The sequence below is a fragment of the Chelatococcus sp. KU-N122 genome, assembly GCF_055391085.1.
In genome coordinates this window covers 2,127,000-2,353,487 of sequence record NZ_AP043981.1, presented here as the reverse complement: position 1 = coordinate 2,353,487, position 226,488 = coordinate 2,127,000, and the positions used below count along the sequence as shown (strand labels likewise).

202 protein-coding genes, 2 tRNA genes and 11 pseudogenes (2 of these 215 running past the window's edge) are annotated in these 226,488 nt (G+C 66.1%); 123 read left to right on the top strand and 92 right to left on the bottom strand.

Annotated elements, in window-relative coordinates; translation table 11 throughout:
- Nucleotides 1-309 carry the beginning of a LuxR C-terminal-related transcriptional regulator gene (locus ACZ5PO_RS10545; protein ID WP_464193050.1) on the bottom strand. 321 nt of this gene lie to the left of the window's left edge, so the window shows 309 of its 630 coding nt (coding positions 1-309); the start codon lies at nt 307-309; the stop codon falls past the left edge of the window.
- A 244-nt stretch (nt 310-553) separates the two neighbouring features.
- Here ACZ5PO_RS10545 and ACZ5PO_RS10540 point away from each other — a divergent pair, with 244 nt between their 5' ends.
- From ACZ5PO_RS10540 to ACZ5PO_RS10530, 3 genes are read left to right on the top strand one after another with little or no spacing between them, the layout of a single operon-like run.
- Nucleotides 554-1,279 carry a hypothetical protein gene (locus tag ACZ5PO_RS10540; RefSeq protein ID WP_464193047.1) on the top strand — a complete coding sequence of 242 codons (726 nt, stop codon included), beginning with the start codon at nt 554-556 and terminating at the stop codon, nt 1,277-1,279.
- On the top strand, nt 1,276-1,935 hold the full coding sequence (locus ACZ5PO_RS10535) for a hypothetical protein (protein ID WP_464193045.1): 660 nt from the start codon (nt 1,276-1,278) through the stop codon (nt 1,933-1,935). Before ACZ5PO_RS10540 ends, ACZ5PO_RS10535 begins: the two co-directional genes overlap by 4 nt.
- 22 nt (nt 1,936-1,957) lie before the next feature.
- Entirely contained in the window at nt 1,958-2,236 is a 279-nt protein-coding gene (locus tag ACZ5PO_RS10530; RefSeq protein ID WP_464193043.1) for a hypothetical protein, read from the top strand.
- 34 nt (nt 2,237-2,270) lie between these two features.
- Here ACZ5PO_RS10530 and ACZ5PO_RS10525 read toward each other — a convergent pair whose 3' ends face one another.
- Nucleotides 2,271-2,723 carry a hypothetical protein gene (locus ACZ5PO_RS10525; RefSeq protein WP_464193041.1) on the bottom strand — a complete coding sequence of 151 codons (453 nt, stop codon included), beginning with the start codon at nt 2,721-2,723 and terminating at the stop codon, nt 2,271-2,273.
- 15 nt (nt 2,724-2,738) lie between these two features.
- A complete protein-coding gene (locus ACZ5PO_RS10520; RefSeq protein ID WP_464193038.1) occupies nt 2,739-3,833 on the bottom strand; it encodes an outer membrane protein assembly factor BamB family protein in 1,095 nt (364 codons plus the stop codon).
- 257 nt (nt 3,834-4,090) lie between these two features.
- Here ACZ5PO_RS10520 and ACZ5PO_RS10515 point away from each other — a divergent pair, with 257 nt between their 5' ends.
- The 4 genes from ACZ5PO_RS10515 to ACZ5PO_RS10500 all read left to right on the top strand — a co-directional run bounded on the left by ACZ5PO_RS10515 (nt 4,091) and on the right by ACZ5PO_RS10500 (nt 6,858).
- Complete coding sequence (locus ACZ5PO_RS10515) at nt 4,091-4,888, top strand: ankyrin repeat domain-containing protein (RefSeq protein ID WP_464193035.1); 798 nt, start codon at nt 4,091-4,093, stop codon at nt 4,886-4,888.
- Complete coding sequence (locus ACZ5PO_RS10510) at nt 4,885-5,163, top strand: hypothetical protein (RefSeq protein ID WP_464193033.1); 279 nt, start codon at nt 4,885-4,887, stop codon at nt 5,161-5,163. The genes ACZ5PO_RS10515 and ACZ5PO_RS10510 overlap by 4 nt, the downstream gene beginning before the upstream one ends.
- A gap of 422 nt (nt 5,164-5,585) precedes the next feature.
- On the top strand, nt 5,586-6,428 hold the full coding sequence (locus ACZ5PO_RS10505) for a tetratricopeptide repeat protein (RefSeq protein ID WP_464193030.1): 843 nt from the start codon (nt 5,586-5,588) through the stop codon (nt 6,426-6,428).
- 166 nt (nt 6,429-6,594) lie between these two features.
- The gene (locus ACZ5PO_RS10500) at nt 6,595-6,858 is read left to right on the top strand and encodes a hypothetical protein (RefSeq protein WP_464193028.1); all 264 of its coding nucleotides are present in this window, start codon (nt 6,595-6,597) and stop codon (nt 6,856-6,858) included.
- A 147-nt stretch (nt 6,859-7,005) separates the two neighbouring features.
- Here ACZ5PO_RS10500 and ACZ5PO_RS10495 read toward each other — a convergent pair whose 3' ends face one another.
- Together ACZ5PO_RS10495 and ACZ5PO_RS10490 are read right to left on the bottom strand one after the other, a co-directional pair.
- Nucleotides 7,006-7,191, bottom strand: a complete 186-nt coding sequence (locus tag ACZ5PO_RS10495) for a barstar family protein (protein ID WP_464196794.1) — start codon at nt 7,189-7,191, stop codon at nt 7,006-7,008.
- A 2-nt stretch (nt 7,192-7,193) separates the two neighbouring features.
- The gene (locus tag ACZ5PO_RS10490) at nt 7,194-7,667 is read right to left on the bottom strand and encodes a hypothetical protein (protein ID WP_464193026.1); all 474 of its coding nucleotides are present in this window, start codon (nt 7,665-7,667) and stop codon (nt 7,194-7,196) included.
- A gap of 470 nt (nt 7,668-8,137) precedes the next feature.
- Here ACZ5PO_RS10490 and ACZ5PO_RS10485 point away from each other — a divergent pair, with 470 nt between their 5' ends.
- Together ACZ5PO_RS10485 and ACZ5PO_RS10480 are read left to right on the top strand one after the other, a co-directional pair.
- Nucleotides 8,138-9,724 carry an ATP-binding response regulator gene (locus ACZ5PO_RS10485; RefSeq protein ID WP_464193024.1) on the top strand — a complete coding sequence of 529 codons (1,587 nt, stop codon included), beginning with the start codon at nt 8,138-8,140 and terminating at the stop codon, nt 9,722-9,724.
- A gap of 352 nt (nt 9,725-10,076) precedes the next feature.
- Nucleotides 10,077-11,834, top strand: a complete 1,758-nt coding sequence (locus ACZ5PO_RS10480; protein ID WP_464193022.1) for a Hint domain-containing protein — start codon at nt 10,077-10,079, stop codon at nt 11,832-11,834.
- A gap of 1 nt (nt 11,835) precedes the next feature.
- Here the strand turns inward: ACZ5PO_RS10480 and ACZ5PO_RS10475 are convergent, their stop codons facing one another.
- From ACZ5PO_RS10475 to ACZ5PO_RS10460, 4 genes and pseudogenes are all read right to left on the bottom strand, one after another.
- Entirely contained in the window at nt 11,836-12,888 is a 1,053-nt protein-coding gene (locus ACZ5PO_RS10475) for a DUF7146 domain-containing protein (RefSeq protein ID WP_464193019.1), read from the bottom strand.
- Between the two features lie 70 nt (nt 12,889-12,958).
- Complete coding sequence (locus ACZ5PO_RS10470) at nt 12,959-15,070, bottom strand: ParB/RepB/Spo0J family partition protein (protein WP_464193017.1); 2,112 nt, start codon at nt 15,068-15,070, stop codon at nt 12,959-12,961.
- Between the two features lie 172 nt (nt 15,071-15,242).
- Entirely contained in the window at nt 15,243-16,439 is a 1,197-nt protein-coding gene (locus ACZ5PO_RS10465) for a DUF932 domain-containing protein (protein WP_464193014.1), read from the bottom strand.
- Between the two features lie 178 nt (nt 16,440-16,617).
- Nucleotides 16,618-17,094, bottom strand: a pseudogene (locus ACZ5PO_RS10460) (SOS response-associated peptidase family protein).
- 125 nt (nt 17,095-17,219) lie between these two features.
- On the opposite strand from ACZ5PO_RS10460, the gene ACZ5PO_RS10455 reads away from it, so the two are divergent.
- From ACZ5PO_RS10455 to ACZ5PO_RS10440, 4 genes and pseudogenes are all read left to right on the top strand, one after another.
- The gene (locus ACZ5PO_RS10455) at nt 17,220-17,591 is read left to right on the top strand and encodes a hypothetical protein (protein ID WP_464193012.1); all 372 of its coding nucleotides are present in this window, start codon (nt 17,220-17,222) and stop codon (nt 17,589-17,591) included.
- Between the two features lie 64 nt (nt 17,592-17,655).
- A pseudogene (locus ACZ5PO_RS10450) lies at nt 17,656-18,245 on the top strand (SOS response-associated peptidase).
- 422 nt (nt 18,246-18,667) lie between these two features.
- Nucleotides 18,668-19,555 carry a hypothetical protein gene (locus tag ACZ5PO_RS10445; RefSeq protein WP_464193009.1) on the top strand — a complete coding sequence of 296 codons (888 nt, stop codon included), beginning with the start codon at nt 18,668-18,670 and terminating at the stop codon, nt 19,553-19,555.
- A 5-nt stretch (nt 19,556-19,560) separates the two neighbouring features.
- Complete coding sequence (locus ACZ5PO_RS10440) at nt 19,561-20,100, top strand: restriction endonuclease (protein WP_464193007.1); 540 nt, start codon at nt 19,561-19,563, stop codon at nt 20,098-20,100.
- A gap of 921 nt (nt 20,101-21,021) precedes the next feature.
- Here ACZ5PO_RS10440 and ACZ5PO_RS10435 read toward each other — a convergent pair.
- From ACZ5PO_RS10435 to ACZ5PO_RS10425, 3 genes are all read right to left on the bottom strand, one after another.
- Nucleotides 21,022-21,846: an IS5 family transposase gene (locus tag ACZ5PO_RS10435; RefSeq protein ID WP_464193004.1), complete on the bottom strand. Its 825-nt coding sequence runs from the start codon at nt 21,844-21,846 to the stop codon at nt 21,022-21,024.
- 65 nt (nt 21,847-21,911) lie between these two features.
- A complete protein-coding gene (locus ACZ5PO_RS10430) occupies nt 21,912-23,045 on the bottom strand; it encodes a hypothetical protein (protein ID WP_464193002.1) in 1,134 nt (377 codons plus the stop codon).
- Between the two features lie 429 nt (nt 23,046-23,474).
- Entirely contained in the window at nt 23,475-24,485 is a 1,011-nt protein-coding gene (locus ACZ5PO_RS10425) for a phospholipase C/P1 nuclease family protein (RefSeq protein WP_464193000.1), read from the bottom strand.
- Nucleotides 24,486-26,065: 1,580 nt separating this feature from the next.
- On the opposite strand from ACZ5PO_RS10425, the gene ACZ5PO_RS10420 reads away from it, so the two are divergent.
- Nucleotides 26,066-26,338: a hypothetical protein gene (locus ACZ5PO_RS10420; protein ID WP_464192997.1), complete on the top strand. Its 273-nt coding sequence runs from the start codon at nt 26,066-26,068 to the stop codon at nt 26,336-26,338.
- Nucleotides 26,339-26,382: 44 nt separating this feature from the next.
- Here the strand turns inward: ACZ5PO_RS10420 and ACZ5PO_RS10415 are convergent, their stop codons facing one another.
- Nucleotides 26,383-27,294, bottom strand: a complete 912-nt coding sequence (locus tag ACZ5PO_RS10415) for a Hint domain-containing protein (protein WP_464192995.1) — start codon at nt 27,292-27,294, stop codon at nt 26,383-26,385.
- A gap of 144 nt (nt 27,295-27,438) precedes the next feature.
- Nucleotides 27,439-29,418, bottom strand: coding sequence for an alkyl/aryl-sulfatase (locus tag ACZ5PO_RS10410; protein WP_464192993.1), 1,980 nt, complete (start codon nt 29,416-29,418; stop codon nt 27,439-27,441).
- Nucleotides 29,419-29,602: 184 nt separating this feature from the next.
- Here ACZ5PO_RS10410 and ACZ5PO_RS10405 point away from each other — a divergent pair, with 184 nt between their 5' ends.
- The gene (locus ACZ5PO_RS10405; RefSeq protein WP_464192990.1) at nt 29,603-30,295 is read left to right on the top strand and encodes a Crp/Fnr family transcriptional regulator; all 693 of its coding nucleotides are present in this window, start codon (nt 29,603-29,605) and stop codon (nt 30,293-30,295) included.
- 7 nt (nt 30,296-30,302) lie between these two features.
- Here ACZ5PO_RS10405 and ACZ5PO_RS10400 read toward each other — a convergent pair whose 3' ends face one another.
- The 6 genes and pseudogenes from ACZ5PO_RS10400 to ACZ5PO_RS10375 all read right to left on the bottom strand — a co-directional run bounded on the left by ACZ5PO_RS10400 (nt 30,303) and on the right by ACZ5PO_RS10375 (nt 32,925).
- The gene (locus tag ACZ5PO_RS10400; protein ID WP_464197264.1) at nt 30,303-30,527 is read right to left on the bottom strand and encodes a hypothetical protein; all 225 of its coding nucleotides are present in this window, start codon (nt 30,525-30,527) and stop codon (nt 30,303-30,305) included.
- Nucleotides 30,452-30,877, bottom strand: coding sequence for a helix-turn-helix domain-containing protein (locus ACZ5PO_RS10395; protein ID WP_464196792.1), 426 nt, complete (start codon nt 30,875-30,877; stop codon nt 30,452-30,454). The genes ACZ5PO_RS10400 and ACZ5PO_RS10395 overlap by 76 nt, the downstream gene beginning before the upstream one ends.
- Before the next feature lie 268 nt (nt 30,878-31,145).
- A complete protein-coding gene (locus tag ACZ5PO_RS10390; RefSeq protein WP_464197262.1) occupies nt 31,146-31,661 on the bottom strand; it encodes a hypothetical protein in 516 nt (171 codons plus the stop codon).
- A 14-nt stretch (nt 31,662-31,675) separates the two neighbouring features.
- Nucleotides 31,676-31,972: a hypothetical protein gene (locus ACZ5PO_RS10385; RefSeq protein ID WP_464197260.1), complete on the bottom strand. Its 297-nt coding sequence runs from the start codon at nt 31,970-31,972 to the stop codon at nt 31,676-31,678.
- A 118-nt stretch (nt 31,973-32,090) separates the two neighbouring features.
- Nucleotides 32,091-32,669, bottom strand: a pseudogene (locus ACZ5PO_RS10380) (DUF927 domain-containing protein); the annotation flags it as partial.
- Entirely contained in the window at nt 32,569-32,925 is a 357-nt protein-coding gene (locus ACZ5PO_RS10375) for a DUF927 domain-containing protein (protein ID WP_464192987.1), read from the bottom strand. The pseudogene ACZ5PO_RS10380 and the gene ACZ5PO_RS10375, both read right to left, overlap by 101 nt.
- Before the next feature lie 129 nt (nt 32,926-33,054).
- Here ACZ5PO_RS10375 and ACZ5PO_RS10370 point away from each other — a divergent pair, with 129 nt between their 5' ends.
- From ACZ5PO_RS10370 to ACZ5PO_RS10340, 7 genes are all read left to right on the top strand, one after another.
- Nucleotides 33,055-33,273 (top strand): hypothetical protein, encoded by a 219-nt coding sequence (locus tag ACZ5PO_RS10370; protein ID WP_464192985.1) that lies wholly within the window; start codon nt 33,055-33,057, stop codon nt 33,271-33,273.
- A gap of 60 nt (nt 33,274-33,333) precedes the next feature.
- Entirely contained in the window at nt 33,334-33,612 is a 279-nt protein-coding gene (locus ACZ5PO_RS10365; RefSeq protein ID WP_464192983.1) for a hypothetical protein, read from the top strand.
- Between the two features lie 683 nt (nt 33,613-34,295).
- Complete coding sequence (locus tag ACZ5PO_RS10360) at nt 34,296-34,544, top strand: hypothetical protein (RefSeq protein WP_464192981.1); 249 nt, start codon at nt 34,296-34,298, stop codon at nt 34,542-34,544.
- A 167-nt stretch (nt 34,545-34,711) separates the two neighbouring features.
- Nucleotides 34,712-34,936, top strand: a complete 225-nt coding sequence (locus tag ACZ5PO_RS10355) for a hypothetical protein (protein ID WP_464192979.1) — start codon at nt 34,712-34,714, stop codon at nt 34,934-34,936.
- A gap of 126 nt (nt 34,937-35,062) precedes the next feature.
- Nucleotides 35,063-35,317 carry a PepSY domain-containing protein gene (locus ACZ5PO_RS10350; RefSeq protein ID WP_464192977.1) on the top strand — a complete coding sequence of 85 codons (255 nt, stop codon included), beginning with the start codon at nt 35,063-35,065 and terminating at the stop codon, nt 35,315-35,317.
- 311 nt (nt 35,318-35,628) lie between these two features.
- Nucleotides 35,629-37,116 carry an FAD-dependent monooxygenase gene (locus tag ACZ5PO_RS10345; RefSeq protein WP_464192975.1) on the top strand — a complete coding sequence of 496 codons (1,488 nt, stop codon included), beginning with the start codon at nt 35,629-35,631 and terminating at the stop codon, nt 37,114-37,116.
- A gap of 175 nt (nt 37,117-37,291) precedes the next feature.
- On the top strand, nt 37,292-37,492 hold the full coding sequence (locus tag ACZ5PO_RS10340; protein WP_464192973.1) for a DUF3606 domain-containing protein: 201 nt from the start codon (nt 37,292-37,294) through the stop codon (nt 37,490-37,492).
- 21 nt (nt 37,493-37,513) lie between these two features.
- Here the strand turns inward: ACZ5PO_RS10340 and ACZ5PO_RS10335 are convergent, their stop codons facing one another.
- The 3 genes from ACZ5PO_RS10335 to ACZ5PO_RS10325 form a co-directional block, all read right to left on the bottom strand.
- A complete protein-coding gene (locus ACZ5PO_RS10335) occupies nt 37,514-37,789 on the bottom strand; it encodes an ATP dependent DNA ligase (RefSeq protein ID WP_464196790.1) in 276 nt (91 codons plus the stop codon).
- Between the two features lie 269 nt (nt 37,790-38,058).
- Nucleotides 38,059-38,376: an ATP-dependent DNA ligase gene (locus tag ACZ5PO_RS10330; RefSeq protein ID WP_464192971.1), complete on the bottom strand. Its 318-nt coding sequence runs from the start codon at nt 38,374-38,376 to the stop codon at nt 38,059-38,061.
- A gap of 677 nt (nt 38,377-39,053) precedes the next feature.
- Nucleotides 39,054-39,206 (bottom strand): hypothetical protein, encoded by a 153-nt coding sequence (locus tag ACZ5PO_RS10325; protein ID WP_464192969.1) that lies wholly within the window; start codon nt 39,204-39,206, stop codon nt 39,054-39,056.
- A gap of 975 nt (nt 39,207-40,181) precedes the next feature.
- On the opposite strand from ACZ5PO_RS10325, the gene ACZ5PO_RS10320 reads away from it, so the two are divergent.
- Entirely contained in the window at nt 40,182-40,433 is a 252-nt protein-coding gene (locus ACZ5PO_RS10320) for a hypothetical protein (RefSeq protein ID WP_464192967.1), read from the top strand.
- 1,691 nt (nt 40,434-42,124) lie between these two features.
- On the opposite strand, the pseudogene ACZ5PO_RS10315 reads toward ACZ5PO_RS10320, so the two are convergent.
- Nucleotides 42,125-42,505: pseudogene (locus ACZ5PO_RS10315) on the bottom strand (transposase); the annotation flags it as partial.
- Nucleotides 42,506-42,631: 126 nt separating this feature from the next.
- Complete coding sequence (locus tag ACZ5PO_RS10310) at nt 42,632-43,072, bottom strand: winged helix-turn-helix transcriptional regulator (protein ID WP_464196788.1); 441 nt, start codon at nt 43,070-43,072, stop codon at nt 42,632-42,634.
- 120 nt (nt 43,073-43,192) lie between these two features.
- Here ACZ5PO_RS10310 and ACZ5PO_RS10305 point away from each other — a divergent pair, with 120 nt between their 5' ends.
- The 5 genes from ACZ5PO_RS10305 (at nt 43,193) to ACZ5PO_RS10285 (ending at nt 47,756) form a co-directional block, all read left to right on the top strand.
- Complete coding sequence (locus tag ACZ5PO_RS10305; protein WP_464192965.1) at nt 43,193-43,558, top strand: hypothetical protein; 366 nt, start codon at nt 43,193-43,195, stop codon at nt 43,556-43,558.
- 11 nt (nt 43,559-43,569) lie between these two features.
- The gene (locus ACZ5PO_RS10300; RefSeq protein WP_464192963.1) at nt 43,570-44,349 is read left to right on the top strand and encodes an SDR family oxidoreductase; all 780 of its coding nucleotides are present in this window, start codon (nt 43,570-43,572) and stop codon (nt 44,347-44,349) included.
- 46 nt (nt 44,350-44,395) lie between these two features.
- The gene (locus ACZ5PO_RS10295) at nt 44,396-45,160 is read left to right on the top strand and encodes an SDR family NAD(P)-dependent oxidoreductase (protein WP_464192961.1); all 765 of its coding nucleotides are present in this window, start codon (nt 44,396-44,398) and stop codon (nt 45,158-45,160) included.
- Between the two features lie 1,008 nt (nt 45,161-46,168).
- Nucleotides 46,169-46,468 (top strand): hypothetical protein, encoded by a 300-nt coding sequence (locus ACZ5PO_RS10290; protein WP_464192959.1) that lies wholly within the window; start codon nt 46,169-46,171, stop codon nt 46,466-46,468.
- A 184-nt stretch (nt 46,469-46,652) separates the two neighbouring features.
- Nucleotides 46,653-47,756, top strand: coding sequence for an AI-2E family transporter (locus ACZ5PO_RS10285; RefSeq protein WP_464192957.1), 1,104 nt, complete (start codon nt 46,653-46,655; stop codon nt 47,754-47,756).
- Between the two features lie 602 nt (nt 47,757-48,358).
- Here the strand turns inward: ACZ5PO_RS10285 and ACZ5PO_RS10280 are convergent.
- Entirely contained in the window at nt 48,359-48,946 is a 588-nt protein-coding gene (locus ACZ5PO_RS10280) for a hypothetical protein (RefSeq protein WP_464192955.1), read from the bottom strand.
- A 118-nt stretch (nt 48,947-49,064) separates the two neighbouring features.
- Entirely contained in the window at nt 49,065-49,370 is a 306-nt protein-coding gene (locus tag ACZ5PO_RS10275) for a hypothetical protein (protein ID WP_464192953.1), read from the bottom strand.
- 702 nt (nt 49,371-50,072) lie between these two features.
- Here ACZ5PO_RS10275 and ACZ5PO_RS10270 point away from each other — a divergent pair.
- Nucleotides 50,073-50,486, top strand: a complete 414-nt coding sequence (locus tag ACZ5PO_RS10270; protein ID WP_464192951.1) for a helix-turn-helix domain-containing protein — start codon at nt 50,073-50,075, stop codon at nt 50,484-50,486.
- A 489-nt stretch (nt 50,487-50,975) separates the two neighbouring features.
- Here ACZ5PO_RS10270 and ACZ5PO_RS10265 read toward each other — a convergent pair whose 3' ends face one another.
- From ACZ5PO_RS10265 to ACZ5PO_RS10255, 3 genes are read right to left on the bottom strand one after another with little or no spacing between them, the layout of a single operon-like run.
- Entirely contained in the window at nt 50,976-52,493 is a 1,518-nt protein-coding gene (locus tag ACZ5PO_RS10265) for a class I adenylate-forming enzyme family protein (RefSeq protein WP_464192949.1), read from the bottom strand.
- Nucleotides 52,494-52,545: 52 nt separating this feature from the next.
- Nucleotides 52,546-53,766 carry an ABC transporter substrate-binding protein gene (locus ACZ5PO_RS10260; RefSeq protein ID WP_464192947.1) on the bottom strand — a complete coding sequence of 407 codons (1,221 nt, stop codon included), beginning with the start codon at nt 53,764-53,766 and terminating at the stop codon, nt 52,546-52,548.
- 57 nt (nt 53,767-53,823) lie between these two features.
- Nucleotides 53,824-55,050 (bottom strand): CaiB/BaiF CoA transferase family protein, encoded by a 1,227-nt coding sequence (locus ACZ5PO_RS10255; protein ID WP_464192945.1) that lies wholly within the window; start codon nt 55,048-55,050, stop codon nt 53,824-53,826.
- A 232-nt stretch (nt 55,051-55,282) separates the two neighbouring features.
- On the opposite strand from ACZ5PO_RS10255, the gene ACZ5PO_RS10250 reads away from it, so the two are divergent.
- From ACZ5PO_RS10250 to ACZ5PO_RS10205, 10 genes are all read left to right on the top strand, one after another.
- Nucleotides 55,283-55,933: a GntR family transcriptional regulator gene (locus ACZ5PO_RS10250; RefSeq protein ID WP_464192943.1), complete on the top strand. Its 651-nt coding sequence runs from the start codon at nt 55,283-55,285 to the stop codon at nt 55,931-55,933.
- 295 nt (nt 55,934-56,228) lie between these two features.
- A complete protein-coding gene (locus ACZ5PO_RS10245; protein WP_464192941.1) occupies nt 56,229-57,449 on the top strand; it encodes an ABC transporter substrate-binding protein in 1,221 nt (406 codons plus the stop codon).
- 33 nt (nt 57,450-57,482) lie between these two features.
- On the top strand, nt 57,483-59,039 hold the full coding sequence (locus tag ACZ5PO_RS10240; RefSeq protein WP_464192939.1) for an AMP-binding protein: 1,557 nt from the start codon (nt 57,483-57,485) through the stop codon (nt 59,037-59,039).
- Nucleotides 59,040-59,046: 7 nt separating this feature from the next.
- A complete protein-coding gene (locus tag ACZ5PO_RS10235; RefSeq protein WP_464192937.1) occupies nt 59,047-59,841 on the top strand; it encodes an enoyl-CoA hydratase/isomerase family protein in 795 nt (264 codons plus the stop codon).
- A gap of 55 nt (nt 59,842-59,896) precedes the next feature.
- On the top strand, nt 59,897-60,805 hold the full coding sequence (locus tag ACZ5PO_RS10230) for a branched-chain amino acid ABC transporter permease (RefSeq protein WP_464192935.1): 909 nt from the start codon (nt 59,897-59,899) through the stop codon (nt 60,803-60,805).
- A 1-nt stretch (nt 60,806) separates the two neighbouring features.
- Nucleotides 60,807-62,735: a branched-chain amino acid ABC transporter ATP-binding protein/permease gene (locus ACZ5PO_RS10225; RefSeq protein WP_464192932.1), complete on the top strand. Its 1,929-nt coding sequence runs from the start codon at nt 60,807-60,809 to the stop codon at nt 62,733-62,735.
- 10 nt (nt 62,736-62,745) lie between these two features.
- Nucleotides 62,746-63,444, top strand: a complete 699-nt coding sequence (locus tag ACZ5PO_RS10220; protein WP_464192930.1) for an ABC transporter ATP-binding protein — start codon at nt 62,746-62,748, stop codon at nt 63,442-63,444.
- Between the two features lie 62 nt (nt 63,445-63,506).
- The gene (locus ACZ5PO_RS10215; RefSeq protein WP_464192928.1) at nt 63,507-64,394 is read left to right on the top strand and encodes an SMP-30/gluconolactonase/LRE family protein; all 888 of its coding nucleotides are present in this window, start codon (nt 63,507-63,509) and stop codon (nt 64,392-64,394) included.
- Between the two features lie 47 nt (nt 64,395-64,441).
- Nucleotides 64,442-65,998, top strand: coding sequence for a carboxylesterase/lipase family protein (locus tag ACZ5PO_RS10210; RefSeq protein WP_464192926.1), 1,557 nt, complete (start codon nt 64,442-64,444; stop codon nt 65,996-65,998).
- Between the two features lie 674 nt (nt 65,999-66,672).
- On the top strand, nt 66,673-66,825 hold the full coding sequence (locus ACZ5PO_RS10205) for a hypothetical protein (RefSeq protein ID WP_464197258.1): 153 nt from the start codon (nt 66,673-66,675) through the stop codon (nt 66,823-66,825).
- On the opposite strand, the gene ACZ5PO_RS10200 is transcribed toward ACZ5PO_RS10205, so the two are convergent.
- On the bottom strand, nt 66,771-67,049 hold the full coding sequence (locus tag ACZ5PO_RS10200; RefSeq protein ID WP_464192924.1) for a ribbon-helix-helix domain-containing protein: 279 nt from the start codon (nt 67,047-67,049) through the stop codon (nt 66,771-66,773). The two genes, ACZ5PO_RS10205 and ACZ5PO_RS10200, sit on opposite strands and share 55 nt — an antisense overlap.
- A gap of 900 nt (nt 67,050-67,949) precedes the next feature.
- On the bottom strand, nt 67,950-68,966 hold the full coding sequence (locus tag ACZ5PO_RS10195; protein WP_464192922.1) for an AraC family transcriptional regulator: 1,017 nt from the start codon (nt 68,964-68,966) through the stop codon (nt 67,950-67,952).
- 148 nt (nt 68,967-69,114) lie between these two features.
- On the opposite strand from ACZ5PO_RS10195, the gene ACZ5PO_RS10190 reads away from it, so the two are divergent.
- From ACZ5PO_RS10190 to ACZ5PO_RS10170, 5 genes are all read left to right on the top strand, one after another.
- A complete protein-coding gene (locus tag ACZ5PO_RS10190; protein WP_464192920.1) occupies nt 69,115-69,558 on the top strand; it encodes a YidH family protein in 444 nt (147 codons plus the stop codon).
- Nucleotides 69,559-69,699: 141 nt separating this feature from the next.
- Nucleotides 69,700-72,027, top strand: a complete 2,328-nt coding sequence (locus ACZ5PO_RS10185) for an arylsulfatase (protein WP_464192918.1) — start codon at nt 69,700-69,702, stop codon at nt 72,025-72,027.
- A gap of 111 nt (nt 72,028-72,138) precedes the next feature.
- Nucleotides 72,139-73,002: a Na+-dependent transporter gene (locus ACZ5PO_RS10180; protein WP_464192916.1), complete on the top strand. Its 864-nt coding sequence runs from the start codon at nt 72,139-72,141 to the stop codon at nt 73,000-73,002.
- Nucleotides 72,999-73,955, top strand: coding sequence for a formylglycine-generating enzyme family protein (locus tag ACZ5PO_RS10175; RefSeq protein ID WP_464192914.1), 957 nt, complete (start codon nt 72,999-73,001; stop codon nt 73,953-73,955). Before ACZ5PO_RS10180 ends, ACZ5PO_RS10175 begins: the two co-directional genes overlap by 4 nt.
- 9 nt (nt 73,956-73,964) lie before the next feature.
- Nucleotides 73,965-74,321: a DUF1622 domain-containing protein gene (locus ACZ5PO_RS10170; protein ID WP_464192912.1), complete on the top strand. Its 357-nt coding sequence runs from the start codon at nt 73,965-73,967 to the stop codon at nt 74,319-74,321.
- Nucleotides 74,322-74,937: 616 nt separating this feature from the next.
- Here the strand turns inward: ACZ5PO_RS10170 and ACZ5PO_RS10165 are convergent.
- From ACZ5PO_RS10165 to ACZ5PO_RS10155, 3 genes are all read right to left on the bottom strand, one after another.
- A complete protein-coding gene (locus ACZ5PO_RS10165) occupies nt 74,938-75,495 on the bottom strand; it encodes a GNAT family N-acetyltransferase (RefSeq protein ID WP_464192909.1) in 558 nt (185 codons plus the stop codon).
- A gap of 228 nt (nt 75,496-75,723) precedes the next feature.
- Nucleotides 75,724-76,167 carry a hypothetical protein gene (locus ACZ5PO_RS10160; protein WP_464192862.1) on the bottom strand — a complete coding sequence of 148 codons (444 nt, stop codon included), beginning with the start codon at nt 76,165-76,167 and terminating at the stop codon, nt 75,724-75,726.
- Between the two features lie 76 nt (nt 76,168-76,243).
- Nucleotides 76,244-76,726: an Hsp20 family protein gene (locus ACZ5PO_RS10155; RefSeq protein WP_464192860.1), complete on the bottom strand. Its 483-nt coding sequence runs from the start codon at nt 76,724-76,726 to the stop codon at nt 76,244-76,246.
- 1,018 nt (nt 76,727-77,744) lie between these two features.
- Here ACZ5PO_RS10155 and ACZ5PO_RS10150 point away from each other — a divergent pair.
- Nucleotides 77,745-78,827, top strand: a complete 1,083-nt coding sequence (locus ACZ5PO_RS10150; RefSeq protein ID WP_464192906.1) for an Acg family FMN-binding oxidoreductase — start codon at nt 77,745-77,747, stop codon at nt 78,825-78,827.
- Between the two features lie 773 nt (nt 78,828-79,600).
- On the opposite strand, the gene ACZ5PO_RS10145 is transcribed toward ACZ5PO_RS10150, so the two are convergent.
- From ACZ5PO_RS10145 to ACZ5PO_RS10135, 3 genes are all read right to left on the bottom strand, one after another.
- Entirely contained in the window at nt 79,601-80,539 is a 939-nt protein-coding gene (locus ACZ5PO_RS10145; RefSeq protein ID WP_464192904.1) for a polysaccharide deacetylase family protein, read from the bottom strand.
- A gap of 188 nt (nt 80,540-80,727) precedes the next feature.
- Nucleotides 80,728-81,057, bottom strand: a complete 330-nt coding sequence (locus ACZ5PO_RS10140) for a hypothetical protein (protein ID WP_464192901.1) — start codon at nt 81,055-81,057, stop codon at nt 80,728-80,730.
- A 53-nt stretch (nt 81,058-81,110) separates the two neighbouring features.
- Entirely contained in the window at nt 81,111-81,680 is a 570-nt protein-coding gene (locus ACZ5PO_RS10135; RefSeq protein ID WP_464192899.1) for an ATP-dependent Clp protease proteolytic subunit, read from the bottom strand.
- A 428-nt stretch (nt 81,681-82,108) separates the two neighbouring features.
- Between ACZ5PO_RS10135 and ACZ5PO_RS10130 the strand changes: the two genes are divergently transcribed.
- Complete coding sequence (locus ACZ5PO_RS10130; protein WP_464192896.1) at nt 82,109-82,771, top strand: LuxR C-terminal-related transcriptional regulator; 663 nt, start codon at nt 82,109-82,111, stop codon at nt 82,769-82,771.
- Nucleotides 82,768-84,144: a sensor histidine kinase gene (locus ACZ5PO_RS10125; protein WP_464192894.1), complete on the top strand. Its 1,377-nt coding sequence runs from the start codon at nt 82,768-82,770 to the stop codon at nt 84,142-84,144. Before ACZ5PO_RS10130 ends, ACZ5PO_RS10125 begins: the two co-directional genes overlap by 4 nt.
- Nucleotides 84,145-84,349: 205 nt before the next feature.
- On the opposite strand, the gene ACZ5PO_RS10120 is transcribed toward ACZ5PO_RS10125, so the two are convergent.
- From ACZ5PO_RS10120 to ACZ5PO_RS10105, 4 genes are all read right to left on the bottom strand, one after another.
- Nucleotides 84,350-84,883: a cytochrome b gene (locus ACZ5PO_RS10120; protein ID WP_464192892.1), complete on the bottom strand. Its 534-nt coding sequence runs from the start codon at nt 84,881-84,883 to the stop codon at nt 84,350-84,352.
- A gap of 418 nt (nt 84,884-85,301) precedes the next feature.
- Nucleotides 85,302-91,118 carry a hypothetical protein gene (locus tag ACZ5PO_RS10115; protein ID WP_464192890.1) on the bottom strand — a complete coding sequence of 1,939 codons (5,817 nt, stop codon included), beginning with the start codon at nt 91,116-91,118 and terminating at the stop codon, nt 85,302-85,304.
- Nucleotides 91,119-91,873: 755 nt separating this feature from the next.
- Nucleotides 91,874-92,311 (bottom strand): hypothetical protein, encoded by a 438-nt coding sequence (locus tag ACZ5PO_RS10110; RefSeq protein WP_464192888.1) that lies wholly within the window; start codon nt 92,309-92,311, stop codon nt 91,874-91,876.
- A 107-nt stretch (nt 92,312-92,418) separates the two neighbouring features.
- A complete protein-coding gene (locus tag ACZ5PO_RS10105) occupies nt 92,419-92,934 on the bottom strand; it encodes a hypothetical protein (protein WP_464192886.1) in 516 nt (171 codons plus the stop codon).
- Nucleotides 92,935-93,667: 733 nt separating this feature from the next.
- Here ACZ5PO_RS10105 and ACZ5PO_RS10100 point away from each other — a divergent pair.
- The 3 genes from ACZ5PO_RS10100 (at nt 93,668) to ACZ5PO_RS10090 (ending at nt 95,880) form a co-directional block, all read left to right on the top strand.
- Nucleotides 93,668-94,003 (top strand): helix-turn-helix transcriptional regulator, encoded by a 336-nt coding sequence (locus ACZ5PO_RS10100; RefSeq protein ID WP_464192884.1) that lies wholly within the window; start codon nt 93,668-93,670, stop codon nt 94,001-94,003.
- A 124-nt stretch (nt 94,004-94,127) separates the two neighbouring features.
- The gene (locus ACZ5PO_RS10095) at nt 94,128-94,349 is read left to right on the top strand and encodes a hypothetical protein (RefSeq protein ID WP_464192882.1); all 222 of its coding nucleotides are present in this window, start codon (nt 94,128-94,130) and stop codon (nt 94,347-94,349) included.
- A 517-nt stretch (nt 94,350-94,866) separates the two neighbouring features.
- The gene (locus ACZ5PO_RS10090) at nt 94,867-95,880 is read left to right on the top strand and encodes a pyridoxamine 5'-phosphate oxidase family protein (RefSeq protein ID WP_464192879.1); all 1,014 of its coding nucleotides are present in this window, start codon (nt 94,867-94,869) and stop codon (nt 95,878-95,880) included.
- A 589-nt stretch (nt 95,881-96,469) separates the two neighbouring features.
- Here the strand turns inward: ACZ5PO_RS10090 and ACZ5PO_RS10085 are convergent.
- From ACZ5PO_RS10085 to ACZ5PO_RS10075, 3 genes and pseudogenes are all read right to left on the bottom strand, one after another.
- Nucleotides 96,470-97,618 carry a GGDEF domain-containing protein gene (locus tag ACZ5PO_RS10085; protein ID WP_464192877.1) on the bottom strand — a complete coding sequence of 383 codons (1,149 nt, stop codon included), beginning with the start codon at nt 97,616-97,618 and terminating at the stop codon, nt 96,470-96,472.
- Between the two features lie 35 nt (nt 97,619-97,653).
- A complete protein-coding gene (locus ACZ5PO_RS10080; protein WP_464192875.1) occupies nt 97,654-98,355 on the bottom strand; it encodes a tyrosine-type recombinase/integrase in 702 nt (233 codons plus the stop codon).
- A gap of 260 nt (nt 98,356-98,615) precedes the next feature.
- Nucleotides 98,616-98,822: pseudogene (locus ACZ5PO_RS10075) on the bottom strand (Arm DNA-binding domain-containing protein); the annotation flags it as partial.
- Between the two features lie 124 nt (nt 98,823-98,946).
- Between ACZ5PO_RS10075 and ACZ5PO_RS10070 the strand changes: the two are divergent.
- The 4 genes from ACZ5PO_RS10070 (at nt 98,947) to ACZ5PO_RS10055 (ending at nt 101,747) form a co-directional block, all read left to right on the top strand.
- Nucleotides 98,947-99,255: an autotransporter domain-containing protein gene (locus ACZ5PO_RS10070; protein ID WP_464192873.1), complete on the top strand. Its 309-nt coding sequence runs from the start codon at nt 98,947-98,949 to the stop codon at nt 99,253-99,255.
- 461 nt (nt 99,256-99,716) lie between these two features.
- Nucleotides 99,717-100,199, top strand: coding sequence for a cupin domain-containing protein (locus ACZ5PO_RS10065; RefSeq protein ID WP_464192871.1), 483 nt, complete (start codon nt 99,717-99,719; stop codon nt 100,197-100,199).
- 755 nt (nt 100,200-100,954) lie between these two features.
- Nucleotides 100,955-101,266 (top strand): hypothetical protein, encoded by a 312-nt coding sequence (locus ACZ5PO_RS10060; RefSeq protein WP_464192869.1) that lies wholly within the window; start codon nt 100,955-100,957, stop codon nt 101,264-101,266.
- A gap of 265 nt (nt 101,267-101,531) precedes the next feature.
- Nucleotides 101,532-101,747, top strand: coding sequence for an IS66 family transposase (locus ACZ5PO_RS10055; protein WP_464192866.1), 216 nt, complete (start codon nt 101,532-101,534; stop codon nt 101,745-101,747).
- Between the two features lie 13 nt (nt 101,748-101,760).
- Here the strand turns inward: ACZ5PO_RS10055 and ACZ5PO_RS10050 are convergent, their stop codons facing one another.
- From ACZ5PO_RS10050 to ACZ5PO_RS10040, 3 genes are all read right to left on the bottom strand, one after another.
- Nucleotides 101,761-103,620, bottom strand: a complete 1,860-nt coding sequence (locus ACZ5PO_RS10050) for a CHASE3 domain-containing protein (protein ID WP_464192864.1) — start codon at nt 103,618-103,620, stop codon at nt 101,761-101,763.
- A 940-nt stretch (nt 103,621-104,560) separates the two neighbouring features.
- Entirely contained in the window at nt 104,561-105,004 is a 444-nt protein-coding gene (locus tag ACZ5PO_RS10045; RefSeq protein ID WP_464192862.1) for a hypothetical protein, read from the bottom strand.
- A 76-nt stretch (nt 105,005-105,080) separates the two neighbouring features.
- Nucleotides 105,081-105,563, bottom strand: coding sequence for an Hsp20 family protein (locus ACZ5PO_RS10040; protein WP_464192860.1), 483 nt, complete (start codon nt 105,561-105,563; stop codon nt 105,081-105,083).
- A 929-nt stretch (nt 105,564-106,492) separates the two neighbouring features.
- Between ACZ5PO_RS10040 and ACZ5PO_RS10035 the strand changes: the two genes are divergently transcribed.
- From ACZ5PO_RS10035 to ACZ5PO_RS10025, 3 genes and pseudogenes are all read left to right on the top strand, one after another.
- Nucleotides 106,493-106,702, top strand: a complete 210-nt coding sequence (locus tag ACZ5PO_RS10035; RefSeq protein WP_464192858.1) for a Hint domain-containing protein — start codon at nt 106,493-106,495, stop codon at nt 106,700-106,702.
- A 144-nt stretch (nt 106,703-106,846) separates the two neighbouring features.
- Nucleotides 106,847-107,032 (top strand): annotated as a pseudogene (locus tag ACZ5PO_RS10030) (DNA-processing protein DprA); the annotation flags it as partial.
- Nucleotides 107,022-107,358 (top strand): annotated as a pseudogene (locus ACZ5PO_RS10025) (DNA-processing protein DprA). The pseudogenes ACZ5PO_RS10030 and ACZ5PO_RS10025, both read left to right, overlap by 11 nt.
- Nucleotides 107,359-107,626: 268 nt before the next feature.
- Here ACZ5PO_RS10025 and ACZ5PO_RS10020 read toward each other — a convergent pair.
- Nucleotides 107,627-107,836: a hypothetical protein gene (locus tag ACZ5PO_RS10020; RefSeq protein ID WP_464192856.1), complete on the bottom strand. Its 210-nt coding sequence runs from the start codon at nt 107,834-107,836 to the stop codon at nt 107,627-107,629.
- Between the two features lie 802 nt (nt 107,837-108,638).
- Complete coding sequence (locus ACZ5PO_RS10015) at nt 108,639-108,890, bottom strand: hypothetical protein (RefSeq protein WP_464192854.1); 252 nt, start codon at nt 108,888-108,890, stop codon at nt 108,639-108,641.
- A gap of 1,032 nt (nt 108,891-109,922) precedes the next feature.
- On the opposite strand from ACZ5PO_RS10015, the gene ACZ5PO_RS10010 reads away from it, so the two are divergent.
- A complete protein-coding gene (locus ACZ5PO_RS10010; RefSeq protein WP_464192852.1) occupies nt 109,923-110,228 on the top strand; it encodes a hypothetical protein in 306 nt (101 codons plus the stop codon).
- A gap of 668 nt (nt 110,229-110,896) precedes the next feature.
- The gene (locus ACZ5PO_RS10005) at nt 110,897-111,232 is read left to right on the top strand and encodes a hypothetical protein (protein ID WP_464192850.1); all 336 of its coding nucleotides are present in this window, start codon (nt 110,897-110,899) and stop codon (nt 111,230-111,232) included.
- 1,124 nt (nt 111,233-112,356) lie between these two features.
- Here the strand turns inward: ACZ5PO_RS10005 and ACZ5PO_RS10000 are convergent.
- Together ACZ5PO_RS10000 and ACZ5PO_RS09995 are read right to left on the bottom strand one after the other, a co-directional pair.
- Nucleotides 112,357-112,893, bottom strand: a complete 537-nt coding sequence (locus ACZ5PO_RS10000) for an alpha/beta hydrolase family protein (protein WP_464192848.1) — start codon at nt 112,891-112,893, stop codon at nt 112,357-112,359.
- Between the two features lie 1,492 nt (nt 112,894-114,385).
- A complete protein-coding gene (locus tag ACZ5PO_RS09995; protein ID WP_464192845.1) occupies nt 114,386-114,604 on the bottom strand; it encodes a hypothetical protein in 219 nt (72 codons plus the stop codon).
- A gap of 225 nt (nt 114,605-114,829) precedes the next feature.
- Here ACZ5PO_RS09995 and ACZ5PO_RS09990 point away from each other — a divergent pair, with 225 nt between their 5' ends.
- From ACZ5PO_RS09990 to ACZ5PO_RS09980, 3 genes and pseudogenes are all read left to right on the top strand, one after another.
- Nucleotides 114,830-115,876, top strand: a complete 1,047-nt coding sequence (locus ACZ5PO_RS09990; protein WP_464192843.1) for an Acg family FMN-binding oxidoreductase — start codon at nt 114,830-114,832, stop codon at nt 115,874-115,876.
- A gap of 498 nt (nt 115,877-116,374) precedes the next feature.
- Nucleotides 116,375-117,058 (top strand): response regulator transcription factor, encoded by a 684-nt coding sequence (locus ACZ5PO_RS09985; protein ID WP_464192841.1) that lies wholly within the window; start codon nt 116,375-116,377, stop codon nt 117,056-117,058.
- A gap of 491 nt (nt 117,059-117,549) precedes the next feature.
- Nucleotides 117,550-118,519 (top strand): annotated as a pseudogene (locus ACZ5PO_RS09980) (IS481 family transposase).
- A 12-nt stretch (nt 118,520-118,531) separates the two neighbouring features.
- Here ACZ5PO_RS09980 and ACZ5PO_RS09975 read toward each other — a convergent pair.
- Nucleotides 118,532-118,693: pseudogene (locus ACZ5PO_RS09975) on the bottom strand (IS630 family transposase); the annotation flags it as partial.
- A 74-nt stretch (nt 118,694-118,767) separates the two neighbouring features.
- Here ACZ5PO_RS09975 and ACZ5PO_RS09970 point away from each other — a divergent pair.
- Entirely contained in the window at nt 118,768-119,781 is a 1,014-nt protein-coding gene (locus tag ACZ5PO_RS09970; protein WP_464192838.1) for an IS110 family RNA-guided transposase, read from the top strand.
- Between the two features lie 722 nt (nt 119,782-120,503).
- A complete protein-coding gene (locus tag ACZ5PO_RS09965; protein WP_464192836.1) occupies nt 120,504-120,935 on the top strand; it encodes a helix-turn-helix transcriptional regulator in 432 nt (143 codons plus the stop codon).
- Between the two features lie 748 nt (nt 120,936-121,683).
- Here ACZ5PO_RS09965 and ACZ5PO_RS09960 read toward each other — a convergent pair.
- Nucleotides 121,684-121,932: a TetR-like C-terminal domain-containing protein gene (locus ACZ5PO_RS09960; protein WP_464192834.1), complete on the bottom strand. Its 249-nt coding sequence runs from the start codon at nt 121,930-121,932 to the stop codon at nt 121,684-121,686.
- Nucleotides 121,933-121,963: 31 nt separating this feature from the next.
- Between ACZ5PO_RS09960 and ACZ5PO_RS09955 the strand changes: the two genes are divergently transcribed.
- From ACZ5PO_RS09955 to ACZ5PO_RS09945, 3 genes are all read left to right on the top strand, one after another.
- Complete coding sequence (locus ACZ5PO_RS09955; protein ID WP_464192833.1) at nt 121,964-122,686, top strand: hypothetical protein; 723 nt, start codon at nt 121,964-121,966, stop codon at nt 122,684-122,686.
- A 410-nt stretch (nt 122,687-123,096) separates the two neighbouring features.
- On the top strand, nt 123,097-123,276 hold the full coding sequence (locus tag ACZ5PO_RS09950; RefSeq protein ID WP_464192831.1) for a hypothetical protein: 180 nt from the start codon (nt 123,097-123,099) through the stop codon (nt 123,274-123,276).
- A gap of 1,157 nt (nt 123,277-124,433) precedes the next feature.
- Nucleotides 124,434-124,706 (top strand): hypothetical protein, encoded by a 273-nt coding sequence (locus ACZ5PO_RS09945; protein WP_464192829.1) that lies wholly within the window; start codon nt 124,434-124,436, stop codon nt 124,704-124,706.
- 36 nt (nt 124,707-124,742) lie between these two features.
- On the opposite strand, the gene ACZ5PO_RS09940 is transcribed toward ACZ5PO_RS09945, so the two are convergent.
- From ACZ5PO_RS09940 to ACZ5PO_RS09930, 3 genes are all read right to left on the bottom strand, one after another.
- Nucleotides 124,743-125,201 (bottom strand): hypothetical protein, encoded by a 459-nt coding sequence (locus ACZ5PO_RS09940; protein ID WP_464192827.1) that lies wholly within the window; start codon nt 125,199-125,201, stop codon nt 124,743-124,745.
- 1,063 nt (nt 125,202-126,264) lie between these two features.
- Entirely contained in the window at nt 126,265-126,582 is a 318-nt protein-coding gene (locus tag ACZ5PO_RS09935) for a hypothetical protein (RefSeq protein ID WP_464192825.1), read from the bottom strand.
- Nucleotides 126,583-126,668: 86 nt separating this feature from the next.
- On the bottom strand, nt 126,669-126,863 hold the full coding sequence (locus tag ACZ5PO_RS09930) for a hypothetical protein (RefSeq protein WP_464192823.1): 195 nt from the start codon (nt 126,861-126,863) through the stop codon (nt 126,669-126,671).
- A gap of 600 nt (nt 126,864-127,463) precedes the next feature.
- On the opposite strand from ACZ5PO_RS09930, the gene ACZ5PO_RS09925 reads away from it, so the two are divergent.
- Both ACZ5PO_RS09925 and ACZ5PO_RS09920 read left to right on the top strand, forming a co-directional pair.
- Nucleotides 127,464-127,853 (top strand): PRC-barrel domain-containing protein, encoded by a 390-nt coding sequence (locus tag ACZ5PO_RS09925; RefSeq protein WP_464192821.1) that lies wholly within the window; start codon nt 127,464-127,466, stop codon nt 127,851-127,853.
- Between the two features lie 524 nt (nt 127,854-128,377).
- Nucleotides 128,378-128,878: a hypothetical protein gene (locus ACZ5PO_RS09920; protein WP_464192819.1), complete on the top strand. Its 501-nt coding sequence runs from the start codon at nt 128,378-128,380 to the stop codon at nt 128,876-128,878.
- 702 nt (nt 128,879-129,580) lie between these two features.
- Here the strand turns inward: ACZ5PO_RS09920 and ACZ5PO_RS09915 are convergent.
- A complete protein-coding gene (locus ACZ5PO_RS09915; RefSeq protein WP_464192817.1) occupies nt 129,581-129,844 on the bottom strand; it encodes a hypothetical protein in 264 nt (87 codons plus the stop codon).
- A gap of 1,423 nt (nt 129,845-131,267) precedes the next feature.
- Here ACZ5PO_RS09915 and ACZ5PO_RS09910 point away from each other — a divergent pair.
- Entirely contained in the window at nt 131,268-131,822 is a 555-nt protein-coding gene (locus ACZ5PO_RS09910; protein WP_464192815.1) for an ABC transporter substrate-binding protein, read from the top strand.
- Between the two features lie 701 nt (nt 131,823-132,523).
- A pseudogene (locus tag ACZ5PO_RS09905) lies at nt 132,524-132,895 on the top strand (recombinase family protein); the annotation flags it as partial.
- Nucleotides 132,896-132,931: 36 nt separating this feature from the next.
- Here the strand turns inward: ACZ5PO_RS09905 and ACZ5PO_RS09900 are convergent.
- Nucleotides 132,932-133,096 carry a hypothetical protein gene (locus ACZ5PO_RS09900; protein WP_464192813.1) on the bottom strand — a complete coding sequence of 55 codons (165 nt, stop codon included), beginning with the start codon at nt 133,094-133,096 and terminating at the stop codon, nt 132,932-132,934.
- On the opposite strand from ACZ5PO_RS09900, the gene ACZ5PO_RS09895 reads away from it, so the two are divergent.
- The gene (locus ACZ5PO_RS09895; protein ID WP_464196786.1) at nt 133,040-134,158 is read left to right on the top strand and encodes a recombinase family protein; all 1,119 of its coding nucleotides are present in this window, start codon (nt 133,040-133,042) and stop codon (nt 134,156-134,158) included. The genes ACZ5PO_RS09900 and ACZ5PO_RS09895 overlap by 57 nt on opposite strands.
- Here the strand turns inward: ACZ5PO_RS09895 and ACZ5PO_RS09890 are convergent.
- The 3 genes from ACZ5PO_RS09890 to mnmA all read right to left on the bottom strand — a co-directional run bounded on the left by ACZ5PO_RS09890 (nt 134,115) and on the right by mnmA (nt 136,384).
- A tRNA-Met gene (locus ACZ5PO_RS09890) sits at nt 134,115-134,191 on the bottom strand. The two genes, ACZ5PO_RS09895 and ACZ5PO_RS09890, sit on opposite strands and share 44 nt — an antisense overlap.
- 223 nt (nt 134,192-134,414) lie before the next feature.
- Entirely contained in the window at nt 134,415-135,089 is a 675-nt protein-coding gene (locus ACZ5PO_RS09885; RefSeq protein ID WP_464192811.1) for a class I SAM-dependent methyltransferase, read from the bottom strand.
- A gap of 131 nt (nt 135,090-135,220) precedes the next feature.
- The gene (gene mnmA, locus ACZ5PO_RS09880; protein WP_464196784.1) at nt 135,221-136,384 is read right to left on the bottom strand and encodes a tRNA 2-thiouridine(34) synthase MnmA; all 1,164 of its coding nucleotides are present in this window, start codon (nt 136,382-136,384) and stop codon (nt 135,221-135,223) included.
- A 398-nt stretch (nt 136,385-136,782) separates the two neighbouring features.
- Here mnmA and sciP point away from each other — a divergent pair, with 398 nt between their 5' ends.
- Entirely contained in the window at nt 136,783-137,058 is a 276-nt protein-coding gene (gene sciP / locus ACZ5PO_RS09875) for a CtrA inhibitor SciP (protein WP_188612529.1), read from the top strand.
- A gap of 165 nt (nt 137,059-137,223) precedes the next feature.
- Here the strand turns inward: sciP and ACZ5PO_RS09870 are convergent, their stop codons facing one another.
- From ACZ5PO_RS09870 to ACZ5PO_RS09860, 3 genes are all read right to left on the bottom strand, one after another.
- On the bottom strand, nt 137,224-138,147 hold the full coding sequence (locus ACZ5PO_RS09870; RefSeq protein WP_464192808.1) for a class I SAM-dependent methyltransferase: 924 nt from the start codon (nt 138,145-138,147) through the stop codon (nt 137,224-137,226).
- The gene (locus ACZ5PO_RS09865) at nt 138,144-139,175 is read right to left on the bottom strand and encodes a lysylphosphatidylglycerol synthase transmembrane domain-containing protein (protein ID WP_464192806.1); all 1,032 of its coding nucleotides are present in this window, start codon (nt 139,173-139,175) and stop codon (nt 138,144-138,146) included. Before ACZ5PO_RS09865 ends, ACZ5PO_RS09870 begins: the two co-directional genes overlap by 4 nt.
- A 496-nt stretch (nt 139,176-139,671) precedes the next feature.
- The gene (locus ACZ5PO_RS09860; RefSeq protein ID WP_464192804.1) at nt 139,672-140,070 is read right to left on the bottom strand and encodes a flagellar export protein FliJ; all 399 of its coding nucleotides are present in this window, start codon (nt 140,068-140,070) and stop codon (nt 139,672-139,674) included.
- 581 nt (nt 140,071-140,651) lie between these two features.
- Between ACZ5PO_RS09860 and ctrA the strand changes: the two genes are divergently transcribed.
- Nucleotides 140,652-141,353: a response regulator transcription factor CtrA gene (ctrA, locus tag ACZ5PO_RS09855; RefSeq protein ID WP_464192802.1), complete on the top strand. Its 702-nt coding sequence runs from the start codon at nt 140,652-140,654 to the stop codon at nt 141,351-141,353.
- A gap of 209 nt (nt 141,354-141,562) precedes the next feature.
- On the opposite strand, the gene chpT is transcribed toward ctrA, so the two are convergent.
- A complete protein-coding gene (gene chpT, locus ACZ5PO_RS09850; protein ID WP_464192799.1) occupies nt 141,563-142,201 on the bottom strand; it encodes a histidine phosphotransferase ChpT in 639 nt (212 codons plus the stop codon).
- Between the two features lie 149 nt (nt 142,202-142,350).
- Between chpT and ACZ5PO_RS09845 the strand changes: the two genes are divergently transcribed.
- From ACZ5PO_RS09845 to ACZ5PO_RS09835, 3 genes are all read left to right on the top strand, one after another.
- Nucleotides 142,351-143,238, top strand: coding sequence for a 3'(2'),5'-bisphosphate nucleotidase CysQ family protein (locus tag ACZ5PO_RS09845; RefSeq protein ID WP_464192798.1), 888 nt, complete (start codon nt 142,351-142,353; stop codon nt 143,236-143,238).
- Between the two features lie 210 nt (nt 143,239-143,448).
- On the top strand, nt 143,449-144,021 hold the full coding sequence (locus ACZ5PO_RS09840) for a DUF1134 domain-containing protein (RefSeq protein WP_464192796.1): 573 nt from the start codon (nt 143,449-143,451) through the stop codon (nt 144,019-144,021).
- A 143-nt stretch (nt 144,022-144,164) separates the two neighbouring features.
- Nucleotides 144,165-145,520: a coiled-coil domain-containing protein gene (locus ACZ5PO_RS09835; protein WP_464192794.1), complete on the top strand. Its 1,356-nt coding sequence runs from the start codon at nt 144,165-144,167 to the stop codon at nt 145,518-145,520.
- 33 nt (nt 145,521-145,553) lie between these two features.
- Here the strand turns inward: ACZ5PO_RS09835 and ACZ5PO_RS09830 are convergent, their stop codons facing one another.
- Together ACZ5PO_RS09830 and ACZ5PO_RS09825 are read right to left on the bottom strand one after the other, a co-directional pair.
- Entirely contained in the window at nt 145,554-145,835 is a 282-nt protein-coding gene (locus tag ACZ5PO_RS09830) for a hypothetical protein (RefSeq protein WP_464192792.1), read from the bottom strand.
- Nucleotides 145,811-147,448, bottom strand: coding sequence for an AMP-binding protein (locus tag ACZ5PO_RS09825; protein WP_464192790.1), 1,638 nt, complete (start codon nt 147,446-147,448; stop codon nt 145,811-145,813). The genes ACZ5PO_RS09830 and ACZ5PO_RS09825 overlap by 25 nt, the downstream gene beginning before the upstream one ends.
- Nucleotides 147,449-147,833: 385 nt before the next feature.
- Between ACZ5PO_RS09825 and urtA the strand changes: the two genes are divergently transcribed.
- From urtA to ACZ5PO_RS09790, 7 genes are all read left to right on the top strand, one after another.
- Nucleotides 147,834-149,120 carry an urea ABC transporter substrate-binding protein gene (gene urtA / locus ACZ5PO_RS09820; protein WP_464192788.1) on the top strand — a complete coding sequence of 429 codons (1,287 nt, stop codon included), beginning with the start codon at nt 147,834-147,836 and terminating at the stop codon, nt 149,118-149,120.
- 243 nt (nt 149,121-149,363) lie between these two features.
- The gene (gene urtB / locus ACZ5PO_RS09815; protein WP_464192786.1) at nt 149,364-150,962 is read left to right on the top strand and encodes an urea ABC transporter permease subunit UrtB; all 1,599 of its coding nucleotides are present in this window, start codon (nt 149,364-149,366) and stop codon (nt 150,960-150,962) included.
- Nucleotides 150,963-150,982: 20 nt separating this feature from the next.
- On the top strand, nt 150,983-152,158 hold the full coding sequence (urtC, locus tag ACZ5PO_RS09810; protein WP_464196782.1) for an urea ABC transporter permease subunit UrtC: 1,176 nt from the start codon (nt 150,983-150,985) through the stop codon (nt 152,156-152,158).
- Nucleotides 152,155-152,913: an urea ABC transporter ATP-binding protein UrtD gene (urtD, locus tag ACZ5PO_RS09805; RefSeq protein ID WP_464192784.1), complete on the top strand. Its 759-nt coding sequence runs from the start codon at nt 152,155-152,157 to the stop codon at nt 152,911-152,913. Before urtC ends, urtD begins: the two co-directional genes overlap by 4 nt.
- A gap of 9 nt (nt 152,914-152,922) precedes the next feature.
- Complete coding sequence (gene urtE, locus ACZ5PO_RS09800; protein ID WP_464192782.1) at nt 152,923-153,618, top strand: urea ABC transporter ATP-binding subunit UrtE; 696 nt, start codon at nt 152,923-152,925, stop codon at nt 153,616-153,618.
- Entirely contained in the window at nt 153,593-154,465 is an 873-nt protein-coding gene (locus ACZ5PO_RS09795; protein WP_464192780.1) for an urease accessory protein UreD, read from the top strand. The genes urtE and ACZ5PO_RS09795 overlap by 26 nt, the downstream gene beginning before the upstream one ends.
- 123 nt (nt 154,466-154,588) lie before the next feature.
- The gene (locus tag ACZ5PO_RS09790) at nt 154,589-155,209 is read left to right on the top strand and encodes an urease subunit gamma (RefSeq protein WP_464192778.1); all 621 of its coding nucleotides are present in this window, start codon (nt 154,589-154,591) and stop codon (nt 155,207-155,209) included.
- Between the two features lie 344 nt (nt 155,210-155,553).
- Here ACZ5PO_RS09790 and ACZ5PO_RS09785 read toward each other — a convergent pair whose 3' ends face one another.
- Nucleotides 155,554-156,687, bottom strand: a complete 1,134-nt coding sequence (locus ACZ5PO_RS09785) for an RNA ligase (protein WP_464192776.1) — start codon at nt 156,685-156,687, stop codon at nt 155,554-155,556.
- 141 nt (nt 156,688-156,828) lie between these two features.
- On the opposite strand from ACZ5PO_RS09785, the gene ureC reads away from it, so the two are divergent.
- From ureC to ACZ5PO_RS09745, 8 genes are all read left to right on the top strand, one after another.
- Entirely contained in the window at nt 156,829-158,538 is a 1,710-nt protein-coding gene (ureC, locus tag ACZ5PO_RS09780) for an urease subunit alpha (protein WP_464192774.1), read from the top strand.
- 142 nt (nt 158,539-158,680) lie between these two features.
- Nucleotides 158,681-159,358 carry an urease accessory protein UreE gene (locus ACZ5PO_RS09775; protein ID WP_464192772.1) on the top strand — a complete coding sequence of 226 codons (678 nt, stop codon included), beginning with the start codon at nt 158,681-158,683 and terminating at the stop codon, nt 159,356-159,358.
- Nucleotides 159,358-160,035, top strand: a complete 678-nt coding sequence (locus tag ACZ5PO_RS09770) for an urease accessory protein UreF (protein WP_464192770.1) — start codon at nt 159,358-159,360, stop codon at nt 160,033-160,035. Before ACZ5PO_RS09775 ends, ACZ5PO_RS09770 begins: the two co-directional genes overlap by 1 nt.
- Nucleotides 160,032-160,736, top strand: a complete 705-nt coding sequence (ureG, locus tag ACZ5PO_RS09765; protein WP_464192768.1) for an urease accessory protein UreG — start codon at nt 160,032-160,034, stop codon at nt 160,734-160,736. Before ACZ5PO_RS09770 ends, ureG begins: the two co-directional genes overlap by 4 nt.
- 109 nt (nt 160,737-160,845) lie before the next feature.
- On the top strand, nt 160,846-161,442 hold the full coding sequence (locus tag ACZ5PO_RS09760) for a HupE/UreJ family protein (RefSeq protein ID WP_464192766.1): 597 nt from the start codon (nt 160,846-160,848) through the stop codon (nt 161,440-161,442).
- A gap of 289 nt (nt 161,443-161,731) precedes the next feature.
- On the top strand, nt 161,732-165,085 hold the full coding sequence (locus ACZ5PO_RS09755; protein ID WP_464192764.1) for a carboxyl transferase domain-containing protein: 3,354 nt from the start codon (nt 161,732-161,734) through the stop codon (nt 165,083-165,085).
- A 265-nt stretch (nt 165,086-165,350) separates the two neighbouring features.
- The gene (locus ACZ5PO_RS09750; protein WP_464192762.1) at nt 165,351-165,617 is read left to right on the top strand and encodes a CopG family ribbon-helix-helix protein; all 267 of its coding nucleotides are present in this window, start codon (nt 165,351-165,353) and stop codon (nt 165,615-165,617) included.
- Nucleotides 165,614-165,907, top strand: coding sequence for a type II toxin-antitoxin system RelE/ParE family toxin (locus tag ACZ5PO_RS09745; protein ID WP_464192760.1), 294 nt, complete (start codon nt 165,614-165,616; stop codon nt 165,905-165,907). The genes ACZ5PO_RS09750 and ACZ5PO_RS09745 overlap by 4 nt, the downstream gene beginning before the upstream one ends.
- 96 nt (nt 165,908-166,003) lie before the next feature.
- Here ACZ5PO_RS09745 and ACZ5PO_RS09740 read toward each other — a convergent pair whose 3' ends face one another.
- Both ACZ5PO_RS09740 and ACZ5PO_RS09735 read right to left on the bottom strand, forming a co-directional pair.
- Nucleotides 166,004-166,801 carry an enoyl-CoA hydratase/isomerase family protein gene (locus ACZ5PO_RS09740; RefSeq protein ID WP_464192758.1) on the bottom strand — a complete coding sequence of 266 codons (798 nt, stop codon included), beginning with the start codon at nt 166,799-166,801 and terminating at the stop codon, nt 166,004-166,006.
- Nucleotides 166,802-166,950: 149 nt separating this feature from the next.
- On the bottom strand, nt 166,951-167,763 hold the full coding sequence (locus ACZ5PO_RS09735; RefSeq protein ID WP_464192756.1) for an ABC transporter substrate-binding protein: 813 nt from the start codon (nt 167,761-167,763) through the stop codon (nt 166,951-166,953).
- Nucleotides 167,764-167,912: 149 nt separating this feature from the next.
- On the opposite strand from ACZ5PO_RS09735, the gene ACZ5PO_RS09730 reads away from it, so the two are divergent.
- The 7 genes from ACZ5PO_RS09730 (at nt 167,913) to ACZ5PO_RS09700 (ending at nt 177,458) form a co-directional block, all read left to right on the top strand.
- Nucleotides 167,913-170,825 (top strand): ATP-binding protein, encoded by a 2,913-nt coding sequence (locus ACZ5PO_RS09730; RefSeq protein ID WP_464192754.1) that lies wholly within the window; start codon nt 167,913-167,915, stop codon nt 170,823-170,825.
- Nucleotides 170,826-171,068: 243 nt separating this feature from the next.
- Nucleotides 171,069-172,547, top strand: a complete 1,479-nt coding sequence (locus ACZ5PO_RS09725; RefSeq protein WP_464192752.1) for a sigma-54-dependent transcriptional regulator — start codon at nt 171,069-171,071, stop codon at nt 172,545-172,547.
- 12 nt (nt 172,548-172,559) lie between these two features.
- Nucleotides 172,560-173,219: a GntR family transcriptional regulator gene (locus ACZ5PO_RS09720; protein WP_464192750.1), complete on the top strand. Its 660-nt coding sequence runs from the start codon at nt 172,560-172,562 to the stop codon at nt 173,217-173,219.
- Between the two features lie 201 nt (nt 173,220-173,420).
- Nucleotides 173,421-174,455, top strand: a complete 1,035-nt coding sequence (gene bioB, locus ACZ5PO_RS09715) for a biotin synthase BioB (RefSeq protein WP_464196780.1) — start codon at nt 173,421-173,423, stop codon at nt 174,453-174,455.
- Nucleotides 174,456-174,490: 35 nt separating this feature from the next.
- Nucleotides 174,491-174,958 (top strand): hypothetical protein, encoded by a 468-nt coding sequence (locus ACZ5PO_RS09710; RefSeq protein WP_464192748.1) that lies wholly within the window; start codon nt 174,491-174,493, stop codon nt 174,956-174,958.
- Nucleotides 174,959-175,377: 419 nt separating this feature from the next.
- Nucleotides 175,378-176,043 carry an AAA family ATPase gene (locus ACZ5PO_RS09705; protein ID WP_464192746.1) on the top strand — a complete coding sequence of 222 codons (666 nt, stop codon included), beginning with the start codon at nt 175,378-175,380 and terminating at the stop codon, nt 176,041-176,043.
- Complete coding sequence (locus ACZ5PO_RS09700) at nt 176,040-177,458, top strand: glycosyltransferase family 4 protein (RefSeq protein ID WP_464192744.1); 1,419 nt, start codon at nt 176,040-176,042, stop codon at nt 177,456-177,458. Before ACZ5PO_RS09705 ends, ACZ5PO_RS09700 begins: the two co-directional genes overlap by 4 nt.
- 28 nt (nt 177,459-177,486) lie before the next feature.
- On the opposite strand, the gene ACZ5PO_RS09695 is transcribed toward ACZ5PO_RS09700, so the two are convergent.
- Nucleotides 177,487-178,458: a glycosyltransferase family 2 protein gene (locus tag ACZ5PO_RS09695; RefSeq protein ID WP_464192742.1), complete on the bottom strand. Its 972-nt coding sequence runs from the start codon at nt 178,456-178,458 to the stop codon at nt 177,487-177,489.
- A 223-nt stretch (nt 178,459-178,681) separates the two neighbouring features.
- Between ACZ5PO_RS09695 and ACZ5PO_RS09690 the strand changes: the two genes are divergently transcribed.
- The 5 genes from ACZ5PO_RS09690 to ACZ5PO_RS09670 all read left to right on the top strand — a co-directional run bounded on the left by ACZ5PO_RS09690 (nt 178,682) and on the right by ACZ5PO_RS09670 (nt 182,333).
- On the top strand, nt 178,682-179,527 hold the full coding sequence (locus ACZ5PO_RS09690) for an aldo/keto reductase (RefSeq protein WP_464192740.1): 846 nt from the start codon (nt 178,682-178,684) through the stop codon (nt 179,525-179,527).
- A complete protein-coding gene (locus ACZ5PO_RS09685; RefSeq protein ID WP_464192737.1) occupies nt 179,524-180,651 on the top strand; it encodes a glycosyltransferase family 4 protein in 1,128 nt (375 codons plus the stop codon). The genes ACZ5PO_RS09690 and ACZ5PO_RS09685 overlap by 4 nt, the downstream gene beginning before the upstream one ends.
- Before the next feature lie 63 nt (nt 180,652-180,714).
- Nucleotides 180,715-181,299, top strand: a complete 585-nt coding sequence (locus tag ACZ5PO_RS09680; protein WP_464192735.1) for a nucleotidyltransferase family protein — start codon at nt 180,715-180,717, stop codon at nt 181,297-181,299.
- A 230-nt stretch (nt 181,300-181,529) separates the two neighbouring features.
- The gene (locus ACZ5PO_RS09675; RefSeq protein WP_464192733.1) at nt 181,530-181,781 is read left to right on the top strand and encodes a hypothetical protein; all 252 of its coding nucleotides are present in this window, start codon (nt 181,530-181,532) and stop codon (nt 181,779-181,781) included.
- Between the two features lie 174 nt (nt 181,782-181,955).
- Nucleotides 181,956-182,333 carry a hypothetical protein gene (locus ACZ5PO_RS09670; RefSeq protein WP_464192730.1) on the top strand — a complete coding sequence of 126 codons (378 nt, stop codon included), beginning with the start codon at nt 181,956-181,958 and terminating at the stop codon, nt 182,331-182,333.
- A gap of 174 nt (nt 182,334-182,507) precedes the next feature.
- On the opposite strand, the gene ACZ5PO_RS09665 is transcribed toward ACZ5PO_RS09670, so the two are convergent.
- The 3 genes and pseudogenes from ACZ5PO_RS09665 to ACZ5PO_RS09655 all read right to left on the bottom strand — a co-directional run.
- The gene (locus ACZ5PO_RS09665) at nt 182,508-184,622 is read right to left on the bottom strand and encodes a TonB-dependent receptor (RefSeq protein ID WP_464192728.1); all 2,115 of its coding nucleotides are present in this window, start codon (nt 184,620-184,622) and stop codon (nt 182,508-182,510) included.
- A gap of 311 nt (nt 184,623-184,933) precedes the next feature.
- Complete coding sequence (locus tag ACZ5PO_RS09660; protein ID WP_464192726.1) at nt 184,934-185,371, bottom strand: lysozyme; 438 nt, start codon at nt 185,369-185,371, stop codon at nt 184,934-184,936.
- A 43-nt stretch (nt 185,372-185,414) separates the two neighbouring features.
- Nucleotides 185,415-185,507 (bottom strand): annotated as a pseudogene (locus ACZ5PO_RS09655) (hypothetical protein); the annotation flags it as partial.
- 69 nt (nt 185,508-185,576) lie between these two features.
- Here ACZ5PO_RS09655 and ACZ5PO_RS09650 point away from each other — a divergent pair.
- Nucleotides 185,577-185,972 carry a hypothetical protein gene (locus tag ACZ5PO_RS09650; RefSeq protein WP_464192723.1) on the top strand — a complete coding sequence of 132 codons (396 nt, stop codon included), beginning with the start codon at nt 185,577-185,579 and terminating at the stop codon, nt 185,970-185,972.
- Between the two features lie 138 nt (nt 185,973-186,110).
- Here the strand turns inward: ACZ5PO_RS09650 and ACZ5PO_RS09645 are convergent, their stop codons facing one another.
- On the bottom strand, nt 186,111-186,725 hold the full coding sequence (locus tag ACZ5PO_RS09645; protein ID WP_464192721.1) for a response regulator transcription factor: 615 nt from the start codon (nt 186,723-186,725) through the stop codon (nt 186,111-186,113).
- A gap of 625 nt (nt 186,726-187,350) precedes the next feature.
- Nucleotides 187,351-187,426 (bottom strand) — tRNA-Glu (locus ACZ5PO_RS09640).
- A gap of 230 nt (nt 187,427-187,656) precedes the next feature.
- Between ACZ5PO_RS09640 and ACZ5PO_RS09635 the strand changes: the two genes are divergently transcribed.
- Together ACZ5PO_RS09635 and rpoH are read left to right on the top strand one after the other, a co-directional pair.
- Nucleotides 187,657-188,727 carry an RluA family pseudouridine synthase gene (locus ACZ5PO_RS09635; protein WP_464192719.1) on the top strand — a complete coding sequence of 357 codons (1,071 nt, stop codon included), beginning with the start codon at nt 187,657-187,659 and terminating at the stop codon, nt 188,725-188,727.
- A gap of 256 nt (nt 188,728-188,983) precedes the next feature.
- Complete coding sequence (gene rpoH / locus ACZ5PO_RS09630; RefSeq protein ID WP_464192717.1) at nt 188,984-189,901, top strand: RNA polymerase sigma factor RpoH; 918 nt, start codon at nt 188,984-188,986, stop codon at nt 189,899-189,901.
- Between the two features lie 193 nt (nt 189,902-190,094).
- Here rpoH and ACZ5PO_RS09625 read toward each other — a convergent pair whose 3' ends face one another.
- Entirely contained in the window at nt 190,095-191,426 is a 1,332-nt protein-coding gene (locus ACZ5PO_RS09625) for a histidine kinase (RefSeq protein WP_464192714.1), read from the bottom strand.
- Between the two features lie 32 nt (nt 191,427-191,458).
- Complete coding sequence (locus ACZ5PO_RS09620) at nt 191,459-192,751, bottom strand: adenylosuccinate synthase (RefSeq protein WP_464192713.1); 1,293 nt, start codon at nt 192,749-192,751, stop codon at nt 191,459-191,461.
- Nucleotides 192,752-193,145: 394 nt separating this feature from the next.
- Between ACZ5PO_RS09620 and ACZ5PO_RS09615 the strand changes: the two genes are divergently transcribed.
- Nucleotides 193,146-194,093: a DMT family transporter gene (locus ACZ5PO_RS09615; protein ID WP_464196778.1), complete on the top strand. Its 948-nt coding sequence runs from the start codon at nt 193,146-193,148 to the stop codon at nt 194,091-194,093.
- Nucleotides 194,094-194,106: 13 nt separating this feature from the next.
- On the opposite strand, the gene ACZ5PO_RS09610 is transcribed toward ACZ5PO_RS09615, so the two are convergent.
- The 6 genes from ACZ5PO_RS09610 to ACZ5PO_RS09585 all read right to left on the bottom strand — a co-directional run bounded on the left by ACZ5PO_RS09610 (nt 194,107) and on the right by ACZ5PO_RS09585 (nt 200,156).
- The gene (locus ACZ5PO_RS09610; protein WP_464192711.1) at nt 194,107-194,592 is read right to left on the bottom strand and encodes a PaaI family thioesterase; all 486 of its coding nucleotides are present in this window, start codon (nt 194,590-194,592) and stop codon (nt 194,107-194,109) included.
- A gap of 32 nt (nt 194,593-194,624) precedes the next feature.
- Complete coding sequence (locus tag ACZ5PO_RS09605; protein WP_464192709.1) at nt 194,625-195,551, bottom strand: glutathione S-transferase family protein; 927 nt, start codon at nt 195,549-195,551, stop codon at nt 194,625-194,627.
- 130 nt (nt 195,552-195,681) lie between these two features.
- Nucleotides 195,682-196,347 (bottom strand): L,D-transpeptidase, encoded by a 666-nt coding sequence (locus tag ACZ5PO_RS09600; RefSeq protein WP_464192706.1) that lies wholly within the window; start codon nt 196,345-196,347, stop codon nt 195,682-195,684.
- 342 nt (nt 196,348-196,689) lie between these two features.
- Nucleotides 196,690-197,775 carry a bifunctional DNA-binding transcriptional regulator/O6-methylguanine-DNA methyltransferase Ada gene (ada, locus tag ACZ5PO_RS09595; protein ID WP_464192704.1) on the bottom strand — a complete coding sequence of 362 codons (1,086 nt, stop codon included), beginning with the start codon at nt 197,773-197,775 and terminating at the stop codon, nt 196,690-196,692.
- Between the two features lie 132 nt (nt 197,776-197,907).
- Nucleotides 197,908-199,056, bottom strand: coding sequence for an acyl-CoA dehydrogenase family protein (locus ACZ5PO_RS09590; RefSeq protein ID WP_464192702.1), 1,149 nt, complete (start codon nt 199,054-199,056; stop codon nt 197,908-197,910).
- A 38-nt stretch (nt 199,057-199,094) separates the two neighbouring features.
- A complete protein-coding gene (locus tag ACZ5PO_RS09585; protein ID WP_464192699.1) occupies nt 199,095-200,156 on the bottom strand; it encodes an acyl-CoA dehydrogenase family protein in 1,062 nt (353 codons plus the stop codon).
- A 400-nt stretch (nt 200,157-200,556) separates the two neighbouring features.
- Between ACZ5PO_RS09585 and ACZ5PO_RS09580 the strand changes: the two genes are divergently transcribed.
- Nucleotides 200,557-202,143 (top strand): flavin-containing monooxygenase, encoded by a 1,587-nt coding sequence (locus tag ACZ5PO_RS09580; protein WP_464192697.1) that lies wholly within the window; start codon nt 200,557-200,559, stop codon nt 202,141-202,143.
- Here ACZ5PO_RS09580 and ACZ5PO_RS09575 read toward each other — a convergent pair.
- On the bottom strand, nt 202,097-202,750 hold the full coding sequence (locus ACZ5PO_RS09575) for a TetR/AcrR family transcriptional regulator (protein WP_464192694.1): 654 nt from the start codon (nt 202,748-202,750) through the stop codon (nt 202,097-202,099). The genes ACZ5PO_RS09580 and ACZ5PO_RS09575 overlap by 47 nt on opposite strands.
- Before the next feature lie 224 nt (nt 202,751-202,974).
- Here ACZ5PO_RS09575 and ACZ5PO_RS09570 point away from each other — a divergent pair, with 224 nt between their 5' ends.
- The 9 genes from ACZ5PO_RS09570 (at nt 202,975) to ACZ5PO_RS09530 (ending at nt 214,343) form a co-directional block, all read left to right on the top strand.
- Complete coding sequence (locus tag ACZ5PO_RS09570) at nt 202,975-204,177, top strand: ABC transporter substrate-binding protein (protein ID WP_464192692.1); 1,203 nt, start codon at nt 202,975-202,977, stop codon at nt 204,175-204,177.
- Nucleotides 204,178-204,234: 57 nt separating this feature from the next.
- Nucleotides 204,235-204,537, top strand: a complete 303-nt coding sequence (locus ACZ5PO_RS09565; protein WP_464192689.1) for an SDR family oxidoreductase — start codon at nt 204,235-204,237, stop codon at nt 204,535-204,537.
- Nucleotides 204,538-204,547: 10 nt separating this feature from the next.
- Nucleotides 204,548-206,164, top strand: a complete 1,617-nt coding sequence (locus ACZ5PO_RS09560) for an AMP-binding protein (protein WP_464192687.1) — start codon at nt 204,548-204,550, stop codon at nt 206,162-206,164.
- A gap of 117 nt (nt 206,165-206,281) precedes the next feature.
- Nucleotides 206,282-207,931, top strand: a complete 1,650-nt coding sequence (locus ACZ5PO_RS09555; protein ID WP_464192685.1) for a class I adenylate-forming enzyme family protein — start codon at nt 206,282-206,284, stop codon at nt 207,929-207,931.
- A gap of 148 nt (nt 207,932-208,079) precedes the next feature.
- Nucleotides 208,080-209,300, top strand: a complete 1,221-nt coding sequence (locus tag ACZ5PO_RS09550) for an ABC transporter substrate-binding protein (protein WP_464192682.1) — start codon at nt 208,080-208,082, stop codon at nt 209,298-209,300.
- Nucleotides 209,301-209,517: 217 nt separating this feature from the next.
- Nucleotides 209,518-211,098, top strand: coding sequence for a fatty acid--CoA ligase (locus ACZ5PO_RS09545; protein WP_464192680.1), 1,581 nt, complete (start codon nt 209,518-209,520; stop codon nt 211,096-211,098).
- Nucleotides 211,099-211,186: 88 nt separating this feature from the next.
- The gene (locus ACZ5PO_RS09540; RefSeq protein WP_464192677.1) at nt 211,187-212,392 is read left to right on the top strand and encodes an ABC transporter substrate-binding protein; all 1,206 of its coding nucleotides are present in this window, start codon (nt 211,187-211,189) and stop codon (nt 212,390-212,392) included.
- A 34-nt stretch (nt 212,393-212,426) separates the two neighbouring features.
- The gene (locus tag ACZ5PO_RS09535; protein WP_464192675.1) at nt 212,427-213,296 is read left to right on the top strand and encodes an alpha/beta hydrolase; all 870 of its coding nucleotides are present in this window, start codon (nt 212,427-212,429) and stop codon (nt 213,294-213,296) included.
- A 477-nt stretch (nt 213,297-213,773) separates the two neighbouring features.
- A complete protein-coding gene (locus tag ACZ5PO_RS09530; protein WP_464192673.1) occupies nt 213,774-214,343 on the top strand; it encodes a PaaI family thioesterase in 570 nt (189 codons plus the stop codon).
- A gap of 67 nt (nt 214,344-214,410) precedes the next feature.
- Here ACZ5PO_RS09530 and zwf read toward each other — a convergent pair whose 3' ends face one another.
- Nucleotides 214,411-215,874: a glucose-6-phosphate dehydrogenase gene (zwf, locus tag ACZ5PO_RS09525; RefSeq protein WP_464192671.1), complete on the bottom strand. Its 1,464-nt coding sequence runs from the start codon at nt 215,872-215,874 to the stop codon at nt 214,411-214,413.
- 355 nt (nt 215,875-216,229) lie between these two features.
- Here zwf and ACZ5PO_RS09520 point away from each other — a divergent pair, with 355 nt between their 5' ends.
- Entirely contained in the window at nt 216,230-216,568 is a 339-nt protein-coding gene (locus ACZ5PO_RS09520) for a YciI family protein (protein ID WP_464192669.1), read from the top strand.
- Nucleotides 216,569-216,611: 43 nt separating this feature from the next.
- The gene (locus ACZ5PO_RS09515; protein WP_464192667.1) at nt 216,612-217,850 is read left to right on the top strand and encodes an RNA polymerase sigma factor; all 1,239 of its coding nucleotides are present in this window, start codon (nt 216,612-216,614) and stop codon (nt 217,848-217,850) included.
- A 29-nt stretch (nt 217,851-217,879) separates the two neighbouring features.
- Here ACZ5PO_RS09515 and ACZ5PO_RS09510 read toward each other — a convergent pair whose 3' ends face one another.
- The 3 genes from ACZ5PO_RS09510 to ACZ5PO_RS09500 all read right to left on the bottom strand — a co-directional run bounded on the left by ACZ5PO_RS09510 (nt 217,880) and on the right by ACZ5PO_RS09500 (nt 219,608).
- A complete protein-coding gene (locus ACZ5PO_RS09510) occupies nt 217,880-218,587 on the bottom strand; it encodes an anti-sigma factor (RefSeq protein ID WP_464192664.1) in 708 nt (235 codons plus the stop codon).
- Entirely contained in the window at nt 218,584-219,144 is a 561-nt protein-coding gene (locus tag ACZ5PO_RS09505) for a sigma-70 family RNA polymerase sigma factor (protein ID WP_464192662.1), read from the bottom strand. Before ACZ5PO_RS09505 ends, ACZ5PO_RS09510 begins: the two co-directional genes overlap by 4 nt.
- A 125-nt stretch (nt 219,145-219,269) precedes the next feature.
- Nucleotides 219,270-219,608 carry a hypothetical protein gene (locus ACZ5PO_RS09500; RefSeq protein WP_464192660.1) on the bottom strand — a complete coding sequence of 113 codons (339 nt, stop codon included), beginning with the start codon at nt 219,606-219,608 and terminating at the stop codon, nt 219,270-219,272.
- 267 nt (nt 219,609-219,875) lie between these two features.
- Between ACZ5PO_RS09500 and ACZ5PO_RS09495 the strand changes: the two genes are divergently transcribed.
- The gene (locus ACZ5PO_RS09495) at nt 219,876-222,077 is read left to right on the top strand and encodes a S8 family serine peptidase (RefSeq protein WP_464192657.1); all 2,202 of its coding nucleotides are present in this window, start codon (nt 219,876-219,878) and stop codon (nt 222,075-222,077) included.
- 223 nt (nt 222,078-222,300) lie between these two features.
- Nucleotides 222,301-223,053 (top strand): hypothetical protein, encoded by a 753-nt coding sequence (locus tag ACZ5PO_RS09490; RefSeq protein ID WP_464192655.1) that lies wholly within the window; start codon nt 222,301-222,303, stop codon nt 223,051-223,053.
- Nucleotides 223,054-223,148: 95 nt separating this feature from the next.
- Here the strand turns inward: ACZ5PO_RS09490 and ACZ5PO_RS09485 are convergent, their stop codons facing one another.
- Both ACZ5PO_RS09485 and ACZ5PO_RS09480 read right to left on the bottom strand, forming a co-directional pair.
- A complete protein-coding gene (locus ACZ5PO_RS09485; protein WP_464192653.1) occupies nt 223,149-224,705 on the bottom strand; it encodes an acyl-CoA carboxylase subunit beta in 1,557 nt (518 codons plus the stop codon).
- Between the two features lie 36 nt (nt 224,706-224,741).
- The gene (locus tag ACZ5PO_RS09480) at nt 224,742-225,485 is read right to left on the bottom strand and encodes an IclR family transcriptional regulator (protein WP_464192651.1); all 744 of its coding nucleotides are present in this window, start codon (nt 225,483-225,485) and stop codon (nt 224,742-224,744) included.
- A 339-nt stretch (nt 225,486-225,824) separates the two neighbouring features.
- Here ACZ5PO_RS09480 and ACZ5PO_RS09475 point away from each other — a divergent pair, with 339 nt between their 5' ends.
- On the top strand, nt 225,825-226,488 hold the 5' portion of the coding sequence (locus ACZ5PO_RS09475) for an NADP-dependent oxidoreductase (RefSeq protein ID WP_464192649.1). 353 nt of this gene lie beyond the right edge of the window; the window shows 664 of its 1,017 coding nt (coding positions 1-664); it begins with the start codon at nt 225,825-225,827; the stop codon falls past the right edge of the window.

The following is a 226,488-nucleotide window of genomic DNA, read 5'->3' as shown; positions in this document are numbered from 1 at the left end:
GCCCTCGAGCATCACCCGATCGATGATGTCCTGGTCGTCGACCATCGACACGACGACGATCGACGCGCTCTCGAACTCCTCGCGCAGCGCCCGTATCGATTGTTCGACATCCATGCCGGGGAACAGCAGATCCAGCACGAACAGCACGGGTGGCGTGCCGACCCTGGACAGGGCCAGGAGCTCGTCCAACGAGCCCGCCTCGAGGATCTCGGCAGTCGGCGCCATGCGTTGCACGATCCGGCACATGCCGTCGCGAAAGACGGGGTGGTCGTCGGCAACGACGATGCGTTGTTCGGTTTTCCGCTGCACTGAAAATCGCCTCATCCCGAGGTGTTGATCGCGCAAGATCCAATGCTGAGCCGATCAAGTCAAATAGCAGCATCACGTACATCCGTCCATCTCGACAGCAAGGAGAGCACGCGTATCATCCCAGCTTGCGGTCAGCACCTCGAGGCCGGTCGGTCATAGGCCGCCGTGAAATGCTAAACCGACTCTTGGTCGTTGTTCCGTCGGTTCCGATCCGCATTCGAGCTGTAGGATTTGAGCTGAGACGATGTCGGCGCCAATACGCAACTCACTGATCGCAATTAGCTTGGGGCTGCTGCCCTTTGCCGTGTTTATCGGATCATCGAGTGCCACACGCCTAAACGGCCGGGTGGTTCAGGAGGCGCACTTCAACCTGCTTGGCCTGGTGCTCGCCACGGCCGGCCTTCTGATCATTGGTCACACCCTGCTCAGCTCATCGCGAAGGTCGGCGCCAGGCTTGAGCCTTGCAGTACTCGCAGCGGTGGTTTGCGTCGGTCAGATCGGGGCGTCTGCTGGTCTGTATTCACCGCACAAGCTGATGGACTTCCCACCAGCCGATGCCGACCTGCCGCAGCTCGCGTACAAGGGGCTCGATGCGGGTAACCGCCGAATCCCGGAGGGGATTCTCGCGAAAAATGACCCGGCCGAGACCCGGCGCCACATCATCGGGTACAAGGCCAGCGCCTTGTCGGCGGCATATACGCATTTGACCTACGCGGACCGATGCCACGATGGCCGCCGGCGTCTCGATCCGCGGAGCCTCGATGCCTTGCCGGATTTCGTGACAGACGCGGAACGCTCCACGGTCGCCGCTGAGGAGGCAACCGGCAGAAAACGCGGCACAGCCCTCTCCTGCAACGAGGCCAACACCAGTTTCGCCATGGGCAAGATGGTCGATGACGCCAACCGCTTGCAGGATTTCGTTTCGATTCTGCTGGCCGGCTATCGGGCTCCGGCCAAGACCGCGCGATGAACGTCATCGGACGCGTATGCACTGCCGCAGCGATCGCGCTGACGATGCACGCGGATGCGCTGGCGGAGGGCGGGACGATCGTTCCGGCTGCGCCGAAAGACGCCCGCCCCTGTTCGATTGAAGCCTGGACCAATAACGCAGGCGGCGAAGACATAGAGGTACGCGAGGCCCCGCGCGCGGAGGCGCAGGTCGTCGGCCGGCTTCCTCTCGCAGGCTCGGGCGCGGATGCTGCCTACAGCGTTCGGTTCGCCGTCACGGCTTTTGAGGCCGGATGGATGAGGGTCGACGGCGCGTCGGATCGATACAATGACGCAGGCGCGCGGCCTGTCTTTGCGAAGCAAGGCTGGATCGTGGCCGATGCGGTGCGCTTCCAGATCCAGTCCGCGCGAGGGTTTGCCGAGCCCGATGCGGGCAAGGCACGCATCGTCGACCTCGGCGATGATTGGGCCACGGATCTCGGTCGTATCCATCGAGTGCTGGCGTGCGACGGCCAATGGGCGCTGGTGGACCTCGTGCTCGAGCGCCGCCGCGACGGCCGTGGCCGTCTCCTCGAACTCGCCGAACAGGATCGGGCCCGCCTCCGTGCCTGGTTCAGAGGCTTATGCGGGATGGAAGAAACCACATGCGATATGAAGTCGGTCGACCAGAATCCGTAGCTGGCGCTCCCGGATGGCTGTGATGTCGCAGGACGCCCGCGCCCGTTTGATCGACCATCTCAGTGGCGTCGCCAGCTATAACGACAAGGGCCACGAGTGGCTGCATCATACGCCCGAGGAGGTTCGCGCGAACCAGGATGAAGCGCAGGTCCTCATTATGCGGCTCGTGGCCGAGATCGGCGAAGACGCGTTCAGCGCGGACCTGTTGCACGTGCTCAAATCGGGCGCGGCGGCGAAGGATTTCAGCGGCGACATTCATGTCCAGGCAAAAGCTGAACTCCTTGGGCCGCCCCGATCGTGATCCGTCCCGTCACAAGCCCCGTGAATGTAGCGCCTCATTGCAGGGCAACGAGTCTCCGGCCGATGCTGCGTGCCTGCGCGACATACCAGTCGTCGGCACGCGGCCGACCGTGCGACCTCACGCGATCAAGGTATTCCGGCCTGAGCGAACCGACTTGCCGACCGACGACGCGCGAGATGTTCACCAGCCACGCGTCAGCGGGGGCTTTCCCGAACGAGGCGAGCCGTCGTTGATACTCAGGCTGAAGGACGCTCATGACTGCGTTTTGGGTCAGCGTAGCGGAATTGTCGACGCTGCTCGATCCGTCCGGCCTTTGGGCACGCAGATAGACGTCTCTATCATGCCGTCTCGTGTCGTCGATCATCCGCTGGTTCGTGGTGTAATCGATATTGCTCTGGATCGTGGCCGACAGCATGTCCTGAGCCTTGGCGCCCGGAGCGAGCGCCAGCGATGCAAGAGCAAGCGTCGAAAAAAATAGAGCTCGCATGATTGTCCTCCGTTGCTACGGCCCAGGCCTCTGATTGTCGGAATTTGGCGCCACCCACCGGAGGAGGCGCAGTTCGCGCCCCGCCGCGGCGGCGAGGCCGTCGCCGCACCGTGCAAGGCCGCCAGCGCCGCCGGTTGCGCCACCCCTGTTCTCGATTGAGAGGACATGGGCTCCGTCGTTGCTGCTCGTGAACAGGTGAAGGGCGCCGCCCTCCGACATCACCGCGACATGGCTGTGCAGCTCGACCGGGCGGCCGACCGCCTTTGCAGGCAGCGCGTTCGTCCAGACCTGGTTGAACTCCAGAGAAGAGCGGAAGAGGGAGCGGCTTCGCTTGAGGGCGCACAACCGCAGCACATTCTGGTCGTCGAGGATCATCAATCCGGCATCGCCGGCGATGACGATATTGGCAGCCACCTCCGCGTCCAGGGGCAGGCTTGCGGCGGGACGCCCGTCAGTCAATCGGTACGCGATGACGGCACCGCGCGCGCCGACCACAACGTGGTCGCCAACGAGCACCGGCATGAAGAGGTATTGGTCGTGGGCGTTCGTCCAGATCGGGCGGCCGGTGTCGACAGCAAGGGCAAACAGCTGAATTGTCGTTTCACCAAAACTGGAGCCGCTCACCGCCGTTGCATGAACGGCGAGCGTTGGCGTCGCGGCGATCACGTAGCTGTGGCCGCCATTTTCGAACGACCAGAGCACGTCCCCGTTTGCGGCTGACAGGCACCAGGTTCGCGAACCGCGCCCGCCGGTTTCTGCGACGAGAATTCGCCGTGGGCCCGCGAAGGCCGGCATGCCCAGATTATGCTTGCCGAGCTCCGATCGCCAGCGCGGCCGCCCATCCACATCAAACGCATAGAGCGCTCCCTCGAAGCTGCTGACATAGGCGCTGCCATCCGGTCCGACGATCGGCTCATTGGCAACATGGGGAATAGCCGCCCGCCACCGTTCGCCGCCTGTCTCGCCGTCGAAGGCAACCAACGTGCTCTCGTAGAAGCTGCCCTTCTCGTAGTGGAAAACCTGCAGGACGGAACGGCCAGCAAAGACGGGAGGCCGGGCGCGGACTTTGCGCTCCCTCTCCAGCTTCACTTTCCACGCGATCTCAAGCATGCAGCGACGGAGCGAGTGGCGCCAATGTTATCACTTCGGCCTCCTGGCCGATCTGCGGTCGCTGCGATGCGGCTACGTCATTCACGTCGCAAGCTTCGACCAAAGCATCACGCAATTCCTCCTATGCACAAGGATAGCGACGGTCCTGTCACACGGCATGACGGACACGTGTACAGGTAGGCGGAAAGGCGTGTGCGCGCGTAGATGGAACCGCGCAGCCTATACGGGCGACGTGGTGTGACGATTGGGTTACGGTCTTGCCCGGCTATCTGCCGGCGATACGCCAGACGACGAGGTTCGAGGCGGTGCTAAGCAGGAGACGTCTCGGCTTCGCGGCTGCTATCTTGCTGTTTCTACTGGCCGTGGCCCGGCTTCATCCTGGCGACGCGCAGGCCTCGTCGAAGGCGGCAGCGACCTTTCCGAAGCCGTCGACGGCCGCGCTCGCTCACGCAATCGCCTCCGCAAACACGGAACAAATCCGTGCACTGGTGCGAGAGGGGGCCAACCTTGCGGACAAGGGCAGGAACGATATCACCCTGCTGCAATGGGCCATGTTGCAGGATCGACCTCGTGAGCTGAGATTGCTGCTCGAGCTCGGTGCCGATCCCGCACAGCCTGGCTATCGCGGCATGACCGCCGTCCACACTGCGGCCGCAGCCGTGCGAAGGCCCTTTCTTCAGATCCTCCTGGACGCAGGCGCGAATCCGAACGTCCGGGACGGGCGCACACAGGCTCCGGCTCTCACCGAGGCGCTCATGACCGGCAACCGCGATAGCGTTGCTCTGCTGCTGAGCCATCACGCTGATCCGAACCTCGCCGATCGGCAGGGCGACACGCCGCTTCACGTCGCCGCGCAGATCAATGACTACGAAGGCCTGCTCACGCTGCTGAAGGCCGGCGCGGATCCCTCGCAGCGCAATCGATCCGGGAAAACCTTCGCTGCGTATTTCGCGATCGGACCCAAGGAAAGCGTGATGAACCCGGATGCCCGAGCCGCGCGGAATGCGGTCCGCGCGTGGCTCGTCACCCACGGCTACGCGGAGGTCATCCGTTGAAGGTCTCACCCGTCCTCCTGATCCTCGCCAGCACCATGGCCGCCAGCGGTCAGGAGCGGGCTGATGCGCAGAAGCTGATCAGCGAATGGAAGGCCAAAAACACGATCTGTCGCGGAAACTCGGGAGATCGGCCCGAGACGCAGAAGGCCTGCGACGCGCGCCAGAGGCTCGGCCGCGCCCTCGATGCGATCGGCTGGTGCTACGGAACAAAAGACCAGCTGGCTTATCAGATGCAGTGGCACCGATGTCGCTCCGACTCAAATCGCTACGAATAGCCGCAACGCTTGCCTGTGTGGCGGGTGGCCTCGCGTCCCCGGCGGCCACAGCCCAGAGTGCGTCAGGGCAGGTGCAACGGCTCAATGTTGGGCGCACCGGCATCCAATGCGTGCGGTTGCCGTGCCCGCACCGGGGCATCTTCCTACCCAGCGCGGCCAACGTGCAAGGGCTTCGGCGCTCGCTGCTGTTCGCCGATCTCGACAGCAAGACGTCGTTGCCAACGATGAAAGGAAGCTCACAAGACCGCGCGCGCCTGCAGGTGGCCTGGGACAGACGTCAATGCCTCGAAATCCTTGGCAGCCTGGAGGGGAGCGGCGGCCCAGAGATCGTGCTCTCTATCGTCAGGGTCGTTGGTCCGTGCCGCTAACCGCGCCGCCGCAAATCCTCACTGGAGGACCCGAAACGTGCGGGGCATCCTGAAATGGCCAATCTCCTCGCGCTCGTTCTGCTGATCGCGGTCATGCTCCTGGCGAACGGCGCGCGTTGGCAAACGCGGCTGGCCCTGGGCGATTGGGGTTCGGTCCTGTCCGAGATTGCAATCGTCATCATCGTCTACATGGTGGTCGCCGGTCTCGTTTCAGCTGGTCGCCGGGTCCTTCCCCTTGCCACTCGGTTTCGCCCGGATTGGACGCTCCTGCCGGCCCTGCTGGTTGGGGCATCGGTGACACTCTATCAAGCGTCCACCGCCGCAAGCATCAGGGAATCCGCATTTCAGCGCTGTCTCACCAGCGCCGGCGCCGAGGCTATTCTTGCCTGCACGCACGCGCTGCTGCTCGGGCCGCGCGACAGGCGCGACGAAGCGGTCATCCTGAACAACCGTGGGCTCGTGCTGCAGAAGGCTGGCGAGGCTGCGCGAGCCATCGCCGATCTCGACAAGGCGCTCGCCACCGATCCCAGTCTCGCCAGTGCCTGGTTCAACCGCGGACTCGCCAGAGCGCAGCTGTCACAGTGGACCGCGGCCATAACGGATTTCAGCGAGGCCGGACGATTGCGTCCCGATCTGCCGGCCGTCTGGGCGAGCAGGGGATCAGCCCTGCTCGTCCAGAGCGACCTCGATGCAGCCGTCGCCGACTTCGATCACGCGATCCGGTTGAACGACAAAGAGGTCAGCGCCTGGAGTGGGCGCCGGATGGCATACTACCTGAAGGGCGACATCGAACGTGCCAAGACTGATCTCAGACGCACCACGGCGCTGGACGGCACAGCCACGACGGCCGCCGACACGCTGCGCGAAATCGAGGCGCGCGAAGCGGGCAACCGTTAAGGCATCGCGGTGTCGGACGTACACCAATCGACCCCACCGGGGAGCTTGTCCTCTGCGCTCGCTTTTCCTGACGGCGCTCATTGCCTTCTTGCCTGGCTGCACCAGCCTCTGCAGCAACACGGGTCTGGTTCGAGCCGATGCGCCGGCGGGAGACTTGTCCGCTGTCATGTTCCGGCGCGATTGCGGGGCAACGACCGGCTTCTCCACACAAATCTCCATCCTCAATAGGAGCGAGCGTCCCGATGGGGAGGGAAATGTATTCCGTGCCGACGATGGTCATGGAACGGCTGCCGCGGGCGACTGGGCCGAGATGAAATGGGTCGCGTCTGATCACCTCCTCGTCCGTTATGCCGAGAACGCTCGTGTTTTCGAGCAAAAGCATGAGTTCGCTGGCGTTCGGATTACCTATGAACAGGTCAGCCGCCGATAGGTGTGACAGCACATGGCCACCACCACATCCCGACGGCGCTTGCCTAATCGTTCCTAACGGAGCTCCAGGACAAATCGCTCTGGCAGGTCAAATCGTTGGTCCTGTTCCTCAACCCTCCGAAGCACCTTCACGACGCGATCAAAGCCGTCACCCATGGCCGACGCCGACCAATCCGCATGAAGGCATACGGCTCATCACGTCCCAAAGCGCATCCAGGTTCCTGCCATAATATGAGGGGAAGCCGACAAGGTGCGCGAGCGTCTTGTGGAAGTCGGCCCCCGATGCAACGCCCCTTCCGTCAATGACGACCGTCCTCCCGGGCCCGCTCGGCATAATCACTCAACGTCGTCCAGCTTGAAGATGGCAACAGGCGCGCCATAACGCCGATCCCAGCTGGTCCATGCAACATCGGTGACGCCGAGGCAGGTCGCGACAATGGTCCATCGGCCGGCCTCTCGTCGGAGCAACGCGCAAAATGTATGCGAGGCCATGCCGGCCCGGAAAGTCTCCTCTAGCACGGTACCGGTGAAATCGATTGGCTCCCCGGTCTGATCGAGCATGCGAGAAACGAGGAAGGCCCAGGGACCCTCGCGTTTGAGGCTCGTCAGCTTCAAAACGACCTCTCGGCCCAGGCGCCGCCGGGCTTCGTCGCGGGCCGGCTCCACGATCGCCTTTTCGTCGGCATTGGCTATCGTGGAATTCGCAAACGCCTTTCCGATCGGCGGCGTTTCAATCGAAGCCGTCGCGCAAACGGTGGTCACGACGGCAGCCGCGATCGCGCGCTTCTGGATCGAAAGCCGGTGCATCATCGCAAATGCTCCGCCGTCTTCAGCAGCTCTGACGAGACATGGGATGGTGACCGCCGCCTAACAGCATACCGTTGTCGAGGATGATTCTACGTCCAGCGTGTTCTTGTGGCTTCTAGAGTCCCCGATCACGCGATCAATCCATGGCCAGAGCAAGATAGTATACCCGTACAGATGTACGTAAGTACCGACGCGAGCGCTGCCGGTGAAAGACGAAGAAGCAAGCGGAGTGACATTCGCGGACGTCCGCGGAGAACATAATTTGCTGCCTTGATGGGGCGAATTGGCATTTTTCGATTGATAGCGCATCTTGTTGCCAGCGACGCACTTGTGTCGGTAATTCACCAGCGTGGGCGGGGATGTTCGTGGGCGATAGCACGCGTAGCGGGACGCAGACCTATCGGGATTCCGATGATACGGAACGGTCGCAGGCAGTCGTCCGGGTAGCGCTGGTTACCCTCGGCGCCGCATACATGGTGTACAGCGTCGCCACTGGGAGGATCGCCGAACAGGAACGTTGGATCATCCTGGGGTTGGTGTCGGGCATCCTGATCGCATCGTTGGCTATCCTCGCGGCCATCCTTCGCTGGCCGGGCGTCAACCACCCGCGCCGCATCATCGGTATGACGCACGACTACTCGGCGCTCGCCATCTCGATGACCTTCGGCGGGGCTGCGCTGATGCCGCTCTATTCATTGCTGTTATGGGTCACCATCGGCAACGGATTCCGTTACGGCCCGCGGTACCACCTGGCGGCTACCGTCGCGGCGCTGATGGTCTTGTCCGTCGTCATCTGGGGGAACCCATACTGGCACGGCCAGCCGTTCGTGGCCGTGACGTTGCTCATGACGACGGTCCTCGTCCCTGCCTATGCCCACCGCCTGCTGACGCGTCTCCATCGCGCACGAGATGAGGCGCTCGACGCGAGCCTCGCCAAATCGCGGTTTCTGGCGCAGGCGAGCCATGATCTGCGCCAGCCCATTCATGCCATCAGCCTCTTCACGGCCTGCCTGCGCGATACAGGGCTGGACAGCGAGCAACGGCAGATGGTCAGCAATATCGACAAATCGCTCAACAGCGTCGCGGGCTTGTTTCGCTCTCTTCTCGACGTGTCCACATTGGACAGCGGCCGCGTGACGGTGAAGCCCGACGTAGTCGCGCTCGGCGATCTCCTGGCGGAAGTCGGTCGGCTGAATTCCGAAGGCGCCCAGTGGGCCAAAACTACGTTGAAGATCATTCCGACGGCGATCTTCGTGCGAGCGGATCGGGATCTCCTCGCGACGGTTCTTCAGAATATCGTCTCGAACGCTCTCAAATATGCTCCGGGCCAACCGGTTCTCATTGGCTGCCGGCGTAGGCATGGGCGCATCTGCATCGAGGTGTACGATCGTGGTCCCGGCATCGAGGCTCACCACATCCCCCATCTCTTCGATGAGTTTTATCAGGTTCGCGCACAGGGAGATCGCGACGTCGAAGGCGTCGGGCTGGGTTTATCAATTGTCCAGCGGCTCGCGCGGCTGATGGATTTGACAGTTTCGATTCAATCTCGGGTTGGACGTGGGACGCGGGCGACGATCAGCGGCTTGCAACCTGCGCCGCGACCAGATCCCGCCATTGAGCGCCGCCGGGCGTCGACGCCAAATGCGCTTTCAGGCCTCAAGGTCCTGCTGGTCGAGGATGATCGGGTCGTTTTGGATGCAACCGCTCTGATACTGGAGAAGTGGGGCTGCTTGGTGCGCCGCGAGGTCGGAATTCCCGAGAATGACGGCAGCTACGTCGATCTGATCATTACTGATTTCGATCTTGGCGACAGGACCACCGGGCTCGCTTGCATCGTGGAAATGCGACGCAGGCTGGGGCGTCCAGTGCCGGCAATCATCATGACCGGTCACGATCCAGAGCGGGTACGTCAGATCATTGGTGAAACGCCTGCCTCCGTTCTCTCGAAGCCGGTCCACCCCGCCGAGCTGCGCTCGGTTATGGTAGCGCAGCGGTTCAAAGCCATGAGAGCGGCTGACATCGCACCATTAGACCATGTGACCAAGCCCGTTGTTGCCTGAGGAGACCGGTGTGTCCGCAGTCGACCCGGACGTGCTGCCCATCCGAGCTTCTTCATGCAAAAAATTGCAACCAATAGCTCATCCCCCCGGTAGACTGTGAGAAATCCGGGCTAGAACGGCGTCGTCACCACCAAGTCCGAAGCCGGTTGGATCGAGGCAGGACGCCATGTGTGGCGCCCCGGGATGGGCGTCCTCCACCGATTGGTGGAGGACGCCGTGCGGCGCATCTCATACTCTCGCACCAGCGAGGATCGGCGTCGGCCCGCTGCATCACTTGGATGCCTGCATGGCCCGGGACTCCCAGGAGCGGAGTTCTCAGGGCCGGGACTTGGCGGTGGGCTGGAGGTAAACTGTGACCGACTATGTGGAAGGCACCGAGTTCCGAGTCAACACGACCACGACGGGCCATCAGATCGAGACCTCCGTCGCCTCGCTCGCCGACGGCGGCTATGTGGCCACATGGGTCTCTTACGAAGGCACCTATGGAGAGCGTACCGTCTATGTCCAGCGCTACACCTCCGACGGCACGCCGGCGGGCGACGAGGTAGTCGTCGACGTCGGTGACGAGCGTACCGTGCCTCAAGTCGCCGGTCTGGCCGATGGCGGCTATGTGGTCGTCTGGCAGGGTGCCGACGGAGGCCTTGCAGACGACATCTGGATCCGGCGCTACGAGGGCGACGGCACGCCCATGGGCGAAAAGGCTTTGGTCAACAGCTCCGTGAACGGCTTTCAGCAGGACCCGGCGATCGCGGCACTGGCCGATGGCGGCTATGTGGTCACCTGGATGTCCAACGACTCGGACGCTGAGGGGAGTGTTTTTGGCGAGGCCGTCTGGTCCCAGCGCTACGCGGCCGACGGCACGCCAGTCGGCGGTGAGACGCTGGTGAATTCCACCACGACCGGCTCGCAGCAGTACGCCTCCGTCACTGGGCTCGCCGACGGCGGTTATGTGGTGGTCTGGGAAAGCGACGCCACTGACAATGCGCGGGATATCTACGCCCAGCGCTACGCCGCCGATGGCAGCCCTGTCGGCGGCGAGACGCTGGTCAACTCTCTCACAACGGGCTTTCAGTTTGCGCCTTCGGTCGCGGGGCTTGCCGACGGTGGCTATGTCGTCACCTGGACGAGCGGCAACTACGAACGCGACCCCTACCTTGACGTCTATGTGCAACGCTATGGCGCCGACGGCGCTCCGGTCGGCGATGCGAGCCTGGTGAACACCACGTGGTCTGGCTTTCAGGGCGCCTCGCAGGTGACCGCCCTCACTGATGGCGGCTATGTGGTGACCTGGACTGACGACAGCTCTACCGACGGCAATGGTTCCGGTATCTTCGCCCAGCGCTACCATGCCGACGGGACGCCCGACGGCGGCGAGACTCTCGTCAATTCCACGACCGACGGCTCTCAGACCACGCAGGCGGCGGCGGCGTTCGGTGGCGGCTACGTGGTGGTGTGGCAGTCCGGGACCTTCCAGACCAGCGATGCGGACGTCTATGCCAAGGCCTGGAGCGCGGACGCCCCGTGCTTCTGCGCCGGCACGGCGATCCGCACCGACACCGGCGAGGTGCCGGTCGAGGCGCTCGCCATCGGCGACCCGGTGCTGACCGTGGACGGCGAGGCCCGCTCCATCCTGTGGATCGGCCGGCGCACCATCGCCGCCCTATTCGCCGATCCCCTCTCCTGCTACCCCATTCGCATCGCCGCCGGCGCCCTGGACGTCAACGTGCCGGCCCGCGACCTCTTCGTCTCGCCCGACCACGCCATGCTGGTCGACGGCGTGCTGGTGCAGGCCGGTGCGCTCGTCGACGGCGCCAGCATCACCCGCGTCATGCAGCCCGAGCGGGTGTTCGTCTACTACCACATTGAGCTTGCGGACCACGCGCTCATCCTGGCCGAGGGCGCGCCGGCCGAGACCTTCGTCGACAACGTCACCCGCAGCCGCTTCGACAACTACGCCGAATACCTGGACCTGTTCGGCACGCGTCGCGCCCATATCGCCGAGATTCCCCTGCCGAGGGTCAAGTCCGCCCGGCAGCTGCCGCGTGCAATCCGCACCCGCTTGGCGGCCCGGGCCGCAGCGTTGGGCTCCGCCGCAGAAGAGGCCGCCTAGGCTAGGCCGCCAGAGCCAGGAACCGGGCAACGTCTTGCGGAGCGAGTTGGCTCCTCGCGCCGACTCGAAGGGCGTCCATGCCGAGGATGCGTAGATCTTCATTGAAGTCCCCGCGCGCCGGCGACAGCACGATCGCCTCGATTCCGGCCGCATTCGCCCGGTCGATCAAATTGTCGCTCGCGCCGTCGCCGGCCGGATCGGCGTCACGAGCGATGTAGAGGCGCCGCAAGGTCTCCGGGAACACGATAGCCGCGAGATGCGCTGCCGAGAGTGCGGCCGCCATCGCCATACCGGGCAAGACGCAGCGGAGCGAGAGGATCGTCTCGATGCCCTCGCCGGCCGCCAGCACGTCGCCGGGAACATCGAAGCGAACGGCGTTGCCGAGCAGATCGCCTATGGCGCGCCGCGGCGTGCCGATTGGCGCCTTGCCGAGCCGGACGGGATGAAAGCCATCGGGATCGAGCCAGGTGCGATGAGCGCCGGTGAGCCTGCCGGCGAGATCGGTGACGGTGGCGATCATGGCCGGCCAGACCTCGGTCGGCGCGTGCATGTCGGGCCGATAGTAGCAGCGCGGGTGAAAGCGCAGGCAACCGGTTCCGCGCAAATCCGCAATGCCGCGGTTGCGCAGATACGTCTCTGCGAGAGTGCCCGAAATCGGCTCGGTCATGGCGACGAGCCGGCGTGCGGCTTCGGCTGATCCCGACGGCACTGCGACGGCGTGGCGCCTGTGGAAGATCGACTCCAGATCGGGGTGCGGCAGACGGAGGAAGCTGCGAGCCTCTTCGACGATATCGGGGAAGTCGACCAGGCCGCAGCTCTCGCGGATCACATCGAGCAGATCACCATGCTCGCCGGAGGCGGCATCCGTCCACTTACCAGCCGGCCCCTTCGGCGAGCTCATGAGCCTGACGAACATCGAGCGGCCGGGCGTGTTCCTGACATCGCCCACCACCCAGTACCGGCCCGAGCGATGACCGGCTGGAAGATAATGGCGACATACCGCCTCGGCCCGATCGCCGAGACGGCGCGCCAGCTCGGCAGCGTCCTCTCTCATCGCGTGCTCCGAGACAAAAAAGGCCCGCCGTCGCTGGCGGGCCGAGTGGGTTGATGTGCTGCTTCAGGGCTTACTCTGCCGCGACGGTGTGCGGTTCGTCCGCGGCCACCTCATCCTCATCCATGGGTTCGGTTCCGCCCATAGCCGTTTCGCAGCCGTCGGCCACCATTTCTGCGCCGGTTGCTTCGTCAGCAACGGTTGCCTGCTGTTCAGTAGCCGCGGGCGAAGGCACAAGTGCCCGCCCCGGCGTGCGCAGTGGTTCCGGCAACCAGCCGGAGCCGGCCAGCAGCACCTCGGCCTTCTCGGCCATGTCGATCTTCTTCAGGTGCTCGATCGACTGCGCTGCCCGCTCACCCTTCGCCTCCCGCACGGCACCGAGAATGCGGGCCTTGGTAGCCCGGGCGAAATAGGTCTGAGCCGTTGGCTCCCAGCCGGACGCCACCATGTCGAGATCGAGCGCCTCGGCCAGGCGATCCGCATGAGCGATCGCCTGTGGCCGGCGGCTGTAGGATTCGACCATCGCATTGACCGAGAGCGAGACACAATGGGCAAACAGCGCCTGACGGCTGTCGACATCGAATGCCGTCAACGCGTCCCAAAGCGCCGTGGGCTCCTTGGGCAGCGCGGCAATCCAAGCCTGGTGGCGATGATGGCAGCTGGCCGCGAGCTTTGTGTCGTTCAGCCCCGGCGCCTGCACACCGAGGCCTGCACTCTTCAGCTCGAGCTCCAGGCAAGAGCCGACCGAATAGGGATAGAAGGCCTTGAGGCAGAGCGCGTGCAGCGCTGCCAGCAAGGCCACGTCCGGCTCCTCGCCGAGGGCGTGACGCAGCGCCAGTGTCCGATGCGCCGTGAGCTCGGTCATCAGCCGGTCAGGGATAGGCTTCAGACCGTCATCCTCGTCCGGTTCTGGCGCGCTGGCAGGCTCCGCCTGCACCACATCTGCGGCCGGCTCCGCCCGAGCGGCGACGGCCTGCTGGCCGTCGTGCTCCGCTTCTGGCTTCACCTGTACCTCGTCCTCGGGACGAACGTAGCCGCGCTCGACGCGAAGCACGCCCGCGCTGTCGATACTGACGAAGGCACCGGCGCGCGCGATCTCACGTGGATCGAAGCGGACGGCCCGATCCTCAAAGACGGCAAGAGCCGTCTCGATCTCGGCTAGGCGCTGATCGACCTCTTCGGCCAGTTCGTCCGCGCCGGCGTTGGCCTTTTCGAGCTGATCGTATTCGGTCTGGAGCGAAAGGCGCGTGGCGAGTTCGCCGACCGACAGCGGCTGCGTCTCACCGCGGAGCTGCCTCAAGCCATAGGTGTGCCCATAGGGAAAGTCGGGCGCGACCTCGACCCACTTCCAACCTTCGGCGCGGATCGCGTCTGCCTCGGATGAGAGCTTGTCGGCGACCAGCCGATCGACCAAGGCGACATCCTCCAGCCAGCCGCCATCGTCGCCCTGGAACAAGTCGTGGAGAACGGTGCCGCCGGCTGCTTCGTAAGCCTCCAGGCCAACGAACTGGGCCCGCTTGTCAGCCATTCTGACCGCGCCCTCGGTCAGCATGCGGCGGATGACATAAGGCTCCTTGGTGTAGGACGTCGACAGACGATCGAAGACCTGCTCCTGGCGCGCGTGGTCGCCGTTGATGGTGAAGGCCATCAGCTGGTCGAGCGTGAGATGGTCGTCCGCATAGGCCTCCAACAGCCGCGGCGACACCGACGCGAGCCGCAGGCGCTGGTGCACGACCGCGACCGAGACGAAGAAGGAGGCTGCGATCTCCTCCTCGGACTGCCCCTTCTCGCGCAGCGCCAGGAAGGCGCGGAATTGATCCAGCGGGTGCAGCGGCGCGCGCTGAACGTTCTCGGCGAGGGAGTCCTCCTCTGCGAGGCCGGTCTCATGCACCACGCAAGGGATCGGCGCGGTCTTGGTGAGGCGCTTCTGTTTCACCAGGAGTTCGAGCGCCCGGTAGCGCCGCCCACCGGCCGGAACCTCATACATGCCCGTCTCCTGGCCGTCGGCGTTGCGCACCGGCCGGACGGTCAGGCTCTGCAGCAGGGTGCGCCGAGCGATGTCCTCGGCCAGCTCCTCGATCGAAACGCCGGCCTTGATGCGCCGGACATTGGACTGGGACAGAACGAGCTTGTTGAAGGGGATGTCGCGCGACGCGCTCAGGGTGATCTTGGCAACCGCAGCCATCTCGGGTTCTCCACGACGGGCACCGAGAGCGTCTCTCTCAGCAGGAACCCGTCATGAAGGCCGGCGCAGCCCTCTTCCTCTCTGTGGGCAGCGCCTCAAAACCGGCGATCCGGAAAAGCGGGGAAGCGCCGAGCCGGAGACGCGGGTTTCCGCGTCTCCGGCGGTCCGGAAATCAGGATGCCCGGTCGAGCAGCTTCTTCGCCCTCCCCTCCATATCGAGGCGGGCATCCTGGTGGGTCTTGTCGCGCGCCACAGCCGTGATGCCCTGTACGAAATCGAACACGCTCTCGGGCTTGCGATTCTCCTCGGCCAGCACCGTCTCGATGATCTTCGCCGTCTCGGCCTTCGAGAAGCCGCGCCGGCGCAGGAAGTCCATGCGATCCTCATCGGCGCGGGCGACGATCTTCTCCCGTGCTGCCCTAATCCCGTTGACGAATGGCATGGGGGAGGAATTGGCGAAGCGGGTAAGCGCGGGCGCCGCCTCGTGCGCAAATCGCGAAGCAGCGTACTTGGAGTGGCGAATGGTGATCTCCTCAAAATCCTCGACGCCCCAGAGATTGCGGTTCTGGCAGACGGCGCGGAGATAGAAGCTGGCGATGCCGAGCGTCTTGGCGCCCACCTCCGAATTCCAGCAGTAGAAGCCCCGGAAATAGAGATCGGGCGAGCCATCCGGCAGCCGGCCGGCTTCTATGGGATTGAGATCGTCCACGAGGAAGATGAAGACGTCGCGGTCCGATGCGTAGAGCGTCGTCGTATCCTTCGTGATGTCGATGCGCGGATTGTAGATGCTTGTGGACCAGTCGAGCACGCCCGGCACCTTCCAGCGCGTGTCGCCCGTTCCGTTGCCGGCAATACGTTGCACGGCGCCGACGAGCTCGTGATCGAAGATCCGGCCATACTCGGGACCGGTGACGGCGCGCAACTCGACACGGCCGTCCTCGACCTCGAGCGTCTTCACTTGCTCGGCCCGGTGTGAGGTCAGGCCATATTGCAGGTTGATGCCGGCGAGCGCCGCCGGGAGCTGGCGCAGATAGGCGGCCGGCGCCCCGACGAGGCTCGCCAACCGGCCGAAGCTCCAGTGGGTCGGCGCGATTGGGGCTTCTGAGCCGGGCAGCATAAGCGCCAGGCGCTCGGCATCATCCCGGCTCGCTTCGACGCGGATCGCCGCACTCTCCACCGTTCGCGTCCGGCTGCGCTCAGCCCGCCCTCGCACCGCCGCAAACAGGTCCGACAGGGACAGGTAGCGCTCGTCGTCCGGCCGGGAGAACCATTCCGAGGACACGCGGCCGACCCGCTCGCCACGGCCTGCATCCACCTTGTAGCCGCCAGCACCGCCACGCGTGGCGCCCCGAATCTCCACCTGGGTCATGGGTCGTCTCCATGACGGGCGCCGGAAGCCTCTCTCCCAGCCCGAACCCGTCGTGGACGTCCGGTCCCCTCTCTCACTCTTGAAACGCTGCGCTGGACGAGCTCGGCCGCCGGAAGCCCCCATCCCCGTCAGGGCCGCAAATCCGCGGAAACGGCTTTCCGGTTTTCAGCCTTTGCGGTCAGGCCGCTGCACGCAGTTCGCGCACGGTGAAGCTGCCCAACGGAAGCGGTCGAAGCAACTCCGCTTCCGGGATGGTCAGATCGAGCCAGGCCATCCGCTGCCCCCGCGGCAGCACCGCCATCTGGCGATCATGGTATGGCGCGATATCATCGTTCGCCGGGATCGTCAGGATGGCGTAGGCCTCCGGCCAGTGACGGGACCCGGGTTGCCAGATGCCTGCGAAGTAGAACCAGTCGCCGTCGGCGAGCCCAAACCGGTAGCGCTTGTCCTCACGCTGATGGCGAAACTCGGAGGCAAGCACCAGACAGCGATGGCCGGGGATTGGCGGCCCTCGGCCCGGAAGACGGTCACCGGCCGCCCGCCAGCCTCCCGAGGCCCAGGGCAATTCCAGGATCTCAATACCGTCGCCGTCGCGCCGTATGATCACACGGCGTTTGCTGAGCGGTGCGTCGGAATCGAAAGCGGTAGGACGCATGAGGATGCGAACGTATCCGGAACACCCGGTCGGGGCAATGCGTTCGAAATGGAACTCGTGTCTCGCTCGTGTGGGCTCGGCGGGCGAACCGTTGCCCGCCTGACATGCGATGGAGAGGAGCGCAAATGGGGTGGTTCACCAGAGACAAGCGGAGAGCCGGGCCAGACTATTCTGGGGTTTGCTCGCGCGAAGAAGCCGCGCGTCTGGCCGACAAGAACGAGTTGGCCCTCATGCTCCTGGTGCCGGAGATATTCGGCGGAGACGCCGCCAATCCCGCCAATGTGGTGTTCGTCCCTCCCTTTGCTGCCGAGCTGAAGCGGCGAACCGACGAGAATGTCATTCGCCCCCTGGCAATGGACGGGAAGGTGACTCGCTACGATGCCAGGCCGAGCTATGCGGGGAAGAGCTTCGTGCCGGTCGCCGTGACGGTGCGCGCTTACTCCCCCGGCGACTTCACCGAGACGATTCGGATCTGGGAAGAAGGCCTACCGAAGTAGGCGCCACCTCAAGCGTCCGTCGACTCGCGCGCCAAAACTGAGGCAACGCCGAGAGGGAGGACGAATGTGCAATGACTATCAGCTGCTGGTGGACCTCGCCTCCATTGTGGAGGATTTCGCCGACCTGAAGATCAAGATCCGCTTCGGCGAGGGAATGCCCAACATTGCGCCGCGAGAGGACATCAAGATCACCGACGTCGCCCCGATCATCCGAGCGATCGACGGGAGCCGCGGGGAAGGCGACATGGTGCAGCGACGCTGGAGCTGGCCGAGCCCGAACAGGCGGCCGGTCTACAACTTCCGTTCCGAGGGCCGTGAATTCACGTCCAACCGGTGCCTGATCGTCGCGGACGGTTTTTACGAGTTCACCGATCCGGCTGACCCGACGAAGAAGCGCAAGGACAAATGGCTGTTCACGAAAAAGACGAGCCGATCTTTTGCATCGCGGGAATCTGGCGTGACACGAAGGACGTCGGCGAGGCCTTCACCATGCTGACGATCGAGCCTGGCCCCGACATCGAGCCTTATCATGATCGACAGATCGCCGTCCTTCAGCGCAGCGCCTGGGCCGACTGGCTCGATCCAACCATTTCCACCAAAGCGTTGATCCAGCCGCTTCCCGCCAACACCCTGGCCATGCAACTGGTCGGATGACGGTGACACGTCGTCTCGCCACGTCCCAAACTCCCGCAGCGAGGCCGCCTGAGCGCGTGGCAGGCAGTCGCAGGAGCATGAGCATAGCGACGCCGTCGGCGGCACGCGGGACCGACTGGCTGCCTGAGACCGGTTAAACAGGGCAGCCGCAGGAGCGGCAGCATCGCGACGGCGCCCTGACGCCGGGACCCGGGGACCGACTGCCCCGGCGAAGGCGGCCGGATGATTGCGAGAAGATCGTGACCTGCGGCGCGGTGAACGTTGCCGACGATGGGTCCGACGCGACAAGTCCCTGGTCTCCTACATTGCCAAGGTCCGAATTGCGCCAGAAGCCGGCATTGGCTTTCGAACGGAAAGCGGACGCTCAGTCGGACGCTTTCGTCGATCGCGACAACCTTCACTCTTCGAAGTAGAACAAGCGCATGATAGAGAGGGCCTGTTTCATCATCGCGCCGATCGGCGCCAAGCTCAGCGCCCTGGCCGACGTGATCGTCCGGAGCGGTTGGCGCGTTCTTAACTCAGAAGAGGACGCGGTCGCCAGTTCACGCCGGGGAGCGCCCGATCTGATCGCGCGCGCCGACGCGGTGATCGTTGTCGATCCTGAGGGGTCGCCGAACCTTTTGGTCGAGACCGGCTTTGCGCTGGGTCGAGGGCTTCCGGTGCTACTGGTGGCTGTCGACGGCGCGTCCTTCCCCGCGTTCGAGAACGAGCCTGCTCTGGCAATGTTGCCGCGAGTGCGCGCCAAGATCACCGATGCGGCCGCCCTGCGCTTCCACATTCCGGCCTTTCTGGATGGAGTGGAGAGGGCGCCTCGCGCGCAGGTCCCGGCGCCGCAGACTACGGCGCTTGGCCCGAAGTCGACCTCTCGGAAATCGCGCCCGATCTATCCGCAATCGGCGTTGGAACAACGCCTGCTCGACCTTTTCGACCGCTCGCCCGAGATCGCCGGCGTAGCGCAGGACCCTTATCGGCCCACACCCGGAACCACGAGCTACAGACCCGACTTCGCCATTTGGCTTGCCGATTCCGTCTCGACCACGATCAACCCGGTGTTGGTCGAAGTCACCCGGAGACTGGAGCCGAACGAGTTCGCCCGAAAGCTAAACGGCCTCCGCGACTACGCGCGCGAGGCCAGCGCTGGCTTGGCGCTGCTGATCGAAGATAGCAGTGCCCTGCCGTTGACGCTTGTCGAGCTCAACCCGGTCATAGTGCGGGTCGGCCTCCTGTCGTTCGAGCGCCTCGTCCTTGATGGTCAGCTCATCCGGACCATCACCCAGGCGCGCAATCGCGCGGTACACGGACTCGAGTAGCCGGGATGGATCCGGATCCCGACTACATCGCCACGATCGCCGACGCCTGGACGCGCAGCGACGGCGCCGACAGCAGCTATGAGCGTGGCCAGATTCTGGAGGAATTGGTCCGATTCGTGTTCGGTGGCCTCCCCGGGTTCTCGCACTGGAAGAGTCGGCATGTCACGAACCTTGGCGACGCCGAGTTCGACGTCTGCTTCCACAATGACATCCGTCTGAGCCCCTTCCCCTTCGCCGAACCGGCGATGGTAATCGAGTGTAAGAACACCGGCGATCCTATCGGCAGTGCCGAGGTCCGCAATTTCGTCGCCAAGATGGAGGACGTTCAGCTGAGCTGGGCCGTGCTTGTCACCGCCAATGGCATTACGGGCAGCGGCGAGCGGGATAGCCACGCCCACGCCGTCATCCAGGCGGCGCGGGCCCGCAAGGTCAATGTGCTGGTCCTGACTCGCGCCGAGTTGGCGGCCCTGCAGAGCAACGAAGGATTTGCCGATCTCATCCGGGAGAAGATCATGCGCCACTCCCTGAACGCCCCCTTCTTCTGAAGGGGCCGTGGTAGTCGATGTTCCAGAAAAGCCGTGCGTTCCAACCCACGCAACCACCCTGGCCTCGCGCGCGCCAGGAGCGGTCCTCGCCTCGATACCGCCGAATCGACGTTGCTTACACCGTGCTTGTTTGGCTCACGGCCGCTCTGATACCTTGCCCCAACTGACTTGATCGAGTTTATCCCGCAGCGCCCGGCTATAGCGGCAGGGCGCTGCATTTAGCCGCCCCTGACCGAGCACAACAGCTGCGCAATTCTTGCGTGCAGTTATATTATACAGCAACCTATGAAAGCACCCCTGGCTGCCGGTCGCCGTATGCGGCCAAAGCACAATGACATTAAGCATCTATCTACTAGTCGCTAGATTGATGTACAATTCTAATTATTCCGACTTAATACCACAGAGAGGATCGGTCCGCTCGTTGTATGTCGGTCCCCACTGTAGCTTTATAGCGCAGCGATAGTTGTATTGCCTATTTCTAATTCCCGCCCAGCGGGCTTCTTCCGATCTTGATAATACCTCTAACTTATAGGCCGTCCCAGCGAGATTGCAGGCCCTAATTTGTACCGAAGCATAATCTGTGCAGAACGCGTCTTGGTTATACCCGCCGCCGCGCCATCCGCTGGTTCCGTTTAAGACTTCCTCACGATTCCACCCCCGCAACCCGAACTCTGGACGTTCACAGGTCTGAATAGAGGCCATCTTCTTGCAAATCTGTTGAATAGCAATAACCGCTAACTCTTTGTTGCACTGTTGGGTGTAGAATCTATCTTCTTTTAATGCCTCGCGCGCTACATTTTCATACTCCTCAGATTTATAAATTATATCTCCTCCAAGGCCTATCGCGCCAAGTAGCTTTCCAATTATTCCTTTGGTTTCCGCTGTTAACTCGCCCGAGGTGGTTGGAGTCCGTTTTGAAATTCAGGGATGGGCGTTGCGCCTGATGAGGTTTCCGCCCATGGCGACGAGGATCATGGCGTGAGAAACGTCGATGCGCTTCTCATAGTCGCGGACCAGTCGCCTCCAGCGGGTCATCCAGCCAAACGTTCGCTCGACCACCCAACGGCGGGGCAAGATGGGGAAGCCCTTCTGATCGTCGGAGCGGCGGATGATCTCGACGATGAAGTCGAGATAAGTCGCTTTGTCCATGAGCTGGAGCCGATCATAGGCGCCGTCGGCGAACAGATGCCTTACCCAGGGCCAGCGTTTGCGGATTCCATCCAGAATCATCTGGCCGCCGGCACTATCGGAGACATCGGCCGGCGTCAGGTTGACCATGAGAAGCCGCCCATCCGTGTCGACGGCGATATGACGCTTGCGGCCGACGATCTTCTTGCCGGCATCGTAGCCTCTCGTCTCGGCATGCGGTGCCTTGACCAACTGGCTGTCGATCACCGCCGCAGAAGGCGTCGCCTCACGCCCCGCTCGTGACCGGTCCAGCATCACAGACACGTCGTGAATCGTCTGGAACAGAAACCGACGGGCCAACTCGCGGAACCAGCCATAAACCGTTTGCCATGGGCCAAAATGGATCGGCAGCATGCGCCAGCCGCATCCGGACCGCACCAGGTAGCGCACTGCATTGATCACCTCGCGAAATTCGACCTCCCGCGGACGTCCCCGCCGCCCAGGCGCCGGCATCAGCGGCGCAATCTGCTGCCACTCCTCATCTGTCAGATCAGAGGGATAGCGCTTGGTCTTCTTCGCGATCTCGGCCATCCGGCCCCGGCTTTGCTGCGTCCACATCCGCAGCTTGAATCACAACGCCCTCCGCCCGCAAAGCCCTCCTGCTCGAATTTCAAAACAGCCTCTTAGCGCGTTCGATTTACCTTTTGAGGCAACCTCGCCGCACAATCTGAGCGTACCGCGGCGTCAGCAACGCCCTGCGCCAGCGCCGAGATGCGGGGGAGGAGGACCTCCTCAGCGGCGGCGCCGCTCGAGCGCCCGGAGCGCGTCGCGACGACGGCGGTGCGCCATTGCGCCGCCGTGAACAGCCCGGCCGAACGCCGAAGGCCCTGCGCCCAGTCGTCCGGCAGCCCGTCGCGGGCGCGTACCGAGCGCCGCAGCAGCCGGCGGACGCGCGCCTGGGAGAGGCCGCGCAGAAGGACGTCCGCCAGCGCCGCGCAGGCCTGGAAGGCCGGTTCCTCGAGCGCGGCGACACCATGGGTGAAATGGACCGGCAGCGCCGCGTCACGCACCAGCACGAGCATGGCCTCGTCCCACGGCTCGCAAGACGCTGCGGCGATGGCGATGTCTGCGGCCGCGACGCCCGACGCCATCAGACCGCGCGCCCAGCGCAACGCCTCGACCACCTCGACGCGCGGGTCGGCACAGACCACGGCAGCCACCCGAGTTGCAGGCGGCTCGGGCGGGCCGGTCACCGAGCCGGTGAACCAAGCCCGGTCGCCGTCGCAAAGCGCAGCCCAGGAGACAGATCCTTGCGCGGCGAGCGCGGAGATGAGCGGCCGCCACACCGGGTCGACGTCCACCAGCCCGACCAGCTCGACCGCCCCGAGCAGCCGTGGCGCGTGAAAGGCCCGCGCGAGAGCGGCGTCGCGCAGGTCTGGCGCGACGAGCACCCCAACGGGCAAGGCCACGCGAACGCGGCGGTCGAGCTCAGCGAGGTCCGCCAACCGCGGGCTGCCGGCGGCGTCGAGCGCGATGTCGCCGCGCCAGGCGGCCGACAACGTACGCTGCAACGCTCGCACCATCCCGGGAAGGTCGCGGATGCGGTCCAGGTCCGCCAGGCGGCCCTGCTCCAGCGCGACGCGAATCGCGGGCTGCAGGTCCTCCGGTGCCGCCGGGCGCCGGAAGCCGCCCGCCAAGCGGGCGGCCAGCAGTGGCAAGGTCGTGATCTCACGGCCCACCGCGTTGTCGCGCGCTGCTCGCAAGCGCTGCATCTTCAGCGCTAAGGGACCGTAGACGACTCGAGTCACGCGCTCCATGCCGCCTCCGGACCTCTGCTCACGCGGTAGCTTAAGCCTTCGACTGTTTGACTTGCGACGAGCAGGGTCAAGGTGTCGCGTCTAATCCCGTGCCCGGCGCCCCCAAGTCGCTCAGGGCATGGGCTGGACGACGGCCCATCTCCATCGCAGGAAGCTGCGCGAGTTGAAAAATCGAGGGCACAGTCCCGCAGCCGGATCGTCAACGGTGGCCAGCATCACGGCCAATGGAGCCAAGAGCCCGGACATGGTCCGACGCGCGGTCGTCAACGGAACACGCACCACCGCCGGCGACGAGTCGCACGAGACCGTCTCGTGCGCCGCGATGGGCTGCTGCACGTTTCCCCCCCTGCGCAAGCACTACGGACCAGGTCGGCGGGCGAGGGATACGTTCAAGAACTCGGCGTCGAGGCCTCTGTAAACCCGTTGCGGTCAATCTGCCCCGAACAGCTGCTCCTGCGAGATCCGGCCTTCGGTCTCGATCACCTTGAAGGTCTTCGGCGGATATCCGACGGTCGCGTCCGGGCTGGCCCGCCAAGCCATCACGACCAGGTCGCGGAGCTCCGCCGATCCGGCGGCGAGGCGCTCGGCGATGAATGCGGTCGCAGCTGGCGCGGCATTGCGGAAGCCCCCGGTCTTCTCGAGCTCGTACAGCGGCGCGACCTCGCTCTGCGTCCGCGTGAGGTAGGCCGACACGCGTTGCTCGATTGGGCATTGGCAGTCCGTAAACGCCGGCAGCTCGCGTGCGACATCGGCGACCGTGACATGCTCGCGCACGAATTCGCCTTCGATCGGCCCATGAATGCGGGCGGTCGTGAAGCCCTGCGGGTTCGGGTGGTTGCCCCATCCATTGTAGTGGACGGTGACGTGCAACGGCTGGCTGGCGTCACCCACGTAGTGCGACCATACGCCAATGTCCCGCACGATCATGCGCTCGCGCAATGCCCGATCCATCGCAAAGCGCGCCCGGGCCGCGGCGTCGGAAGCGGTGCGCTCGCCCAGCTCGGCGGCACGCCAGAGCGCGAAGTCCTTTCGGACCTGCTGCCATCCTTCGATGATGGAGTAGGGCAGATAGCCGGCTTTGTACTGTGTCGCGTTCACCGCGCGCAGGGCGCTGTCGTAGGCCTCCCGCGTTGCCGGCAGCGCGTCGAGGCGGGGGCCGCCGAGCACGGCACCGCTATCATCCGGGTTCACGTAGTGGCCTGGGTTGCCGTCGGCGTCACGGGTCACGCCGGCATCTTTGGACCGGTCGGGCTCGACGCTGAGCGCCATGATTTCGGCTACGGCGTCGCCCGTCCGCAGGAATGCGGGGAGCTCGTCCGGAAAGGCCCGAGCGCCCACCTGGCTCAACATGCGGTGACCAGAGGCGCCCCAGGCGAGGGCGGCGTTCGGTGCTGCTGCACAGAAAGCCGCGACGAAAGCGACGGCGCACGCCCTCTTCATCCGCACACCCCCATGGATCCTGTGCGCTAGGTAGTCGAAGCGAGGGTGACGCTCAAGCTCCGACCCGACGCTTGGCCGCGGGCTCGTGCCAACGGCACTTTCCGCGTGTCACGGTCCGCCTCTATGCGCTCGGTCCAACGAGGCTCGGGACGTTGTGCTTCACTCGCAACTCGTCGAACTCGGCTTCATGGCGTTCGTGCAGAGCAGCGCCGAGGAACACTTGTTCGTCACCCCCCGCCGAGGACGGTGATGTCCTGGGCCCCCAGGGAGTCAAGAACCGGCTTGCCGAGTTCAGCCGCGCGATCGCGCCCGACCCCAGCGTCAAGCCGAACCATCGGCGGGCCACCGTTTCAAAACGATCGGCCATGAGTCGGCCATGAGCATGGGATCGATGGCCGCCCCGTTTATTCCTCCAGATCGGCTTTGAAGCCTTGCTGCAGCTGTCAAGGCGGGAGGGCACCCGGCCGCTGTTGCGCATCCGCGCCGGCCCGGACTTCACGTCGGTCAGTTCCATCACCGACGGGGAGCAATTGCCGCTCTCAGCAGACGCCGTGCCAGCCGGCGAGAATGGCCGGGCAAACGCCCGAAACGCAAAAGCCCCGCCGGCGTAAGCCGACGGGGCGAAGGCTTGATAACGGGGCCTGAGCGGCCGACCAGTTAGTTCCCAAAAGCGAAAGGCCGGTGCCTTCCCTGCGCCGGCCTCTCTACCCACTCGTCGGATGGAACTGCGGGCCTCGACGGACCAGCCGGCGGTCTTTGGGAGGTCTCGCCCGATGAGGGCTGCCCTCTCGAGGCTTCGGACGCGCCGGGGCGCGAGGCAAATGGCCCCGCTCGCGTCATCCGCGGGCGGGGCCTAAGTTGTGGTGCTCTATCGTGCCAACTCAACGCGTGCTACGCGCGCCGGTTCCGACTCGACAACGGCGCCAGCCGCCCTAAATCATCATTATCGTCGGCAGGAGCTACTGGGCGTCGGCGGCTAAGAGACAAGCTGTGCCCCCCTTCTCGTGGCGGGAAGCACGTAGAGAATCTCCTTAGGAACACTGCGCTTATCGTCGAGGACGAGCCTCTGATCCGCGCCGTCGTCGTTGGCATCGTGGAAGAGTTGGGCCTTGACGCGATCGAGTTCAGCAATGCTGAGATTGCGTTGGCCCACATGGTGCCGTGGGGAATGCAGAGAAGATCTGCCTCCTCCTCACCGACGTCCATATGCCAGGAGGCGCATTCTCGGGTCTCGCTCTGGCGCAGGTCGTAGCAAAGCGATGGCCCTGGATCTACGTCGCCGCCGCCTCGGGTTGGCTTGAAGCCGGAGAGACCCTGCCGGAACGCGTTCGCTTTTTCCCCAAACCGTGGCATCCCTTCGAGATTAAGCGCTTGGTTCAATGCGCGCTGACCCGTCGCTGAGCTTTATCGCGTGTCCCACGCGGCGGCGGCCGCTGCGGGCCGACACTTTACGGTATGGTGAACGCCCCCTGCATAGCGCCGACCACGAGCGCCGTGCTGTTTGCGATCAGCCCATCTTTTCAGCACCAATGCGCGGCATTGTAGGCTCCTGGGCGTCGACGACAAGGGGGACGCTTCCTATGCCGAGCGTCCAGCGGATGCTGGAGGAACTCGAGGCGGATATCACCGCCGGAGACGCCCAAATCGCGCGGCAGCGCGAGCTTATAGCCGAGCTCGACGTCCGCGGTCAGGGCTCCGCCTTTGCGGTCGAGATCCTGAAGGAGCTCGAGGCGATCCAGGCCAAGCAGATCGCGCTGCGCGATAAGCTCAGGCAGGAGGTGGCCAGCCGGGATCCGGCGCGCCCTCAACCCTTCCGCGCTGCCGAGAGCAGCCCCTCGAGCGAGCGGATGTAGCGCCGCCAAACGAGGCCGAATGAGTTCGGCGAGGCGATGGACTGTTAGGCTGCCGCGACATCCACGAAGCCCAACGCCTCCGCCCGGGCCGCCAGAAGCTGGCGCACCGCCTGTGGCAGCTGGCGCGCCGACTTGATGCGCGGCAGCTCGAACTCCACGATGTTGGCGGCCTCATCACCGAATAGCGCCTCGTATTCCGCGTAGTTGTCGAAGCGGCGGCGGGTGACGTTGTCGACGAAAGTTTCCGCCGGCGCGCCCTCCGCCAGCACCAGGGCATGGTCCTCGAGCTCGATGTGGTAGTAGGTGAATCGCGGCTCCGGTTGCTCGACGCGGGTGATCGTCGCGCCATTGACTAGGGCGCCAGCCTGCACCAGTACGCCCTCGACCAGCAAGGCATGGTCTGGCGAGACGTAAAGATCGCGGGCAGGAATGCCTTCGGCCAACGCGCCGGCGGCCACGCGGATGGGGTAGCTGCGCAACGGCTCGGCAAACAGCGACGCGACGGTCTGCCGGCCGATCCAGAGCACCAACCGGGCTTGCCCGTCGGCAGTCAGCACGGGGTCGCCGGCGGTGAGGTCTTCAACCCGACGCTCGCCCCCGGGAGTCCCGATCATCGTTCCCGCGCAGAAGCAGATCGGAACCGGGTCGGTCTGAACATTGAAGTTTTGATTGAGTGGAACCTCTTCGTTCGAGAAGAGGTAAAAGAGCCCGTCGGGTCCCTGGGCGACGTAACCGGGGATGCCGGGCTCATGGCCAACATAAGTATACTCGCCGTCGAGGCTCGGCTGCGACGTGAACGTCACAGAAACCGTCTCACCAGCTTGGAACTGGCCGTCGTCTGAACCCGGCTCCTCGGAGCCGCCGGCCTGACCGTTCGCGACCTGACCGTTTACGGTGTACTGGTTCGTCCCACCGGGAGTGAGAGTGTAGAGGTACGTACTGCTGAATGTAGCCATAACTGCCTCTCGTCATTTATCGATGAAGTGGATGAGACCCATTCGTTGAAAGCGAGTCCCGACGAGCAAATGACTTATACCTAACGATGTCGAGCCGGACGAATGACCGCTCGAACGCTGTATCGCCGTGAAGTCCTCTGACGTTCACGGCGTCACGATGTTGAACCAGAACTCGAAAGTGTCTAGGTTGGATACCACGTCCTGAAGCTTTGTCTGATTGCCTGACACTTTCACATCGCCAGAGGAAAGGGCATCCTGAAGCTTGACCTGCTGAAGGATGATGCTGTTCAGCGTATCGCGGGAGAGCACCACCGTCGCATCGGCGTTATCTGCTTTGCCCTTCGTGTGGTTCAGCACGCCATTCTCAAGCTCAAGGACGTAGGCCCCGTCCTTCCCAAGGTCGAAGTTGAGCCTTGCCTTTGCGTTGCGAGCCTTCTCCGCATTGAGACGGACGCCGAGATAGTCAAGGAACATTTCGACAGACATCGCCCGAACTGTGTCAGGGCTGGCGGTGTTCGGGGTGGGTAGCTTCGCGACGCCCTTCCGCAGTTCCTGAGCGCCGGTCAGGTAGAAGTTGCGCCACGGCCCGGATTCGGACTGATAACCAAGCTGCTCAAGCGCGTCCGCTTCCAGATCTTTGGCGGCCTGATTGCTCGGATCTGCGAACACGACATGGTGGACGACTTGCGCCACCCAGCGGTAGTCGCCCTTATCGTAGGAGGCTTTGGCTTTCTTGAGGACTTCCTCAGCGCCGCCCATAAACGCGACGTACTGCTTGCTCGCTTCAACCGGCGGCAGCTCGTGAAGGGTCGCTGGATTGCCATCGAACCAGCCAAGATAGAGGACGTAGGTGGCAGCGACGTCATGGTACACGGAACCGTAGTAGCCCCGGTTTGCCCACACATTGCCAAGGCTAGCAGGCAGCTTGAATGCCTCGGCAATCTCACGCATCGTCATGCCCTCGTTGAGCATCCTCAGCGTCTCGTCGTTGATATATCGGTAGAGGTCGCGCTGGCTCCTCATCAGGGCTACGACCTTGTCGTTGCCCCACGTCGGCCAATGGTGCTGCGCGAAGATGACCTCGACCTTGTCACCCCACATATCCAGGGCCTGATTGATGTACTTCGACCAAGGCAGCGGCTCGCGGATTTTCGCGCCGCGCAGCGAGTAGGTGTTGTGCAGTGTATGGGTTACGTCTTCAGCGGACTCCATCGCCTTCTTTTCCTCGATGAACCACATCATCTCGGAAGGCGCCTCTGAGCCGGGGGCCATCAGAAACTCGTAAGTCAGGCCGTCGATGACCTTCTTCTCACCGGTCTTCGTTATGATGTCGGTGGGCGCGATCAGCGTTACCGTACCGGCGGACGTCGTCGTGCCGAGGCCTGCACCCACCTGCCCCTTGGCGTCGGGCGGCAGAAGGTTGCCATACATGTAGCTTGCGCGGCGACTCATCGCGTTGCCGGCCATGACGTTCTCGGCCACAGCGGCCTCCAGAAAGCCGTCCGGCGCATAGATCTTGGTCTTGCCGGCGGCCACATCGGCCTCGCTGACGACCCCCTTCACGCCGCCATAGTGGTCGACATGGCTATGCGTATAGATCACCGCCTTTACCGGCTTCTGACCACGGTTCTTATAGTAGAGGTCCATGCCCACCTTGGCCGTCTCGGCGGACACGAGCGGGTCGACAACCGTCACCCCCTCCGCGCCTTCGATGATGGTCATGTTCGACAGGTCGGCATTGCGGATTTGGTAAATGCCGGGAACGACCTCAAACAGGCCGCTCATAGTGATCAATTGGGCCTGCCGCCAAAGGCTGGGGTTGACCGTGTCGGGTGCCGCAGCGTCTGGCTTGATGAACCCGTATTGGTCCGGGTTCCAGACCATGTTACCCGCAGCGCCCTTGATGGCGTCCGCGGGTAGGGGGGCGATCAGGCCACGCTTCGCGTTGTCGAAGTCGGATTTGTCCGAGAAGGGTAGTGTGTTGAGCAGCCTTTGGTTGGCCGCTCTCGTAACTGCAGTTGCGTCCTTTCGGACGTCCTGACCCTGCGCGCAGACCGGTTGGTGGCTGCCGTCAACCACGAGCGCAAGAAGGGAAAGACCAGCAAGGAGGTGCTGTCGGCGCATGGATGTCCCCTTAAGACGTCTTCCTCAATAGGTCTGTTATTGCCCCCCTACTCGTCACCGTGACGGTCGAGCGGCACGCGATATGACTCCGCGCAATCCCACAACGCAGGTAGGCGTTTTTGAGTTGCATCCGTCACTGTGTCGCGCGATGCGTATCGCGTCTGGCGAAGAGACTTTGCTGCAAATGGACCAATCCAGGGAGAAAGCCGCAATCAGCCTTGACCCACTGGATCGGGTTGGTTGGCTGGCCGAGCAACCACCCGATTTTCGGAAATGGGTTGCTGAGAATGGCCGCTGGCGGCAGGTCGCAGCCGGCGAGGTCATCTATCTTGCGGGCGACGAACCCAACGGCATCTTTGGTCTCGCCTCAGGCGCGTTTGAAATCACCTTTCCATTGATCGGCGGTGAGGTTGTCACGGTACACCGCGCCGAACCGGGGTTTTGGATCGGCGAGGCCGCGCTGATGGCCGGGGCGACACGGCTCGTCAGCCTCTCCGGAGCACTTGAGAGCCGCGTCCTCCACATCCCGATAGGACCGTTGAAGAGGCTTCTCCAGCATGATCCTGCCAACTGGCGCATCCTGTACGAACAAAGCTTTGCGAATCTCGCTGTTGCTCTCACTCTGCTGGCAGAGGCGCTTTCTCTGAGCCCGCGTGCCCGTCTCGCGAAGCTGCTTCTGCGCCTAGCCGATGCCGACGGCCGTGTGCTGGCCAGCCAGGATGATTTCGGGCGGCTGATCGGAATGACACGATCGAGTGTTCGTCGCGCTCTCGCAAGCCTTATCGAAGCCGACATTATTCGAACGGGCTACCGCACCCTAGAGATTGTCGATGCCGAGAGACTTACGGCTCTGACCCGAGAGGATGAAAGTGGCTAGGCAAGTTCTAAGCTCTCTTTGCATCTGGGGTTTCACCACCGCCGCCCGCGGCATGTGTCAACATCCACTCCTCTTCCGACATCGGCTCGCAGGCGCTATGGGCGTGGGCAAGCAGCTCCTCTTCCGTCTCGCCCTCGCGGGGCGGCCGGTCGAGCATCAAATAGCGCGCGGCGCGTTCCGTCTGCCGGCTCTGCTCGATCCGCCGAAGCCGGCGCTCAATCCCGCTATGCATCGCCCTGTCCTATGGAGGCTCGTAGCGCACAATCGGCGCCGGCGCTCCAGATTCCTGATCCGGCTCGACCTGGCATGCCGCAGGATGCGGCTGACCGTGGCGGGCGAGACCCTGGTCTGCTTGGCGATCTGCTGGCCCGTCCAGCGCTGACGACGCAGGGCGACAATCCAGTCAGCGATCTCAACGGGTGTTGGCTGACGCACCGCCTTGGGCCTCAAGGAGCGATCGACCAAGCCCGCCGCCCCTTGGGATCGAAACCGCTCGACCCACTTCCTGACCGTCTTGGCGTCGATGCCGAAGGCCGTAGCGCGTTCCGTTAGACGGCGGGCCAGTCGTTGAAGCCGGGGCACGGCGCCTGGGTCAGGCAACAACCTGGCCAGACCGGTGCGCCACTCATTGGCTCCTCCGAACAAGCCTCCTCCCTTTCTCTCTGCAAAAGCCGGGTGTGACAGGTGTTGCAGGTGTGACACATTGCAATTATTAGTCTTTTTGCCTCGTTCCGCCCGAAGCAGCCGACGGCCTACGGCGGCCCGATGGCGTCACACCCGTCACACGTACCTGTTACACCCCAGACAGCGTCGAGCACGAGTTCGCGCAGGTCGTAGGCCACAGCGTCGGTCATTCGTCGCCCCCTTCCAGCACGCTCGCCTTGATCACGTACACCCGCCGCGTGCCCAGCGGGGTCCGTTCTGAGCGCGAGAACTTGCCGGCCTTGTCCGGCACAAGGTGCCCAAGCTCGGCAAGGATGCTGGCGATCATCACGGGATCGATGCCGCTGCTCACCTTCGCCTTCCACGCCTCCGGCAGGATCCACCATTCGAGCGTGGCGCCAGAGTTCTTGCGAAAGCCGACGCGGTTGATCACCGGCCGGTCGCTCGAGCTGTCCCGTGGGTATCCACGGTCGGTCACATCGATGCCGGCGTTCAGATCGGCGAACCGCGCATCACCGTGGGCTTCGATGAACCGTCGGACTTTGCGCACCGCCTCCATGCGTTCGGCCCCCTCCAAGCCGCCGCGGCTCTCAATCCAGCTTTCGAACAGCTCGGTCGCCGCGCCAAGGGCAGCGCCACGTTGCCAAGGGACGATATTCCACGACCGCGCCAGCTCGCCGGCTACGCCGACCAGGGCAAACATCTGCGCCGCCCGCTTCACCTGGCCGTCGCCCCGGCCGTCGAGCGCATTCCTGACGAAGACGTCGACCAGGCCCGCCCCGCCGCCTGCTGCCAGCCCTCGGCGAGGATGCTGCGCACGAACTCCGGCCCGCCGGCGCAGTAGGTGGAGATGGCCACCCGCTTGAGGGGGTTGGCCAGATCCTTCGCGTCCCCGGTGTCGCCAGCATGGTCGAAGACGCCGAAGCCCTGGCCGGCGTCCTGCGCCACGTCGACCACCCGCACCGCCTGGCCGGCCATCGCCCGCCGGCCGCCCTCGGTAATCTTCGTCGCCATGGTCATCTCGCCGGTGTAGAGGACCGGGCAGCGCCACGTTGCCGACTCTCGCGCCGAACCGTAGCGCGCCGAGCGGCTCTTCCCGCGACCGTTGGCCAGCATGTAAGGCGACCTGTTCCGCGATTCGGGTGTCCAGCTGGCCGATTTCGTCGATGACCAAGAGCGTGTGCCTGTGGGCGGCGGCTACGCCTTCAAGGCCGTTGTCGGTGGCTCGGGCCGTCTGCACGAACCCGCCAATGGCGGAGCCCTTGCCCCACACGCTCGCCGCTGCCTCCGCACATGTGCTTTTGCACTTGCTGACCTCGCCGTAGAGGTTGAAGCCGCAGCCCTCCAGGCCAGCGATACTGAGCAGGGGGCCGACGAAGGCGAGCGACACGGCGAAGGTGGGCCAGATGTGCCCGTCGACCAGCGCCCCGACGCTGCTGCTCCAATCCTCCAGCTTGCCGGCGCTTGCGTAGTCGGACGCGGTCTGGCTTTTGCTCGCAAGTCGGACCTCCTCATTGCCGGCGGTGCCGATGGTCTGATCCGGCAACACGAACAACTGAGCGTCGCCCACTGCGTGCCAGCCGGTGTGTGGCACCAGGCGCACCCGATGGTCACTCCGCGGCCGGTTCAGGTACTCGGTTCCTGCGAGCACTGGCCGCCGTCGAGATGGCCAAGCCGTTGGAGGCCATGTCGGCCGCCAGAGCACCGACATCACCTTGCAGGACCTCATCCGTCACGACGTAGGAGTGCGGGAGGCCGTCGTCGTCGCTCCACTCCAGCAGGCGCCCCCAGCCCGTGCCGTCTGCCCCGCGCGCCCGCCGGATGAAGTCGAAGGGGCCACAGATCCACTCGGCTTCTGGTCCTCCCCCCTCTGGCGCCGGAGGCCACGGTGGTCCATCCCGAAGCGGCCGAACGAGAGCCCGTCGAGATTCACAAGTACGTGCTGCCGCTTTTGTCGAGTCATGCACTACGGACGACGCGCTTCAATCCTCCGCCGAATCGTTCTGCCGCGGCCAGCCGTGTCGCAGCGCCGCCCTTGTGCTCAGCTGAAATAAGAACATTATAAGAACGAGGATTGACCTGGGAGCCGCTGCCCTATGAGCCCCGATGCTCCGAGTTGGCCGCTGCACATCGTCGAGTACCCTGAGAGCTTCAAGGTGCAGGACAGCGCCGGGTTCACGGTCGCCTACTTCCATTTCGAGCCAGCGCCTCAGCGTGGCCACAGCACGTTGCAGCGCTTCAGCAAGGACGTCGCCCGGCGCTTCGCACAGCTGCTTGTAGACGCCTGCGAGCGCGCACCGGCAAACGCCACATGAGCAGAGTCAACCACGCCCGCTTCTGGCCCGACGAGGAAGTTTCTGGCACTCGCCGAGCAGATGGCTCGGGCGACAGTAGATGATGGCGTCGTTAAGCTCAGCCCTAAGACGGCGTGGCTAGTCGCGCAGGCTCTACGCGAGAAAACCACCCGCATCACCCGGGACGACATCGCCGACATCCTGTCCATTAGGCATGGTCTGTACAATGATGCCGCCCTCGGCACCGCGAACCTGATTCATGTCCTCATGACCGAGGCACAAACGCTGCGCGACCATTCGCCGACCCTCGCTGAATGGCTGGAGCGGTTTCGGGCCGAACGGAGGGCCACAAAGCGATGACCCGACGGATCGCCTCCGCCAGGGCCCTTGCGCGTCGAAGATGAGATCCTTGCGCCGCGTGTATGGGTTTTGTCGAGCAACCCCACGTGGTGGCGACGACCCGAAGACGCAAAAGGCTGGCGGGCCCTGGCGGAGGCATCGCCGACTTCAGAGGTTCGTCCGGATGGAAGAGGGGGACCGCCGAACCCGGAGACAAATGCGTCAACCGCGAAAGGGTTCCCAGACAGCAGAAGGCCGGCGCCGTCCGAAGACAGCGCCGGCCGGCTCGGCGCCACCGGCACCCCTGCGCGCCGATCGCGCCTGCCAGATCGGAAATGTCGCGTCGTGCAAACAGTTCCAGGGCGTTAAGTCGACGAACTCGCAACTCCGCAGTAGTGGCGAAAGGCCGGCGCCTTCCCCTGCGCCGGCCTCTCGGGCTCACACGCGCAGGCGTCGAGCTTCGGGCGACACCCCGGCAGGAGCGCCAAGGACTAAAGCGCGATACGATTGATCGGTGCAACCTGAAGGACGAGAACTCCGATCACGAAAATGCGAAAGGCCGACGCAGGAGGCTGCGCCGGCCTTTCTTGCCCGCCCCGCCGGATGGAACAGGGGGCGAGCCACGCGGCAGTGAAGCTCAGCGCAGCCCCGCAGGCAAGCGGCATCCAAGGAGCGACCGCTCCCTGGCAACCACGGAGCTGTTGATGCGATTGAATCTGGAGCTGCCCGCGGATCTGGCCACGGCACTGGAGCGGCTCAGGCTGTTGGAGGCGCCGCCGATGGAGGCGGAAGAGATCCGCGACCTCAGAGAGGTCAGCCGAACCGAGCTCCACGACTTCAGGATTAGGCGAACGAGGCTGAAGCGTGAACTGCGCGTACATCCGCTCGCTCGAGGGTCAACCGCTGGCGGCGAGGAGATCCCGAACCTGCGCTACTCGACGCATTTCGGTTGAGCCGCCAGCCTATCCCGGAGCCCCATAAGCCTCGCACGGATGGCCTCATACTCCTGTAGGATTTCAGAAGCAAAGGCAGGACTCTCATCGCGCAGGAAAATAGAGTGTGACGGATCGGCTCGCCTCGGTCGCTAGCGGCGAGCGCCGAATGCTCTATATTCGTTCTCATGAAGAAGCCACGCGGCGCCCTGCCGACCCTGGACACCACGTTGTCGGACCACCGCTTCAACAATTACGCGGAATACGAGGCGGCGTTCGGGAGGCGCCCGGCGCATATCCCCGAATTCGCCCTGCCTCGGGTGAAGTCGGCACGCCAGTTGCCGGGGGCGGTGCGCGAGCGGCTGGCGGCGCGGGCCGAGGCTCTGGACTTCGGGAGCTCCGCGGCGGCCTAGCAGCAACGCTTCTGCCGGCGGAGCTGGGGCCCTGCTCCGCCGCGCGCTGGGCCTCTTCATTTCTGGCGTCCACGGAACCGACCGCAGCGCGCGGCGGGTCCGATCGGTCAAGTCGGGAGGGTCCTCATGAGACTCCTGTGCGCAGCATTCATCCTAGCCGCGCTGGGCGGCTCGGCCAGGGCCGACATCCCTGGCGCAGATTGGATGTCATTTGAACAGCTGAGGCAGAAGCTCGCTGCCTCGGGCTATACCGAGATCTATGAACTGGAGGCAGACGATGGCCATTGGGAGGGCGAAGGCCTGAAGGGAAGTCAACGCCTTGAGTTTCATGCCGATGCGCGGACCGGCGCGATTCTCTCGGAGAAGCCGGACCGCGATTAGGCCGCCGCCAGCCCCACGCTTGCCAACCCGGACCCGCCGGGTTTCAATAACTCGGCTCGCGCAGCCCCCACGCTCTGCGCTCGAGCCGCAAGGGCCGGTGCGGGAGCGCCGGCCTTTCGATTCTCAGAACAGCGCGGCCGGCTACACGTTGCCGCCTTGCCCCGGGCTCACGCCGGCGGGGCTGACGACGAAGAAACTCAGGTGGTTGGCCATGCTCTCCCCCGAGCACCGTCGCGCCCGTGCAGACCTGTTGCCATTGACGATATCCTCCCCGCCCTGATTGGATGGGCGCGGTCAAAGGAGCAAACGCAATGCCCAATGATGCCCGGGTCTTGATAGCGGGGGCTGGACCTGTCGGCCTCACGATGGCCATCGAGCTCACGCGGTACGGCGTGCCGACGCGAATCATCGACAAGGCGGACTCTCGCACGGACAAATCGAAGGCTCTCGTCATCTGGAGCCGAAGTCTCGAGCTGCTCGCCGGCGCCGGTCTCGTCGAGCGATTTCTGAGTGTCGGCGCGAAGTGCCACGGCGCCTATTTCTCGACTGGTGCCGAGACCATCGCCCGTGTCAGTCTGAACAGCATTCAGAGCCCTTATCCCTTCGCATTGATGATCCCCCAGAGCGAAACCGAGCGCATCCTGGAAGCCCACCTGCGTGAGCTCGGCGTCGAGGTCGACCGGCAAGTGGAGTTGTCGGACTTCCAGGAACATGGCGGCTGTGTATTCGGCACACTCCAGGACGCTGCCGGAGCCACGACGACCATGGATATAGAATGGCTGATCGGCTGCGATGGAGCCCACTCCACCGTCCGACACGGCCTGGGAATGAGCTTCGAAGGATCGACCCAGCCGAGCGATTGGGCCTTGGCAGATGTCAATCTCACAGGTCTGAAGGACCCAGACGAGATCGGCATCTTCTGGCACGCCGACGGCATCCTCGTCTTCTTCCCGATTGCCGAGGGCCGCTATCGCGTCATCTCCGACCTTGGCGCGGCCGCGACAGCTGATGGGCACCGGCCCGATCCGACGCTCGACGATGTTCAGGCGCTGGTAGATCGAAGGGGGCCGGGTGGCATCAGGCTCAGCAATCCCATCTGGCTGACGGCGTTCCGCATCAACGAACGCAAGGTTCGTGACTATAGCCGGGGTCGCATCTTCCTGGCCGGCGATGCCGCGCATATCCACAGCCCTGCCGGCGGGCAGGGCATGAATACCGGCATGCAGGATGCCTTCAACTTGTCTTGGAAGCTGGCGATGGTGGCGCGAGCCGACTGCCGCCTTTCGCTCCTCGATAGCTATTCGCAGGAGCGGAGCGCGGTCGGCGACATCGTCCTCCGCAACGCCTCGCTAATGACGGATGCGGCTGTCGTTCATAATCCGCTCGCTCAAGCCGTCCGCAACAAGATTGCGCACGTCGCCCTGAACTTTCCGCGGGTTCAGCATCGCGTCGCTCAGACCCTGGCAGAGATTGAGCTGGCTTATTCCAAGAGCCCCCTCACTGTGGCGGCCCGCGGGACGGCGAGCCTCCGCGGTGCCCCGTTGGCCGGCGAGCGCTGGCCGCTTCCCAAACCCGAACCGGGTCCTGATGCCGACGGGCAGGCGGGCTTTACGCTCCTTGGCGATCCGGCATCGACAGCGCCATTGGCCGAACAGTTTCCCAAGTTGATCGTCGGCACTGGGATAGGGCCGCTCGATGATGTGCTCTGGCTCGTGCGTCCCGATGGATATGTCGGGCTCACGGCTCGCGCTGATGATCAGGGCGCCGTTTGGGCCTACCTTTCAAATCTTGCGCCGTGACTTGGCTCTCCGCGCCCTGGGAAGAGGCAAGCCAGCTACAGCGTTCGCTGCCGGACGGGTCATCTCAGATCGTGGCGGACGACCGGCCGCCCGGTCCCCAGCTGCGTGAGGGACAGGGACCTCCGATGGCCTTCGGCCGTTGTGGTAGCAGCAACTGCCAATGGAGGGCCAGCAGATGACTGACGACAAGACCAAAGTGGGAGCAGCCGACCGCCAGCAGGTTTCAGCTGACGAGGTCGATGAGTTCGCTCGAAAGTTCGGCCTTACGCGGGAACTGGTGCTTGAACTGATCGACAAATATGGCAACGACCGGGATAAGCTTCAGGCAGCCGCTCGCGAGTTCAAGCGCAACACGTCGGGTGACGTCGCGCCGTAACCCTTGGGGGCGCTGCGCAGATCACATGTCGGTGGGCTCACGTAGCCCCTTGAAACTGGCGTGCCTCAGCTCGCCGTCGCGCGTTCTGCTGCGGTATTCCACCTCGGCGCACAGCTCCGGCCGCACCCACACGACCGTCTTGGAGCGCAGCGCGGGGACGGGTGGCTTGGGCGTGCGGATCGCGTCGAGCTTCTGCGCCAGGGCCATGGCTACCTCGCGCGTGAGGCCGGCTCCTACGCCGCCCACGGACACGAGCTTGCCGTCATCGCCCACTTCGGCGACGCGCAACCCCCCGATGCCGTGTCCAGAGGACGCCGGCTCGTAGCCGATAATGACGAAGGTGTCGGACGAGACTCACTTCGTCTTGACCCAATCGCTGGTCCTGCCCGACCTGTAGGCGCGGCACAGCGCCTGCTGACGATGCCTTCCAGCTGGTGCTCGCACGCGGCCTCGAGGATGCGCTTGGCGTCGCCCTCGATATTCTCGCTGATGTGTACATGGCGCAGCGTCGCCGGAACGACGTTGAACAGAGCATCGCGCGGTCGGCCCGTTTCCAGCCCCGCAGATCAAGCCCGTCGAGGTGCAGCAGGTCGAAGGCCATGAAGATGGCGTCGGCCGCGGCCGAAGGCCGATTGTAGTGCCCCGAAGCTGGGAATTCTGCGCTCGTCCAGCACCACGGCCTCGCCGTCAATCACAGCGTCGTGGACCGGCAGCCGCACCCGCTCGACAGCGATCGAAGGAAAGCGGGCCGTCCAGTCGTGACCGTTGCGCGTCCAGATCGTCACCGCGCCGTCGGCCACCTGGCAGCACAGCCGGTAGCCGTCGAGCTTCATCTCGTGCGACCATCCCGGGCCGGTCGAGATCTTGACGGCCAGCTTGGCCAATGCGGGCTCTATCCAGCCTGGAGGCGGCTGCTCGATCGGCTCGGGCTGGTCAGTCCTGCGGAGCCGCGGTGCAACCGCTCGGCTCCTGGCGGTGGCGGCGGGCGTGCTCTGCTGCTGCGGTCGTCGACGTTGTGGTGGGCGGCCCATGTCAAATCATAGGCACAACAGGCTAAGCAATAATACTTGCTGGCGGGTTTTCTATTCCTGAGCACCCCGGTGACCTGTCCTGGGCGCGCGCTCTTTGTCCGCGCCGGCTTCAGCAGCTTGAATGACAAGTTCCTGCTTAGGTGTATTTGCTTCTGGCGGAAGACGGCCTGTCTCCGCCAGCTTCTCTCGGAAGATGCTATGCTCTTTGCGGGTCCATCGTGGCGGCCAGAGTCAAGATGATCAGCAGTGCAGGATGCCTCTCGATCTCATCCGTGTGGGTGGGAACGCGGCCGGTGGGCTTAGGTCGGCAAGCCTCGATTTCCTGCGGTCTGTGAGATGTTCTGCCAGCTCTATCGCGGTGCTTACGGCCCCGAGGCAGATTTCTATTACCGGATTGTGAACTTCTTCTGTAGTATTAACCTTTGGATAGTCCGGGAAATATGCGTAAAGTTAGTGCTCGATTGCTGCGCGCATGGCTAGCTGCGATTCGAGCGACCCTTCTCTGCAATGCCCAGTCGATGGAGCAGCAGCTAGATGGGCGAGAGCACCTGCGCCATCTCGGTGAACATCTGCGGAACGTACCGTCCGAGCGTAGCCTCGGCCTTGTCGCGCTCCAACGGCGCTTCTACGCGGCGTTCCACCTCTTCGCCCAGAAAACGGCCGCGGACCTCTGCTGCCGCCATGAGCTGTGCCTTGATTGGCGATTATAGAGGCGACGCTGGCCCTTGCAGCCCGCCCGCCGGATGGAATGCGACAGGCGAGCCCGGGGCATTGGAGCGCCGCGAGGCCTTGGTTGGCAAGAGGGCATCCGACCGCCAAATGCGCCCGTCTACACCGGCGGCAGGCAAGCCGCCCCGCTTATCCATCCATATCAGTGTGAAGCATCGCTGCTGCTGACGAGGCGGCAGTGCCCTCTGCGGCTGGTGCGTGTCCGCGTCGGCCCGGACTTCACATCGGTCATTTCCATCACGGCACATGGAGACAGTGGTGCCATCGGCAACGATCCCCCTCGCGTCGTCGATGAACGGACCGCGCAGCGCAGGCGCCGCATCGGAGCGGCGAATTGGATGGAGAGCGTTGAAATCACGCTATCGACGTCGATGGTCGGGGCGTTGGAACAGGGAGGGCCCTAGATGTGCTCCTGAATCATGGCCGAACGAGAAACGCGCTTTGCGGCTGATGGGGCTCGGCAGGGCCGACGGAACAGGGGGTAAGAGAGAGCGGCGACAGCCAAGACGAAAGGCCGCCCCCTCTACTCCGGCCTTTCGGGCGCATTCGCACGCATCGAGCTTCGAGCGACGCCAGCGGTGGAAGCGCCGAACCCTAAGACTCGATCCGAACGATCTGCGCAACCCGAGGACAGGAACGCCAATCACAAAAATCAGAAAACCCGGCGGAGAAGCGATCGCTCGCCGTTCGGGCGCTCCCGCCGAACTTAGGTCGCGCAAAGAACCGCGCCCGCAAGTGCGACGGGGCAAGTTAAGTGATATAAGACGCGCGGAAGGGCCGACGCTGTAAAGTGCCCTCGCGTGAGCATGCCTAGACGACGAACATCAACGTTCGATGAATGGAGCGCCCAGACGAGAGGCCGCGACCCAAGGACCGCCGATCTTCGGATTGATAAGGCGCTGGCGGGCGGCATGCGTTAGGTTGGGGAAATGAGCCGTGCCGTCATCCTTTATCAGTTCGTCGGACCCCGCCAGATTATCGCGGTGACGCGCGATGCCGCCGGTCGCAATCTACCGGCAGAACACGGCCCTTGGAATTTCATGACGAAACTCGTCGCCGACCGAGATCCTTCGCGGTTGGCAGGCAAGAACGCGCTGTTGGCCGCAGTCGATCTGCGCGGCTATTTTCTCTGGCCTGATCCGCCCCAAGAGGCCCGGCCGAATGGGCATCAGCTCCGATGAGGACCGCTAGAGAGACACTCTAAGATCCCCCAAGGCTGCGAGCGGGGCTCGGCTGGCTACAACGGAAGCTCGCGGTCCTTGGGAGAAGCCCCGCTGTTCGGGCGCCACGTTCTTCCGGCCCTTGCTGCCGGCTGAAGCGGCGAGTTCCTTGGTCCGAGAGAGTGTTCTGGCGTCGTCCGGAACGGCTTTGCCTCGCTTCTCCGCAATCTCCCGACGTCGCTCAGGCAACTGGGCCGCGGAACCGCGGGGCCTCTTTGGCGTGACGCTGCTGCCTGCACTCGCCTTGACCGGGGAGCGAGAGCGCGTGGCGTGGCTGCCCAGGCTTGATGCACAGATTACACACAGTGGTGGTAGCGCTAGGCGGTTAGCCGTTGAAAGGCGGCCCGCGCTCGGTCGCCAACTTGCATGAGGGAGCACCAATGCGAGCCCTGTTGATTGCCGGCGTAGTCGCTTTCGGAACGTGCATTCTAGCGCCAACCGCGAGCTCCGCACTACCTGCCCATCCAAATGCGATAGCCACCGCGGCCGACGATCTTTCGCACGTCGGGCCTGCGCGGGTGTTCTGCTACAACCGCTACACAGGGCGTTTTATTAAGTGGGGCAGTTGCCGTCCGAGGCGGGTCTACTATCGGTCAGTGCCCCGGGTGTATTGCTATAGCCGCTACACGGGACGTTTTCTCCACTGGGGCAGCTGCCGACGCTGACCCCTTCGACCGTGACGGGGCCGGGTACGGTCGACCTTATCCAAGACGCAAAAAAGTCGGGTTGTTGGGGCTCCGACAGCCCGCTGTTCCGGGGGGCAAGGTGATAGTCGGAGCCGTGACCCGGCTTCAGTTCGAGCGACGTATCCTCGAACTGCTCGAACAATCCCAGCATCTTAGCCTGATCATTGGAGCCGCTCCCAGAGGTGCGACTCGTGCCACGCGAGCAATTGCAGCATCTGCACAAGGCGATGAGGCGCGTGGCCGAGAGCGACGAGATCTGCACGCTGCTGACAATGGCGCCGGGTGTCGGACCGATGGTTGCCTGAGCTTTCGGGCCGCCGTCGACGAACCGGCGCGCTTCGGCCGTTCGCTTCCGTCTCGGCCCACCTCGGGCTGACGCCCTCGCACTGTCAATCCGGCGAGATCGACCGGGATCGAGCCATTTCGAAGTCGGCAATGTCGGGATCCGTTCGAACCTGGTCGGGTCCGGATCGTGCTGCGGATATCGAAGCGGAGCCCACCGTTGAAGGCATGGGAGCTTCTCGTCGCCCGCCAGCACGGCATGGCAAAAGCGATCGAGGCGGTAGCGCGTGGCCTAGCGATCATCCTGAATCGGATCTGAATCGACAGACGCTACCGCTGCTGGGAGGCGAAGACCACCCGAACCACGAGGATTTCCGCGTCGCGGCGCGGATAGAGATCCCGTCCAGTGACGAGCGGGCAGGCGGAGCTGAACGTCGGTTCAGGCTAACAATTCGACAACAGGATTGAGACGCCTATCGATCCGACCCGATCATGAAGCGGTCATCGTGCCGGCTTCGCAGAGAAGCCAGGCTCCTGGCGAGGTCTCCTCACGGCGCATCGTGGCGCACAGGCTTGTCCAACGGTCGGCAACGGGCTCTACAACTCCGCGATGGGAGCCGTTGCTTGACTTCTAACCGCCCGAAAAGCCCCCCGCCAGCTGGGCCAGTCTAGAGCATGCTTCATTTAGATGGAAGCGTATCCAGCATTTTTGAGATAGTTGGCGCATTCGTCTGGTGAGAGAAGGTTGAGCAGGTCGCCGAGCTTGCGTCATGTGGCCTCGACTGTTCTGGGCTGAGCCTGCCGCATGAGATGTTTGAGCTTGGCGAAGAGCTGCTCGATGGGATTGAGATCGGGGCTGTAGGGCGGCAGGAAGAGCATGTGAGCACCGGTCCGGCGGATGGCGCGACGGGCCGCCTGGCTCTTGTGGCTGCTGAGATTGTCGAGGATGACGACGTCGCCCTTGGCCAGTGTCGGCGCCAGGATCTTCTCGGCATAGAGCGCAAAGAGTGCGCCGTTGATCGGGCCGTCGATGACGAGCGGCGCATCGACGCGATCGCACCTGATCCTTTCGCTGGCGGCGCTCGTGCTGGCGTTTGCGGCCGGGATCGCCAGCAGGGCGCGGGTCCCGCGGCCGCTCTCTTGTCCGATGCACGATTCGTGCCCCTCGACCTGACACGCGGCGTGTAGGCACTATACGAACGCCGATTCGATATCCCCGGGGCCAAGCTCGCGACCGTCACTCGCCAGAACACGCATCCGGTCGAGCGGCTGTCCATTCCTGGCGTCGACGGGACGCGAACAAAGCTCGGAGGGGTGGAACAGGTGCTCGGTTCCCCACTGGCCGAGCGCGATAATGACTGGGAAGAGCTTCCGGCCCTTTTCGGTCGGCACATATTCCCGGTAGGCGCTGCCGTCTGAGGCGGGCAGGGTCTCCAGAATTCCATGACCGACCAGCGCCTTCAGCCTTGCCGAGAGAATGTTCCTCGCCAGGCCCAGGCTTCGCTCGAAATCTCCGAAGCGGCGTATGCCGTTCAGCGCATCGCGCACGATCAAGAGCGACCACCAGTCGCCGATGACATCGAGCGACCGCGCGACCGGACAGTTGGCATCGTCGAGACTCTTTCTTCGCATCCCTTCGGTCCACTTCAATGAGGCCGTCCACGCGCAGGCGGGCCCGAGCATAAACCAGTTGCGTCATTAAATCAGTTCGCCTAATGTAGTTTCATCATTAAACTTACCTGAGATCAGAGGATGCCTAGCGACCAGCTTCTCGAGATGGCAGATTTCTATGCAGACCTCGCCAGCCGCTGGCCGGCGGACGACGTCGCGATGCAACGTGGCCTCGCCGAGCGGCGGCACATGCTCACTACCGAGCCGGAACGCGTGACCTATGCCGAGGCGGATGCGGGCGGAGTTCCCGCGCTCCGGGCCATCCCGATCGACGCCTCGCCCGATCATGTGCTGCTGCACAGCCATTCCGGCGGCTCGGTCGCGAGCGTCGGCCATTCGGCGCCTCGGCTTGGACATCGGCAACCTCGACAATCTGGTGGACGTCGCGCGCCGCAGGAACGATCTGCCGCCGCGCGACAATCCCGGCCCGTCGACTGCCGCAGTTAAGGAGCCTAACCATGGCCGCTGAACCGCCGACACACAACTGGTTCGCTTACGGCCGGATCGCACTCGTGACCGGCGGTGCGCGTGGGCTGGGTGTCGAGATCTGCCGCGAGTTGGTGGCGCTCAATGCCCATGTGATCGTCGGAGCGCGCGACGTCTCGCGGGCGGAGCACGCTGCGGCCGCTCTGCGCAAGCAGGGGCGCCAGGCGTCATCGCTCAAGCTCGACGTCACCAGCGAAGAGGACCGGCGCGCCGCTTACGAGACCATCGATCGCGACTTCGGCAGGCTCGACATCCTGATCAACAATGCCGGTATCCTCCTCGACAGCCCGGATGCCGGCGTGCCGGCCATCCGCCAGCCGAGCGTCGCTCTGCCAGGCGAGGTGCGCGAGACGTTCGAGGTCAATTTCTTCGCGCCGCTGTTCCTGACGCAGACACTGCTGCCACTGCTGCGGCGGTCGGCCGCGCCCCGCATCGTCAACGTCTCGAGTATTCGGGGATCGCTGGCCCATCTCTCCGATCCGTCCTCGCCGGTCTATCCGGGCCGCATGCTCGGCTACGACACCTCCAAGGCCGCACTGAACGCGGCGACCATCCTCTTGGCCGAGGAGTTGCGCGGCACATCCATCAAGATCAACACGATCCACCCCGGCTGGCTCCGGACGGCAATGGGCGGGGAGCGGGCGAAGATGACCATCGCGGACGGCGCGCGTACCGCGATCAAATACGCAACGCTCGGCGAGGACGGGCCGACTGGCGGCTTCTTCTTTCTCGACGAGCGCCTGCCCTGGTGACGCGTCACACCATCCCGAACCTTCAAATCGATCAACGGAGTTCACAATGACCAAGACACTTTCGGGCAAGGTCGCGCTCGTCACCGGCGGTTCGCGCGGCCTTGGCACCGCAATCGCCACAGCGTTTGCCCATCAGGGGGCCGATGTCGCCATCAGCTATGTCTCCTCTAAGGAAAAGGCGAACGCCGTCGTCGAAACCCTGAAGGCGAAAGGTGCGCGCGCCGTCGCCATCCAGGCTGACCAAGGTGATCCCGCTGCCTCCGAACCGCTGGTCCGGACCGTGGTGGAAACCTTCGGCAAGCTCGACATCCTGGTGAACAACGCCGCCATCGCGATCCAGGGCAAGACCATTGACGATCCCGAGATCGACAACGCCGCGATGGACCGGCAGTGGATGATCAACACCATGGGGGTCATCGCCAACATCCGCGCCGCTGCGAGGGTTCTACCCGAGGGCGGGCGGATCATCTCGGTCGGGTCCGGTCTCGGCACGCGGGTCGGCCTGCCCGGCGTCACCGACTACGCCGCCAGCAAGGCCGCTATCGTCGGCTATACGCGCGGCGCGGCGCGTGACCTGGGCCCACGCAATATTACCGTGAACGTCGTCCAGGCCGGCGTCATGGATACCGACATGGCGGCCGCGGCGCTCGGCTCAGTCGCCGCTCTGCCGCCAACCTTCAAGGCGTCGCATGCGATCCCGCGCATCGCCCAACTCAGCGAGGTCGCAGCCACGATCATCTTCCTAGCGGGAGCCGACGCAGGCTTCATCACCGGGTCGGTAATCGACGTGAATGGCGGATACACGGCATGACCATGTGGATCCTGGTGGTCGGCGACGGCGCCCGGTCGCTCGGGACGAACGTAGCAATGGATGCCGGCCCAACCTCGTCGGCGGATTTGGCGACCTTTTCGCCGTGCAGGATGGCGAAGGCGCAGACGAGCTTTCCCGCACCAGGGACAGGCCTGCGGAGCCATGTCGGCCCGACGTCAGCGGCTCGCGTCGGCCGTTAGGCGAGAGTCGTATCGGAACACGATCGCACCCGACGGCTGCGCCACCACGTACATACCGTCACAATCACCGACCTTGTACATTTTATTCCTAGGTCTCAGCGCCTTAAATCCAGATACCGTCGCCATCTCCCCCCGCCACGATCGGTAAAGCAGATGAAACCCTAAAATATACTTTTATGCTAGAAATAGCGCTCCTAAAAGTCGATTTATCGCTCAATTTCAACAAGCTGATGCTAAGAAAAATACCATCAAAGGCCCCATTTCCCCCCTGACGGTATCTTCACGCGGTTAATGGATCAAGCCCGCGCACACCGTCAGAGCGGACGCATGCCCTGCGATAGCCCCGCGAATGATGCGGATGATTTATATCGCCATTTCAGTGCGCCGGGTCGTACTTTGGCGCGGTTACCGATACCCGGCGGAGGGGCAAAATTCATTCCCGCGCCATCAGCAGCTGTCCGGTCGTCCCGGACGGCGGACTGCTGACGGAAGAGGAGACAGACGCTCACGAGGGCGGGCTCCGTGCCGCCGGAGTCATCGCCCAGCCAAGCGGTATGCGCGTCTGTCGCATCATCATCAGACGGAGCCGCGACTATGACCGCCATGTTGCTGGCTTGCGCCGGATCCAAGCCCGCGGAAGGCCTGACGCCGGCGTGCAGCAGATGACCAACGATGAGCTCCAGGCCGCCGTCCGGCGCTGCATGGCTCGAAGTGGCTACGGCCCTGACTATGTCGACGCCGTCACCAGCCTTGGCAGCGAAGGAGAGGGACGCCGACACCTACTTGGAATGCGCGCATAGGATGGGCAATGCTGGCCGGTCTTGAACGCCGGCGGCGCAAAGCTGAGGACCAGCGCAGCGGCCGGTACATGGACCCGGCCCGCATGACGCGCGAACAAATCCACATCGAGATGGATCAGATCATGGCGCAGATTGGCGCGGGGCGATGGCCTGTCCCTCTGCCGTGCAAGCTGGCGGCCGAGACGACGGGCGCCGACCGCGGGGGTGAGTGTCGGCTCCGGCGGATCGAACAGGATCGGCAGGCCGACCGAGCCGTGCGCTATATGGTGCTCGATCGGCAGCCCCGCGACGGTGAGACCATGGAATAGCTGATCGCCTACGCCGCGCAGCACCACGACCGCTGTCGGAAAAGGGAATGGCTGTTGATGCGCGACACAAACGATACGGGCCGGTCGCCGAGCGCTTGAGCCGGGAACGGGCGCCGGATGTCGGCGTTCTGCCTTGCGGATCGGGGCCAATTTAGGACCCCGCGTCCCATCTGGAGGCTAAACAATGAGTACCGACAACGTCGTTATCGCGCCGGTGACCGACGACGCCACCACCGGCGGGCCGAAGCAGGACGACATTTTGCTGCCCACTAATCCGGTCGTCATCCTTCTGGCCGGACTGTTCATCCTGGCCGTGCTGACGGTCTCGTATTTCGCTGCGGCGGTGATTCTTCCGATCGTTCTGGCCATCGTGCTGAAATTACTGCTTCAACCTGGCATGCGGCTGCTGCAAAAATTTCACGTGCCGCGACCGCTAGCGGCGCTCGCATTAATCCTCACCGTGTTTGGTACCCTCGTAGCAATTGGGGCCGCGGTGTCCGCGCCTGCGTCGGATTGGGCAGCCAAGCTTCCTGAGGGCATTCCCCGTCTTCAGGAACGTCTTCGTTTCCTGAGCCAGCCCATCGAAACGCTGCAGAAATTCCTACATCAAGTTGACAGCATGGGCCAGGCAACTGCGGGATCTGGATCACAGCTTGGTTTAACCGAAATGCTGTTCACAGGAACTCAGCACTTCGCTAGCGGGTTCTTCGAAACCATAATAGTCTTATTTTTCCTTTTGATATCGGGTGACACCTTCTTGCGTCGACTTGTGGAACTTCTACCTACGTTCAAAGACAAGCGCCACGTTGTTGACCTCTCTCAGCAGGTTGAGCAGAACGTATCTGCTTACCTAGTCACTGTCTCGGCAATGAACGCCGCTGTCGGGCTATTCACCGGCGTTGCGATGTGGGCGTGCGGCTTGGGTGACCCAGTGCTCTGGGGAGTGACCGCGTTTCTGCTTAACTACGTTCCCATAATCGGGCCGCTTTTTGCGGTCGTCGTCTTCCTTCTGGCTGGGCTTCTCGCGATTGAGGGACAGTGGTGGGCCCTCCTTCCTGCATGCCTCTATTTCGTGATCCACGTTATTGAGGGCGAGGTTGTCACGCCGATGCTGCTCGCACGGCGCTTCACGCTAAATCCCGTCCTGGTGATCATCGCTCTCATCTTCTGGTTCTGGATGTGGGGTGTGCCCGGCGCCATCCTCGCCGTCCCCATGCTGGCAATTACGAAGATCATTTGCGACGGGGTAAAGCCGCTCAACTCGGTCGGACACTTTCTAGAGGGCTAGACCAGCACAGCCACGCGACCCCGATGGTCCGCGCGCCGGCCGCCTGATCGGCGGCCGTATCCAGGCTCTCGATCATCTCGCGAAAGAGCTGGTCGATGAGAACGAGCAGGCGGGCCGGCGCGGTCGGCTCCGCCACGAAGGGCTCGCTCTCAATCGTGGTAAACGTCGATCCAGAGCCGATGAGCATCGGTCCTGTCGGCGGACATACCTGGACGCCCCGAGCCCCACTGGTCCCGATCCAACAGCGTGCGCCAAGACTTCTCGGCGCGTTTCTTGGCTTCTTCGAATGATGGCGCGCTGGCTACGAGGTCATCGAGCTTCGGTCTCGTGAAGACCCCCACCCGATCGCGTCCGCGAGCTGGCTTCCATGCTCGAAGGCGACCAGATCATAGCCGGGTACGTGCGCGTATTCCGCGCTCCGCGCCGACCGCATCTCGGCGAGCGGCTTTCATTGCGGGTTGAAGCTCGCGTTTATCACGCCCGTTCCCAAGCCTTCACGGAGTAGAAGCGGAGGGCGGACATCGGGCTTCCTCCCCGCGGGGCCGGTCGCAGCCGATGGCGCTGAGCAACGCCTCGGCGCGCGTCGAAGGCTTTGGAACGTCCTACCAAGTCCGCGGCCCCGATGGAAAATGGAACTTGGCGCGCTTCGTGATGGGGCCGTGGAAGTAATTCAGCGTGCCGAACCGCTCCAGATGGATCAGGTGGCGCTTGACGAAGAACCACTCGTCGCAGGCGTCGAGCAGCTCGATCTGCTCGTAGGCGGCGCACCGGGATCCGGCGGCCGCCCTCGTTGGCGCGTCGCCCGCGCCGGCTCGCAGCGGTGGTAGAAGGCGGCGCCATTCCGCGTCACCTCGCCGCCGCGCCCCGACGGCGCCATCGGTTCCAGCGCTTCCAGCACCTGCGCGCTCGAAATGCAGCCATATGGCGTAAGCTTGGAGCCGCTTCCGCCACTCGTCTCTCAGTGGCTGAGGCGGCGGATCTGGCGGGCTCCAGGGCGGCGACGAAACCGGCACGGCCTTCCCCGCTATTGCCTGCGGTACGGGGTCCACCTCGGCGCTGGTGCCCGTGGCCGAAATTCCGGCCATGGCGGCGGCGCTGCCGCTTGCCACGGTCCCTGCAATGCCGGCCAATACGGCACGCCGGCTGACGTCCTTCGCTTGTGCCATCGTCGCGCTCTCTTGCTGATTCACTGTCGTTAGAGCTGGCTGCTGTCGCCGGCTTCCGGCGCTGTCAGTTCTGCGCCGTCGAACGGATCGCCATCCTCGCTTACTGCATCGGCATCGTAGCCGTTCTCGTCGTCGGTACCGCTCAAATGGCAGAGCCGGCCATGGCCGGCCGTCTCCGGCCAGGTGTGTTCGTGAGGATCCTCGCACTCGTTAGCGGCGACGCTCTCACCGGCCAGAGGCTGATCGCCGTCAAGCTATAGTCGACGAAGGCAATCAGGGCCTCGATGCAGCCTTCGAACATCGCGCTCGGCGAGGCGCCCGCCCGTGCCGGCAGGTCCGGCGGACGCGCGTCCAGGGCGCCCGAGCACACGACCGTGGCCCGCAGCCGCTCGGTCGGGTCACGCATGTGCTCGATACGCCGGGCGGCCCGCATCACGACAGCGGCCATGGTCGGTTGAAACTGGATGATCGGAGCGCCGGAGGCAAAGCCTCCCCGGCCGCGAACATGCTGGTTCGTGCGCCGGGTCCCGACGCTGTGACGTGCTGTGAGTGCCCGGACAGCGCTCGCTCCGGGGCGCTCGGACTCGCGTCAGATCCATCGCCGCGGCGCGCGGGCGAGGTGGTCCGCGGAGAAAGACAGCGTCAGGCGGCGTCTCTCATCAGCTCGCGGTCATAGGTGCGCCGATCGTTGCGGAACTGGGCGTCCTCGAAGAAGTCGAGCCCAACGCCTGGAGCGGGTCGACGACCTCGGCGCGCGGCATGGCGGCCTCTGGCCGCGGACGCTCGGCAGCTCCGAAATCTCAGCGTCGACGACCGGGTTGCGGCGGATCACGCGACGGCCGCGCGCTCGCCGTACCAGATCGCGTCGGCGACCTTGTCGAGCGTGGAGGCCGACAGGTCCGCCTCGGAGAGATAGTCGCCCTGCGAACGTCACACGACGATCAGGTGGAGGTCGACGTCAAGCGTTGGGGCTTCCACTGGACGCCAAGGCGTGCTCGGCGAAGGGCTTCACGATTCGAAGAGGCTGTCGTCGGTGGTTCCGGTGATGGTGGGACACATCCAGCGTTGCTCGGGTAACCATTTGCTTGTACCTTGTCCCTATAAGAGTCCTAATTAGGGTCAGATCGTTACTTATTTGTACAGGTTATAAATGAAAGCGTTTCAACTGCGCATGGCGAGGGCTGCCCTCGGGTGGGATGTGAGGGACCTTGCTGCTCGTTCCGGAGTCACGGCGAATACGGTGACCAGAATCGAGAACGGAGCGGACGCGAAGCAGTCCACCATTGACAAATTGCGCGCTGCCCTTGAGGAGGCCGGCGTCCAGTTCATCCCCGAGAATGGCGGCGGCGCTGGCGCCAGGATGGCGCGGCGTGAGGGGCAGGCCGAGAGCTCATCATTGGAGCGGGTGCAGAAGCGCGAGGCGAGCCGGGATGCCGCGCGCGCCGCAGTGAGAGAGGCCTTGAAGGATTCGGATCTTCCAGCTGAGGAGAAGGCTGCACGCAAGCGCAAGCTCACCGAACCGCCGAAGGGCGCGTTGACATCTAGGGAAGCGGGCAACGGCTGACGAAGCGACAAGACCCAGCCGGGCAGCAGAGTCTCATCCGCGCGATAGTTGACCCTAAGCCGCCAGAATGGGAAGCACGAGGATCCTACAAGACCGAGGGCGTGCCCCTGTTCGTTTACGACGCCGTATCCTCCATGACCGACGAAACGCGCGTTTCTGGAGACGATTTGGAGACAATAGCGTGTCGACCACCCGAGCGCTGGTCAATTCCAGCCAGAACGAATGGCGCTTCGCGAACCGCTCGCACAAGGTTCATAACAGCCTCTGGGCTAGCGCCAAGGGGCACATACGCTTTGGCCCACCATCCCCGCCTGCTTCCGGGAGATAGAGCCGCCGGTCGATCAAGGTGCCGACTAGCTGCGCGGCCGACCTGCCGCTTGATCTTGCTCACGGCGACCTATCGAAGCGCGCGACGATTTCGTGCGCGCCAAGCCGTCTTAGCAGCACCGCAGGAGGCAAGTCACAACCTGCGGTAATTCGGTCGCCTGACTAGCCATCTAGGTCGTGCACACCGTCGCCCGTATAGTTGAGCTTGGCGCGCTGGATCTTCTCGGTCTCTGTCTTGGGAATGATGTCGAGAAACTCAACGTACCGCGGCAGCATGTAGACCGGGAAGTGGTTCGCCAGATAATCTCTTATCTCGGCCGGTGTGTAGCATTTACAAGCGACGAGGCAGACCTTGATCTCCTCCCCGACTACGGGATCGGGAATGCCGACCGCGGCGCAATCGTCGACCCCGGGCAGCTCGCGCAGCTTGGTCTCGATCTCCACCGGGGAGATCATCTCGCCTTTCTTGCGGATCAGCTCCTTATAGCGACCGGTGAAGTACAAGAAGCCATCCTCGTCGAGGTAGCCGCGATCCCCGGTGTGGAACCACAGATTTCGCGTCGCTTTGACCATCTCTTCGGGCTTGGCCCAGTAGCCGGACAGGATCACATGGGGCTCGCGCGGCCGCACCACGATCTCGCCTTCCTGGCCAGCCGCAACCGGCCGGTCCTCGCCATCTATGATGCTGACCTCCATGTCGACGCGCGGGCGACCATTGGAGCCGATGCGGTAGTCGGCAACGGTGTTGCCGGTGAACCAGCCGCCGGTTTCCGACGAGCCGAAGCCTTCGTAGATGGTGATGCCGAACTTTTCCCTGAAGTCGCTCATGATCTTGCCGGTCTCCCCGCTGCCGGAGATGCCGCCGCCGATGACGAAGCGCATGCCGTGGTCGCGCTGGCCGTCCGCATAGCGCGTCTGCAGGATCGAGATGATGGTGCCGACAGCCGGAAAGCCGGTGGCGCCGAAGCGCTTGGCGTCTTCGAAGAAGCTGCCCGCCGAGAACTTCCTGCGCAGGGCGAGCGCGGCGCCGGCGCTGAGCGCCGGCATGATCCCGAACATCTGCGAGTTGGCATGGAACATCGGCAGCACCGCCATGATGACGTCGTCGGCCCGCAGCCCTACCATGCCGACGGTGGCGCGGCCGACCGCCTCGAAGACGCCGTGGCTGTTCATGACGCCTTTGGGCAGCCCGGTGGTGCCCGAGGTGTAGATGATCGCCGAAATCTGTCCGACCGGCAGGGGCTCGCCCGGATCCTCGTCCCACTGCGCCAAGCCGTCCAGAAATGCGCGCTCGGATTCGATCGGGACCAGGGGTAGCGCGGCAGCGGGTGCGTCGAGATAGCGGAATTTGTCGGCGATCCAAGTCCGGTCGGCGAGGACGAGCTTGGCCATCGATTGGTTCACCGAATAGCGAAGTCCGTCCTCCACCAATTGGTTGTTCAGGGTGACGGCGACGGCGCCGAGCAGATTGATGCCGAACCAGCAGACGACGTAGGCGGCGCTGTTGTCCGCCAGGATCGCTACGTGGTCATTGAGGCCGATGCCACGTGAGCGCAGCATCGTGGCACAGCGGCGTGACAGCGAATGGATCTGCGAGAACGTGTAGGTGCCGTCGTCCGTGAGCAGGAAAGTCCTGTCGGGCGTGTCCGCCGCCCAGCGTTGCAGCAGATCGGTGATCATGGCCTACCTCGATCGTTGGTGAGCGGAGGCGATCCGGCGGTTGCTGCCGGGTTCATTTGATCAGGTCGAGGTTCTCGCCTTCATAGGTGCCGTCGACGAGCTGGCTCGGGCCGATCAAGGACCAGAAATGGGTGAAATCCGCGCCCTCGGTGGTGTGCCGCTCCTTGCTGTAGCGCGGGTTGCCGATCATCGCGGCGTAGGCGGTCGGATAGTCGGCCGTGGCCAGCGTTTCCATGGCCGCGACCACGGCGGCGCTGTCGACCTTGCCGTCCTGCGCCTTGGCGTGCTCGAAGCCCCATTTGAGCAGGAAGACCGAATCCTGCGCCAGGAGCGACCAGCCCAGGTTCGAGGTCGACAGGCCCAGCCGCTTGAACTCGTTGGTGAACTGCTCGATCGCCGGGTTGGGGTTGACCGGGTTGCGCGTGGCGCCGCGGTAATTGACCGAGAAGAACTGGCCCTTGACCGGGTCGGGAACCAGTCCGCTCAGGTCGCCGGAGAGCACCGCCGGTTCGGTGACCACCTTGGCGTTCCACCCCAGGGTCTGCAGGGCCTGCATGACCATGGTGATGCCGGCGCGGCCGATGCCGTCGAAGACGATGATGTCGGCGCCGCCGTCGCGCAGGCTCTGCACCATCGGGGTGAGGTCCTTGATGTCGGCAGACACCTTGATCAGGCCGGCGACGCCGATGCCGTATTTGGCCGGCAGGTCGACGGCGAGCGCGTCGCCCAGGGCAGCGTTGGCCGGGTTGGTGGTGACGAGCAGGCCGGCCTTGGCGCCGCCGAGCTTCTTGAGGGCGGCGGCGACCGGCGGCACGCGCACAGCTGACGTATCCGACAGCTGAAAGCTGTACGGGAACTTGGTGGGGTCGCCGATCGACAGGCTCGAGCCGTTGCTGATCGTCACCAGCTTCTGGCTGGTGGTGTAGGGCAGGATGGCCAGCACATTGCCGCTGATGATGCCACTGTAGATGGCCGAGACCTTTTCCTCCGACACCAGCTGGCGTGCCGCCAGCAGGGCGCGGGCGGGGCTGCCGGCATCGTCGCGCACGACGAGTTCCACCTTCTGCCCCAAGATGCCGCCTTGGGCGTTGACCCGGTCGACGCCCAGCTGCAGGCCGACCTTGATGAAATCGCCCAGCGGCGCGTAGAGCCCGGTGAGCGGCAGCACCGCCCCGAGCGCGAATCGCTCCGCGGCGTGCGACGGCCCGGCGAGCCCGACAAGGCCGGTTGCGGCCAACAGCAGCCCGGCCAGTCCTGTTCCAACTCTGGTCATCGGCATGTCCCTCCCTTTGCAATTTTCTGTTGCGTCTGCTGATCGAGCGACGCGCTCTCAAACGGCGCGTTGGGCTTCCCTCGATTGTCGGCTGTCGCCGGAGATGACCTCGGCCTCGGCGAGCCCGGCGAGCCGTGTCACCGGCAAGCCGAACTCGGCGAGCACCTCCCAGGTGTGTTCGCCCAGCAGCGGCGGCGGACGCCTGACCGATCCCTCGCGCAAGCCGCTCAGGCTGACCGGGAGGGCGAGCTGGCGCAACTGGCCGACGACCGGGTGCTCGATCGTCTCGACCATGCCGCTCGCGGCCACGTGTGGATCGGAGAACACCTCGCCGAGATCGTAGACAGGGCCGGCCGGCATGCCGAGCGCGCGCAGCTCGTCGATCCACTCGTGCTTGCTGCGCAAGCGGAAGCGCTCGTCGAGGATCTGCTCCAGCTCCTTGCGGTTCGCCAGGCGCGCGGCGCCGTTGGCAAAGCGCGGGTCGTCGAGCATCCACGCGAGATCCATGTGGCGGCAGAGCTTCCGCCACATCGCGCCCGTCGCGGCGGAAAAGTTGAAGGGCCCGTCCTTGGCGTGGAACAGGCCATAGGGCGAGCTCACCGGGTGATGGTTGCCGGCGACGTCGGGGACCTCGCCGAGACTCAAGACACGCTGGCCCTGCACGCCCATCAGCCCGATGAGGCTGGCGAGAAGCGAGGTCTCGACAAACTGGCCCTGGCCAGTGGTGGCCCGTGCGATCAGCGCCGCCTGCACGCCGATCGCCGCCCACATACCAGCGACTAGGTCCCCGATGGGGATGCCGACCCGTGTCGGCCCCGTCTGCTGCTGTCCCGTGACGCTCATCAGCCCGGACATACCCTGCGCGATCTGGTCGACCCCCGGCAGCCGCCCGTACGGCCCCTCGCTGCCAAAGCCACTGACGCTGGCGAAGATCAGGCGCGGATTGCGTTGCTTCAGCCGCTCGTAATCGAGGCCCATGTCGGCCATGACGCCGGGCTTGAAGTTCTCGACGACGACATCGACCTTTGCCGCCATCTCCCGGATCAGGTCGAGGCCGCCCGGCTTGCGGAAGTCGATGCCGACGCTGCGCTTGTTGCGGTTGATGCTGAGGAAGAAGACGCTCTCGCCGCGGTCAGAGGGCGCCGAGCCGCGGCTCAGGTCACCGCCGGGGAGCGCTTCCACCTTGAGGATGTCGGCGCCGAGATCGCCCAGGATCGTCGTACAGAAGGGGCCGGCGAGCAGCCGGCTGAGATCGAGCACACGGACGCCTGCTAACGGCAACATTGTTCATACCCTCGAGTGGACCGGCCCGCCGGGAATGTGGGATGGCCGTCAAGCCGGCCGCTGCTTGCCGGCGGTTGCTCTTGTGTGATGATGGCCAAGGCACTCCTGCCCAGGGCCGACGTTTGCTAGCTATCGGTCCGCGCGCGGCTACAACCGTGCACTGCGGGGTACGTAATCACAGAAATTATGTATACGCTAGATCTCTTAACGGATACGTATGAGGCGCAGCACGATGGGTACACGCTTACGCGACGAGGTGCTGTGGGTGCTGGAGGAGGAGATCGCCAGCGGCCAATTGCCTCCCGGCAGCGTCCTCAACGAGCGCTCGATCGGCGAGCGGTTCAAGATCTCACGCACGCCCGCGCGGGAGGTTTTGCTGCAGCTGTCGGCCGCGGGCCTCGTCCGCTATTCGCCTCGGCGCGGCGTCGAGGTCGTCTCGCTCGCGCCGGGCGAGGTGATCTCGATGGTCGAGGTGCTGGTCGCGTTGGAGGGGGAAGCCGCCAGCCTTGCCGCGCGCCGTATGGATCAATCGGAGCGAGACAAGCTGCTTGAGCAGTTCAATATCGGCGATGTCGCCGTAAAGAACATGTCGACGCCAGATTATTCAGACACGAATGTCGCTTTTCACAACGTTATATATATAGGATGCCGCAATCAATTCCTCACCAAGGAGATCACGAACTTGCGATTACGGCTGTTGCCTTACCTGCGGCATAGCTTTATCCAGCAGGGGCGCATGCGGTCGTCGCACGCGGAACACAAGGCCATCGTTGCGGCAATCCAGGATTACGACGAGGCCGCTGCCCGGCTGGCCATGCGGCAGCACATCCTGAACGGCGGCAATCTGTTCGCCGATATGCTCGCGCAGCTCACGCCCAAATAGGCGAAGCCACCGGTGCTACGTCTCAATCCGTTGCCTCCAATGTCAAGGCCGGGCTCAACGGCCCAATTCATCAAGCACGCAGCGGCAGCCCCGCTCGCTCCACAGCGCATGGACGGCCGTCAAGCCCGGCCCTGACATTGGAGGGATTCATTTCCGACCTATTGCGTATACCGATGGGTCATGATTGTATGTCGATCAGCGGGGCGCTACATCGTAGCTGCGCCCGTCGCGGGCGAGCCACGGCGCCCCCCAAACAAGATCACTGCGAATGCGGTGAGCATAAGGGAGGAAACCGATGCGGATCCATGCGGTCGGCCGGCTCATGGCGCTAGCGCTCGGCACGGCGTTGCTCACCTCAGCCGGACCGGTAAGCTCAGCCGAAACCGACAAGCCGTTCCGGATCGGCGCGGTGCTGCCGAAGACCGGTCCGTATTCCCAGTATGGCGCCTTCACCGAGCAGGGTTTGCGCGTCGGCGTCATGGAGGCCAACAAAAAGGGCGGCATTCTCGGGCGCCAGATCGAGCTCGTGGTCCGCGACGACGCCAGCAATCCCGGCCGCGCCCTGCTCGCCGCCAAGGATCTCCTGGGCGAGCAGAAGGTCGACTTCCTCTATCCCGAGATCATCAGCGGCCTGGCTATGGCCACCCTCCCGTATGCCAGCGAGAAGAAGGTGTTCACCATCTCCAACGGCGCCAGCCCGCAGATCGGCGACGCCACCCGTTTTCCGTACAGCTTCCAGCTCGCGGATCTGGCGACGCAACGCCTGCCGGCCGTGGCTGCCGCCTTGAAGAAGCTCGGCGGCCGCAAGGTCGGCATCCTGGTCAGCACCAACCCGCCGCAGGTCGCGCTGGGCGACGCGCTGAATGCCCAACTCGACGCCAAGTACGGCATGGAGGTCGTCGGCTATAAGCAGTTTACCGTCGACACCAAAGACCTGTCGCCGCAGCTGCAGACGCTGCGCGATGGCGGCGCCGACATCATCGCCTTCGATACCGCCGCGCGCGACAGCGTGCGTGTCGTTATGGCCGGCATGCAAACCCTTGGCTGGACAGCGAAAGTCGTCACCGAGCCGGCCGCGCTCTACGGCGATCTGCGCGACCAGGTGCCGCCCAGCGTGGCCGGCCAGTTCTACGCCGTCAATTACCGCATCGGCACGCGCTTCGGGCCGCCGAGCGCCGAGCTGAAGGCCTTCATCGACGACATGAAGAGCCTGGGTCCGATCGAGAATTTGTCGATCAGCGCCGTGGCCCGCGACGCCATCTTCCTGGCGAAATGGGCCTTCGAGACCGCCCAGCAGGAGCAAGGCAACACCTCGGCCGACGCGCTCAAATCGGTGCTGGAAAGCATCGGCCGCCGGCAGCTCCCGCCGGGTTACGCGCTGGTCTTCGCCAATCCCGGCTACACGCCGACGGATCATACGACGGGCAACGCCGATTATTCCAATTTCTGGGGCCTGATCCACGTCAGCCCGATCGTCGACGGCTCCTACGAAGGCGAGCCGCTGCCGCTGAATTGAAGCTGCACATCCTGCAAGCGGAGTAGATCGAAGATGCGGCGGGAACAGTCTGCTGTCGAAGCGCTCATTCGCAGGCGTTTCGCCCAAGCGCCCGATGATACCTGGCTTTACTTCAAGGATGAGACCTACACTTGGCGCCAGGTGGTGTCGCTGTCGGAGCGCGCCGCCAACGGCTTCCTGGCCCAAGGCATCAAGCCCGGCGACAGCGTCGCCATCATGGCCGGCAACAAGCCGCAATTCCTGTGGGTCTACTTCGGCCTCTTGATGATCGGCGCGCGCATCGTGCCGCTCAATCGCTGGCAGCGCGGCCCGGCCCTGCAGCACATGCTGACCGATTCCGGCGCTACCGCCATCATCTTCGACGAGGAGCTCAAGGACGCCGTTCTCGCCGTGCGCGACGGCTGCCCCGGCTTGCGGCGGACGCTCGTCTTCGGTGCGGTGTCGGCGGGCGTCGATGCCAGCTACGACGACGTGGCCAAGGCGCCCGACGGCGAGCCGGCGATCGAGCTCGCCACCGCCGCACGTCCCACCGGCATCCTCTACACCTCGGGCACCACCGGTCCGCCCAAGGGCATCATCAGCGACGCCTACGAGAATTTGCTCGGGCCGCTGCTGGATGCGTCCGAGGTCGAGCCGGGCGAGACCATGTACGCCTGCCTGCCGCTGATCCACGGCAATGCGCTGTTCGTCTCGATGATGGGCTCGATGCGGCTGGGGGCGAGACTGGCGCTGGCGGAGCGCTTCAGCGCCTCGCAGTTCTGGGACGATTGCCGCCGCTACAACGCCGTGCAGGTCAGCACCCTGGGCGGCATCATCCCGATCCTGATGAAACAGCCGCCGCGGCCGGACGACCGCGACAATCCCGTGCGCATCGCTTTGTCGGTGGGCTGTCCGGCGGCGAGCTGGCGCGCGTTCGAGGCGCGCTTCGGCGTCCGCGTCGTCGAATGGTACGGGATGTCCGACGCGCCGGGCAATCTGATCAACACGCACGGCAGGATCGGTTCGATCGGCAAGGCGGCGCCTGGCTCGGAATTCCGCGTCGTCGACGGGAACGACGAGGATGTGCCGCCGGGCCGGATGGGGCAGATCATCTTCCGGCATACGGTCGGCCAGGTCACCCGCTACAACAACCTGCCCGAGGCGACGGCGGAGGCCTATCGCGGCGGCTGGTTCCACTCGGGCGACCTGGGCGAGATCGACGCCGACGGCTTCTTCTACTTCCGCGGCCGAATGAAAGAGGCCATTCGCCGGCGCGGCGAGAACATCTCGGCATGGGAGATCGAGTCGGTCATCGACCAGCACCCAAAGGTGCAGGAGAGCGCCGCCTTCGGCATCCCCTCCGAGATGGGCGACGAGGAGGTGGCGCTGGCGGTGGTGCTGCAGCCTGGCGAGGCGCTGGCGCCGGAAGCGCTGCTCGCCTTCTGCGAGGGCAAGCTCGCCTATTACGCCGTGCCGCGCTTCATCGAATTCGTCGAGGCGCTGCCTAAGACCGGCACGCAGAAGATCCAAAAGAACGTGCTGAAGCAGCGCGGATTGACCGAGGCGACCTGGGACCGGGATGCCAGCGGCGTCACCATCGCAAGGACGTAGCAACCACATGACACGACAACAGGCCGCGCCAGAGGTCTATTTCGAAAGCCACGACGACGGCCGCATCAGCGCCGCCGTGCTCGACCGCGGCGCCAAGCGCAACGCCATGTCGCCGGGTCTGTCGAAGGCCTTGCTGACGATCCTGGATCAAGCGCTGGGCGACCGCTCGCACCTGCTGCTGCTGCGCTCGGCCGTGCCCGGCATCTTCTGCGCCGGCTTCGACATCTCCTATCTCGACACGGACCAGCACGAAGAAGGGCAGGCTGCCATGGCCGCCTGCTTCGCCAGGATCGACAATGCGAAGAAGGTCACCGTCAACTTCGCCGACGGCGGCGTGCTCGGCGGCGGCATCGAGCTGTTCCTCACCGCCGACCTGCGGCTCGCCACGCCGCGCACGACGTTCCGGCTCACGCCGGCGCGGCTCGGGGTGGTCTATTCCGCCAGAGGACTGTCGCGCTTCGTCCGCGTCATGGGCGTCACTGCGGCGACCGAGATGCTGCTCGCGGCACGGACGCTGACGTCGGAGGAAGCGCTGCGCGTCGGCCTGGTGACCCGCATCGTGCCCGACGAGGCGGCGGCGCTCGACTATTGCCGCGAGGTGGCGCGCCTAGCGCCGCTGTCGCAGCAGGCGATGAAGGCCATCGTCAAGCAGCTCGCCGCCGGCGTCGCCGCGCCGATCATGGACACCGAGCAATGGCAGCGCCTGGAGGCGCTGCGCGCCGTGGCCGATGCCAGCGACGACCAAAAGGAGGGCCGGCGCGCCTTCCTGGAAAAACGCGAGCCGAGGTTCACAGGTCATTGAGCAACAGCGCTCGGCGTCCGCCGGCCGGAGCCCACCGTCGAAAGGTCAATCGCCAATGACGTTCACGTCAATCGCGCTCGGCGGCATCACCGGACTGGCGCTGGCGAGCATCTACGTGCTGATCGCCATCAGCTTTACCTTGATCCTCGCCGCCAGCGGCGTCTTCAACTTCGCCCAGGGCACCATCGTCATGGGCGGCACGATCGCGTCTTTCCTGCTCGGCGTCTATCTGCAATGGTCGGTGCTGGCGACGGTGTCCGCCGTCGCTGCCCTCGGCATGGTGGCGGGGCTTGTGAACCACGCCATTGCCGTCTGGCCGGCGATCGGCCGGTCCAAATCCTTCACCCACACCACCATGCTGACGACGATCGGTCTCGGCACGGGCATGAATGCGGTGGCCGCCCTGCTGTTCGGCAGCGATTCCTATCGCGTCGCCTCCTATGTCACGGAAGATCCGATCCGCCTGTTCTCGATTCCCTTGCGCCCGACCTACCTGGTGATGATCGCGGTCGGCATCGGCGTCACGCTCGCGGTCGAGTGGGTGGTCCGCCGCACCGAGATCGGCCACATGTTCCGCGCCACGCTGGAGGACCCGGAAGGGGCGCGGCTGCTCGGCATCGACACCCGCAAGATCATCGCGCTGGCCTTCGCCCTCGCCGGCGCCATGTCGGGGTTGGCCGGGTTCCTGATCGCGCCCGCCATCGGCGCCTCCGCCTTCACAGCGCACGAGCTGACCTTCTACGGCTTCGCCGGCATGGCCATCGGCGGCTTCGGCAGCTTCGCCGGCAGCCTGGTCGGCGGCCTGATCGTCGGGCTGATCGCCGGTATGACGCCGACCTTAGCGGACTCGCACCTGGCCTTGCCGCTCCTGTGGATCGTCGTCGTGGCGATGCTGCTGATCAAGCCGTCCGGCCTCTGGGGGGCGGCGGGCTTGTTCGGCTCGGTCCGCCTGCGGGAGGTTTGAGATGGCCGTGCGTGACGGCGCGGATCACGGCGCCGACGCCGCCCTGGCCGCGGAGCTCGACGACGTGCTGCGCGTCGAGCGAAGGCGCCGGCAGGCGCTGATGCTGGCCGGGCTACTGCTGATCGGGGCCCTCGTTGCCGTGCCGTTCTTCAACGCCGGGGCCTTCAACCTGGAGCGCTCGGGCGTCGCGCTGGCCTACATCATGGCGGCCATCGGCCTCAATCTGGCCTTCGGCTACGCAGGCGAGCTGACCATCGGCCATTCGGCCATCATGGCCGTCGGCGCCTATGCCGCCGGGGTGATGAGCGCGCAATTCGGCATCGCCGCGCCGCTCGCCATCCCGCTCGCCATCGTCGCCGGCGTGCTGTTCGCGCTATTGACGATGCTGCCGGGGCTGCGCGTGCAGGGCTGGTATCTCGCTCTAATTACCATGTTTGCCGTGCTGGTCATTCCCCACGTCGTCATCCTGAACGAATCCTGGACCGGCGGCGAGTTCGGCCTGACCGGCATCGGCGCGATCAGGATCTTCGGCTACGAGTTCGGCGATATCGCCGTTTATGAACTGATCGTGGCCGCCTTCGCGGTGGTGTGGCTCGCCGCCACCAATTTTATCCGCTCTGGCTGGGGCTACCGGATCCGCGGCCTGCGCGATGCGCGCCGCGCCGCCGAGGCGGTCGGCATCAGCCTCAACGAGACGCGCTTCGTCGTCTACGTGATGTCCGCCATCCCGGCGGCCTTCGCCGGCGCGCTGCTCGCCTATTCGCAGCGCTTCGTCAACGCGGAATCGTTCAACCTCAGCCTGACCTTGCTGCTGCTGACCGGCGTCGTGCTCGGCGGCGCCGGCACCGCCTGGGGGCCGCTCATCGGCATGGCGCCACTGCTGGCGCTGAGCTTCTGGATCGGGCCGTTCAGCGAATACAATGCCGTCGTCCTTGGGTTCGGCCTGCTGGTGGGCGTGCTGCTGTTCGCCGACGGCATCGTTCCGGCCCTGACCCGGCCGTTGCGACGGCTGTTCGGGCTCAGCTCGACCGTGGCCGCCCCGGCGGATCAGGCTCGTCCGCACACCCTTGCGCCCGCGGTAGCGCCGGTCTCCGCGCCGGCACTCCGCCCGCGGCCGCAGGACGGTGCGCTCGCCACCGATAGCCCGATCATCCGTGCCCGCGGCGTCGTCAAGCGCTTCGGCGGCGTGCTCGCCCTCGATACCGTCGATTTCGAGCTAGCCCGCGGCGGCCTGTGCGGGCTCGTCGGCCCCAACGGCTCGGGCAAGTCCACGCTGCTCAATGCCATCTCGGGCTTCTTTCCACCCGACGCGGGCGAGATCGCCATCGCCGGCCACGATGTCACCGGCTGGAATGCCCACCGCATCGCCCGCGTCGGCGTCGGCCGCACCTTCCAGGTGCCGCAGCTCGTCGATGAGTTCAGCGCGCTGGAGAACATCGAGATGGGCCTGGTGGCCGGCGAGCCAAGCGCCATCCTGCCGTCGCTGCTGTTCACGCCGGCCATGGCGCGGCGCAGCGCCCAGCGCCGCGACCGTGCGCTGGCCGCGTTGCATCTGGTCGGCCTGCCGCCCGGCTCGATCCGCAATTCCGTCGAGGAGATGCCGCTCGGCCTGAAGCGGACGGTCGAGATCGCGCGCGCCGTCGCCGCCGTGCCGTCGCTGCTGCTGCTCGACGAGCCCGCCGCCGGCCTGAACGACGACGAACGCATGCAGCTGGGCCGCCTGCTGCTCAAGCTCAGGGACATCGGTATCACCGTGCTCGTGGTCGAACACAACGTGCCGTTCATCATGGGCGTCTGCGACGAGATCGTCCTGCTCGAGAGCGGCCGCATCACCTGCCGCGCGCGCCTCGACGGACCGCTGCCGGAGCGGCTGACCGCCTACCTGAATTTCGCGCCGACCGGGTCCGACGACCATCGGCTCAAGGCTTAGAGGCGCGCCCATGGGATTGCAGGTCACCGGGCTGTCGGCGTGGTACGGGCAGGCGCAAGCGCTCTGGAACGTCGGCGTGCGCGTCGGCAACGGCGAGATCATCGGCATCCTGGGCCGCAACGGCGCCGGCAAGACCACCTTGCTGCGCGCCATCGCCGGCCTGCAGGCTCGCATCGAAGGGCGTATCGAGCTCAACGGCCAGCGCCTCGACGGGCTCCAGACCCACGAGATCGCGCGGAAGGGGCTGGCGATGCTGCGCGAAAGCGGCCAGCTGCCGGCCTCCCTGTCGGTGGTCCAGAATCTGGCGCTGGGCCAGCGGCTGGCGCGGCAGAAGGGCAGGGTCGGACGCACGCTGGCCGACGTCTGGACCTGGTTTCCGCTGCTCGAGCCCTTGCGCGAGCGCAAGGCGGGGCTACTCAGCGGCGGGCAGCGCCAGGCGCTGGCCCTAGCCGTCGCCTTCATCTCCGAGCCGGACGTCATGCTGCTCGACGAGCCGTCTGCGGGGCTGGCTCCGCCGGTGGCGCAGGAGCTGTTCAAGACCATCCGCCAGCTCGCCGACCAGGGCGCCACGGTGCTGATGGTCGAGCAGCATCCGGCCTGGCTGATCGGCGTGGCCGACCGCGGCTATCTGCTGGAGGTCGGCCATATCACGGGCGAGGGGACGATCGAGACCATCGTCAGGAATGCGCGCGTCGGCGACATGGCCTGAGCTGCTCCAGGTCATGTCGCACGGCGCGGCGCTGTCGTTGTCAATTCTGGAAAGGCTGCCTCATGCGCAATCCCACGGTCGACCTGATCTCCTCTGGACACGGCCTGCTCGAAGGGCCGATCTGGCACCCCACCTTCGGCCTGATGGTGGCGGACGCCGACAAGGGCGGCGTCTGGGCGTTCGCCGAGGGCGTCGACCCGGTGCTGAAGATCGCTCATCGCCGCGGCATCGGCGGCATGGCGCTGCATGAGAACGGTGCGCTCGCGGTCAGCGGCCGCAACATCGCGCTGAAGCGGCTGATCGACGACCCCAAGGCCGACGAAACGCTGGTGCTGCTGGCCAACGATCCGGCCAACGGCATGATCGGCTTCAATGATCTGACCACCGATGCCAAGGGCCGCATCTACGTCGGCTCCCTCGGCTACAGGGCGATGGAAAACGAGGACCCGAACGGGCGGGCGGCCTTCCTGCACGTCATCGAGCTCGACGGCAGCTCGCGCATCGTCGCGGGCGACGTGCAGCTGACCAACGGCCTCGGCTGGTCGCCCGACGGCAAGCGGCTCTACCACTCAGATTCCCTGCGCAACATCGTCAAGGTCTACGACCTGCAGAGCGACGACAGCCTGAGCCCGCCCAAGGAATTCGCCCGCACGCCGTTCGGCCACCCCGATGGCCTCGCCGTGGCGGAGGACGGCTCGGTCTGGTTTGCCGTGGCAGACGGCCACGCCGTGTGCCAGTTCGCGCCGGACGGCGAGGAGCGGCAGCGGATCGAATTCCCGGTGCCGATGGTGACGAGCCTGTGCTTCGGCGGCCAGGGCATGCGCGACCTCTACGTCGTCAGCGGCTCGCGCGGCGCCCCCGCCAAGCTTGGCGCCTGCGTCTTCCGTATCCGCACCGATGTCCCCGGCCTGCCCCGCACCCTTGCGAAGGTGGCGACCCCGGCGCAGTGAAGGCCGGGTCGGACGCCTCCAAAGACTCCTCGAACCGGAGCTGGCAAATGCAGGGCCATGTGACCGTGACCAGCCGGGACGGCAAGCTGCGCGGCGCCAGCGCCGACGGCGTCCATGCGTTCAAGGGCGTCCCCTACGGCGCGCCCACCGGTGGCGTGCGCCGTTTCCGGCTGCCGCAAACGCCGGCGCCGTGGTCCGGCGTGCGCGACACCCTCGATTTTGGGCCGCGATCGCCGCAATGGGAGGGATCGTTCGCCATCGATCCCGAGGTCAAGGCGCTGTTCACGCCGACGCCGCCTCAGCCGATGAGCGAGGATTGCCTCTACCTCAACGTATGGACGCCGGGACTGAACGATGGTGGCCAGCGGCCGATCATGGTCTGGCTGCACGGCGGCGCCTTCATCACCGGCTCGGGCGCCGACCCATGGACCGACGGCGCCCATCTGGCACGCCACCAGGACGTGGTCGTGGTGACCATCAACCATCGCCTGGGCGCCTTCGGCTACCTGCACCTGGAAGATCTGGCGGGGCCGGATTACGCGCTCTCCGGGCTAGCCGGCATGTTCGACATCGTCGCGGCGCTCGCCTGGGTGCGCGACAACGCTGATGTCTTCGGCGGCGACGCCGGCAATGTGACGATCTTCGGCGAGTCCGGCGGCGGCGCCAAGGTCGCCGTGCTGATGGCCATGCCGGCGGCCAGGGGCCTGTTCCATCGCGCTGTCATGCAGAGCGGACCAGCCGTGCTCATGGCCGACCGGGCCGACGGCAATCGATCCGCCGCCGCGTTCCTCGACGAGCTAGCCCTGACGCCGGCCACCGCGCACACGCTCCACGATCTGCCGCTGGAGCGGCTGATGGCGGCGCAAATCGCGGTGCTGACGCGGGCCAGCCAGCAGAAGTTTGCCGAGCGCCGGCGCCACGGCTTCAACCCGGTGCAGGGCCAGCCCGCGTTCCCCGGCGGCCCGTTCGCGCCGACGGCTCCGGCTTTGTCGGCCGACATCCCGCTGCTGATCGGTACCAACCGCCACGAGATGGCGCTGTTCGTCGGCACGGCGCCTTGGCTCGACGATTTGGACGATCACAGGCTCGTCGAATGTCTGAAGCCGTTCGTGGATGATGCGGCCGCCGGTTTGGCCTTTCGCTACCGCTTCCTCTATCCGCAGAGCACGCTGCGGGATCTGTTCATCGCCATCGTCAGCGACCAGAACATGACGATGCCGTCGCTCCTGATCGCCGACCGCAAGACCGAGCAGGGCGTCGCGCCGGTGTTCGTCTACCTCTTCACCGCCGAGACGCCGGCGCTCGCGGGCCGCCTGAAGTCGACCCATGTGCTCGAGATCCCGTACGTCTTCGATGCCCTGGCGCAGGCGCCCTTCGTCGCTCCGGGCGAGACGAGCGCCCACCTGAGCAAGGCTATGAGTACCGCCTGGGCCGCGTTCGCCAGGACGGGCCGGCCCGCTGCGCCCTGGCTGCCCGAGTGGCCGACCTACGATCCGGTGAGGCGGCCGACGATGATCCTCGGCGATGCCTGCCGCATCCAGGACGATCCGCACCGGGGCGAGCGGGAGGCGTGGGCGGCGGTGTCCAGCGCCGGCAGCGCCTAGGCGTGTTTCGGATGTGAGGCACGTGACCCGCCTTTCGCGCGATAGCATCGAGGTTGCTCGGGCAGGCCAAGTCTCACGTGCGGAGGGCGGAGTGTCGGAGACTATAGCGAGGTATTTTCGTGGCGGCGATCGAGCAAGATGGCAGCCTTCCTGGGGCTGGCGGTCCATGAGCGGCGCATTCCTATAGAAGCGGCGAGTCCCGGTCGCGCTTCGGCGGCGCAACTGGTTGGCGCGCTCCGGCTCATCTCTCCCTCCATGCCAGCAGCCCGCGGCTGGTCAGCCAGTCGTGCACCGCGATCCAAGCCAAGTCCTCGCGAGATAGTGGCCCGGCTGGCTGGCGATGAACTTGTCCAGGGCCTCAACCATCGACAGCGTGAGCTTGATCTCAACACGCACCATCCGTTGACGGCACGTGCTTATAGGCCTATCGACGGGTATAGAATACTTATAGTCGCTACACTGCGGTTCGTCGGTTCAGGCGAGGATGAGCACATGCGTATCGGCGTCGACGGGCGTGTCGCGATCGCGACCGAGGCAGGAGCCATCCTCGGCCGCAGCTCCGTGCTGGACCCGGCGTAGCGGAGCGCGTGTGTCGTGGGCAACGATCCGGCCCTAGCCGTCGCTGCCGATGCGAGCAGGGCGCGCTCTGATCGGCACCAACGGTGGGGCAGACCGTGAGCGGTTCGAGCCTGACGGCGATGCGCCCCGCGTGGCTCGCCCGTCACACGGAGGAGATCATCGAGCCGGCGTTGCCAATCGTCGACGCGCATCATCACCTGTGGGATCGGCCCGGCTTCTTCATGGCGGCGTTAAGCGCGTCTCTGTGAGCCTCGCAGGCATTTGCAAGCGCAAAGGCGCGGATGGCAGCCGACAACGTGGCAGTCTCGCGCAACTGATCGATCTCCGTGAATAGGTCCTGAAGCGATGCCGATCGGGCTTCGGCGATCTGTTTGATCGCAAGCCAGACCGGCGCCTCAATTGACGCTGACGTTCGGCGACCAGCAACACTCAAGGACCGCTTCCTCGGACGAAAAGCCCGAGCCGACTCCACTCTAGCTCCCCCGCTTCGTGCAACTCGGCGGCTGTATTTAGAGCCGTCGGGCTCTTCCGGCCCACTACCCTTTTGGGGGAACCTCGGCGTCTGCGCCTGTCTGCACGCACACACGCGCTCGCCCGCCAGACGATGCCGCTGCCCGATTTCGACGCTGGCTGACCTCGGCGCCTCAGCTCAATGCGGTCGACGTCGGTCGGATGGCAGGGTCGCTGCCGCCGCGAGAAGATGGTGGGCGATCTCGGTTGCCGTCTCTGCTGTCAGAAACAGTGCGATCGACGGCTTGTCCGCGGACGCGGACGGATCCTCCTGCTCCCCAGGCGTAGCTAACCTCAGCCGTAGAGAGGCTAGCCCACCCGCCGCAACGCAATCTCCACCCGTCACGAGCCAAACGCCGAGCTCGTCTTTCGTCTGATCGTCGCCCTGCATGCGGACCCCATTCGCTTGCTGGAGGATCGTCGGGACGTAGCACAGCCGCGGCGGGCGGTTCTCGCACTCAAATCGCCACACCCATCCGGAGCTGCCCCATGAAACTGCCCCTCGCGGCGGCCGCGGCCGTCTGCGCGCTGTCGCTCGGCGCGCGCCAGAGGCGCGTACATGTTCAGCCAAGCTCAGATCCTCGTCCACGCCCGTCCGATCCTCTTGCGACCGAGCGGCACACCAATGTTGAATTCCACCTCGCAGATCCTCAGCGAGGCGATCGGCTTTGACCAGGCCCTATAGCGAGTTCGACGTCCCGCCTCGCGTTGTGGTTCAGACCAACAGCCGAGAGTACCGCCACGTGAGAGTGGCTATTGAGGGCGCCCTGGCCTTCATCGAAGCCGAGATGCTCCGGCCGGCGCTATGAGCGCGACACCAACGCAAGCCGCCCGCCGAAGCGCCTTCTGTGATTCCCTTGGCCTACCGGCTTTTTTTCAATGTCTCTGACGGCTTCTCGCCGAACGCCTCCGCGTACCGTCTCGCGAAATGCCCCATGTTGGCGAAGCCGCAGCTGAACGCGACGGTGGTGACGCTGGTCTGCGGCGTCGGGTTGCCGAGCATCGCCCGTGCATGTCGCAGACGCACGCGGCTGACATAGGTCATCGGCGAAACCCCGTACGTACGCTGAAACAGATAGAACAGGCTCCGCACGCTGGTCTGCGTCACATTCGCGAGAGCCTCGACCAAGATCGGCTGATCCCAGTGCGCCTCGATATAGTCGAGCGTTCGGCGTATCTGCCACGGCGCCGCCGCCCGCGGCGTGTCCTGCAGCCAATGACTGTAGTTGTGGGTGTTGGCGGTGAGATAGGCGACGATGACGGCCTGCTCGATCTCGTCGAGCGCCATGCGCGGCAGCTGCAAGTCGCTGCGGCCGAGCTCATCGATCAGCACACGGATGAGCCGGTGCTGTGCTGCGCGGTGAAGATGGCTGCTCGCCAGCCCGGTAAGCTGCAGCGGCGGGCTGACCGGCTGGCCGATGAGCGCGAAGAGCTTTCGCACCAGTGCGTCGGGCGAGATCTTCAGGACGAGATGCGAGAAGTCACCGCCGTACGTGACGTCGGCTTCGGAGCCCGGGCCGCCGATCACGCTGTTGCCGGTCGGCCCGACAACCGTGCTGTGCCGATTCCAACGCACTTCGCCCGCGCCGGTGAGCGGAAAGCCCTGTGCGAAATAGTCGTTCTGTATAAGGTGCGCCTGCATCGGTGAGCCGTAGCTGATATGAGCCAGCGAGATCGAGGTCATATCGCAATAGCTGAAGGCGCTGTCGGACGTCCTGCCACGCGCCGGCATGTGGAGGCTGCGGACTGCGAGAGCCGGCCTCAGCCAGTCGAGGAATTCGTCAGGGTCGCGCGTGCGTGCGACCTGAAAGCTGCGAAGCGACGTCTCCCCCGACATGGCGCCATCCACCCTTCCATTCCAATCGAGCTTGGCCGTCATGTTGTTGCAGGATCGTGCCGATCATTGCTTTTCCGTAGCGGCACGGCGTGGATGAATCGATACAGTTCGCGACATCGGCCTGCAAGCCGGGCTCCCTCGATCCCAAGCTTGGGTTGCGACCCCCCTCACGGTGCGGCCGGAGACGATGATGGCGCGGATCTTCGACGATAACTCGACCGAGCTGTCAGCGCGCCGCACCGGCATGTCGTTCCAGCGAACCCGGATGAGCGCCGACCGCACCCTGATGTCGGTGATCCGCACGGCGCTGTCGTTGATCACCTTCGGCTTCACGATCTTCCAGGTCTTCCAGAAGCTGCGGGATCAGAGCGTGCTCGCCAGTGCAGCGCCGGAACGGAACTTCGGCATCGCGCTCGTGGGCCTCGGCATCGCGATGCTCCTGACCGGCATTCTCTATCACATCCAGTTCATGCTCGCCCTGCGGACGGAGCGTGGGGCGATGACTGCAGAAGGGCTCATCCACGGGGCAAGCCCATTCCCCGTATCGCTGACCTTGATCACGGCCGTGTTGCTGCTCGCCATTGGTATCGCGGCAATTATCAGCATGATATTTCGTATAGGCCCGTTCATCTGAGCGCAATCAGATGATTAACTATCGATGATTCGATCCCGCGTTAAGAATTAAAGAGGTCGATCCGCGAGCGCCGCGCGTCCCGTGGCCGAACAAGCGCGCCAATGGAACGTGCTCAAAACGGGGATATCTAGGAGCCTTGCCATGGATAAGAAGCTGTTCAAGGGTGTCATCAAGATCGACATCCGTGATTCCAAACCGGATTGGGAGCCGTACATTCCGCAGAAGGCGCCCAAGGACGCCCCGAACATCCTGGTCATCCTTTATGATGATACGGGCCTCGCCGCCTGGTCACCGTTTGGCGGCGCGATCGACATGCCGACCGCGCAGAAGTTTGCGGACAATGGACTGCTGTACTCGCAGTGGCACACCACGGCGCTGTGCTCGCCGACACGCTCGACCTTCCTGACAGGACGCAACCATCATCTGAACGGCTGTTCGGCGATCACCGAGGCTTCGGTCGGCTTTCCCGGCGGCCATGGGCGCATTCCGGAACAGTGCGTGACCATCGGCCAAATTCTGCAGGACAATGGGTTCAGCACCTTCTGGCTCGGGAAGAACCACAATGTCCCCGAGCAGGACGTGGCCCCTGGAGGAAGCCGCAAGGAGTGGCCGCTGGCGAAGGGCTTCGACCGCTTCTACGGGTTTCTGGGCGGCGAAACGAACCAATGGTACCCGGATCTCGTGGAGGACAACCGGTTCGTCGATCAGGAATACGGGCCGGAGGACGGCTACCATCTGTCGAAGGACCTTGCCGACAAGGCGATCGGCATGATCAAGGACCAGAAGGCCAGCAATCCTTCGAAGCCGTGGTTCATGTGGCTCTGCCCGGGTGCGAACCACGCCCCGCATCATGCGCCCCAGGACTACATCGACAAGTACAAGGGCAAGTTCGACGATGGCTATGAAGCCTATCGCGAATGGGTGCTCAAGCGCATGATCGACAAGGGCGTGCTGCCGAAGGACACCGCGCTGACGCCGATCAACCCGCTGTCGGAGGACGTGGAGAACAAGGCTGATCACGTGCGGCCGTGGGATACGCTGAATGACGACGAAAGGAGGCTGTTCGCCCGCATGGCCGAGGTCTATGCGGCCTTCTCGGAATACACCGACGTCCAGATCGGGCGACTCGTCAGCTACCTCGAGGAGACCGGCCAGCTCGACAACACTCTGGTGTTCTATTGCGCCGACAACGGCGCCTCGGGCGAAGGCACGCCCAATGGCTCCGTCAACGAGAACAAGTTCTTCAACAACTATCCCGACGACCTTGCCGAGAATATGAAGCTGATCGACAAGCTCGGCGGTCTTGATACCTATGGCCACTACCCCACCGGCTGGGCCGTAGCCTTCTCGGCGCCGTTCCAGATGTTCAAGCGCTACTCTCAGTTCGCCGGCGGCACCTGCGCGCCGTTGATCGTCTCCTGGCCCAAGGGCATCAAGGCGAGAGGCGAGGTCCGTCACCAGTATCATCATTCCGTCGACATCGTGCCGACAATCCTCGAAGCCTGCGGGTTGGATATGCCGAAGGTCTATCGCGGCGTCGAGCAGTACCCGCTGTCTGGTCAATCGATGAAGTACAGCTTCGACAAGGCGGAAGCGCCCACGCCCAAGAAGCGCCAGTACTACGCGATGATCGGTACGCGCGGCATCTGGGAGGAGGGCTGGAAGGCGGCAGCTTTGCACGTGCCATTTGCCGACAAGGGCCAATACGACAAGGACGAGTGGGAGCTTTACCATGTCGATACCGACCGGTCCGAGTCTAAGAATCTCGCGCAGCAGCACCCGGACAAGCTCGAGTCGCTGAAGAAGGCGTGGATGGAGGAAGCCGAAAAGAACCTGGTGCTTCCGCTTGACGACCGGACCTGCGCGGCCATCCTCGGCACTCCGCGGCCCGCGGAGGAGGAAGTGCGAGAGCGCTATGTCTATTACCCCGGAACGGCGCCCGTGCCGGAGGGGGTGGCCGTCAACTGCCGCGGCCGGTCCTACAAGATCCTTGCCAACGTAGAGATCACCGATCCGAGCTGCTCAGGAGTCATCTTCGCGCACGGCTCGCGCTTCGGCGGGCATACCCTGTTCATCAAGGACAGGAAGCTGCACTACGTCTACAATTTCCTCGGCATCAAGCCGGAGCAGACCTTCGTCTCGAAGCAACTCAAACCGGGCAAGTATACGCTTGGCATGGAGTTCATCCGTGACAAGGCCGGCGAGTTCGGCGAATCGATCGGCAAGACGACGCTCTACGTCAACGAGACGATCGTCGCTCAGGGCGAGATGAAGACCCAGCCCGGGAAGTTCACCCTGTCCGGTGACGGCCTCTGCATCGGGCGCGATAGTGGCGATGCCGTCAGCGAGGCATACACATCGCCTGGCGAATTCAACGGTGGAACGATCCACTTCGTCGGCGTCACGGTCGAAAAGGCGCAGTACCTCGACCTCGAGAAACTCGCGGCTGCGGCTCTTGCCGTAGACTGAGCGGCCTGACGACAGCGTGGCGAGAGCGTTCGCCCGCGCTTTCCCCCCGGCTCGCTCTCGCCGCCATCTCATGGCATCCCGCATGGCTCGCCCAGCCCGCAAGGCACCAGCATGACGTTCGACCAGCTCGTGCTGCTGGCGATCAAGGCCAGCATATTTCTCATCGTGCTCGCGCTCGGGCTCAAGAGCGAGAAGGGTGACGCGCTTTATCTTCTGCGCAACCCGTCGCTGCTGGCGCGCTCGATCATCTCCATGAACGTCATCATGGTGGCGCTTGCCACGCTCATCGCAGCGCTCGCCCGGTTGCCCCTGGCGGTGGAGGTCGCCCTGGTGGCGCTCGCCATATCGCCGGTGCCGCCGATCCTGCCTGCCAAGCAAAGGAAGGCCGGCGGCACGGCCTCCTACGCCGTCAGCCTGCTGGTGGCGGCGGCCCTCGCGGCGATCGTCATTGCGCCCGTCACGGTCGGTTTCGTGGGAGGCCTGTTCGGCCGGGATGTCGGGATCTCGCCCGGGAAGGTCGCCGCCATCGTGCTGCTCTCCGTCCTCACTCCGCTGGGGCTGGGCGTCATGGTGCGCACGGTTCTGCCCGGTCTGGCGGCCCGCGTCGCCAGCCCGGCATCCGCCGCGGGCACGCTCCTGCTCCTGGCAGCGGTGCTGCCAGTGCTCGTCACCGCGTGGCCGGCGGTCTGGGCGCTGGTCGGCAACGGCGCGATCCTCGCGCTGGCGGCCCTTTCCCTGATCGGCCTTGCGGTGGGCCACTGGCTCGGGGGCCCGGTCCCGGAGAACCGCGCCGTGCTGGCGCTGGCCACCAGCACACGCCATCCGGGCGTCGCCGTCGCCATCGCCAGCCTCAATTTCCCGGATCAGAAGGGGATTCTCGCGATCGTGCTGTGCCACCTGGTCATCGGCGCGCTCGCGTCGATCCCCTATGTCAGGTGGCGCCGCGCCGCGCTTCATGGGGAGGCGACGGGATGAATGGTCGCGACCAGGCAGACCCGTCGCCTTATCCCGACATGGTCTGGATTCCAGGCGGCGCGTACCTCATGGGCTCGGAAAAGTACTACCCGGAGGAGGCGCCCGTTCATAAGGTCAGGGTGGATGGCTTCTGGATGGACCCAGGCACCGTCACCAACCGCGAGTTCGCACGTTTCGTGAAGGATACGGGCTACGTGACACTGGCCGAGCGGCCGGCCAACCCGCACCATTATCCAGGCGCCTCGCCCGAGCTGCTGGCGCCCTCGTCGATCATGTTCCGCAGGCCTTCAGGTCTGGTGGACATGGGCAACCCCTATAATTGGTGGGTCTATGTGAACGGCGCAAACTGGCGCCATCCGCGCGGGCCGGCGAGCTCGATCAGAAAGCTCATGGATCACCCGGTCGTGCATGTCGCCTGGGAGGATGCCGAGGCCTATGCCAGGTGGGCCGGCAAGGATCTGCCGACGGAAGCAGAATGGGAGTTTGCCGCGCGTGGAGGCCTCGACGGCGCCGATTACGTCTGGGGCAACGAGCTCAGCCCTGGTGGCCGGCGGATGGCCAACACCTGGCAGGGCGAGTTCCCCTACAGGAACACCTTGGAGGACGGCTTCGAATACACTTCGCCCGTCGGCTCATTCCCTGCCAACGGCTATGGTCTCTACGACATGGCCGGCAACGTCTGGCAATGGACATCGGACTGGTATCGGGAGCACGGCACGATCGACGGTCCCTGCTGCACCGCCAGTAATCCGCGCGGTGGAACGCGCGAGGGTAGCCTCGATCCGCGTCAGCCCGACGCGGCGGTGCCACGCAAGGTGACCAAAGGCGGCTCCCACCTGTGCGCGCCAAACTACTGTCGGCGCTATCGTCCGGCGGCGCGCATGGCCCAGCCCGTCGACACGTCGACCTCCCATCTCGGCTTCCGGTGTATCGCCCGACCGGACGGAGCCTGAGCAACGCAGATGGCGCACGAATGGCTTGTCGCCCTCTCAGGTATCATCGCCCCGCTCATCGAGCTCATGGCCCTGGTCGTCATCACGGTGGGCACGATCGAAGCCTTCTTCGCCGGCGTGCGCGCCATGCTCGTCAAGCCGGAGGATCCCCCGGCCGCCCGGGCCGTCTGGCTGCGCTATTCCCGTTGGCTGGTCGCCGGCCTCACCTTCCAGCTCGCGGCCGACATCATCGGCACGTCGGCGTCGCCCAGTTGGAGCGATATCGGGCAACTCGGCGCGGTTGCGGCCATCCGCACCTTCCTCAACTACTTTCTCGAGCGCGAGCAATGTGAAAAGGAGCGGGTGCAGCGGGGCGGCGAGCTATGAACTCTCAGCGGGACCGATGACGCCACCGGCAGAACGCTCCTCTCGATTGGGCCACTCCGTCCGAGCTTGAACGGGCAAGCTTTGGCCTTGAATGGCTCTCAGCGCTCGCAATGGAAGCCTTGGGGCTCGTTCGCCATCCACCTGAGCTGCGCAGGGCCGCCGCCTCGTGGCGGCGGCGCCAGAAGCCCCGCGCATCTCAGTTACGGATCGCGGTAGGAATGCTCATGGCTCATTGACGCCGGCAGCCGCCCCGCTTGTCTCTCCAGACCACTTTGAAGCATTGATGCAGTTGTCGAGGCGCGAGGGCAAACGCTGCTCGTGCGCTCCCGCGTCGGCCCGGACTTCACGTCGGTCATTTCCATCACGCCGAAGGGGAGGAATTTGCTCTCAGCAGACGCCATGTCTGCAGGCGAAAATGGCCCCGACTAGCTAACGCCCGAAATGCAAAAACCCCGCCGACGTGAGCCACGACTGGCTGGCGACGGGGCGGGCTGCGCGGTGACTTCATTGCTCAGACGCTGACAACGTCGCGATTGAAGATGCGACGGTATCAGTGTGGCGGGGCTGGCCCCGGTGCTATCAGGGCCAGCCGTGAAGGACAGCCAATGCTGAGCCCCTAACCATCTGTCCCGAGGAACTCCCGGTCGAGGACGCCCATGATGACGTCGTCATGCCATTCCCCGTCAACCTGGGCGGTCTCTCGTTCTCGACCCTCAAGCACGAAGCCACACTTCTCGTAGGAGCGGATCGCTCGTGTGTTATAGGCGAGAACGCGGATCGAAACTCGGTGGAGGGAGAGATCCCTGAATGCGTATCTGAGCACGAGACGAACGGCTTCGGTTCCGTACCCTTGACCAAGGGCGCCGGGGTCCACAATGCCAACCGCCAGGGAAGCCCGGCAATCTGTCCGATCCAGGCGATCAAGCCGAATCTCTCCGATCAGTGCGCCGCGTACAACAACCCATGCAAACGGGTGCTCCGCTAGACGACGTACCCAGCGCTCCGCTCCATCAATCGTCATCGGGGGCAGATGCGCAAGGTTGCCGCCGAACATCCGTTGGATCTCCGGATCATTGCCGAGAGCAAATCGCGTCTCAATGTCCGACTTCATCGGCGGACGTAGTTCGACGTTCGGCCCCGTGAGGCATGGTAGGGATGTCGCTATCTCGCTCACCCTTCCAGCTTTAGTCAGCCGCGCCGAGCGTAGCGCACTGAGCGCCTTTCGCCGATCCGTCGCATTTTGGTGGCGCCGTGAGGAAATGGATTGCGGCCAGCTCTTGAAGCACACGACATGCGCCTTCAGCCTCCGCTGGTGGGGTTGCCACACGGCTCGACGCTGACCTCCAGAACGCAAAAGCCCCGCCGACGTGAGCCGACGGGGCAAAGTGCAAGCCATAACGCGCTACGCGGCGCAAAGGCTCACCGCTTCTGATCCGGAGTCTTTCGGCCGCGGCCGTGGCATGCGCGCCGGCAGCGGAGGCGGGTCGTCATCGTCGTCATCGTCGTGCCCCCGGCGCACGATCCGCTGGAGCCACCGCGAATTGGCTATCCTAGGCGAGCGTCGCCCTCTCCACGGCATCGGTCGCACGGGCTCTGTGGCGCCGTCGAGCGCGTTCAGCGCATCTAGGATCTCGCCCACCTGCACAAGCGTGCCGTCGTCAAGCTGGCGGTACGTCGGCAGGTTTGCGGGCGCCCGGGCATCCGAGGCCCAATCGGCGAGAATTGCCCTCTTCTCGGCCGCGCATAGCGATGGATCGCGCACGACGTCGGACGGACAAGAGTGCCAGGGCGCGATGAAAACGGCAGCCGCTTCGCTGCGGTTGCGTGCATCAAGTTCTGACGTCATCTCCAATCTCCGCATTCAGTCCTCCCGGCCGAAGCCGAGAGGCGAAGGAACGCAGGTTCGAAAGCTGGGGCTGCCGCTACGCGGCCTTGGCAGGCTCCGCTTCGCGTGGCGCCTCGTCGCGGTTGTCCTGGAGCACCCTGCCTGACGGCGCGCTCTTGATATCGATGCGCCGCGGCTTCAGCTGCTCAGGCACGTCGCGAACGAGGTCGATCGATAGCAAGCCGTTCTCCAGTTGGGCCGCGACGACCCTCACGTGGTCGGCCAAGCTGAAGGACTGCTTAAAGCTGCGCGAGGCGATCCCCTGATGGAGCCATTGCCGCTGACCGGCCTCGGGCGCACGCTGCCCGCTCACGTGGAGCGCGTTGCCGTGCTGCGAAAGCTCGATCTCATCTTGGCTGAAACCGGCGACCGCCATTGAGATGCGGTAGGCGTCCTCGCCGGTCCGCTCGATGTTGTAGGGCGGCCAATCGGCACGGGGCGCGGCGGCTTCCAGCATGTCGAAGAGGCGATCGAAGCCGATCGACGAACGATAGAAGGGTGTCATATCGAAGGTTCGCATAACCACATCCTCCAATGAGCAACATGGGGTACGACGAGCCGCCGAATGACGCGGCGGCTCTTATACGCCAAGCCTTTTTGGCCTCGGCGGCGATCGATTTAGGAAGGACAAAAATCGCGGTCAAGACCGGTCCAGTGATTTTTTTGAACCCTGCGGACCAAAGCGCTGCACGGCAAATGCGACAACTTCCCCACACTCAAAACGACAGCGACATCAATCCATTAGAATTTGTTCACGAACGACTTAATCGAAGTCGCGGACCGAGGCGAGGAACAGCGGATCGAGGCGGCCGCGTCCATCGATATTCGTCGGCCGCCCCGGAACGGCTTGGCTCCAGGAACCACGACGCTCCTGGCGAATACGGTGCACACGATGACCTTCCCAGCGATCTTAAGCAGCGGACACGAGGCGGCGGGGATCAAAACTGGCAGTGCCCTTCCCCTTCGCCACTACCAAGTGGCCGGTATTGGCGGCGGAATGGGGACGATCATGCAGTTCCTCGCCGTCCTAAGCCCAACGTCAGCGATGAAACCGCTGGTTAGTCGATGAGCGTCTGAGGCTCCGGGGATTGCTGGGCAAGCGTCAGGCTTGAGCAAAAGCGTAGGCCGTTTGGGGGCGCCGATGGGGCGCAGGGCGATAGATGGGCTTGTGTCGCGATCGTGACTAGGGCCATCGTGGTGGCGGCCAGCATCTATATGATCCTGCTTGGGACAGCCGTCTCCCCCGAGCGACGCACCCCCCCGCCACTCGACGTGAAGCCGGACCTCACTGGCAGTATCTTTCGCAGCCGGCGCCGAAGACCGGTCAAGCCATAGCAAATTGTCGGTTGTTCCCATCCGTCCGATTGCCCCGCCCCCGCGCGGCCGCGCATGAAGACGCGGTCCCGACGCCTGCGCGTGAGACGAACCCCATTTGGATAAGCGCCTAAGGGTTGAACTTTTGTCGAGGGTGGTGAGTTTTACATCTGTACTGTCCAGCCGACGTCTGCAACCTTCGAGACTGCGCTGAGGAGGAAAGCGTGCCGCAACAGAAATCGCTCTTGCTCGATGATCCGTGGCAGGTAAAGGCAGCCGACTTTCCAAATTCCGGTTCGGCAACAAATAAATTCATATTTCTGCTGAACTATGCAGTTCTTGCCCCCTCGATCCTTAATGTTCAACCTTGGCGTTTCCATCTAGAAGCAGATGCTGTTCTTCTCATGCGTGACGACGCGCGGCGATTGCCAGTGGTCGATCCCGATGGTCGCGAGATAACGATCAGCTGCGGGGCTGCCCTGCTCAACTTCAAAGTTGCGGCACAAGGTTGCGGCGTCGGTGTAAAGATCGATGTGCTGCCGGAGGGAGCAAACTCCAGCGTCCTCGTGAGAGTGAGGCACGCCGATATCTCGGTTCAGCCATCCGATCTGGATGTGCAATTGCGAGATTCGATTCCGTTGCGCCGCACCAACCGCAACCCCTTCAAGCAGTCCGGCCTAGGGAAAGATCTGCTCACTGCGCTTGCTACCGCAGCGAATCTGGAAGGCGGCGTCCTCACCTTCCTTGAGAGTGAGTCGAAGAAGCAGAAGGCGGCGCAGCTTATCGCTAAGGCTGAGCTGGCGCATCGCAACAGCCCCGCATTTCGGACGGAGCTAGCCAATTGGATGCACGACCGCCAGGTCGAAGCTCATGCAAGTGACGAGGCGCGCTGGCGTCTGTCTGGCGGGGCTTCGGGGCAGACGCCTCATCTCAGCTCTCACAGCGATTTATTCATTCAAAGCGCAGCCAACGCCGGACGAATGTTCACCGCTGCAGATAAGGCGGCCGCAGGCCAGCGTGCATTGGCGGAGGGGGCCCCGATTCTGGCACTTCTGAGCACAAGCAGTGACACGTTGGAGGATTGGCTCCGCGCAGGCCAAGCCCTTCAGCGGTCCCTGCTTCTGGCAGCACATGCAGGGGTGTCGGCATCCTATCTCAACGCGCCGATAGAATGGACGAAAGCCCGGACGAGCCTCGCCCGACTGTTTGGGAGTAGGGGTAGTCCTCAGGTCTTGCTGCGTCTCGGCTATGCTGAAGAGATTCCTGCCACACCACGCCGCCGCCTGAGAGACGTCATTGTCGACTGATCCATGCCAATAGGCGATTGCAGATGCGAGCCATCATGTCAAACATGGTAAACGTGCAGAAGCCATCATATGCTACCGTCGGTGTACCATGAGGCGGCGCCAAGCCGCGCGAGCGAGGACGGGGTGTCCGGGATTAGTAGCCGTAGAGCGCTGCATCCACGCGGCCACAGAAGGCCCGATGCCCTCGTTCCGGTCCCTGGTGGCGTGAGCCAGATGGGGCTGACGGTCGTACGAACTCCAGTTGGGAGGCTGGATTAGCGAAGCGGAGCCCACGACACTTTCATTAGCAGCGCCACAGGTACTTAACTTGCCGTCCGACATCGTGACGTCGCAAGATTTGGCGATCTCCTGATCGAGATCGGCGACTTTCAGCCGCGCAAGGCCAACAAGCTTTCGGGTGCCGTCCCTGACCAGGCCGACGTCGCTCAACTTCACACCCGGCCGCTTCTCAAACTCGTCCTTCTCGATTTGCCGGATATCGGTATCCGAGATAAGCGTGCGGTGAACCGCACCTTTCGTGCGCGCGCGGGTTGCGATCCTCTGGGCGCATAGATCTGGCGCAGCGTTGATAATCTATGCGGGGGCGGCGAGTTCGCTATCCGCCAGCTAATGTGCAACGATCGCACGTTTGACGCCTGGGCCTCGACTCCGGTGAAAAGGCGTCAATTCTGGCCCCAATTGTAGCAATGAGGTGCGCACACGCTTCGGGAATGCGCAGCCCTTCCGACGTTAGCCATCAGCGGGCCGCCGGCTACGCAGCGAGACGACAGCGCCTAGGCCCGCGCGGATTTTGGTCCGAACGGGGAGTCCGCCGGCGCCTGCTCGACGCCGCGAACATCAGGGAGTGCCATCTTACGCTTGTCATCCTCATCGTCTACCCACGCCTCGGCGATCTGCTGACATGTGGCGAACCAGACCCCCTCCTTAGACATCATGTGCTCGATGAGCTTTTCATATGCCATGATGTGATGCGCCTGACCAATGATCTGCGGGTGCACGGCCATTGGGTATACTGGGCTCTCGACGCGCTCGTAGGCATAGTCAAAAATGTCACGCCAGCGACGAAACACAACATCCGTGTCGGCTAGCCCTTCCTGCACGCCTCCGATATTCGCAAGAGCGGGAAAGTCATCAAGATACCAGCTGATGGGAATTTCGAGCACCTTGCTCGCACAGCCGGCGACATTTCCTTTCTCCCAATTCACCTGCCAGCGCTGGATACGATACGGCGTAAGATCCCGCGCCATCATGCTGCTGTCGTAGAAAAAGCCGGCCTCTTCGACCAGATCTAGCGTGCTTTCGCTAAACTCCCAATAAGGCGCTCGGTAGCCTGTGGGTCGAGTGCCTAAATGCTTCTTGTATGAAGCAAAGGCCAAGTCCATTAGTCGCGTCTCGGTATCTTTTTTAATTGCAGCGGGGTTTTCGTGGTAGTAGCCGTGATGACCAATTTCATGGCCGTCATCCATTACCTTCTTGGATATTTCGGGAAAAGTATCGACCGTATGACCTGGTATGTAGAAAGAGGTCGTAATAGCCTTTCTCTTGAAAATCTCTAGCAACCGGGGAACGCCGACCTCCGCCCCGAACTGTCCGCGCGACATGAATGACGGCGTCAGGTAGTTGAAACTTCCCAGCCAAATACATTGGGCGTCGAAATCAACACCAAGATTGACTGCAATCTTCTTTCCTGGCGGCAAAGTGATTTTTCCCATGGCAAGCCCCCTGATGGCCGAACGTTGCATGGAAAGAAACTTTATTAACTTAAAGGAAATGAGTCAACCTAGTCTTTCCAGGACCGCCTTTATTGAGCCGGGAGGGCTTTGCGACCCCCCCGATCCGTACTGAGGATGGCCGGTGCCCACCCAAGCTGCTACTAGCCCGCTGATCATGCCGCGCTCGCTCAAGCCGCCAATCCCTCGCCTTGCGGACGAAGAGCGCCGTGCGGATGCGCCCGAAGCGGCGGATCGAAGCGCAGCACGGCGCCAGAACGAGGGCAAGCGATGGCGCGCGGCGGCACGCCAGCTTCAAAGGGCTGCGCGAGCTGGCTGACCTGTAGCTCGTTCAGGGCTGGAATTGCCGGAGGACGCCCATGAAGCCCCTCCAATACCCGCGCCCGAGAGCTGCCGCCGATCGTCGCGGCAGCGCTGTGGGCAGACGACACGTACCGCTGACCGGCGAGCCGCTCGTCGTCACCCGCGAGATCTATGCCCTGCTGCGCGCGGCACATCATGGTCGAGGCTCCTTGTCGAATAGCGTGGACGCGGGACGGGGGGCCCTGACGCATCAAAGCACCCCTTCAATGAGGCCGAGTTCTTGGGCTTCGCTCGCCTCCAAGTACCAGTCCGAAGGTGTGCGCTCCAAGACCTCCGCCATCGTGACTCTCGAACCGCGGACTAGATTCTCAAAACCCTCATTCTGGATAGTGATCGAGCTCTCGATCTCATGCAAAGCTGCCTTGACGCTCGCAACGCACGTCGTCAGCGGTCCCTCAAGGTTGAGTTGCTTGGAAAGCTTCCGCTCGTGGATCATCAGGCGCGTACCACGGGTCAGAAAGCGGTTGGGCTTCGCAAAGAAGCTCATGAAAGTACAGCCGGCAGAATAGATCGCCGCCTTGCCAAGAAACACGAAGCGACGTCCGGTGCCCATGTCGCTGTGGAACCGTATGTCTTCTCCCATCATCCGAGCGACCTCGGGATCGCCGCCCAAGGTCGATAGCTCAACCACTACGAGCTCTCGCGAGGCGGCGCCGTCGAGCTGCCCGCGGAAGCTCTGATACATCGAATAATCGACAGGCCCGGACAGCAGGATGGCGGGCGAGCAGAAATCGGCCGGCGAAAGTGGCCTCAGATCCATGTGTACCCCCAAATTGGATGCCGCGTATGAGCGTCTGGGATGCATGAGACATACCAAGCCGCCGACCACCGCGACGAAATGGCCATGGCCCGCGGACTCGTTCCGGGAATCAGGGCAATCGCGACAATTGCGGCCGTCGCCCACGATCTCCACCGCGTGTGGCCGAACGCCTCATCGTCAGCCCCCCGCGGGCGGCAAAGCGAAATTCCGGCCACGATTCGCAGGTGGATCGGAACAGATCATCATAATGTTCCAACGTGAAGGCGGAACGACCTCAGCCGGGGATGCCGGCCGGCCATGGAGCAGCCGCCTGGCATGTTCTGTCGGCCACCCCACAAAATGGACTTCCAGGATTCCGCCGATAGACTGCCGCGCGACGGAACGACCCCCGGATTCTGGGTCATCGAGCCCGGCGGGAGAGCTGCATAATGGCCGAGGCGGCCGGACGAACGCTCATCGTGGACGATCATCCGATCGTTCTCTATGGCTTGCGCTTCTTGTTGCAGGACACCCCGTCCTTCTGGATCTGCGGCGAGGCTTTGGACGCGGATGGCGCACGAGAGCAAGCGGCGCGGCTGCAGCCCGACTATGTCATCCTCGATCTCGTGCTCGGCGGCCGCGACGACATCGGTCTGCTGCAGGACATTCTCGTCTGCGCGCCGGCCACTCGGGTGCTGGTCTACTCCAGCCAGAACGAATGGCGCTTCGCGAGCCGCTGCATTCGTGCCGGAGCGCGAGGCTATGTCGCCAAGTCCGACGGGTTGGAGGCGGTAGCGCGTGCGCTGGACATCGTCGCCGCGGAGGAGATCTATATAAGCGATGCCGTGCGCAGGCGCCTCACCGATGCGTTCGCCACGCCTTCCATCGATCCGCAATCGATCAGCATCGACCAGCTATCCAATCGCGAGCTGCAAGTTCTGCGCATGATCGGGCAAGGCCAGTCGAGCCGCAACATAGCAGATGCACTCCACCTGTCTGCTAAGACCGTGGCCACCTATTACGAGCGGATGAAGATCAAGCTCAAGATTGACAACTACCGGGATCTCGAGGCCTTTGCACGCAGCTATGTCGAGGAACGTCACCGGCCATGAGTGCCCGATCCGCGCTACGGCATTTGCTGGACCCCCTCGGTGGGGACGACCTCGCCTCGCCGAACCGCAACTTGATGCTGAATTTGCGCCGCACGGAGCTGGCGGCCGTTGCCATGATCTTCAATGCCTCCATCGAGGGCACGTTCGCCATCTTCCGGCAGAGCACGCTCCTGATCGCGCTTGCAAGCTTCGTCGTCCTCGCCGGCTGCGTGTTCGTCGTCGTCGCGAGGCGGGCTCAGTGGAGCGGCGCGATATCGTTCCCGTATCTTCCCGAGATCTTCGTGATCTTTGCCCTGTGCGCATCGCATGCGGCGGGCTATCTCCTCTCGGTCGGCGGCCGGATCGCTGTGGGCAATGCCATGGTCTTTCTCGCTGCCGCAGCCTTCTTTTTCATTCCGCCGCGGCGGTTCGCCCTCATCGGGGCAGCCACGTTCGCCTGCTACGTCCTTTGGGTCTCCAGCCTCGATGCGACGGTGTTCGACAAGGCTGTAGGCATCTTCAATACCGGCCTTGGCATTATCGCAGGTGTCTTCGGACGGCGTAGTCTGCATCGCATGCAACAGGTGGAGCTCCGGCAGCGACGGCAGATCGCAGAGCAGAACCAGCGGCTGGTCGAGAGCAATGCGGAGCTCAACGGGCTCATGGCAATCGCTGCGCACGATCTGCGCAGTCCACTTTTCGGGTTGCGCAACCTGCTCGGCCTCGCCGCCAGCCGGCGAGCGATCTCTGCGCAAGCCATGCGAGGGCTCCTCATCGAAGCGAACAGCAGCATCGATGCGATGCTGGAGCTGATCGGACGAATGCTGGAGGCTCATGCGGCCGAGGAGTCGACGGAGCCAGTGCTGCAGCCCCACGATCTGCGCGAGCGGCTTGCGAATCTGCGCGAGCGGACTGGACCCATGGCTGAACGCAATCGCGTCGAGCTTGTTCTGCGCTGTCCGAGCCACCCCGTCAGCGCACGTGTCGATGCCGAGATGCTGGACCAGATCTTGGACAATCTTGTCTCCAATGCAATTCGGTTCTCGCCCGCCGATTCGCGCGTCGAATTGAGGGCCGGCATCGCTGATGGCCCTTTCATTGAGATCGCTGACAACGGCATCGGCATTCCCGAAGACGAGCGCGCGCTGCTGTTCACGAAATTCCGCCGCGGTCGCCGCCAGCCCCTGAACGGCCATCGCGGCTCCGGCCTCGGGCTCTATATTGTGCGCACGCTTGCCCAGGCGATGCGGGCCAAGATCGGCTACGAGCCAGGGGCGGCGGGCGGCTCCACCTTCCGCCTGGAGTTAGAGCGCGAGCCATGCGACCCGCGGCATGATCCGGCGCCAAGCCCTAGAGAATTCAGAACATCTGGACCAGTATATACTATCATATGATATTCTATTTTCAGTACATGAGTGAATATTATAATTATTAAGTTTGTCGTCGATTGGTGCGCAACTGTCTATACGTTCCAGCACAGCTGCGGTGGGCCGCATTGGCGATGGCAAACCGGAGGCCGAGTGGGCGATCATCGCTCCGCTGCTGCCGAATGAATAAGCCGCGGGGCGTCACGTGTTGAACGACCGTTGCGTGGGACGCTCACAGCGGCCACATGCGGCCGAGCACCTCATCCTTGAGGACAAGACGATGAGCCAACGCAGCCCCGGCGTGCACTGCCATCAGTCCTCCAAGTGACAGACCGAACAGGTTGTGCATTGTCCAGAGCACGTCCGACAGCGCCAGGTTGTTGTCGACGACGGCCGGCAAGGTGACAGACCAGAAGACATTCATCGACTCGCCATACGCGTTGGTGCCGACCCACCCGATGACCGGCATAGCGATCAGAAGGACATAGAGAGCGGCGTGAACGCTTTCGGCCAGCACCCGTTGATAGCGTGGGATCGATGAAGGCAAGGACGGCGGTTTGTGCGTCAATCGAAAGGCCAGCCGCACCACGATGAGCATCAGCACCACGATGCCCAGAGACTTGTGCAGGTTGAACAACCAATCCTGGAACGCATTCCACGGCAGATAGTTCACCGCGATGCCCAGCGGCACCATGCCTATCACGATGACCGCCATCGTCCAGTGCAGCAATCGCGCGGTCCGGCGGTATCGGGTCGGCGTCGACATGCGAGGCGACGGCGCGTGCATCGAAGCGCTGCTGCGGCTAACGCTTGTAACCGCCAAGCTTTCGGGCGGCATAGTCGATGGGGGCCCCACGACAGCATCATCGGGCCCAGTAAGCTCTCCGTCGGACCAATTGGCGGATGAGTTCCGGTCGCTGCTGTTGCTACCCATCCGCTCGCGCGTCGCCATGGCTCCGCTCCCGGCTAGAATGCCCAATCTTGGCCGCCCCAGCTGTAGCTGAGCTACACGCCACTAGATGAAGATATCGACTGGCGCGCGATACTGATAACTTATTCGGGTCGACTGCCCTTCCGTCAAGCTCGGACGATTGCACCCAAGCACAAAGCACACTGGCTCGCGCGCCCGTTCTGTGCACCACGCACAATCAGTATTTCAACTGCAAGTGCGACCGTCGCATCGCTCAGAATCGGTATTCGACCTTCAGCGCGCCGGCGTTCGACTCGTAGCCGTCGCCGTAGGCCCCCGTGTATTCGAGCTTCGCGCTCCAGGGGCCGCTGTCCATCACCTGGGCGCCGACATTGACCAGAGCCATCTGCCTGGGCAGGACCGTCTGCGTCCGGAAGCTGCCGGCGCCGATGGGCGCGTTGACGAAGCTCGCATCCGCGGTCCACCCGTTGTCGCTGGCCAGCAGCGCGCCTGCCGCTGCATAGAGGCGCACTGTCGAGCCCGTGCCGAGAGCGATCCGGGTGCCGGCCTCCAGCATCGGCGCGACCATGAAGCGGACGGCACCCTCGCCCTTGACGCGCATGTTCAGGGCCGTGCCGACCTCCGTGTAGCCGTCAGTATGGCCGTAGATGGCGTGAGCATCGATGGAGGGCTTGAGGTACCAATCGCCGAACGGCAGTGCATAGGCCACGCGGCCATGCAGACCGGCGTACTGCGCGCCGAACGATGCGCTGGTGATGTCCGCCGCGCCGTTGACGCCGAGGTAGCGCGAGCTGTCGTAGCGGCCGAAGCCGCCGTCCACCGCTACCGCGAACTGCCAGCGATCCCACTCACGCTTCAACACGAGGCCGGCGGCGCCTGTGTTGCCGTCGAGGTCGGTGATGGCGCCGCCCGCCGACTGCGTGGTCGACCCGTAGGCCAACGAGCCGCCGAGGAACCAGCCGTCGGCAATCTCCTTCTGGCCGCCGACCTGAAGCACCGCACGGTTCTGGCCGAAGCCGGCGAGCCCGCCGGATGAGGCCACGCTGGCGCGGCTCGCACCCGCCCGGCCCCACACGCAATCGCGCTCGCGCCAAGCCGGTCCCTGCCCCTCGAGCGTCGGGCAGTTGTTCATGTTGGCGACGAAGTCCACGCTCGCCTGCGGCTGCAGCGCGCCGACCCGCGTGGCTGCGGTGCCGGCCAACCCACCGAGCACGCCGGCGTAGCTCGCCGTATCGCCCACCGCATTGGCGAGCTTGAGGAACGCGCCGCTCATGCGGCCGGCGTCGTCCGTATCCCAGACCCGCTGCAGATAGTTCGCCGCCGCCTGCTGGGACACGCCAAGAACGGCGTTGTCGTCCTGCAGGTGCGGCTTTGCCGCCACCTGGAGGGTCGAGCCGACGACGCTCGCCGCATAGCTGAACAGATGGCTGCCGGCGAGCTGCGGGCTGGCGCCAAGGCTCGGACCCAGCGTCAGTCCGCCGTCCGCCTGCAGCACCGTCGCCGGCGTCTTGCTCAGGCTCAGCGGGTTGACCTTGATGGTGCCGTCGATCACGGCGGCCTGAGTGACGTGCAGCAGGTCGGCGGTGCGGCCCACATGGTCGACGTCGAGCACCAGGGTCCCTGTCCCCGTCTGCGTGAGCTTGCCGTCGAGTTGCACCGTCGCGGTCCGGCCGACATCGCCGACGACGAGCTTGCCGTCGTTGATGAACCGGCCGCTGCCGCCGAGATTGACCGCCTGCGTGGTGATGAGCGTGCCTGAGTTGTAGTTGTGCACGACGCTCCCAGGGGTGAGCGAGGTGCCGCCGGTGATCGTGCCGTAGTTCTCCACGTCGACGGTGCCGACGGCGTTCGCGACGCTGATGCCGCTGGCCGCCGAGATCGTCCCGTAGTTGGTGATCGAGCCCCAAGCCCCCCCATTGATGAAGATGCCGGCGGCGCTGCCCGACCCGCCGCTGACGGACGCGGTGGTGTTGGTCGTCGAGCCGACATTGATCGTGACCGCCGTGCCAGCGCCGTTGGGCCCAGTACTCTCGGCATAGATGCCATGCGAACCGCTTCCGCTTGCGGCCACGGTGCCGTTGACGTTGACCGTGACCGCGCCGCCGATACCGACGCCTGTCGCTCCCGACCAGCCGTTGACGGCGCCCGCCGCGGTGGTGACGCGACCGCCGCCGCCACCGACGCTCTGGGCGAAGATCGCCGGGGCGTTGACGCCGCTCGTCACCACCGATCCGCCCTGGTCCACGGTGACCGTGACCGGGCCGCCGTTGCCGATGCGCAGGCCGTTGCCGGCAAACGCGACGAGGTTGGAGGCCCCCGCTGTATCGCCGCCGAAGCCGCCGCCGCCGCCGATGCTCTGTGCGAGAATGCCGATTGCCCCATCTCCGCTCGTCGCGATGCTGCCCAGCGTCTCGACGGTGACGGGGCCGCCGTTGCCGACGGACCATCCGGAGCCGAAGAACGAGGTCCCGGTCGGCGTGCCGCCCATCATGAGGCCGCCGCCGCCGCCGATCGACTGCGCGACGATGCCGTGGGCGTCGCGTCCGGCCGTGACGATGCTGCCGGGCTGTGCGCTCGCTGTTCCGCCTGTGCTGCCGTTGAAGACGTTCACTGCGCCGCCGTCAGCGCACCCCTGCGACCTGCAGGTGCCGACCGAGCCGCCGAAGGTGAGCCCGATCTGGTAGGTGTCGCCGGTGAGGTCGGCCCCGCCGCCGGTGTTGGTGTCGGTCGACAGCGTCTTGACGAAGCCACCGCCGCCGCCGATCGACTGCGCCACGATGCCGATCGAGCGGTGGCTCTGCGTCAGGATGGCGCCGCCGCCGTTGTCGACCGTCACGGTGTTGCCGGTGCCGGCGGCACCGCCGTCGCCGCCGACTGCGATCGCGACACCCAGCAGGCCGGTCTTCGCGCCGGAGAGGCCGCCCTTGCCGCCACCGCCACCGATCGACTGGGCGACGATGCCGTTGGCGAGCCCGCCGGTCGTCGTGATGCTGCCGCCGGTGTTGGACACGTTGACGACACCGCCGCTGCCGCCACTCCCCCCAGCCCCGCCGACGCCGAAGGAGGACGACGGATCGAGGCCGCCGGTGGAGGCTGAGGCAGCTCCCGCCGAGCCGCCCCCGCCGCCGATCGATTGCGCCCAGATGCCATCCGACATCTGGCCGACAGTGCCGATGCTGCCGCTGTTGGTGACGGTCACGGTGCCGACGGCATCGCCACCACTGCCGCCATAGCCGCCGACGGCCACTTTGAGCTTGAACATGCCGATGCTGCTGCCGTCGCTGGCGCCACCGCCGTCCTCCGACAGGCTATTCAGGTCGTTTGCCGCGTTTCCGGTCGATGCGCGTCCGCTGCCGATCAGCGCGTTGGCCATGCTGATCAGGCTGTTGATGTCGGTCTTTCCGGCGACCTGCGCGGCGGCGTTGGCGTTGACGTTGCCGTTCTGATCCACGAGGGCGCCCAGGCCGAGGTTGAGTCCATTCTGGAGGCCGGTCGCGGCATTGCCGTTGCCTCCGGCATTGTCAGTCGTCTTGCCCCCGAGTGAGCTTCCCGCCTTGCCGCCGGCGCCCCCACCACCGCCGATCGATTGCGCGTAGATGGCCGTTGCGTCGGCGCCGAAGGTGACGATCGAGCCGCTGTTGGTCGCAGTGACGTTACCGCCGCGGCCGCCGCCCGCGCCGCTGCCGCCGGTATTGACCGCAAGGCCCAAGGTGCCGCCCGACTGGGTCGCCGCAGCGCCGCCGCCAGCCCCACCGCCACCGCCGATCGACTGAGCCAACATGCCGTAGCCGGCATCGCCGAGGGTCAGGATGCCACCGGCATTGCTGACGTACGCCGTCCCGCCGTCGCCGCCGGAGCCAGCCGTGCCGCCGAGCGAGATGGAGGAACTGCTGCTGGTGCTGCCGCCTTTGACTACGGCGTTGCCGTCACCGCTGCCACCGGCACCACCGCCGCCGCCAACCGCTTGCGCGAGCAGACCCATGCCGCTTTCGCCCGTGGCGATGATCAACCCTGTGTTTTCGGCATCCGCCGTCCCCGCGGCGGAGGAGACGCCGCCACTGCCGCCGATCGACAACGCCGTATTGATCGAATAGCCCTGTCCATTGACCGTCGAGCTCGCCGTGGAATCGCCGCCGGCACCACCGCCGCCCGAGATGCTCTGCGCAACGAGGCCCGATGCGCCGGCACCGCCGACCGCGATCAACCCGCCGTTGCCGATGCCGACGTTGCCGGCTTGTCCGCCGTTGCCGCCCGACCCGCCGATGCTGGCGCTCAAGGAGATGTTGAGGAGCGGCGGATCCTCATCGGAGTCCACGGCGATCGTATAGGCTTGGGCGACCGAGGCTCCGCCGACACCGCCGCCGCCGCCGATCGACTGGCCGACCAAGCCGTACGAGTCGGCCCCCGTGGTGAAGATCGTGCCGCCGTTGACGATGCGGTTGGAAGCTGAATCCCCGACCGGGCCACCGTTGCCCCCACCGCCACCGGAGCCACCGACGGTGACGGCCGATCCCCACAGGACCGAGGTGGTGAAGCCGATGGCCGAGCCGCCGGCGCCACCGCCACCGCCGATGCTCTGGTACAACATGCCGGACGAATGCTGGCCGCCGGTCTGGATGGTGCCCGAATTGCCACCCAGCACGGTGCCCCCGCCGCCCGCGCCCGCGCCCGAGCCACCGACCAGATAATTGACGATGGCCGTGCTGCCGGTGGCCGAGCCGCCGGTGCCGCCGCCCCCGCCAATCGATTGCGCCGCAATGCCACCGGACCGATCACCGTAGGTCCGGATCGCGTTGTTCAGCGTGACCGACACCGTCGAACCGTTGGCTCCGCTGTTCCCGTCGCCGCCCACGGCGAAGCCGCCGCCGCTATCTGAGCCGCCGCCGCCTCCACCGCCGCCGAGCGACTGTGCCAGGACGGCGATCGCATCCGCGGCTGCTGTTGAAATCGACCCACCGCTGCCGGCGATCGTGACCGCATTACCGTCTTGAGCCGTGCCACCGGCGCCTCCGCCGCCGGTGAACCCGTTCGCCGTGCCACCGGCCCCGCCGTCGCCACCGGCGGATCTGGCCATGATGCCGATGCCAGCGGTGACTGAGATCGAGCCGTTGATGGTGGCCGTTATGGTCCCGGCAGTGCCGCCGTCGCCGCCATTGCCACCCTGGCCGCTGTCGGCTGTACCGCAGTCTTTGGGGTTGGTCGGGCTGCACTTGTAAGCATTGCCCCCGTCACCGCCATTGCCGCCCGAAGATACCACCAGCAGGCCATAGCCGGCCCCCGCCGTGATCGTGGCACCGCTCGCCAGAGTCAGGCTGACATTGCCCGCATTGCCGCCGTAGCCGGCGTCGCCGCCCATGATCTGAAGCGCACCGGTGATGTCGTTTGCCCCATTGCTCCCGACGCCGCCTGAGCTGGCTGCCTGCACGCCCCATTGTGCGCCCGTGACATTGCCGCCGAGCGTCAGGACGACGTCCGACGCATTGCCGCCGTTGGCTCCATTCGACGCATAATGACCATAGCCGCCGTCTTGGCCCGGTCCGCCGCTCCCTCCCATGCTCCAGGCCCGCAGGCCGACGACGGTCGAGATATCCCCCTGGCTCGTCGCGACCGTTCCGGAGAAGCTGGGAATGGTGACCTCGCCAGCGTCGCCGCCGACCCCGGGGTTACCGGCATTGCCGCCCAGCGCACCGCCGTGGGAGCCGGCGCCGCCAGTGCCGCCCTGGCTCAGAAACGACACCAGCGCGTCGCCGCCAACGACCCCGGTCACGGCAATACCCTGGCCGACCGTGATGTTGTGGACGCCGCCGCCATAGCCGCCATGGCCGCCGGAGGCGCCGTCGCTCTGGGCTGCACCGCCTGCGCCCCCGACGTTGTAGATGTCGATGCCCGCGTTGCGGTCGAGGCCAGTCCAACCCGTGCCGACGTAGGTGGCCGTTGTCGGAAAGCTTGTCGTGAAGTCCGCGTTGCTGGTGCCAGTGTGGCCGGCCGTCGGCGGCTGGATGCCGATGACGCAATTCTGGCCGTTGGTCGTGCCGCAAGCATAGAAGACGTCTTGCGCTAAGCTCGGCATTGCCGCGGCGAAAGCGACAATCGAGCTCAAGGCGGTCGTTGCCAACAGTTGCGACGAAACGCGTGGCCGGCGGCAGCCTTGATCGGGCGTCATGGTGCCCCCTGCACAAGCACGATCAATCATTGTGTCCCGAGCCCCCTCTCTCTCTCGCCGCTTCATAGCGGGCCGCGTCGGCCGGCCGCGGTTCGCAAACGTTGGCCGTCAGAACGCTAGCAGCGTGACGACTGGCGGGATGTCGGGCGGGAACCCACAAGGTGCGATTTTTGACGACGGGTCTCTGCCTCACCGCGGGCGGCGATCCCCTGCGCGTTCTCAACGGGAAGCCGCCGGCGCACGGTCGGGCTGCGCGGCCTCATCGACCAGTCGTGCCATGAGACGGTTGAGGGCCGAGACCTTGGCGCCGGATCAGAAAGTCGGGCTGCCGTCACGTGGATTCGGCGATCGCCGTCCTTCGCACCCGCGCCTAATCACTAGCAGATACGCGCGGGATGCGCCTTCGCCTGTGTTGATACGTCGCCCGACACGCCGAAGATGTCGTTGCTCAGCGACCGTTTCGCCATCCGTAGCGATTCTCCAGGATGCGGATCCCTACTGCTCGACGAGGCGACGTTGAGCATTGATGCTTTAGTGCAATCCGCTTCTCGCCGCTCTCTGAAGCAGCGGGTTAGCCGTTCTTCGCAGTGACGGTCAATCGATCCCTACACATACGCCGACGTCAGCACGAGCGACTGTTCGTCAGATCGGGCAGGCGTTCTTCAAATCGCTTGATGCGATGAACGTCTGATTATCAACCGCCGCGACAGCTCGGCGACCATCTTGGCTGCGCGCAAGGTGTCGGATTGTTGGCCGATATCCAGCAGAGTGGGCATCGTCCACGTCGGTTCGACTTGGGCTGCCGCGCGATTGGCCTGAACTAACTCGATGAGGCCTTTCTCTTCGCCAGTCAACCGACTGCATGACCAAGGCAAGCAAGCAAGCTCACCGCTACGAGACTGGCGAATAGCGCGAACCAAAGCCGCGACTCGTGCAACGAGCAACGGCCCTTCGTCCACACCCGCTGCTTTTTCCGCGAACCGAAATCCCTCCTCCCAGCATGCCGAATCGCTCGTCGCATAAGCAGCCACGATAAATCGCATGACCGACAGCACGGCCGTGTCGAACTCGTCGCGGCATATCGCATCGCGATGCGGCATCGAGGTGGGATCACAGTCGCACGCGAGACCATCGTGGGCGATTCGCGCGTCGGTCGGCGCCCCATCCGACGCAGTGGTCGCTCCCCCTATGAACATCACGGCGGCCCTCAATGAAGTGTTGACGACCTTATAGGCCAGGATCGCATGGTCATCGTCTCCCGAAGCGGCAAGACCTCGACATATCTCGCCTCGAGCTTCAGCCCGCGCAGCGCAAAGATGCGTCCGAGCCCGCTGCACGATCCCAGGATCAAATTCGCCGCGAGCGTCGGCAGCCAACGCTCGAAGCGCTGAGGCGCCGACTCGAGATCCCCCTGTTGGACTGCGGCGGCCGCCTGCAAGAGCTCATTTTCGTCCGCCGACAGGCAGCGGCAACCTGAGTAATGCAGCTCGACCGGCGTGTGGGCAGTACGGGCGAAGACGTCGAGCATTGCCTCAAGCGACGACACGGCGTCCGCAACACCGAAGTGGTCATAGACGCGACGCGCTTCGTCCCTGCTCGGCCAACCGAGCCGGTGGCGTTGGGCGGTTGATCGGAGGCCCCACACGAAGAGCCGCTCGGCAATACCGAATTCGTCGAGCGATGGCGCAGCGTCGACTGCTTGCAGCGGGTGGAAACTCGTCATGCGTTTCTTTGTCCGGCCAACTCGTTGAAGTGAGGACGCGACCGATCGCCGCCTTGGCGTCAGCGTATCGGCGGATTGATCGACCACCTTGATTAAGATCTTCCGATCAGGACACAAAGTCAATGTGTCTAGGCTGTTATAGAGGGAATCTAAAATAATATACTCCATTTATAACAATTATAATCGGATGACGCCAGCAGTAAGCTGCTTCCGCTTTAACCCGGGCTGATGGTGACGGCGAGCGATATTACCTACGTCTGCGAACAGCAGCTCACGGTCGACATGGAGCCGGCGCTGCTCTGCGGGATCATGCTGGCAGGCAATGCCGTCGAAACCGACGTCGTCGGCTATGGACGCGCTACGCGCCATCCCGAGCGTGCCAGCGTGATGGGTTTCGGCAGGAAAGTGCAATACCGGAGCCCGATCAGGCCCGGACAGCATTTCCGCACGGCGGGTTTCATCCTGAAGCCGGCCTTCTTCGAGCGCTTCGGCGATGACCTCGCCGACGATGGGCTCGCCACCTTGCGTGACTTCCTGATCGGGGAGTTCCGCATGGACTCGCTCGCGCCGTCGGCGCGGCTGCTGGAGATTGCGCGGCTATGCCTCGAGCATCCCTATAGCGGCCAGCTCGGTCAGCTGTTCCTCGAAAGCAATGCGTTGGCCTATGTGATCGAGGTGGCCGACGTGCTGAAACGGGAGCGCTGCATGATCGCGCAGCTCGGGCGCCGCCAGTATGCGCGGGTTCTGGAAGCGCGGGACATTCTCGATTCCGACCTCGTCAACACGCCGACCAGCCTGCAGCTGGCCCGCCGCGTCGGCGTCAACGTCACCACCCCTGCAGGCCAACTTCAAAAAGGTCTTCGGCACGACGATCTTTGGCCATGTCCGCGGCCAGCGGCTGATGATGGCGCGCGTGCTCCTGCGGGACCACGGGCTGCCCGTGGCGCAGGCGGCGCACCGCGTCGGCTTCGCCCGCCCATCCGCCTTCAGCGCAGCTTACCGGCGGCACTTCGGCCATTCGCCGAGGGCCGAAATGGCCCATAGCGCGAGCAGGCGGCAAGCAGTTTAGAAAAGCTCAAATAGATATTTGGTTTGGCGAAAGTTTTTCGAGCGCACTCGATCGTCCCGAGGTCGCGACTTTAGGCACTGCACCTGTATTGGTCGCTCCAGTTTGCAAAGCTGGGGTAACGATCATGAACAAGGCTGCTCGGTTGAGGCTCGCGTCGGCAACCGCCATAGGCCTCATCGGCGCCAATCTCGGCCTGGCCGGAACGGCCATCGCACAAGCGGCCGGGGACACCGTCGAGCTCGACACGATCACGATCACCGGCACGAAACGGCCACAGGCCGACGCGAATCTGCCCATGGCCACCACCGTGGTGACGCCGGAGGATGTGCCCAATGGTCGCGACTAGCGCGTCATCGAGGCAGGCTCGCGGAAGTCGCTCATTGCAGGAGACGGGCCGCTTGTCTCCGACTGGCACCAACGTCACAATGTTCAGGGCTGGCACCTCGCGCATGAGCGAAACACGACAGCAACGGCTGAAACGCCGGCCTCCGGTGGTCGGCCCGGCCCCTCCGACGGCTCCCCCGTCACAGTTGAAGGATGGCGCGCCGAGGGAGTCGGGTGGGCCCCACGCGAACTCTGCTTTGCACCAACGACAAACACAACATGAAGAGTGGGAAGCCCAAGGAAGGACAGACGATGGCTAGCTGCCTACCGCGACCTAAAAAGGCGCGTCAGGATGCGCGCGGCCGACCAATGGCCGTTAGCTACGCCCCGACACTCGGGGGCGACGGGCATCTGTGGCTTGACGGCTCCTGCGCGTTTGCCACCCGCGGCTGCCCGAAACAAGCGGCGGGCGCGCCGCAACGCGCGCTTCGGTCGGTACGCATCATGCTGGAGCCGGAGGGGCCGGCCGGGCAAGCCCAATGACTGGCCAGATCGACAGCATCGAAGCGCTGGAGGCCGTCGTCGGGAAGACACCACGCGCGATGCAGCTTAAGGTCATCGATCATCTGGATCGAGGGGCGCTGAGCTGGCTCGCCGCCGCGCGGCTGATGTTTGCCAGCTTCGGCGACGTGTCGGGCATGGGTGTAACCCTCGCCGGTCACATGACCGCTTTCGCGCGTGGCGATCCTCACGAACTGCGCTTGACGGCCGAATCGCTGGATGATCCGGATTTGGCCCGCGTGGGTGCGTGGTTCGGATCGCTGTTTCTGATTCCGGGCATCGGCGAGACACTCCGCGTCAACGGCAGGGTGACGAGCGCCGGCCCGGACGAGATCTGCATCGCTGTCGCGGAATGCTACGGCCATTGCGCCAAGGCACTAATCCGCTCCGAGCTTTGGGCCGCCGCACCGGATGCGAATGTCCCCGCTGATCCGGCCACGTTCGTCGCCGCAAGCCGCTTCATGGCGCTGGCGACGCTTGGTGCAGCGGGCCATGCGGATCTCAGTCCAAAAGGCGATCCAGCGGGCTGCATGGCCCGGCTTGAGGGCGACACACTTTGGTTCGTGGATCGGCCGGGCAACCGCCGCGTCGACAGCTTTCGCAATATCCTTACCCAGCCGCGCGTCGCGCTGTCACTGCTCATCCCCGGCTCGAACCATGTGGCTATTCTGCAAGGGGTCGCGCAGATCACCACCGACGAGATGATGCGGGCGCGCTTCGCCGTGCAGGGCAAGACGCCGCTGCTGGCGATCCGGGTCGAGGCGAGTGCGATTGAGCTGCGCGCCAGCCCTGCGCTCGAACGCGCCGGCCTTTGGCCAGTGAGGGGCGGAGCGCGTGGCATCGAGCCGGCCAACCTGTTTGTGGAGCATCTCAAGCTCAACCGCCGGCGTTACTTGGGCTCGACACTTGCAAGCGCTGCTTTGGCCGTGCCGGGAGTGCAGCGCCTCCTGACGAAGGCACTCGTCAAGGACTACCGCGAAAAGCTCTACTGACGTCCCGATCATGAGCCCCAAGAAGGTTGCGCCCAAGGCTTTCGTTGGGTCTGCGTCCGGCACCGCCGCGTGCGAAACTCGACGCGGGTCCTGGATGCCAGGGACTATGGCTGCGAGACGTGATGCTTTCTCGTGCGCGCACTAGGAACATTGCTCGCCAATTGTTGGCGACGTTCTTCGATGGGGTGTCACCGCGACCCGAATTAGCCTAGCGGCGGCGCTTCTGGCTGCTTTTCCACTATGCCGTTCGGCCGGGCAGTTGCGGTGCGATGCCCTTGGGCCTTCGACAGGTCGTCCCAATTTCTTTAACTGTCAGCTTCGAAAATGGCCCCGCCACATGGTGAGGCGGGGCCGAGTGCGGGAGGAAAAGCCGCGGGATCCGGGGGGCAAAGTGCCGTTCGTGGCCGCTGGCGGCATGGATGACCTGACCATTGCGAACGCACGCGCCGCAAGGCATCCACTTCGCTCGCGAAGCGCTCGCCCGCATCCCTCAACCTGTCGCGCCGCTTGCAACCTCGCCCAGTGCGACCCTGAGTGTAGGTCTGCTTCCCTGCACAGTTTTCACGTGCACGGCAGCCGCCTTGCCTCATCACCTTCCACTGACCCGGTCGCGCCCGGCCTTCTTCGCGTCGTAGAGCCTGCCATCCGCTCGCTTGATCGCCATGAAAAGCGATTCTCCGGGTTGATGCTCCGCCACCCCGAAGCTCGCCGTGACGAGGCGGGTTGCGGGCTCAAATCCGAACGCCGTGGACCTGAAGCGGCTGCGGATTCGATCCGCTATCTCGATCGCGCGACCTTGGTCTGTTGTCATGAGCAGGATGGTAAATTCCTCGCCGCCCGTCCGGGCAACAACGTCCTGGGCGCGGACACTGGCCCTCAGCAAGGCTCCGAACCCGCGCAACACCTCGTCTCCGGCATCATGGCCGAACGCATCGTTGATGCTCTTGAAATGATCGATGTCGCACACGATGACGCTAAGCGGCATGATGTCCGGCTTACGAGATAGGCGGAGAACCTGCTCGTCGAGCCCACGCCGGTTCAAGATTCCCGTCAGTGGATCGCTGTCACGCTCGCGTCGAAGATCCTCCGTCATATCGGTGATCGCGGCAATCAGGACCGCGAAGGCGAGCGCTGTGCCAAAGACCGTCAGAGACAATTGCAGGCTGTTCCAGAAAGATGATGCGAGGAACGGCGCGCCACTTTCCGGCGTAGAAAGACCTAGAGTCAGACTGGTTCGCAGGAAGAACTGGACCGAAAAGCCAAGCAGTACCCAGAAGAGCAGGCGATCCGTCGCCCTTCCATGCCTGAGCCCAGCGAGCCTGATGGAAGTTAACAACAGCAGAGCCCCATAGCCAAAATTCTGGATATAGACTCGAGTCCAAAGGCTTGGGGCGGGGTAAGTGAAAAGCCAGAGCAGCGCGGTCACCAGCACCAGGATGGCGCAATTGAAGGGCAGGCCGAAACGCCTGCCTGCTCGCAACAGCATTCCCTCGCAGGCGGCAACGACGGCAAGGGTGTAGAGGAAGCCGGAAAAGACGGCGTTGGGCGCGATTCCGCCGGGCCAAGCGAAGAGATGGGCAACCCAGGCGGCGGCGAGCGTGAAGCAGGCGAGGGCGATATACGGAATCCAGAAGCGCTTTCTTTCGATGCTCCAGACCCACAGGAACACGAGCCCGATCAACAGGAAGATTCCGGGCCGGATCAAGGCCCGCATCAAATCCGCATGGATGCTGTCCAATGCCCCGCCTCCACTAGCATTGGACGCCAGCGCTTTCAGATGACCCGTCGAGGAGATGGCATAACATGACATGGCTGCGCTGAAGGACGCAATATGGCGGAGCTGACATGCAGGCTGTCTGCGGTGGCATCGAAGCCGTCGTAGCTGGCACGATGTCCGCTTCGAAAGCCTCGGGACATCATCACCATCGCCGACGGGCTCGACTTCAGCAATGCGGAACTCGCGATGGCTCGCCCAATCCCTGAAGCTCGATCGAAGCCGTGCGTGTTCACCTCGCCGCGCTTCATGCGGAGTAACAGACGCAGGAACGCGTTGAGCGACAGATGGCTATTTGCTTTCCGACCAGGGAATACCAAATCGCCCGTCCTGACCTTTTCCATTTTGCGCAGCACGGTGATGGCGGGATCGGTCAGCGGCACTCGATGCTCGCGACCGCACTTCATTCGATGGGCCGGCACGATCCAGACCTTCTTGTCGAGGTTCATCTCGGGCCACCGAGCGCCGGCAACCTCGCTTGCCCGAGTGGCAGTGATAATGATGAACTCCAGGGCCGCCGCAGTCACCTCCTTCCGCTGGCGCAGCTCTGCTACGAACGCCGGCACTTCTGCATAGGCCATCGCGGCGTGGTGACCGTATGCGAGCTTCTGGTGCTTTGACAGCAGCGTCGACAGGTGGCCGCGCCAGCGCGCCGGGTTCTCTCCCGAGCGCAGCCCCTTGGCCTTCGCAGCGTCGAGCAACGCGCTCGATCCGACCGCGAACCCTGGAGGCTGTTGCCGCCTTCGTCGTCCAGATCGGCTGAAGCACCCCCCAGCACATCATCCATGCTGATTTCATCCAACCGCTTCGCCCAGATCGGGGCGGCGTAAGTCTTGAGCGTGTTCGTCCACTGCAAGCGGTGCTTGGGATTGCGGGAGCCCTTCACCAGCTTCTTGACGACGCCCTCGGCAAAGGGGCCGAACATCGTTTGCGCGGCCGCGCTCGCCTCAGCCGCCTTGCGCTCCTCAATGGGGTTCCTGCCATTGGCGACAGTCTCACGGGCGGCCGAGGCCTTCCTTCTCGCCTCGATCAGCGGCACCGCGGCGACTGAGCCGAGCCCCATCTCCTTCCGCTTGTCCGCCCACCTGAAGATGATGTCCACCGCGGCGACGCACCAAGCCCGACCACGAGATAGAGGCCGCCGTCCGCGTGCATGCCGGACTTCGATAGCGTCGCCATCTGCCTCGGGCTGAGCCTGTTCAACGTCGTCGCCATCGCCCGCTGCCCCGTCGTCTTTAGGGCTCTACCCCAACATTTACCCTAACGCGGCGCAGTACTTTTGGTGAACGCCGGTGGACGGGCACGATATGCTCGCCGGCGCCACCATCGAGTATCAGCAGGGTGGTCTGCTCCTTGCCGCCGGCACCGATGGTGGTTGCGGCTGGTACGACAGCCAGCGAATGATCGCCTTCGGCAGCTACAGCGGCGTGGCGAACGCCTCGCCCAAGAGCTGGCATGCCGGAGCGAACGGCCGCGCGAGCTATCAGTTCGGATTCGAGAACTGGTACTTGAGGCCCTGGCTCGATCTGCACGCGATCGTCGTCGGCGCCGAAGGCTACGTCGAGACGGCCTCGATCTTCGCTCTGGCCGTCGCTGACTAGCGCAGCTTCGCCTTCACGGCGACGGCCGGGCGGAGATCGGGACGAAAATCGATCTTGGTCTCCGTACGGCTCGCCGCGGCCCTACGCCAGCGCTGCCATCCGTCGGGCCAGCACCGATGCGTGGCGCACGTGGGCAGAGTTTGTAGGCCTGCCCGCGGGTCTCCCCTCGAGCTTTACGGCAACTACACCCCCCCTGCCCCACACGCTGGGACGCTTCTGACTCGGGGTGGATCTGACTGCCAACGTCAGATAGGAGCTCAAGCTCCAATTCGATATCGAGCTCGGCAAGAGCTAATCGGCCAGGCCGGCACGGCGAAGCCGAGCTATAGATTCTGAAGGTCACGCTCGACCTGTCTGCAGGACGTGCCGGGTCGGCCAGGGGCTTCCAACCGCTCCGAGGTTGCGCCGGAACGCATCGAGGCTCCCGATCTACGCCCGGCAAGGGCCCCAAGGGCAACCAAATGAGCATCTCCTTCCTCCACTCCCGCGGGACAGAGTCCCCCATCAAGATCCCTGCCATCGGGCTCGATCTCTTCGTGCGCATGCCTCCGGCCGCGAGCGGCGGCGAGTTCTGCTTCATCGAGACGATCAATGCACCCGGCGCGGGCCCGCCGCGGCACCGCCACCGCGAGACCGAGATCTTTCGCGTAATCGAGGGCCGCTACCTCTACGAGGTGGATGGGCGGCGCTTCTTCGCGGAGGCGGGCGATGTCGTGAGCATCCCCGGAGGTGCGGCCCACGGCTTCGTCAACGTGACGGACGCACCCGCCCGCCAATACATCCTCATGGCCCCGGCCCTCGATGCCGCGGCGTTCTTTACGGAGCTTGCGGGCGTGCTGCGTGACGGCGTGCCGAATCAGGCGTCACTCAACGGGTTCGGGGCCAAGTGGGGCGTCGAGTTCCTCGGTCCGCCGCTCAATCCGCACGACCAGCCGACCGGCTGACGCCGGACCATAAGGTTCCGGGGCTTCATCGGGCAGAAGAACCGAAGCGCTCATGGCTCCGGCAGCCGAGTGACATCGGTCAGGCAGCAAGCCAGCGGAGCCGGACGCCGATGAGCCGTGCACGCAGGAGCATTACAGCGTTGTCGCGGATACTTATGAATTCGACATGGGCGTTTTGGCGGCCACTTTCCTCATGATCGGATATGGACCCGTGTCCTCCGGCTGCGGCGTTGGAGGGCTGCGCCTCCCAGACGTATTCTCCCGACGGCAAGTTTGCGCCAATTGGCCGGCAGGAAGGCATCGGCTTAAGCAAGCCGTACCAGCGCGGTCCGTGGGACGCGGGCGGCGTGATGCCAGGTATCGAAATTGCAAGCGAAGAATGCTCTGCCGCGTTGCGACGATCGTAGCCGCATGGGCATTGGCGAGGCGGAGCATCATGCGCAAGCCGAGCCGCGAAACGGCTGTCGCCGTCCGTCGGCTCAAGCAAGCGCCGGCCTTTGTGGCTCTCCCGCCGGATCGAAAAGGGGTGGCGGGTGAGTTGGGCGACTTTGGAGCTCAACGCAGCCGCACAGCCAAGCGGCCTAGCGCCGCGGCCCGTATAGGAGCCGTATACGCGGAGTCCGAAATGCAAGGCCCCGCCTGCGGGTGTGGACGGGCATCGATTGGTGCGGGGCTCAACGACTCAATCTCCAATTCGATTGTATAGTGACTATGTCGCCTGATGCAGGGCGGAATCGAAAAACACAGGATAGGAAATGGCTAGTTCATCTGCCGATGACATTCGCTCAGAATTGGAGGAGCAGCTCGACAGCCTCAAGAAAGAGGTCGCAAAGATCAGCAAATCGCTCGCCGCGCGAACCGCTGCTGCCGCAGAGGATGCTGGCGAAGCGGTCAGCACCAAGGGCGCTGCGGCTCTTGAGCAGGTTCGTCGCCAGGCTTACACGGCAACCGACGCGATTAAGGAAAATCCAGGGACAGCGGCGACCATCTTGTCATCGACGGGCGTCATCGGTTTCCTGCTTGGTCTGGCCGTGGGCAGTATTCTGGCAGCCAACCGACGCGGCTGACGCCAAAGCGAAGCGCTGGCGCAGAGGGGGCGCCGGCGTTTCGACGCGTGCGCCGGAGAGCGAGTGAACAGACGCGCCGACCGAAGTCATTGAGCGCAGATGCACGACAAGCCGCAAAGCCGAGTATCCGACATCATCGGAGATGCCCGTGGACGCGCAGCTTGCGTGGATCTCACCAATCCCAGCGATTGAGTGCCCTCCCGTCGGGCCGCCTGGCCTCGGGAGCCACCCGAATTGAAAGGCGGCTCAGATCCGAGCCGCGAGCTTGGATCGACCGGACAGCGCGCTCCCTCGGGCATATGACGGCCGCGTCGAGATCGACTCCAACGTGGTTGAGCGCGCTATCCGTTCGATCGCGGCGCTGCGGACGATCCGGCTAACGTTCATCGCCCGCGGTCTCTGCCGGACCGATACGGACATTGCTACCAACGGAACAGAACACTGCTGTCCGAAGATGGGGACCGCGCGGCTGCAGAAATGATCCGCTCGCGCAGTTATCGGCCCGCTATTACCTCTTCGAGCTCCCTTTCAAGCTCTTCGATGGTGAAGGGCTTGGTCAGGAGTCGCGTGCCAGGATCCAGCGCGCCGTTATGAACAATGGCGTTCCGAGTGTACCCCGTCATATAGATGATTTGCAGTTCCGGACGTCGCGCCAAGGCTTGGTCGGCGAGCTGTCGTCCTCCGGTTGCGGGCATGACGATATCGGTAAGCATGACCATGATGTCCGGCCGGCCGTTCAAGCGTTCCAAAGCGACGGCCGCGCTGTCAGCTTCGACTGCCGTAAAGCCGAGCTCACGGACGGCGCTGAGCACGACACTGCGGACGGCCGGATCGTCCTCAACGACCATTATGACATGGCGACTACGGTCGCTGTCCACCGCGGTGGGGTGCGTGGGTTCATTCGACTCGCTGCTGGCGTTCAGCGAGCGCGGGAGGTAGAGCTTCACGGTCGTACCGACATTGACTTCGCTGTAAAGCTTGATGTGACCGTGCGACTGCTTGATGAAGCCGTGCACCTGACTGAGACCAAGCCCCGTGCCCTCGCCGACCTTCTTGGTTGTGAAAAAAGGATCGAACGCCTTGCTCAGCACGTCGGCTGTCATGCCCACGCCCGTGTCCGTAATCGCGAGGAGCACATACTGACCCGGCTCGACTTCGTCGTGCTGCTCTGCATATGTCTTGTCGAGGAAGGCATTCGACGTCTCGATAGTGAGGCGCCCACATCCGTTCATTGCGTCGCGCGCGTTGACTGCAAGGTTGAGAATCGCGCTCTCGAGCTGCGGCGGATCGACGAACGCCTTCCAGAGGCCCCCACCAAGTACCGCCTCGATGGCGATATGCTCGCCGAGTGAGCGCCTGAGCAACTCTGACATGTCGGATACGCACCTGTTGATGTCGGTGATCTTCGGATCGAGTGGCTGTAGCCGCGAAAAGGCGAGCAGACGTTTGGTGAGCGCGGCGGCGCGGTTGGCCCCCGCAAGCGCGCTCTCGACCATAGCGCGAAGCCGAAGGTCGCTATCCGTAAGCCGGCGGAGCATCATATCCAAGTTGCCAACGATGATAGCTAGCATGTTGTTGAAATCGTGCGCGACCCCGCCCGTCAGCTGACCCAGCGCCTCCATCTTTTGAGCCTGCCGGAGCATCGCTTCTGCTTTTTCGCGATGTTCGCGCTCCCGGATCAGCGCAGCGTTGTGTTCGACGATCTCGGCAGCATGCCGCCGCGCCGCGTTGATTACCAGACAGGAAAGCAGCCCGGCGACGAGGAGCGCGGTCATGATCAGAGCCAGGAGCAGCGTACGCAGTCGAGCCGCAGCGGCTTGACGCTCTGCGAGCATCCGCTGCTCGGCCAATTCAAACGCCGCGTTTTCTTGGCGAATGCGCAGCATGAGATCGCGCCCCGCGTTGGTACGGACGATGGCCAGTGCGCCGGCAGGATCGCCCGCTTCGCGGCGTTCGACCGTCGTCTCAAGCTCGCGCAGTTTGCCGTCGACATCATTGGAGATGGCGGCGAGACGCTCCATCTGCTCAGCATTGCCTTGGGTCAATTCGCCAAGGCGCGACTTCAGCAAAGGCAATCGCCTGCGTGCTTGCTCGAACGGCTCAAGATAGCCGAGATCGCCGGTGAGAAGGTAACCGCGCTGACCGGTCTCGGCGTCCTGAATCGCGCTGAACAATTGCGCTTGGATCTGGCTGACCTCGAGCGACGAGGCAGCTTGCCGATCGATCCGTGCGGCGGACACTGCAATCACGATCGCGGCGAGCGCTGCAACGATCAGCAGAGCAAAGCCGCCCGTGACCGCAAGCCGTGAGCGGAAGGAAACATCACGGCCGCGTTTAAAAATATACGAATCCACGCGCGTCCATCCTCGCTGAAACCGCCCATCGTCGTGCCGGGCCAGTTCCCTGCGATAGCAGCTTTTCGTATGCGGAGCATTCTACCATGGTCGGGACGCGCTGGCGGAAGGCACGCCAACGAATACGGCTAGACAATGGCGATTACCGACCATCTGCGCGCCTTGAACGGCCATCGAGGTTACGGATGACGAGGTTTGCGTCGCGGGATCGAGATCGACACTGCTATGAACGGCGGTGGCCTCTTCGAGCGTAGAGCCCGTGGCATTGTGCGTTCATAGTTCTGAGATCCCCGACCGTATTCGAACGTACGACCTATGCCTTCCGAACGTTGCTTTTGTGCTACCTCAAGCTATACCCTGTAGTTGCACGCACCAGCTGATTGGCAGCTTGTTTGTGCGAGCAGAGGCGGCTGTCAGGGGTTCGTAGCGACGGAGCGCTACATGCGTGCCCCCGACGGAAGGCCCGATGTTCTCGTTCCGGTCTATCGTAGCGTGACGGCCGCCGGACGCTACTGCCCGGCGGCGCCGCGCCACCCCGCCGCCTGAGGCCCCTTGAACCATAAGTCAGCTCCCGGTCTTTCCCCCATCAACACAGCAGCCGTGTTGATGGGGATGGCCGGTTATGAACTACTCCTCGCGCTTTCCGGAAGCGGTTCCAACCCGACGTTACCTCGCTGCCCCTGCGACGCGGGCGGCAAGAAGGCGCTCCTCTTGCGCCTCCAGATCATTTGAAGCCCGGTTGCAGCTGTAGAGGCGCGCGGGCACACGGCCGCTCGGCGCGTCCGCGTCGGCCTTGACTTCACGCCGGCCATTCCATCACCCCGGCGGGGTGGAACGGCCGGCGGGAGCCACCCAGCGGGCGAGAATGGCCGGAGCAACGCCCGAAGCGCAAAAGCCCCGCCGACGTGAGCCGACGGGGCAAAGTGCAAGCCATAACGCGCTACGCGGCGCAAAGGCTCACCGCTTCTGATCCGGAGTCTTTCGGCCGCGGCCGTGGCATGCGCGCCGGCAGCGGAGGCGGGTCGTCATCGTCGTCATCGTCGTGCCCCCGGCGCACGATCCGCTGGAGCCACCGCGAATTGGCTATCCTAGGCGAGCGTCGCCCTCTCCACGGCATCGGTCGCACGGGCTCTGTGGCGCCGTCGAGCGCGTTCAGCGCATCTAGGATCTCGCCCACCTGCACAAGCGTGCCGTCGTCAAGCTGGCGGTACGTCGGCAGGTTTGCGGGCGCCCGGGCATCCGAGGCCCAATCGGCGAGAATTGCCCTCTTCTCGGCCGCGCATAGCGATGGATCGCGCACGACGTCGGACGGACAAGAGTGCCAGGGCGCGATGAAAACGGCAGCCGCTTCGCTGCGGTTGCGTGCATCAAGTTCTGACGTCATCTCCAATCTCCGCATTCAGTCCTCCCGGCCGAAGCCGAGAGGCGAAGGAACGCAGGTTCGAAAGCTGGGGCTGCCGCTACGCGGCCTTGGCAGGCTCCGCTTCGCGTGGCGCCTCGTCGCGGTTGTCCTGGAGCACCCTGCCTGACGGCGCGCTCTTGATATCGATGCGCCGCGGCTTCAGCTGCTCAGGCACGTCGCGAACGAGGTCGATCGATAGCAAGCCGTTCTCCAGTTGGGCCGCGACGACCCTCACGTGGTCGGCCAAGCTGAAGGACTGCTTAAAGCTGCGCGAGGCGATCCCCTGATGGAGCCATTGCCGCTGACCGGCCTCGGGCGCACGCTGCCCGCTCACGTGGAGCGCGTTGCCGTGCTGCGAAAGCTCGATCTCATCTTGGCTGAAACCGGCGACCGCCATTGAGATGCGGTAGGCGTCCTCGCCGGTCCGCTCGATGTTGTAGGGCGGCCAATCGGCACGGGGCGCGGCGGCTTCCAGCATGTCGAAGAGGCGATCGAAGCCGATCGACGAACGATAGAAGGGTGTCATATCGAAGGTTCGCATAACCACATCCTCCAATGAGCAACATGGGGTACGACGAGCCGCCGAATGACGCGGCGGCTCTTATACGCCAAGCCTTTTTGGCCTCGGCGGCGATCGATTTAGGAAGGACAAAAATCGCGGTCAAGACCGGTCCAGTGATTTTTTTGAACCCTGCGGGGCCGCTGTCCGTGGCGCGCTTCGCACGCCCAGCCTGGAGCGGAAGCCGGCGCTTCCGTCAAAGCCGGGCCCCCCGCGAGCCGAGTTGTTGGAACCCGACGGGACGGGGTTGGCAAGCGTCGGGCCGCAGATGGGGGCGAAGACTCAAGTGCTAACCCACTCGCGCAGGATTCTGTGACCGGCCCGAATTGTGCCGGTGCGCCTCCTGGATCAAATGGGTGGCGAGCCGCGAGCTATTGATGTGATACGTCAAGCCCATGATGATGTCGGGATAAGGCTAGCGGCAGAGGCTTCATCCCACTCTTTCATTGTTCGGGCAGCTCCTGCCTGAACACGATTTGCTTCGCCTGGATCGCTACGAGCTCCTGCAGAATCTCGGCTGCAAAGGCTGAGCGCTGGCCGCGGACATCGCGCTCGCAATGAGCTCACGCCGCGGCGCGAATTGGGCGTCTCCGGCGGTGATGTCCTCCTCGATCTCCTTGAGCATCTGCTGGACGTTCGGCGTGGCGCCCCTCCCGCGTACGGCGTCGGTCGGGAGCACGCAGGCCGTCCGCGCCGGGCCCCATCCTGCCAGCGATGTGTGGATGGTAGGGAAGGCGCGTTAGGCTGTCGAGTCGGAACAAACGCACCCAGCATGCGTTTGAGCGGAACGACAGAGCACAATTACCTAGACCCCGTGCGCCCCCCCGCGCACGGGGCCACTTATCTTCGCACCTCTTATCGCTCGAATGGCCGCTTCGACTCCTAGCGCAGGAGGGACGAATCAATACGACTTGGCCACGGACCAGCCGATCAACTTCACCTTCTGTCTCATCGCTGGCACGATGATCGCCACCGCAGCCGACGAGTGGAAGGTGGAGGGTCTGGTCGCCGGCGACCTGGTGCTGACGGCTGACGGCTCGACCCGCCCGATGCTGTGGATCGCCGGCAGACTGTTGTGGCCGCCTTCGCGGATCCGGTGCACAGCTATCCCCGACGCGTGACCTGTCCGTATCGCCCGATCACGCTCTGTTGATCGCGGGTGTCCGTGTGCAGGCCGGCGTGCTGGTGAACGGCATCGCGATCATCGCGTCGAGCGGCCCGAGGCTTCCACGCCAAGGCAGCCGCTGGCGCCCTCGCAGACGGATTTGCTTACGAGGGGGCGCGCCGACGGCTACGAACCGGACGGCTCACTTACTTTCGTTGAGGCAGGCGACGCGGCGTTTCTTCGGCATGGGTGCGTGGCCGTCATTGGTTCTCGCAAAGCATCCGATCTTGGCAAGCAGAAAGCCTATCAGTTCAAGGGGAAGCTAGCCGAGCGTGATGTCGTTGTCGTGTCGGGCTTTACCAGCCGGAATCGACACCGAAGCATTGACGGACGCGATCGAGGCGGGCGGCCGCGTCGTTTTCGTCATCGGCACTCCGCTGGAAAGCTTGCCCGCTGTAAACCGCGAGCTCCAGGAAGCCATCTATCAGGATCACCTGCCCGTAGCGCAGTTCCGCGCGCATCTATCCTTCGAATTCCCCCGAACGCAACCGGACTATGGCTTCACTTTCGGACACAATCGTGGTGATGGAGTCATTCGATATTTCGGGCGCCCTACATGAGGCTCCGAGTGCTGGCGTCTCAGCCGATGGGTCGGGATCGCGAAGAATGTGATCGAAAATCCCGCCTTTAAATGGACCGCGAAATTCCTCAGTTATCAACGCTGCCGAGAATTCGACGCATAGATCATTTCCTCTACAAGGTCTACGGTCAATGTCCCTCTCGCCGTACGCGTTCTGTGGGCGTCCGAGCTATATCAGGCGGTCCTAATTGGCGTGACGCCGATTACGCACACCGATGCAGAAGCGGCTTGACGATTGGAGCAGTCGCCGTGCCCGGTCAAAGTCCCCCGGTACTCAGCGGCGTGGACCCTGCCGCCTTGTTAATCGGCTTCAACTTGATCAGTGGCGCCGAGGAGGGATGCCAGGTGCGCTTCGTCGGCTTCGAGATCCCGCAGAATCTGCAAGGCATGTGAGGGATCCCGATGGCGAATTGTAAGATCGGCGACAATCTCGCGTTGACGCCTGACTTGAGCGGCAACAATAGCGGCATAGGCCGCAGCGTTGGTCAAACGAGGGTCAAGATTTGCCATTGGATACAGCTCGCCATCTACTCGGGCTGGGACGCGCGTCCTTCTCTCTGCCGCGGGCGCCCGTGGGCACCCTTCCGGCGGAGATAGTGATGTAGAGCGTTCGACGCGGTTGTCGAGCGGAACCGGCGCGCATGTTGATCGGGCAGCCTAGAGCAATCGAGCCTTGGGCTCCATCTGCAGGCGCGGGCGGGGTGTGTCTGTGGGACCCACACGCCGATTAGATTAGACGATGTCAGTGTTGAACGATCGAAGGAGTCTGTGGGCAGTGGCGCGCCCACTGTCCGTCAGAGCGTAGCAGTGGACGGATGAGCGTCGCGTTTCATGCGTGTCCGATGGCATCGAGAATTGCTCGACCCATCCCACCCGGCAGAGCCCGACAAGCGCGGATCGGACTTTAGCGGGCGACAAGGTAATCGCCGCGCCCAGGGATCTGATTGTCACGGACGCGAGCTCGGTCGCCCCCAAAAACGCAAGAACCGTAAGAGTATGCCGCGACCTTCTCATGCCAACGCAACGTTATCGCGATGGCCAAGGTTCCTGATGGGAGCGCGACGTGAATTCGCGTGTCCCCCTGAAAGCGAATGCCGCCCATCCCTTTGCCCCCGCGTCGCGGCTGCACCCCAATGACGCCGGCCCGACCGCGGTGGCCCCCAGGTACTGTGGTATGGCCGGAAAGGCCGGCGCGGGCCAACGCGCTGGCCTTTCGTCTTGGCTGTTGCCGCTCTCTCTCGCAGCTCGTCCTGTCGGCCCCAGTCGAACCTTCGTTGCATCCAGGGCCCTAAAAGCGTCTCTGTAGCGGTCCTCATCGGAGCTGATGCCCATTCGGCCGGGCCTCTTGGGGCGGATCAGGCCAGAGAAAATAGCCGCGCAGATCGACTGCGGCCAACAGCGCGTTCTTGCCTGCCAACCGCGAAGGATCTCGGTCGACGACGAGTTTCGTCATGAAATTCCAAGGGCCGTGTTCTGCCGGTAGATTGCGACCGGCGGCATCGCGCGTCACCGCGATAATCTGGCGGGGTCCGACGAACTGGTAAAGGATGACGGCACGGCTCATTCCCCAACCTAACGCATGCCGCCCGCCAGCGCCTTATCAATCCGAAGATCGGCGGTCCTTGGGAGCTTTGCCATCATTCCTAGAATTGTTAGGAACGGTGCAGAGCGTGCCGTACGTGAGCCTATCGCACCGTCCTGCCCGGAGGCTGGCCGTGTCCGCGTTGCCGGCCAACTCGGCAAGGAACCGGGCCAGCCGCACGTGGCGGAAAGGCTCGAGCTGGGCGCCGGATGGCGCCTCGCGATGGCCAACTTCGTCGCCGCGCTGAAGGCCGCTGGCGGCGAGCCGCAGCCATGGTGATGCAGCGCTTACGTGACCGACATGGCGGCGCTCGACCGCGCTGGGCCGCGGTCTGCGAGGCCTGGGCGGCGCCCCCCCCGGGGGCACCATTTCCTGGCGACGACGTTGGTCGACGTCTCCGGTCTCGTCGATCGCTATGCGATGGCTGAGATCGACGGCGAGGCTGCCCTGCCTTGACGCATGGTGGCTAGCTCGGCTTTCGGATCGGCATGCTAGTTCAGGTTGCTCCGCCCTTCCACATCACGGTTCGATCCCTGTCGCCCGATCCCAACGTCGGCTGGTGCCAGGAATGGCCCAGGTTGTATACCTCACGCCCTGCGTGCTGCACAAACTGCGTACGGCTGTAATAGCCCTAGGCGATCAGTCGTTGAAACGTGGCCTGCGCCCGGTTGCCAACTTGCATGAGGGGGTACCGATGCGAGCCCTGTTGATTGTCGGCATAGTCACTCTTGGAACGTGCATTCTCGCTTCGACCGCGAGCTCCGCTTTCGCGCCCCGTCCAAACGCGATAGCCACCGCGGCCGACCAACTTTTTCACACGTTGAGCCCGTGTGGATTTCTACCACAACCGCTACACAAGGCGCTTCATTAAGTGGGGCACTTGCCGTCCGAGGCAGTGCGCTGAGTGTATTGCTATAGCCGCTACACGGGACTTTTCTCCACGGGGGCAGCTGCCGCCGCTGACCGCTTCAAGCCACCCATCAAGGCGAGAACAATTCATCGCGCGGATAGCGCATGGCTAGCTCTGCGGCATCTGCCCACCGCCATATCGCGGCACGCACCAACAGCGCGGTCGGAACAACACCCCACCCAAATGCGTATGTGGCTATGGCTAAACGACAGATTAACTCCACCGACCCCGTGCTTCTCGTCGTTCGCGCGAAGGGAGGCTACCGATATGAACTCCGGCGTTACGGCTTCGCGTTTCCGTTGGAGGCCGGCCAAGTCCTTCTCACCGAGCAGGAGGCGCGCCAAGCGGGTGCGCTGGCCTTCGAGCTGCTCAAGAGCGATCCGGCTCGAGCGATCATCCGTACGCGCTGACGATCTGCTCGGTAAGCATTGCCGAACGAGAAAAAGCTCCTGTGGTTGCGGACGTGGCTCGGCCGGTGTCGGCGGGACGAGGTGGGAGAGAGGTCCGCACAGCCAAGATGACGCGTTACCCGAGCTCTGCCTTTCTCGCCAAACCACAGTGGGGACGACAGCGGTCAGGCCCGCGCCATATGACCGTGAGCGCGACGCGGGGACAAGCACGAACAGAGGCGAGCTGTCGTACGGCTAGTCGGCGACGGGGCGCGGAGAGCGGGAAATCGGCCCGTATAGGACCTGATATTTTCGAGCTTGAATGGAATAGCCTCCGCCTGTCGCTTGCGCGCGGAGAGCGAAACCAGTGCACTTGAAGACTGTTGACTATGAATATCTTCTGAACCGACCGGAATCGGAATGCCGCTCGACTAATTTGCCTGTCTGGCTGCCTCTTCGATAAGTTTGCCGACAGCATCAGGCTGAGAAACGTAGATAGAGTGGCTGCCCTTGATCTCGGCAATAGCCGAAACACCGCGGTCTCACATGCGAGCGCAGCCGAGGCGTCGCCGGGCCGCCGGTTCCTACCGCGACAACGGCGCCGACCGCCCTACATGATCATTATCGTCGGCTGGGCATCCTCGGGCGCCGGCGGCCGAGAGACCAAGCGCGCTCCCGCCTGATGGCCATTGGAGCGCCCCCTGCCAAACATTCGCCGACTGCTGGTGCAGCCTGAAGCCGATATCGAGGCCAGTGAGGCCAATTTGGCCCGCCAGCGTGAGCTCGTCGCCGACCTCGCAGGCCGCGGCCAGCCATCGCTGTTCGCGGGGGAGATCCTGCGAGAGCTCAGGGCGATTCACGCCAAGCAATTGCGGTTGCGCGACAAGCTCAAGTCGGAACTGGCATCATACCTGACCGTGCTGATTCAGGACCGCAGCCGCAGAGAGCTGCCCCTCGATCGAGCCGATGTAGCGCTCCGCCTGCCTCTCGATCCAGCGCTTGGCCATCTCCGCATCTGGTCGTGAGTCTTGGCGGCTGTAGTCATATAGTTGTCGGACAGGTGAGCCGGAAATGACCGCGGCCTTCGTAGCTGTAGCCCCAGGACTCCGTAGGCCCACGTGCCCGCAACAACGCCTTCACAGCGCCGAGTGTGGCAGGAACCCAATCGACGTCGACCGTCCTTAGCTAAGCAAGCCTTACCAAGGTCATAGCCACGCACGGCTAACGCACGCTAGATCTCCAGCGTGTTCACGTATAATTTCCTTGGGAGGGACGGCTGCAAAGGCGCGCGTGTTGGCCAACGCGGGAAATCGCCATGAGTGGAGATGCGCTCGACCTTCTCATCGGCTTCGTGCTCGCCGCGGCCGTGCTGGTGGCCTACGCGGCGGCGAAGATTCGGTTCTGACCGGTCGCGCATCCAAGCGCCCCCCGTGTCGGCGGGGTCCGCCACGCACGCAACGCTTCGCGCCATCATCCGCACGGTCCCTGAGGCTGAGGACCTCAATCATGACGACGCGCTGAGGGATCCACGGCAGACGGCCCGCAACGAGCCAGTGCTTGGGGGCGCCAATGTCGATCACGACAGCAAGGAATAGATCAAATCTTCGGCCCGTTCATAGGCGAACATAAAGCGCCCGTCCTAAGATGTGTAGAGGCCTCGGCCTCGTCTTCACTCTCGCCAATATCCATCGTCACGATCCGGTTCCGCTCGACGGAATCTGGCGACAATTCGATTAATGCCGATGCGAAGTCAAAGGACGATCCGGCGTAGCTGCCCAGGAACTCGCGTTCCGCCGGACCGGGCCGGACAGCTCGTGTTGATAATGTCCACGGTTTGGGCCCCAAAGCGCCGCCCGATCGACGGGGTAGGCCGCGGCTTCGGCTTTCACGGTAGCTTAGAGCTCAGCCTTTTCCACCGTCATCAACCGCGATTGGTAGACTGCGGCCATTGTGATGTCGCATGCACCATCACGCGCACTGGTCGCGCGCCACACCTGTGGGCGCGTCGGGTCTAAAATCGTGTCGGCGGTCACGCCATAGGCATGGGGCGATCCCTTCGTGAGCGCGTACTGGCGGCGGGTCGTCTGGTGCGCCCAGGTCGGTACCGGTTGGAGGCTCTAGGCCACCATGTAGGGATGACCTGTCCTTTTTACCGGCCGAGCACGTAGGCGTTCAGCTCGCGCATGCGTCTTACGATCACCGTGAAATGGTTTTCACCATACCGTGGTACAAAATTCGCGTATCGTTTCACATTCGCAGATGGTGACGCTTCGCCGACCGGATCCAGCGTCACCAGTAACTGCACGGGCACGCCCGCCTGTCCAAGCTCTGCAGCCATATGGGCGGCGGCGCTGCCGCCCAGCGAATGGCCAATGATTTTGATCGAACTCACGCGGCCGCTTCTATATTCGGCGATCGCTTCCTGCGCGAGCCATGATTCATAGCTATGATTGGCAATTGTGGTGCGAATGCCGGCGCGCCGCATCCGCTCGCCGAATTCGGCGAGCCCCGGTGAATTGTCGCCGAGACCAAGCAACACATACAGATGCGTCCCCCCATGCGCGACCGCCGCTCCGTGACGCGCCGATCGGGCGCGACTGGCATCAGGGAACAAAATAGACACGCAAAAGGCCAGCGCCAGACTAGCTACGACTACGCGAAATAACGCTCTGGAAACAGCTCGCATGAATTCCTGCCCAATTGATCTCGAACAATCACGCTATATAGAAGGGCCTGTGGGAGAGGGAAGCCCAAAAGCCAGGGGCGAATCGGGGGCGGCGCTACTAGCTCGTTGTCTAGGTCCCGTTCTCAAGACGCTGCTTCAGGTGCAGCGCTGCATGTTGCTCAAGCGTGGCCCGTGCCGGGCCTATGAGGCTGAGGCATCCCGCCGCGGCACCCGGAGTTTCGGAGTGAGGCGGACGGACGGCAGTAGGAGCGTCGGCGCTCCGTGGTCTCCTTCCCCATTCTGGCATACCATGCGGTAGCAGGCCTGCACTGTCGCTGACGATCGGCCTCCCGCCGGTGCGCAAATGACGGTCGCGGAGGATCTCCGATAAACCCGACGCGCCGAGGATGACATCCTACCACCCGACAAATCGTCGTGCGCCGCCTTCGAACAACCGCATTGGCCGCCGCAATCCGCCATCCGCCCGCCCGGGCCCATCATCTGCCTCCAGTTCAGAGATCTCAGAATATCTAGCGGCGGCGAGCTTCTGCTCGACCTACTTTGAGGGCATCCATCTGAGCGGAGCACGTCGGCCCGTCTGCACCGGCCGCGCCCAGCACGACGAGACGGCTGCGGTTACTGCCATAGTATTGGCGATCATACGAAAAGCCTCATAAAGATGGCTCGACTGGACGCATGTGCAATGAGCCCAGATAATCAAGTTGCAATTCATACTTTATGGCCGCCAAAACGGCCCCTGTAGGGCCTCAGGCGAGAGCTCTACCATGCTCGTGGAACGCTCACCGAACAGAGGCCGCCACGTGAGCGTGGCCGGACGTCGTCCCTGAGTCGAGTAACGCGGAAGGCCAAGCGACGGCAGCTCGCTTGTGCCCCATTAGCTACCAGGTATATCCGGAGAGCCTTTGTGCTCGCTCCGCGTTTCGTTTTGCGATCGGCGCTCTCGGCGCCGCACAATCCAGGCGTGGGCGTCAGCCTCGGTTGAGTATGGCCCGATGAGCGGTCGGTCCTGCTGCATCACCCACCATCCAGCTGGCATTCCCATTCGGTGTGCCTCGTCGGCCTCGAAATGACGCGGTTCGTACAACGCACCTGCCTCCTCGATGGTTGTTAAAGGGCATACCAGTGGCGAGCCATCTATTCCACTGCGGCCAGCCGTCGCGAAAGATTCCGGTCCTCGACCGCGAAGCCGGAGGGGCTGCCGCGGCCGCAGAGCTTCCGTGACGTCAAGGGCAAAAAGCGATCTCCCTGATCCGGATCAAATCTCTTCTCGAGCGACGTTTCGACGCCGGCGTGTAACGCCGGGAACCGGCGCTCTTCACGACACCGGGCAATGGGTTGGTTCCGGCAGACTAGCCCGATCCGACCGGCCTCTGATGAAAGCGATGGACGCATCCGAGGCAAGGGGGCGGCGGTAGGAACTCTCGCTTAGTCATCTGTCCGGAATGGGGGCATGCCGCGTTGTTCCAGCATCCGGAGTTGCTCACTTCGCACCTCAAGGCTTTCCTCGGCGCTTGAATATGAGCACAATTTCAAGGAAGGCTTCATCGATGCGCTGGCTTAGAAGATCGTCGATGCCCATGGCCGCCTCGACAGATGGAAGAAGTTTACGACCTTGACCGCCAAACTGCGCCAGGACGGCGTGCTGTGGCCGCTCAAGGGGCATGGAGGCAAGTTCGATGAAACGGATGTCATCGTCGGACAGAAAGAGCACGATCACCGTCCGTCAGCGAGTTCGCTCACGGAAGGTAGATCCGGTGGTGAAGCACCGTCGCGATCCCTAAGCTGCTGCCGATCCGGACCTGTGTGACCATCGTGTCGCGTCGCGCCAGGTCGGTGAGTTGTACATCTCTAATGTCCGGCTTTTAGACTAGGACTTTCAACGTCGGATCAAGGAGGAGAACGTGTCGAAGCAGCAACCATGCTTGCTCAATAGCCCATGAGACGTAAAGGAATCCGACTTCCCCACGAACGCTCGCCCACGGACAAGCTCAGCTTTTTGGTAAACTACGCAGTTCTCGCTCCATCGATTCTCAATGTTCAGCCCTGGCGTTTTCACCTAGGAGCAGAAGCTATTCTTCTCATTCGAGACGAAACGCGTCGTCTACCGGTGGCGGATCCGGATGGTCGCGAGTTAACAATCAGCTGCGGAGCGGCTCTCCGCAACTTCAGAGTAGCAGCGCAAGCCTACGGCGTCAGCATAACGATCGACATTCTGCCGGATGGAGAAAACACCAATGTATTGGCTCGATTGAAGCATACCAACAGCTTGGTTCGGCCTTCCGAACTGGATAAGCAGTTACGAGATGCGATTCCATTGCGACGCACCAATCGCAGACACTTCGAGCTGCCACCCCCAGAGAAAGATCTGCTCGCTGCGCTTACTATCGCAGCGGCGCAAGAGGACGGAGTCCTTATTTTCCTTGAGGGAGAATCCAGGAAGCAAAAGGTGGCGGAGCTTATCGCGAAGGCCGAGCTAGCGCATCGCAATAGTCCCGCCTTTCGGACAGAGCTGGCCAACTGGATGCAGGATCGACGCGTCGAAGCACATACGAATGACGAGGCAAGCTGGCGCCTTTCTGGCGGGGCGTCGGGGCATACCCCTAATCTGCGCTCTCACAGTAGCCTGTTCGTTCAAAGCGCGGCCAATGCGGGGCGAATGTTCACGGCTCCAGAGAACGCGGCGGCGGCTCAGCTAGCTCTGGCAGAGGGCTCACCGATTCTGGCGTTGCTAGGCACACAGAACGACACTCTAGAGGACTGGCTGCGTGCAGGCCAAGCCCTTCAACGCTCACTGCTTCTGGCAGCAAATAGAGGTGTTTCGGCATCCTACTTTAACGCACCGATTGAGTGGACGGAGGCCCGGCAGACCCTCGCCCCGGTTTTTGGAACTACGGCTAGCCCGCAGGTTCTGCTGCGTCTCGGCTATGGAGAAGAAATTCCTACTTCGCCGCGCCGACCCATGAGGGATGTCATTGTCAACTGACCGACTGATCAGCTTTTCGACGGCCAAAGCTTCACCACGCGCTCGCACTCGTAACGTTAGGGTATACCAAAAGCGACGGGGTGGCAGCCGATTGGCGCTTCTGACATCGATCCGTCGGCCGATTGTCGGGGGACTTGGTAGCGAGGGAGCGCGCCCCCTTCCCCGACAGACGGCTCGATGTTCTCGTGCCGGTCCATGATGACATGAAAGCCGAGCGGCTTGGCCTCACTCTGTCGATTGGCCGTGAAAATCATGCGAGATCTGGATAGCGATCCCCGAGCCCTTCCGTTACTCCCTAAGGGGACGGCTCCGGCATTTGCGCGGTCACCCTCCCCCCGTTTAGGGGGTGATTCGCGTTAGCTTGGTGTGTTATATTCCACGGGAGCGGGCACGCGCGTGGGCGCGCTTGTCGCTGCGCCGCGCAGATCGCCAGACTCCGCCGCCGCTTTGGAGTCTGAATGGTGGCTGTTCTAAGCACGCCTCTCGTCGATGCCCCGCGTGACTAAGCGCACCAGTTCGCCGGGAGGCTGCACGGCCCTGATCGAAAGTCGGACGTTCTTCCGCGAGTGCGTGCTGGCCGCTCTTCGGGCCAACGAACCGGAGCGCGAGTTCGTCGCCTTCGAAAGCGTGGCCCAATGGGCGCAGAGCGCCGACGCCGCAAGGACATCGCTGCTGATTCTGTGGACGTCGGCGCGATCGGCCGAGGACGCGGTCTTCAGCGAGCGGCTTCGCCAAGTGGTGGAGCGGCCGGGGTCTCCGCCGGTCGCCGTCACGTCGGATTGCGAAGACGCAGAGTTGGTCGCGCACGTCATTAACAGCGGAGCGCGCGCATTCCTGCCTACGGCCAGCATGGGCCTTGAGATCGCCGCTAAGGCCCTGGAGCTGGTGCGCTCAGGGGGAACCTTCATCCCGGCGAGCACGCTCGTCGCGTCGCCGGCGAGCGGCAACGCTAACATGGCCGCCAGTTCCTCCGAGACGGTCCACCTTCTCTCGCCGCGTCAGATGGAGGTGGCTCGCGCCGTGAGCCGGGGGCTCTCGAACAAGCTGATTGCCGATGAGTTGACCATGTCGGAGGGCACGGTCAAGGTGCACGTCAGGAACATCCTGCGGAAGCTCGATGCCAAAAACCGCACCGAGGTCGCTATCCGCTTACGCGCATACGGCGGACCGATTACCACGTGAACGACGGCATCATGTCGACGGCCTCTGGCACGGAGGAGAAATCAACCAGCCCGACCGAGCTCCGGTCGGCGCCGCGGCATCCGGCCGCCTGGCGCCGCGCTTGAAATATAAGTCAGCTTCAGGGCATTCTCCAATTAACAAAGCAGCCGTGTTGATTGGGGGCGATGGCTATGAACTACTCCTGGCGCCTTCCCGAAGGTGTCCCGACCGAACGCTACCTTTTCGGCACTGCGCTGGCTCATTGACGGCGGTGGCAAGAAGGCGGTCCCCTAGCGCCTCCACATCACTTTGAAACATTGCTGCAGCTATCGCGGCGCGAAGGCACACGGCCGTTGGCGCGTGTCCGCGTAGGTCCGGCCCTTACGTCGATAATCACCATCGCGCCCACCCGGAGAAAGCTGGCGCTCTAGGTGTGAGCTCTCAATAGGTTGTCCATCCGGTCCTGTCCGGGGAAGCTGAGGTTGCGAAGCTTCAGACCCCCGGAGGACCGGATGAACGTGCATAAGAATGCCCGGCTGACACCGCTCAGTCGAGCCGAGTTGGTGCGGCGCGTGTTGGATGAAGGCCGGACGCCGAAGGCGGTGGCCACGGCCTTCGGCATCGACGCCAAGACGGTCAGGAAGTGGGTCGAGCGGTTTCGCTCCCAAGGGGCGGCGGGCTTGGTCGATCGCTCATCGAGGCCCAAGGCGGTGCGTCAGCCAACACCCGTTGAGATCGCTGACTGGATTGTCGCGCTGCGTCGTCAGCGCTGGACGGGCCAGCAGATCGCCAAGCAGACCAAGGTCTCGCCCGCCACGGTCAGCCGCATCCTGCGGCGTGCCAGGTTGAGCCGGATCAGGGATCTGGAGCCGCCGGCGCCGATTGTGCGCTACGAGCGCCAGACGCCCGGAGAGCTGATCCACATCGACATCAAGAAGCTCGGCCGCTTCGATCAGGTCGGCCACCGCATCACCGGCGATCGAACGCGCCAGAGCAGCACCCGTGGCCGGCGCAGCGGCAAGAGCTGGGGCGCAGGGTGGGAGTACGTCCATGTCTGCATAGACGACGCCTCGCGCATCGCCTTCAGCCAGGTGCGGCCGGATGAGAAGAAACACAGCGCCATGGCCTTCCTGAAGGCCGCAATCGCTTACTACGCCAGCCTCGGCGTCGCCGTGACCGGCATCATGACCGACAACGGCGCCTGCTACAAATCCCACGCCTTCCGCGACCTGTGCCGGGACCTGGGCCTCAAGCACATCCGCACCAAACCCTACACGCCCAAGACCAACGGCAAGGCCGAGCGCTTCGTCCAGACATCCTTGCGAGAGTGGGCCTATGCCCAGCCCTATCAGACCTCAGATCAGCGCGCCGCCGAGCTGGCGCCATGGCTGCATCGATACAACTGGCATCGACCCCACGGCGCGATTAAATCTCAGACACCTCGGCTGGACCGAGAACAACCTGTTGAGGCTCCACAGCTAGAGCGTCGCGCCTTTAATCGGAAGCATAGCCTGCTGCCTTGAGATAGTTCCAGCACTCCTGAGGCTCGTAGAGGCCGCAGGTGTCGCCGACGGCGCGCCAGAGGGCGTCGAAAGTTCGGGCTGATGCGGCGCGCAGATGGGCCTTGAGCTTGGAGAAGGCCATCTCGATTGATGATGTGGATGGCTCCTGCTCCCGGCGTCGCATGCGCCATAGTTGGGATGTTGTCGTCCCGAGCAGAGGAGCCCTCCATGTCCGAACTTGCCGCCGTCGGCATTGACCTCGCAAAGAGCGTTTTCCAGATTCATGGCGTCGACGAGGGTGGCCGTGTTCTCGTCCGGCGCCAGCTGCGCCGCAATCAGTTACTGACGTTTTTCCAGACGCAGCCGCGCTGCCTGATCGGCATGGAGGCTTATGCCGGCGCTCACGACTGGGGTCGCAGGCTTCAAGAGATGGGGCATTATGTCCGGCTGATGCCGCCGTCCTACGTGAAGCCCTACGTGAAGCGCGGCAAGACGGACGCTGCAGATGCGGCCGCCATCTGTGAGGCCGTAACGCGCCCTTCCATGCGGTTCGTCGCCATCAAGAGCGAGGCTTGCTCATCGGTGTTGGTTCTCCACCGAACGCGAGACCTTCTGGTTCGTCTTCGCACGCAGATCGGCAACGCGATCCGCGCTCATATGACTGAGTTCGGTGTCATCGCAGCCAAGGGCGCACAGCACGTCGATCGACTGAAGCAACAGCTGGATCGGCTGCCCGAAGCGGCCCGGATGTCGGTGAGCTTGCTCTTCGATCAGTTGGGCGAAACCGACGGGCGGATCGAGCACCTGACGGGCGAAATCAAAGAGACCCACGCGCAAAGCGAGACAAGCCAGAGGCTGGCCACGATCCCGGGCGTCGGAATGCTGTCCGCGACGATCATCGCGGCGACAACGCCGGATGTCGGCAATTTCGACTGTGCCAGGGACTATGCGGCCTGGCTCGGTCTCACGCCCAAGCCCCACTCCACCGGAGGCAAGCAAAGGGTGGGCCGGATCTCGAAGATGGGCAATCGGTATATTCGCCGGTTGCTGTATCTGGGCGCCATGGCCCAGATCATGCTCAGATGCAGGCTGAAGCGCGAACCGGGCTCGGATTGGCTGTCGGGCATGCTCATTCGGAAGAAGACGAAGATCGTTGCCATAGCCTTGGCCCATCGCATGGCGAGAATGATCTTCGCTGTCCTCAGAGACGGATCGCGATACCAACCGCAGGCGGTTGCCTGATCGGCTTCCGGAAGGTCAGGGCCAAGTGAGGTGATGGCGAACGAGCGGAGACGAAGAACCGGGACACCCCGATCAATCCGGAGCACCTCGAGCGCGCTCGATTGAGTGGGACCCGCTCTCCAAGCGGATATTCATCAGGGCGCGCGGCAGTCTCGCTGCAGATCAGACGCCGTATACATGGCCGCAACCGACCCCTTCGCCAAGCCGATCCAATACCTTGACCCGCAGGAGCCATCCATACAAGGGTTGCTGCGCAGAGAATTCTCATGCCTCACTCCCCTGTAGCCGATCAGCCGCGAGACGGCGTTCATCGAACCAAGACACGAAGCGTCCCGGTCGTGGTGGCGGGCGGACCGCGGCTCGACTTAGCCTATGGTCGGGATCATCTAAAGCGGCGAGGTGCGATAGAATAGGATCTCCTGTTGCTACCGTAGACTCAAGTGCGGCGTATGCAACCTTCAACTATCACTTCCCAACCTGGCGATATCGCCGCGCCCTCAGTCTTGATCGAGGAGAACGCACTTCTTCGTCAATCCATCCTTCGGAGACTTCAGGCAGCTGAGCCGGCGGGCCAATTCCGGGCATACGCGAGTCTCGTCGACTGGTGGCAGAACGGCGATGGCATGAGGATTTCGCTGTTGGTTTTGTCAGTAAGAGGTCCCGGCGCACGGCTTGCGCTCGACAATTCAGCTCGCGCCATTCGCACCCTATGGAGACGACCCATGTTTGTGGTTCTGTCCGATGATGAAAGCTTCGATTTCGTGTCCCACGCGATAGGGAGCGGCGCTCGAACTCTTCTGCCCGTGACCGCCAACGTCGGTCTTTTGGGCAAAATGCTGGCGCTCGTTCGGGCCGGCGCCATATTCATTCCATCTGGAATGACGCTTTGGCCGCTGCGAGGCGGCAAGCCGGCCCCTCCCCAAATTGCAACGCTCACGCAGCGCGAGCTGTCCGTCGCTCGTGCAATGCAGCGAGGGTCGAGCAACAGGCTGATCGCCGCCGAGCTCGGAATAACCGAGGGAACTGCCAAGACTTACGTACAGTCCATTATGAGGAAGCTTAGCATAAACCACCGTGCTGAGATTGTGAGCCGGATGGGGAGCTGGGCGACATTCCTTCTCTTTGCAGGAAGCGGCTCGCCATGCGTTTGGTGAGCCAGAGGAGCGGTCTCCAAGAAAGGAAGGGTCCCGATCACTTCGCGGTACCGGGGCCAGTCTCGCGGGAAACGCCGGAAGGCACGCCCCCTCTCGGGGCTTAGGACACGCCGACGCGGCGCGGAACGCGGCGGACGGGGGCGTCGCTGGAGATCTGAGCTGCCGCACCGTATCGGCGGACTATTTCCTGGATAGGATCTCCATTGAATCGCGTTATGATTGCGCTTGATCAGGTGAAGAGAGCGAGAATGGATGAACGGCGCCGGGTCGCCGCGCTGCCATGGTCGCCGACGGTCGGGTGTACCTTCTGCTGCTGACCTCGCGCGAAGCGAGGCGACCGGTCATCGCGAAGGACGGCCGATGAAGCGTGCTGGAAGGTCGAAGCTCAAGAGGCCCCGATTTAAGCGTAAGCTCTGAAATCGTCATATGTCGAAGCCCTCCAGGCTCGGAACATCAACGTTCAAATCCCGCATGACAAAGTGGGACCGGGCGCCGCTTACCCTTTGGTAAGACACGAACACAGCAACGCGCCGTGTTGGCGGCAGAGACGGCGCGCTGCCGCCTGCGGCGCCCCGGAAGCTGCCGGGCTGGATCGAACCTTGTCTCGCCACTCTGGTCGCTTGGCCGCTGTCGGCTACGGGCTCGATGCACGATCAAATGGGACGGCTATCGGGCGGATGCGTCCTGGAGGACGGGCGCGCCCACCATCCGGGCCCGGGCGAGTGACGCGCCGGACGGCGCGGGTCGATTAGCTTGCGGTGATCGCAGCCGCTATCATGCGCGCGAGCTGCCTGATCCGCCGGCGGCTGCAACGTTCGCCGAGAGCGACGATCCGCCAGTAGAAGGGACCGATCAGGACGTCCGTCGCCAGGAGACGATCGACGTCCGCGGGCAGTTCACCCCGGCCCACGACGCGGTCAATAAATGTCTTCACCTTCTTTTCCCGGACCGCCTCGCCTGGGCGCAACGCCGCCGCCAGGGCGGGCTCCCGCCTCATGGCTACGTACAGGTCGGACAGGATGCGGCGAATGAGCGGACCCTTTCGCCGGGCCCGACTTGATCCGCGGCAGCTCCAGCTCAGGGATGCGGACACGGCTCTCGCCAAACAGCGCCTGATACTCCGGGTAGTTGTTGAAGCGCTGCCTGGTGACGTTGTCGACGAAGGTCTCGGCGGGCGCAATCTTCTGCCATCGCCAAAGGTTAAGCCTTGGCCCTTGCCGGATGGTCCAGTTTTAAGCCATCTGCCACATCTCAAGAGCCAGAGGGGGCCGCCGCCTATGAAGCGCACACGTCGTCCTGAGGACATCCCGACGGAACGCTATCTTTCCGCGTTGCGTTGGCTTTGCCAGGCGGGCGGCGCAAAGGCGCTACTGGAGATCCCGTCGAAGCACCGCGACTGCCTGCTGCTAATGTCGAAGCGGCGGAGCAATCGGTTGGTCAGTATCCACGTCAGCGCTGATTTCGAATCGATTGTCTCCATCACGCCGAGGGGCAGAGAGTTGGCGCAATCGGCGACGATCCCGCCTCGCGTCGTCGATGAACGGTCCGCGCAGCCCAAGCGCAGCATCGGGGAGGCGAATTGGATGGAGACCATCGAAATTGCGCTGACGGCTTCGATGGTCGGGGCATTGGACAAGTACATCGCCAGTCAGCCTGGGCCGCTAACCCGTGAGGACGCAGCTTGGATCGCCGTGCACGATTGGCTGACCGGTCGAGGGCTGTTGACGGGCGACAATCAAGGACCGAGATGAGCCTCTAATGCCATCAGCCTTACACCGACGTCATCTCGGACCTTGATGTGTCGCACAACCGCCTCGGCGCCGGACGGGTCCGCGGCAGGAGGAACGAAAGGCCGGCGCCTTCCCCTGCGCCGGCCTCTCGGGCTCACACGCGCAGGCGTCGAGCTTCGGGCGACACTCCGGCAGGAGCGCCAAGGACTAAAGCGCGATACGATTGATCGGTGCAACCTGAAGGACGAGAACTCCGATCACGAAAATGCGAAAGGCCGACGCAGGAGGCTGCGCCGGCCTTTCTTGCCCGCCCGCCGGATGGAACTGGGGGTCCTTCGACGGGCGAGCCAGGTGGAAGTGAAGCTCGGCGCAGCCGCACAGGCAAGCGTCATCCAAGGAGCGGCTGCTCCCTGGCAACCACGGAGCTGTCGATGCGATTGGATCTGGAGCTACCCGCGGACCTGGCCACGGCACTGGAGCGGCTCAGGCTGTCGGAGGCGCGGCCGATGGAGCTGGAAGAGACGGCGCTGCTATTGCTGCGGGAGGCACTGACGGCCCTCGGGATGCTGCCGCATGGCGAGCCGCCGAAGGACCCGGGCGAGTTGCATTAAGCCACGCCGTCGCGTGTCGTGGCCCGGCCGCGCGCCGGTCGACGCCCGCGCATGGTGCCGCGGCCTCCGCCCGCCGCTCTACGCCGACATCATTCCGATCGCGAGCGGGCTTGATGTGCACCATGACTGGCTGGTGACGGGGCGGGGTGAGCGGGAGGTCGGCCGAGCGCGCCGGTCCGCGTAGCCCCGAACGCGAAAGCCCCGAACGCGGGTGCGGACGGGGCCTTTCAACTATGCGGCTGCATATACACTAAAATGGCCGAGCGCGTAGCTATAGTCGCTCTGCACGCCGGGGCCCCGTTCCAGCTAGAAGAGGTAACAAGCAAGGATGTTCAGGGGATTGTCGATAACGTGGTCAGCTTAACCGGCGTAGCTCAAGACATAATACAAACGACATGCGAAGGGTATCTACCTGAAGCTGAAATACATGATTGAGCTGGTGTAGTAATATGGGAGATTGCTGTTCTCTTCGATGGCGCGATACTGCCCCGACGAAAGACTGACCGACATGCCACCAGAATAATACCCTGACACGACCGAGCCGTAGCCGCCGATGAAGACTCCCGCATCGTCGTAGCCAGCATCAGCTCGCCGCTAAAAACACCCGACCCGGTGAAGGTCAGTCTATACTCCGACATGATGCCCCCCGACGCTGCTGCGTGGCCCATGGACGTCCGGCACGCCCCCAGGTTGTAGTATACCTTCGATTTAGTATACTTGCGATGTCTGCAGCGCCTATCGACGACCGGACATCACGCGCGGCCCGATCGCCGCAGGCCGATCACCGCTCTCGATGAACCTGATCGGTGGGACCCGGGCGGCGAGGGATTGCCGTGTGCGCGGGCTCCAAACGCAAACTGCCCCGCTGTCTCGCGCCGACGGGGCAGTCTAGGAGGTCACGCCCAAGGAGGACTGCCCCTCTCGGGGCTTCGACGCGCCGGGGCGCGAAACAGATGGCCCCGCACGCGGGGGGGATGCGCACGGGGCCCAGGTGAAGAAGCTCTGTCGTCTCGATTTAACGCACGCGCGACGCGCCGGTTCCGACTCGACAGCGACGCCGGCCGCCCTACATTACCATCATCGTCGGCATGGGATTCCCGGGCGCCGGCGGCTGCGAGACCAAGCGCGCTCCCGCCTGAGGGCCTTGGAGCGACGCCATGCCCAACATTCTCCGGCTGCTGATGCAGCTTGATGCCGATATCGAGGCCAGCGAGGCCAACCTGGCCCGACAGCGTGAGCTGGTCGCCGAGCTCGCAGACCGCGGCCAGCCGTCCCTTTTCGCGGGTGAGATCCTCCTGGAACTGGAGGCGATCCGCGCCAAACAGCTGCGGTTGCGCGACAGGCTCAAGTCGGAGCTGGCATCACGGCCGACCATACTGGTTCAGGACTTCCGGGCCGCCGAGAGCTGCCCATCGAGCGAGCGGATGTAGCGCTGCTCACCCTGAGCCGTTCTCGTCCTTCGGCGCTCACCTCAACCACTCCATTTCGGCGGACATGATCAGCTCGGGCAAGCGTGCAATCCAGAGCGCAACGCGTCTGCCCTCGTCGGCAGTGAGGAGCCACTTGTTGCCGCTGGAGTAGGCCGGCGGCCGGTCGCTGCATTCGATGAAGGCGATGGGCATGTTGTTGGCGTCGACCACCTTCAGCCCGCCCACGCGCTCGATGACGCGCCATGGGGGCGGGAATCGACGCCGAGGTATTGGCTCGCCCCGCGCGTCAAGGACGAGGTAGGCACCGCATTTCCGACCGTACTTCCGCGGCTTCTGGTGGGGCGAGAACGGCGACCCCGGGCACCGCTGCATGAAGGCGCGCAGGAGCGTCATGAGCATGACGTCGGCCCCAAAGCGGCCCACGCACTCCTTGATGGGCAGGTCGCCGCACCGGTCACAGAACGAGCAGCGGAACCCCACGAACTCGGATTTCACCTCCGCAAGGCGCGAATTGAGATTGACGGGCTCGGGGCTCATCCCTGCTAGAGAACAAATTGGGAACAGTGGGGTAAGACCTTCCTCGGTCGCACCGGCCAGCCTGGAAGCTTGAGCGCGACGCGCCGGTGGATTAGCAATCGCCGATCTGGACCGGGGCGCAACGATGACGAAGCTGTGCGTGGCCTTCCTCGCTGCTCTATCCGCAGCAGCGCCGAGCGCGGCCCTAGGTTGGACTTTCGCCGTTGCGTTCAGCATAAGCCATGGCCCGAGCGCTTCGATCTCCGCCACCCTCCGACGGCGGTCCGTAAGCGTCCGGTGAACCACGCCTAGCAAAGCGTTCCGCTTGGTATTCTATGTTTTCGCCATGGCGAGAGCTATCGATCAAGTGCCCACTTGGGCGTTAGTGGACACCAACGAGGTTAGGACGCGTGATGGCCGCCCCCGCCGTCGCTGGCCGGACGATCTGAAGCCGCGGATGGTGCTCGAATCGCGCGAGCCTGGCGCATTCGGTGTCGGTGGTGGCGCGACGCTACGATGTAGGTGAGCCGCGATGCGTGGGGCTTGCCGGTGGCGTCGCGGCCGAGCACCACGAGGGCGATGTCGGCGTGGGCTTCGGCGGCGCCGGTGGCTAGGTGACTGGCTTTAGTATCGGCTGCAGACGCGCTTTTCCGGTGCCGGCATCAAGCCGTGCAGCGTGGTCGATAAGGCATAGGGGCACCGCGAGGTGCCACGGCGACATGCCAGCAGCCAGCCTATTGTATAGGACTATTTTCGCAAACTGTCAAGCCCAGGCCTAGTGATCGGCCGCAACACCTTTGCGCGGTCGGCGATCGCAGACCGAAAATGCGGGGCAGGAGACCTGATCACAAGGTCGCCGGTCGTCGATTTTCACGCCGTTGCAGATGTTCAACTCGCTGATCGAGCAAAATCGCAAAATCGCTTGCTGAACGAAGCGGGGGAAAATGCGAGGATAGGTCGGGTTGTAGACACGAGCGTCGATCGTTGCCGCCGCCTTCTCAAGGATGTCGGCGCAGGCGCCAGGGCTGCAACATGCCGGGCCTTAGGGATGCTGGGTCTCGAACCGGCGTATGCCCGTGCGGTGCAAAAAGTTGTGAACCAAGGTGTAGACGGCGACAATGCTGGCCCCGGTCGCGACCCAGCGCTCACGAGCAGGGTCGGCGCCCAGCAGCAGCTCCGCAAAAATCATCGACCAGAGCTTGCGGCCGGTGCCCTCTACCACGCTCAGGGGAGCCAGCAGCGCCTCGCGCATGCGCTTCCCGCGCTCGCGGTGCTCTACGTCCGGGTCAGCCGCGTCGAGCCGCTGGTCGATCCATCCGACTTTGTCGCCGTGGCAGACGTCGCGGACGAATAAGGCCAAGCCATAGGCGCCGATGAGGGACCCAGTGTGGCTGAGGTTGCGCGGACGAACCGTTGCTCGCGGATGCAGGTCTATCGCCCATCAACTCAAGTGGTGCTGCGGCTCATGAGGGCCGCGGCTGTGCCGCCCTCCCGGTCGATCGGGATCGGGGCCGATCGCGCCAGCGCGAGGATGCCACGGGTGCGCTCGCGCTCGAGGCGGACGGCCTCGGCGCGGACGGCCGCGATGTCGGCCGGTGGCACAGCCGGACCGGGCACCATCAGTCCCACTCGAGAGGCCACGTCGCTTCCTCCGCCTCGGACGTGGCCGTACCCATGATCAGCATGGCTCGCATGCGCTCTGGCAGTTGGCATCGGCGCCCAGTTTCGGCATACGCCAGGTGCGCTCAAATGCGAGGAGGACAAGAGAGAGAATGGCCCAGTACAAATACGGCCAACATTTCGAGTTCAGCGAGCACGGAGTCTATGACGCCAGACACCGTCCCGGAGAGGAGGTTTTGAATGCCGGAATCTATCGGTGCACAATCTGCGGAGACGAAGTGGTGGCCGACACGGGCGACCTTCTCCCTCCGAAAAGCCATCATCACCACGAGGACGGAAGCCCTACCCTATGGCAGTTGCTCACCTTCGCTCAACGAATGATCAAAACTCAATGATCGCGTGAACGACGCAGCGGCGGTGGGAGGGCACGCCTGGATGTTCTTCACTTGTGAGCGGCCCTGCCGCACGTCTTCGCGGCGCTCCTCGCTGGAATGCTTCGACGCGGACCGGGACATGGGCTGCCTGGAAAATGTCGGCTGCCGCACGAAGGAACACTGGCGAGGGGCCTCCCGTTGATTCCACGCTCGTCCGAACCGGACGAGGTTCAGAGGGAGCTTCACGATGGCCGAATATCAAAAAAGCGGCGTGGTTGCGACAGACGAAACAAGGCGCCTCATTGCCGCGAGCAAAGTCGAAGGTGCCAGTGTCTACAATGCGGGAGGCGAGAAGCTCGGCTCTATATACGACGTTATGCTCGAAAAGCAGTCCGGCGAAGTGGCGTACGCGATCCTTTCGATCGGCGGCTTTCTCGGTATGGGCGCTGACTATCACCCTTTGCCTTGGGCCAAGCTAGCCTACGACACCAATCTCGATGGATATCGGCTGGACGAAACAGCTGAACGCTTGAAGGGCGGCCCCACGATCCCGACCGACTACGCGTCAGATCCGGGCTGGAGCGGCCGCGAATCGGGTTGGAGCCGAAACGTTGACGATTACTACGCGGCGCCCTGAGTTCTCGCCCCACTTTCGCGGCGCCCGGGTCTCTTGTCTGGGGTCCGGGCAGCGCGCGCAAAAGTCGCGAAGGTCCGATCGCAGTTGGTCCCCGGGTCAGGCTCTCGCTTGAAGCTCTAAAGGCGGCGACCAAATCAAAACATCGTGATGGCCCCGTTGAACTCCAGGCGCGATTTGGGAGACGACCCCGGACCGATCACGCCAGGTGCGCCCATCGGCAATCCGCTTGATCGGCCGCTAGACCGCTAGACCTGTGTCTCGAGTTACAGGGTCGTTTGATGTCTAGCAACGACCGGTCTCCTGTCTTGCGCCGGAAGCTGAGTGTCTTGGGTGCGCAGTATCCGGAGCCGAAGATGCTGCTTTACGGAAAGACGATCGACACGATGCGGCCCGCGCGTGCGAAGTCCCGGCGCTTCCACAGCGTTATACACTGGGCTTGTGGATAACGTTTCGGGGCGGACGCGCAGCATATCGCGCCTGTTGACCCGCTCGATGTGCAGGCGGTAGCCGGGTAGTAGCTGGCGTTGGATGCGCTGCAGCGCATCGACATTCGCGCCCCTCAGGACGGCATCGTCCATCAGCTCGAGGTGCACACGGTGGGCGGCGTCGGCGGCACCGGCGAGACCCTCATGCTGGTGGTGCCCAAGGCCGATGCGTTGACCATCGAGGCCAAGGTGCAGCCACAGAACATCGACCAGGTGAGCATCGGCCAGGGGGCGATGGTGCGCCTCTCGGCCTTCAGCCAGCGCACCACCCCGGAGCTCTCCGGAACGGTCGCGGTCGTCTCCGCCGATCTCACCCAGGAGCCGCAGCAGCCGCAGGCAGCCCAAGCCGCCCAGGTGGCGGTCAGCTACTACACCGTCCGCGTCGAGCGGCCGCCGGCCGAGCTCGCCTGCCTCGGCGGCCTCAAGCTGGTGCCGGGCATGCCGGCCGAGGGACACATCCAGACCGGCGAGCGCACCGCCATGAGCTACCTGCTGAAGCTCCTCACCGACCAAATCGCCCCCGCCTTCAAGGAGGACTGAGGCGTCATACCGGGCGCGGCGGATGAAAGAGCGATGCCGAGGTGCGGAAACGCCAGAGTCGGCGAAGCAGCCCCCGGGGCCGCCCGGAGCGCCTTCTTGGCCCCGTTGTTTCGCGCCGGCGGGGGCCAATGTGTGTCCACGTTCCGTTGGTTGGCGGCTCGCGCTACGACTGCCGTAGCTCACCGGATTGTGCCGCCTTGCGCTTGGAGCGTTTGCGCGGCTTAGGTGGCTCCTCATTGTAAAGGTCGTCGCCCGGAGCCTTCTCACAGATCGCGAGCGCCTGCATCAATGCCTGCGCGCGCGGCCCCGCGCAGCCGGGGAGAAACCGGCGAACTTCCAAACCGGCGCGATTCTGTCAAAACAGCCCTTGCATGGGGTCAGACCGGTGGGCCTTGCACGCTGGCAGATCGAGCTGATGAAGCGCGTAAATGGTATATGCGTGATCGAGGTCGGCCCTGCTAGCAAACCGAATATACGTCGGACTTTTAGCTATCCCCTCGACAGGGGCCCAGCGTGCTCCTGGTGGCCCCCAATGGCTATGGAGGGCATCGCAAACACAGCAGTGCATGGTCTGTTCGCTGAAATATATCCAATACCGCGCAGAGGGGACGTCGCTCATTGTCCTCCATTCCAGCCGCCGCAAGGCGCTCCACATAGCATGGAGGCGTTGGGCGACAACCCAGGGAACCGCGGACCTGGTATTCACGCATTCGGATAGGAAGACGCTGCGAGCGCCAAATTCCTCCCCGTCTGCGTGATGGAGATGACCGATGTGAAGTCAGAGGCGACGCGGACGCGCACCAACGGCCGCATGCCCTCGCGCCTCGATAGCTGCACGAGAGCCTCAAGGTGATCGGGCGGGATTTCGGCGGCCGCCTTCTTGCCACCGCCGTCAATGAGCCAGCGCAGCGCCGACAGGTAGCGTTCGGTCGGGACACCTTCGGGAAGGCGCGAGGAATAGTTCATAGCCGTCGACCCCCATCAACGCGGTTGCTATGTTAATTGGGGAATGCCCCGAAGCTGGCTTATGTTTCAAGGGCGGCATTCGGCGGCGGGATGCCGCGGCATCGACGGGGGCTTATCTCCCTGCCTCATTGTTCTGTCCCCTCAACAGCCCTCAGCTGGTCAGCTAGCCGTGTACGGCGATCCAAACCGTGTCCTCACGAGTTAGCGGCCCAGGCTGAGCGATGTACTTGTCCCAGCGCCCCGGCCATCGAAGCCGTCAGCGTAATTTCGATGGTCTTCCGATGCTGGGCCTAGGCTGCCCGGGCCGTTTGTCGACGATGTGAGGCGGTATCGTTACCGACTGAGCCACCCTTCTGCCCGTGGGCGTGATGGAGACAACCGATTCGAAATCCGCGCCGACGTGGATGCCGCCAACCGATCGCGGCGACGCTTCGACATAAACAGCCGGCATTCGCGGTGCTCCGACGGGATCTCCAGTAGGCCTTTGCGCCGCCAGCCTGCCAAAGCCAATGCGACGCGGAAAGATAGCACTCCGTCGGGATCTCCTCAGGACGGCGTCTGCGACTCATAGGCGGCCGCCCCCCAGCCCTAGCTCTTATGACGAGGCAGACGGATCAAAGCTGAGCCATCTGGCAAGAGCCAAACCTTAGCCGTGTGAGACAAACCTTATTTGATTTAATGAATTTATACTCATTCTAATTATAATTAAAATGAACCTATATAAGCCCAAATTGTCGGGTCGCCCCCCCACGGGCCCAGATCTGAGACATCTCGCAAGTAGCTCCGATGTCGAAACATTTCCTCATATTTCCGGGGCTATGGGAATTGGAGGCATAGCGGCGCCGCGATGCGAAGCCTTTGAACCGGCGAAGGGCGCCAACTTCCCCAATGGCGAAGTTCGATGGCGCCTCCGGAGGACCACACGCCATTTAGGGGTGTGGCCCGGTGCGTAGCGCCGCACTTCTGTACCCGTCGGCAGGTGCGGCGCAATGGGGGTTTTGCGCGCCCGGGAGCCCCGACGAACGGCGTGCCCCTCTGCGATCCGGCTGCGCCTCCATAATGGAGGTTCAGGTGCGGAGCTCGGGATCCCCACCGCGTCAGCCGCCGCGACTCGACAGAAGTGGCAACACGTACTGATGAACAACATATCCGTTACTTGCGAGCGATTTCAGCTCACACCGGCCTCCTGGAATGGCTCGCCTCCTCGCAGATGTCGATTGCGTTCTTCCCATAGGGCTAGCCCTTTTAGCGGGAGGATATGGGAGATCATCGATCTCCGGTGCAGCGCAGTGTACCGGGGCGACGCGCCATCATTGGATCCCGACGACTTACGGTGCGCACAGGGTGACCCAGACAATAAAGATGCACAGCGTCAGCCCATGAAAGCGCTCGAACAGATAATCAAATTCCGGAGGAAACGAAGATGATGACCACGTCGGATTTTGCGTGCGCGCTTGTCGCGCTTGGCACCGTGCTTATGGCTGGAGCGCCCACACGTGCGGATCAAATCGCACCCGGCGCGACCGATCAGGAGGTCAAGATCGGCCAAACAATGCCGTACAGCGGACCGCTCTCGAGTTCGGGCACGAACGGACGGGCTCAGGCCGCCTTCTTCCGCAAGGTCAATGGAAGCGGCGGGGTGAACGGCAGGACGATCAATCTCGTCTCGCTCGACGATGGCTTCAGTCCTCCCAAGACAGTCGAGCAGACGCGTCGGCTCGTCGAGCAGGATAATGTTGTTCGTACTCTTCGGGCCTTTTGGCACGCCGACCAATGCCGCGACACAAAAATACCTGAATTCGAAGAAGATTCCTGCAATATTCGTTTCGTCTGGTGCCGCCAGATTCTACGATCCGCAGCACTATCCGTGGACATTAGCGTTCGTCCCCTCCGACGCGCGAGCTCCCCATGCATCGGGCTGGAGCGTCGTCCCCTTGCGGGGTTTGCGGACCCCCTTTTGACGTTGCCGGCATGCTGATGGATGCGCACCGAGGACGGGTCGATCATCTGCAGTAGCGCGGCCGGGAAGGCAGCTATAGGAGCGTGAGCATACCGACGCCGCAGGCGGCACGCGGGACCGCCTGCTGGCCCGAGACCGGCTATCAGGACAGTCGCAGGAGGGTCAGCATCGACGGCGCCCTGGCGCCGGAGCCCGGGACCGATTGCCCCATGCGGCCCCGGCTTTGCTCAAGCGATGCGGGAAAGCGGCGGTTGATCGACATCGTTAGCAAGAACGATGCGATAAAATGAACGCGGAGCCTTCACCCCCTCGAGGGCCCAAACGATCCTGCTCGCATTCGCGATTCGTCGGCGACCCTTGCCCATTCGTAGCTGATAAATGCTCTTCCAACCATCCTATTTCCTCGAAATACCTCTCCTTTCTTCTACCAATCAACTCGTGGCCTTCCGCATAGTCAAGCGCTGAGGCATCATGCGTTGAGTATGAGCCTCGCATATCAATTCGGGATTATCCGAAAGAATCGATCCTGCAGCCCTTTGAAGCGCGGACACAGCTTCATCCTCGTTGTCTCGATCTGCCGGGAGTTCGAGACTTGTCCGTAAGCCCCCCAGAAGAGGTCTTGCAGAGCACGCCAGATCGAGCGATTCTACGCCTAGCACGCGCGCTCGCGCGACAAGCCGCCCGAGACTACTACGCCGCCGTGCTGGCGAGGACCGAGGATGCGGAGCGCGATTTACGCCAGATATTCGACCGATCTGCAGAACGAGAAGTCGATCGAAGATCAGGTCGCGCTGTGCCATGGCTACGCCGCCCGTGAGGGGCTAAGAGTCGAGGCGGTCTACGAGGACCATGCGCGGTCGGGCGGTTCCATCCTCGGCCGAGACGGCCTCATGCAGCTGATGGAGCGGGCCCGCGCCGGCGATTTCGACGTCGTCATCGTCGAGGCACTGGACCGCATGTCGCGCGACATGGAGGACCTTGCCGGCATCCACAAGCGCCTCACCTTCATGGGTGTGGAAATCCGCGCCGTGCACGAGGGCGCTGTCAACACGGTGCTGGTCGGGCTTCGCGGTTTGGTCGGCCAGCTCTACCGCGAGGACGGCGCGCTCAAGGTGCGGCGTGGCATGTCAGGCGTCGTGCGCGACGGGCGGCACGCCGGCGGCCGCGCCTATGGATATCGAGCCGATCCCGGCAGCAAGGGCGAGCTCGTCGTCGACGAAGCTGAGGCGGCCGTCATCCGGCGCATCTTCGCGGAGTATGTCGCTGGCGCCACGCCGCGGGATATCGCTCATGGTCTGAACCGCGAAAGAATCGCGCCGCCGCGCGGCCGCAGCTGGAACGCCTCGACCATCAACGGCAACACCCAGCGCGGCAACGGCATTCTACGCAACCGGCTCTACGTCGGCGAGATTGTGTGGAACAAGGTCCGCATGGTCAAAGACCCGGACACGGGACGGAGGGTATCGCGGCCGAACCCGGAAAGCGCCTGGCAGACCGCAAGCGCCGATGATCTGGCCATCGTGCCGGCCGAGCTATTTGCTGCCGCACAGGAGCGAAAGGCGGTCAACGCGCCCCTTAAGGCCGAGCACCAGCGCCGTCCTCGGCACATGCTGTCCGGCCTGTTGCGCTGCGGCTGCTGTGGCGCCGGCATGTCGACCAACGGAAAGGACAAGTCAGGCCGGATCCGCATCCGGTGCTCGGCGGCGGCGGAGAGCGGCACGTGCCCTGATCCCAAGACCTTCTATCTCATCGCTGTCGAGAACGCGGTCTTGGCCGGCATGCGGGCTGAGCTGGGCCATCCGAAGGTGATCGCCGAATATGTTCGGGAGTTCCATGCGGAGATGCGGCGGCTGCATGCTAAGGCGGGCGCGCAGCGCAGCCGAATCGAGCGGCGCATCGCGGAGATCGATCGCGAGCAAACCGCGCACCTCGACCACATGCTAAAGCAGGTGCCAGGAAGCGCCACTGCGACCCGAATGGCGACTCTGATCGATGAGCTTGAGGTTGAGGCCGACCGGCTGCGCGCCGACCTCGCCACCGCGCCGGAGCCTCCGCCTCTGGTCGCGCTGCATCCGACGGCCCTCGCTCAATATAAGCGCCAGCTCGAGCGCCTTCAGGAGGCTGTGACCGCCGGCATCGCCGCGGGCGACGGGGAAGCGGCGGCGGCGTTGCGCGATCTGGTGGAGAGGGTAACCGTCTATCGCAACGCGGATGTGGCTGGCGGCGTGAAAATCGAGATTGAAGGCCGGCTCAATGCCCTCTTGGGCGAAACCGCATTCCCCAACCGCGTGAGAGGAGTGTGGGGAGCGGTGGTAGCGGAGGAGGGACTCGAACCCCCGACACGCGGATTATGATTCCGCTGCTCTAACCAGCTGAGCTACCCCGCCTCGGCACCGCCGATGGAAGGTGCGCATATAAGGAAGGTGCCTGGAGCCTGTCAAGGAATCGTGCCGGCGGGGGCGCGTCCGATGTCCAAAATTGTCCGTCGCCTGCGTCGTGGCCCGTCAGGCAAAGGGCCGCCGCGCGCCCCGAAAACGTCTCCTGGACAGGTCGAGATCCGTCAGCTCGACAGCGCCGGTCGTGGGGCCGCAGAGCCCGGCCCCGGTGGGCTCAGGCCCGCTTCCTGAGCCGCAGCACCTTGAAGAAGCCGGCCGGCGGCATCGGATCGACGGCGATGAGCTCGACGTCGCCGTGGCGCTTGGCCCAGGCCTCGATGCGGGCGATCTTGAAGGCGGACGACCAGCCCACCTTGCTGGCGAGCGGCGCCACGGCTTCCTCGATGCGTGCCACCGGGCCGTCCGCCACGCCGAAATGATTGACCAGGATGATCTCGCCGCCCGGCTTCACCACGCGCTTGAACTCGTCGAGCGCCCCCTCCGGGTCCGGCACCAGCGTGATCAGCATCTGGGCGCTCACCGCGTCGAAGGCGCCGTCGGCGAAGCCGAGCCGGCAGGCATCCATGACGGCAATGCCCTTGACGTGGCTGAGGCCGTGCTTCCGCACCTTCTCCACCGAGAGGGCCAGCATGTCCGGCGACAGGTCGGTGGCGATGACGTTGCAGTCGCGTGGGTAGTCCTCCAGCGCCATGCCGGTGCCCACGCCCACCTCCAGGATATTGGGGCCGCAGGCGACCGCCGCCTGAACCGCCGCCAGGCGCCCCGGCGCGGTGAGCCGGCGGTAGGTGAGGTCGTAGAACGGGGCCCAGCGGGCGTAGGCCTTCTTCATCAAGGCCATGTCCGGCTGCCGGAGCGTCTGCTCCTTGGGCTCTCCCGACGTCAGCGTCATCTCTTGCCCCCAAAACCAGTGCCGATGTGCGTACCGGGGCGCGATGGCGTCGAGCCCCCATCCCACCCCAGCTATCTCAACCCCATGACCTTTGCGCAAAGCCTCCCGCGGCGGCAATCGGCCGCCGGGGCTCAGGCGGTCGCCGCCGCCAGCACCTGCGGGCGCGGGCGGGGCGCAGCCTCGATGGTGCCGCCGCCGAGCACCCGCGCTGCGCCGGCGGCGCCGTCGTAGATGACGCAGGCCTGGCCGGGCGCCACGCCCTGCTCGCCCTCCACCAGCTCGATCTCGACGGTGTCGCCGCTGCGGCGCAGCAGCGCCGGCCGCGGCGGCCGGGTGGACCGCACCCTGACCGCCACCTCGAGCCCATCCTCGGGCAGCGCCTCCCACGGCGCATCGCCGAGCCAGGCGAGGTCGCGCAGCCGGATGCGCGTCGTGGCCAGCGCCTCGCGCGGCCCCACCACCACCTGGGCGCGGGCGGCGTCGAGCGCCACCACGTACAGCGGCTCGGCGGTAGCGATGCCGAGGCCGCGCCGCTGGCCTACGGTGAAGCGGATGATGCCGTCGTGGCGGCCGAGCACCCGCCCGTCCAGGTGCACGATCTCGCCCGGCGACACTGCCTCGGGCTTCAGCCGCTCGATCAGCTGGGCGTAGCGGCCGTTGGGCACGAAGCAGATGTCCTGGCTGTCGCTCTTGTCGGCGATGGCGAGGCCGAACGAGCGCGCCAGCGCCCGCGTCTCCGCCTTGGTCATGCCGCCCAGGGGAAACCGCAGCATGTCGAGCTGCTCCTGGGTGGTCGCGTAGAGGAAATAGCTCTGGTCACGGTCCGGGTCGGCGGCGCGAAACAGCCCGCGGTGGCCGTTCGGCAGCAGGCGGCTCGCCACGTAATGGCCGGTCGCCAGCACGTCGGCGCCGATGTCGCGGGCCGTCTCCAGCAAATCGGCGAACTTGATCGAGCGGTTGCACTCGATGCACGGGATCGGCGTCTCGCCGGCCAGATAGGCGTCGGCGAAGCGGTCGATGACGGCGGCGCGGAAGCGATCCTCGTAGTCGAGCACGTAGTGGGGGATGCCGAGGCGGTCGGCCACCCGACGGGCGTCGTGGATGTCCTGGCCGGCGCAGCAGGCGCCCTTGCGGTGCGTCGCCTCGCCGTGGTCGTAGAGCTGCAGCGTGATGCCGGTGACGTCGTAGCCCGCCTTGGTCAGCAGCGCCGCCACGACCGACGAGTCGACGCCGCCCGACATGGCGACGACGACGCGCGTGTCCTGTGGCGCCTTCGCCAGGTCGAGGCTGTTCAGGGGCTCGAGACTGTTCAGGGGCGGGCTGCTCATCACACGTGAACTCGAAAAAGGCCGGGGCCGCGGGCACCCCGCCCGCATCGGTCAGGGCCAGATCCAAAAAACCTGGAGCATTGTCCATCCGCCGGATGCGCATCTCCGGCGGACACGCTGCTCCGCTTTGTCTTATCGCGTCCGCCGCCGCCGCGCCACCGCGGCCCGCGCCGGCGCGCCCGTCCGCTGCCGCACCGACTGTTCCATCCTGGAGCAAAGTGCTCCGCGCCCGGGCGCGAATCGCAACAGCCTGTTCACCAAGATCAGACGGGAGCAAACGTCAAGTCTCATTTTAGCCAAATCTTAAAGGCGGCGGCCTAGGCTTTCGATCATCGACATGGGTCAGTTGAGTTTGTGAGCGTACCATGAGCGAAGGCCACCGCCCGAGGGTCAAATACGTCATCGGGCCCGACGGCAGCCCCCTCACCATTGCGGACCTGCCACCGGCCAACACACGGCGCTGGGTCATCCGGCGCAAGGCTGAGGTCGTCGCCGCGGTTCGGGGCGGCCTGCTCAGCCTGGAGGAAGCCTGCAGCCGCTACACCTTGACGGTGGAGGAATTCCTGAGCTGGCAGCAGTCGATCGAGGAGCACGGCCTGCCGGGGCTGCGCACCACGCGCATCCAGCTCTACCGGCAGTAGGCCGCACAGGCCCTGTCGACGGCTGGAGCATGTCCCGATCACTGGAGCATGTCCCCATCAGATGGCCTCATCTGATCGGGTCGACATGCTCCAGGTCTTTTCATCTGGAGCGCGGCTGAACGCGCGGCCCCCCTCCCGGCCGCATGCCGCCGGTAGGTGACGCCTTCACCCGCGCGTCTTCTTCAGCCACAGGCTCGTCTCGAAGGCGCCGGGCGGCAGCGGCAGCGCACCGACGGCGCGCTGCACCGCGTCCGCCATGCGCGTCGCCGCGTACCAGCTGGCGAAGCTGATCTCGTAGCCGCCGCCCTGCAGCAGGGCGCCGATGGCGATCTGCTCGTTGTAGCCGCGCCAGCTCCACGATGCCGGGTAGGGATCCGGCAGGAACACGTCGTGCACGTGGATGTGGACGCCCGGCGGCAGCCGCGGCAGCACGTCGAGCAGCAGCCGGTCCACGTCGGTCCCGGGCATGGCGACGTGGCTGGAATCGATGAACAGCAGATCGCCGGCCCGCAGCTCGGCAAACACCGCCGCATCGACCTCTTCGGCGAAGGCCGGAATGTGCCGCACCGACGCGAGGTCGAGCGGCGCCCGCGGCGCCGGATCGATGGCGACGAGCGTGCCGCCCTCGCCGCCGTCGTGAAGCGCCCGCGCCAGGAAGCGGGTGGAGTGGCCGGAGCCGACCTCGACGATCAGCCGCGGCGCCAGCCGGCGGACGATGACGTAGGCCGCCGCGGCATCCAGGCGTGGAAACCAGCTCTGCGACCAGCGCAAGTCCGGACCGTCCGGGGGGATGGCGCGCAGCGCCCCCTGCGCCTGGCGCATGTCGCCGAGCAGCCGCTCCATGCCCGGCCGGGCGGCGTCGAACAGGGCTTCCAGCGCGGGATAGGCGGGGCGGCGACCGGGCCGGGCATAGCGGTAGGGGATGAACCAGCCGCCGCCGTCGCGGCCGGCCAGCGCCCTGAGCCCGAGCTTCAGCCGGCGCAGGCGCCGGGCGAGGCCTGGGCCCAGCTGAGCGGCGACCTGGCGGCCATAGGTGGCGAGGATCGCGCGGCCGGCCCTCTCGCCCGCCTCGGGCGACAGACCGCTCATGCGGCTTTGTCGTTGCCCGGGCTGGTGACGCGCGCCGGCACGGCGACCGGCGCCGGCGGGGTGGCGGCGCCCGTCGGATTGGCGTGGGCGAGCCGGTCCTGCAGCGTCTGCGCCAGGCGCGAGCGCTCGAACAGCACGACGACGATCAGCGCGAAGGCGAGCGGAATGAGCAGGTAGAGCAGCCGGAACACCAGCAGCGCGACGAGGACCTCGGCCTTCGGCACGCCGGGCATGGCGGTGATGAACACCGCCTCGAGCACGCCGAGGCCGCCGGGGGCATGCGAGGCGAGGGCCGCCGAGAACGAGGCGAGGAACACGCCGAGCACGACGAAATAGCCGGGGTTGCTCGTTTCCGGCAGGGCGAAATAGATGATCGCCGCGGCGCCGAGCAGCTCCAGCGGCGCGGCCAGCAGCTGCCGTCCGACGATCGGCAGCCGCGGATAATAGATGGCGAAGCTGCCGAGCTTGATGGGCCGGAACTCGAGCCACGAGCCCGCGACGTACAGCGCCACGAGGCCAAGCATGCCGGCGCCGAGCGCCACCGCCGACCAGCTCGGCATGTCGAACAGGCGATGGACGATCTCCGGCTCGAACACCAGCACCAGCCCGCCGAGCAGCACCGTGCCCAGGCCGAAGGTGAACGAGCAGAGCGCCACCAGCACGCCCACCTCGGCGATGCTGAGCCCCATGGTGCCGTACGCCCGCAGACGCACCATGGCGCCGGACAGCACCGAGGCGCCGATGCTGTGGGACAGCGCGTAGGTGGTGAAGGACACGAGCGAGATGACCGGCCACGGCAGGTGCTTGCCGAGGTGCAGCAGCGCGATGCGGTCGTACCAGGCGAGCGCGGCATAGGCGACCGCGGTGCCGACGAGCGCGCCCAGCCAGTGCAGCGGCGAGATCGCATAGAAGGCCTTGCCTACGTCGGCGAGCGAGATGCCCGCCAGCTCGCGGTAGAGCAGCCAGCCGGAGAAGACGACGGCGGCCAGCCCGATCACGGGCCAGACGTATTCAAGATGCTTCTTCATTCTCAGCCGGGCTCGCGCTCGGGCGCGCTCTGGAGGCTTCGGGCGTTGCAGGGCCATCTGTGCCCGACGCTCCTCGCCGCCGCAAGTCGCTTGTGCCGAACCCGTCGCGCAAAGCGCCGCGGTGGCGCCCGTCCAGGGCGGCAGGGAGGGTGGTCGATGGTCGCGCCCGGCCGCTTGCGGCTGTCGGATGCACGGATCTCGTCGCGCTGCGACGGGGGAGCCGGACGCACCCATAGCCGCCGGCGTTGCGGCAACGGCCGCCGCCCGCCCCGCCAGGCCCGCCGCGCTCAGGCTGGCCTGCTTCCCGCGGGGCCCCGGGCGCGGAGCCTCTGCCCTGCCGCCGCGACCCGGCGGGGAAGACCAGGGCGGCCGCGAGGCAGCTTCGCTACGCTATCAAGAAGGGGGTTCATCGCGGCGGCCGCGCCGACGCTCGCGCGCTCCGGGGCGCAGCCGCCGGTTGTGGCGGGGCTTGGCTCAGGCTTGGTCGAGGCCCGGCTCAGGCGCCGGCGCGGCTCATCCGGCCGCCCACGGCGCGGGCCTCGGCCGGGCGCCAGTCGTCGCCGGAGCGCTCGCGGTCGTCGAGGCTTTCCGCCTTCCTGAGCTCCTCCACCGCCTCGGCCAGCTCGGCCTTGGCCTCGGCGAGCTGCTCCTTCAGTTCGGCCGCCGAGCTGACGAGATTGTCGCGGCGGCCGCGCGCCGCCTTGGCATAGGTCGGATAGGCGAAATGGTTCGGATCGGCATGCCCCGAGCGCGCCTCCTCCTGGGCGATCTCACGGTCGAGATCGCCAGCCATGCGCTCGAACTCGGCGATCATCATTTCGATCTGAGTGGTTCGGCGGCGCTTCTCCTGAGCGCGGAAGCGCTTCAGACGCAGAACCGTATCACGCGATTTCATCGGCACCTCGACGTCACGCCGGAGCTTGTCGATCCGATCAGATGAGCCCATCCGACCGGGGCATGCTCCGGCTATTTCAATCTGGAGCGCTGCTCCCTGACCGGGTGGGACCACCCGGTCGGGGAGAAGCGCCGGCGGGCTCCGTCCGCCCATGTCCCGTCGGCGGTAACCATGCCGACAAGAGGTTGAGCCTTCCTTACCGCGAGCGCGCCACGATCTGCCGGCGGTCGCCTCCAAATCGCCACAGCGCGGCAACTTTTTGTTTACCGACGGCGGCCACAGTCGCGGCCGCGGGCCGTGCCGAGCGGCACCCTGGCCCCTGAGTCAATTGAATCACTTATGGCGATCCGTTAATGTAGTGCTCGAACATTGGAAAATCCGGGAAACACAAGCTTGTGTAGACACTTAGGAGAAATTCCGACAGTGACGTGCCCGGTGCCCTTGCCTGGACTTATCAGTTTTTGTTAACCCTTGTCCGTTAACGTTCGAATCGGATCGACATGGGGCGGACCGCGCGGAACAGGCGTGGACCGTCAATGGGGCGGTTTCGCCCATGGCCGAGGCGACGTTGGGGAGCTGACATGCGCGTTCTGCTCATTGAAGACGATAGCGCGACGGCGCAAAGCATCGAGCTGATGCTCAAGTCCGAGAGCTTCAATGTCTATGTCACCGACCTGGGTGAAGAAGGCGTCGACCTCGGCAAGCTCTATGATTACGACATCATCCTGCTCGACCTGAACCTGCCGGACATGTCCGGCTACGAGGTGCTGCGGTCGCTCCGGGTGGCCAAGGTGAAAACCCCGATCCTGATCCTGTCGGGCATGGCGGGGACCGACGACAAGGTGCGCGGGCTCGGCTTCGGCGCCGACGACTACCTGACCAAGCCGTTCCACAAGGACGAGCTCGTCGCCCGCATCCATGCCATCGTCCGCCGCTCCAAGGGCCACGCCCAGTCGGTGATCACCACCGGCGACCTCGTCGTCAATCTGGACACCAAGACCGTCGAGGTGGACGCCCAGCGCGTCCATCTGACCGGCAAGGAATACCAGATGCTGGAGCTGCTCAGCCTGCGCAAGGGCACCACGCTGACCAAGGAGATGTTCCTGAACCATCTCTATGGCGGCATGGACGAGCCAGAGCTGAAGATCATCGACGTCTTCATCTGCAAGTTGCGCAAGAAGCTCGCCAACGCCTCGGACGGCAAGAACTACATCGAGACCGTGTGGGGCCGCGGCTACGTGCTGCGCGAGCCCAATACCGGCGACGAGCGCATTCCCGCCTGAGCGCGGAGGCGCCGCCGATGGCGCCGTAGCGGTGATGGCCGGGCTCGATCCGGCCGCCTCGACCGGCTTGGCACGCGGCAACGCCGGCCCCGGCGACCCGCAGCCTGTTCAGAATTCCCGTATCGATGCACGGCCTGCGGCGGTCACGCCGCGGCGGCGGACCAGGGCGCCTCGCGATCGGGTGGTTCCACCCGATCGGGCCCTCCCTTTTAGGCCCGCGGGGCGGCGGTGATGGTCACCACGTCGCCGTCGAGGGCAAAGCTCACGTCCATGCCGGCGGCGTCCGCCACCAGTCCGGCGTAGAACGGCTGGATGGCATGCGCATCGACCGCCCCGTCCGCGGCGCGGCCCGCCATCAGCTCGGGCGCGTGCGGCGGAATGCGCGCGTTGAGGCCCTTGGCTCTGATGACGAACCTGGCGCCGTCCTCCAGCACCTCGACGTCCAGCGCGCCGCCGCGCGGAATGGCGTTGTCGGCGATGAGGACCAGGTTGAGCAGCAGCTTGACCCTGTTCTTGGGCAGCAGCAGGCGCGGCCCGGTCCAGCCGAGGGTGGTGTTCTCGTCGCTGACGAAGGCGCGCGCCACGTGCTCGGCATCGCCGGTATCGATAGTGGCCCCCGCCGATCCGGCGGCGCCGAAGGCGAGACGCGCGAATTGCAGCCGCGCCGAGGCCTGCCGCGCGCTCTTGGCGATGAGGTCGAAGGCGAGCTCGCGCATCGAGGCGTCTTTTTCGTCCTCCAGCACCTCCAGCCCGTTGACGATCGCCCCGACCGGGCTGATGACGTCGTGACAGACGCGGCTGCACAGCAGGGCGGCGAGGTCGAGCGCTTCGAGCGTCACGGCGGTCATGCGATCCTCTCGACGATTGTCGCGGCGGGGGGCCTTCAGGTCTGGATGGAATAGCCGCGGACTCTATGTCCATCCTGTCGGGAGGCCGCACGGCGGGCTCTGATACACGCCTGCCGACCGATTGAAAAGGCAAGGAGCATATGAACGCCATGAGCGAGGCACCCGCGCCGGGCCGCACCGAGGACGGGGCCGGCCCGCCCGTCGGCGACCGCGAGGCCCTGGCCGAGACGCTGGGGGCGATCGCCCGCCGCGCCGGCGGCGTCATCCTGGAGGTGGAGCGCAAGGGCCTCCAGGAGCGGGAAAAGCCCGACGGCAGCCTGTGCACGGCAGCCGACATCGCCGCCGAGGAGCTGATCATCGATGCCCTCGCCCGCGCCTTTCCCGGCGTGCCCGTCGTCGCCGAGGAAAGCGCCGCGACCTTCGAAGGCGAGCTCACGTCCCACTTCTTCCTGGTCGACCCGATCGACGGCACCAGCGATTTCATCGCCGGCACCGGATCCTACACGGTCAACATCGCGCTGGTGGAGCACGGCCGGCCCGTGGCCGGCACCATCTACGCGCCGGGCCTGAAGCGCCTGTGGATCGCCGGCCGCAGCGCGCGCGTCATCGGCTGCGAGGCGGACACCAGCGCGCCGGGCGGCAGCTGGACGACGCTGCGCACCCGCCGCGCGCCGGTGGAGGGGCTGGTCGCGGTGGCGAGCCTGCGGCATGGCGACGCCGCGACCGAGCAGTTCCTGGCCCGGCTGCCGATCCGCGCCCGCTCCAGCGCCTCCTCGTCGCTCAAGTTCTGCGCGGTCGCGGCCGGGGAAGCCGACGTCTATCCCCGCTTCGGCCGGACGATGGAGTGGGATACGGCCGCCGGCCAGGCCATCCTGGAAGCCGCCGGCGGCGTTGTCGTCGACGGCGAGGGCCGGCCGTTCCGCTACGGCTCGGCCGGGGGCGGCTTCGCCAACGGCCCGTTCATCGTCTGGGGCGACCCGGAGGCGGCCGCCCGTTACATGAGCCCCCAGGCCGACCCCGCGCCGGGGGGCGCCTGACTGCCGTGGCGCGGAGTCGAGATTTGTCGCAGCGGCGCCTTGGCGGCGTCACGATTGCCAGGTGTGGTGCATCGACGTTTCCCGCCCCCCGTTCAGGGCCCTCGGACTCCGGCGCCAAGCGCAATTCAAGAGCGCCTTCATGCGGCCACGGATCCGAGCGCGCCCGCCGCGCCGCTCCACCGACCCCAACATCCAGCCCGCGAGGCCCCCATGACAGCGATCGTCCGCGCCATCCTGGTCTCAGCCCTCGTCGCCTTCGCCTTGCCGGCACTCGCCCAGGGGCCGCGCATCCGCGAGGGTGACACCTTCAAGCCGGAGGAGATCGTCCAGTCCGGCCACAAGTTCTTCGGCACCGTGTCGCGCGGCATCGCGCTCACCGTGCAGGAGGCCGTCAAGCGCTGGGGCGAGCCGAACGGCTACATCCTGGGCCAAGAGGGCTCGGGGGCGTTCTTCGGCGGCCTGCGGTTCGGCGAGGGCGTGCTCTACACCCGCAACGCCGGCGACCTGAGGGTCTTCTGGCAAGGGCCGTCGGTCGGCTTCGACTTCGGCGGCGAAGGCGCGCGCACCATGATGCTGGTCTATAATCTGCCGGCGACCGAGGGTATCTTCGGTCGTTTCCTGGGGCTCGACGGCTCGGCCTATGTCGTCGGCGGCTTTGGCATGACGGCCGCGGTCCGCGATAATATGATCGTGGTTCCCATCCGCACCGGCGTCGGCGCCCGGCTCGGCGTCAACATCGGCTATCTGAAGTTCACCCCCACGGCCACGTGGAATCCGTTCTGACGATCCAGGGCATCGGACCCAAAAGTGGACACCGGTCTTGGGAAAAATCCGATGCTGAGACAAAGAGCTGGAGCGGCGGCACCGAGTCCGTCGGAGCGTCCGCCGCTTGAGCGGCGCCGGCACGAATGCCCAGGAGCTTGCCCGTGATCGAAACGGCGATGATCTTCGCTCTCGGGTTCTTCACCGCCACCTTCTTCACGGTCCTGGCGGTGCCGGCCATCAGCGCCCGCGCCGAGCGGCTGGCCAGGCGCCGCGCGCAGGCCCAGTTCCCCCTGTCGCTGGACGAGATCGCCGCCGAGCGCGACCACCTGCGCGCCGAATTCGCGGTCTCCGCCCGCCAGCTGGAGCGCCGCAATGAAGCCCTGCTCGGTGACAAGACGGAGGCGCTGAGCGAGGTCGGCCGCCAGCAGATCGCGATCAAGAGCCTCACCGAAGAGCTGTCGACGACGAAGACCAGCCTGACGCAGGTCCGCGGCGAGGCGGCCGACCTCGCCGGCGAGCTCGCCGCCACGCGCGACCGGCTGGCGCGCACCGAGGCCGATCTCGACGACACGCGCAAATCGCTGAGCGTGCGCGAGGCGGCGGCCGAACGGCTGGAGGCGGAGAACCACCAGTCACGCAACACGCTGGAGAGCCAGCGGGTCGTCATCGCCGAGTTCGAGGCCAAGGTCGCGTCTCTCGAAGGTAACCTGGCCAGCGATGCGCAGGTGTTCGCCAAGCTCACCCGCGACCTTGCGGTGCAGAAGGAGGCCAACGCCGAGCTGGAGCGGGGGCGGATGGCCGATCACAAGGCGGCGGCGGCGCTGGCCGACCGGATCGCCAGCCTGGAGCGCCTGCGCGACGATCAGAGCGAGCGCATCGCCGGGCTGGAGAAGGCGGAGCGCGAGCTGGCGCGCCGGCTGACCGACACCAGCGTCGCCGCCTCGCGCCAGACCGAGGCGCTCAAGGCCAACGCCGCGCGCCTGGCCTGGCTCAGCAGCGAGCTCGAGGCGGCGAAGGGGAGCCTCAAGAGCAATGCCGAGGCGGCGCGCGCCTCGGTGCGAAGCGCGACGGACGACCTGGAGATGCTGCGGGCGGAGAGGTCGTCGCTCGAAGGCGCGCTGGACCAGGCCCGCAGCGACCGCCTGGCGCTGCAGCGCGAGGTCACCCAGCTGAAGCGCGAGCTCGCCGGCCGCATCTCCGCCGGCGGCCCGCGCCGCGGCCGCGCCGCCGCGATCGGCGCCCTGAACGGCGCGGCCGACGAGCAACAGCCGGCCGAGCCCGCCGATGCGGACGGCCCGGGCGAGCTCGGCGCCCTGCGCAGCGACCGCGCCAAGCTGCAGCGCGAGGTGGCCCGGCTGAAGCGGGATCTCTCCGCCGGCCGGACCGAGATCGAGGCCAGCAATGCGGCGTTGCGCCAGCGCATCGAGCAGGTCGCCGATGCCATCATGCGGCGGCCACCGGCCAAGCCCGATGCCGCGAACCTGGCCCGCCCCAAATCGGGACGCGCCAGGAGCTGACAGGCCGCGGGAGCACGGAACGGGGACGGCGGGTCAGCCGGCGCCGACGCGGACCTCGTGGCGCAGCTGCAGCTTGCCCAGGGCGGCGCGGAGCTCGTCGAGCTCCTTGGCGCCGACGGCACCGTCGAGCTGGATGGACGCGAAGCTGCCGTGCTGGGGATGCGGCCCCACCTCGACACGGACCGGCACGCCGTCGCCGACGAGCGTCCGCGTCAGCCGCTCCAGGGTGATCTGCGCCGCCAGGTGGCGGAGCTGCGGCTTGAAGATCTTGCCCACGGCCGTGAGCGGCATCAGCGGCAGGACGATGATTTCCACCGGCACCGCCGCCCGCTCGGCGATGTGCTGGCGGGCGAAGTCCTGGATCTCCTCGGGCGTGGCCTGGGCCCCGCCTTGAGCTGCACGAAGCCGACCGGCAGCTCGCCGGCATAGCCGTCCGGCCGGCCGACGGCGGCGGCCGATTCCACCGCCGGGTGGGCGTGCAGCACCTCCTCGATGACGGCCGGGTCGAGGTTGTGGCCGCCGCGGATGATGATGTCCTTGGCCCGTCCGGTCAGCCAGACGTAGCCATCCGCGTCGAGCCGCCCGAGGTCGCCGGTGTCGAGCCACGGCCCGCCCAGGCTCCACGCCGCCCTGGTCTCGTTCGCCATCGGCTCGACCCAGGCGCCGCGGTTGTGGGCCTCGTCGGCATAGCCGCCGAACAGCTGGCGGCCGCGCACCAGCACGTGGCCGATCTCCCCCGGGGGGAGGACGCGCTGCACGGCCCCGCCGGCGACGTCGGCCACGATGATCTCCATGTAGGGCACGCGCAGGCCGATGGAGCCCAGCCGGCATTCGCCAAGGCCGGGGTTCATGGTGCCGAAGCCGTGCACCTCGGTCATGCCCCAGCCTTCCACCAGCGGCGCACCGACCGTCTCGGTCACCGCCTTGGCGACCTCGGGCGCGATCGCCGAGCCGCCGCTCTGGCAGATCTTGATGCTCGACAGGTCGAAGCCGTCGGTGGGCACGTTGAGCGCCGCGCCCCAGCTCGTCGGCACCATGCCGAGCACCGTCGGCTTGAACCGCTGCACGAGCGCCCAGAGGTTCTTGACCACGACCGGGTTGCGGTAGCCGGCGGCGGTTGGGATCACCACCGTGGCGCCCTGCGCGAACGGCGCCAGCCCGGCGCAGGTGGCGCCACCGACGTGGAACGGCGGCAGGCCGTTGAACCAGGTCTGCTCCGGCCCGGTCAGCATCATCTCGGCATTGGTCCAGCTCTGCGCCAGCAGGCCGCGATGGGTGTGGCGGGCGAGCTTGGGCGCACTCGTGGTGCCGCCGGTGTGGAACAGCGAGGCGACGTCGTCGAGCCCGATGGCGCGCGTGAAGGTCAGCGCCGCGGGTTGGCGCGCCAGCTCGGTCTCGAAATGCAGCGCATCGACGTCCGGCCGCTGCGCCGGGCCACCGACGCGGATCACCGCGGCGAGGCCCGGCAGCTCGGCCCGCACCGCCTCGACCTTGGCCCAGATGCCCGGAAACAACTCCGGATCCGGCCCCAGCAGCACCTTGGCGCCGGCGCTGCGCAGCAGGCCGACGATATGCTCCTTCTCGAGCAGGAAATTGATGGGGTTGGCCATGCCGGCGTACTGGGCGCCGAAGATGGCGACGAAGGTCTCCGGCGCGACCGGCAGCAGCATCGATACGGCGTCCTGCGGGCCGACGCCGAGCGCATGGAACAGGTTCGCCGCCTGGATGATCTGGCGGCCGAACGCAGCGTAGGTGATGTCCCGGCTCGGCTCCTCGGGCAAGCCCTCGCGCAGGAAGCGCATGGCGAGCCGGTCCGGATGGCGCGCGCTGACGCTCTGGAGCAGCTCGAATACGGACGTGGCCGGCACGCGTTCCTCGAGCGGGACGCTCTCGAGCGCCTCCACGTCGGCCAGGTTCCGGATCGCCATGATTGTCCACTCCCTCTGTCTTGTCCCGGAGTCGCGGCCCGCGGCCGCCCGCCTTGACGCGCAAGTGACCACGGTGCGGTTCGCAAGATCAAGTGATCCGATTGGAGCCAGTCGATACTGATCAATTAATGGTCATTTTACGCAAAACAGACTATAAATTGCCCATTATGATCAAAATCTGAGCCGCTACGCCCCGCCCTCACGGCCGGCCGTTGCTCCGCCGACCGCGCCGCAGCCACTTCCTTGGGCGGGCCGGAAAGCGGCCCTGCATCACCACGTTGATTTGCCCGCCCCGCGATGGTCGCGGCGGCGCCGGCCGTGTTCCGCACCGTGGCACAGGCCTTGCGAACGGCCAGCCGTAGCCATTCAGGCGGGAGGCAAAGACATGAAATGGGGTGTGAAACAGCTGGTGGCGGCGCTCGCCATCGGCGGCGGCATCGCGGCGGCGGCACCGGCGCAAGCGCAGGAGACCATCAAGGTCGGCATCTTGCACTCCTTGTCCGGCACCATGGCGATCAGCGAGACCACGCTCAAGGACGTGATGCTGATGCTCATCGAGGAGCAGAACAAGAAGGGCGGCGTGCTCGGCAAGAAGCTCGAGGCGGTCGTGGTCGACCCGGCCTCCAACTGGCCCCTCTTCGCCGAGAAGGCGCGCGAGCTGATCACCAAGGACAAGGTCTCGGTCGTGTTCGGCTGCTGGACCTCGGTCTCCCGCAAGTCGGTGCTGCCGGTCTTCAAGGAGCTCAACTCGATCCTGTTCTACCCCGTCCAGTACGAGGGCGAGGAGAGCGAGCGCAACGTGTTCTACACCGGCGCCGCTCCCAACCAGCAGGCGATCCCGGCCGTCGACTACCTGATGAAGGACGAGGGCGTGAAGCGCTGGGTGCTGGCCGGCACCGACTACGTCTATCCGCGCACCACCAACAAGATCCTCGAAGCTTACCTCAAGGCAAAGGGCGTCGCGGCCGAAGACATCATGATCAACTACACGCCGTTCGGGCATTCCGACTGGCAGACGATCGTCGCCGACATCAAGAAATTCGGCTCGGCCGGCAAGAAGACCGCCGTTGTCTCGACCATCAACGGTGACGCCAACGTGCCCTTCTACAAGGAGCTCGGCAACCAGGGCATCAAGGCGACCGACATCCCCGTGGTGGCCTTCTCGGTCGGCGAGGAGGAGCTCGCCGGCCTCGACACCAAGCCCCTCCTCGGCCATCTGGCCGCCTGGAACTACTTCGAGTCGATCAACACGCCGGCCAACGACGCCTTCATCAAGGCCTGGCACGACTTCACCAAGAACCCCAAGCGCGTCACCAACGACCCGATGGAAGCCCACTACATCGGCTTCAACATGTGGGTGAAGGCGGTGGAAAAGGCCAAGTCGACCGATCCGGACAAGGTGATCGAGGCGCTGCCCGGCATCAAGCAGGACAACCTCACCGGCGGCACCTCGGAGATGCTTGCCAACCACCACATCACCAAGCCGGTCTACATCGGCGAGATCAAGGCCGACGGCCAGTTCGACGTGGTCTGGAAGACGAGCGAGCTGGTTCCGGGCGCCGCGTGGTCGCCCTACCTGGAAGGCTCCAAGGACCTGAAGGCCGACTGGGTCGAGCTCAAGTGCGGCAACTTCAACACCAAGACCAACAAATGCGGCGGCGCCTCGAACTAGTGGCATCGATGGTGTGATCTTGAGGGTAGATCCTCTCAACCGTCATGGCCGGGCTTGACCCGGCCATCCATCCACTCAGGAGACGCCCCGTCGGTCAGCCCTATCGGGCTGGAGTTTTCCCAAAGCGATGGATGGCCGGGTCAAACCCGGCCATGACGAGGGGAGAACGACGCGGGGCAACATGCCATCGCCGGCGCCATCGCCGGCACGTTTGAACGCCTCGATCGATGGCGGAGGTCCCGCATGATGCGCCTGTTCGCGCTCGTTCTGCTGCTCGTCGGTGGCCTGGCCGTCCGGCCGGCCCACGCCCAGGACCTCGACACGGCCCTCGCCAAGCTCGCCGGCGCCAACGGCTACGCCGAGATCGAAGCCGGGGTTGCGGCACTCGCGGCCACCGGCTCGCCCGAGGCCCTGCCGATCATCGAAGGCCTGAGCGACGGCCGCCTCTACGTCGACCCGCAGAGCCGCATCCTCGTCCTCAAGACATCCGACGGCCGCTACGTCGACGCCAAGTCCGGGGCCGCCGTCACCGCCAATGCGGCCCAGCTCACCGCCGTCCGCGTCAACAACCGGGTGCGCCGGGCGATCGAGTCGAGCGTCGGCGCGCTCAGGCTGGTCGCCAAGGACCCCGCCGCCCGCGCCGAGGCCGCCGACGCGGTGTTCAAGGCCCGCGATCCGGCCGCGCTGCCGGCGATCGCCCAGGCGCTGGCCCGCGAGACCGACACCGCCGTCAAGCAGAAGCTCACGGACGCACAGGCTGCCGCCCGCCTGATGGACGCGGCCACGAGCGATGCCGACAAGATCGCCGCCGTCGGCATCGTCGCCAGGCGCGGCGACCAGGACGCGCTGGCGCTGCTCGGCGCCGCGGGCAGCCAGGCGAGCCCCGCCGTGAAGCCGGCTATCGAGAGCGCCACCGCCTCGATCCAGAGCCGGCTCGCCCTGCTGGAGAACGTCCAGAACGTCTGGTACGGCATCTCGCTGGGCTCGGTGCTGCTGCTCGCCGCCATCGGCCTCGCCATCACCTTCGGCGTCATGGGCATCATCAACATGGCCCACGGCGAGATGGTCATGCTCGGCGCCTACACCACCTACGTCGTGCAGGAGGCGGCCCGCACCTATGCGCCTCACCTGTTCGGCTGGACGCTGCCGGTCGCGGTGCCGCTCGCCTTCCTGCTCGCCGGCCTGGTCGGGGTGCTGATCGAGCGCACGGTGATCCGCTATCTCTACGGCCGGCCGCTGGAGACGCTGCTCGCCACCTGGGGCATCAGCCTGATCCTGCAGCAGGCGGTGCGCTCGGTGTTCGGCCCGACCAACCGCGAGGTCGGCGCGCCCTCCTACATGTCCGGTTCCTTCGACGTCTTCGGCCTGTCGATCACCTACGGCCGCATGTGGATCGTGGTGTTCAGCCTGGTGGTCTTCGTGGGCCTGCTGGCCGTGCTGCGCGGCACCTCGTTCGGCCTCAAGATGCGGGCGGTGACGCAGAACCGGCGCATGGCCTCGTCCATGGGCATCCGCACGCCGTGGATCGACACGCTCGCCTTCGGCCTGGGCTCCGGCATCGCCGGCATCGCCGGCGTGGCGCTCGCCCAGATCGACAACGTCTCGCCCAACCTCGGCCAGAGCTACATCATCGACAGCTTCCTGGTGGTGGTCTTCGGCGGCGTCGGCAATCTGTGGGGCACGCTGGTGGCGGCCCTGACGCTCGGCGTCGCCAACAAGCTGCTGGAGCCCTTTGCCGGCGCCGTGCTGGGCAAGATCCTGCTGCTCGTCTTCATCATCCTGTTCATCCAGCGGCGGCCGCGCGGGCTCTTCGCCCAGAAGGGCCGGGCGGTGGAAGCATGAGCAACCCCGAGGCTGCATCCATGGGGCGCCGTCCGCTTCTGCTCGGCCTGATCGACGGCAAGGGCTGGATCTTCCTGGCGGTGGTCGCCGCCGCCGCCGTGCTGGTGCCGCTGCTCAATCTGGCAGTGCCGGAGGGCTCGGCCTTCCACGTGCCGACCTATGTCGTGGCGCTCATCGGCAAATACCTCTGCTACGCCCTGCTCGCCGTCGCGCTCGACCTGGTGTGGGGCTATTGCGGCATCCTCTCGCTCGGCCACGGCGCCTTTTTCGCCCTGGGCGGTTACGCCATGGGCATGTACCTGATGCGCCAGATCGGCACGCGCGGCGTCTACGCCAACCCGATCCTGCCGGACTTCATGGTGTTCCTGAACTGGAAGGAGCTGCCGTGGTACTGGCACGGCTTCGACAGCTTCCCGTTCGCGGGCCTCATGGTGCTGCTGGCGCCGGGCCTGCTGGCGCTCGTCTTCGGCTGGCTGGCGTTCCGCTCGCGCGTCACCGGCGTCTACCTGTCGATCATGACGCAGGCCATGACCTTCGCCCTGCTGCTCGCCTTCTTCCGCAACGACATGGGCTTCGGCGGCAACAACGGCCTCACCGACTTCAAGGACATCCTAGGCTTCAACGTGCAGGCGCAGACGACGCGCTGTGCCCTCTTCGTCGCCACCGCCATCGCGCTGGTGCTCGGCTATCTCGTCGCCCGCTACATGGTGACCTCGACCTACGGCAAGGTGCTCATCGCCATCCGCGACGCCGAATCGCGCACCCGCTTCCTGGGCTACCGGGTCGAGACCTACAAGGTCGTCGCCTTCGTCGTCTCGGCCATGATGGCAGGCGTCGCCGGCGCCCTCTACGTGCCGCAGGTCGGCATCATCAACCCGTCCGAGTTCTCCCCGGCCAACTCCATCGAGGCGGTGATCTGGGTGGCGGTGGGCGGCCGCGGCACGCTGGTGGGCGCAGCGCTCGGCGCCGTCCTCGTCAACTTCGGCAAGACCTACCTCACCGGCGCGCTGCCCGAGATCTGGCTGTTCGCGCTCGGCCTGCTGTTCGTCGTCGTTACGCTGTTCCTGCCCAAGGGCATCGTCGGGCTGCTCACCCAGAAGCGGCAGCAGCGGCAGGACATCTCTCCCGTCGAGGAGAGCCTCGCCGCCGAGGCCGGCATCGGCGACACCGGCGCGGCGGAAGGAGGCAAGGCATGATCCCGGACCGAGGGCTCACCAACACCGTCCTCTACCTCGACGGCGTGTCGAAGACCTTTGATGGCTTCCGCGCCATCAACAACCTCGCGCTCACCCTGGAACACGGGGAAATGCGAGCGATCATCGGCCCCAACGGCGCCGGCAAGACGACCATGATGGACATCATCACCGGCAAGACCAAGCCGGACGAGGGCGACGTCTATTTCGACGGCACCACCGACCTCACCGCGCTCGACGAGGCGGCCATCGCCAACCTGGGCATCGGGCGCAAGTTCCAGAAGCCGACCGTGTTCGAGAGCCACACGGTGGCGGACAACATCCGCCTGGCGCTGAAGGACGAGCGTGGCCCCTGGTCGGCCCTGTTCGGCGCCCGCAACCGCATCTCGCCCGAGCGCATCGAGCGCATCCTGGAGATCGTGCGGCTGATCGACCACCGCGAGCGCATGGCGGCCGACCTGTCCCACGGCCAGAAGCAGTGGCTGGAGATCGGCATGCTGCTCGCCCAGGACCCCAAGCTGCTTCTGGTCGACGAGCCGGTGGCCGGCATGACCGACGCCGAGACCGCCGCCACCGCCCACCTGCTGCGCGACATCGCCCGCGATCACTCGGTGGTGGTGGTGGAGCACGACATGGCCTTCGTGCGCGACCTCGACTGCAAGGTGACGGTGCTGCACGAAGGCTCGGTGCTGGCCGAAGGCACGATCGACGCGGTGTCGAGCAACGACCGCGTCATCGAAGTGTATCTCGGGCGCTGAGGGCGGGGCATGCTGAACGTCGAAGCCATCGACCTCTACTACGGCGCCTCCCAGGCCCTGCGCGGCGTCTCGCTTCAGGCGGAGATCGGCCAGGTGACGTCGGTGCTCGGCCGCAACGGCGTCGGCAAGACCTCGCTGATGCGCGCCATCGTCGGCCAGCAGGCCATCGCCAGGGGCGCCATCGTCTGGAACGGCGAGAACATCTCCAGGCTCGCCCCCTACGACCGCGCCCGGCGCGGCATCGCCGTGGTGCCGCAGGGGCGCGAGATCTTCCCGCTGCTGAGCGTCAAGGAGAACCTGGAGACCGGCTTTGCGCCCCTGCCGCGCAAGCAGCGCTTCGTCCCGCCCGAAATCTTCGAGCTGTTTCCGGTGCTCAAGGACATGCTGGGGCGCCGCGGTGGCGACCTTTCCGGCGGCCAGCAGCAGCAGCTCGCCATCGGCCGCGCCCTGGTGACGCGCCCTCGCCTGCTCGTGCTCGACGAGCCGACCGAGGGCATCCAGCCGTCGATCATCAAGCAGATCGGCCACGCCATCGACACCTTGCGCAAGGGCGGCCAGATGGCCATCGTGCTGGTCGAGCAGTACTTCGAGTTCGCGCGCGACCTCGGCGACACCTACGCGGTCATGGACCGGGGGCAGGTGGTGCTGGCGGGCGAGCGGGCGAGCATGGTCGAGAGCGATGTCCGTCAGCGTCTCTCCGTCTGAGGTGCGAGGAGAGCCGATCGCCGGCACTGCACCGCCGCCGGCCGCTCTGCCCGCCTTCGTGCGGGCCAAAGGGCTGGTCCGCCTGGGCTTAGCCGCGACCGCGCGCGGCACTCACCTCACCGATCTGGCCGAGAGCGGCGGCTATCGTATCAAGTTCCCTCGCACGGGGGCAGTGCCGGAGGCGGTGCTGATCAACACCGGCGGCGGCATGGCCGGCGGCGACCGGCTGGCCATCGACGTCACCATCGGGGCGCAGGCCGAGGCCGTGTTCACCACCCAGGCGGCCGAGAAGGTGTACCGCTCCGACGGCGGCGAGACCGCCGTCGCCACACGCCTCGACCTGGGCGCGGCGGCCCGCTTCGACTGGCTGCCGCAGGAGGCCATCCTGTTCCGCGGTAGCCGCCTCGCCCGCCGGCTCGACGTGGCGATGGCGGCCGACGCCCGCCTGCTCGTCGCCGAGAGCATCGTCTTCGGCCGCCTCGCCATGGGCGAGCAGCTGACGACGGGGAGCCTGCGCGACCGCTGGCGCATCCGCCGCGCCGGGCGGCTGGTCTTCGCCGAGGAGCTGGCGCTCGCCGGCGCGCCGGCCGCCCTGCTCGACCGGCCGGCGCTCGGCGGCGGCGCGCGCGCCGTCGCCACGGTGCTCGCGGTGGCGCCCGACGCGGAGGCCCGGCTGGCGCCGCTGCGCGAGGCCCTGGCCGGCGCGACCTGCGACTGGGGCGCCAGCGCCTGGAACGGCATGCTCGTCGCCCGCTTCGCCGGCGCCGACGCGCAGGCGGTGCGCCGCGACCTCGGCGCATGCCTGGTCGAGCTGCGCGGCCGGCCCCTGCCGCGGTCTTGGCTTTAGGTTTGCTTGTCTAGCCCTTGCTCTTGTGTAGCCCTCGCTTGTAGCCCCTGCGCCGCCACGGCTTGACCCCGCCCTCCATTCGCCCGAGACCGGGGCACGCCGCCAGATCACAGGAAGAAGCCCATGCAATTGACCCCGCGCGAGAAGGACAAGCTGCTGGTGTCGGTGGCGGCCATGGTCGCCAGCAATCGGCTGCAGCGGGGCGTCAAGCTCAACTACCCGGAGGCGATCGCGCTGATCACCGACTTCGTCGTCGAAGGCGCCCGCGACGGCCGCTCCGTCGCCGAGCTGATGGCAGCCGGCGCCCGCGTGCTCACCGCCGACCAGGTGATGGAGGGCATCGCCGAGATGATCCACGACGTGCAGGTGGAGGCGACCTTCCCGGACGGCACCAAGCTCGTCACCGTGCATCACCCGATCCGCGGCAGCGCCGGCGCCGACATTCCCGGCGCGGTGGAGACGCAGCCCGGCGACATCGAGCTCAACGCCGGCCGCGAGACGATAACGCTCACCGTCGCCAACACCGGCGACCGGCCGATCCAGGTGGGCTCGCACTACCACTTCTACGAGACCAATGCGGCGCTCGCCTTCGAACGCGACAAGGCCCGCGGCATGCGCCTCGACATCGCCGCCGGCACCGCCGTGCGCTTCGAGCCCGGCCAGAGCCGCGAGGTGACCCTCGTCGCCCTCGCCGGCAAGCGCGAGATCTACGGCTTCCGCCAGCAGGTCATGGGACCGCTGTAGTGATGGCGAGCTTGGCAGGTTCTGAAAGGTTGAGGCGGTTGGACCACCCCCCACCCCTACCCCTCCCCGCCACGGCTTCGCCCATGCAAGTCGGGCAAGCCCGACTTGCACAACCAGCAACTGAGGATCTCGGGCAAGCCAGAGATCCTCTTGGGGAGGGAGGTGCCCAGGCTTGCCAAGCGAAGAGCGTGAACGAAGGACACCTAAGCCTGACAGCGAAGCTCCTCCCTCCCCCCACGAAGTGGCGGGGAGGGGTAGGGGTGGGGGGTGGTCCCACCGCCTCAACGGCAACAGAAGAGGCCGAGTGCAGCCGCCGCTGCAAATCGCTCGGAGGCGCCGGCCAACTACTCCTCGAGTTCCGGCAGGGCGAGCCCCTCGACCGACCACGTCGTGCCGATGAGGTCGCGGGCCGCCTCCACCCGCGGCTCGGACATGGCCGCGGCCGACAGGAAGCCCATCAGGCTCTGGCGCGTATTCTTGCCGTCGAGAGCGTTGAAGACCACCGCCGCCAGGCGCTTGTCGAACGTCTTGAAGGCCAGCGCCGCAAAATCCTTGCGCGGCAGCTCCCGCTGCGCCGCGACGAAATCGTCGATACGGCGGACGTGGTTGGTGACGTTGCGGTCGACGGCCGCCTGGTAGGCCCGCACGCGCGCCGCCAGGTCCTGGGAGAGGATCGGCACCACATCGTCGACGGCGCCGCGCGTCACCCAGGCCAGCACGTTCTTCTCATAGCGGATGCCAGCGAGCGCCTGGTGCCGCAGCACGTAGCCCTCGGTCTTCAGCTTGAGCCGGTGGCCGCTGTCGAAGCAGAGCACGTAGCCCTCGATGCCAGCGAGCTTACGCGACTCGGCGAAGAAGCTCTTGAAGTCCTCGACGCGGCCGCGCTCGGCGACCAACCGGACGCCGAAGCGGGTCGCAAGCCGCGCGAGCTCGCTCCGCGGCACATAGGCACCGGAGACCATCGCACGGGCGCCGAGCAGCGTCAGCGCATGGCTCTCGTAGGCCACGACGATGCGGTTGTCCGGCGAGGTGAACTCGAAGATCGGCGTGATCCCGGCGGCGAGCAGGAAGCGGCTGAGGTCGAGCACGCCCGGATCGGCATGGCGCCGGGCCGTCGCCGCCTGCGGCGTCGCGCCCATACGCGTCATGAACACGAGCTCACCTCCAAGCAGCACGGGGTGCACCATCGAGCCGTCGAGCTTGTCCTGAATGGCGTGCGGAGCGGACCAATCGACCGCCTCCATGCGCTCCCGCTCACCGAGGTTGAAGAACTTGTGGAACGGGCGGCCGATGATCCGGCCATCGCGATCGAACTTCAGGCCTCGGCACTCGAGCGATACGGGCGAGGTGAACGTCTCATCGGCCGTGAACACGTAGTCGATGACCGTATGGTCGTCGCGTCGCGACACGACGAAGCCGTGCTCGAACGAAATGTGGGGCTCGACGTCCGCAATCGACTCGATCTTCACGAAATCCATGACACGTCGCCTGCTGGCGCCTCCTCAATGGTTGCGCAGAAGGGCGGCTACAAGCGCCAATATAAGTTGGACGTCAAGAGCGTAGGCGCTGCCTTTCGCAGCATGCGTCGTCCCTAGGCTCGTATTCCAGGAACCCCGCCCATGCCCGCACGCATTCCCCGCCTTGCCTATGCGCACATGTTCGGGCCCACGGTCGGCGACAAGGTGCGCCTGGCCGACACCGCCCTCACCATCGAGGTGGAGAAGGACTTCACCATCTACGGCGAGGAGGTGAAGTTCGGCGGCGGCAAGGTCATCCGCGACGGCATGGGCCAGAGCCAGGTCAGCCGCCACGCGGGGGCGGTCGACACCGTCATCACCAACGCGCTGATCGTCGATCACTGGGGCATCGTCAAAGCCGACGTCGGCCTGCGCGGCGGCCGCATCGCGGCGATCGGCAAGGCCGGCAACCCGGACATCCAGCCGGGCGTCACCATCGTCATCGGCCCGGGCACCGAGGTGATCGCCGGCGAGGGCAAGATCCTCACCGCCGGCGGCTTCGACTGCCACATCCACTTCATCTGCCCGCAGCAGGTGGACGACGCGCTGATGTCGGGCGTGACGACGCTGCTCGGCGGCGGCACGGGGCCGGCCGACGGCACCAAGGCCACCACCTGCACGCCGGGGCCGTGGCACGTGGAGCAGATGATCCGCGCCGTCGACGGCCTGCCGGTCAACATCGGCATCTCCGGCAAGGGCAACGCCTCCCAGCCCGGGGCGCTGGAGGAGATGGTGGAAGCCGGCGTCTGCTCGCTCAAGCTGCACGAGGACTGGGGCACGACGCCAGGCGCCATCGACTGCTGCCTCTCGGTCGCCGACGCGCACGACGTGCAGGTGATGATCCATACGGACACGCTGAACGAGTCGGGCTTCGTCGAGGACACGGTGGCGGCGTTCAAGGGCCGCACCATCCACGCCTTCCACACGGAGGGCGCCGGCGGCGGCCACGCGCCCGACATCATCAAGGTCGCCTCGCTGCCCAACGTGCTGCCCTCGTCCACCAACCCGACGCGGCCGTTCACGGTGAACACCATCGACGAGCACCTGGACATGCTGATGGTGTGCCATCACCTCGACGAGAGCATCGCCGAGGACCTGGCCTTCGCCGAAAGCCGCATCCGCAAGGAGACCATCGCGGCGGAGGACATCCTGCACGACATCGGCGCGCTCTCGATGATCTCCTCCGACAGCCAGGCCATGGGCCGGCTCGGCGAAGTCATCATCCGCACCTGGCAGACGGCCCACAAGATGAAGGTGCAGCGCGGCCACCTGCCGGGGGAGAGCGGCAACGACAACGCGCGGGTCAAGCGCTACATCGCCAAGTACACCATCAACCCGGCCGTCGCCCACGGCGTCTCCCGCCACATCGGCTCGGTGGAGGTCGGCAAGCTCGCCGACCTGGTGCTGTGGCAGCCCGCCTTCTTCGGCGTGAAGCCCGACATCGTGGTCAAGGGCGGCATGATCGTCGCCGCCGCCATGGGCGACCCCAACGCCTCGATCCCGACGCCGCAGCCGGTGCACTATCGCCCCATGTTCGGCGCCTTCGGCAAGGCACTCACCGCCACCAGCGTCACCTTCGTCTCGAAGTCGGCGGTCGAGCGCGGCCAGGCCGGGCGCCTGGGCGTCGAGAAGGAGCTGGTGGCGGTGGAGAACACCCGCGGCGGCATCGGCAAGGCCTCGATGATCCACAACGGCGCGACGCCCGACATCCAGGTCGACCCGGAGACCTATGCAGTGACCGCCGACGGCGAGCTGCTGGTCTGCGAGCCGGCGGCGTCGCTGCCCCTCGCCCAGCGCTACTTCCTGTTCTGACCCGGCGCGCCAGCCGGCGCCCGGCGCGCCGGTGAGCCGCCGGCGGCGTCCGGCCCTGACGCGGGGCGGCGCTTTCGGGTATATCTTCAGCGTCATGGCCGGGTCTCGTCCGGCCCCATCGTGAGTTCGGAGCCGATCGCCCATGAACCGTGCCACCGCCATCGTCCGCCGCCCGGCCGTCAAGGCCGAGCGCGTCGTCGACACGCTCACCCTCGATCACGAGGCGCGGCAGAAGCGGCGCGTCGCGCTGACCGCCGAGGGCGGGCTCGAGCTGCTCGTCGACCTGGACAAAGCGACGCTGATCGACGACGGCGACGCCCTGAAGCTGGAGGACGGGCGGCTGGTGCAGGTCAGGGCCGCCGCCGAGGACCTGCTGGAGATCCGCGCCGAGAGCCCGCTCCGGCTGCTCAAGGCGGCCTGGCACATCGGCAATCGCCATACGCCGGCGGAGATCACCGCCGAGGCGCTCTACATCGAGGCCGACCACGTGCTGGCCGAGATGGCCCGCGGCCAAGGCTGCAGCGTGACACCGGTGAAGCGGCCGTTCCGTCCCGAGCGCGGCGCCTACGAGACGGCCTGCGAGCACGATCACCATGGCCATGGCCATCACCAAAGCCACGACCATGACCACGGGCACGGCCATCATGCCCAGGGTCATGATCACGATCACGCCCATGGCAGCCACGATCACCATGGGCATGACTGCGGCTGCGGCCACGACCACCACGATCACGGGCACGACCATGCGCATGGTCATGAGCACGATCACCATGGGCACGATCACGGCCACGGCCACGGCCATCACCACGCGCACAAGTGATGGAGGCGGGCGCGCCGCTGCCGCTGCTGGTCTGGCTGTCGCCGGCCTTCCCGGTCGGCGCCTTCGCCTATTCGCATGCGCTGGAGTGGGCCCACGAGAGCGGTCAGGTCGGCGACGACGTCGATCTCGAGGCCTGGCTCGACGACCTCCTGAGCCATGGCGGGCCGCGCAACGACGCCATCCTATTGGCCGCCGCCTACCGCTCCGTCATGGTCGGCGATGAGGCGGCACTGGCAGAGGTGACCGAGCTCGCCCTGGCGCTGGCCAGCAGCCGGGAGCGGCATCTGGAGGCGGCGACCCAGGGCGCGGCGTTCCTGGCGGCCTGCCGCAAGGCCTGGCCGGCGCCGGCGCTCGACGCCATCGCCGAGCGGCACGGCGAGATCACCCATGCGGTGGCGGTCGGGGCCGCCGCCGCCGCCCACGCCCAGCCGCTGCGGCCGACGCTCGAAGCCTTCCTGCTCGCCTTCGCCGCCAACCTGGTCTCGGCAGCGCTGCGGCTCGGCATCACCGGCCAGACGGCGGGCCAGCGGGTCACGGCGGCGCTGCTGCCGCGCATCGTCGAGGTCGCGGCCGCAGCCGGCACGAGCACGCTCGACGATCTCGGCGGCGCCGCCTTCCGCTCCGATATCGGCGCGCTCAGGCACGAGACCCAGTACACGAGGTTGTTCCGCTCATGAGCCAGCCCGCGTCGCCCAAGCCTTCATGGCCCAAGCCCTCGTCGCCCAAGCCCTCGTCGCCTCATGGCCCGCTGCGCGTCGGCATCGGCGGCCCCGTCGGCTCCGGCAAGACGGCGCTGATGGAAGCGCTGTGCAAGGCGATGCGCGACGATTTCGACATCGCCGCCATCACCAACGACATCTACACGCGCGAGGATGCGGAGATCCTCACCCGCGTCGGCGCGCTGCCGCCGGAGCGGATCATGGGGGTGGAGACCGGAGGCTGTCCGCACACGGCGATCCGCGAGGATTGCTCGCTCAACCTCGCCGCCGTCGACGCCATGGTCGCCCGCTTTCCCGCCCTCGACCTGGTGCTGGTGGAGTCGGGCGGCGACAACCTCGCGGCCACCTTCTCGCCCGAGCTCGCCGACCTCACCATCTACGTCATCGACGTTTCGGCCGGCGAAAAGATCCCGCGCAAGGGCGGTCCGGGCATCACCCGCTCCGACCTGCTGGTCATCAACAAGATCGACCTGGCGCCCTATGTGGGCGCGAGCCTCGAGGTGATGGACCGCGACGCCCGGCGCATGCGCGGCACCCGGCCGTTCGTCTTCACCAACATCAAGGCCGGCGACGGCGTGGCTGATGTCGTCGCCTTCGTCATGCGGGCCGGCGGCCTGGAGCGTCGCCCGGCGCCGGCTGCGCTCGCCGAGCGGACATGACGGATCGCGCTCGCACGATCCTTGCTTGCCGGCGTGCCGTGCCGTCGCACCGCCCGGCGCGTTGCATCCCTCAGACCTCGTTCGACATCCTGTCCTTCCGGAGACGCCCATGACACGGTTTCGCGGTCCTTCCTTCGGCTCCGGCGCGATCGCCGCGGCCATGATGCTCGCGGCCTGCGGGCCGGCGCTGGCCCACACCGGCGTCGGCGGCGTCCACAGCTTCACGGCGGGCCTCGGCCATCCCATGGGCGGTATCGACCACATCCTGGCCATGGTGGCGGTCGGCCTATGGGCCGGCCTGGTCGGCGGCCGGGCGCTCTGGGCCTACCCGCTCGTCTTCATGGGCTTCATGGTCGTCGGCGGCCTGGTCGGCTTCGCCGGGCTGCCGCTGCCGGCCGTCGAGGTCGCCATCGCTCTGTCGGTGATCGTGCTCGGCGGCTGCGTCGCGGCCCGCGCCACGCTGCCGGTGGCGCTCGGCGCGGCGCTGTGCGCCGTCTTCGCCGTGTTCCACGGCTATGCGCACGGGGCCGAGATGCATGCCGACCACGGCGCCGTCGGCTATGCCGCGGGCTTCGTCATCGCCACCGGCATCCTGCACCTGGTCGGCATCGGCATCGGCCTGCTGATCGCCCGCATGCCTATCCTGCTGACGCGGGCGGCCGGGGCCGCCGTCGCGGTCGCCGGCGTCGCCCTGCTCATCGGCTGAGCACACCGCCGGCAGCATCGGTGCAGAGCGCGCAGCGGCGGATGCGGCGCGCTCGACGCATGGCGCGGGCCGGCGCCATGCGCAGCCGTGCGCCCGCCTCGATCCGAAAGGGGTGTTCACCCCGCCGGAACATGTTCTAAGAACGCCCCATACCCGCCGCGCGGCCCCGGTGCGTGCGGCGGCGGCGCGTGCTGCTTCCGAACGCCGAAGCTTTGAGCGCAATCCCGGACCCATGTGGCTCCGGGACAAGGAGAGCGGCCGTCAGGCCGCCTGCATAGGAGGAACGAGATTGGCCACGAGCCTCGCCACCAGGTCCGCGCCCCCGGCGCCCGCCGCGATCTCCAAGCTGCTCATCGCCAACCGCGGTGAGATCGCCATCCGGATCGCCCGGGCGGCGGGCGAGCTGCACATCCCCACCGTGGCCGTCTATACGGCCGACGACGAGCTGTCCCTGCACACCCGCAAGGCTGACGAGGCGCATGCGCTCGCCGGCCGCGGCGCGCGCGGCTATCTCGACGTGGCGGCGATCATCGCGGCGGCCAAGGCCACCGGCTGCGACGGGCTCCACCCCGGCTACGGCTTCCTGAGCGAGAACGTGGCGCTGGCCCAGGCCTGCGCCGACAACGGCATCGTCTTCGTCGGCCCCACCCCCACGGCGCTCGGCCTGTTCGGCGACAAGACGGCGGCCCGCGAGCTGGCGCAGAAGGTCGGCGTGCCCGTCATCCCCGGCACCACCGGCGCCACCAGCCTGGAGGAGGCGACCGCCTTCTTCGACGGCCTCGGCGACGGCGCCGCCGTCATGATCAAGGCGGTGGCCGGCGGCGGCGGCCGCGGCATGCGGCCGGTGACCGCGCGGGACGAGCTGGCCGAGGCCTACGCCCGCTGCTGCTCCGAGGCGAAGGCGGCGTTCGGCGACGACGCCGTCTACGTCGAGCGGCTGATGCGCAACGCGCGCCACATCGAGGTGCAGATCATCGGCGACCGCGCCGGCAACATCAGCCATCTCTACGAGCGTGAGTGCACCATCCAGCGGCGCAACCAGAAGATCGTCGAGGTGGCGCCGAGCCCGGCGCTGACGCCGGCGCTGCGCGACCGCATCACGCTGGCGGCCCGTGAGCTCGCGGCGGCCGCGCACTACGACAACCTCGGCACCTTCGAGTTCCTGCTCGACGCGGCCCCGGGCGACGGCGAGCCGTTCTTCGCCTTCATCGAGGCCAACCCGCGCCTCCAGGTGGAGCACACGGTGACCGAGGAGGTCCTCGGCATCGACCTCGTCCAGGCGCAGATCCAGATCGCCGCCGGCCGCTCGCTCGCCGACCTCGGCCTGCTGCAGTCGGACATTCCGCAGCCGCGCGGCTATGCCGTCCAGCTCCGCATCAACATGGAGGCGATGGACGAGAAGGGCCTGGTCAAGCCCCAGGGCGGCACGCTCGCCGTGTTCGAGCCGCCGTCCGGCCCCGGGCTTCGGGTCGATACCTTCGGCTACGCCGGCTACCGCACCAGCGCCGCCTTCGATTCGCTCCTCGCCAAGCTGATCGTCCACTCCGGCTCGCCGCGCTTCACCGACGCCGTGGCCAAGGCCTATCGTGCCGCCTGCGAGTTCCGCATCGAGGGCGTCGGCACCAACCTGCCGTTCCTCAAGGCGCTGCTGCAGCATCCGGCCGTCGCCGCCAACGCGGTCACCACCCGCTTCGTCGAGGAGCACGTGGCGGAGCTGGTCCGCGCCGGCCGTGACGGCCACCGCCAGCTGTTCTTCGCGCCGGAGGCGGCGGCCGATGCCGCCACGGCGAACAACGAGCGGCCCGCGGCCCCGCCGGGGACGGAGCCGGTCCCGGCGCCGATGCAGGGCACCATCGTCTCCATCGACGTCGCCATCGGCGACCTGGTGCGGCCGGGCCAGCAGGTGGCGGTGCTCGAAGCCATGAAAATGGAGCACCTGATCACCGCCGGCCGCGGCGGCGTCGTCCGCGGCCTGGCAGCCGCCAAGGGCGACACCCTGATGAGCGGCGAGAGCATCCTGTTCGTCGAGCCGGCCGAGGTGGAGGGTCACGCTGCCGATGCGGCCGAGGCGGCCGATCTCGACGCCATCCGCCCGGACCTCGCCCACGTGCTGGCGCGCCAGGCCAACCTCGTCGACGCCAATCGCCCGCAGTCGGTCGAGCGCCGCCGCAAGACCAACCAGCGCACCACCCGCGAGAACATCGAGCAGCTCGTCGATCCCGGCAGCTTCATGGAGTACGGCGGCCTGGCCATCGCCGCCCAGTCCCGCCGGCGCAGCCTCGACGATCTCATCGTCAACACGCCGGCGGACGGGCTGATCGTCGGCACCGCCGCGATCAACGGCACGCTGGTCCCGCCCGAGCGGGCGCGCACCATGGTCATGGCCTATGACTACACGGTGCTGGCCGGCACCCAGGGCAAGCGCAACCACAAGAAGCTCGACCGCGCGCTGCACCTGGCGCAGCAATGGGAGCTGCCGGTGGTGCTCTATGCGGAGGGCGGCGGTGGCCGCCCCGGCGACACCGACGGCGCCGGGCTGACCGGCCTCGACACCACCAGCTTCGTGGAGTTCGCACGGCTCTCGGGCAAGGTGCCGATCGTCGGCGTGGTGTCGGGCTATTGCTTTGCCGGCAACGCAGCCCTGCTCGGCTGCTGCGACGTGATCATCGCCACCCGGAACTCGTCGATCGGCATGGGCGGCCCGGCGATGATCGAGGGCGGCGGGCTCGGCGTCTACCATCCGGCCGAGGTTGGGCCGGTCTCGACCCAGGTGCCGAACGGGGTGATCGACGTCCTGGTCGAGGACGAGATCGAGGCCACCGAGGTGGCGCGCAAGTACCTGTCCTATTTCCAGGGCCCGATCGCCGAATGGGAGGCGGCCGACCAGCGCCTGCTGCGCCGGGTGATCCCCGAGAACCGCCTGCGCGTCTATGAGGTGCGCGACGTGATCGAGCTCGTCGCCGACACCGGCTCGGTGCTCGAGCTCCGACCCGAGTTCGGCGTCGGCATCGTCACCGCCTTCATCCGCATCGAGGGCAAGCCGTTCGGCCTCATCGCCAACAATCCCAAGCACCTGGGCGGCGCCATCGACGCGCCGGCCGGCGACAAGGCAGCGCGCTTCATCCAGCTCTGCGACGCCTTCGACCTGCCGATCGTCTCGCTCTGCGACACGCCCGGCTTCATGGTGGGGCCGGAGGCGGAGAAGACCGGGGTCGTGCGCCACGTCTGCCGCATGTTCCTGGCCGGCGCCAACGCCACCGTGCCGGTGTTCACCGTGGTGCTGCGCAAGGGCTATGGCCTCGGCGCCCAGGGCATGGCGGCCGGCGGCTTCCAGGCGCCGTTCTTCACCATCGCCTGGCCCACCGGCGAGTTCGGCGGCATGGGCCTCGAAGGCTACGTGCGGCTGGGCTACCGCAAGGAGATGGAGGCGATCGACGACCCCAACGAGCGGCAGGCCTACTACGAGATGATGGTGGCCAGGAAGTACGAGGAGGGCAAGGCGACCTCGGTCGCCTCGGTGCTGGAGATCGACAACGTCATCGACCCGGCCGAGACGCGCAGCTGGCTGCTGCGCGGCCTGGCGTCGACCCCCGCGCCCAAGCCCACCCCCGGCGGCAAGCGCGCCTACGTCGACGCGTTTTAGATTTGGAGCAACGTCGCGGATCGTGCCCGGGACGAGCGTGCGCTCCAAACGTCGCCTCGGGCCCCTTTTGTCACGGCGATGGCGACCGCCTCGAGATCGTCGCCGGGCTCACGTCCGGTAGAACGCGGCCTAGAGCATTTCTCTGCGATTGGATGAGACCATCCAATCGCAGAGCGCTCCAGCCCCGCGGGGAAGCGCCCCCCGAAATCTTCCCTTCTTATGCGACTTGATTAGAATATAATCACTCCGATTTAGAGTGATTGCGATGACTGACACAAAGGTCTTGACCGCGCATGTCCCCCGCGCCCTCGCCGAGAAGGTGGACGCAATGGCCGCGCGGCTCGAACGCTCCCGCGGCTGGGTGATGAAGCAGGCGCTCGCCGCCTGGGTCGATCAGGAGGAGGAGCGTCACCGCATGACGCTCGAAGCGCTGGATGACGTGGACGCCGGCCGCGTGATCGACCACCAGGCCGTGCAGGCCTGGGCGGATAGCCTCGGCACCGACAAGCCGCTGCCGCCACCCGCGGCATGAGAGTCAAGTGGACCGGCAAGGCGTCTTCCGATCTCGTCAGGTTGCACGAGCATCTGCGCCCCATCGCTCCGGATGCGGCCGCGCGGATCGTGCAGCAGCTCGCACGCGCGCCCGATCGGCTGCGCGACTATCCGCGCATCGGCGAGAAGCTCGACGCCTATGCACCGCGCGAGGTCAGGCGGATCGTCGTCGGCAACTACGAGCTGCGCTACGAGATTGCGGACGCCACCATCTTCGTCCTGCGCCTCTGGCACTCCCGGGAAAATCGCAGCTTCGCGTCGGACGACTGACGATGAAGCTGGCCGTCGTCGATCGTATAGCGGCTCATTGTCGGCGAGCGCATGCCAGCGTCGAGAGTTGGGCCGCCGGCCCCTCCCGCGGCGCCCTCACCGCCCCTTGAAGCGAGGCGGGCGGCGCTCCAGGAAGGCGGCGACGCCTTCGCGGTGGTCCTCCGTCAGGCTGGCGAGGGCGAACTGGTCCACGTCCATGTGGCTCGCCAGGTCGTCGAGCGCGTGCGCGACGCGGTCGACGGTCCGTTTGGTCATGCTGACCGACAGCGGCGGCAGGACCGCGATGCGCTCGGCCATGGCCATCGCCGCGGCGAACGTATCGCCGTCGGGCACCACCTCCTCGACCAGGCCCCAGGCCAGTGCCGTGCCGGCCGCGATGCGGTCGTTGGCCAGGATCACCGCCTGCTTGGTGCGGGCCGGGCCGACGAGCTGGACCAGGCGGGGAATGGTCTGCCAGCTCATGTTCATGCCGAGCGCGATCTCCGGCACGCGCATGTGGGCGCCCGCCGCCATGATGCGGAAGTCGAGCGCCACGGCCAGGGCCACGCCGCCGCCGAGACAGAAGCCCTCGATGGCGGCGATGGTCACCTGCTCCATGTCCTCCCACGCCTTGGTCAGCCGCGGCCCGAGCCGGAGGTGCCGGCGCAGCGCGCCGAGATCCATGTCGCGGCGGGACCGGCCTTCGGGGTCCTTCAGGTCGAACCCGGCGCTGAAGGCCCGGTCGGCGCCGGCGAGAACGACCACCGAGGTCGCGGCGTCGTCCTCGAAGCTGCGCGCCGCGTCGGTCAGCCGGCGCAGAGCCTCCGGCGACAGCGCGTTGATGCCGTCGCCCCGGTCGAACCGAACCACGGCGATCCGGCCTTCGGGGCCGAGCCCCTTCTCGATGCTGATCATGAGCGCCCTCCCGCATTGTTGCAGCCAGGTTAGACCGCTTCCCGTCCAGGCGGAATCAGCCACCCGCCGCGCCGTGGCCGGAGTGCCGCACGGCGGGGGGACTCGCCCAATCGCGCAGACGCGCCCCGGATCAAAAATGCTCTGGAGCGCTACTGGCCCAGCACCATGGCGCCGACGCCGTTGGCATTGGCTGCCCGCGCCAGCCGGCCGTCGCGCTTGACGTCCTCGACGAAGCCGTTGACGCGGGCAAACCACTGCGGGCTTCCCTTGGCGACGGCATAGGCGTAGTCGCCGACGCCCACCGGCTGGGGCGGCTCGATGATCTTCGCCCAGTCGTGCTGGAACCGCATGTTCTGGGCGTAGGCATAGTCGGTCACGAAGGCGTCGACCCGGCCGGCCAGTAACTCGTCCTCGCGCTTGAACGGCGGCTTCACCGCGACGAGCTGCGCGGCCTTGAGCCAGTCGCGCATGAAGCCCTCCAGATAGGTCCCGCTCTGAACTGCGATGGCCCGGCCCGGCAGGTCGAGATCCTGCCAGTTCCTGATCAGCCGGTTGTCGGCGGTGGTGACCGCATACAGCCCCGAGCGCAGGTGCGGCGAGGTGAAGTCGACGTAGTTGCGGCGATCGCCGTTGAGCCGGATGCCGAACATGGCGATGTCGCAGCGATCGGCTGCCAGGTCGTCGACGAAGGTGGCGAAAGTGGTGTTGACGAAGTCGACCTGAACCCCGAGCTCGCGGGCGAGCTCCCGCGCCATCTCGACGTCGACACCGGACAGCTTGCCGTCGCGCGGATTGCGAAAGCTGATGGCGTAGTAGTCCGGCCAGATGCAGGCGCGAAAGCGGCCCGCCTTGAGGATGGCGCCCAGCCGGTCGTCGGCGGCGGTGCTCGTCCCGCCCACGGTCAGGACGCTGGCCAGCACAGCCGCGGCCAGCAAGGCGATAGGCCGGAGCGCACGCACCATCGAATTCCCGGGAATAGGTGGACCAACCTGTGCCATGGACGTTAAACTAGCCTGTTTGTCGGAAAGATGTCTCGGCCCTGTGCCCGGACAGCCCCGGATGCCCGCGGCAGGTGCGCCGCGAGTCCGCGCCGGCGCAATGAGGGCGAGCGATGCAGACAGGCGTCGACGGACTGCGCCAGGCTCGCCCCCTGCGCGCCGTCATCGCTGCGTTCCTGATCGTCTCGCTCGCGCTCGTGCTGTTGTTCGTGGTGTTCGCCGGATCGACCTACGACCGCGCCATCCACCAGGCCGAGGGGCTGGCCGCCACGCTCGCCCGCCTCGTGGACGACCATACCGACCGCTTCCTGCAAACCACCGAGAGCCGCCTGGAGACGTTCGTCGCCCTGTTCACCACCCTGCCGGAGGAACAGGCGATCGCCCAGATCAAGGAGAGCCTGCGCGGCGACCCCGAGTTCCGCGGCGTGGCCCTGGTCGATGCGCTCGGCATCGTCCGCAGCAGCACGATCGAAAGCGATGTCGGCGCCTCGATCTCCGAGCTCGACGTGTTCCGCGCGCAGCTCGCGCCGGGCAGCGGCAAGCCCTTCATCGGCGCCCCCGTACCACGGCGGTCCTTTGCCGCGGCGCCCCTGGAGGGGGTCGAGTTCCTGCCCGTCTCCGTGAGGACGATGACGCACGCGGATCAGCTGCAGTGGGTGGTGATCGCCATGGTCAATCCGCCGGTGCTGAGCCGGCTGTACCGGCCGATCGTCGACAGCCGCGACGCCTCGGTGCGGGTCATGCGGCACGACGGGACGGTGTTGATCCAGGCCGACGACGACGTGGCGCTGGCGACCGGGGTGAGCCCGCAGGAGCCGATCTTCACCCGCTACCTGCCCAAGATCGAGACCGGGACCTACATCTGGACCAACCCGACGACCGGGGCAAAGGAGATCGTCAGCTTCCGCACCACGCGCAGCTGGCCGGTGGTCGTCGCCGTGAGCCTCGGCGTCGGCGTCATCGCCGCCAGCTGGCGCGACGACATGATCCGCATGGGCTTCGTCGGGCTCGGCGCGCTCGCCCTGGTGATCGGCGCGGTGATCCTGGTGGCGCGCCAGTTCGCCATCGTGCAGCGCCAGGAAGCGGCGCTCGAGAAGCAGCGGGCACTGCTGCAAGGCACGTTCGACCACATGACCGAGGGCCTCGTCGTGGTCGACAAGGATGGGCACGTGCTCGCCTGCAACAAGCGCTTCCAGGATCGCTTCGGAGCGCTGATGCCGCTCGACGGGGCCAAGGTCGCGGATTTCATGACGCGGCTGCTGGAGAAGCGCATCGGCGCCGACCAGCGCCGCCGGGAGCAGGCGCTGGCCAATTGGGAGAAGCTGCGGAACGAGGCCGCGACGGTCGTGCAGTTCGACGCCTATGACGGACGGCGGCTCGAGGTGCGCACCTCGCCCATGCCCGATGCGGGCCGGCTGGCACTGATCGCCGACGTCACCCAGCAGCATACGGACGAGCTCGCGCTGCGCCGCGCCAATGCGGAGATGAGGGTGGCGCAGGAGGCGGCCGAGGAGGCCAACCGGTCGAAGTCCGAGTTCCTGGCCATGGTCAGCCACGAGATCCGCACGCCGATGAACGCGGTCATCGGCCTGTCCAACCTGCTGCTCGACACGCCGCTCGAGGCCGAGCAGCACAAGTTCGCCGAGGGCATCAACGAATCCGCCGACCGGCTGCTCGGGCTGATCAACGGCATCCTCGATTTCTCCCGCCTGGAGGCGGGCCGGCTGTCGCTGGAGCGCACGTCGTTCGACATCCGCGCCATGCTCGAGAGCCTCAAGGAGACGGCGCGGGTGCTGGCCGGGCAGAAGCCGCTGGCGATCGAGATGGTCGTCGACGACGACGTGCCGGGTGCGATGAGCGGGGACGCGAGCCGGCTGCATCAGGTGCTGACCAACCTCATCAGCAATGCGGTGAAGTTCACCGAGGCCGGGCACGTGCGCACCCACGTCAGCCGCCAGTCCGACGCCATGCACCCGGATCGCATCCGCATCGAGGTGAGCGATACCGGCCCGGGCATCGCCGTTGCCGCGCAGGACCGGCTGTTCTCGCCGTTCGAGCAGGGCTCGGCCGCGGTCACCACGCGGTTCGGCGGCTCGGGCCTGGGCCTCGCCATCTGCAAGAAGCTGATCGAGCTGATGGGCGGCCGCATCTTCGTCGTGAGCGCGCCGGGCGCCGGCGCCACGTTCGTCGTGCTGGTCGATCTGCCCGAAGCCGCCCTGCCGGTCCAGCCGCCGCCGCCCGCCACTGCCACCGCGCGCGCTGCCCCGGCGCGCAAGCTGCGCGTCCTGGTGGCGGAGGATACCCCGACCAGCCAGCTGGTGATCAAGACGATGCTGGAGCGGCGCGGCCACCGCGTGCAGGTGGTGTCGGACGGCGCCGAGGCGGTCGCCGCGGTCACCGACGCGCGCGGCGCCTTCGATCTCGTCCTGATGGACATGCAGATGCCGGAGATGGACGGTCTGGAGGCGACGCGGCGGATCCGCGCCATGGCGCCGCCCGCCGGCGCCCTGCCGATCTACGCGTTGACCGCACAGGCCCTTCCGCACGACCGGGTGGTGGCGACGCAGATCGGCATGACCGGCTACCTGACCAAGCCCGTCGTTCCCACGGAGCTCGATGCCATGCTCGCCAGCTTCACCACGAGGGCCGCCGCCGATCGCGGTGCGGACACCGAGGCCGCCGCGGCGGCCGATATCGACGAGGCGGCGCTGGGCACCCTGCGCGAGGACGTCGGCGACGAGATCTTCCTGCGGCTGGTGTCGAATGCGGTCGTGCAGGTGCGCCAGATGCTCCCCGCCCTGGCAGGCGAGCCCGAGCAGCGGCGCAAGCGCGCCCATGCCCTGGCCGGCCTGCTCGCGCAGTTCGGGCTGGCCGCCGCCGCGGCCGCGGCGCGCGCCATCGAGCAGGATCCCGCCGGCCCGGAGGCGGAGGCGACGGTGGAGCGGCTGCGCGCCAGCGCGGAACGCGGTATGGCGGAGCTGGAACGGCGGCTGCAAACGGCACCGGCGGATGCCGCGGCCACCTGACGCCGGAGCACGAATCGGGGGCGCGAAGCGCTCCAGGGCGCCCGGGAGGGGGCGCGGCGTGGGCTCGCCACGACGCGCCGCCGACGGGCGCATCACGTAAGCTGTATAGCGTCGGCATGATCGTGCGCCGCACCGCCCATGGACAGGCGCTTCAAACGCGCGTTCGATGGCGGAGAGCGTTCGCGTCGTGATCGGCAGGCCGGCTGGCCGGGATCACCGGCGCGACAAACCATGGGACGAGGGATGACCAGAGCGACCAGGCGCGTATTGATCGTCGAAGACGTTCCATCGCTCGCCGATACCTACGCCGCCTATCTGGCGACGGAGCCGGTGGAAACGACCGTCGCCCACACCGGCACCGCGGCCCTGGCGGGGCTCGAGCAGCACCCGCCGTCGGTCATCGTGCTCGACGCCCATCTGCCGGACATGGACGGCCTCGACGTGCTGAGGCGGGTCAAGGCGGCAGCGCTGCCCACCGAGGTGATCGTCATCACCGGCCAGGGCTCGATCAAGCTCGCCGTCGAGGCCATGCGCGACGGCGCCTTCGACTTCGTGATGAAGCCGTTCACCGCCGAGCGCCTGCGGGTGACGGTGCGCAACGCCATCGAGCGGCGGCGCATGGCGGACGAGATCGCCGTCATCAAGGAGGAGTACGGGCGCGGCACCTTCGTCAAGTTCATCGGCACGTCGATGGCGATGCAGGTAGTGTACCGCATCCTCCAGAGTGCTGCGCCGTCGAACGCCACCGTGTTCATCACCGGTGAGAGCGGCACCGGCAAGGAGCTGTGCGCCGATGCGCTGCATATGCTGAGCAAGCGGCGCGACGGGCCGTTCGTCGTGCTGAACTGCGCCGCCATTCCGCGTGATCTTCTGGAAAGCGAGCTCTTCGGCCACGTCAAGGGCGCCTTCACCGGCGCCACCAGCGACCGCAAAGGCGCCGCCCTGCAGGCGGACGGCGGCACGCTGTTCCTGGACGAGATCGGCGAAATGGACATGGCCTTGCAGGCCAAGCTGCTGCGCTTCCTGCAGGACAAGAGCGTGCGCCGGGTCGGCGAGGATACCGCCCGCCCGGTCGACGTGCGCATCGTCTGCGCCACCAATCGCGATCCGCTGGCCGAGGTGGCGGCCGGCCGCTTCCGCGAGGACCTGTTCTATCGCCTGCACGTGGTGCCGGTGGAGCTGCCGCCGCTGCGCGAGCGCGACGAGGACGTCGTGCTGATCGCACGCCATTTTCTGGAGCAGTTCGCCAAAGAGGACAGCAAGGGATTCAAGGGCTTCACCGCGGAGGCCGAGGCGCGGCTCGCGGCCTACCGCTGGCCCGGGAACGTCCGCCAGTTGCAGAACGTGGTGCGCTCGATCGTGGTGATCAACGACGGCGAGTGGGCGAGCGAGGACATGCTGCCGCGCGACCTGCTGGCGGGCGGCGCCGCGGCCGCGCCGGCGCATCGCGGCGGCCCGGCGGCCGTGACCGCGCCCGGCCGCGACACGGAACCGGCCGGGGCCGGCACCACCATTCGCCCCCTGGACGATGTCATACGCCATACCATCGAGGCCGCGATCACGCGGTGCGGCGGCAGCGTGCCGAAGGCGGCCGCGGCGCTGGAGGTGAGCCCGTCGACCCTCTACCGCCGCATCCAGGCATGGCAGGACGAAGCCCACACCAAGACCGCGCCTCGTGTGAGGGCCGACGGGCCGGATGTGCGCCAGCCGACTTATCTATAATATCTCCCGCCCATGAGCACGCCCCCCGACGAGACCGTGGCCGCCCGCATCAGCCGGACCTTGGCCGACCGCATCATCGCCGGCGCCCTGGCGCCGGGCGAACGCCTGCGGCAGGACCACATCGCCGAGGAGTTCGGCGCCAGCCACGTGCCGGTGCGCGAGGCGTTCCGGCGGCTCGAGGCGCAGGGGCTCGCCGTCAGCATTCCCCGCCGCGGCGTGCGGGTCGCCTCCTTCGACCTCAACGAGGTGAAGGAGGTGGCCGAGATGCGCGCGGCGCTGGAGACCCTGGCGCTGCGCCACGCCGTGCCGCACTTGACGCCGGCGATCCTGGACGAAGCCGAGCAGGCCACCGCCTTCGGCGATACCTGCAAGGACGTGCGATCGTGGGAGGAGGCGAACCGCGCCTTCCACCGGCTGCTGCTGGCGCCCTGCCGCATGCCGCGGCTGCTGTCGTCGATCGCCGACCTGCAGGCCGCCAGCGCGCGCTTCCTCTTCGCCTCCTGGCGCTCGACCTGGGACGCCCGCACCGATCACGATCACCGGGCCATCCTGGCGGCCCTGCGCCAGAGCAAGCCCGACATCGCGCTCGCCACGCTCACGCGCCATGTGCTGCGCATCGGCACGCCCATCGCGGCCGGAACCAAGGCCAGGCAGCCGATTCCGCTCGGCTGAGCGGCCCCGGCGCGCGCTCGCCCACCCCCGCGGAAAGCCAAACGGACTCAAGGAGTGGATCATGGAGGCCGGACGGACGGATGCGTCCGGTCGGGTCGTCTTGCGCTTTCCGGTGCGGCTCGGCTTGCGTCATCGGCGCAGCTCGGTCAAACATAGGAGATAAACATCTCGAATTATCTATAAAAGGAGAAACGGATGAGCATGACGGTCGAGAGCGCCGGCGCGGATCCTCGCGGCGCCCCCCTTCCCGGACGTCCCGACCACGAGCTGCGCCATGATTGGACGCTCGCCGAGGCCATGGCCCTCTACCGCGCCCCGCTCAACGACCTGCTGTTCCTCGCCCACCGGCTGCATCGCCGCCATTTCGACCCCAACGAGGTGCAGCTGGCGCGCTTGCTCAGCATCAAGACCGGCGGCTGTCCGGAGGATTGCGGCTATTGCAGCCAGTCCGCGCACCACAAGGCGGGCGTCAAGGCCACGAAGCTGACGGAGGTCGAGACCGTGCTGCGCGAGGCCCGCAAGGCCAAGGAGGCGGGCGCCACCCGCTACTGCATGGGCGCCGCCTGGCGCAGCCCCAAGGCGCGCGACATGGACGCGGTGGTCGCCATGATCAAGGGCGTCCGCGAGCTGGGCATGGAGACCTGCGTCACCCTGGGCATGCTGACGGCGGACGACGCCGCCCGACTGAAGGAGGCCGGCCTCGACTACTACAACCACAACATCGACACCTCGCAGCGCTACTACAACGACGTCATCACCACGCGCACCTTCGCCGACCGGCTCGACACCCTGGCCACGGTGCGCGAGGCCGGCATCAGCGTCTGCTGCGGCGGCATCGTCGGCATGGGGGAGACCGACGAGGACCGCGCCGACATGCTGGTCACCCTGGCCAACCTGCCCGAGCACCCGGAGAGCGTGCCGATCAACATGCTGATCGCCATACCCGGCACGCCGCTGGCCGATGCGCCGCCGCTCGACCCGATCGACTTCGTCCGCACCGCCGCGCTGGCCCGCATCATGATGCCGGCGTCCACCGTGCGCATCGCCGCCGGCCGCAAGGGCATGAGCGCCGAATTGCAGGCCCTGTGCTTCTTCGCCGGCGTCAACTCGATCTTCGTCGGCGAGACGCTGCTGACGGCCGACAATCCCGGCGAGCAGAGCGACGAGGCCCTGTTCGCGCGGCTCGGCCTCACCGCCGCCCCGGCGGCCGGAGCTGCGACGGAGCGCGGCCAGTAGCCGAGCGCAATCGAGCCGCCCCCCTGCGCTCCGTCATGATCGGCCTCGGTCTGACGGAGCAGAAGCGGTCGCAGGGAACAACGGCGACGGATGATCGTTCTTTTGCAGAGCAGCGAATTGACGCACGCTTTCGCCGATGTATTGGTCACGGTCAGGCTTTCCAGCTAAAGCTTGGCAGGAAAATCCGCCCGGTATATCGGCAATCTGCCAAAACGAATTGCAGATCACCGCCGCAGGATACTGTTGCACGATCCCCACAGGGAACGATTGTTCCGCCCCCGCACCACCTGAACTTACCCGGCGAAAGGGTTGACCATTCGTTAACCTTCTGCGCCCATGCTCCTTCAAGCAATAACGAAGGGGCTGCTATGCAGTCAGTACAGATCAGAGAGTTCATCATCGCCGCCGGGCTTGTGGCGATGATCGCGGCGACAGTCGGCCTCCAGCTGACCGCTGCCGGGATCGCGGCACGTCCGGCAACGCAAGCGGCCAAACTCCAGTAGGATACCGTGGCGGCGGGGCCGCGACGCGTTGCGTCCGGCCCGCCCGCCCCGCCCTCCCCGGGCCCCGGCCGCCCATGACCGACGCCGGACAGGCGCCCGGATCGCGACGCCGGCCACCGCATCGATCGAAATTGTTGGATTTCGGGCCAGCATTCGGCCGCCGGGCCTTAGCTCGCGAGCAATAAATTCAACTCATCGACGGATAGACGCGTCCGAAAATAATACTCTTCCGCTCCACGGATGCACAGTTCGCGCGATCCCCAGCGACATAGACGGCGAATACATTCGCCAGCATTTGCCGGCCGCGCGCAGACGGACAATTATTAACCGTATTTATATCTTTTCGACGTTATTTGGCATTACGATGCGTCATCTGGAACTCCCTTGACGCAAGTTAGTCTGCCGGGTAGCGGTCTGCGATGGGATCCACGTTCATCATCTCGGTGGTGCAAAGGAAGGGCGGAGTCGGCAAGACGACCGTCGCCGTCAATGTCGCGGGCGAGCTCGTGCGGCTCGGCCATAGCGTGACCCTGATCGACGCCGACCCGCAGAAGTCGGCGTTCGCCTGGGCCAACCCGCGGCGCCTGCGCTTTCCGGTGCGCCACCACGCCTATAGCTCGGCGCGGACCGTGGCCTGGATCAAGGCCATCTACACGTCCGGGACCGATTTCGCCATCATCGACACGCCGGCCGATCTGGGCTCGGTCTCGCGCACCGCGATCGAGCTGTCCGACATGATCATCATGCCGTGCGGCCCGTCGAGCCTCGACATCAACTCGGCCAAGCAGACCCTCGACAAGATCGACGAGCTGTCGCGCTGGCCGGGCGCCGCCATGCCGCGCATCGTCATCGTGCCGACCCGGGTCGATCCGCAGACCCTCGAGGGCCAGCTGATCGCCCAGGAGCTGGCGGAGCTGGGCCACGACGTCGGCCCGGCGCTGAGCTACGACACGACGTTCGTGCGCGCCTTCGCTGAAGGCCTGACGGTCACCGACTTTGCGCCCGGCACGGCCGCCGAGCACGAGATCCGCAGCCTCGTCGACTTCCTGCTGGCGCCGGCGATGGCGCAGCCAGCGACGACGTGACGACGGGGCGGATCTACGTCGACATCTCGAGCCTCTGCCGCTGGCAGGGGCCCCCGGTCGGCATGATCCGCGTCGAGCAGGAGCTCGCCCTGCATGCCCTCGCGGAACCGGACCGCTTCGTCCTCTGCTTCTACGATCCCGAAGACGGCACGTTCCGCCTGGTCGCGCCGGACTGGGCCGCTAGGCTCATCGGCGGGGACACGGTCATCGCCCCGCCCGCCACGCGAAAGGGATGGCGGCGCATCATTCCCGGACGTCTCGGCCTGCTCATGGCGCTGGAGCGCCGGCGGCTGACCGCCCGCGACCCCGGCGCCGCGCGGCGGCTCGACAGGCTGCAGCGCATGTTGCTCGGCCTGCGCCGGCACACCTTCGCGCTCGACGACGGCGACGGCAACCGGATCTCGTTCGTCGATATCCGGCGCGCGCTCGGCGGAGAGATCCCCGCGGGGCCCGGCGATCTCATCCTGACCGCCTCGTCGGACTGGTGGCACAAGGACCTGGACAGCATCGCAGCGCTCAAGGCGCGCACCGGCGCCAGCCTCGCCTGCGTCTGCTACGACATCATCCCGCTGCTGTTCCCGCACTACTTTTCCAAGTCCGACGCGGAGCGGTTCCGCGACTATTGGGAGGCCATGTTCGCCACGGCCGACCTGACCATCGTCAACGCCGAGCGGACGGCGCAAGATGTGCGGGCGTATTGCCGCCGCCACAGGGTGGTGCTGCGCGGCCTCGCGGTCGTGGCGCTCGGCCAGCAGCCGCGGTCGGCGTGGGGGCACGCGGCGCAGCCGAAGGTCGCCGGGCGCTTCGCGCTCTACGTGAGCACGATCGAGCCGCGCAAGAACCACGCGCTGCTGCTGCGGGTGTGGCAGCGCCTCCTCGCCGAGGGCATCCCGCAGCGGCACGCCTTCCGGCTGGTGTTCGTCGGCCGCTCCGGCTGGATGGTCGAGGACGTGCTCGACCAGTTGCGTGATGCCGGCCGCTTCGACGGGACGGTGCTGCACCTCAGCGGCCTGCGCGACGCGGAGCTGGCCAGCCTCTACGAAGGCGCGGCGTTCGGGCTCTATCCCTCGATGTACGAGGGCTTCGGCCTGCCGGTCGTCGAATGCTTCGCGCGCGGCAAGCCCGTCATCGCCTCCAGCGGCGGCGCCCTCGCCGAAGTGGTGGGCGACCTGTCGCCGGCGCTCGATCCAGGCGATGACGAGGCCTGGTACCGGCAGCTGCGCCTGTGGATCGAGGACGAAGACGCGCTGGCACGGGCCGCTGCGAAGGTTCGCCGCGGCTTCGTGCTGCGGACGTGGCGCGATGTCGCCGACGATATCGTGGCGGCCGCAACCGGGGCTGCAGCGATGTCGTCGGAGCGCAGGCCCGGGCCGGACGCCGTCGTCCGATCGGACCCGATCTCTCCAGCGCCTTGATCCGCAGCCATCGAGGAGCCGGGGCAGATCAGCCGCCGGCCCTGGCTCCCGGCAGCCACCGCAGCCGCGCCGCCAGCCACCAGCACCGCGCCCGCGCGATGGGGCCGAGACCGCCGGTGCGCAGCGCCGTATCAAGGGCCTCCCGCGCCGCCTCCCCGTGGCCGAGCGCCATGGCGGTGAGGGCGGTGCCGACGGCGCGGACCGCCACCGCCTCGCGGATCGACGCGGCCGCGAGGCCCATCGCGCGCAGGCGCTCGCGATCGACCGGCTCCGGGCCCGAGCCGAGATCGGGCAGGCCGCGCTGGCGAAGGTGTGCTGCCGCGACGGCGCCCAGCTCGGACAGGATGCGCTGCTCGGTGCGCGACCAGGTGCTCTGTCCGCCATGGCCCCGGTAGGCCATGAGCGGCTCGGCCAGGTTCATGAGATCGGCCGTGTCGGCGAGCCGCAGCCAGAGGTCGTAGTCCTCGCACATGAGGAACGCCGGCCGGTAGCCGCCGACCTCGAGCGCGAGGCGGCGGCGCATGGTGACGGATGGATGCATCAGGCAGTTGCGGCGCCAGAGCTCCGCCCGGATCGCGGCCGGCGTGAGCGGCTGCGACACCAGCTCCAGGGCCCGCCCCTGCTCGTCGATGATCCGGCAGGCCGAGCCGAGGGCGGCGACGTTCGGATGCCGCTCCAGCACCTCGATCTGCCGCTCCAGCCGCTGCGGCAGCGCGACGTCGTCCGCATCCATGCGCGCGACGAAGTCGCCACGCGCCAGGGAGAGGCCCCGGTTCAGCGCGGCAATCAGGCCGACGGCGCCGAGCGTCTCCACGCGCACCCGTCCGTCGCGCGCCGCAGCGCGCGCCAGGATGGCGGGCGTCGCATCGATCGAGCCGTCGTCGAGCGCGACGAGCTCGAAATCCGCAAAAGTCTGCTCGCAGATGCTGCGGATCGCCTCCTCCAGGAAGCGCTCGCCGTTGCGCACCGGCATGACGACGCTGACGCGCGGCGCCGTCATGACGCCGCGCCGGCAGGTCGTCGTGCTCTGGTCATTCGTCTGCGCGACACGGGGCTCACGGTTCCGGTGCGATGCGCGCCGCACATCCACAGCACGATCTTTGCCGCACGATCGCCGCCCGCGCCAGCGGAGCGTGCGGCCGGGCCTGATTTGCGCTTGCCGATGGTGCCCGCCGTCGCCTACGAGCTTGACTGGACTGTGCTGGGGACGACTTCGACCTGCAATGGGCCCTCCCGATCCGACGAGCCCCTTCCTCCTGGGCGGGCGCGACCGCGTGGCGCGGCTCGGCTTCGGCGCCGCGTTCCGGCCGGTCGACTTCGGCAGCCCGTGGGGGACGCCGGCGGATGCCGATGGGGTCCGCGACCTGCTGCGTCACGCGGTCGACCTCGGCGTCAATCTGATCGACACCGCCGACAGCTACGGCCCGGAAACCTCGGAACAGCTGATCGCAGCGTCGCTGTTTCCCTACGACGCGGCCTTGTGCATCGCGACCAAGGGAGGCGTCATCCGCACCGGCGCCAGGGAAACGCGGGTCTGCGGCCGGCCGGACTATATCCGCCAGGCCTGTGACGCCAGCCTTCGCCGGCTGCGAACCGACTGCATCGGGCTCTACCAGTTGCATTGGCCGGACAAGAGCGTGCCGTGGGCCGACCAGGTCGGCGTGCTGGCGGACCTCGCCCGCGCGGGCAAGATCCGCCACATCGGGCTGTCCAACGTCTCGGCGGCCCAGGTGCGGGAGGCAGCCGCCATCGCGCCCATCGCCGCGGTGCAGGCGCGCCTTGGGCCGGGCGATCCGGACGCAACCGACGTGCTGCTCGCCTGCGAGACGCTCGGGGCCGCCCTCATCGCCTATTCGCCGCTCGCGGCGGCGCGGGCGCGAGCCCCCTGGCTGCTCGCGGCCGCGGCCCGGCGCGGCGTATCGGCGGCGCAGGTGGCCTTGTCCTGGCTGCTGCACTGCTCCCCCAACGTCATCGTCATACCCGGCACGGTGTCGCGCGCTCACCTGGTCGAGAACATGGCGGCCTCGGCCATCCGCCTGTCGCCGCAGGAGCTCGCCGAGGCGGCATGAGGATCGCGCTCACGATCGACCACCTCGACCTGCGCCGCGGCGGGCTGCCGCGCTGGGTCCATGGCTTTGCCGCCCACCTCGTCGAGCAGGGACACGATGTCCACGTGGTGGCCTTCAGCGCGCCCGACCGCGACCTGGATGCCACCTGGCACATCGTCGCCGATCCCGGCGGCGAGCTGGCCCGGCCGCTCGCCATCGCCCAGCGCCTGGCCGAGGTGGATGCCGACGTGGTGCACGACACCGGGACGGGGTGGTCGGCCGACGTCTTCCAGCCGCAGACCGGCTCGGTCCTGCTGGCCGAGATGCGGGAGGTCGCGGCGTCCGGCCTGTCGCTGCGGCTGCGGGCGGCCCTGTCGCCGCGCGCGCGCCAGCGCCGCCGCCGCATGGCCGCCGTGGAGCAGGCCCAGATCGCGCGGGCCAAACGGATCGTCGCCGTGTCGCGCCTGGTGCGCGACCAGTTCGTCGCGCGCCACCGGCTGACGCCGGAGCGGCTGTCCGTGGTGCCGAACGGCGTCGACACCGGCCGGTTCTCGCCCGACGGACGGCTCCGCCGGCGCGCCGCGGCTCGGCGCCAGATGGACCTCGACGGCGAGATCCTGTTCGTCGCCGTCGCCGACAATCTGCGCCTCAAGGGCGTCGATATCGCCTTGCGCGCCCTTGCCACGCTGCGCGCCGAGGGCCTGCCGGTGCGCCTCGCCGTAGCCGGCGGCGTGCCCGATGACGCGTTGCGGCGCCTCGTCGGAACCCTCGGGCTTGCCGACACCGCCATCTTCCACGGCCGCATCGCCGACATGCCCGCCTTCATGGCGGCGGCCGATGCGCTGGTCCATCCGACGCGCTGGGACGCTTGCAGCCTGTCCACCGGCGAGGCCATGGCCAGCGGGCTGCCGGTCGTCACCACCCACGCCAACGGCGCGGCCGAGCTCATAGCCGACGGAACCGACGGCTTCACAATCCCCGCCGAGGACGCCGTCGCCCTGGCCGACCGCATGCGGCGCCTGCTCGACGCGGGCTTGCGCGGCAGCATGGGCATCGCCGCCCGGCAGACCGCGCTCCGGTTCGACATGCGCGCGAACTTCAGCGCGGTCGAGCGCATTCTCGTCGAGGTCGCGCAGACGCGGTGACGCCGGCGGCGGTCCGAGCCTTCAGAGAGTGAACCTTGGAAGAGGAGCGTTGGGAGAACGGCCTTGGGAGAGGAAGCAGCGGGAGGGGTGCCGATCTCCAGCGACACGTTTGCCGAATGGGTGCTGGCCAATCCGCTCAACGCCGCCATCGTCGAGCGATTGCCGCGGCTTGCCCTGCCGCAGTGCTACCTGACCGCCGGCGCGCTGTTCCAGACCGTCTGGAACCGGCGTTGCGGGCGTCCGCCCGAGGCCGGCATCAAGGACTACGACGTCTTCTACTTCGACGACGGCGACCTTTCCTGGAATGCGGAAGATGCGGTCATCCGGCAGGCTGCGGAGCTGTTCGCCGACCTCGGTGTCGCGGTCGAGGTCAGGAACCAGGCCCGCGTCCACCTCTGGTACGGCGACCGCTTCGGCGGCGCCTATCCGCCGCTCCGGTCGGCGCGGGACGGGATCGACCGCTTCCTCGTCCGCTGCACATGCGTCGGCCTAGATGCCGCCACGGGCGAGCTCTACGCGCCGAACGGGCTGGCGGAGCTGTGGGACGGCATCCTGCGGATCAATCCGCGGCAGCCGCGGCCGGAGCTGTTTCGCCAGAAGGCCGAAGATTACCAAGCCCGCTGGCCGTGGTTGACCATCGTCCTTTGACGCGTTCGCGGGCCTGCCTGGCCAAACTTCTGACATCTTTCATAGTGACAGCGCCGATGGCTGCATTTGTCCTGCGGATACGACCAATAAATGCCATCCCCAGTTCATGATGGCGCTGGTACGAAACGCTGGTGGCCGATCGGCGCTCCAGATGGATTGCAGTCCATGCGTACCTTCAACTTTCGGTGCCTGCATCAATTCGGATCGCCGGCAACGAGCGGTGGCCGGCCATGAGCACGATCGCCCGCCCCTTCGGCCGCCTCGGCCCGGATCTCGATGAACACCCGGCCAGCGGCGCCGATCTCGGCCGCGATCTCCGGGCGGACATGCCTTGGCTCACCGGCCAGCAGGTGCAGTCGATCGTCGACCGCGACCGCGAGCTGCGACGCCTCATCCAGACCTTCGGCCGTCTGTCGGCCGTCATGTGGCTGATTGGTACGGCGAGCGCCGCCGCGCTCGTCGTCCTGGCGCTCTGGATCTAGCGCAACTCCATGATTCTCATGTCGTTTGGCAGGTGCGAAGGCCCTTGACGCCGACGCCGTGCGAGGTGCGCCGAGGGCCGATCCACCGCCCTGGGCCGACCTCCGCCCAGGACGCGCAGCCGGAAGTTGATGGGTCGCCAGGAATGATTAAGATCGCTCCGAAGGGGAGGAGCGATGGACGTGTTCGACGAAGTCGAGGCGGGATTTATTTCGCCTGACGGATCAAGGATGGTGATCGAGCTCGTCGGGCCGAATGGTACAGCGCCCATATCGCTGCCGACCGCCGAGATCAGCGGTCTGATCAATCTCTCCCTGCGCTTGTCGGCTGCTATCGCCCAGCGCGACGGCACCGACCCTAGTCTGCCGGTCATGGCCTGCGAGATCGGTTCGGACGGCGACGGCCACGTCACCCTCGCCTTCGGCCTCGAGGGTGACGCCGAGATCACGGTCAAGATTCACCCGGACTCGGCCAAGGAGATCGCGGACACCATCATCGACACCTTGGAGCGGCACGCTCTCGCTGCGCGCCTGCGGGCAGCCAATTCGCGCTAGTGGCGTGCTTCAGCCAATTTGCAGGGAATGTGCAACAGTGATGCTGCACAGAGATGGACCGGGGCGACGACTTGGTTTTCAAGCGGGATGGATGGCCGGGTCAAGCCCGGCCATCCATCCACTCAAAGGCTCAAAGCCCCGGTGTAGTCCTCCCAGCAGATAAGCTGAAGCGTTCTAGAACCGGCCCGCCAGCGTCAGGCGGATGGAGGTCGGCTCGACCGGATGGACGTTGCGGTCGGCGACCCCGCCCGCCGGCTCGCCCCAGAGCCGGGATTCATAATAATAGGTGATCTGGTCGGCCTTGGCGTTGAACAGGTTGAGCGCGTCGAGCTGCAGCGCCCAGCCGTTGGCGAAGTTGTAGCCGACCCGCGCATTGACGAGGGTCGTCGGCTGTGAGCGCACGGAATCGTCCTCGATGAGCGGGCGAGCGCCGAAGTAGCGGAGCCGCACGGCGCCGAACCAGCCCAGCGCCTCGCCGAAGGTGAGCCCGGCGGAGACGATGGTGGTCGGCGCCTCGGGGATCCGGTTGCCGACGATGTCATAGTCGGAGAAGCGGGCATTGGTGATGGTCAGGTCGCCGTCGAGCGCCAGCCATGGATTGACCTTGTAGCTGTTGGTCCATTCGATGCCGTAGCGCCGGGTGGGCCGGCTCGGCTCGGTGGTGCCGGTGTCGCCCTGGAACAGGTTCTCGGAGGCGAAGTCGAGCTGAAACAGCGTGAACGTCGTCTCGAGGCCGGCGATGCTGCGGTTGCGGATGCCGACCTCGGAGCCCTCCGACGGCACCAGGAAGGGCGCCGCCGCCGCGCCGGAGAACGGGTTCGCGATGACGCCGCGGGCATCATTGGAATGGAAGCCGCCGCCGTAGTTCACGAAGATCTCGGTGTCGGCCCACGGCCCGAAGACGACGCCCAGCTTGGGCCGCACGATACCGTCCCGCGCGGTGCCGGAGCCGCCCGGCGTGGCCGAGCGCACGTCGGCGTAGTAGCCGTCCCAGCGCACGCCGGCGCTGGTGCGCATCCAGTCGGTCCAGCGCACCCGGTTCTCGTAGTAGGCGGCGGCGCTGGCCTCGAGCACGCGGTCGTTGAGGGTGGTCGACAGGTAGCGGCGCCCGGCCGTGTTGAACAAGCCGACACGGATGTCGTCGGTCCGGCTCTGGAGGCCGAACTCGTTCTCCATGGGCAGGCCGAGCAGCTCGCCCTTGAACACCCGGGAGACCTCGCCGCCGCCGAGCAGGCGCTTGTCGGCCTGGTGGAACTGATCGCCGTTGACGGGATCGTTGAGGAAGAAGGTGAAGTCATTGAACAGGTTCATCTGGTAGCGGATGGCGTAAGCGCTGGCCCGCGTCACGCCGCCCGCATCCGACTGGCTCCAGCGGCCGGACAACGAGAACCGCGTCGTGTCGCCGCCGTCGCTGCCGTCAAGCGAGCCGAAGCGGCCGATGATGCCCTGATCGATCGCCCGCTCCGGCACCTGGTTGGTGGCGGTCCACCGCGAGGCGTAGGCCATGCCGGTGATGGCGAAGCCGTCGAGCTCGGTTCCCTGGCTGTAGCGGACGAAGCCGTTCACCTTGCGCAGCCGATCCGGCACGTCCCAGGGGCCGTCGTAGACCTGCGCCTCGCCGGCGACGATGAGGTTGCCCTGGCCGACGGGCGTCGAGGCGAACGACAGCGCCCGCTTGTAGCCGAAGCTGCCCAGCGAGACGAGCGCGACGTTGCGCTCGACCGTATCCAGGTAGTTGATCCTGACCGAGCCGGCGGAGGCGAAGTCGCCGTCGCGCACGAAATACGGCCCCTTGTGGAACTCGACCGAGCCGATCAGCTCGGGGATCAGGAAGTTGAGGTCGGCATAGCCCTGGCCGTGGCCGTGCGTGCGCATGTTCACCGGCATGCCGTCGACCCAGATGGCGATGTCGGTGCCGTGGTCGAGGTTGAAGCCGCGCAGGAAATACTGGTTGGCCTTCCCCTCGCCGGAGTGCTGGGTGACGATCAGGCCCGGCACCGCTTCGAGCGCCTCGCCCGGCCGCGTGAACGGCCGGCTGTTGACCGCCGCGCCGGACACCACGCCGGAGCTCGACGAATCGACCGGCGGATCGATGCCGCCGATGCCGCTCCTGCCTCCGACATAGACGGCGCTGGCGCTCACCGTGCCCGTGGGGGCGGCCACCACGATCTCCGGCAGTGTGAGGCCGTTCTCCTGGGGCTGCGCGGCCGGAGCCGCCGGCTGCGCCAGGGCCTTGTCGGGATCGGGAACCACCAGGCAGGCGGCGGCCGAGAGGCAGGCGCCCCGCAACGAGTATCCAATCCGCGCGCCGTATCGAGCCCAACCAGCCACTGCCACCCTCCGCGTTGCCGAGCGGTGGGATGATGGCAGCGGTTCAGTATGAGGAAAATATAAAAACGTCATACAATTGCACGGATTGTCGGCGCCAGCGCGCAAACATTGGGCGCGACCGAGGCGCCGCGCCTGCGGCGCAGGCCGAAACCCCTCGGAGGCTGTGGCGCGGGTGGTGCAGCAGCTTGCGCGCGCCCCCAGCCGGTTGCTCGACTATCCGCGGCTTCGCGAGAAGCTGGAAACCTTCGGGCCGCGTGACGTTCGGCGGATCATCGTCGGCAATTTCGAGCTGCGGTATGAGACGCGGCCGGAACGATCTTTATCCTGTGGCTGTGGCCGCGGAATGCACTCTGGCCGATGTTGAAGCAGATCGACACGAGCGCGTCGAACTGGTGGTCAGCGAGGTCGACGGTGATGGCGTCACGCACCGCATCCTCGTAGGGCGTCAAATCGCGCGCGAAGATAGCCCGCGCCTCCGCCTCGGTGATCGTCAGGCTGGAATGCGGTACCGGCGCGCCGGCCGCGGCCGTGCGCCCGATACCGATGGTCCAGACGCCGACGCTGTCCCGGTAGGCTTTCAGCTTGATCGCCTCGCGGCTGATGAGCGCTACGATGCCGGTGGATGACATCGCCTGCCGGGCAGGCGCCGGGGGCGGCGCAGCCGTCGAGACCGGCGTCGAAAGCGCCAGGGTCGTCTTCGGCCCCACGATCCATCGGGATAGAGGCCGACGATCCTCTGAAGGCGACCACCGCCGCCTTCGTCTTGGCTCTCCACAACCCGTCGAGCGGCCCGGGGTTGAACCCGCGCGCAGCCAGCGCGCGCTGGATCTCCGTCGTGTCCATAGTGTGGATTGCTCCGTCAAAATATGTTGAGTGAGCCGAGAAGAAGCCTAGCCATTGGGGTGGCAGCACATGAGAATTTTGATCCTGGCTGCGGCGATGCTGCTGGCCGCAGGGCAGGCCGGGGTCGCCGCAAAGATCCACAGGTGCGATGCCAGATCGGTGAATCAGCTAAACTGGAACGATGGCTCCATGGGCGCCGTCGAGCCCTTCGGAGTATTTTCGAGCCTGATCATTGATACCGAAAGCGGCACGGTCAGTCTTAAGGACGGACCAGTCTGGCACATGCATGTCGCCCATGTAGGCGATGGCAGCTCAGATACGGTTTTGGCTGGAAATAAGAAACGGCCTCTGGGCCCGGTCGAGAACTTCGTCCGGATCACCCACTATTCTTGGCAGGACCGGCCCACGTTTATGCTTGTCGTGCTTCAGCTCGTGGCTAGCGGAATTTGCGACGAGGTCAAATAACGCCTGAACGCCATCTGCCGGTCTGGATGATCGCCGCCGGCAGCACAGCTGACGGAGGGTGGGGGCGCAACCGTGGCGCCATAGCTAAAAATTGCGCAACCGCAAATGTTGCGGCGGCATTCACGTGCGCGTATCCGTTCACGTCATGATTGGTGCACCGTACACGCGTAAGCGGATAGCGACCTCGGTGCGGTTCTTGGCATCGAGCTTCCGCAGGATGTTCCTGACGTGCACCTTGACCGTGCCCTCCGACATGGCCAGCTCATCGGCAATCAGCTTGTTCGAGAGTCCTCGGCTCATGGCGTGCGCAACCTCAATCTGACGCGGTGAGAGAAGCTGGGCCGCCTCGGAGGAACTGGCGGCCGTGTCGCCGTTGCCGCTTGCTGGCGCCGCGACGATCATGCTCGCCGGGATGAAGGTTCCCCCTGAGCGTACGAGTTCAAGCACCTTGGCGGCAATCTCAAGGCTCATGCTGGCCGTGGGCAGGAATGCGCGCGCTCCGTCGTTGATGACATGCGCGATCAGCTCTGCGTCTTCGCAATCCGACATGACGGCGACCGGCGGAGACCCCGGTCGCTCCACCACTTGGCGCAGCCACTCGCTGAAGACCGCATCCGCGGTCGCCGATCGCGCCGACTTCCACAGAATCAGCAGCGATGTCCGCGCGGCGTCGGCGCTCTGCACCCATTCGGCCACGCTCTCAAAGGCGATGAAGTCCTGCTCCGGTTCATTGGCCCGAAGTGCGGCCAGCACGCACTCGCGAAAAAAGGTACGATTCTCGATCAGGGCCGTGCACCCTCCCGGCGAACCGGTGCGCTTAGTTGCGCGGGGCATCGACGAGAGGCGTACTTAGAACAGTCACCATCCAGACTCCAAAGAGGCGGCGGGGTCTGGCGATCTGCGCCGCGGAGCGGCAAGCGCATTTGCGCGCGTTACGGCACACCCCCGTGGAAAATAGAGCACCAAGCTAATGCAAGTCACCTCCCCTAAACGGGGGACGGCTCGAACGAGTAACGGAAGGCTCAGGGTTCGCTATCCAGATCGCGCGTGATTTTCACGACCAATCGACAGAGTGAGGCCAAGCCGCTCGGCTTTCACGTCACCATGGACCGGAACGAGAACATCGGGCCGTCTGTCGGGGGGTGGGATGTAGCGCTGCGCCGCTACCGCAGGAGGTTTCCCCTCGATCCTCACGACCAGAGGCTAGGTCGACGATGCCACGGGGGTTTCGGCGCGGTCGGTTATCTGGGAGTTGTGGCGAACAGGTCGAATCGCCCAAGCGGCCAGTTCTGAAGGGAACCGCGCGCTCGCCCCAGACTCCATACTGGCCGCATTCGGTACAAGCTGGCCAACGTCGGCGCTAAGTGCTTGATTTCGTTGGCGCTCCCAAGGGGACTCGAACCCCTGTTTTCGCCGTGAGAGGGCGACGTCCTAGACCGCTAGACGATGGGAGCTTCCAATCGCGGAAGCGGTCGTATAACGATAACGCGCCGCGCATTCAAGCGACTTCTGCCGGCGGCGGCGCACAAAAAGGCGCTCGCCCGCGTCGCGCGTACATCCGGCAACATCGGCGCCCCGTACCTTGATCCTCAATCCCGTGCATCCGCGGCCATCCATGACGTCGTCCCAGGCCAGTGTCTCCCTCCCTCGTTCCGGCCCCGCCGGGCCGGACGATGATGCCGTCTTGGATGCCGCCTTGGACGTCGACCTGCTGCCGCCGGGGGACGAGGCGGAGGAGGAAGGCGAGGAGGGCGGCGAGCAACGCACGCTCGTGGCCGAGGCCGATGGCCGGCTGGACCGGATTCTGGCCGATGCGGTGCCGGAGCTGTCGCGCACGCGCCTCCAGCAGCTCGTCCGCGCCGGCGCCGTCAGCGTCGGCGACAAGGTCGCGGCGACCCCATCGCTCAAGATTGCGGCCGGCGAGACGATCGCGCTCACCGTGCCGCCGCCGAGCCCGGCCGCTCCCGCCGGTGAAGCGATCCCGCTGACCATCCTCTACGAGGATGCGGAGCTGCTGGTGGTCGACAAGGCCGCCGGCATGGTCGTCCACCCCGCCGCCGGCCACCACACCGGCACCCTGGTGAACGCGCTGATCGCCCACTGCGGCGCCTCGCTTTCCGGCATCGGCGGGGTGCGCCGGCCCGGCATCGTGCATCGGCTCGACAAGGACACCAGCGGCCTGATGGTCGTGGCCAAGACCGACCGGGCGCATGCGGCCCTGTCGCGGCAGTTCGCCGACCATGGCCGGACCGGGCCGCTCGAGCGGGCCTACCTGGCGCTGGTGTGGGGCGGCGTGACCGCCGCCGGGCTTCGCATCGACAAGCCGCTCGCCCGCAGCAGCCGCAACCGCGAAAAAATCGCCGTGGCGCCGGCTGGACAGGGGCGGGAGGCGATCACGCACGTGGAGGTCGCGGGGGCATGGCCGGCGAACCAGGAACCGGTCGTTTCGCTCCTGCGTTGTCAGCTCGAAACGGGCCGGACCCACCAGATCCGCGTGCATCTGGCGTCGGTCGGCCATCCCCTGCTGGGCGACATGCTGTACGGTAGCGGCTTCAAGACCAAGGCGACGCTTCTGCCGGCCGCAGCCCAGGAGCAACTGGCGGCGCTGGGCCGGCAAGCCCTGCATGCGGCGGTGCTGGGCTTTGCCCATCCAACGACGGGCGAGCACCTCTACTTCACGAGCGAGCCGCCTGGCGATCTCGCCGGGCTGATCGAGTCGCTCGATCTCGACGTGAAGGACCTGCCTCATCGCTGATGTGCGCCAGCGCACATCGTGCAGGGGGGCAAGTCTTCATAGTGGCACAACCGCGAGCCGCCTCGCCCGCGACAGGTGGACTGTCGCCCGCGCCGTCCGACGTCAGGGGTCGTTCGGCGCCGGTTCTCACCCGAGCAACGGCCAAGAGCTGCAGGCCCTCATTCGGCCACTTCGGTGCAGCATAAGTAACGAGCGGCTGGCACAACCCGCAGCCGCTCGAGCGCTCGCCTGACAGGGAGCGCGGAAGGAGGTTCACATGGCCGCAGCATCACTGCCGGCGCTTGCCAACGAAGGCGGACTGTCTCGCTACCTCGAGGAGATCCGCAAGTTCCCCATGCTCGAGCCGCAGCAGGAATTCATGCTGGCCAAGCAGTGGCGCGAACATGGCGACCGCGACGCGGCACACAAGCTCGTAACGTCCCACCTCCGTCTCGTCGCGAAAATCGCGATGGGTTATCGCGGCTACGGCCTGCCGATCTCCGAGGTGGTGTCCGAAGGCAACGTCGGCCTGATGCAGGCCGTGCGGCGCTTCGAACCGGATAAGGGCTTCCGCCTTGCCACCTACGCCATGTGGTGGATCAAGGCCGCCATTCAAGAGTACATCCTGAGATCGTGGTCGCTGGTGAAGATGGGCACCACGGCCAATCAGAAGAAGCTGTTCTTCAACCTGCGCAAGGCCAAGGGCCGCATCTCGGCGCTGGAGGAAGGCGATCTCAAGCCGGAGCAGGTCAAGTACATCGCGGAGAAGCTCGGCGTGCCCGAGCAGGACGTGGTGGACATGAACCGCCGGCTCGGCGGCGACGCCTCGCTCAACTCGCCCCTGCGGGCGGGCGGAGAGGGCGACGGCGAGTGGCAGGATTGGCTGGTCGACGACAGCGCCAGCCAGGAATCGCTGCTCGTCGCCGACGAGGAGAGCCAGAACCGGCACAAGGCGCTCGTCGATGCGCTCGGCGTGCTCAACGACCGCGAACGCCGCATCTTCGAGGCGCGGCGCCTGGCGGACGAGCCGATCACCCTGGAAGAGCTCTCCGCGGAGTTCGGCGTGTCGCGCGAGCGGGTGCGCCAGATCGAGGTGCGCGCCTTCGAAAAGGTGCAGGAAGCGGTGAAGAAGGGCGTGGCGCGGCTCGAAGCGCCACGCGCCCGGCCGATGCTGGAGACCTCTCCGTCGGCCTGATCCGTCGATCGAAGGGGTCCTCCGGCTCTGCGTGGAGCCGGAGCCGCTGATCCGCGAGCGGCCGGGTCGAGTTCGGCCATGATGGTGGCGGGGGCAGCGCCTCCACCGCAGCTGCGCCGCGGCCGGGCCTGACTGAGCCCCCCAAGCCAACTCGACCCCCCAAGCCAACTCGACGATCATTCCGCCGGAAAGCTCAATTGCCCTGCCAGGCGTTGAGCGCCTGCGTCACCACGCTGTCGCCGGTCGCGCCCTTCTCCAGGGCCAGCACCGCCCGCCGGCCGTTGGCGTAACGGATCGGGATGTCGATCCACGGCCGCGTGCGGATCAGGTCGAGGTTGCGCTCGATATCCGCCTGCAGGTTCGACAGGCCGACCAGGAACACCGAATCCGTCACCGGCACCGGCAGGCCTGCCAGCGGCACGCCGCGCGCGTTCTCCTCGCCCTTGAACTGCGGCACGCCGACATCGCGAATCACACGGTTGTCGCTGCCGCCGGTCCCGGCCTTGCCGAACGTCATCTCGATGATGTGCGAGGCGGGCAGGGTCGCGTCCGTGTTGCGACGGATGGTGATCGCCAGCGTCACACCCGCCTCGGGCACCTGGACGTCGGCCCGGATCACCGTCTCGAGCGGCTGGCCTTGGCCCGGACTGGCGGAGTCCAGCCGCCAGACCACCTTGCCCTGCAGCACGATCGGATTCTGCGGATTGTCGGGTGTTTCCTCGTAGAGGATAGCGCGCTGCGCGCCGGCGACCGGCTGGGCCGGCGTGGGCGGCGCCTGCCGCTGCGGGGCCCCCGGCGCCGCCGGCTCGCCGATGCGCTCGTTGTACTTGTGCTCGCCGTCGGCCGGCGGGGCGGTGGTTTCCGGCGAGGCGGCCTGTCGCTCGGGCTGGTTGACCTTGTTGAGCCAGTAGGCCGCGCCGGCCATCGCCGCGATCGTCACCGCCAGCACGCCGCCGACCACCAGGGTCCGTCTGCTCTTGCCCTCGCCGGACTGCCGCGACGGCGCAATCCGCGGCCGCCGCACACCGGCGTCGACGGCACCGTCGCGGGAGACGGCGAGATCGCTCGCATCGGTATCGCCATCGTCGCCAGGGACGACATTGCCGTCCGCGTCGTCGGCAGGCGGCTCCGGCCGCCGGGCGCCGATGGACGGCCGGGCCGTCGACTGCGGGAAGGCCGGGCGCGGCGGAAAGGTGGGGGGCGGCGGGAAGGCTGGAGGCGGGGGGGGCTGCGGGGTCGCGGGCGCCGGCTCGGTCGCGGCGGCCGGAGGCGGCGCCGCAGGGGCGGCGGGGGTTGCCGGCCGCTCTAGCTCGGCGGCCCGGTATTCATCCTCGACGCGGTCGATCACCTCCTCGAGCGTAATCATCTCCCGCGCGACGTCGTCGTCGGGCAGCGGCGGCTCGAGCGCACGGAGCTGCCGGAGCAGGACGTCCCTCGCCCGCTCGTAGACCGCTTCGCGCGTCTTCGGGTTGTTGTCTGGCAACCCGCCGACGGCACGCACCAACAGAGGATAAAAGTCCGCCATGCCCGCTGGAATCGCCCCCGCCCTGTTTATTGTCAACCTTCGAACGGATTGTGCACCAGGATGGTATCGTCGCGTTCGGGGCTTGTTGACAAGAGTGCAACAGGCGCCCCGATCAACTCCTCGATACGACGGACGTATTTGATCGCCTGCGCGGGCAGCTGCGCCCACGAGCGGGCGCCGGCGGTGGAGCCCGACCAGCCTTCGATCGTCTCGTAAATCGGCTCCACGTGCGCCTGAGCCGCCTGGCTCGCCGGAAAGTGGTCGAGCGTGCGGCCATCGAGCCGGTAGCCGACACAGACCTTGATCTCCTCGAAGCCGTCGAGGATGTCGAGCTTGGTGAGGGCGATGCCGTCGATACCGGAAGTCCGCACCGTCTGCCGCACGAGCACCGCATCGAACCAGCCGCAACGGCGCTTGCGCCCGGTATTGACGCCGAACTCCTTGCCCTTGCGGCCGAGCGTCTCGCCGATCTCGTCGTGCAGCTCGGTCGGGAACGGGCCGCCGCCGACGCGCGTGGTGTAGGCCTTGGCGATGCCGAGCACGTAGCCGATCGCCGAGGGGCCGAGGCCGGAGCCGGTGGCCGCCTGGGCGGCGACGATGTTGGAGGAGGTGACGAACGGGTAGGTGCCGTGGTCGATGTCGAGCAGCGCGCCCTGGGCGCCCTCGAACAGAATGCGCCGCCCGTCGCGCCTCAGACCGTCGAGCAGCGACCACACCGTATCCACGTAGGGCAGCACGGCCGGCGCGATCTCGGTCAGCGCCGCGATCAGGTCCGCCGCCCAGACCTCCTCGATGCCGAGGCCGCGCCGCAGCGCATTGTGGTGGGTGAGCAGCCGCTCCACCTTGTCGGGCAGCGTCTCGGCGTCCGCCAGGTCGATCACCCGGATGGCGCGGCGGCCGACCTTGTCCTCGTAGGCCGGGCCGATGCCGCGCTTGGTCGTGCCGATCTTGAGCCCGGAATTCGACGTCTCGCGGAAATGGTCGAGCTCGCGGTGCAGCGGCAGGATCAGCGTCGCATTGTCGGCGATCTTCAGCGTGTCCGGGCCGATGGCGACGCCCTGGGCCCGCAGCTTGTCGATCTCCTCGATCAGATGCCAGGGATCGACGACGACGCCGTTGCCGATCACCGACAGCTTGCCGGGCCGCACGATCCCCGACGGCAGCAGCGCCAGCTTATAGGTGGTGCCGTCGATCACCAGGGTGTGGCCAGCGTTGTGCCCGCCCTGGAAGCGCACCACCACGTCGGCCTGCTCCGACAGCCAGTCGACGATCTTGCCCTTGCCTTCGTCGCCCCACTGGGCGCCGACCACCACGACGTTCGTCATCGTGCCTCTAGCGCGACGTCCGCCCCGACGGAATCGGAGCCGCCGCCCTATCCCTCTGCTCGAGAGCATGTCCGATCAGATGAGGTCATCTGATCGGATAGAAATGCTCCAACCTCTTGTCCCGGCGTCGGGTCCGATGCCGTAGACCCCTGACAACGAAAAACCCCGGCCACAAGGCCGGGGTCCTTGCAGCCCGTCATCGGCCATTAGCTCCGCAACGTCAAGCGCGGCGTCGGCGATCGTCGTGCATCGGAGCGAAAGCGGGCACCGATTCCGGGGCTCGTCCGATGACGGATCAGAGCAGCGGGCTGCGGCCGCCCCAGGCAGCCCGCACCGGGGCGGTATGCCCAAAGTTTACTGCCGCCTGCCTAAGCAATGGGCTAAAGCCGTGCGCATGTCATCCCCGGCCCTCAGGACGTCTCGGATCGGCCGCCTGCGCGGCTTCGAGAGCAATGCCTACGTGCTGCTCACGCTCACCGCGCTGATGTGGGCGGGCAACGCCGCCGCCAGCCGGCTGGCGCCGGGCCAGCTCTCGCCGATGGTGATCACCACGCTGCGCTGGGCCATCGTGCTCGTCGTCCTCGCCATCACCTCCCGCCGGACGATCGCCGCCGAATGGCGCCAGGTGCTGCCCCGGTGGCCGCTGGTGCTGGCGCTCGGCGGCTTCGGCTATACCGCCTTCAACGCGCTCTTCTACGCCGCCGGGCACTACACCACCGCGGTCAATCTCACCCTGTTCCAGGCCGGCATGCCGGTCATCGTGCTGGTCGGCAGCTTCCTCGTCTTCCGCACGCCGATCACGCGCATGCAGGTCGTCGGGGTGCTGACGACCGTGATCGGCGTCGTCCTCGCCTCGACGCACGGGGACCTCTCCGTCCTCGCCACCTTCGCCTTCAACTTCGGCGACGGGCTGATGCTCATCGCCTGCCTGTTCTATTCCGGCTACACGGTGGCCCTGTCGGCGCGGCCCAAGGTCTCGGCCATCGTGCTGTTCGCCGCCATGGCAGCGGCGGCCTTCGCGACATCGCTGCCGCTGCTCGCCTACGAGGTCGCCCAGGGCGCGGCAAAATGGCCGTCGAGCACCGCCGGCGTCGCCCTGATCGTCTACATCGGGCTGTTTCCGTCGCTCATCTCGCAGCTCTTCTTCATACGCGGGGTCGAGCTGATCGGCGCCAACCGGGCCGGCGTGTTCATGAACCTGGTGCCGATCTTCGGGGCGCTGCTTGGGGTGCTGGTGCTGGGCGAGCGCTTCGGCCTGGTGGAAGCGTCAGCGCTGGCGCTGGTGCTCGGCGGCATCTACGTCGCCGAGCGCCTCGGCCGCCCGCCCGGGCGCCGAGCCTGACGGCTAGAGCGCGTCAGTCGAGCCGCAGCCGCATGGCCGCTTCGAGCTCGGGCGTCGCTTTGCCCAGCTTGAAGCTGCCGCTGGCCCGCATCACCGGCTCGTCGTCGGCCGTCACGATACACCGGGCGAAGAGGAAGCCGTCCGCCACCTTGACGATGTCGGTACGGCCGGCCAGCCACGCGCCGCGCGGTGCGGCGCCGAGGAAATCGCCGGCGAGGCCGACCGTCGGCTGGAACCCGGCAAGGCCGCCCTGGTGCTTGGCGGCAATCGCCATCTGAATGTCGGCGAAGGTGAGCAGCATGCCGCCGTGGCAGACGCCGGCGACGTTGCAATGCTTGGGCTCGATCCGGAAGCCGAGGCTGAGATAGCCGTCCTTGATCCTGACGTGGAACGGCCCGGTCAGGGCCAGGAAATCATGGCCGTTACCGATCCTGAACGGCACGAAGCCGAGAGGTGGAGCGTGACGGGAATCGTCGTCGGAAGCCAGAACCGCGGACATTGCCCGGCCGATACCTGCGGCGCGGGCGCCGGTCAACTCACCCGCTTCACGGTGAAGCCCGCCCGGGGGAAGTGGACGGTGACCTCGCCGACGTGGCCCTCGCGCCGCCGGATGGCCACGTGCCGGGGCGAGGCGGAGACCAGCTCCCCTTCGATCGGATCGCGGCCATAATCGTCGGCCGCGACGGTGATCCGGTCGCCGACGGCGAGGCCATTCGGCTCGCCCTGGCAGCCTGCCCGCTCGATGGACGTGGCCTGTCGCGCCACGGCCAGCGCCTCCTCGCGGGTGATCTTGTGCCGGGTGCCGTGGCCGATGGCCTTGACCCGCTCTTCCCAGGCCAGGACGCGGGTAAAGCCGTCGAGACTGCGGCCGCACGCTTCGGGTCCCCAGCGCAGGAAGGCGAGGTTGTGGTAGACGCTGGCGTCGGCGAGCCCCGGCTCGGCGCCGGTCAGGAACGGGCGCCCATCGGCGAGCTGCGCCTCCACCAGATCCCAATGGGCGCGGAGCTGCTCGGTCATGGCCGGCACGGCGCGCCGCATGGCCTCGGCATCGAAGCGGCCGGACAGCTTTTCGCGGTCCTTCACGAAGGCCTCGTCGATCTCCGCGCCGTCGCCGAAGCGGATGACCACGATCGCGTTGAACACCGCCTTGTCCGACCAGGCGGCGAGCGCATAGGCGAGCCCGCGGTCACCGGCGGGAAACAAGGTCGGCGAGGGATGGCGCCGCTCGAGCTCGCGGATGATCAGAGCGCTGTCGCAATAGATGTCGGCGCCGATCTGCATCACCGGGATGCGGCGGTAGCCGCCGGTGAGCGCCACCAGCTCCGGCTTCGGCATGATCACCGGCTGGCGGCACGCGTGCCATTCGAGCCCCTTGATGCCCAACACCACCCGCACCTTCTCGGAAAACGGGGAGATGTCGTACTGGTGCAGGATGATGCTGTCGCGGCTCAAGGCCATGGCCGTCGCCTCCCGTTGTTGTCCTTCGCTTTTCGGTCCGAGTGGGCCGAATGCCAAGCAGGGATGGGGTCCAACCGCCTCAACGCGAGCTAGATGGCCGCCCGCAGCGCGAGGGTGCGCCGCAGCGCCGTCAGGACACTCCGCCGCCGGAGGGCAGCACCACGACGCGGGTGCCGAGCGGCGTGCCGTTGTAGAGGTTGATGACGTCCTGGTTGAGCATGCGGATGCAGCCGCTCGACAGCGACTGGCCGATGGTCCACGGCTCGTTGGTGCCGTGAATGCGATAGAGCGTGTCGCGGCCGTTCTGGTAGAGGTACATGGCGCGAGCGCCGAGCGGATTGTCGGGCCCGCCCGGCATGCCCTTGGCCCAGGGCGCGGCCTTGGGGTCGCGCGCCACCATCTCGCGCGGCGGCGTCCACACCGGCCAGACCGCCTTGCGCTGGATCGTGGCGGCGCCGTTCCAGGCGAAGCCCTCGCGCCCGACGCCGACGCCGTAGCGGATGGCGCGCCCGCCGGCCCGCACGAGATAGAGGTAATGGCGGCCGGGATCGATGACGATGGTGCCGGGCTGCTCCGACGTGGGATAGGCCACCTCGCGCCGCAGGAACGCCGGATCGATCTGGCTGAGATCGACGGCCGCGATCGGGAATCGGTCGTCGTCGATCGCCGCGTACATGGACGTGTAATAGGGATCGATGACGGGGATGGACGCGGTCATGTCCGGCGCGCCCATGCGGTCGGTGCAGGCGGCGAGCGCCAGCGGCGTTCCGGCGATGAAGAGGCGGCGGGTGAGCATCTGAGGGCCTCGGCAACGGTCCGGGCCATGCTGGCGCACAACCCTTTACGAATCGTCTCCCGACGTCTGCACCGGAGCGGAGCAGTCGGCCGGGCGCGAAGGCGGCCGCGATAGCGGCCCAATGCGGCGAGATCGGGATCGGCCGCGGTGAGGCTTTCTCTGCCCGCCTGACCTAACGGAAACGCAGCGCCTCAGGTTCCCTCGCGGATGTCCGGGGCAGCCGGGGGCATCGACTGCCGCGTTACCTATAGGACACGGGCGCGACCACTGCCGGTCGACGGCGGCTCTAAGCCCTGAGCTTACGCCGTGCACGTACGCGCCAGTCATACCTCCCCTTGCGCCTCAAGCCGCCTCGCGCTTCAGGAGCGCCGACTTGCGCTCGGCGCCCCAACGATAGCCCGACAGGGCGCCGTCGGTGCGAATGACGCGGTGGCAGGGGATGGCGACCGCGAGCGGGTTGGCCGCGCAGGCGCCGGCGACGGCGCGCACCGCCTTGGGCGAGCCGATCGCCTTGGCGATCTCCGCATAGGTCGTCGTCGCCCCGGCCGGCACGCGGCGCAGCGCGTCCCAGACGCGCTTCTGAAAGGCGGTGCCGCGCATGTCGAGGGGCAGGTCGAGGCCGAGCGCCGGGGCCTCGACGAAGCCGACGACCTGGGCGACCATCGCCTCGAACGCCGCGTCGCCGCCGATGAAGTTGGCGCGGGGGAAGCGATCCTGCAGGTCGCGCACCAGATCGTCCGGCTCGTCGCCGAGCAGGATGGCGCACACGCCGGCCGCGGTGGCGGCCACGAGAATCGAGCCGAGCGAGCATTCGCCCACGGCAAAGCGGATCTCTTCGCCCACCCCGCCGGCGCGGAAGCGGGTCGGCGTCATGCCGAGCATGGCCGACGAGCTTGCATAGAAGCGGCCGTTGGAGTTGAAGCCGGCGTCGTAGATCGCCTCGGTGACGGTGGCGCTGGCCGGCAGCGCCGCCCGCACCCGGTCGGCCCGCTGGGCGGCCGCATAGGCTTTCGGCGTCACGCCGGTGACCGCCTTGAACACGCGATGGAAATGGAAGCGGCTCATGCCCACGGCCGCGGCCAGCCGGTCGAGCACCGGCTCCTCCTCGGCCTCGGCGATGATGCGGCAGGCCTTGGCGACCGCGTCCGCCTGCCGCTCGGCCCGCGCCGGCTCGTTCGGGCGGCAGCGCTTGCAGGGCCGGAATCCCGCCCGCTCCGCCGCCTCGCAGGTGCGGTGGAAGGCGACGTTCTCGCGCCGCGCCAGCCGCGCCGCGCAGGACGGCCGGCAATACACGCCGGTGGTCCTCACCGAATAGAAGAACAGCTCGTCGGCGGCCGCGTTGCGCTCGACCACGGCCGCCCAGCGGTCGTCGTCGGTGGAGAAGGACTGTCGAGGCCGCTCCATGGTCGTGATCGATGCCGAAGGCATGGCGGTGCTCCTCGCGTCATATGGGAGCCAGCCACGCACCGTGCGAGCAAGGCGGCTCACGTGGCGACGACGATGGAGCAAGACTGCCGTCGGCGCACCCCGCCCCTTGCTCGGGAATTGGGACCGGCCGCGTCAGCGCAGTCCGAGGCCACGGGCGATCATGCCGCGGAGGATCTCGCGGGTGCCGCCGCGTAGCGAGAACGAGGGGGCGTTGAGCACGGTGTGGGCGAGCACGGCCACCACGTCGCGGGTCGATTGCGTGTCCGGCTCCATCTCGATCAGGCCGCGGGCGATCTCGGGGATCTCCTGCTCGATCAGCGCGCCCAGGTCCTTCACGACCGCGGCCTGGACGGCCGGATCGGCGCCCGCCTGCAGCATCCCGGCGACCGAGCGCGACAGGCGCCTCAGCGTGATGAAGTGGGCGACCAGGCGGCCGATGGCGATCTTGGCGTGCTCCGAGGGGTTCGGCCCCAGCGCCCGCAGCAGCTCCACCACCAGCGTGAACGACGACAGGAAGCGCTCCGGGCCGCTGCGCTCCAGCGCCAGCTCGCTGGTCACCTGCGCCCAGCCGTCGCCGAGCCCGCCGAGCACCGCATCGTCGGGCAGGAAGGTATCCTTGAACACCACCTCGTTGAAGTGGTGCTGGCCGGCGATGTCGATGATCGGGTTGATCTCGACGTCGGCCGCCTTCAGGTCGACCAGAAACTGGCTGAGGCCGGCGTGGCGGTTGGCCGTCACCTCGCCGGTGCGGCAGAGCAGGATCATGTAGTGGGCGCGGTGGGCGTTGGTGGTCCACACCTTGGTGCCGTTGACCACGAAGCCGCCCTGCACCTTGGTGGCTTTGGTGCGCACCGAGGCGAGGTCGGAGCCGCTGTCGGGCTCGCTCATGCCGATGCAGAAGAAGCATTCGCCGGCAGCGATGCGCGGCAGCACCTCGTCCTTCTGCTTGTCGGTGCCGACCTTCATGATCAGCGGGCCGCTCTGGCGGTCGGCGATCCAATGGGCGCCGACGGGCGCGCCGGCGGCCAGCATCTCCTCCAGCACCACGTAGCGCTCGAGCGCCGTGCGCTCGTGGCCGCCGTAGCGCTTGGGCCACGTCATGGCGACCCAGCCGCGCTCGCCCATCTTGCGGCTGAAGTCGGCGTCGAAGCCGTTCCACGAATCGGCGCGCTGGAACGGTGGCCTCTCGGCCAGCTCGGTGGCGAGGAACGCGCGGACCTCGGCGCGCACGCGCTCGGCGGCCTCGGAGGCGGGCGGCGGGGCGAAGCTGACGGCATCCATGCTGATGCTCCCTGAAGCTCGAAGAGGGGGCGGGCGGCTCAGGCGGCGGCGGTGATCAGCGCCCAGAGCCGGTCGGCCCCAGCCGCCACGGCGCGCTCGCCCAGGCGCTTCTGCCAGAAGGCGTCATTGCCGAACTCGTCGCGCCAGGACCACAGCCTCTGCGTCGAATGATGCAGCGCGTGCTCGCGGGTGAAGCCGATGGCGCCGTGCACCTGGTGGGCGATGTTGCAGGCGATGCTGGCCGCCTCGCCGGCGCGGGCCTTGGCGGCGCCGATGGCGAGCGAGGCGAGGTCGCGCCCCGCCGCCTCGATGGCGCCGTCGGCGGCCGAGGTCGCCGCCGCCGCTTGGGTGGCGATGATGGCCAGGTTCTGCTGGATCACCTGCAGCTTGGCCAGCGGCTTGCCGAACTGCACCCGATCCTGGGCGTACTGGACGCTGAGCGCCAGCACGGTCTGGAGCGCCCCGGCCATCTGGGCGCTGCGCGCCGCCGCCCCCAGCGCCCAGGCGTCGTCGCGGCTGACCGGCGCGGCCGCCGCCACCTCGACCGGCGCCCCGTCGAAGGCGACGTCGTCGCGCGGCTCGCCGGCCAGGTTGGCGGCCGGCGAAAGAACGCAGCCGGCCGGCTTCACCAGGGCGAGCACCGGGCCCTCGGCGCCCTCGGCGATGACCACGATGCCGCCGCTCGCCGCTCGTGCCCACGGCACGCGCGCCACGCGGCCCGTGAGCCGCGGCCCCGCCGCGCCGTCGCTGAAGCGGACCTCTTCACCCGCGCGGGGCACGGCGAGGGTGAGCGGCTCGTCCGGCACGGCAATGCCCGCCCGGCCCAGTAGCCAGCCGGCGAGCAGCGTTTCCGCCAGCGGCGCGGGCGCCGCATGGCGGCCGGCGGGAACCAGCAGGGCGAGCGCATCGGCGAGATCGGCGCCGCTGCCGCCGGCATCCTCCGCCACCGCCGCCTTGGTGAGGCCGGCATCGACCATCGCCGCCCAGAATTCCGCCGACAGCGTCCCGGTCGCCGCAGCCTCGCGCAGCAGCGCCGGCGTGCAATGATCCCGCAACAGCCGCTCGGCCGTCTCCACGAACATGTCGCGCATCTCGCTCATCGATCATCCCAAAGAGCTTCAGACCACCGGGGGAGCGCCTTCGCACGCCACGCACGACCGCGTGTCAGGCAACCGCCGGATGACCTATCACCGCTTTGCTTCAAGTCTCAAGTCCTCCCCATCGCCCGCTCGCGATCTGCGTGCAGTAGATACCGATTGACAGATTTATCTACCGTTCGGTAGCTTAGTCCGCGAGGCTCGGATCAAGCCTCGCCGGCCTGGAGCGCTCGGCGGTTGGGTGGACTCGCCCGATCGCAAGAGAAGCGCTCCAGATTCAAAGAGTTGGAGCAGTCTCCGCAATTGGATTGGTCTCATCCAGTTGCGGAATGCTCTAGCCCTCATGCTTGAGCTACCCCCGTGCATATCTTGAGCAGCGGCAGACATTTCGGAGCTGATCGACGTGAAGCATACCAGGAGCCTACGCATCGCCATCATCGGGGCCGGCGCCTCTGGCGTAATGGCTTATATAAAGCTCCGCGAGAATGGCCACCGGGACGTCACCATCTTTGACAAAGGCCCGGATTTTGGCGGGACTTGGCGCGACAACACCTATCCTGGTCTTGCCTGCGATGTGCCATCGCATTTATACCGCTATTCGTTTGAACCCTATGCTGAGTGGACGCGCGTATGTTCCTCCGGCCCCGAAATCCTCTCCTACCTGAAAAGCGTGGCCCTCAAGCACGACGTAGGCTCGAGGACGGAGTTTCGGACCGACGTGCTGAAGGCCGAATTCGTCGATGGCCGGTGGCGGCTGCACACGAATAGAGGCCCACGCGGCCCGTTCGACGCCGTCGTCTCGGCGGCCGGCATTCTGCGATTTCCGACATTCCCCAGCATACCCGGCCTCGAAAGCTTCGAAGGACCGAGATTCCACGCCGCAAGATGGGATCATTCGGTGCCTCTGAAGGGCCGAAAAGTGGGCGTCGTCGGGACGGGATCCACCGCCATTCAGATTGTCGCGGCGATCGTGGACGAGGTCGCTGAGCTGGCCATGTTCCAGCGGACCGCGCAGTGGATCCTTCCTTTGCCCAACAAAGACATTCCGGAGGAGACCAAAGAGAGGTACCGGCGCGACCCCAGCGCTCTCGATGCAGAGTATGCCAGGCTGGCGGACGCCTTCAACAGCCGCTTCGCCGCGGCCGTCGTGGGCGACAACCCAGCCGCCTACGCGCATATCTCGAGGCAGTGTCGAGACCATCTCAACTCGGTGCGCGATCCCGAGCTGCGCAGGAAGCTCACGCCGGACTACCAGGTGGGATGCAAACGCTTGATCATGTCGGACAACTTCTACGACGCCATACAGCGGCCGAACGCGACACTGGTCGCAGACCGGATAGAAGCCATCGAGCCGACCGGCGTTCGCACCGGGGATGGCATGCTTCACAGCCTCGACATTCTGGTGCTTGCCACGGGGTATGATGCACATAGCTTCCTTGCCCCCATGGACGTTCGGGGCCGGAACGGCCTGCGCCTCGATGAAGCCTGGGCAGGGGCCGCCGAAGCCTACTTGGGCGTCACCATCCCGAACTTCCCAAATTGGTTCATGATCGGCGGCCCGAACAGTCCTATCGGGAATTTCTCATTCATCATGACAGCGGAGCAGCAATTCGGCTATGCTCTAACCTTGATTGATCGCTTGGCAACAGACTTGAAGGAGATCTCTCCAAGAGTCGACGCGACAAAAAGATTTAATGACGCCATCAAAGCGAAGATGCCGGATACCGTTTGGGTCAGCGGCTGCAAGAACTGGTATATGGATCGCAACGGAAACGTTGCGTCTTGGCCCTGGAACTACGAAAAGTTCGTGGCCGACATGAGCGAACCTAACTTTGGGGACTTCGATGTGGTTACGATCGACAGCGCAGCCTGGGCCGTGTCGACCTCGCCCGACTCCGTCGAGATCGGCCTTGAACCGGCGCGCGATGATGCGAAATCGCTGGTCAGCGAGCGGGTTCGCGCCTCTTCCTTGTCCGCGGAACGGCCTTAGGCGACGGCCGTGTCGGGCTCGCGCCGGCAAGCTTCAGCGCAAGCTCGGCCATCTCGTCACACAGCTCGGCCGGCGACAGACGGCCGCTTGGCGAATACCATCGATGGGACCAGCGGACCATGCCGCTCAAGGCCAACGATGTAACGGCCGGATCTCGAATATCGAACTCGCCGCAAGCGACGCCGTCTTCAAGCAGGCGCGTCAACTTGCTGTCAAAATCCCTTTGGGTCTTTCTGATATCCGCGATTTTCTCTGGACTTAGGCTCTTCTCTTCCTGGAGAAGAATCGAGCTGAAAGTACGCTGCTTTATGTTTTTCTCGACGTAGACGCGCGTGAATTGAACGAGACGCGTCGTCGGGCTGCCCTCCCTGCTCTCGAGCGCATGAACAACGTCGTTGTAAAGATCTCTATAGACGACGTCGAACAATTCTTCGAGAACGGCATACTTATTCTTGAAGTAGGTATATACAAAAGGTTTTGTCACTTTCAGCGACGAAGCGATGTCGTCAAGCGTCGTCTTCTGAAAGCCCTTCTCGTTGAAGAGCCTGGCTGCCGTATCGATAATGAGGCGCCGCTTGTAGGCCCGTACGGTTTCCTTCGCGTCCACAGTAGCTTCCATTCGTGTCGCTAGCTTTCAGGTTCCCGGTTCGTGGCTCGGCCCCAGATAACATGGGGGCCGGCCATGACCAGAAGCGATAAAAATATACCATGTTGACACCTATTGATACCGCTTGGTAGGTGATCCTATCATACGGAAGATCCAGCGCGACGCGCTCCAGCGGACGTTCAAGGCCGGCGGTTCGTCCGGTCCGTCGTACATCGGGGGGAAGAATGAGAAAAATCATCAGCATCGCCGCCGCGGCGTTCCTCTGGACAGGCTCTCAAGCCATGGCCGCGGATACGCCCGTCAAGATCGGGCTGCTCGAGGACATGTCAGGCATCTTCGCCGACATCGCGGGCAAGGGCTCGGCCGCGGCTGCGCGCATGGCCATCGAGGATTTCGGCGCCTCGGTGCTGGGTCGCCCGATCGAGCTGCTCGTCGCCGACCATCAGAACAAGCCCGACATCGCCTCTGCAACGGCGGCGGAATGGATCAAGGACAAGCATATCGACATGATCACCGGCGTCGCTCACTCGGCGGCATCGCTGGCCGTCAGAGAGCTGACCCGGTCGTCCGGAGTCGTCGACATCATGTCGAGCGGCGGATCGAGCGATCTTACCAACAAGGCGTGTTCTCCCACGGGCTTTCACTGGTCGTGGGACAGCTACATGCTGGTCAAGTCCACGGGCGAGGCCGTCGTGAAGGACGGCGGCAAATCCTGGTTCTTCCTGTCGACCGACAGCGCGTTCGGAGTGGCTTCACAACGCGAGGCGACGGGCATCATCGAGCAGAACGGCGGGACCGTGAAGGGAGCCGTCAAGGTCAGGCCCGGGCTGCCCGACATGACGTCGTTCCTGCTGCAGGCCCAGGGCTCCGGTTCGCAGGTCGTGGGGCTTGCGATCGCCGGGTCCGACTTCATCAATGCGGTCCGTCAGGCATCCGAGTTCGGAATCACCTCCTCGGGCCAGTCCCTGGCGGCGCTGGTCGCGTTCATCACCGATGTTCACAGCATCGGGCTGCAGAATGCCCAGGGCATGTACATCTCGGAACCCTTCTACTGGGACCTGAACGACGACACGCGCAAATTCTCCGAGCGGTTCGACAAGTCCATCGGCGCGATGCCGACCACGGTGCAGGCCGGGATCTACAGCGCGGTCTTCCACTATCTGAAGTCCGTGCAGGCCGCGGGCTCGACCGAGCCGAAGGCGGTTGCCGCGAAGATTCGCGAATTGCCGGTGAACGATTTCTGGACCGTCAATGCACGCGTCAGGGACGATGGCCGTGTCCTCAGGCCCGTTCACCTCTTCCGAGTCAAGTCGCCGGCCGAGTCGAAGCGCCCCTGGGACTACTACAAGCTGGTCGCGACGCTCGACGGGGACGCTGCGGCCCGCCCGCTGGCCGACAGCAGCTGCAGCTTCATCGGGAAAAACTGACAGGATCCTGCGCAGACGGTTCGCAGGTCCACCGTTCGGCTTCGGCAGGAGATCCCGATGGACAATGTCTGCATCGCTACCGGAACGTCCCGAGGCGCCGGAAGGGGCATCGCGAAGGTGTTCCTGGAGCGCGGTCGCATCAAGAATGATGATTGGTGGCAACGCATGATGATCGAGGGCTGTCCGCTGGGCCGGGTGGGGCAGCCGGAGGAGATCGGGGAGCCCCGCCTCCTCCTGGCGTCGCCGGCATCCGTGTTCATTGCCGGCGTGGTCTTGCCCGTGGACGGCGGCTGGTCGATCGCCAAATTCCTTCCCGAGCCTCGGCCGCTTGCCCATCCCGACCGCTCCGAACAGGCTTGAGGACGACGCGATGGCCTCCCATGATCCCCGCGTGCCGGACCGCGACCGTTGCGTCCTGCGCTATGTGCTTGAGCGTGCCTCCCGGGAGTTCGCAGAGCGTCCCTTCGTCCGCTTCGACGACGGGGCGTCGATCACCTACGCCGACTTCAAGCAGCAGGTCGAACGGGTCGCAGCCGGTCTCGCCGCCCTCGGCGTGAGGCAGGGCGATACGGTCACGGTCTGGCTGCCGAACGGCATCGAGATGATCCGTGTCTGGTTCGCGATCAACTGGCTCGGGGCCACCTATGTCCCGATCAACATCGCCTACCGGGGGGCGCTGCTGGCCCATGTCCTGGCCAACGCCGGCTCCCGGGTGATCGTCGCCAGCGTCGATCTCGTCTCGCGGCTGGCCGCCGTCGATACGGCGGAGCTCACGACCTGTGTCGTGGTCGGCGGCCAGGCCGAGGCCGTGCACGCGCTGGCCATGCATGCGGCCGACACCGCGCTCGCCGGCGACCCCGCCGACCTCCCGCCGCTCGCCCGGCCGATCGAGCCCTGGGATCTCCAGTCCATCGTCTACACGTCCGGCACCACCGGCCGGTCGAAGGGGGTGGCGAGCTCCTACGCGCACCTCTTCCACATGAGCGGGCCGCAGAGCTTCTACATGCTCGACGGCACCGATTGCGCGCTGCTGTACCTGCCGTTGTTTCACATCGGCGGGACGGTCCCCGTCTACGCCATGCTGCTGCGCGGCGGCGCGATCGGCTTGGCCGGGGAGTTTGCCACGGAGCGGTTCTGGCCGGCGATCAAGGCGACGCAGGCGACGTTCGTCATCCTGCTGGGCGTGATGACCGGCTTCATCGCGAAACGTCCCCCCTCGCCAGGGGATCGGGATCACCCCCTCAGGAAGGTCCTCATGATCCCCCTCGACGACGGCTGGCGCGCGTTCGGCGAACGCTTCGGCGTGGATGTGTGGACCATCTTCAACATGACCGAGCTGAACATCCCGATCGTGTCTCAGGCCAATCCGCCCAAGCCCGGCACCTGCGGCCGCGTCCGGGACGGCGTCGAGGTCCGGGTCGTCGACGAGAACGATTGCGAAGTCCCGCACGGGACGACCGGCGAGCTGATCGTCCGCGCCGATGCGCCGTGGGCGCTCAACTCCGGCTACTTCAAGGACCCGGAGGCAACCGCGCGGGCGTGGCGCAACGGCTGGTTCCATACGGGCGACGCGTTCAGACGCGATGCGGACGGCGATTTCTTCTTCGTCGACCGGCTGAAGGACGCCATCCGGCGACGCGGCGAGAACATCTCGTCCTTCGAAGTGGAAGCCGAGATCACCGCCCATCCGCACGTCCGCGAGTGCGCCGTGGTCGCGGTGCCGAGCCCGGCCTCCGAGGACGAGGTGCTGGCCGTGGTCTCCCCGGTCCCCGGCCAGACGCTCGATCCGGCCGAGCTGCTCGCGTTCCTGCAACCGCGCCTCGCCCATTTCATGCTGCCGCGATACATCCGCGTCCTGCCCGACCTCCCGAAGACGCCGACGCAGAAAATCGAGAAATACGTTCTCCGCACGGCGGGGATCACCGCGGACACCTGGGACCGGGAGCAAGCCGGCATCCGCATCGGCCGGGAGCGGATCCGTGGCTGACCACGCCGGCGCGGCATGCGGATGCAGGAGCACGCGTCCTCCATCTCCGGACAGATCCTCGGCGTCGACGGCCGATCCGGCTGCGGCCTGTTCTTATCTCTGAGCGAGGAAAGTCGGATGTCGTTCCCCCTTCTTGGCGAGCTTCCCGCACGAGCGGCGGCGCGGTGGCCGGACCGGATCGCGCTCGCCTTTCGCGGCGCGACCTACACCTTCCGCGACCTGGAGGACCGCATCGAGCAGGCGGCGCGCGGGCTGCTCGCGCTGGGCCTGGAGGCCGGCGACAAGGTCGGCCTGATGGTCACCAATCGCCCTGAGTTCGTGATCGCGCTCTTCGCGGTCCTCCGCATCGGTGGCGTTGCCGTTCCCTTCAATACCCGATACCGGGAGACGGACCTCGCCTATGTGCTGGCCCGTGCCGAGTGCCGGGCGCTGGTGACCGTCGACCAGTCGGGGCCGGTCGACTACCTGTCGATCATCGCGACGATCCTGCCCGCGCTGACGGCCCCGCCGCCGTTGCGCGCGGCTGGGTTTCCCCAGCTCGAGCACGTGATCGTCATCGGCGAGCGGAGCCTGCCGGGGGCCCTGCCCTGGCCGCAGCTGATCGCGCGTGGCCGCGGCTCCGGCCCGGACGCGGTGCGCCGCCGGCAGGGCGGGCTCACGCGCCATGATCTGGCGCTGATCATCTTCACGTCGGGAACGACGGGGCACCCGAAGGGGGTCATGCACGACCACAGCTGCGTCGGGAACGTGGCGGAGCGAGCGAGCCTGTGGCGGCTCTCGGCAGGCGAGGCCACCCTGAACTACCTGCCGATGTTCCACTTGTACTCGCTCAGCGAGATCGTGATCTCGAGCTTCCTGACCGGCGTCAAGCAGATCGTGCTCGAGACCTTCGACGCCGACGACGCGCTCGACCTGATCCAGGCCGAACGGGTGACCATCCTGCATGGCTTCGATACCCACTATTCGGATCTGCTGCGGGCGCAGGCACGCAAGGCGCGGGACCTCTCGAGCCTGCGCTTCGGCACCTTTCCGTCGGGGATGGACAGCACCATTCCCGTTTGCCTCGAGGTTCAGGACAAGATCTGTCCCACCGTGAGCGGAGTCGGATCGTCCGAAACCTGGAGCTGGATCGCCACCAGCCCGGTGGAGGCGCCCCGTGATGAACGCTGCGGGCTGTCCGGGCGGCCGATGCGCGGCGTCGAGATCAAGATGATCGACCCGGAGACCCAGGCGGAGGTCCCGCACGGCGTGCCGGGCGAGATGCTGTTCCGGGGCTATACCCTCATGAAGGGCTATTTTGCCGACCCGGACGCGACGGCGAAGGCCCTCGATGCGGACGGCTGGTACCACAGCGGCGATCAAGGGATCATGTACGCGGACGGCAGCATCCGCTTCACGGGACGCTACAAGGAGATGCTCAAGGTCGGCGGCGAGAACGTGTCCGCCCAGGGCGTCGAGCTCGAACTGGCCCAGCTCGTCCCCGGCATCGCCCAGGTCGCCGTCGTGCCCATCCCCGACGAGCGGCTGGCCGAGGTTCCGGTGGCCTACGTGGTCATGGCCGAGCCCCACGGCCTGTGCGACGAGGCGGCGATCATCGGCGCGTGTCGCGGCAGGATCGCGAGCTTCAAGATTCCGCGGCACGTCTTCTTCGTCGACGCGCTGCCGCAAACGTCGTCCGGGAAGGTTCAACGCTACATCCTCAAGGCCAGGGCGGAAGAGGACGTGAGACGCAAAGTCGCCGCAACGGGCGCGGGCGCGGCCGGCTGATCTGTGGGCCGCCGTCCCACCGCGGCAGCGTCGAGCTACTTGACGAAACCAATTGCTACCATTCAGTATATACTGACCTCGTCGCCGCCCTTTGATTTCGGCGAACTACCGACGGCGCGTCTCAGACACGAATAAAACTGGAGGGAGGATGACGATCATGCATCTGCGCAGCGCAGGACTACGGCGCACCTTTGCGGCCGTCGGCGCGTTGGCCCTCTGCCAACTTCACGCCGCCGGGGCCATGGCCGCCGACGCGGGCACGATCCGCATCGGCAATACGGCCATCTACAGCGGGCCCGGCTCCGTCTTCGCGACGGTCGGTAAATCACTTCAGGCCTGCTTCGCCAAGTTCAACGCCGACGGCGGCATCAATGGCCGGAAGATCGACTTCATCTCCGTCGACGACGGGTGGAGCCCACCCAAGACCGTCGAGCAGACCCGGAGCCTGGTCGAGCGGGATCAGGTCCTCTTCATGGCGTTCACGTTCGGCACGGCGACCAGCAAGGCCGTCCAGAAGTATCTGAATACGAACAAGATACCGCAATTGTTCATCCCGACGGGATCGAGCAACTGGAACAATCCGGAGCAATTCCCCTGGACGACCGGCTATCCGCCGACCTACGCATCGGAAGCCGTCATCTATGCCAAGTACATACTGGCCAATATTCCAAATCCGCGCATCGGCGTTCTCTACCAGAACGACGACTTCGGACGAGAATATGTCAGTGGGCTGCGCCGGGAGCTCGGAGCAAAAGCCGATCAACTCATCGTCAAGGCCGTCACCTACGAGAACACCGATCCGACCGTATCGGCCCAGATTGCCTTGTTGAAGGACAGCGGCGCCAACGTGCTCGTCGCGGCTGCGGTCGGCAAGTTCGCCGCGCAGGCGATCAAGGCGGCCGCCGACATCGGCTGGACCCCCGAGCGGTTCATCAGCACCGTCTCCACGTCTCGAACGGTGATGGAGGCGGCCGGTTTGGACACGTCCAAGGGAACGCTCAGCGCGGCATTCATGAAGGACCCGACAGACCCGCAATGGCGCGCCGATACCGAGACAGTCGAATGGGCCAAGTGGATGGACGCGTATTATCCCAGTGGCGACAAGCTGGATATCAACAACGTCCTCGGCTGGACCGGATGCCACACCATCGCGCAGGTCATCAGGCAGGCTGGCGATGACGTATCGCGCGACAACATCATGCGTCAGGCCCTGAGCCTGAAAGATTTCCGTCCCCCGATGATCCTGCCCGGCATCGAGCTCAATACGAGCAAATCCGATCATCAGCCGATGAAGTGTCTCCAGCCGATCCGCTTTGATGGCAGTAGCTGGCAGCGCATCGGCGAGGTCATCTGCTCCGAGGGCAAATGATGTCGCGGGCCTCTTCTGCGACGTAGCCCCATAGCTCGGCGTCGGCCGCAGCAAGGCCGGCCAACGCAGCTTCGGGAGACGGCGGCCGCCCGCCGAGTCGACAGGGCTTCCTGGCGACGCGGCAGGTGGTGGCCGCAGGGCGCCGCGGATAGGCGCCGTTCCCCCGGCCCGGCCGACATCCGCACCGGCTGACCCGGCATGCGAACTGGAGAGAGCGATGACCTCAAGCTTCCCCATCAGGACGCTCCCCGACATCTGTCGCTACTATGCAGCGACGCGGGCCGGGACGACCGCGCTGTCGTTCGAGGGCCGGCTCACGAGCTTTGAAGCGCTGGACACGTCGAGCAGCGACGTTGCGGCGGCGCTCCGCAGCGCCGGCATCGGCAGCGGCGACAGGATCTCGTACCTGGGCAAGAACTGCGATCGCTACTTCGTGCTCCTGATGGGGGCCGCCAAGATCGGCGCCGTGATGGTTCCCCTGAACTGGCGGCTGTCGTCCGCCGAGATCACGTACATCCTCCAGGACTGCGGCGCGAAGATCCTGTTCGTCGCCACCGGCTTCGAGGGCCTGGCGAGAGACATCCGGGGCGAGTTGCGCAGCGTCGGGATGTTCGTTGGCGTCGACACCCCGGACGCGGACTTCACCAGCTACAGCGCGTGGCTCGCCGCCCGTGACGAGCGCGCGCCAACGTACGAGGTGCAGGCCGACGACGTCGTCGTGCAGATCTACACGTCGGGGACCACCGGCAGGCCGAAGGGGGCCATGCTCACGCACACCAACTTCCTCAACGTGCCCAGGCTCTGCTGGGAATCGGAACAGGCGTGGATGAAGTGGCGCGAGGATGACATCGCGCTCGTCGCGTTGCCGGTCGGGCATGTGGGTGGCACGACCTGGGGGCTATGGGTGCTTGCGGCGGGTGTGACGGCGATCGTCCGGCGCGAGTTCGACGCCGAGGACGTTCTGGAGCTGATCGAGAACGAAGGCCTGAACACGTTCTTCCTCGTGCCGGCCACCCTGCAGCTGATCGTCCGGCGCCCGCGCGCCAGGACGGTCGACTACAGCCGGCTCAGGAAAATCACGTACGGCGCCAGTCCGATCCCCAGCGCGCTGCTGCGCGAATGCATGGACGTGTTCAAATGCGGCTTCGTTCAGTTCTACGGCATGACCGAGACCGCCGGCGCCATCTCGGTCCTCCCGCCCGACGACCATGGCTTGGACGACGCGCCGAAGATGCGTTCCGCCGGGCGGCCGTTGCCCGGCTGCGAGGTGGCGATCGTCGACGACGCCGGCACCATCCTCGGCCTGGACCAGCCGGGGGAGATCATCGTCAGGTCCGCGGCCGTCATGGCCGGGTACTGGAACCTGCCTGAAGCGACGCGGGCCGCCCTCACCGGCGACGGCTGGCTTCGGACGGGCGATGTCGGCTATCTGGACCGGGATGGTTACTTGTACATTCACGACCGATTGAAGGATACGATCATCTCCGGCGGAGAGAACATCTATCCGGCGGAGGTCGAGGACGCGCTCTATGGCCACGAGGCCGTGTCGGAGGTTGCCGTGATCGGCGTGCCCTCGGACACATGGGGCGAGGAGGTCAAGGCGCTGGTCGTGCTCAAGCCGGGCGCGGAGACCACGGCGGCCGCGCTGGTCGACCACGCCGCGGCGAAGATAGCCCGCTTCAAGCTGCCGAAGACCGTGGAATTCATCGAGACCATGCCGCGAAATGCCTCCGGGAAGATCCTGAGACGGCAGCTTCGGGAGCCGTATTGGAAAGATCTCGCGAGAAACGTGAACTGACATCGAACTTGTGGCGGCGCGGCGCAGCGATCTGGATTGCGGCGAGCGCCGTCATGACCGCGGCGGCATCAGGACTGGGGAGAAACGCATGAGATGGATAACGCTCGCCGCCGTCACAGCGGCATCGCTGATCGGCACGGCGGCCATGGCCGAGAAAAAGTACGCGCCTGGCGTGACCGACACGGAGATCAGGATCGGCCAGACGACGACCTACTCGGGACCGGCCTCGGCCTACCGTGTCATTCCCATGTCGGAGACGGCCTATTTCAAGATGATCAACGACCAGGGCGGCATCAACGGCCGCAAGATCAACCTGATCAGCCTCGACGACGGCTACAGCCCGCCCAAGACCTTTGAGCAGACGCGCAAGCTGGTGGAGCAGGACGAGGTCGCGCTGATCTTCAACCCGCTCGGCACGCCGACCGGGCTCGTCGTCCGCAAGTACCTCAACGACAGGAAGATCCCTCAGCTGTTCGTGGGCGGCGGCGCAACTCTGTGGGGTGACTACAAGCAGTTCCCGTGGAGCATGGGCTTCCAGCCGTCCTACCAGGCGGAAACGGCGGTCTACGCCAAGCATGTGCTGACGAACAACCCCGACGCTAAGATCGCGCTGTTCTATCAGAACGATGACGCGGGCAAGGACTACGCCAACGGCTTCAAGATGGGTCTCGGGGCCGACAACGCCAAGCGCATGGTCATCGCCGAGGCGACCTACGAGCCGGCCGACCCGAGCATCGACAGCCAGATCGTGAAGCTCAAGGCCTCCGGCGCCGACACGCTGTTCATGCACGCCATTCCCAAGCAGGCGGCACAGGCCATCCGCAAGGTCCACGAGATCGGCTGGAAGCCGAAGATGTTCTTCCTGGCCGCCACCTCGACCTCGGTCTCCAGCGTGCTCCAGCCGGCGGGGTTCGACGCGGCCACCGGCATCATCTCCGCGGCCTATCAGAAGGACCCCACCGACCCGCAATGGGCGAGCGACCCGGCCACCCAGGAGTGGACGGCTTTCATGAGGAAATACTATCCCAACGGCAACCTGCAGGATCAGCTCAACATCTATGCCTACACGGTGGCGCAGGCCCTGGTTCAGGTCCTCAAGAACTGCGGCGACGATCTCTCCCGCGAGAACATCATGAAGCAGGCGGCCAGCATGGACTTCCCGCTGCCGATGCTGCTGCCGGGCATCAAGGTGAAGACGTCGCCGACCGACTACTATCCGATCGAAAGCCAGCAGATGCAGCGCTTCAACGGCCAGAGCTGGGAGCTGTTCGGGCCGGTGATCGGCGATCGATAGTCGGCGGCCTCGCCAAGTGGATAAGGAGAGGCGAATGGACGATCCCGAGCTCGATTATTTGTTGGATCGATTTTCCAAGATGGAGCGAATACATAAACTGCCTGTCCACGAGCTCCGCCGCCAGATGGATCGGCTAGCCGAACGCTTTCCGACCGCCCCCGACGCGTCGGTCACGCCCGTTCAGCTCGGCAACGTACGTGCAGAGCGGACAACGGCGGGCGAGGGGCCTGTCGTCCTGTACCTGCACGGAGGTGGTTACATCGCCGGATCGCCTCGTTCTCATCGGCATCTTACAGAACGCCTGGCCCACGACATCGGCGGAACGGTGTTCAGCCTCGACTACCGTCTTGCTCCGGAGCACCCTTTTCCGGCCGCGATCGAGGATGCAATCGCCGCTTATGAGGAGTTGGCCACGAAGGGACCGATCACGGCCATCGCCGGCGACTCCGCCGGCGGCGGGCTTGCCTTTTCGTTGTTGATTGCCCTCCAGGAAAAACGGTCCCAGATGCCCCGCTGTGCCGTGGCAATTAGTCCTTGGCTTTCGGTCCGCCCGGTGAACGTAACGTATGAGTCCTTCGCCGAGCAGGATTACTTTCTATCGAAAGAGGGGGCAGACTACCTGGCGCGCCAATACGCGCCACCCGAGCTGCACGAGCATCCGCTGGTCTCACCGCTGAACTGCAAAAGCGCCGACTTTCCCCCAATTCTTATCCAGGTCGCCGCCAATGAGGTTCTCGTCGGAGACGTTTACGACTTGGTCGACCGGCTTCGCGCATTCAATGCCGATGTCGAGCTGGACGTGTGGGACAACGTCTTCCACGTCTGGCATCTATATTGGCCAATGCTGAAGAAGGGGCGGGAGGCGATCCGTACGATGTCGGCCTTTATCCTTAGCCACAGTTGATCCTTCTCGGCGGAACGGCCGCCGCCGGAGGCCTTGACGCCGGATCCGATGCAGTTGCATCGGGACGCGCCCCGGCCCGCCGCGCACGATCATCAAGGCCGGAGGCAGGTTCCCGACCCACGAAGCTGCCATCGGGCGTTTCCGCCTCGCCGTGCCGAGGCGACCGCCGGCATCGGCCGGTTCGGCAAACGTGTCGCCGTCTCGGTGCGCCGGGGGCGGTGGCAGGTGGCCCTCGCGAAGCGCAGCCGCACGCGTCGACCACATCGCCGCGGACTTCACGCGTGACGCATTCCCGCCCCACCACCGGCGCGCCCAGCCTCCGAAGCCTGACCACAGCCAACGCAAAAATCATTTCCGCGGCGGCCCCCGATCATGAGACAAGGCGCCCGACGAACCGATACGGGACGAGCCGGGAGCGAGCAAAGCGATGAATGAGCAGTGCGGGCCTTGTCCCGCCGAGCGCCGTGGGCGGCGGCCATGAGCCTGACGAACGAGCCTTATGAGCTGGACGTCGAGATCGTCGAGGAGGCGGGAGCCGACGGCCTGAGCTGGACGGTGCGCGACACCAACGGCGTGCTCGCCCGCTTCAAGAGCGAGGCGCTGGCGCGCTCCTGCGTCGACCAGCTGGAATCGGCGGAGCTGGCGGCGACGAGCCGCCCGCCGGGCGACGGTTGGGAGGAAATCCAGACCCGCGGCTTCACGCGCCACACCGGGCCCATGTGGTTCCGCGTGACCGATGACGGGCCGGTGTTCGGCTTCATCGCGCTGCCCAAGCACCGCAACCGCCGCGGCATCATCCATGGCGGCATGCTGATGACCTTCGCCGACCGGGTGCTCGGGATGCATATCGCCATGGCCGGCGACGACCATCCGCACGCGACGATCCACCTCGACACCCACTTCGTCAGCTCGGTCAAGGTGGGCGAGTTCGTCGAGGCGCGCTGCGAGATCGTGCGCCGGACGCGCTCGGTGGTGTTCGTGGCCGCCACGCTCACTGTCGGCGACCGGCTGATCGCCAGGGCGCAGGGGATCTGGAAATTGCTGTGAGGTTTGTTTTTCTCAGTTGATGGCTGGCCGGGCTCGACCCGGCCAGCCAGCCTTCAGACGCGAACCTTCAGCTTCCGACTATGTTGGGGTCGCGCCAGGCGCGCTCGAACGGCAGACGCCAGGCGTGCGGCGCGATGAGCTGGTGGATCGACTTGGGGCCCCACGAGCCGGTCGGATAGAGCCGCACCGGCGGCGGCGCCTGCAGCAGCGGCGTCGACACCTCCCAGAGGCGCTCGATGCCCTCGGCGGTGGTGAACAGCGTGTGGTCGCCGCGCATGGCGTCGAGAATCAGCCGCTCGTAGGCTTCCAGAACGTCGCCGACCAGGCCGGTGTCGTGCATGGCGAACTGCATGCTCAGCTTGTCGAGCCGCATGCCCGGGCCGGGACGCTTGCCGTAGAACGACAGCGACATCTTCGAGGCGTCGGCGAGATCGAAGGTGAGGTGGTCGGGCCCCTGCGCGCCGACGCCGGAGCCGGCGGGAAACATGCTCTTGGGCGGCTCGCGGAAGGCGATGGAAATGATGCGCTGGCCTTCCGCCAGGCGCTTGCCGGTGCGCAGGAAGAAGGGGACGCCGGCCCAGCGCCAGTTGTCGATGAAGCATTTCAGGGCGATGAAGGTCTCCGTGTCGGATTCCGGGTCGACCCCCTCCTCGGAGCGGTAGCCGACGTACTGGCCGCGCACCACGTCCTTGGGGTCGATCGGCACTACGCTGCGGAAGACCTTGTTCTTCTCCTCGCTGATCGGCGCCGGCGCCAGCGCGGTCGGCGGCTCCATGGCCATGAAGCCGAGGATCTGGAACAGGTGGGTCACCACCATGTCGCGGTAGGCACCGGTGGCCTCGTAGAAGCCGGAGCGCTTGCCGAGACCCAGCGTCTCCGGCACGTCGATCTGCACGTGGTCGATGAAGTTGCGGTTCCAGATCGGCTCGAACAGCCCGTTGCCGAAGCGGAAGGCGAGGATGTTCTGCGCCGGCTCCTTGCCGAGGAAGTGGTCGATGCGGAAGATCTGCCGCTCGGAGAACACCTCGTGCAGCTTGGTGTTCAGCGAGACGGCGCTCTCCAGATCCGTGCCGAACGGCTTTTCCATGATGATCTGCGAGCCCTCGGCGAGATCGGCCTCGGCCAGCATCCGCACCGCGGACAGCGCTGCCGCCGGCGGCACGCTCAGGTAGTGCAGCCGGCAGGCGCCCGCGCCGAGGGCTTGCTCGGCCTGGGCGACGGCCGCCCGCAGGGCGCCGGCGCCCTGCGCCAAAGGAACATAGTCGAGGGTCTCGGCGAAGGCCGCCCAATCGGCCTCGTCGATCTTGCGCGTGGAAAACTGGTCGACCGCCTCGCGGGCGAACCCCCGGAACGCCTCCCGGTCGAGCTCATCGAGCGATACGCCGATGATGCGGCAGCCCGGGATGAAGCCGACGCTGGTGATGTGAAACAGCCCCGGCAGCAGCTTGCGGCGCGACAGGTCGCCGGTGGCGCCGAAGAGCACGACGACCTGCGGATGCTTCGGGCCCACTCCGGGCGGTATCTTGCGCACGTCTCGACTCCCATCCACCGTTACGGCAGCGTCCCGGAGCGCTTCCCGATCGGGTGGAATCACACGATCGGGAAGAAGCGCCCCATATTCGAAAGAGCTAGAGCATTTCGATCCGATCGAGATGCTCTAGACGCCCTTCGTGTTGTGGCACGCTCACGGCGCCCCGCAAAAGCGGGGCCAGCCCGCTCTACCCAAAAGAGAGGACGGCGACAGGGGTGTGACGGCACCGCCGCGACGGCGATGCTTCTGCACGCACCCGCCCTTGCAAAAAATGCGGCCGCCGCGGTCGATCCGGCCCTCGCCCGTTCGACTGGATGAGGCGGCGGATGGCGCCGCCCCAACCGAGGTTATCCCCATGCAGTATCTCTTGCTCATCTACGCAAACGAAGCCACCCGGCCGGAGCAGGGCGCGGACCTGATGACCGCCTACCGCGACTTCACGCAGTCGATCGTCGGCAGCGGCCAGTTCAAGGCGGGCGACGGCCTCCAGCCGACCTCGACGGCCACCACCGTGAGGGTCCGCGAGGGCAAGACGCTGACGACGGACGGCCCGTTCGCCGAGACGCGCGAGCAGCTCGGCGGCTATTATCTCATCGACGCCAAGGACCTCGACGAGGCCATCGCCATCGCCGCGCGCGTGCCCAGCGCCAAGTTCGGCTCCATCGAGGTGCGGCCGGTGATGATCTATAGCTGAAGCCGCCGGCCGTGGCCGGTTGAGCCATGGACCGTGGCGGGACATGAGCGTGAGCGATATCGACGCCGTGTTTCGGGCCGAGGCGGGTCGCGTGCTGGCGACGCTGATCCGCCTCGTCGGCGATTTCGAGCTCGCCGAGGAGGGCCTGCAGGAGGCCTTCGCGACGGCCGTCGAGCAATGGCCCGCCAGCGGCATCCCGCCGAAACCGCGCGCCTGGCTGGTCAACGTGGGCCGCAACAAGGCCATCGACCGCCTGCGCCGTCAGATCCGGTTTCGCGCCAAGCGCTCCGACCTGGAAGCCGAGGCGCGGCTCGCCGGCCAGGTCATGCCGGACGACGGCGACGACGACGGCTTCGGCGACGACATGCTGCGCCTGATCTTCACCTGCTGCCATCCGGCCCTGAACCTCGAGGCCCAGGTCGCGCTGACGCTGCGCGCCGTCTGCGGCCTGTCCACGGAGGCCGTGGCCAGGGCGTTCCTGGTCGGCGAGGAGACCATGGCGCAACGACTGGTGCGCGCCAAGCGGAAGATCCGCGACGCCAGGATCCCCTATCGGACGCCCGAGCCGACGATGCTCGATGAGCGCGTCGACGGTGTGCTCGCCGCCATCTATCTGGTTTTCACCGAAGGCTATGCCGGTACGACCGGCGCCGACCGGCTGCGCGACGATCTCTGCCGCGAGGCCATCCGGCTCGCCCGCCTGCTCGACGTCCTGCTGCCGGACCGGCCGGCGATCCAGGGCCTGCTCGCGCTGATGCTGCTGCACGACGCCCGGCGCGGGGCGCGCACGCTGGCGACCGGGGACCTCGTCCTGCTCGAGGAGCAGGACCGGCAGCGTTGGGACCGCGTGCAGATCGATGAAGGGCTGGTGCTGGTCGAGGCGGCGCTGCGCACGCCGGGCCGGCCGAGCCCCTATGCGGTCCAGGCCGCCATCGCGGCGCTGCACGCGCGCGCCCCGCATCCGGCGGCCACCGACTGGCCGCAGATCGTCGGCCTCTACGAGGTGCTGCTGCGTCTGCACCCCTCGCCGGTCGTCGAGCTCAATCACGCCGCCGCCGTGGCCATGGTCGACGGCCCGGCGCGGGCGCTCGACCTGCTCGACGCGCTCGCCGCCCGCGGCAGCCTCCAGGGCTACCACCTGCTGCCCGGCGCGCGGGCGGACCTCCTGCGGCGGCTGGGCCGGCGGGACGACGCCCGCGAGGCCTATCGCGCGGCGCTCGCGCTGGCGCGCATCGAGCCCGAGCGGCGCCTGTATGCCAGGCGCCTGGCCGAGCTCGACTGACGTCGCGTGCCTTGCGGCCGGGCAGTTGCTCAGCGCCCGGCCGCCTCCGGCAGGGCCAGGCGGACGAGGCTGCTCTGGCCGCGCAACTCGGCGAGGCGCGCCTCCAGCGCGTCGCGCGCCAGCACCGTGTCGGCGATCCGCACGCGATAGATGCCGCCGGGCTTGGGCCCGTCGACGATGACCGCCTTGGCTGCGGAGAGGAACGCCGTCACGTCCGCCGTCGTCGCGGTCGGGGTGAACGCCAGGAGCACGTATGTGCCGGGCGTCTCCGTGGCACCACCGCTCGAGGCCGTCTGGTAGCCGCTGCCGGCCTCGTGCTCGGCGATGAGCGTGCCGATGACGCCCGCCTGCGCCAGGAAGATGATGCAGAGGCCGGCCGTCGTCCAGGCGAGCGTCCGCGGCGACAGCGCCGTCACCGCAGCCGCGAGCCGCTCGGCCATGCTCCGCCGCACCGCCGTGGCTGCCGCGCGCAGGGGTGCCCGCTGCCCCTCGCCCGCATCGATACGGGCGAAGAGATCGTCGCGGACCCGCGCGGGCGGCACGGCGACGGCCTCGTTCAGCAGGATGGTCTCGGCCTGCTCCTCGCGCACTAGGTCGAGGCGGCGGCGCAGCTCCGCGTCGCCGTCGAGCGCGCGCCGCACGCGCTCGGCGTCGGCCGGCTTCAGGCGGCCGGTGGCGTACCACGGCAGCAGGAGCTCGATGTCGGTCTCGCCGGTCGGCGGTTCGGTCGTGCTCATGGCCATCCCCTGTCGACGCCGGCGGCGACCAGGAGCTCGGAGAGGCGCTTGCGCGCGTTGAACACGCGCGTCTTCACCGTATTCTCCGGGATTCCCAGGATCTGCGCCACCTCGTCGAGGCTCTGTTCGTGGTAGTAGACCAAATCGATCACCTCGCGGTGGATCGGCGGCAGACGGTCGAGACATCGGCGCATCACCGCCGCCTTGTCCGCCTTCTGGAGGGTCACCTCCGGATCGTCGGCCTCGTCCTCGATCGCTTCGGCGACCTCCGGCTCCAGCTCGTCCGTGGTCCGCTTGCGGAGCTGCGACAGCGCCTTGAAACGGGCGATGGACAGCAGCCAGGTGGTCACGCTGGCGCGCGCCTCGTAGCGGCCGGCCTGCTGCCACACGTCGAAGAAGACGTCGCCGATGACATCCTCCGCGGCGGCGTCGCTGCGCAGCATGCGCACCAGGAAGCGGTGCACGCGGACGTGATGACGCCCATAGAATACCATCATCGCCGTCCGCTCGCCCGCCGCGATGCGGCGGATGAGGTCCTCGTCCGACGTGCCGCCCATAGCCCCCGCCAAAGCGCGCCCCGCATGCTGGGGCGCCGCCATCCGGTGGGACGGCGGCGCCTCGGTTCGATGGGGCACGTTTCCCGTTGCGCGCGGTGGCGGTCAAGTGCGGCCGGCGCCCCGGTTCAGTAGCAGCGGCGGCGGATGACGATGTCGCCGTCCTCGTCGATGAAGCGCTTGACGACGCAGCCGTAGCCATAGCCCACGAAGCTCGGGCCATAACCGAAGCCGTAGCCGCCGCCCCAGCGGGGGCCATGCCCACGGCCGAAGCCCCCACCCCCCAAGTGGCCGCCTCCGATGTGGCCGCCTCCGATGTGGCCGCCACCGAAGCCGCCCTTGCCGAAGCCGCCGCCGCCATGGCCACCGCCGAAGGCGGACGCGCTGGTCGGGGCGAGAGCGAGGCCGGCGGTGGCGATCCCGAGGCCGGCGGCGACGACGAGCTTGCGAATGATCTGGTGCGACATCGGACTGTTCCTTCGAGCAAGGGGGCTGCCCGTTGCATCCCCGATATCCGTTGGTCGCAGCGGCGCTTCGTCCGGTTCATCGCTTCCGCAATTTTTTTTGCCACGGCACCGGGGGGCGATGTGCCGACGGCGACCGGCCGCGCCGAGGCCCGCACCAGCTGCCTCGCAGCGTGTGTCCAGCCGCACCGCAGGCGGACGGTCGCGGGGGCACGCTCACGCGGCAGCCTCGCACCAGCTCCGCGGCGAGGCGGACGGAGGAGCAATGCCATGCCCATCCCGACACCTGCGGCCGGTGGCCGCCGCCGCGTAGCGCACCGCACCCTTCTGAGCACGCTCTGCATCGCCGTCATCGGCGCCCTGAGCCTCGGCGAAGCCCAGGCCCAATCTCATTTCGGCTCCTACGGCGGCATGCAGGGAGGCGGCCGCTTCCAGGGTGGCGGCTATCCCGGACGCGGCGTCGGGCATGGGCCCGGCCGACCCTATCCGGGCCCGGTCGCCGGCCGCCCTGGCCGCCCCTACCCCGGCCCCATCGCCAGTCCCTGGCCCGGCAGGCCCGGGCGCCCCTATCCCGGCCCCGACGCAGGGCCCCGGCCCGGCCGGCCCTATCCTGGCCCCGTCGCCGGGCACTGGCCCGGCCGGCCTTATCCGCCGCGGCCCTATCCGACCTATCCTCGGCCCTATCCCGGGCCCGTCTGGGTCGACACGGGCCCCGACGAGGACGAGGTGGTCCGACCGGTCCGGCGACCGCGACCACGGCCCGTGATCGTCGAAGTCGACGCGCCGGCGCCACCGCGGAAGCCAGCCAAGGTGCGGCCGACACGGCCGCCGGTGGAGGTCGACGAGCCCGAACCCGTCAAGGTCGTCAAGCCGCGGCCGAAGCCCGAGCCCGTGAAGGTCGCCAGACCGGAGCCGAAGTCGGAGCCGAAGTCGGAGCCCAAGCCGGAACCGGTGCGGGCCGCCAGGCCGCAACCCAGGCCCGAGCCGGTCAAGGTCGTGGCCAGGCCTTCGCCGGCGCCGGCGGCCGTGCCCGAGCGGGCGGCCCGCGTGGTCAGGACGCCGCGCGCCGTGCCGCCGCCGCCGCCGGCCACCACCGTTGCCGCAGCTCCCCGCGCCGTGAGCGGCGTGCCCGCCGCCGACGAGACACGGTACGTGCCCGGCGAGGTGCTGTTCACGACGAGCGACGCCGACATCGGCGCGGCCATCGGCCGGAGCCAGCGGCTCACGCTGGTCTCGTCGACGCGCATCGAGCTGATCGGCGCGCACATGAACCGCTACCGCATCGGCGACCGCCGCGACGTGGCGAGCGTGGTGCGGGCGCTGGAGCGCAACAGCCGCGTGCTCGCGGCGCAGCCGAACTACATCTTCACCCTCGCCGCCGGCGCTGCGCCCTCGACGCCGGTTCTGGCCGCCGCGCAATACGCGGTCGCCAAGATCCACGCGCCGGAGGCGCACAGGCTGGCGCTCGGCGACAGGACCCGCATCGCCATCATCGATTCCGGCATCGACGCGGAGCACAAGGAGCTCAAGGGCGCTGTCGCCGACAGCCTCGACGAGATCGGCGGCCCGCCGGAGCCGCACGCCCACGGCACCGCCATCGCCGGCATCGTCGGCGCGCGCGCCGACCTGATGGGCGTGGCCCCGCGCGCCGAGCTGCTCGCCATTCGCGCCTTCTCGGCCAGCGCCGCCAAGCCGGGCGCCCAGGGGACCACGGCGCACGTCGTCGCCGCCCTCGACTGGGCCCATGCCAAGGCCGCGCGCGTCGTCAACATGAGCTTCGGCGGCCCGGCCGATCCGCTGCTGGCGCAGACGATCACGGCGGCCCACGCCAAGGGCATGATCCTCGTCGCCGCCGCCGGCAACGAGGGCCCCGCGGCGAAGCCGGTCTATCCGGCGGCCGAGCCCCATGTCATCGCAGTCACCGCGACCGACGCCGACGACAAGCGCCTCGCCGTGGCCAACCGCGGCGCCTATGTGGCGCTCGCCGCGCCGGGCTCGGAGATCCTGGTGGCGGCCCCGGCCGGCGCCTACACCTACAGCTCCGGCACCTCCATGGCGGCTGCCCACGTCAGCGGCGTCGCGGCGCTGATGCTCAGCGAACGCCCCGAGCTCTCCGCCGACGCCGTGCGCGAGGTCATGAACAGAACGGCCCGCGACCTGGGCTCCCTCGGCCGCGACGACGACTTCGGCGCCGGCTTGAGCGACGCCATGGGCGCGGTCGCGGCGGTGGCCGACGGTCCTGGCATGTCAAAGGTCTCTCTGGCGCCGACCGCCGGCCTCGAATCCGGCCAGGTTCAGGCGAGCGAGCCGCAGCCGGCTACCGTCACGGCGACCGCGCCGGCGGCCTCCGTGCCCGCGACCGTCACCACGCAGAGCGCGCCGGCGGCGGACATCCTCCTGTTCCCCCAGGACGGTGGCCCCGTCGACGCTCGGCCAGTCGCGCCCTCGACCGTTGCGGAGGCGGTGCCCTAGATCCGACCAAGCGGGTGGGCGGCCAGCCACGACGGTGCTGTCGCACTTCGGGACGCCCGCCTGCACTGCCACCCGGCCGAAGGGCGATCTCGTAGCAATCGTGGCACACAACCAGACATTTTAGGGCAAGGGCCTGACAGCCGTTTCGCGCTGTCGCTCCAAGTGCGACGCTGGCGTTCCAACCAATGCTTCCAGGGCCCCGATCTTGATGCCGTCTTGTCGATTGAAGCTCGTCACGCTGGCGCTCGCCGCCGCTATGTCCACCGCGCAGGCCGCACCGGGTGGGACACCGGGTGCCCGTCAGGCTCAGCTCACGGCAGCGCTCAAGAAGAAGGACTACAAGCAGCTTCAGCAGCTCATGTTGAGCGCGGTCACCCCCGCCGACATCAAAGCCAATCTGGATTGGCAACGGGCCCAGATGCTTGGGGGAGCCACGAGCTTGGTCAGCATGTGGTATGCGACATCTCTATGGGGAGCGTCCAACCATCTTCCGCCGGGCCCGGCCGATGAATTGCGCGAGACGGCAGGCTTTGCTGCGCTCTATGCGTATGCTGCCATAAGGATCGATGGCAGCCGCTGTGCGGACGTATCGGCCCCGAGGAAGCGCCGTGAGCAGATACTGGTGCTGCTTCGTCCCATTTGGACGTTCGTCGGCACTCTCCCGCCGGAGAAGCGCGCCCGGCTGGTCGATATGGCGGTAAAGCTCGATCGCATCACCGCGGCAAGGCGCGCGCGCGAAGGCGACGATGCGTTCGTCTGCCGGGAAGGGCTGGACGAGCTAGCCTACAACCTGAAACGTGGCGGGGGTCAGGAGGTGCCGACGCCACCAGGCAGCATCGGCCGGACCATCGCTGTCGACAGCGATGGCACGTACAACCCACGCATCGTGGCCGCGAGTGTATGGAAGCCGATGGCAGCTCAACAGCGAGCCGAACTGCCGCAAGTCCTGACCCAGATCGTCAACGCCGCCAAATAGACCGTGGTCATCTTTGGTACGGCAAAGGCACGGCCTACTGCATTCGGCTGCGTTGCGGATGAGCGGCCGCAGCCACAATGACGAGAGACGGTTAACTAAGGCCTGATCTCGAAGGTGCTCTTGCCCGGGGTGAGCACGGGCTCGGCCAGGCGGGCGAACTCGCACAGCAGCGGCCGCGTCTCGCGCGGATCGATGATCTCCTCCACCCAAAAGGTCTCGGCGCTGCGGAAGGGTGAGCGCAGCTTGTTCAGCCGGCCCTCGATCTCGGCGAGCTTGGCCTTGGGGTCCTCGGCGGCGTCGAGATCGGCGCGATAGGCGGCCTCGATGCCGCCCTCGAGCGGCAGCGAGCCCCAATAGCCGGAGACCCAGGCGTAGCGCATGCCGAAGCGGCCGGCCGGCTTGTGCACGGCGCCGGCGACGCCGAAGGCGTTGCGCACGATGATCGTGCACCAGGGGATGGTGGTCTGGTTCATGGCGGCAAGCGCCCGCACGCCGGCCCGGATCGTCCCGGCCTTCTCCGACTCCAGGCCGATGAGAAAGCCGGGGCAGTCCAGCAGATAGACCATCGGCAGGTGGAAGGTCTGGGCGGTGTCCATGAAGCGGATCGCCTTCTCGCAGGCATCCGCCGTCCAGGCGCCGCCGAAGAAGTACGGATCGCTCGCCATCACCGCCACCGGCCGGCCCTCCAGCCGGGCGAAACCGGTGATCAGCGACCGGCCGAACATCTTGCCCATCTCGAAGAAGCTGCCCTGGTCGACCACCGCCTCAATGATCGGGCGCATCTTGTAGACCTTGCGGCGGTCGCGCGGGATCACGGTGGCGAGGCTTTCCTCGCGCCGCTCCGGATCGTCACTCGCCTCGACGCGGGGCGGCAGGCCGTAGACCGAGCTCGGCAGGTAGGAGAGGAAGGTGCGCGCCGCCTCGAAAGCCTCCTCCTCAGTGTCGACCGCATGATCGATGGCACCGGCGCGGGTCTGGATCTCCCAGCCGCCGAGCTCCTGCTTGCTCAGCTCCTGGCCGAGCCGGGCGACCAGGGGCGGGCCGGCGACGAACATCGCCGACGTCTTGGTCATCACCGAATAGTGGCTGGCGGCCAGGCGCGCCGCGCCGAGCCCGGCCACGGAGCCCAGGCCCAGGCCGACCACCGGCACCACGGCCATGTTGCCGGTCATGACCTGAAAGCCTTCGCCGCCGCCGACGCCGCCGGGCAGGTTGGCGCGCCCGGTGGTCTCGATGGTCCTGACCGAGCCGCCGCCGCCCGATCCCTCGATGATGCGGATGATCGGCAGCCGGAACTCGCCCGCCATCTGCTCGGCCATCAGCGGCTTGGCGTGGATCGAGGCGTCGGCCGAGCCGCCGCGGACGGTGAAATCGTCGCCGACCACCACCACCGGGCGGCCGTCGACCTTGGCCCGCCCGAACACGCAGTTGGACGGCGTGAACGCCTCCAGGTCGTTGTTGGCGTCGTAGTCCGCCTTGCCGGCGATGGCGCCGGTCTCGTGGAAGCTGCCCGGATCCGCCAGCCGGTCGATCCGCTCGCGAATGGTGAGCCGGCCGCCGTCGTGCTGGCGGCGGACCTTGTCCGCCCCGCCCATCTCCCGGGCGAGGCTCTCGCGCCGCCGCAGCTCATCGATCTCCGGCTGCCAGTTCATCGGATGCGATCCTCCACGGGGCTGGACACAGGGCGGTCAGGCGGCGAGCGAGTCGGCGAGCAGACGGACGCGTTCGCCCAGCGCCAACAGCCGCGGCGCCACCTCGCCGCGCAGGCGCTGATCACCATAGTCGGCCGTGAGCACGCCGACGGAAAAGACGAAGGTGCGGCTGTGCATCGGCGAAAAGACCGACAGCGCCATGCCGCTGATGTGCGGATTCCAGTCCCCGCTCGACACGACGTAGCCGTCCCGCTCGTACGCCGCCTCGTTGGCTTCGAGCCACAGGCGCAGTGGCGGCGCCTCGCCGGGCGTCGTGGCCGCGACCTCCTGCAGCAGGCGCTGACGCTCGCCGTCCGGCACGCTCAGCAGATAGCAGCGTCCGGCGGCGGTGGTGGCCAGCGGCACGCGCGAGCCGATGGAGGATTGCAGGGCGATCACATCGTTCGCCCGGCCCGTTTCCAGGTAGACCATGTCGAGCCGGTCGCGCAGGGTCATGCCCCAGGTCCCGCACACCGCGGCCGCGCATTCGTCGAGCCATTCCCGAATCAGCGCCCGCGCCTCCAGCCCGCGCAGCAGCGTGCTGCTGACGGCGAGCGCCGCGTCGCCCGGCTGATAGGCCTGACGGCGCACGTCATACGCGAGATATCCTACGCGTGTCAACGTATAGGTGAGGCGAGAGACGGTGGATTTGGGCAGCCCGGTGAGGTTGGCGATATCCTGGTTGCCGAGCAGGGCATGCGCCCCGTCGAAGCAACGCATCACATCCAGGGCGCGCGCCACCACCTGAACGAAGTCGCGGTCGTCGGACCGCGGCCCCTCAACCGCGGACGAGCCACGCGCCGGATCGAGCCGGCCAATCTTATGCGACGGGCGTCCCACTGTCTCCCTCCCACCCCTGGAAGCCTATGGCTTTATTCCCAAAATGCGGAATTTAGTCCCGCTTGCTTTCCACAGTACCGGACCGGCTTTTGGGTCGCAAGCACGCAGCCGGCGAGCGCTCGCGCAGTGGAACACCGCGCGGCGGGACTTGAAACATCGCGAGCGGCGGTTACGACGGAAACCATCACCCGCGCCGGTCGCCGACGGCCGGCTGCCCATGGCCGTTCGGGAGCCTTGACGATGACCGCCAACAAGCAATGGATTCTTCGCCGCCGTCCGACCGGGACCATCGCCGGCGGCGACCTCGAGCTCGTCGAGACGCCGCTGCGCGCCATCACCGACGGCGAGGTGCTGAGCCGCAACATCTATCTCTCGCTCGATCCCACCCACCGCATCTGGATGAGCGACCGCGACCAGTATCTGCCGCCGGTCGAGCTGGGCCAGGTGATGCGCGGCGGCGTCCTGGGCGTGGTGGAGCGGTCGGGCTCGCCGAAGTTCAAGCCCGGCGATCTGGTGAAGCCGGCGGTCGGCGGCTGGGAGGAGTTCACCATCGCCAAGGACCATCTGATGCGGCCGGTGCCGCACCTGCCGGGCGTGCCGCTCGCGGCGCACATGAGCGTGCTGGGCTCGACCGGCGTCACCGCCTATTTCGGCCTGATGGACATCGGTCAGCCCAAGCCGGGCGAGACGGTGGTGGTGTCGGCGGCGGCGGGCGCGGTCGGCTCCATCGCAGCCCAGATCGCCAAGCTGAAGGGCTGCCGCGTCGTCGGCATCGCCGGCGGCCAGGCCAAGTGCGACTGGCTGCGCGACGAGCTCGGCCTCGACGGCGTCATCGACTACAAGAGCGAGGACGTGGCGGCGGCCCTCGACCGCCTGTGCCCCAAGGGCATCGATATCGACTTCG

Excerpts from the sequence above, each read along its gene's own strand:
- ACZ5PO_RS10540 (WP_464193047.1), top strand. The coding sequence starts at position 554 with ATGTCGGCGCCAATACGCAACTCACTGATCGCAATTAGCTTGGGGCTG.
- ACZ5PO_RS10535 (WP_464193045.1), top strand. The coding sequence starts at position 1,276 with ATGAACGTCATCGGACGCGTATGCACTGCCGCAGCGATCGCGCTGACG.
- ACZ5PO_RS10530 (WP_464193043.1), top strand. The coding sequence starts at position 1,958 with ATGTCGCAGGACGCCCGCGCCCGTTTGATCGACCATCTCAGTGGCGTC.
- ACZ5PO_RS10525 (WP_464193041.1), bottom strand. The coding sequence starts at position 2,723 with ATGCGAGCTCTATTTTTTTCGACGCTTGCTCTTGCATCGCTGGCGCTC.
- ACZ5PO_RS10520 (WP_464193038.1), bottom strand. The coding sequence starts at position 3,833 with ATGCTTGAGATCGCGTGGAAAGTGAAGCTGGAGAGGGAGCGCAAAGTC.
- ACZ5PO_RS10505 (WP_464193030.1), top strand. The coding sequence starts at position 5,586 with ATGGCCAATCTCCTCGCGCTCGTTCTGCTGATCGCGGTCATGCTCCTG.
- ACZ5PO_RS10500 (WP_464193028.1), top strand. The coding sequence starts at position 6,595 with ATGTTCCGGCGCGATTGCGGGGCAACGACCGGCTTCTCCACACAAATC.
- ACZ5PO_RS10495 (WP_464196794.1), bottom strand. The coding sequence starts at position 7,191 with ATGCCGAGCGGGCCCGGGAGGACGGTCGTCATTGACGGAAGGGGCGTT.
- ACZ5PO_RS10490 (WP_464193026.1), bottom strand. The coding sequence starts at position 7,667 with ATGATGCACCGGCTTTCGATCCAGAAGCGCGCGATCGCGGCTGCCGTC.
- ACZ5PO_RS10485 (WP_464193024.1), top strand. The coding sequence starts at position 8,138 with ATGGTGTACAGCGTCGCCACTGGGAGGATCGCCGAACAGGAACGTTGG.
- ACZ5PO_RS10475 (WP_464193019.1), bottom strand. The coding sequence starts at position 12,888 with ATGAGAGAGGACGCTGCCGAGCTGGCGCGCCGTCTCGGCGATCGGGCC.
- ACZ5PO_RS10470 (WP_464193017.1), bottom strand. The coding sequence starts at position 15,070 with ATGGCTGCGGTTGCCAAGATCACCCTGAGCGCGTCGCGCGACATCCCC.
- ACZ5PO_RS10465 (WP_464193014.1), bottom strand. The coding sequence starts at position 16,439 with ATGACCCAGGTGGAGATTCGGGGCGCCACGCGTGGCGGTGCTGGCGGC.
- ACZ5PO_RS10455 (WP_464193012.1), top strand. The coding sequence starts at position 17,220 with ATGGGGTGGTTCACCAGAGACAAGCGGAGAGCCGGGCCAGACTATTCT.
- ACZ5PO_RS10445 (WP_464193009.1), top strand. The coding sequence starts at position 18,668 with ATGATAGAGAGGGCCTGTTTCATCATCGCGCCGATCGGCGCCAAGCTC.
- ACZ5PO_RS10440 (WP_464193007.1), top strand. The coding sequence starts at position 19,561 with ATGGATCCGGATCCCGACTACATCGCCACGATCGCCGACGCCTGGACG.
- ACZ5PO_RS10435 (WP_464193004.1), bottom strand. The coding sequence starts at position 21,846 with ATGTGGACGCAGCAAAGCCGGGGCCGGATGGCCGAGATCGCGAAGAAG.
- ACZ5PO_RS10430 (WP_464193002.1), bottom strand. The coding sequence starts at position 23,045 with ATGGAGCGCGTGACTCGAGTCGTCTACGGTCCCTTAGCGCTGAAGATG.
- ACZ5PO_RS10425 (WP_464193000.1), bottom strand. The coding sequence starts at position 24,485 with ATGAAGAGGGCGTGCGCCGTCGCTTTCGTCGCGGCTTTCTGTGCAGCA.
- ACZ5PO_RS10420 (WP_464192997.1), top strand. The coding sequence starts at position 26,066 with ATGCCGAGCGTCCAGCGGATGCTGGAGGAACTCGAGGCGGATATCACC.
- ACZ5PO_RS10415 (WP_464192995.1), bottom strand. The coding sequence starts at position 27,294 with ATGGCTACATTCAGCAGTACGTACCTCTACACTCTCACTCCCGGTGGG.
- ACZ5PO_RS10410 (WP_464192993.1), bottom strand. The coding sequence starts at position 29,418 with ATGCGCCGACAGCACCTCCTTGCTGGTCTTTCCCTTCTTGCGCTCGTG.
- ACZ5PO_RS10405 (WP_464192990.1), top strand. The coding sequence starts at position 29,603 with ATGGACCAATCCAGGGAGAAAGCCGCAATCAGCCTTGACCCACTGGAT.
- ACZ5PO_RS10400 (WP_464197264.1), bottom strand. The coding sequence starts at position 30,527 with ATGCATAGCGGGATTGAGCGCCGGCTTCGGCGGATCGAGCAGAGCCGG.
- ACZ5PO_RS10390 (WP_464197262.1), bottom strand. The coding sequence starts at position 31,661 with ATGTTTGCCCTGGTCGGCGTAGCCGGCGAGCTGGCGCGGTCGTGGAAT.
- ACZ5PO_RS10385 (WP_464197260.1), bottom strand. The coding sequence starts at position 31,972 with ATGGCGACGAAGATTACCGAGGGCGGCCGGCGGGCGATGGCCGGCCAG.
- ACZ5PO_RS10370 (WP_464192985.1), top strand. The coding sequence starts at position 33,055 with ATGAGCCCCGATGCTCCGAGTTGGCCGCTGCACATCGTCGAGTACCCT.
- ACZ5PO_RS10365 (WP_464192983.1), top strand. The coding sequence starts at position 33,334 with ATGGCTCGGGCGACAGTAGATGATGGCGTCGTTAAGCTCAGCCCTAAG.
- ACZ5PO_RS10360 (WP_464192981.1), top strand. The coding sequence starts at position 34,296 with ATGCGATTGAATCTGGAGCTGCCCGCGGATCTGGCCACGGCACTGGAG.
- ACZ5PO_RS10355 (WP_464192979.1), top strand. The coding sequence starts at position 34,712 with ATGAAGAAGCCACGCGGCGCCCTGCCGACCCTGGACACCACGTTGTCG.
- ACZ5PO_RS10350 (WP_464192977.1), top strand. The coding sequence starts at position 35,063 with ATGAGACTCCTGTGCGCAGCATTCATCCTAGCCGCGCTGGGCGGCTCG.
- ACZ5PO_RS10345 (WP_464192975.1), top strand. The coding sequence starts at position 35,629 with ATGCCCAATGATGCCCGGGTCTTGATAGCGGGGGCTGGACCTGTCGGC.
- ACZ5PO_RS10340 (WP_464192973.1), top strand. The coding sequence starts at position 37,292 with ATGACTGACGACAAGACCAAAGTGGGAGCAGCCGACCGCCAGCAGGTT.
- ACZ5PO_RS10325 (WP_464192969.1), bottom strand. The coding sequence starts at position 39,206 with ATGGCGGCAGCAGAGGTCCGCGGCCGTTTTCTGGGCGAAGAGGTGGAA.
- ACZ5PO_RS10320 (WP_464192967.1), top strand. The coding sequence starts at position 40,182 with ATGAGCCGTGCCGTCATCCTTTATCAGTTCGTCGGACCCCGCCAGATT.
- ACZ5PO_RS10310 (WP_464196788.1), bottom strand. The coding sequence starts at position 43,072 with ATGCGAAGAAAGAGTCTCGACGATGCCAACTGTCCGGTCGCGCGGTCG.
- ACZ5PO_RS10305 (WP_464192965.1), top strand. The coding sequence starts at position 43,193 with ATGCCTAGCGACCAGCTTCTCGAGATGGCAGATTTCTATGCAGACCTC.
- ACZ5PO_RS10300 (WP_464192963.1), top strand. The coding sequence starts at position 43,570 with ATGGCCGCTGAACCGCCGACACACAACTGGTTCGCTTACGGCCGGATC.
- ACZ5PO_RS10295 (WP_464192961.1), top strand. The coding sequence starts at position 44,396 with ATGACCAAGACACTTTCGGGCAAGGTCGCGCTCGTCACCGGCGGTTCG.
- ACZ5PO_RS10290 (WP_464192959.1), top strand. The coding sequence starts at position 46,169 with ATGCTGGCCGGTCTTGAACGCCGGCGGCGCAAAGCTGAGGACCAGCGC.
- ACZ5PO_RS10285 (WP_464192957.1), top strand. The coding sequence starts at position 46,653 with ATGAGTACCGACAACGTCGTTATCGCGCCGGTGACCGACGACGCCACC.
- ACZ5PO_RS10275 (WP_464192953.1), bottom strand. The coding sequence starts at position 49,370 with ATGGCCGCTGTCGTGATGCGGGCCGCCCGGCGTATCGAGCACATGCGT.
- ACZ5PO_RS10270 (WP_464192951.1), top strand. The coding sequence starts at position 50,073 with ATGAAAGCGTTTCAACTGCGCATGGCGAGGGCTGCCCTCGGGTGGGAT.
- ACZ5PO_RS10265 (WP_464192949.1), bottom strand. The coding sequence starts at position 52,493 with ATGATCACCGATCTGCTGCAACGCTGGGCGGCGGACACGCCCGACAGG.
- ACZ5PO_RS10260 (WP_464192947.1), bottom strand. The coding sequence starts at position 53,766 with ATGACCAGAGTTGGAACAGGACTGGCCGGGCTGCTGTTGGCCGCAACC.
- ACZ5PO_RS10255 (WP_464192945.1), bottom strand. The coding sequence starts at position 55,050 with ATGTTGCCGTTAGCAGGCGTCCGTGTGCTCGATCTCAGCCGGCTGCTC.
- ACZ5PO_RS10250 (WP_464192943.1), top strand. The coding sequence starts at position 55,283 with ATGGGTACACGCTTACGCGACGAGGTGCTGTGGGTGCTGGAGGAGGAG.
- ACZ5PO_RS10245 (WP_464192941.1), top strand. The coding sequence starts at position 56,229 with ATGCGGATCCATGCGGTCGGCCGGCTCATGGCGCTAGCGCTCGGCACG.
- ACZ5PO_RS10240 (WP_464192939.1), top strand. The coding sequence starts at position 57,483 with ATGCGGCGGGAACAGTCTGCTGTCGAAGCGCTCATTCGCAGGCGTTTC.
- ACZ5PO_RS10235 (WP_464192937.1), top strand. The coding sequence starts at position 59,047 with ATGACACGACAACAGGCCGCGCCAGAGGTCTATTTCGAAAGCCACGAC.
- ACZ5PO_RS10230 (WP_464192935.1), top strand. The coding sequence starts at position 59,897 with ATGACGTTCACGTCAATCGCGCTCGGCGGCATCACCGGACTGGCGCTG.
- ACZ5PO_RS10225 (WP_464192932.1), top strand. The coding sequence starts at position 60,807 with ATGGCCGTGCGTGACGGCGCGGATCACGGCGCCGACGCCGCCCTGGCC.
- ACZ5PO_RS10220 (WP_464192930.1), top strand. The coding sequence starts at position 62,746 with ATGGGATTGCAGGTCACCGGGCTGTCGGCGTGGTACGGGCAGGCGCAA.
- ACZ5PO_RS10215 (WP_464192928.1), top strand. The coding sequence starts at position 63,507 with ATGCGCAATCCCACGGTCGACCTGATCTCCTCTGGACACGGCCTGCTC.
- ACZ5PO_RS10210 (WP_464192926.1), top strand. The coding sequence starts at position 64,442 with ATGCAGGGCCATGTGACCGTGACCAGCCGGGACGGCAAGCTGCGCGGC.
- ACZ5PO_RS10195 (WP_464192922.1), bottom strand. The coding sequence starts at position 68,966 with ATGACGGCCAAGCTCGATTGGAATGGAAGGGTGGATGGCGCCATGTCG.
- ACZ5PO_RS10190 (WP_464192920.1), top strand. The coding sequence starts at position 69,115 with ATGGCGCGGATCTTCGACGATAACTCGACCGAGCTGTCAGCGCGCCGC.
- ACZ5PO_RS10185 (WP_464192918.1), top strand. The coding sequence starts at position 69,700 with ATGGATAAGAAGCTGTTCAAGGGTGTCATCAAGATCGACATCCGTGAT.
- ACZ5PO_RS10180 (WP_464192916.1), top strand. The coding sequence starts at position 72,139 with ATGACGTTCGACCAGCTCGTGCTGCTGGCGATCAAGGCCAGCATATTT.
- ACZ5PO_RS10175 (WP_464192914.1), top strand. The coding sequence starts at position 72,999 with ATGAATGGTCGCGACCAGGCAGACCCGTCGCCTTATCCCGACATGGTC.
- ACZ5PO_RS10170 (WP_464192912.1), top strand. The coding sequence starts at position 73,965 with ATGGCGCACGAATGGCTTGTCGCCCTCTCAGGTATCATCGCCCCGCTC.
- ACZ5PO_RS10160 (WP_464192862.1), bottom strand. The coding sequence starts at position 76,167 with ATGACGTCAGAACTTGATGCACGCAACCGCAGCGAAGCGGCTGCCGTT.
- ACZ5PO_RS10155 (WP_464192860.1), bottom strand. The coding sequence starts at position 76,726 with ATGCGAACCTTCGATATGACACCCTTCTATCGTTCGTCGATCGGCTTC.
- ACZ5PO_RS10145 (WP_464192904.1), bottom strand. The coding sequence starts at position 80,539 with ATGGGAAAAATCACTTTGCCGCCAGGAAAGAAGATTGCAGTCAATCTT.
- ACZ5PO_RS10140 (WP_464192901.1), bottom strand. The coding sequence starts at position 81,057 with ATGATGTGCCGCGCGCAGCAGGGCATAGATCTCGCGGGTGACGACGAG.
- ACZ5PO_RS10135 (WP_464192899.1), bottom strand. The coding sequence starts at position 81,680 with ATGGATCTGAGGCCACTTTCGCCGGCCGATTTCTGCTCGCCCGCCATC.
- ACZ5PO_RS10130 (WP_464192896.1), top strand. The coding sequence starts at position 82,109 with ATGGCCGAGGCGGCCGGACGAACGCTCATCGTGGACGATCATCCGATC.
- ACZ5PO_RS10125 (WP_464192894.1), top strand. The coding sequence starts at position 82,768 with ATGAGTGCCCGATCCGCGCTACGGCATTTGCTGGACCCCCTCGGTGGG.
- ACZ5PO_RS10120 (WP_464192892.1), bottom strand. The coding sequence starts at position 84,883 with ATGTCGACGCCGACCCGATACCGCCGGACCGCGCGATTGCTGCACTGG.
- ACZ5PO_RS10115 (WP_464192890.1), bottom strand. The coding sequence starts at position 91,118 with ATGCCGAGCTTAGCGCAAGACGTCTTCTATGCTTGCGGCACGACCAAC.
- ACZ5PO_RS10110 (WP_464192888.1), bottom strand. The coding sequence starts at position 92,311 with ATGCCGCATCGCGATGCGATATGCCGCGACGAGTTCGACACGGCCGTG.
- ACZ5PO_RS10105 (WP_464192886.1), bottom strand. The coding sequence starts at position 92,934 with ATGACGAGTTTCCACCCGCTGCAAGCAGTCGACGCTGCGCCATCGCTC.
- ACZ5PO_RS10100 (WP_464192884.1), top strand. The coding sequence starts at position 93,668 with ATGCGCGGGTTCTGGAAGCGCGGGACATTCTCGATTCCGACCTCGTCA.
- ACZ5PO_RS10095 (WP_464192882.1), top strand. The coding sequence starts at position 94,128 with ATGAACAAGGCTGCTCGGTTGAGGCTCGCGTCGGCAACCGCCATAGGC.
- ACZ5PO_RS10090 (WP_464192879.1), top strand. The coding sequence starts at position 94,867 with ATGACTGGCCAGATCGACAGCATCGAAGCGCTGGAGGCCGTCGTCGGG.
- ACZ5PO_RS10065 (WP_464192871.1), top strand. The coding sequence starts at position 99,717 with ATGAGCATCTCCTTCCTCCACTCCCGCGGGACAGAGTCCCCCATCAAG.
- ACZ5PO_RS10060 (WP_464192869.1), top strand. The coding sequence starts at position 100,955 with ATGGCTAGTTCATCTGCCGATGACATTCGCTCAGAATTGGAGGAGCAG.
- ACZ5PO_RS10045 (WP_464192862.1), bottom strand. The coding sequence starts at position 105,004 with ATGACGTCAGAACTTGATGCACGCAACCGCAGCGAAGCGGCTGCCGTT.
- ACZ5PO_RS10040 (WP_464192860.1), bottom strand. The coding sequence starts at position 105,563 with ATGCGAACCTTCGATATGACACCCTTCTATCGTTCGTCGATCGGCTTC.
- ACZ5PO_RS10020 (WP_464192856.1), bottom strand. The coding sequence starts at position 107,836 with ATGGCAAATCTTGACCCTCGTTTGACCAACGCTGCGGCCTATGCCGCT.
- ACZ5PO_RS10015 (WP_464192854.1), bottom strand. The coding sequence starts at position 108,890 with ATGAGCCGTGCCGTCATCCTTTACCAGTTCGTCGGACCCCGCCAGATT.
- ACZ5PO_RS10010 (WP_464192852.1), top strand. The coding sequence starts at position 109,923 with ATGGCTAGCTCTGCGGCATCTGCCCACCGCCATATCGCGGCACGCACC.
- ACZ5PO_RS10000 (WP_464192848.1), bottom strand. The coding sequence starts at position 112,893 with ATGCGAGCTGTTTCCAGAGCGTTATTTCGCGTAGTCGTAGCTAGTCTG.
- ACZ5PO_RS09990 (WP_464192843.1), top strand. The coding sequence starts at position 114,830 with ATGAGACGTAAAGGAATCCGACTTCCCCACGAACGCTCGCCCACGGAC.
- ACZ5PO_RS09970 (WP_464192838.1), top strand. The coding sequence starts at position 118,768 with ATGTCCGAACTTGCCGCCGTCGGCATTGACCTCGCAAAGAGCGTTTTC.
- ACZ5PO_RS09965 (WP_464192836.1), top strand. The coding sequence starts at position 120,504 with ATGTTTGTGGTTCTGTCCGATGATGAAAGCTTCGATTTCGTGTCCCAC.
- ACZ5PO_RS09960 (WP_464192834.1), bottom strand. The coding sequence starts at position 121,932 with ATGAGGCGGGAGCCCGCCCTGGCGGCGGCGTTGCGCCCAGGCGAGGCG.
- ACZ5PO_RS09955 (WP_464192833.1), top strand. The coding sequence starts at position 121,964 with ATGAGCGGACCCTTTCGCCGGGCCCGACTTGATCCGCGGCAGCTCCAG.
- ACZ5PO_RS09950 (WP_464192831.1), top strand. The coding sequence starts at position 123,097 with ATGCGATTGGATCTGGAGCTACCCGCGGACCTGGCCACGGCACTGGAG.
- ACZ5PO_RS09945 (WP_464192829.1), top strand. The coding sequence starts at position 124,434 with ATGCCCAACATTCTCCGGCTGCTGATGCAGCTTGATGCCGATATCGAG.
- ACZ5PO_RS09925 (WP_464192821.1), top strand. The coding sequence starts at position 127,464 with ATGGCCGAATATCAAAAAAGCGGCGTGGTTGCGACAGACGAAACAAGG.
- ACZ5PO_RS09915 (WP_464192817.1), bottom strand. The coding sequence starts at position 129,844 with ATGAACTATTCCTCGCGCCTTCCCGAAGGTGTCCCGACCGAACGCTAC.
- ACZ5PO_RS09910 (WP_464192815.1), top strand. The coding sequence starts at position 131,268 with ATGATGACCACGTCGGATTTTGCGTGCGCGCTTGTCGCGCTTGGCACC.
- ACZ5PO_RS09900 (WP_464192813.1), bottom strand. The coding sequence starts at position 133,096 with ATGAGCGATATCCCGCGGCGTGGCGCCAGCGACATACTCCGCGAAGAT.
- ACZ5PO_RS09885 (WP_464192811.1), bottom strand. The coding sequence starts at position 135,089 with ATGACGCTGACGTCGGGAGAGCCCAAGGAGCAGACGCTCCGGCAGCCG.
- sciP (WP_188612529.1), top strand. The coding sequence starts at position 136,783 with ATGAGCGAAGGCCACCGCCCGAGGGTCAAATACGTCATCGGGCCCGAC.
- ACZ5PO_RS09870 (WP_464192808.1), bottom strand. The coding sequence starts at position 138,147 with ATGAGCGGTCTGTCGCCCGAGGCGGGCGAGAGGGCCGGCCGCGCGATC.
- ACZ5PO_RS09865 (WP_464192806.1), bottom strand. The coding sequence starts at position 139,175 with ATGAAGAAGCATCTTGAATACGTCTGGCCCGTGATCGGGCTGGCCGCC.
- ACZ5PO_RS09860 (WP_464192804.1), bottom strand. The coding sequence starts at position 140,070 with ATGAAATCGCGTGATACGGTTCTGCGTCTGAAGCGCTTCCGCGCTCAG.
- ctrA (WP_464192802.1), top strand. The coding sequence starts at position 140,652 with ATGCGCGTTCTGCTCATTGAAGACGATAGCGCGACGGCGCAAAGCATC.
- chpT (WP_464192799.1), bottom strand. The coding sequence starts at position 142,201 with ATGACCGCCGTGACGCTCGAAGCGCTCGACCTCGCCGCCCTGCTGTGC.
- ACZ5PO_RS09845 (WP_464192798.1), top strand. The coding sequence starts at position 142,351 with ATGAGCGAGGCACCCGCGCCGGGCCGCACCGAGGACGGGGCCGGCCCG.
- ACZ5PO_RS09840 (WP_464192796.1), top strand. The coding sequence starts at position 143,449 with ATGACAGCGATCGTCCGCGCCATCCTGGTCTCAGCCCTCGTCGCCTTC.
- ACZ5PO_RS09825 (WP_464192790.1), bottom strand. The coding sequence starts at position 147,448 with ATGGCGATCCGGAACCTGGCCGACGTGGAGGCGCTCGAGAGCGTCCCG.
- urtA (WP_464192788.1), top strand. The coding sequence starts at position 147,834 with ATGAAATGGGGTGTGAAACAGCTGGTGGCGGCGCTCGCCATCGGCGGC.
- urtB (WP_464192786.1), top strand. The coding sequence starts at position 149,364 with ATGATGCGCCTGTTCGCGCTCGTTCTGCTGCTCGTCGGTGGCCTGGCC.
- urtC (WP_464196782.1), top strand. The coding sequence starts at position 150,983 with ATGGGGCGCCGTCCGCTTCTGCTCGGCCTGATCGACGGCAAGGGCTGG.
- urtD (WP_464192784.1), top strand. The coding sequence starts at position 152,155 with ATGATCCCGGACCGAGGGCTCACCAACACCGTCCTCTACCTCGACGGC.
- urtE (WP_464192782.1), top strand. The coding sequence starts at position 152,923 with ATGCTGAACGTCGAAGCCATCGACCTCTACTACGGCGCCTCCCAGGCC.
- ACZ5PO_RS09795 (WP_464192780.1), top strand. The coding sequence starts at position 153,593 with ATGTCCGTCAGCGTCTCTCCGTCTGAGGTGCGAGGAGAGCCGATCGCC.
- ACZ5PO_RS09790 (WP_464192778.1), top strand. The coding sequence starts at position 154,589 with ATGCAATTGACCCCGCGCGAGAAGGACAAGCTGCTGGTGTCGGTGGCG.
- ACZ5PO_RS09785 (WP_464192776.1), bottom strand. The coding sequence starts at position 156,687 with ATGGATTTCGTGAAGATCGAGTCGATTGCGGACGTCGAGCCCCACATT.
- ureC (WP_464192774.1), top strand. The coding sequence starts at position 156,829 with ATGCCCGCACGCATTCCCCGCCTTGCCTATGCGCACATGTTCGGGCCC.
- ACZ5PO_RS09775 (WP_464192772.1), top strand. The coding sequence starts at position 158,681 with ATGAACCGTGCCACCGCCATCGTCCGCCGCCCGGCCGTCAAGGCCGAG.
- ACZ5PO_RS09770 (WP_464192770.1), top strand. The coding sequence starts at position 159,358 with ATGGAGGCGGGCGCGCCGCTGCCGCTGCTGGTCTGGCTGTCGCCGGCC.
- ureG (WP_464192768.1), top strand. The coding sequence starts at position 160,032 with ATGAGCCAGCCCGCGTCGCCCAAGCCTTCATGGCCCAAGCCCTCGTCG.
- ACZ5PO_RS09760 (WP_464192766.1), top strand. The coding sequence starts at position 160,846 with ATGACACGGTTTCGCGGTCCTTCCTTCGGCTCCGGCGCGATCGCCGCG.
- ACZ5PO_RS09750 (WP_464192762.1), top strand. The coding sequence starts at position 165,351 with ATGACTGACACAAAGGTCTTGACCGCGCATGTCCCCCGCGCCCTCGCC.
- ACZ5PO_RS09745 (WP_464192760.1), top strand. The coding sequence starts at position 165,614 with ATGAGAGTCAAGTGGACCGGCAAGGCGTCTTCCGATCTCGTCAGGTTG.
- ACZ5PO_RS09740 (WP_464192758.1), bottom strand. The coding sequence starts at position 166,801 with ATGATCAGCATCGAGAAGGGGCTCGGCCCCGAAGGCCGGATCGCCGTG.
- ACZ5PO_RS09735 (WP_464192756.1), bottom strand. The coding sequence starts at position 167,763 with ATGGTGCGTGCGCTCCGGCCTATCGCCTTGCTGGCCGCGGCTGTGCTG.
- ACZ5PO_RS09730 (WP_464192754.1), top strand. The coding sequence starts at position 167,913 with ATGCAGACAGGCGTCGACGGACTGCGCCAGGCTCGCCCCCTGCGCGCC.
- ACZ5PO_RS09725 (WP_464192752.1), top strand. The coding sequence starts at position 171,069 with ATGACCAGAGCGACCAGGCGCGTATTGATCGTCGAAGACGTTCCATCG.
- ACZ5PO_RS09720 (WP_464192750.1), top strand. The coding sequence starts at position 172,560 with ATGAGCACGCCCCCCGACGAGACCGTGGCCGCCCGCATCAGCCGGACC.
- bioB (WP_464196780.1), top strand. The coding sequence starts at position 173,421 with ATGACGGTCGAGAGCGCCGGCGCGGATCCTCGCGGCGCCCCCCTTCCC.
- ACZ5PO_RS09710 (WP_464192748.1), top strand. The coding sequence starts at position 174,491 with ATGATCGGCCTCGGTCTGACGGAGCAGAAGCGGTCGCAGGGAACAACG.
- ACZ5PO_RS09705 (WP_464192746.1), top strand. The coding sequence starts at position 175,378 with ATGGGATCCACGTTCATCATCTCGGTGGTGCAAAGGAAGGGCGGAGTC.
- ACZ5PO_RS09695 (WP_464192742.1), bottom strand. The coding sequence starts at position 178,458 with ATGACGGCGCCGCGCGTCAGCGTCGTCATGCCGGTGCGCAACGGCGAG.
- ACZ5PO_RS09690 (WP_464192740.1), top strand. The coding sequence starts at position 178,682 with ATGGGCCCTCCCGATCCGACGAGCCCCTTCCTCCTGGGCGGGCGCGAC.
- ACZ5PO_RS09685 (WP_464192737.1), top strand. The coding sequence starts at position 179,524 with ATGAGGATCGCGCTCACGATCGACCACCTCGACCTGCGCCGCGGCGGG.
- ACZ5PO_RS09675 (WP_464192733.1), top strand. The coding sequence starts at position 181,530 with ATGAGCACGATCGCCCGCCCCTTCGGCCGCCTCGGCCCGGATCTCGAT.
- ACZ5PO_RS09670 (WP_464192730.1), top strand. The coding sequence starts at position 181,956 with ATGGACGTGTTCGACGAAGTCGAGGCGGGATTTATTTCGCCTGACGGA.
- ACZ5PO_RS09650 (WP_464192723.1), top strand. The coding sequence starts at position 185,577 with ATGAGAATTTTGATCCTGGCTGCGGCGATGCTGCTGGCCGCAGGGCAG.
- rpoH (WP_464192717.1), top strand. The coding sequence starts at position 188,984 with ATGGCCGCAGCATCACTGCCGGCGCTTGCCAACGAAGGCGGACTGTCT.
- ACZ5PO_RS09625 (WP_464192714.1), bottom strand. The coding sequence starts at position 191,426 with ATGGCGGACTTTTATCCTCTGTTGGTGCGTGCCGTCGGCGGGTTGCCA.
- ACZ5PO_RS09620 (WP_464192713.1), bottom strand. The coding sequence starts at position 192,751 with ATGACGAACGTCGTGGTGGTCGGCGCCCAGTGGGGCGACGAAGGCAAG.
- ACZ5PO_RS09615 (WP_464196778.1), top strand. The coding sequence starts at position 193,146 with ATGTCATCCCCGGCCCTCAGGACGTCTCGGATCGGCCGCCTGCGCGGC.
- ACZ5PO_RS09610 (WP_464192711.1), bottom strand. The coding sequence starts at position 194,592 with ATGTCCGCGGTTCTGGCTTCCGACGACGATTCCCGTCACGCTCCACCT.
- ACZ5PO_RS09605 (WP_464192709.1), bottom strand. The coding sequence starts at position 195,551 with ATGGCCTTGAGCCGCGACAGCATCATCCTGCACCAGTACGACATCTCC.
- ACZ5PO_RS09600 (WP_464192706.1), bottom strand. The coding sequence starts at position 196,347 with ATGCTCACCCGCCGCCTCTTCATCGCCGGAACGCCGCTGGCGCTCGCC.
- ada (WP_464192704.1), bottom strand. The coding sequence starts at position 197,775 with ATGCCTTCGGCATCGATCACGACCATGGAGCGGCCTCGACAGTCCTTC.
- ACZ5PO_RS09590 (WP_464192702.1), bottom strand. The coding sequence starts at position 199,056 with ATGGATGCCGTCAGCTTCGCCCCGCCGCCCGCCTCCGAGGCCGCCGAG.
- ACZ5PO_RS09585 (WP_464192699.1), bottom strand. The coding sequence starts at position 200,156 with ATGAGCGAGATGCGCGACATGTTCGTGGAGACGGCCGAGCGGCTGTTG.
- ACZ5PO_RS09570 (WP_464192692.1), top strand. The coding sequence starts at position 202,975 with ATGAGAAAAATCATCAGCATCGCCGCCGCGGCGTTCCTCTGGACAGGC.
- ACZ5PO_RS09565 (WP_464192689.1), top strand. The coding sequence starts at position 204,235 with ATGGACAATGTCTGCATCGCTACCGGAACGTCCCGAGGCGCCGGAAGG.
- ACZ5PO_RS09560 (WP_464192687.1), top strand. The coding sequence starts at position 204,548 with ATGGCCTCCCATGATCCCCGCGTGCCGGACCGCGACCGTTGCGTCCTG.
- ACZ5PO_RS09555 (WP_464192685.1), top strand. The coding sequence starts at position 206,282 with ATGTCGTTCCCCCTTCTTGGCGAGCTTCCCGCACGAGCGGCGGCGCGG.
- ACZ5PO_RS09550 (WP_464192682.1), top strand. The coding sequence starts at position 208,080 with ATGACGATCATGCATCTGCGCAGCGCAGGACTACGGCGCACCTTTGCG.
- ACZ5PO_RS09545 (WP_464192680.1), top strand. The coding sequence starts at position 209,518 with ATGACCTCAAGCTTCCCCATCAGGACGCTCCCCGACATCTGTCGCTAC.
- ACZ5PO_RS09540 (WP_464192677.1), top strand. The coding sequence starts at position 211,187 with ATGAGATGGATAACGCTCGCCGCCGTCACAGCGGCATCGCTGATCGGC.
- ACZ5PO_RS09535 (WP_464192675.1), top strand. The coding sequence starts at position 212,427 with ATGGACGATCCCGAGCTCGATTATTTGTTGGATCGATTTTCCAAGATG.
- ACZ5PO_RS09530 (WP_464192673.1), top strand. The coding sequence starts at position 213,774 with ATGAGCCTGACGAACGAGCCTTATGAGCTGGACGTCGAGATCGTCGAG.
- ACZ5PO_RS09520 (WP_464192669.1), top strand. The coding sequence starts at position 216,230 with ATGCAGTATCTCTTGCTCATCTACGCAAACGAAGCCACCCGGCCGGAG.
- ACZ5PO_RS09515 (WP_464192667.1), top strand. The coding sequence starts at position 216,612 with ATGAGCGTGAGCGATATCGACGCCGTGTTTCGGGCCGAGGCGGGTCGC.
- ACZ5PO_RS09510 (WP_464192664.1), bottom strand. The coding sequence starts at position 218,587 with ATGAGCACGACCGAACCGCCGACCGGCGAGACCGACATCGAGCTCCTG.
- ACZ5PO_RS09505 (WP_464192662.1), bottom strand. The coding sequence starts at position 219,144 with ATGGGCGGCACGTCGGACGAGGACCTCATCCGCCGCATCGCGGCGGGC.
- ACZ5PO_RS09500 (WP_464192660.1), bottom strand. The coding sequence starts at position 219,608 with ATGTCGCACCAGATCATTCGCAAGCTCGTCGTCGCCGCCGGCCTCGGG.
- ACZ5PO_RS09495 (WP_464192657.1), top strand. The coding sequence starts at position 219,876 with ATGCCCATCCCGACACCTGCGGCCGGTGGCCGCCGCCGCGTAGCGCAC.
- ACZ5PO_RS09485 (WP_464192653.1), bottom strand. The coding sequence starts at position 224,705 with ATGAACTGGCAGCCGGAGATCGATGAGCTGCGGCGGCGCGAGAGCCTC.